The organism is Cutibacterium modestum (assembly GCF_008326345.1).
Lineage (GTDB): Bacteria > Actinomycetota > Actinomycetes > Propionibacteriales > Propionibacteriaceae > Cutibacterium > Cutibacterium modestum.
In genome coordinates, this window is record NZ_BJEN01000001.1 from 633,041 (window position 1) to 863,726 (window position 230,686).

The following is a 230,686-nucleotide window of genomic DNA, read 5'->3' on the forward strand; positions in this document are numbered from 1 at the left end:
GGACCTCCAAGGTCTCACGGTTGTATCTGGCACCGTGGCACACCTCACAAGGCACATAAACGTCGGGCAGGAAGTTCATCTCGATCTTGATGGTGCCGTCACCCTGACAGTTTTCGCAGCGTCCGCCCTTAATGTTGAAAGAGAACCGACCCTGCTGGTAACCGCGCACTTTGGCTTCGGGAGTCTGGGCAAAGAGAGCACGGATCTTGTCGAAGACTCCGGTATAAGTGGCCGGATTCGACCTCGGTGTGCGTCCTATGGGTGACTGGTCGACGTGGATCACCTTGTCGATTTCGTCGATTCCGATGATCGTCTCGTGCTTACCCGGTACTGCCCTGGCGCCGTGAATACGGTGCGCCAGCGATGTGTAGACGATCTGGTTGACCAGAGTCGACTTGCCCGAGCCGCTCACTCCGGTGACGACGACGAGCTGCCCCAGCGGGAAGGTGATGTCCACTCCCTTGAGGTTGTTCTCACGGGCTCCCTTGACAACAAGCTCACGTCCAGTGCGTGGGCGTCTGGTCGTTGGCAAGGGGATCGACCTCGTACGCGACAGGTATGCACCGGTGACGGACCTCTCGCTGGCCAGCAGGTCATCAACAGTTCCTGACACGACGACCTCGCCGCCGTGCTCACCGGCTCCCGGGCCGACATCGACGACCCAGTCGGCCGTCCGAATGGTGTCCTCATCATGCTCGACGACGATAAGGGTGTTACCGAGGTCCCGCAGTGTCACCAAGGTGTCGATGAGGCGCCGGTTGTCACGCTGATGCAAACCGATGGAGGGCTCGTCAAGGACGTAGAGAACCCCAACCAAACCTGAACCGATCTGGGTAGCGAGCCGGATGCGCTGAGCCTCACCGCCAGACAGGGAGCCCGCGGACCGTGACAAGGTGAGGTAGTCTAAACCGACATCGACGAGGAATCGCAGCCGAGCGCGAACCTCCTTGATAACTCGCCCCGCAATGGTAGCTTCCCGCTCGGTCAAGGTCAACGCCTTGAAAAATTCCGAGGCCTCCCCAATAGACATATCTGAGACTTCGGCAATATTTCGCTTACCGACTGTCACGGCCAGACTCGTCGGTTTGAGACGCTTGCCGTGGCAATCACGGCAAGGCACCTCGCGCAGGTATTGGCCCCACCGGGAGCGCGCAGCATCCGTCTCTGCCTCGTCATAGCGTCGACGCACGTAGTGCAGCACTCCCTCGTAATTCTGCGAGTAAGTGCGCACCCGACCGAATCGGTTGCGGTATGAGACCATGACCGGGTCGCCGTCACCGTGCAAGACAAGCTTGCGGGCCTTGGCTGGCAACTCGGACCACGGAAGTGTCGCGTCAAAGTCGTGGTTCTCCCCCAGCCCAGCAAAGACGTGCTGGTAGTGGTTCGCCACTCGTGGCCCAGACCAAGGCGCAATGGCTCCCTCAAGCAGGCTCAGCCCAGGATCAGGGACGACCAATTCCGGGTCGACCTCGAGGGTCGCGCCCAAACCAGAACAGGTCGGGCAGGCACCCCAAGGCCCATTAAAGGAGAACTGTCGCGGCTCCAGCTCCTCGATGTCGATGTCATGCTGATTAGGGCAAGCCATCGTCTCGGAGAACCGACGTTCTCGGTGCGGATCCGACGAATCGCGGTCGACGAAATCGATCCCAACGATGCCGTGAGCCAGTCCCAGCGCCGTCTCCACCGACTCGGTCAGGCGCTGTTTAGCTGACGACTTGACTGCAATCCGATCGACGACGACGTCGATGTCGTGCTTGCGCTTCTTATCCAGCGGCGGCACTTGACCAAGCCGATGAACGTCCCCGTCCACCCGTACTCGAGTGAAGCCGTCAGTCATCAGTTGCCGGAACAGCTCGACGTACTCGCCTTTGCGTCCGCGGATTACCGGGGCGAGGACCTGGAATTTGGTGCCCTCGTCGAGGGCCATGAGGCGGTCGACGATTTGCTGCGGAGTCTGCCGACTGATGAGCTCGCCACACACCGGGCAGTGCGGCTTGCCGACGCGGGCCCAGAGCAGACGCAAATAGTCATGGATTTCCGTGATGGTGCCGACGGTCGACCGCGGGTTACGAGAGGTGGACTTCTGGTCGATGGAAACAGCCGGGCTGAGACCCTCAATAAAGTCAACGTCGGGCTTGTCCATCTGACCCAGGAATTGACGGGCGTAGGAGGAAAGCGATTCCACATACCGTCGCTGCCCCTCGGCGAAGATGGTGTCGAAGGCGAGGGAGGACTTGCCTGATCCAGATAGACCGGTGAACACAATCATGGCGTCCCTTGGAAGGTCCAGATTGACATTGCGAAGGTTATGCTCCCGGGCTCCCCGGACGATGATGTGGTCACTCACAGATGTCATCGTAGAGGCCGTCCAAGACAGCCCCGCAGATCTGCGCGGTTGACAGAACAGAACACGATACCCCGTTCACATTGCTGTGAAACTGACTCCATGCCTTCAGTCATCTGGCATGTTCCACCCTGTGGCATTAGGTTGGGCGATATGAGCGCTGCCCCACGACCACCCGGTCTATGTCCCAGCGCTCCCCTGCACGCAATTCGGGCTGCCAAGCGAGAGGCCACTCAGCGTCTTCTTGGCGCAACTATGGGGCTATCGGATGACGAATGGCAGGCACCGAGCCGACTTGCCGGATGGACCCGTGCTCACATTGCTACCCACATCGCTCGCAACGCTGAAGCCTTCGAGGCCGTCACGAAGGCGGTCGTCGCCCATCAGGAAGTCCCTCACCTTTACCCTTCCGACGAGCTCCGCGACCGTGACATCGAACGCGGTTCGGAACGCACCGGGCTGCAACTGCAGATCGACCTTGACACCACTGCAGGCTCCCTCAACGCCACCTTCGACGCCCTCGACGACATGGAACCTGGCACTGCGGTGTGGCTGACCAACGACATCCGCGTCGATATCACTGACCTACCGGCGCTACGACTCGCGGAAATAGCCCTGCACCACGTCGATCTCGATCTCGGGATGACCGTCGATGACCTCCCCGATGTTCCCGCGCGGACCCTTCTGGAATGGGTCTGCTTCCGCTTGCGGGATCGTCCTGAGGTGCCCGCCATGCGTATCGTCTCTGACTCCGGCCTGACCGACCGCATTGGCGGAGTTGGATTCGCGACCACGGTCCACGGACCTGACGGGGCTCTGGCAGGATGGCTATCGGGCAGAGGGGGAACCGAGCGTCTCACCGGGGCTGATCAGCTCGCCGTCCCTATGCTCATCTGATGGGACAAGACGTATCACCTGCTCGTCCCAGGAAGGAACCGTCATGCCGCTTTACCACGTTGATCCCGGCTCCGAGGCCGCCCTCGTCAGGGTTAACGATGACGTTGACCTCATCAAAATCTCGGTAGGCACTGTGGACAACAATGCCTACCTCATCCACCCGGGAGCTGGACCCGCCATTCTCGTAGATGCAGCTGCCGAACCTAGTCGACTCAAGGCTCTTATCGGTAATTACGAAGTGGGGGCGGTTATTACGACCCATCGTCATCAGGACCATACCGGGGCTCTCGCGGATATTATCAATATGACAGGTGCCCAGCCGTGGTGTGGAGAACCCGATGCTGAAGCCATTGAGGCCACCACAGGGGTGACCTGTAGCACCGTGTGGGACGGTGATTTGTTCCGTCTCGGCGATGTAAAACTCGACGTCATTGGGCTAGTAGGCCATACCCGCGGCTCCATAGCCTTGCGGTTGCAGGGCAATCCCAGCGACCACGTTCTCACTGGCGATTCTCTGTTCCCAGGCGGGGTCGGTAAAACCAGCGGAAGCCGAGAATTCGAAAGTCTCTACACCGACATCTGCATGAAGATCTTTGCACCCATGTCGGACACGACAGTCATTCATCCCGGCCACGGCGACGCCACAACAGTCGGAGAAGAACGTCCCAACCTTCCACTGTGGCGCGCCCGCGGCTGGTAAGCGTCAGACCTCGGCCTTGGCGTCGTCTTTGCGACTCTTGATGAGGCTCGCGATGGTGGTGGCAAGCAGGGTCGCGACGATAACACCCAATGAAACCCCGATCGAAACCTCAGTGCTGGAACCGAACCAAGCCTGATCCAGACCGTAGTGGTGCATCGCGTGACCGATGAGTTTGAACGCGATAAAACCCAAGGTCACGGCTAGCCCTAGCGACAAGTACACCAGGCGTTCTAACAGACTTCCGATCAGGAAGTACAGCTGGCGTAAGCCCATGAGAGCAAAGACGTTAGCGGTAAAGATGAGGTACCCCTCGCTGGTCAGACCATAGGACGCCGGAATCGAGTCGAGGGCGAAAAGTAAGTCTGTGGCGCCCAGAGCGACGCAGACCATGAACATCGAGGTTGCGATGATCTTGCCGTTCTCGCGAACGAAGAACTTTGTACCGCGGTAGTCGCCGGTAGTCGGAACTGTGCGCTTGAACCACGTCATGAAGCGACCCTCCCCGCTAGAATCCTCATCCTCATCGTCATGGTGACGGTACTCACGTACCTGGTCAATAGCTGAGTACAGCAGGAAGGCACCGAAGATAAAGAACACCCATGCCCAGGCCTCGAGAATGGCCTGTCCCAAGGTGATGAAGACGCCACGGAAGACAAGTGCGACGATGATTCCCACCAGCAACGCGAACTGCTGAAGCTTCCGTGGGACGTTGAACTTCTCCATCAGGATGAGGAAGATAAACAGGTTGTCGATCGACAAGCTGTACTCGGTCAACCACACCGCGTAGAACTGTCCACCTGCGGCGCGTCCCTGCAGGATCCAGACGCCAAGGCCGAAAAGCACCGCCAGGACCACGAAGACGCCGACGAAGGCGACACATTCCTTGGTAGAGGGAACATGAGGTTTTCGGCCCAGGACGAGAACCTCAAAGAAGAGCAGAGCCCCCATGACCAGGATGGTGATGATCCAAACATAGGCGTGAACGTGCAAACCCGGGCCTCCAAAAGGGATAGAACGAAGGTCCGGAGGTCTCGTCCGCACCAGCGCCGCATATCGGTTCACTGGGGCTGTGCAGCCGGACCGTGATGGCACGATCGTGGTGACGACCACACTTTTCTCAAGAGTACTCCCCTCCAAGGACTTCCATAGTTGCACACCAATGGTGGTGACCGCGACTTGCGATCACCCTTACCGGTTGGCCTCCACCATCTGGCGCAGTTCCTTCTTGAGATCAGCGATTTCGTCACGCAGTCGGGCCGCAACTTCGAACTTGAGTTCTCCAGCGGCAGAACGCATTTCGTTAGTGAGATTGACGATGAGGTTACCCAGATCCTCTTCGGCCATCTTCGACGCGTCAAGTCGCTTCCCCTGGGCCGCTCGCTGCTCGTCGGTAATCATCGAGTTGTAACCGCGGTGGCCCTTGCCGTAATTGAATCTCTCGACGAGCTGGTCGGTATCGGCTTCTTCACGGGCCAGCATTTCAGTGATGTCACCGATCTTCTTACGCAGTGGCTGCGGATCGATTCCGTGCTCCTTGTTGTAGGCCATCTGAATATCGCGACGACGATTCGTCTCATTGATAGCGATCCGCATGGAATCAGTGACCTGATCGGCATACATGATGACCTGGCCGTTAACGTTACGGGCGGCACGGCCTACGGTCTGAATGAGTGACCGCTCAGAACGCAGAAAGCCTTCCTTGTCGGCGTCAAGGATCGCCACCAGGGAGACCTCCGGAAGGTCGAGCCCCTCTCGTAACAGATTGATGCCGACGAGTACATCGAATTCTCCCATCCGCAACTCCTTGAGCAACTCGATGCGCTTGAGGGTGTCAATCTCGGAGTGAAGGTACCGGGTGCGGATCCCGTGCTCCATGAGGTAGTCGGTCAGGTCTTCAGCCATCTTCTTCGTCAAGGTCGTCACTAAGACACGGTCGCCACGGTCCACTCGGGTATGAATTTCGCCCATGAGGTCGTCGATCTGGCCATGCGTGGGCTTGACAATAATCTCTGGATCCACCAGACCGGTCGGACGAATGATCTGTTCGACGACCCCATGCGCCCGCTCGATCTCATACGACCCCGGGGTGGCTGACAGATAGACGGTCTGGCCGATTCGCTCGGTGAACTCGTCAAACTTCAACGGTCGATTGTCCATAGCACTAGGTAACCGGAAACCATGTTCCACCAATGTCCGCTTGCGGCTCATGTCTCCCTCATACATGCCACCGATTTGCGGGACGGTCACGTGGGACTCATCGATAACAAGTACGAAATCCTCAGGGAAGTAGTCGAGCAGACAGTTCGGGGCCGATCCTGGGGCGCGTCCGTCAATGTGCCGTGAATAGTTCTCAATGCCAGCACATGCACCGACCTGCTGCATCATCTCGATGTCGTAGGTGGTGCGCATCCGCAACCGCTGAGCCTCCAAAAGTTTCCCGTCGCGCTCGAGAACCGCAAGCCGCTCCTCAAGCTCCTGCTGGATAGACACAATGGCCCGTTCCATACGTTCCGGGCCGGCAACGTAGTGGGTGGCCGGGAACACGTAGACCTGCTCATCCTCGCTAATGACCTCCCCAGTGAGCGGGTGCATCGTGGTGAGGGCCTCGATCTCGTCACCAAAGAACTCGACGCGCAGCGCATTTTCCTCATAGACGGGGAAAATCTCCAAGGTGTCCCCCCGCACTCGGAAAGTGCCTCGCTCCCCCGATATGTCATTACGCACATACTGGTTGGTGACGAGGTCACGCAGCAGCTCGTCACGATCCCATTCCTGCCCGACCTCCAACGGGATCATCCGGTCGACATATTCCTGTGGCGTGCCCAGGCCATAGATAGCCGAAACGGTCGACACCACAATGACGTCGCGGCGGGTGAGCAGGGAATTCGTCGCAGAGTGGCGTAACCTCTCAACTTCCTCATTGAGGCTGGAATCTTTTTCGATGTATGTATCGGTCTGCGGGATATACGCCTCAGGTTGATAGTAATCGTAGTACGAGACGAAGTACTCGACGGCATTATCGGGGAAAAACGTCCGCAGTTCCTGGGCAAACTGGGCGGCCAAGGTCTTGTTGGGCTGCATGACGAGCATCGGCCTCTGCAACTTCTCCGCCAGCCACGCCACGGTAGCCGTCTTACCGGTACCCGTAGCCCCCAGCAGGACGACATCCTGCTCACCGTCGTTGACCCTCTTCTCCAGCTCCGCAATAGCCTGCGGCTGGTCTCCAGAAGGCTGAAACTCACTGACGACGTGGAAGGGCGCTACGCGGCGAGTGATGTCGGTGACAGGGCGCATAGCTCCACCCTAGTTCAAGGCATCAGCGATGGAATTCGCCGAAAGCATGCGACCGGCCTTGGGATGTGAGGTCGGCAAGCCCGCATCCTTGGTCCCGATGAATCTAGCTCGATGACCCTCACCCTAAATATGCTAGAAGCACCCTGCTGGCAATGAGGCACTTTTCAGCAGGAGAAGTTATAAGGAGGAAATCGTATCCACCGTTTGGCATTATGTCGCAGCAGTCCCTATTACGGGCCTGCTGCTCGCTAGTACAGCCGCTATTGCTATGGCCGACACCGTCAACCCGCCCGAGGGCAGAGTTTGGCGATACGGACGTGGATACTCAGACTATCTTCATGACTCGAAGAAACATGGCAGCTCAGTTCAAGGGGTCAACTTTGTGCGCTCGCCATGTGTCAAGGCTGGCAGCTAATCCTATGCTCGCACTGATGCAGCATGGTTCGGGAACAAGGCTTGGTACCGCATCTGCTACAACCCCATGATCGGCGGCACGCCCCACGTGGGGCGTGCCGCCTGATACCCCATTCACGTTCCGACCAGAAGGAAGCCGCCACAGTGATGAGACGACTCTCCCCGGTATCCCTCTCCTACTTTTTGGCGGCAGTTGTCGCCGTTGTTATGGCATCATCCTTGTTGGGCGCGGCGGAAACGGTGCTCCCCTCAGCTGGGCACCCAGTCATCGTTCTCGTCGAGGGAACACCAGCCCGAAACGTCTCGGTGGTCGACTCGTGGATATCCAGGTATTCGCAACGACAACGTGTGGCAGTGGGGCGCTGGCAGGCCGATCTAAACGATCCAGAATCCTCTCGGGGCTCTACTTGGTTTCCGCAGCCGGCGGCACTCTTCACCCATTTCCGAAGGGTTACCCGAATTTGTCGTCGCGAATGGTCACCCATATCGCCCACATGGATCAGGATCAGTCCACCGATCGCAGCGGCGAGTACCTCGTCTACGGCGACGTCGCCGATGCCTCCACATTCGCCTCCGGGATGGGTGCATTGGGGTTCCGCTCCTCGGTACAAGGCCAGGTGAACCTGACACTGGTTGCCAGCCACAATCCTGACATCGTCAAGGCGTATGGCGGGATGATGGGGGCATTGGTCGCTCTGGTTATGGCGGCGGTGTTCTCCCGGACTCGGCGTTACGGTATTCCCCGTTTACACGGTCATTCGTGGCTGCATCATGCCACCAGGGAAACCCTTCATGCAGTGTCCGCTGCAATCATTGGCATGGGAGCAACTGCTTTGATCAGTCTGCCGGTCCTCGGCTTTTACAACGGTTTGGCCCAGTGGATGCGATGGTTTCGCTGGTCAATCCAGATATGGATTCCATCCATCGCCGTACTCCTCATAATCGATATCGTGACGTTGGCCATCGCATGGTCAAGCGCAGGAATCCTGGCTCAGGTCAAGGGTCGGATGACCAGTCTCCCGGTGTTCTCCGCCTCGTATCTTCTTCGCTTTCCAGTGGCCATGTTAGCGATACTGCTAATAATTTCAGTCACCTCTGCCGCGCGGGAACTGAGGCGCTATGAGGATCAACAAGACCAATGGACCACGGCCGATCGCCACGTGGGACGGGTCACGCTCCGCGGCATCGGATCAGCTGTCATCGACGCTGCCGGCGAGAAGCGCATGGTTGAAGCAGTCGGCGCATGGCTGGGTGACGTGGACGAACACCGCGGCCTCATCATCGCAAACCTCAGTCCGGTTGACGTTGGTCTTCCTGCGCCGATTCAGATGTTCATCATCAATGATGAATACTGCCAACGTCATCCGGTACCGGCATGCGCATCCTCCCCCAATACATCCGCCGTAACCGGGACCGTGCCTGCATCACTATCCCCGGTGGAACCCCGCATCCGGCACGCTGTTGCCCAACAACTCTGCGCATCAACAAAGGCCGGCAAGGCAACAATCAAGTGGTCACGGCAGGAAGGCTCTCGCGACTATTTCACCTACGGACCGCAGACCCCGAACAGGGTCTGTCGGCAACGATTACCGATCCTGTGGTGGTCCGCGTCCCCTCCGGGCTGTTGTCGGGCGACGACCTCACCACAGCGTTGACTACCGGTGGAATCCTTTTGCCCAATCCTCATTCCGAATCCCGACGCGTCATGTCTAGTCCTCCGCTTGTCAGGGCTGTTGCCAGCATCTCCCCAGCCGGGGCATCCGCAGCCCAGAAAGCTTCCCAACAACGGCAACAGTTGCTGATCGCGGCCCTCGGCGCACTCGCTGCCTTGCTCACTGTCGTGGCGACGTCGGTGAGCATTACCGGAATGTACGGCACTGTGCACCGGCAACGAAGCTTAGTGCGCAAACTCCACGGGTGGTCGGGGCTCTACGCGTTTCGACAGGTTGTCGTATGGGAGACCGGTTTGTGGAGCGCTCTGACCATATTCACTGCATGGCGATCGGTAACCGCATAGCAGGCTGGACGAACCGAATCTATCGCGGAGGAGAGGCGACCCCAGGACCTGCTGTCGTGGGCTCACACCGCACCGTGGGCTTGGGCAGGCACGGCATACGTGGGAATCACGACTCTGAGCATTCTGCTAGGCAGGTTCTATCGAACTTTGAGGACGCGAGAAGCATGACAACAATAAGCGAAACGACAACCATGAACGAGAATCACCCCGTGTTACAGGTGGAGAATCTCTCCAAGGCCTTCGGTTCCAGAACCCTCTGGAAAGGCCTTAATCTCCAGGCATACCGCGGCGAGATGATCGCCCTACGTGGCCCCAGCGGTTGCGGAAAATCGACTCTATTGTCGACAATCGGTCTCCTCGTTCGACCAGACAGTGGCCACATCATGATCGATGGCACGGACATCCTTGCCATCCCACGCCGACAGCACAAACGCGTGCGCCGTGAGACCATCGGCAATCTCTTCCAGGATTACGCTCTGCTCGAGAACGCTACGGTACGCGAAAACCTGGACATCGCGGCGCGTCCACGACCCTTACTACCTAAACCTTCCTTCGCATCTGCTTTGGAACGCGTTGGGCTACCCGGGCAAGAACGAACTCCCGTACACACCCTCAGCGGAGGCGAACAGCAGCGTGTCGCCTTGGCTCGATTACTCCTCAAGCCGAGCCGGATCACCCTGGCCAACGAACCCACGGCATCACTTGACCGGGACAACGAGAACCTGGTGCTGGATCTTCTACAAGACCTCGCCAATGAAGGCAAAGTGATACTCCTCGCCACCCACAGCGACCGAGTCGCGGGTCGTTGTTCGCGGGTGCTGTCATTGCACCACCACTAAGCTTCCCGACCGCCTCGCGCTGAGAAACGGGAAGACTCGCTCTCAAGGATCCTCAACCACGTGCGGCTGACTCCGGTGGGCAGGTTTCTGGCCACTGTTAACCGCTGAGCCTGACCCCCCGAAAGCCTCGTACCAGCCGGCCCAACAACGGTACGCAACCCAGCCTCCATACCACGCACCTCACCAGCCAAACCAACCTCACCAAGAACACGCCACAACTCACCATCACCAGCATCAGGAGCCACCAACCTCAAATTGTCAGCAATAGAAGCATTCAACAACTCCACCCGCTGCGAAACCACCCCGATGGATCTGCGCAACGAATCAAGAGTGAACGACGACACCGGATCACCATCCACAACAGACGTGAGAAAGGCATCACCGCCACCCCATGTAGCAGCTGACCGATTTACAGCATGGGTATGCATAGGCTGGGCGAACCAATCCTGTCGTACCGATCAGAGCCTGCTCCTTCATGCTGCGCTTCCGGGGAGTACAACGTCATGACCGCCAACAACTAGAGGTCACCATAAGTTTTCTTCCCGCAACCTAACACCAAAATCCATCCCGTGCGATCAGTCACTCCACCACAAGCCCGCAACTATCGCTACAGCACGTCTATGTAACTCACAGAAATTGCGGGCAGGACACACACCCACCCAACAGAAACGCCACCGGACAGCCTGAACACCCACCCCCCAATAAACAAGCAAATTAGGGAGGGATATCATTCATCTCATCGACAACTTGACCGTCGAGCAAGTCCGGATGTGGAGAGTTCTTTCTACGGTGGCCCTTCACCCTGACACCCTCTACCGGCCCTAGAAGCCAGAAGAGAAATCGCACACATAATAACAGGAGTTGAACAGTTGCACACACACAAAACAGCCTGGAAGCGCATTAGTACAGCTATGGCTGCAATACTGACCATGGCAATGGTCGGCTGCGGCATTTCAGATCCTTCAAAGGGAGGAGAATCCAGAGCAGAAGAAGCAAAGACGTCCTTCAGCATAACCGACAGCTTCGGCCATAAAGTCGATTTCAGGACGAAACCACAGCGAGTATGCTTGTTGTCTGCGACACTACTCAGCATTTGGTATGACTTGGGCGGCACGGCGGCATGTACGCCATCCTTAACTGGAAATGAAAAACTTCAACCAGCCCATGCTGCAGCCATAAAGAAAGTCCCCAAGGTCGGCATGATATATGCTGTCAATTTGGAACGAATACTTGCTACAAACCCAAACCTCGTCATCGCACCTGGAGCCGTGAGTCAGAATGTAACAGACAAACTTTCTTCTCAAGGAATTTCTGTGTTGAACATCAAAACGAGGTCACTGGATGAGGTTCTCCAAACTTATCAAACCCTCGGTAAAGTACTCGGCCACACCAAGGAAGCCAAAAAGCGTTCCTCTCAAATTTCCGCACAGGTCAAGTCCACCGTCGACAAGATGCCAGCAGACGGAAAACGAGTCGCTATTCTGTTCGCAACAGCCACGTCAATGTCACTAAAGTTAAACAACAGCATCGCCGGATCAATGGCCAAACTTCTCAAGTTGAAGAACATCGCTTCGTCGGCAATTCCAGATGACCCAAATTCCGAAACTGCCACGCTCAGTGTCGAGAAAATAACTCAGCAACAGCCCGATATCATCATGGTCACCTCAATGGTGCAGAACAACGCACTGGCCCGGCAAACAGTGAACAGAGAATTGACCAGCAACCCAGCCTGGCAGGCAGTGGATGCCGTACGAAAAAAGAAAATCATTTACCTCCCTCAACAATATTTCCTGTTCAACGGTGGTCCCAACTACCCAGATTCCGTGGCTTACATGGCAGCTTCTGTGCATCCGGAAATCTTTGGAAACCCATTGAACCATGACAATACCCGCCAAAACAAAAATACTCACATCGACAACGAAGAGAACGTCAAGTAACAGCCACCGAAGGCACCACCTCACGGCAATCGTATTCGTCATCCTTGTTGCGATCATGATCGTCAGCGTCATAACAGGGATCGGGTTCGGTTCGATACAGTTGTCACCTTCTGACGTAGTCAAAGGATTGTTCGGTCCGTCCGATTTCCAATGGCATAGGGTGGTATGGGGAGTGAGATTCCCCAGGGTCGTCCTTGCTGCCCTGGTCGGCATGAACCTTGCAACGTCGGGTGCGATTCTTCAAGCCGTGATGAGCAATCCCCTTGCCGATCCGAGCATCATTGGGGTCTCCTCAGGCGCAGGACTTCTAGGAATAGGCACACTGCTTATTTTCCCCGAACGGGCAAACCTTGTACCTGTAATGGCGTTCATCGGTGCGATGTTGGCAGCCATGGCAATCTATGCACTCGCATGGAGGGGTGGCGTTCAACCACTGCGAATCATCCTTTCCGGGGTTGCCGTCTCGGCGCTGTGCGGCGCAGGGATCTCGGCTGTCATGGTACTTATGGCCGACAATGTGCAAGGTGCTCTCATGTTCATGAATGGCAGCCTCGCCATGCGCAGTTGGGCCGAGGTGTCCCTCATCTGGCCATACACCGTGGTAGGGATCATTGCCGCCGTTGTGCTGTCCCGCAGGCTCGACATCATCACTCTGGGCGATCAAGTTGCACAAGGCATGGGAATGAACGTTCAAGCGAATCGCCTTGTCCTCACTGCCGTGGCGGCCCTCCTAGCCGCCAGCACAGTCAGCGCCATCGGGTTGCTCGGGTTCGTCGGTCTCATCGTGCCGCACATCATGCGGCTGATCGTCGGAAATCGACACGTCATCCTAGTTCCAGCGTGTGCGCTCGCCGGAGCTGCATTGGTTATGCTGAGCGACACATGTAGTCGGGTCATCTTCGATCCTTTCGAGATACCGGTTGGCATCATGCTCACAGCACTGGGGGTTCCCTTCTTTCTTTTCCTCCTCAGAAAGACATTGTGAGATGGGAAATATCATGGAAACACCTATACTTTCCGGCTCCCACTTGAACGTCACCTTGGGCAATCACAAGATTCTCAATGATGTCTCCGTATCATTCCAGGCGGGAGTTATGCACGCCATACTTGGCCCCAACGGTTCTGGGAAGACCACCCTGGTACGCACGTTATGCGGAGCCCTCTCCCCCGAGTCGGGGAGCGTCAAATTCGATGGAACGGATCTATCCACGATGTCCGCATCCTGTATCGCGCGTCATATTGCGATCGTCTGGCAGAGCGCGACCGCTCCCTCTGACCTCACCGTACGTCACCTCGTTGGCTACGGGAGATATGCCCACACACCGTGGTGGCAGATAAGGGACACCAGCGCCGACAACCATGTGGAACAAGCAATGGAGCTGGCCGATGTCACGTGCTTCGCCGATCGACGCGTCACCACTCTCTCAGGCGGAGAGCGACAGAAGGTGTGGCTGGCGGCGGCCCTGGCACAGGAACCCACTGTCCTTATCCTCGATGAGCCCACAACCTATCTGGATGTCACCCATCAACTGCGAGTCCTCGATCTTGTTCGATCGCTGAACCAAGAACGGGGAATCACCGTCATAGCCGTCATGCATGACCTCACTCAAGCCGTCCGCTATTGCGACAGATGCGCCATTCTCAAAAATGGCCAGCTAACGCTCGAAGGGCCACCTGACGCGCTATCCGCCAGGCCCATCGAAGAGAACTTCGACATCGAAGCGTGGATTACGACGGATCCCCAAGGCAAGCTCCCAGTCATCCAACCACGTCGCCCCTTGAAGGAAGCACGATGAAAATCACGTTCTTGACTGTGTTCCCCGATCTCGTGAAACACGTTTCCGAAGCAGCCAAGACCATTGATCCAAGCCACGATCTTCTCGAACTGCATTTTTTAACTCTACCACGAGACCCACTCCAGAAGAACTTGAGGCACTGACAAGAGCTATTCACGACAGCGATATCCTCGTCCTTGACGCCATGGGTGGTGACCCCCAGTGGATTCGGGCTACGCGATTAACTTTGGACAACTTTGATGGGGCAGTCCTTTCTTGGGGAGCCGAGTTTATCGACAAGGTGAGATTAGGCTCGTTCTCCATGACGACAGCCCGCAATGCCATAGAAAAAACTGGCAGCCACGCTGACACCAAACACATGCCGCCAGACATGAAGACGATGCTCGGAAACACGGGAGCCCAAAAGAGTAAGAGTATTAAGGGCATACTGAATAGCGCCAGAAAAATGGTTCCTATCATCACAGAAATGGGGGCATCCACAGACACTGAAGGTGGCATCTCTGGGATAAATCGCGTACGTGCCACAGTGAAAGGGATGCGAACCACATCAAAATTTATGGCCGACGCGAAGAGATTTTCCGCGCTGGGTAAAGCCTTCCACTCGATGCGAGAACCGCAAGCAGATTTTTTCCTTCGCCATCTGCTTCATTTCGACGGCGGTCACCCAGAGGTCGTTGTGCCCACACCACCCGAGGCTCCAGCCCCTGCGAGCGTCGGTGCACCGTGGCCTAGTAGACACTTCCCCACCGTCGAAAAATACCGCCAGGAATGTGACGCCCCACACGGAAGACCCACTGTCGTCCTTCTTTACAGCGGCCTCACATATCCCTACGACAGTAACGATGTCGTACGCGCCTTGATGGATTCGTTACGTAAGGACTGCTGGGTTGTACCCATCAGCATCGTGGCCGTCGGTGGCGAATCCTTAGAGGCTCTGCGCACACTTCTGAGCGAAGCCGCACCAAAACTTATTATCAGCATGCAGGGCTTCCGCATTGGCGGGGGGCCGATGGGGGGTGATGTTGATTCCAGCACAGCCATGCTCAAATCGATCAATGCCCCGATCATGCATCCCCTTATGCTCTCCCGATACACCCAGAAACAATGGAACGAGTCACGACACGGCCTCGGTCAGAGCGAAGCCATGGTCATGCTCATGCTGCCCGAAATGGACGGTTGTCTGGCCGAGATACCGATAGCAGCGATGACTGAGCCAGCTCAAAACACGATCACGGGAGTCGTCACATCGGTACTCGTACCAATCCCAGAGCAAATTGAAAGATTTGCACGACGAGTTCGCGGCCAATTGAGATTATCGACAACTCCGGCTCCTCAGAAACGAGTCGCGCTCATTGGCTACGATTACCCTGCAGGAGAGGGGAACCTCCTCAACGGAGCCTTTCTAGACGTCAGCGAATCTATGGCGGCAATCATGCGCGAACTGTCGCACCGTGGCTATCAGACCAAGACCCCTAGCGGGCAACAACTTCTCAATGACCTATTGGTCCAAGCCGTAAACTCCCCTGAATATTCGCAGACTGTACGGCCGAAAACTTACCTACGCGCCGATGCCGAACAAGATCTGCCGCACCCTCGTGCGTGGCAAAGTATGGATGAAACACACCCAAGCCAGAGCGACTGCCCTATGACGACTCCTGAGGGCGATTTCATCATCCCCGCAGTCGACTACGGGAACGTCTTGGTCGGTATCCAACCAGGTCGTGGCTCAGTCAAGATGGCTACCGCTGACGCCCACGACACCACTCGTCCCCCACACCCGCAGTACGCCGGTTTCTACACATGGCTGAGCCAAGTCTGGAAACCAGACGTCATCATCCATGTCGGAACACACGGCACCTTGGAATTCCTCCAAGGTAAAGAGAACGCGGTCAGCGCGGAATGCTTCCCCGACATGCTCATCGGTGATATCCCCACGTGTATATCTATTACTGTGGAAACGCTGCAGAGGGGCTGATTGCGCGTCGTCGCGCACACGCGATTCTCGTGAGTTATCAACCTCCCGTGATGCAACCCACAAGACTCGACGGTGAGTTGGCAGAACTAGACGATCTCATCTCCGAATACCGACGCAGTGTCACCCTCATGCCCCAAACCAGCGCCGAGTTGCTGGAACAGGTGCACAGACGCGCCACAGCCCTACATCTTCCGACCGATCTCGACGAACTCGAGGTAGAGCTAGCGCGGACCAAGCGTTCGCTTGTCCCCATGGGTCTACACGTCTGGGGACAGGCCTATACCCCGCAGGAGGCTCGACTCATGGTGCGCGGAATGGCCGAGCACGGTTCATTTGACGGTGAACTAGCCCCCGCACTCTCCCCCAGCGAGCAAGCCAAGGTCGTCGACAAGGTGCTGGGAGAGGTTTCAGACTCACCCGACGAAACGTCTTTACCCGAAGAATCTGCGGAACCCAGAAACCCCGAAGACGAGGCACTCACGCAGGGAATAGAGCACCTGGCGTCTTGGGCACGAAATCTGTACACGCGACTACAACACAATGACGAGATGGAAGGTTTATTCCGCGCCCTCGAAGGATGTCACGTTGATGCACGCTTAGGTGGCGATCCCATACGCGATCCAGAAGTCTTGCCGTCGGGGCATTCGCTGTACCAGTTCGACTTACGGCGAGTACCCACCCCCATCGCAGTGCGACGAGGCCGTGACATCGCCAACCACGTTTGTTCTGCCTACCGCGCCAGCCACGACGGCGCTGATCCCACCACGATCGCCGTCGTGCTGTGGGGATTGGAGACCACCCGTACTCAAGGTGAAACTTATGCCCAAATCCTGAGCCTCTTAGGAGTGCGGTCTTTGACACCACGACGTCCGAACTCTCCGCACTGGGAAATCATTCCAAGCAATAAACTTGAACGCCCAAGGGTGGATGTCGTCGTAACGATCTGCGGGTTTTTTCGCGACCTCTTCAGCAATCTTATCGATGAGTTAGACGACATTCTTAATGCGGTGGCGGCCCTGGACGAACCAGCTGACATCAATCCCCTCGCTGCCCGAACGCGTCAACGGGCACAAGCCATGCGTCAATCCGGCGAACCCGAAGAGCGAATCGAAGCTCTGGCACACGCGCGAATCTTCGGGCCACCTCCGGGCCAATACGGTTCGGGGCTGACCGACATCGTCGATTCTGGACAGTGGCAAAGTCCCGAAGACCTTGCCACGGCCTTCACCGCTGCTTCAGGACACGTCTACACCCGTTATGATCACGGCACCCATGCAGACGGCCTCTATGACTCCCGGCTCAAAGATGTCGACCTCGTATCGCAGACTCGATCGTCCAACGAGTACGAGATCACCGATCTCGACCACTATTTCGAATACTTAGGGGGACTGGGTAATTCAGTTCGCGCCGCCAAGGGTAAATCAATCCCGATCCTTGTGACCGATACCACCCAAGATGAGGTGTACACGACTTCCGTTGGAAGGGCAGCTGCCAAGGGGCTGCGTACCCGCCTCCTCAACAAGGACTGGATGGAAGCCATGCTTGCCCACGGGCATCGTGGAGTCACTGAAATCGAGAAACGAGTCACCAATCTCGTCGGTCTTGCTGCTACGACAGACCAGATCGACGATTGGATGTTCGACGAGGTCTGCGACACCTACATCGATGATCCCGAGATGGTGCAACGGCTATCGAAGTTAAATCCGCATTCCCTTGCCAGCATGGCCCAACGCATGGTCGAAGCACACGACAGGTCACTGTGGAACGCTAGCGCCGAGCACCTGGACAAGCTTCACGACCTCACTTTCGACCTTGATTCCAGTTTGGAAGCTGGAACGCAAGAAATCGACTACCCATGAAGAGGCAGTCTCATAAAACCGAGAAAGGAATACTGATGACAAAAACACTTCCATACTTAGCAGTTACCTGCGCGCTTGAGCTTCTCCTCACGAGCTGTTCACAGAGCTCTCAAGGATCGTCTCGTGTTACTCCCAGCGCAGCCCCGGATGCCACCATGACACCGAGTGGAAACGTATCCAAAGATCTCGATGTAAAGACCAAGGTCATCAAGGGAGCAGGACTAGCTATCACCGTAGACAAGAGCAAGCAGCAGGTAACTTTCCAGACTGTCGATCCCAAGACCAAGAAACCAATGAAGGATTGGTACATGTTCAATGAGAAAGCGCAAACGCTTTCTTGGCACAAGTGGGTCTCCGCTATGGGTCAAGCCTTTGACTACACATTCTCCTTAACCACGCACAAAATGACCAAGATCAAAGATTTCCACCATAACGACATCACCCCCCAAGTAAAACAGATGGGATTTTGGAAACCAGCCCAAGACTCAACGAGCGATGCCGAAAAGCGTCTAGCGAAATACTTCAAGAATCGTTACGGAATGACCATCAGGCAGGCTGCCTCCGCTTGATGCCTCGTCATTTCCCCTTTGTAGCGATCGTGGGCCAGTCTGAACCCAGATTGGCCCTCACGCTGCTAGCCATCGATCCAACGATCGGTGGGGTCCTCATCACAGGCCCTTTCGGCACGGCCAAATCAACCTGTGCGAGGTCCTTCGCTGACCTCGTTCCAGGGATCGCCGTGCGTGACGTCACGGCAGGCACTACCGTGGACCGGTTGATCGGCAGTATGGATCTCGAGGCTGCATTAACCAGCGGACGACACCGTGATCATGTCGGCCTCCTCACCGAAGCCCAGACCCTGTGCGCCGACGATGTTAACCTCTTTGATGACGCCGTAACAGCTGCCCTGATCAGTCGGCCCGAAGACCTACCCCTCATAGCGACAATGGCCGTAGGGACGGACAACATCCATCCCCAGCTCCTCGACCGCTTTGGTCTGTGTGCGGTGACTGTTCCCTGTCGTGACCCAAAGGACCGGGAGCGCATTGTCAATCATCGCCTTACGTTCGACGATGACCCAGACTCCTTCATCGCTACATGCACAGATGCCACCAATGCGGTCGTGAACCGTATTTGTGCTGCTCGAGACAAACTTCCTGATCTGGAATGGACCGACGCTGCACGAAACAAATTCACGGAGCTCTTGACACTAGCGCATGCTCCCGGACAGCGCGCCGATCTTGGTTTGGCTCGATCGGCGACCGCTTACGCGGCGTGGCGGGGGGACAATAATGTCTTCGTCGAAGACGTCACTGCAGTAGCCGAACTTGTCTTGAGGCACCGTCGGCGAGACCCGTCTTCGTCTCAAGCTCCCTCACCGGATCTCAATAATGCTCACTCCCACAGTGGCCCCTCATCGCCGCACGACGGAAACGAGCAACTGGATGAAAAAGGACACGACGACAGCACAGCAGCTCCCCCGAGGGTCATCGCCCCTGAGGAAACCTTTAACGTACTCACATCCACCCCCGCAGCACATGACCGAACTCAACGTCGGGCCCGGGGACGCCGAATGGTCACCCGATCAGCAGATCTTCGGGGCCATGTGATCAGCTCGCAACCGGCTACGCAACCGGTCGATCTGTCACTGCCGGCTACCCTACGAGCAGCTGTCCCCCCACCAAAGAGCGCGGCGTGCATCAGGAGAGGGACGTGATGGGTTGTCCGTAGTCGTCAAACGCTCTGACTGGAGACGCAAGGTGCGCGAGAGTCGGACGTCGACTCTCGTCGTATTCATCGTCGACGCAAGTGGATCCATGGGTGCCCGGGGCCGAATGGCAGCCAGCAAGGCAGCAGTTATCGGCCTGCTCCAAGATGCCTACGTAAAACGTGATCGTGTCGCCGTGATCACGTTCTCTGGCAATGACGCTCGAGTGATCGTGCCTGCGACATCAAGTATCGAGCGTGCACAGCGGCTTCTGACGACGATGGCAGTCGGCGGACAGACGCCGCTAGCATCAGGGCTCTCATGCGCTGGAAGACTCATCGAGACAGAGTTGCGACGGGATTCTACCCTTCGCCCCGTCGCCATCGTGGTGACCGATGGTGGCGGTAACGTTGGACTTGACGGTCGGGTGGACCGAACTGCTACCAATCAGGCATTCGATGTCGCACAAACCTTGTCCGACGACACAAGAACCTCGTGGATCATCGTAGATACCTCCGTCAACCGAGTTCATCAAAGGGACTGCGAAGCGCTGTCAGGAATTCTTCATGCGCCTCGCATGACCATCGACGATCTGCAATCCGGAGTTTTCACCCCTTTCATTCGATCCACGAGTCGAGCCCTTCCTTATTCTTAGAGAGATTGACATGAAAAACCTATCTATCCCTTCGCGGCGATCGTTGGCCAGGAGGAGATGAAGCTTAGCCTTATCCTGTGCACTATATACCCCCGCTTATCAGGAGTACTCATCCAGGGAGACAAGGGAACAGCAAAATCAACAGCCGTCAGAGGAATGGCGCAAATAATGCCTACCATTTCTCAGGTTGACGACGTTTATCATCTAAGTGCTGATGAGCAACGTATCTACGGAGATTCTTTAGGGGTTCCAAGCTCCAAGAATCTACAGCTTCGGCAAGTTCCAGTAGTGGAGCTACCGGTTGGGGTCACCGAAGACAGGGTTGCCGGGACACTTGACGTAGAAACAGCCTTAGTCCGAGGGCAGCAAAGGTTCCAGCCTGGCCTGCTAGCGTCGGCACACCGAGGAATACTGTACATCGATGAAGTCAATCTTCTTGACGATCACATCGTCGACATCTTGCTGGATTCTGCAGCTATGGGAGTGAATACCGTTGAGCGGGAAGGCATGAGCGTGATCCATCCATCCCGTTTCAGCTTGGTAGGAACGATGAATCCCGAAGAAGGCCAGCTACGTCCACAATTGCTGGATCGGTTCGGACTGTGCGTTACGGTCCAGGGAGAGACCGATCCCGAGGTACGGATGGAGATCGTACAACGTCGACTATCATTCGAAGATGATCCTGATGGATTTATTACAGAATGGTCCTCGCATAGCAGACGATTAGCCGAACGCATCGAAAATTCCATGACCCTAGTCCAATCCGTCGAGATTCCAAAAGATATTCTTTCCACAGCGGTACAGATCTGTCTGGATTCCAACATCGACGGCCATCGAGGCGACATCACCATCATTCACGCCGCAAGAGCCTTAGCAGCGTGGGCGGGACGAGACCGAATTATTCAGGCCGATCTCGAAAAAGTCGCCCCCCTGGTCCTCAATCATCGGTTACAATATGCGTCGAGCGTCGCGCGGGCTCCACGCGGATAGACAAGATCAAGCAACAGGACCCCATCGAACACAAAGACCTCGGAGATACAACTAGACGGCATGGGAGGCTCCGGTTATTTGGGGGTCTGGTGGGTCGGGGCTTGGGTCCCTAACGATATCGGTCTTGCCTGGCTTTTCCAGCATACGTGATAGCCCCCTCAACAATGCCCTACGGGCTAATGGAGTGGAGCCCAACGCGATCACAGCCGAACACTCAGTGATCCTGCTGCGACTGGAGGTCTATACGGCAGTCACGATTCCTGCCGAGGCGGCCACGGCATGTGACCTGGTCAATGCTCAATCCTAGTCACATGTGACACTGCGAGCCGAAAACGCCGTCAGCTACCAGAACTACTCGCGGCACCAACCACATACGCAGTAACACATAGGTGGGGGCCAAATGACCCCCACCTATCACTGTCGTCAGCACATGCTGATCAACAAATAATCATCACACACCAGTATTAGGCAGTGACCCATTGCTACCGGATATGATCTGACCTGTCTTAGCATCGACCAGAACATCGTGACATTCCCGCTTCGTCGGAGACGCAGAGCTCTTTTTCACCAGGGAAGCAGAATTTTGCTTCGCCGCGGACGCGGAATCCGATTTATCCCCCAACGAAACAGAGAAGTTGTCCATCGAATGGCCCTTCTTATAGAAACCATTCCACACCTGTACGCCGTTCCCAGTCAAAACAACAGACGTCGCAGTAAAACCAGACCCGGATGGAACAACGGAAACATTCGCAAAGTCAACCCTGCCTTTAAAGAGTGCCATTCCTCCAGCATTCAAGGTAAGCTTCATGACGCCCTTCCCATTCTTCAAAGAAAGGGACGGATCACTCAGCGATAGATCAAGGAGTCCATGCACCCCCGTAAAGTGAACACCGCCAGAAAAATTAAGGTTTCCCGTCTTCGTGGCCCTATCGTAGCTACCCCCACTGAACGGGAAGTTGAACCGAGTCCCATCAGCGGAGGCTCCCCCGACATCGTCCACTTGCCTTGCATCGGGCCCTTGAGAGCATTGACGAATGAGGTCGAAACCCCCCAGTTCATGCTGCCCTTGCCAACCTTGGCTGGTATAGATGTAGGTGACGTAGCCCTCGACGCCCCAGGGACGACCGTGCACACCTGCTTGCGGATAATCTTGTGGGCACCCGTGGACGGAGCCTCACCAGCAGCAGCTCCCGTCGCAGCATCCGACTGTGGCGCCATAATTGTGTTTTGGTCAGGTTTGGGAGCCACCGTCGGCTTTGGTTTAACACTCGGCTTAGGAGCCACCGTCGGCTCCGGGCGAGAGGATTGAGACCCAAGCTTTAAGGACGAATCGATGTCATCCATGGGCTTTCCAGCTTGATAGAAGCCAGCGAATGCATCGACGGCTTGGCTATTCAGCTTGACATTGGTCCCCACAACCTGAGCTGCATCGTTTTGACCCTGCGTAATAGAGCCGGTCATATCAACGAAAGTTATACGGCCATAGTCAACCAACTGCCCGACCATAGTCTTGGACTTCACAGACATAATCACATGATCATCGCCATTGTTAACGACAATCTCAGGGTCAGCGAGAGTAAGATCCATTCTTCCGCCAACACCGGTAAAATGAACAGTACCGGAGTACTTCACATCTGCCCTCTGCGCAGTGGAACTCAAGCTACCTTTGCTCGCCGGGAATGAAAATGTTTTGCCATTCCAACTTGCGCCGCTACTCGTGGACCATGATCCATGCATCATCATTTTTAGAGCATTCAAAAAATGAGAATTTATGGTCCAGTGCATTGCACCCGATGCAACCTGCCGTTGACTCTGGTCTGCATCAGGTTGATCAGCCCAAGCTGGCCCGGTACTCATGCCTACACTGGCAGCCACCGCAGCCACAGCCGCAAGCCGAACTATACGAGTAGCACGGCTAACAATACTCACCATCGCGTCTACTCCCTTCTGAGGAGCGGAGGCGGGAAACCTATATTCCCCAAGGATCCTCCGCAACCCACGACGGATGTTCCTTTCCACTCATCCTCCTGGTGTTCCGGCTTCCAGATGAATTAACACATCCAGGTCACGGTTGCGGGACAGCGCCGAAATACTCACCGGCTTCCCCAAGGGGACAAGCGCTCAGCATCAGCTGATGGCGTAACTATAACATGGCATATATTCATCACATCGACCCCCCTGAACCACTGACCATTTCCCCTCAACCAAGGCGTTAAGCAAAGAAGTATCCCCTGGATCGCATACTCTTCCCAGGTACTCATAGGAGATATTTTTGCATCAAAATAGATCGATTGATGAACGTTAGTGCATGCAAATATTTTCCATCTCCCATATCCTGGGGCTCTTGTTCTCATGCGGCAGTTATCACACATGTTCGTGGAAATATGGATGCCCTTTATTCACCTTCGCTACCACACAGCGCCAGTAAAACCGCCTGACGAAGAACAGTCACGTTTCTTCCTCATCGCCGATCAAGGGCGGAGAGCTCCCACAATCCGTGACCACACCCGATCGATCTGCTCGGGCAGATCCTCCAGCGGAACGCTGGTATCGATAATGACATCGGCAACCGCCAGACGCTCCTTACGAGAAGCCTGAGCACGAATCCTCGCCCACGCATCGGCCTGACTGCACCCATCCCTCTCGACAACCCGACGTACCTGCTCAGCCGGATCGACGTCGGCCACCATCACGACATCGAACTCGTCGGCACGCCCAGTTTCGACGAGCAGCGGGATGTCATGGACAACGACCACGAGTCCATCGGCGGCCCGGGCTTCCTCGTCGACCCGGTGGGCAGCTTCTTCTACCAGCGGATGAATAATGGCTTCAAGACGGCGACGCGCCTGCAAATCAGCAAACACGATCGACCCCAGAGCCGATCGATTAAGAGAACCATCAGCAACAAGAACCTCACACCCAAAGGCCTCAACGACCCGAGCAAGCCCCTGCGTCCCCACCGCAACGACATCCCGGGAGAGCCGGTCATAATCGATAATGACAGCTCCACGCTCACCCAGCATCTGCGACACCGTCGACTTACCACTGGCAATACCACCAGTCAGACCCACCCGAACAACACCACCGGTCCCGGCGACCCAACCAGCTCGCGCAACATCCCGCGCCGTCGTCTCATCACTTACCACCGTGCGCCTCACATCCCGTCTCCCCCGGGCACCCTGCTAATTATCGACGCAGATGCTTCACAACCCTGCCACGGTCCACCACAACAGTCTCACCACCACAATCGCATTCATGACTAATCTCCACCACAGTGACCCCAGGCAAACACCGCGCCAAATTCACACGAATCTCAACTGCCAAATCAGGATCTACAGACGCAGTAAACTCATCAAGAATAAGGACCCTCGGCCGCTGCAGAATCACCCTGGCCACTGTTAACCGCTGAGCCTGACCCCCCGAAAGCCTCGTACCAGCCGGCCCAACAACGGTACGCAACCCAGCCTCCATACCACGCACCTCACCAGCCAAACCAACCTCACCAAGAACACGCCACAACTCACCATCACCAGCATCAGGAGCCACCAACCTCAAATTGTCAGCAATAGAAGCATTCAACAACTCCACCCGCTGCGAAACCACCCCGATGGATCTGCGCAACGAATCAAGAGTGAACGACGACACCGGATCACCATCCACCAGAACCTGCCCAACATCCGGATCATGATGACGCAACAACAAATTCACCAACGTCGTCTTACCCGAACCCGACGCCCCCGTCACAACGACATGACCCCCAGCCGGAACACCCAAAGTGACATCCTCAAGCACCGCAGGCAACGGCACACCATCCGCGTCACGATAACAAAAACTCACACCCCGCCACCCCAGCGCCGGAGCATGATCCAAACACAATTCCTCCGGCCCATCAACAACTTCCACCGGTGAATAACTCAGACACCACAGACGCCTCGCAGCTGCCAACGAATGATCAAGATACCCGACAGCATCCTCCACACCCCGCAACCCCTCAACAACCCTTAAACCCGCAACCACCAAAACACACACCCCAACACCATCCACACCACCACTCACACCCACAACAGACACCCAAGCGACGATCCCCATCGTGGCGGCCACACAGGAGGCCCGACGCATGGCGGCATAACGGCGGGCTTTGGCGGACCCAGCAGCAATGTCCGCATCGAGACGAGCCATCTGCATAGTCCGGTCGGACTGACGGCCATACCCGACGATCTCCGCGGCACCGAAGACCGAGTCGGTGATGTGAGCAGCCAGTTCGCGTCTCACCCCAAGCATCTCGTGGATGGCGTCCAGACTGGCATGTGTCCCGATGGCCAGCAGGGCCACGATGAGGACGACGAGGATAACGGCTGGAATGGCTACCACAAACCATCCGTATAGGACTCCCCCCGTAACCACAGCGACAAGCGGGGCCACGATAGCTGCCACCACGGGAGCGAAGGTGTGAGCATAGACCACCTCGATGCGATCGACATCGCGAGTAAGACTGGCCAACACATCGCCAGTACGCGAGTGCGAAACAACTGCCGGAGCCTTGGGCCACAGCTGGGAGAAAGCGTAGGTGCGCAATATCTCCAGAGCTTTGAAAGCCACATAGTGCCCGCTGAACTGCTCCAGATAGTAGGCAAGGGCCTGTACAGCTGCCAGCCCGACAACCCATCCCAACCACGCCCACGCCGACCAGCCAGCGGTAACAACAGCGACCATTCCCCCGGCGGCCATCGAGAACAGGCCGATGTCGGCTAGCAGGTGAACAACCCTCATGAGGGTTGAAAAGTACAGCGGTGGATGCACTGGACGGGTGATATTGGTGAGCCACCTCACGACTTGGCGGGTCGATGGTTCAGTCATGCCCAGTCCTCCGTCTCAGTTCGGTCATCCTCGATGGAATCGACATCGTCAGCCGGTGAGAGCGTGCCTGCGCTGACCCGCTGGACGTCGTGGGCCAGTCTCAACAACCGGCGACGATGAGTCACCATCACGACGGTGGTGCTGTCACCAATCTGCGAGATAGCGTCGATAATGCGGCGCTCGGAATCAGCATCGACGTGAGACGTCGGCTCATCAAGCAGCAGGATGTTACGTCCTGACAGGAAAGCCCTGGCTAACGAGATCCGTTGAGCCTGCCCGCCCGACATCAATCTTCCTTGCTCCCCCACATCGGAGTCCAGACCCTTCGGCATCGCCTCAACTTCGTCGGCCACGCCAGCTCGTCGTAATGCATCCCGCATCTGCTCACGTGTGGCGTTCGGGTTCGCGATCGCAAGGTTGTCTGCCACAGTGCCCGCAAAGAGCCAGGTACGCTGGTTCACTGAAGCACTAATACTCCTGACTGCCCCCGGTGCAGCTGTTAAGGCGTCGAAACCACCGACATAGACCTCCCCGCTCTTAGGAGGCAGAGTCCCGCTAAGGACAGAAAGCAACGTCGACTTGCCAGCCCCAGAACGGCCAATGATGGCGGTACGACCACCGTGGGTAATATCGAGGCTGACCCCGTGCAGGACCTCGGTTTCACCGTATCCGACGCTGACGTTACGCAGCCGAATAGTTCCGTCCTCTGACACAGGGACATGAGCTGACCGCTGCGATGTCGGCATCGAGGATGCGGAATCCGAAGTCATTAGCGCTGACGGAGCCGCGTCGAACCACTTCCTCAGCGCCTTCTGGGAGGCGATACCCCCCATGCCGATGTAGAAGAAAGCAGCGACCTGGTGCAGCGGTTCCAGCAGCAGCACCGACAGCAGCACGATGGTAATCGCCGAAGTCGCCGAAATATCGTCACCCTGCCACCTCGTCATGGCCAAACCCGCAGCCATAGCGATGAAGAGCAGGGAGAACAGACCATCAACGACAACAATGACGATCTGATTGCCAGCCAATAGCTTCATGATGGTCCTGCGGTTAGTCTCACCTCGTCGACGCAGATCGTCCTCCACTCGCCGTCCCGCACCCAGCATTCGGATGAGGACGAGATTTGACAGAGCATCCAAGTAGTGAGCAGTAAGACGGGCACGCTCACGATGAGAATCTGACGATCGCTTGCGAAACAGCTTGACGAATCCACCAATCAGCGTCGGAATGAGGGGGCAGGCTAGTAACACGACCAGGCCGGTGAGCCAGTCCAAACCGACGAGGATAACCAGACACACCAACACCGGAGTGGCCAGGGCCGCAAGGATGTCAGGGAGAAAAACTTGACGATACTCACTGACCCGCTCAGCATTATCGGTAGCTAAAGTAATGACTCGTTCCCCCTCGTCTGCGGCAGGCGGGCCAGTGAGAGATCGACGGTAAAGAACATCGAGAACTTTGGGGTGCAGAGCTGCCTCCTCAGCACGGGCATGACGGCCCGACATCGACACCGCAGCCCCAGCCGCAACAGCAGCCACCACCCCACCGATGCCCATCGCCCAGCACCAGCCAAGAGCCGGGGCGAAATCCTCGAAACGACCACCGATAATTTGGCCTACTGCGACGAGGAAAAGGCAAGTAGCGACGACCTCCACAATATGAACGGCAGCCACACGTCGGGCTCGCGAACCCGACTGTGGCGACATCACCGATACTGAACCCGACATGGCTTCCTTCGCTCATCGTGGCTGGCGGTTCGGGCGCGTCTCGGCAGGATGACGAGCTCCCCTCCCGGCAAGGTGACGACCTCGATGGGCCATCGATACACCGTGGTGAGATTATCCTCGGTGAGCACCTCCTCAGCTGGCCCCACGGCCAGTATTTTTCCTCCGGACAACAAAGCGATCCGGTCGCAGCACGCTGCCGCCAACGCCACGTCGTGCATGACGGCAACGACCGCGCACCCCGCATCGGCCAATTCGTGACAGATCGCCATAGTGCGTTCCTGATGACAGATATCGAGGGCAGCAGTCGGCTCATCAAGGAAAACACAGGGTGCCTGCTGGGCGAGCACCCTGGCCAACGTCACCCGGGCGCGTTCGCCACCTGACAGACGCGTCACCTCTCGATCGACAAGGTCAGTGACCTCGGTACGTTCCATCGCCCTATCGACGATAACGGCGTCGTCAGGGCCGCGTGGATGTGGGGATCGTCCCATCATGACAATGTCGTGAACGAGATAGGAGAAGGGGAACTCGCTGAACTGGGGCATCACTGAGCGACGCAGCGCCAGCTGGGGACGAGAGAGCTTTTGAAGAGGCGCTCCGTCGAGTTCAACCGTTCCCTGCCAACCCTCAAGGTCACCACAGAGCACGCTCAGTAGGGTGGATTTACCCGCGCCATTTGGCCCCAGCAAACCGACGAATTCACCTGCTTGGACGTCGAGGTTGATCCCGTCGAGGATCCTTCGCTCCCCGTAACAAAAGATCACGTCCCGCGCACGGATCATCACAGGGTTTTCTCACCACCCATGCCTCGTCTCAACAATATGAAGAAAGTAGGGCCGCCAACGATGGCAGTAAAGATGCCAATGGGTAGATCGGCGTAGGGCACCACAGTTCGGGCAGCGATGTCGGACAGTGTGACCAACAGGCAACCTCCCAACAAGGCAGACGGGATGAGCCATTTGTTGGCTGGCCCGATGAGCAGCCTCAAAACATGCGGCACTATGAGCCCCACAAATGTGATAACTCCGGCATAAGCCACCGCCGCCGAAGTAAGCAGTGCTGTCAAAGCTATCGATGACAACCGTAACCGATTGACGTTGACTCCCAAGTGCCCTGCAGCCCTCTCACCCAAGGCCAGAGTGTCGAGCTTGCCAGCGATAAGGATGGCCCAGACAATTCCGACGCTGGCTACCGTCCCGACCGTTGCCACGTGACTCCAGGTTGTCCCGCTCAGGGAGCCCATCTGCCAGAAGACAATTTGATCCCGGGCGGTAGTCGGCGCAACATAAGTGGATATTGAGGTGATAGCCGAACACACAGCCGTCACCGCGATACCAGTCAGAACCAGGGTCGTCGACTCAGCTCGTCGTCCGGACCGCGCCATAATGTAGACCGAACTGGCCGCAAGCAGCCCGGACACAAATGCCGCTGTCGGCACCCCGAACCCGGACAAAAAATTGGGGGCGACCACAATCATGATCGATGCCCCCACAGCCGCCCCCGATGACACGCCAATGACACCGGGTTCAGCGAGCGGATTGGAAAACAGCGCCTGCATGACGGCTCCGGCCACAGCAAGACTAGCCCCCACCAACAGGCCAAGAACAATGCGCGGAAAGCGGATCTGCCACAGCACCGACTCGGCCATGGCGTCGGTGGCCGACCCTCCGAAAACGATTTTGATGACGTCGGCGGCCTTGACGCGGTACTGACCAACCATCGCTGACAACAGCACTAAACCACACACGATGATGACGAGGCAAATAGTGGAGATAACGCGAACCTGAGTCCGTCGCTCAATCCCAGAACGCTGGACAACCGGCTGTGACAGGGTGCTCATTTGACTCCGTACAAAGCCTTGGCCACAGCGGTCAAGACCTCCCCGGTTTGGGGCCCGAAAGACAACGAGATCCCATCAGGAATGGAAATAACCCGTTGCTTGCGCCCTGCGGTGGTGTTAGCGACGCCAGCTCTGGCCAGCAGTCCCTTCATCCCCCCGGTGGAAGCAAGCCCATCCCTCATGACGAAGATCGCATCCGGGTTGATGGAGACCAGGGATTCGGCATTGGCAGGTACGAGGGTCTTTATACCTTTGTCGGAGGCGACGTCATCGGCACCCACCCCCTGGATGAGCTCGCTGGCCCCGTTCTCAGAACCAAGAATGAAGAAAACGCCAGCATTTCCGCGAACGTAGAGGAAAGCGACTCGCATCGGCTTGGCAGGTTTCCATGCTGCTATCTGCTTTTTGGCCTGGTTGATCTGCTCTTGGGTACGTTTCACCAGGGCTTCGCCGGCATCAGGCTTTCCGACGGCATTGGCAATAGTGCGAGTAAGCTGAGGAGTGGAGCCGACACTGCGGTGAGGATCTACGAGCACCACCGGAATCCCGGATTTACGGAGCTGATCGAGGGCCTCCTTCGGGCCCACGCTGCGGTCGGCGATGATGACCGACGGTTTCAGACCTGCGACGGCCTCGACGTTAAGAACGTGTCCGTTTTCTGTCACCACGGGGCGGTCATGCAACTGCTTTTCAGTGGAGGAAACAGTGCGCCCGACGATCTTGTCGCCCAATCCAAGTCCAATGAGGGTGCGTGACAAGGTACCGTAGAGGTCAAGAGCGAGAATTCTCGAGGTGCTTTTGATCGTCACCTTGTTCCCCTCGACGTCAGTGACGGTCACTGGAAGTTTTTGGGCAGACGACCCCTCGACTGGTTTCGGATCAGGTACTTCTGGCACTTCCGTGAGACCGCGAAGGGTGTGCGGGTCAGGCAAATCCGGCGCTGCCTGTGAAGTGGCTGATGCCGCCCTCGTCGACGATGTCGCGACGGACGGTACCGGCGTGGAGGATGTGGCGGGACCTTGGGAGGTCGAGGAGGAATGACCACAGCCGGCCACCAACATGGTCAGAGCCAGGCCGACTCCGGCAACTCGACGGTACATCCGGATCATGGTTCTCAACTTTCGAAACTCGTTTTCGGGAATGTGGCAGGGATGGGGACGAGTGCCCCCATCCCTCCGGCACTTTGTCTGCGTGCGAAATGACGGCGTTCGACGAACGGATCAGATCCGGGCAGCGTAACGACGGCAGACGATCACCGTCGAGACCACGACGGTGAGGGCGAGCCCTCCGACGATGCCGAGATCGATTTCGTCACTGGATGGGCCCTCAGCACCGGTAACGGGCAGTCCCCGTCCCGCCCCCTTACCGGAGTCGTCACCGATGACCTTTCCGGTGACAGCGTCAACATTGACGTTGTGGCAGACCTTCTCCGCTGACAAGGTGAGGTTCGTCGACAACGGGTTCATCGGCTCACCGGCCCTGTAAAAACCGGCAAAAGCCTTGGCACCAGTCGCGGTCAGCCTGATCGGCGAACCTTTAATGGCGGTGTTACCGGAGACCGATACCCCGAAAGTGGCAAAATCAACCCGACCATAGTTGGTTTTCTTTCCATCCATCGAAGAGGACTTGACGTCAAAATAGAGGTGACCAGTCGAGCCCTTGATCTGTAGGGAAGGCTCAGCCAGCGTCATGTCCAGGATGCCGTGATGGCCAGTCATGTGAACCGAGCCGGAGTACTTAAGAGATCCAGACTTGGTAGCGGGATCGAATGAGCCGCCGGTGAGAGGGAAAGTGAAGGCCGAACCGTTCCAGTTGGCGCCGCCCGAAAGCTTCCACGAGCCATTGGCAATAGGACCACGCAGGTAACTGGTGAAGGATGTTCGGATACCCCAGGTCAGCGAACCCGAGGTCATCTTGGACGCGCCGATTGTGCAGACCTGTTTGGTCATGGTGCGATGGGCGGCCGGAGCCTGGGACCTGTGTTCTGCCGTCTTCTTCTGCGTTGTCGTGCTCTGCTTGTTCGGGCCGGCCTGCTTACTGGGCTTAGCCTGCTTCGACGGGGCAGCATGCTTACTTGGCTGCTTCGACGGGGCAATTGGGGTCTCCGGCCCTGTAGGAGCCGGTGTAGCTTCCCGATAGGTCACCGGAGTACGGGTATCGTCAGAGTGATCTGTCTTACCAACTCCATGAGCCTTCATGGTGAGGACGACGAAATCGTTGCCTTGTTCAAAGGGAGGGGCTTTCATCGTGATGGTAAAAGACCCATCGTTATTCATCGGCCTACCTTGAGCGAACCGGGAGCCAATAGCTTTTTGACTCGGGATATAGACCCAGATTGTCGATGGGGACTCCGTCGTGTCCTTGCTCGGGTCATAGCCGTAGAACTTGTCCGAATTGCCATAGAACTCGGTCACCGAGGCCGGTGCCACAGCAACGTAGACACCGAAGCCGGTAGTCGAGAATCCCTTCCCACTGATGGTGATATCACCTCCCTCCCGACCTACTGGTATCACGGTTACCGTCGGACCAGCTGCCCATGCCGCCGGAGTGATCAACACTCCGGTAAGGGCCAAGATGGCCCCGAGTACACTGGCGACGATTTTGCGCATGGCCGATGTGGTCATGAGACGTCCCCTTCGGTTGTGAATACGGCCCACCTTGGGCCACCCATAAGGTTAGCCTTGCCTAATTCGTGCGCGCAAGCATGAAACCGCGCCTCATAATCGGGCTCCTGACACCGAGGAACATCGAGCTAGCAAAGGAAGGACCGTTCACCTCCAAGCAGCCCAAGAAACACAAACAAGGAGCCCCGCCACTATGGCGGAGCCCCTCGAAGTTTCGACGAAAAGTCAAATCAGTTATGGGTCAACTTGTCACGAAGAGCCTGCAGGGCCTCGTCGGACGCCAACGACCCCTCAGCCGGGCCACTGGTGTAGGACGACTGGGCGCCACCATCGGTAAGAGCGGCTTCCTGGTCGGCCTGCTCGGCCTCAATGACCTGCTTGCGGTGAGCCTCCCAGCGAGCCTGGGCCTCGGCATACTGCTGCTCCCAAGCGATGCGCTGCTCGTCGTAGCCCGCTTTCCACTCGTTAGTCTCCGGATCGAAGCCCTCGGGGTAGATGTAGTTGCCGTCCTCGTCGTAAGAGGCAGTCATGCCGTACAGGGACGGATCGAACTCGTCAGACTCAACGTCAATACCCTCGTTGGCCTGCTTAAGGGACAGCGAGATGCGGCGACGGTCGAGGTCGATGTCGATGATCTTGACCATGACATCGTCGTTAACACCTACGACCTGCTCGGGAATCTCGACGTGGCGCTCAGCTAGCTCGGAGACGTGGACCAGACCCTCAATGCCATCCTCGACGCGGACGAAGGCACCGAACGGAACGAGCTTGGTGACCTTGCCGGGAACGATCTGACCGATCTGGTGCAGACGGGCGAACGCCTGCCACGGGTCCTCCTGAGTCGCCTTGAGGGATAGTGAGACGCGCTCGCGATCCATGTCAACATCCAGCACCTCGACGGTGACGGGCTGACCAACCTCGACAACCTCACTCGGGTGGTCAATGTGCTTCCAGGACAACTCGGAGACGTGGACCAGACCGTCCACACCGCCCAGATCGACAAAGGCACCGAAGTTGACGATCGAGGAGACGACGCCCTTACGGATCTGACCCTTCTGCAGCTGGTGCAGGAAGCTCTGACGAACCTCAGACTGAGTCTGCTCAAGCCAGGCGCGACGCGACAGCACAACGTTGTTGCGGTTCTTGTCGAGCTCGATGATCTTGGCCTCGATCTCCTGGCCCACGTAGGGCTGGAGGTCACGAACGCGGCGCATTTCAACAAGGGATGCAGGAAGGAAGCCACGCAGGCCGATGTCAACGATAAGTCCGCCCTTGACGACCTCAATGACGGTACCGGTGACGACGCCGTCCTCTTCCTTGATCTGCTCGATCGTGCCCCAGGCGCGCTCGTACTGCGCACGCTTCTTGGACAGGATAAGGCGTCCCTCCTTGTCCTCCTTCTGCTGGACAAGGGCCTCAATCTCATCACCGACGTTGACGACCTCAAAGGGATCCACGTCGTGCTTGATCGACAACTCTTTGGACGGGATAACGCCCTCGGTCTTGTAACCGATGTCAAGGAGGACCTCGTCGCGGTCCACCTTGACGACGGTGCCAGAGACGATGTCGCCGTCGTTGAAGTACTTGATGGTGGCGTCCACAGCGGCCAGAAAGGCCTCCGTGCTGCCAAGGTCGTCAACCGTTACGGATCCATCGGCGGTGTTGACGGCATTCTGCTGGTCGATGTCGACCGGGTTCGAGGTGGAGGCCTCAGTGGAGGAGGTCATGTAGATAGGACTCCGATTGATGTCATGTGGTTTGCAACGCGCCGCAGCCCTGATCCTGGTGATCGAGCACGATCTACTCCCGTCCGAGATCGCACAGACCACAACGCAGCAGCTAGCGTAATGCCCGGGCCCCGAAGGGTCAACCAGCCGTCCCCTGACTAACAGGTTTTACCATGCACACTGTCAACACGAAGTTGAGTTAAATGGGCAGTCCGGCACGTAAGAAGGTACTCTTCATTTGGATCCCGTTCCCTTGATCCCATCCGCATTCGGGAAATCCATCCCAAGACTGAAACCTCACAAGCCCTGGAGGACATCACAGTTATGACTGATCAGTCTCCCCGACGCGAAGAACCCTCCACTGGGTCGACCTCGTCGAGCAGCTCGGCCACTCCCGCCAGCGACCGCGCACAGTCCGGCAGCCCGAAGTGGCGGATCATTGCGCTCGTGGTGGTCATCGCTCTCATCATCGCCGCTATCGCCGTCATCTTCATCCAGCGCAACAAGAACGGCGACTCTGCTAGTGGGCCGACAGCATCTGGTGGATCGGCATCAGCAGTTTACCCGTCAGTTGACTCGTCCAATGCATCGGCCGCTCCCGCCGCCTCAGCCACGAAAAAGGGGCCGGTCCCGGCGGGTTGCATGAAACAACCCAAGCCGATCGTTCCGGTGAAGTATTCGATCGATAATCTCAAAGTTTCGGCGAAGGTCCTCTCCCGTGGGCTCGACAAGACGGGAGCAGCAGGCGCCCCTCCGCGGGATGACCCTTCTTCGATGGCGTGGTTCAACAAGGGGCCCAAGGTCGGTTCCGACAAGGGCAACGTCATCCTCACCTCGCACACTTACCACATTGGAGAGGCGCTGGGTAACAGGTTGTACAGCAAAGATAACGGCATCAAACCTGGAGATATCATCCGGCTCTCCGATAAGTCCGGCAACACGGTCTGTTACCGCTACAGCCACAACGTGAAGGTGTGGGTCAAGGACTATGACCCCAACTCGACGATCCTTTACAACGACAACGGTCCAGCCCAAGCCGTGATCGTCGTCTGCTGGGATTACGTCAAGGGCAAGGGACACGAATCACGGATCTTGTTCTACGCTGACCCAGTCGCATGATCGTCACTATTCGCGAGAGCCTCAACTAAGGTTGCCCTGAGACGGGCGTGCACGTTCAATCACTTCTAGTCTGAAGCCATGAACCGTGGTGCATGCTCGTCTCTTCCACCCGCACTCCTCACAGATCTGCTGGAGGCCCTTGGGGAAAGCAAGGTCAGCCAAGATCCGCTCGACCTCGCCGCAGTAGCCCCTGATGCCTCCCACTATTTGCTCACTCCCGGAGCCCTAGTCCGTGCGGGATCTACCTCCGACGTGGCAGCAGCAATGGCAGCTGCGAAGCGCCATAGGGTAGCGGTCAATTTCCGTTCTGGTGGAACGAGCCTGTCCGGCCAAGGGTCAACGGTTGGGGTGATGGTCGACACCCGGCGGTCCTTCCGTGGCATCGAGGTGCTCGACGGTGGCCGCAAGGTTCGCGTCCAGCCTGGGGCGACGATCGTCGCCGTCAATTCCGTCCTTGCTCGGTACGGACGCAAACTCGGCCCCGACCCGGCGTCGTCCGTGGCATGCACCTTTGGCGGAGTGTTGGCCGACAACTCCTCAGGTATGAGCTGCGGCACCGTCGCCAACTCCTACCGTACCCTCGACTCGATGGTCTTCGTGCTGGCGTCGGGCACCGTCATTGACACCTCGGACCCGCAATACGAAGACAAACTGGCACATGACGAGCCCGAGCTCGTCGAGACACTCATGGCGCTGCGAGACCAATGCCACGAACAGAGCCGGGCCGACGAGATCGCCTTCCAATTCTCGCGCAAGAATACAATGGGCTACGGGCTCAACGCCTTCCTTGACTACGACACTCCAGCGCAGATTCTCTCCCATCTCATGATCGGCTCGGAGGGAACTCTCGGATTCATCTCCTCGGCCGTCATGAACACCGTGAAAATCATGCCAAACCTGGCCACCGCTTTACTCCACTTCCCTACTCTTGACGCTGCCACTAAGGCTCTTCCAGCTTTAGTGGAATCGGGGGTAACCGTCACCGAGCTCATGGATTCCTCGTCCCTCCGGCTGTGTCGCGATGACCCGGCTAACGGTCACATCATCCCACCGGCTCCCGGAAGTGGAGATGCTGCTCTTCTCGTCGAATACCACTGCCCAGATCAACAGTCACGAGACGAGGCTGTTAAAGCTGGCAACTCTGTCATTTCCGGTCTGAACCTCGTCAATGAGCCGACTTTCACCGACGACCCTGCTGTTCGTGGTCCCATCTGGACTCTGCGCAATGGCCTATATGCCAAGGTCGCCGGCACACGACAGTCCGGCCAAACAGCCTTGCTGGAGGACATCGCCGTTCCCATCGAGGCCCTCGCCGGGGTGTGCGGCGACCTGCAGCAACTCTTTGGTGAACACAACTACCCAGAGTCGATCATCTTCGGCCATGCCAAGGACGGGAACATTCATTTCCTCGTCGTCGAAGACTTCCGCAACAAGACGGGCCTGGATCGTTACGAAAAATTTACCGAAGACATGGTGTCCCTCGTCCTGGATACCCACGGTACCCTCAAGGCCGAGCACGGCACCGGACGCATCATGGCCCCCTTCGCTGCACGCCAGTACGGACCTGACCTCTACCGGATCATGCGTCAGATCAAAGAGTCGGTGGACCCGACAGGAGTGCTCAACCGCGGCACCATCATCACCGACGACCCACGATTGCACCTCAAGGAGGTCAAGCTCACCCCAACTGTCCAGGAGGAGGTCGATCGCTGCGTCGAATGTGGGTACTGCGAGCCGGTCTGCCCATCACGGGATCTCACATTGACACCTCGCCAGCGGATCGTCATACAACGCGCCATCGCTCAGGCACAAGCTGACGGGGATGAAGAGCTAGCGACTGACCTCGAGGAGCATGCGACCTACTCGGTAGTGCAAACTTGTGCTGTTGATGGCATGTGCCAGACCAACTGCCCCCTGCACATCAATACCGGTGATTTGGTGCGGCGACTTCGAGCTGACCATAACCCTGCCGCCTGGCAAGCCACCTGGGATTTAGCAGCTAAGGGGTGGGGCCCTTCGTCATGGCGGCAAGCGCCGGAATGTCAGCGATCAAACCTATTCCCGCGACAGCAACCAATGTCCTCACCGGAGCTGCCCGGGCCGTCCTGGGAGCCGACCGCATCCCGCAAGTTTCCGATGAGCTGCCTGCTGGTGGTAAACGACGCAGTTCCGGTCACCGCAGTGCCCCGCGTGGACGTCCCGAGGTGGTGTATCTGCCAGCCTGCGTCAACACTATGTTTGGCGGCGCCATTCCAGGCGAGAAGACGACCGAGTTCGCGATCATTTCCCTGCTCACCGCGGCTGGGATCGGAGTGACTGTTCCTGAGGGGATTAATTCGCTGTGCTGCGGCACCCCGTGGAAGTCCAAGGGGATGACGAAGGGATACGAGACGATGCGTCGTCGTGTCGTTAACGTCATGCGTCGAGCTACTCGAGGCGGAGAACTGACGGTGATTTCCGACGCGGTGAGTTGTTCGGAGGGCTTCGTTCATGAACTCGAGTACGAGGGTGCCACAGGCATTCAGGTGGTTGACGCTGTTCAATACGTTGCCGACAAGGTTCTGCCCATCATGCCGGTGCTACCCAAAGTGGCGACGGCGGCACTTCACCCAACCTGCTCGTCGACCCGGATGAATTGGAGCGATTCATTGAAGCGCTGCGCGGAAGCGGTGGCAGACGAGGTTGTCGTCGCCGACACCTGGGGTTGCTGTGGGTTCGCCGAGGACCGCAGCATGTTGCATCCAGAGCTCACTGAATCGGCCACTCGCCGGGAAGCTGATGAACTCGGCCAGCGAAAGTTCGACCTCTACCTGTCAGCCAACCGCACCTGCGAGCTCGGCATGGAACGAGCTACGGGCAAGTCGTGGCGCCACGTGCTCTCAGTACTCGCTGAGCGCATGGTGGAATACGCTCCAGCATGATTAATGCAATCTGAACATTCCCGGCCATCTCTAGCTGAGCCGGGTTTTGTCTCTGTCCTGCCAATGCCCCCGCCAACGGAGCATTGGCACCCAGGCCCTTTACGAAGCGCCCCGATATCCTAGTTATGGGAAGCGACCGGTGGATCAGCAACACTGACATCTCAAGGGGCCGACCACCATCTATCCAACATGAGATATATCTCTCTTTTTCTCCTGGATAGCGCTTTGGTCAGCTCGGATCCCTAGCACTGCGCGGCACACATCGTCGTTATACTGCCGGGGAGTCCACATGGTTTTACCAACATCATCGAAACACGAACCCTCACCGTCGACGCCCTAACAGACCAGGTCATGGCTGTCATCAATAACGCCATCGGGATGAACCTTTTGATTTCGTTGGACACTCACTCGGTGCCGCAGTAGCCGAATACATCGCGGCGACTCAGCGAACGCGTCCCGACCCTCGCCCTGCTCGCCAGGTGGATTACCACCGAAGGTAGCCAGAAGCTCCGCAATGGAGTCTGGCGCAAGTTCTACGAGGAGAAATCAGAGGCTATTCGCTATTACATGGCCTCCCCTAACTTCGTGCGCAACGCCGATCCAAATATGATCGAGGCTGCCATCGCCGCCTTACCGACTAACAAGTTCATTGCCTCCCACACGGGCCTCAACGACCATGTTGACGTTTCCAACATCACCGGCGACGTCTCCGCAACAATCCTCGTCGCCACCGGTGCCGAAGACATGATGCCCCCAAGCACCACTCCCGGGCTCTCTTTGGCGTCGTTCCCGACACCCACTACATCGAGACGTCTACCGGACATGGCACCTCCATGGAGCGTCCCACCGAGGTCATCCAGGTCATCGACCTGTTCACTACCCAGCTGGAACGATCATGACTACTCCAATCAAGGCCCCCCAATATGTCCGATGCCGACTCATTCACTCCTGACCCGAAATTCATCACTGAGGTCAATTTCCACGAATCGGTACCCACCGGAGTCCATGTTGAAGTCATCATCACAGGTGGCGGATTCTCTGGAATCTGTCTGGGGGCTTTGTTGCGCCGTCGCAGTCACCGCTATTCTCTCCTCATCGGCCGTAATGAAAACTAGGGAGGCTGCTGGTCCGCGAATCCCCGACATTCCCGGTAGCGACTCTCCTCCAGGTAACATTTTCCACTCCGCCCGATAGGACACCTCAGTGGACCTCACCGGCAAGACAGTCGCGGTAGTCGGGATCGGTGTTTATTCCATCCAGGTGACGCCTACCGTCGCGACGATGGCTGATCAACTCGTTGTATTCCAGCGCACTCCGGCCTACGTCATATCTTGCATCGATCCGCCCTACTGCAAGATCGAGAAGAAAAGATACCGTCTCACCCGGGCGAGATGTTGCGGGAGAGCGACGACCCCCTCTGGCAGGCTAAGGCTCTCTATGGCGCTACACGCCTCATTCCAGCGATGCAATAGCACGTCAAGAGACTCACGTTGAACCATCTAGAGTCCCTGGTTGAGAACCCGGAAACTCGCGAACTTCTCACACCGACCTACACCACCGACTACAAGCGGCTCCTCGTCAGCAACGACTACTTCATGGCCTTCAACCGGGACGACGTCACCCTTGAGCCATCTGCTCTAGCGTCGTCGAGGGATCAACCCTCGTCTCCACCAACGGGGAGAGCTATGAGTCAGACACCATCATTCTGTGCACCGGATTCACAGTGAGCCAGCCGATCGACGCAGCCTACGTACGACGAGAAAGGTAAAACCCTCGCAGATGTGTGGGGCACGAAAAAGCGCCAACCCACACCCAGACATAGCGCAGTTTCCCGACCCTGTTTACCGTCTATGCACGTAACTAGCCTAGGACGCAAGTCCTCGGTTCACATCATCGAGCTCCATGCTGCAGCCGTCGTCCAAGTCTTCGACTACTGCCACGGCACCGGCCGTACCGCCCTTGAGCTAACGGGTGAGACCGACAAGGCATAGAACGAACGGCTGCGGGAACGGTCTCGCGATACCGTTGAAACTCTAACGGCAGCTGTTCAGCGTGGTACATCGACGAGCGAACCGGCCAGCTCACCGCCATCTGACCCGGCTACGCCTATGCCTTCCACGTTCAAAATGGTCACTTCGATCCCGCCCGGTTCGCCATGCAATGACAGTCGAGTTGTGAGGAGCATCCCCGGTGCCCCTCACAGCTGGTGCTGCTCATTAACACCAATCAGTGCGCAGCCTCGAACCAGGACCGTCCGACCCCGATCGACACCGTCAACGGGACCGATAGCTCCATAGCGTGCCCCATAGCGTCGGTAACGATCTGGCGAACCTTCTCTTCCTCATCCTTAGTAACCTCAAGGATGAGTTCGTCGTGCACCTGCAGCAGCACCCGGCTCGTCAAACCTGCCTCGGCGAGTTTCTGGTCGGTGGCGACCATGGCCAGTTTGATGAGGTCAGCTGCCGATCCTTGGATGGGAGCGTTGAGGGCGGCGCGCTCGGCCATGTCTCGACGCTGACGATTCGTCGAGGTGAGATCAGGAAGGTAGCGACGACGTCCCAAGAGGGTTTCGGTGTAGCCCTGACGACGCGCCTGATCGACGACCTCTTCAAGGTACTCGTGTACCTTCCCGAACCGGCTGAAGTAGCCGGCCATGAGTTCCTTAGCCTCGCCCACGCTGACCTTAAGCTGGTTAGATAACCCATAGGCGCTCAATCCGTAGGCCAGTCCGTAATTCATGGCCTTGATCTTGGAGCGTTGAGCCACGCTGACATCCTCGGGAGCAACGCCGAATACGTGAGATGCCGTCACGGTGTGGAAATCCTGACCTGACCGGAAGGCGTCAATGAGAGATTGGTCCCCAGAGACGTGTGCCATAATCCGCATCTCGATCTGGGAGTAATCAGCGCTCAGGAGGGACTCGTACCCCTCACCGACAACGAATCCTTCGCGGATGCGTCGTCCTTCCTCTGTGCGCATCGGAATGTTCTGGAGGTTCGGGTCCTTACTCGACAATCTCCCAGTCGCGGCGATCGTCTGCATATACGTGGTGTGGACCCGGCCGTCATCACGGATCTCCTTGAGCAACCCGTCGACAGTCTGACGTAACTTGATGGCGTCTCGATGCTCGAGAAGATGAGCTAGGAACGGATGCTCGGTCTTCTCGTACAATCCAGCCAGAGCGTCCGCGTCAGTGGTATACCCGGATTTGGTGCGCCGAGTCTTCGGCATGTCAAGCTTCTCGAAGAGTACCCCCTGCAGTTGCTTGGGGGAAGACAGATTGATCTTCTCTCCAGCTGCTTCCCATGCGGCCCCCTGGGCTCGTGTCACCCGTTCGTCAAACTCGGACCGCAGCCCCTCGAGGATGTCCGTATCGACAGCTATACCAACTCGCTCCATCGAGATAAGGCACCTCTGCACCCCCATCTCGACATCGTGCAACAGCTCGGACCCGCCGCGTGCCTCGACCTCCTTCTCCATGACATCAGCCAGCTTGGTGACGGCCACTGCTCTTTCCATAGACTCAGCAGAAGAGTCATTGCCAAAGTCGAGCATGGCTTGATCAGAGTTTTCCTCTCCCTCGCCCAGGGTGAGGTTGAGGTGGGTACGCACCGCATCATCGAACTTATGGGAACGGCGATCTGGATGAAGTAAGTAGGAGGCAAGCTCGGTGTCACAGGTCAGACCCGCGACCTCCCAGCCGCGCCCGGCGAGGGCCTCCACCGGGCCCTTGGCTGAATGCATGGCCTTAGGACATTCGTTGTCGGCCAGCCAGGCAGCAAAGGATTTCTCATCTTCAGGATCCAACTCCGCGGCGTCGAACCACACTGCATGGCCGTCAACGCATCCCAGCGCGACAGCTTCCACATCTCCGGATCCGTTTTCCCAACGACCAGTGACGTCGACGCCAACACGGCCTTCGGTTGCGGACAGCCATGTGCTCAATGTCCTCGGTTTCAGGGCCGTCCCGGAGACCTCAAGGGTGTCGTCAGCCTCGACCACCTCATCGGCATCAGATTCGGAAGCCAGGGCACGAACGCGGTCCCACAAAGTGCGAAATTCCAGGGTGTCGAAGACCGCGCGAGTGGCCTTGGGGTCCCAGGGTTGCCGGGCCAGTTCAGCCAGGGTGACGTCAAGGTCAAGGTCACGAACCAGGGCATTAAGCTTGCGGTTACGAACGACGTCGTCGAGGTGATCACGGAGCGATTGTCCGGCCTTCCCCTTGACGGTGTCGGCTTGACGAATGAGGTTCTCCAGACCGTCATAAGCCGTCAGCCATTTCACCGCTGTCTTAGGACCAACACCGGGAACCCCCGGCAGGTTATCGGCACTCTCCCCCACCAAAGCTGCCAGCTCCGGATACCGAGCCGGCGGCACCAGGTATTTCTCCTCAACGGTCTTCGGTGTCATGCGAGCGAGGTCGGAAACACCCTTGCGTGGGTATAGCACCGTCACCTGGTCATTCACCAGCTGCATGGCGTCACGGTCTCCCGAAACCAGCAAAGACTTGAATCCTTCCGCAGTCGCCCGGGTAGACAGAGTCGCGAGGATGTCGTCGGCTTCGTAATTCTCTTTAGACAGATGGGCGATGTGAAGAGCATCGAGGACCTCTTTGATGAGGTCAATCTGACCGGGGAATTCCGGCGGCGTGGCGGCGCGACCGGCCTTGTACTCAGAGTACTCGGTAGTGCGGAAGATGCCTCCAGCGAGATCCCATGCCACCGCAACGTGGGTGGGCTTCTCGTTACGCAGCAGATTGATAAGCATCGCGATGAAGCCATGCACCGCATTGGTGTGCTGCCCCGTCGAAGTGGTGAAGCTCTCCACCGGCAGAGCGTAAAAGGCTCGAAAGGCCATCGAATGCCCGTCAAGAACCATGAGGATGGGCTGCGTCGTCTCACTCATATCGTTGACTTTAGAGGACGCCACAGACAAAGAGACGCAACCAGGTGGCACACGATGGCATGCTTCACTTGTGACGTATTCCATTCCTGAACATCCACTTCCCGACTGGCTTGCAGAGCTCGTCAGCCCCCTTGACGACAAGCTCAGCGTCAAGGTCCGAGAGATTTCACCCAACCGCTGCGTCGTCACAGCACCGCTAGACGGCAATACCCAACCTATGGGCCTGTGGCACGGGGGTGGCTCCGGGGTCCTGGTGGAGACCGCCGGGTCGCTGGCAGCCATAGCTCATGCCCGGACCTTCAAACATTCGGCGGTCGGAATCGAGCTGTCGGTTTCGCACCTGCGCCCGCCGCACGGCCATCAAGTTATCGCGACCGCGACAGCCGTGCACCTCGGCAAACGTACAACGACCCACACCGTCGAGATCGTCGACGATGAGGGCCGTATCTGTGCTATCGGAAGGATGACTTGTCAAGTCGTCTAAGAGGACCAGCAGCCCGAAATCACTTTTCGCTCTCGGCGTGATCGATAACTCCCTGAGCCACCTCGCGCATTGACTTACGCAAATCCATAGCGGTCTTCTGGATCCACCGGAAGGCCTCCGGCTCAGTAAGGTCGAGGCTGGTCTGCAAAATACCTTTGGCTTGATCAACAATCTTGCGCGACTCGAGGCGCTCCTCCAGGTCCATGACCTCGTCCTCAACGCCGCGGATCTCGGCGAATCGGGCCATAGCGATTTCGATAGCTGGAATGACATCCGAAGCGTCGAAAGGCTTGACTACGTAGGCCATCGCGCCCGCTTCCTTGGCACGCTTAATGAGATCGCGCTGTGAGAAAGCGGTCAGCATGACGACAGCGCAAATACGATCTTCGGCGATCTTGTCGGCCGCGGTGATGCCGTCCATCTTGGGCATCTTGACGTCCATGACGATCAGGTCGGGCCCGAGCTCGTTGGCCAAGCGGACGGCCTCTTCGCCGTCACTAGCCTGACCGACGATCTCGTAACCGTGCTCCTCGAGCAACTCGACGAGATCGAGACGGATAAGAGCCTCATCCTCGGCGACTACGACACGTGGATGTTCCGTCTCCGCCCCCGAGTCGGAGGTCGACCGGGTTGAGTCCTGTGGCTTGCTCACGGTTATTCCTTGCATGTCGAACGTTGACAACTCGGTTTAATCCTAGTGGTTGTGAGGTCTTACTGCACATGCACGTGTCCCTGACTAGCAGATCTTCTTCGTCCGAAGTGCTCGCTCAACCAGTCGGCGTGAGTGGCGAATCGGCATCCGGACGCAACTGTGGCACAATAGGCGAGCCGGCCCGAGTGGCGGAATGGTAGACGCGGCGCACTCAAAATGCGTTGTCCTTGCGGGCGTAGGGGTTCGACTCCCCTCTCGGGCACTGCCGGCTTATACCTGTGCTCCCAGGTTTAGCCCCAGGGTCGCCGCCAGTACTCCCGCAATTGCCATCCCAATACAGTGCAGCGTTCCCACATGTATCCCCTGCCCTGATGAGGTACGTGCTGTCTCCACGGAGGCTGTGCTGAAGGTCGTAAACCCGCCACAAAAACCCGTCCCCAACGGGCCGTTAAGATGCTGCGAAAACCCCATATGGTTAAGCGCCACAGCGGTAATAAACCCCAACACCAGTGATCCCGCCACATTAATGACCAAGGTCCCTACCGGAACTGGAGCCGGGAACCGCGAGTTAATACGCGAGTCGAGCAGGAAGCGCGCTACCGCACCAAGACCACCAGCCAGGCATACCCACATCATCATCATGACGACCTTCTGCCAACCGCAACACGCACTACAGCAATCATGGCCCATGCCAGCAATGCACCTGCCACGACGCTCGTCACGAGGTAGATAACGCCCAATAACCATTTCCCTGACATGACGCGCTGGCCAGTCTCTACTGCAAGGGTGGAGTAAGTCGTAAATCCACCCAACAATCCGGTTCCCACGCAAAGCCGTACCGCTCGACGAACCCCTTCGTCAGGACCAGCATGGACGAGCACCTCGAGCAGGATCGCCAGTGCAAAGACTCCGACAAGATTAGTAGCCAGCGTCCCCCACGGAACACCGTCTGCCCGCGAAGGCCAGACATGGGCAATTCCGGCGCGCATGAGAGTACCGAAGCATCCACCCAGGAATATCAATCCCACCAACACAGGACGGCGATCAAGGAATCCTGGTTTCACTGCCATGGCGAAGAATCTTTCCAGTCGATGACGGCGGTTGGTACCACGAGGACCGGACGATGCTGGTGGTGGGAGAGGTTGATAGCGATCGATCCACCCACGAATTCTTGAACTCTCCGTCGCCGATGAGTCCTGGCCCCGACGACAAAGGCTGCTGCATCAATAGCGCGAGCTAAATGGGCCAGTGCACGGTCTGGTCGTCCCGCTAGGTACTCCAGCCGCCAAGGAACCTCACTATCGCCTAGAGCTGCTTCGATCTCGTCGGTTAGGTGCTGACGGACCCGATTGACGTCATCTCCCATAAAATCGGGGTCGGCGGAGGCCGAGACGACCGACCCGTCGGCCTTCTCTTCCACGACGTAGCGCCGCTGATCGACATGGGCGAAAACGATTTCGCAGGCCCTGGTCGCCCTCGCTAAGGACGCAGCCGTCAAAGCCACCAGGCTCGACTGGCCCAGAACGACCGCAACAACGATGGGATGCCCATCAAAGTCGACCATCCGGGAGGGGGTGGCTGTGGTACTACATGATCGTTCATGGCCGCCCCTCGCATGAGCCGCGCATCTGCAAAGAGTCCATCACAAGCTCGCTCATTCATTGTCGGCGAGGGTAGACTCCCACCCACGCATGCCAGGGTAGGAACCATCAGCCAGATCGGCAGTTCGGCATCACGATGCCTGGCGGGATCCATCGCCGTCAAGAACTTTACCAGCCGGACCTTCTCGGGCTAGGCCGCTTCGGGGGTGGGCCGTACAGGAAAGCGACGACGTCCCCCACAGAATGAGGGACGTCGTAACGATTGAGGTATACCCGCGATCAGTCATTTTCCTTGATACGAAGGATGCGCAGATCGTTGGTCTTACCCGGAATGTCCATCGGGGAACCGGACAACACGACGACGCGGTCACCGACCGGCACGAAACCCTTGTCACGCAGGTACGCATTAACCCAGCGATACAACTCCTCGGCATTCTTAAACACCGGGGTAACGACGGCGTGAGCACCCCAGACCCAGGCAAGGGTCTTGGTCGTAGTCTCATCAGAGGTGAAGACGATGAGCGGGGTGCGCGGACGCAGACGGGCGATACGACGGGCGGTGTCACCGGACTTGGTGAAGGCCACAATGAACTTGGCCTCGGCACGCTCAGCGATCTCAGCAGCTGCCTTCGACATGATGCCGCTGGTGGTGTGCGGATCCCAGTCGATCTTGGCAATCTTGTCCAAGCCACGAGCCTCAGTAGACTCCACGATCTTGGCCATGGTGCGGACAGTCTCCCCAGGGAAATCACCAACGCTGGTCTCAGCGGACGTCATGACGCCATCAGCGCCGTCGAGGATGGCATTGGCGACATCGGCGGCCTCAGCGCGGGTCGGACGGGGAGCATGGATCATCGACTCAAGCATCTGGGTGGCCACGATGACGGGCTTAGCCTGGAGACGAGCCTTCTCGATGATCTGCTTTTGAATCAGCGGAACCTCCTCAAGCGGGCACTCGACAGCCATATCGCCACGGGCAACCATGACAGCGTCAAAGACGTCAATAATCTCGTCCAGGTTCTCGATAGCCTGCGGCTTCTCGAGCTTGGCGATAACGGGGACGGTACGTCCCTCCTCGTCCATGATCTCGTGAACACGGTTGATGTCAGAGCCGTGTCGGACGAAGGACAGAGCAACAAGGTCGATGCCGGCCTTAAGAGCCCAACGCAGGTTCTCCTCGTCCTTTTCAGTGAGGGCGGGAATAGACACGGCAACACCGGGGAGGTTGATGCCCTTGTGGTCACCAACCGGGCCAGCGACGGTGCAGTGACAATTGACGTCGCTGCCGCTCACAGAGTCAACCTGGAGGACGGTCTTGCCGTCGTCGATGAGGATGATGTCGCCGGGCTTGCAGTCCTGGGGCAGGCCCTTGAAAGTGGTGGAGACGCGCTCCTGATTGCCCACAATGTCGTCAGTGGTGATGGTGAACTTGTCACCAATCTTGAGGTCGATCTTGCCGTTCGACTCTCCTTCGGCCTTCTCGAACAGGCCGGTACGGATCTTCGGGCCCTGGAGGTCGGCCAGGGCTGCCACGTTGAGACCAAGTTCCTTCGAGACCGAGCGGACCAGGTCAAGACGCTCCTGGTGCTCGGAGTAGTCGCCGTGGCTCATGTTGAGACGGGCGATATTCATGCCAGCCTCCATGAGCTCCTTCATGGCGTCGTGGCTGGCCACAGCGGGCCCAAGGGTATTCACAATTTTAGCTCTACGCACACCTATACGATACCGCCCGAGACAATGCGGACCCGAGTCAGAACCCCAGTCACCATCGGATGTACACCAGACGTTCACCCAGAATGCACAGATGGCCACCGTATGCCGAGCGACTGCTCAGATTTGCCTCACCACATCGAGCGCATGCTGGAGATCCGCCGGAAGATCAGCATGAAACGTCACCCACTCGCCACTTCCCGGGTGAGCGAAGGACAGCTCGGCAGCGTGCAACCATTGCCTCTCCAAACCCAGCTCCTTCGCAAGCGCAGGGTCACAACCGTACAGTGGATCCCCACAGCAGGGGTGCTTGACCGCCGCCATGTGCACGCGAATCTGGTGGGTCCGACCGGTTTCAAGATGCACTTTGAGCAAGGTCGCATGTCGGAAAGCTTCCACCGTCTCATAATGAGTCACCGAGTGACGACCCCCATCAACGATGGCCATCTTCCAATCATGACGATGATCGCGGCCGATCGGAGCGTCAATGGTGCCTGCGAAAGGGTCGGGATGGCCCTGCACAAGGGCAAGGTAAACCTTGTCAACAGCGCGATCCCGAAATGCCTGCTTCAACAGGGTATAGGCGTGCTCGCTCTTGGCCACCACCATGAGTCCGGATGTACCAACGTCAAGACGCTGAACGATCCCTTGACGCTCTAGTAGGCCACTAGTGGAAATTGCGAATCCAGCTGCCGCGAGATGCTCGACGACGCTTGGCCCCTCCCAGCCCAAGGACGGGTGAGCAGCAACCCCGGCTGGCTTATCGACGACAACAATATCCGAGTCGTCATGGACGATCCGCATCCCCTCAACGATCTGCGGGGTTATGGACGGCGTCGAGACTGGATCAGACAGATCGACGTCGAGCATCTGACCGGCAGTTACTCGCACCGACGCCCGGGAGACCTGTTGGCCGTCGAGGAAGACCCCGCCCTCTTCAATAAGGTTGCCAATCCGGGAGCGGGATACCCCGCTCATGCGAGCGGCAGCGACATCGACCCTTTCCCCGTCAAGACCGTCAGGTACTAACAGGACGCTCACATCTCCTCCTTCTCCTCACAGCTCCTTAGTCGTCCATCCCATGATCAGTCCTGTGGTGCCCGGAGACAGTCGTTAATACGATGAGCACAGCGGTGCAGGTGATGAAAATGTCGGCAACGTTGAATACCGCAAAGTGCGGCAAACTGATGAAGTCGACGACATGGCCACGCAGTGGGCCGGGGGCTCGGAAAATCCGATCAGTCAGGTTGCCGCAGATCCCAGCAATGAGCATGCCGCAAGCAATAAGAGACCAGCGATGACGAGCTCGGGGCACTCCCCATACACATACGGCAACGAGCATGGCGACCGCAAAGAGGCTGATCAACACAGTGACCGTTGAGCCCATCGAAAAGGCCGCCCCAGGATTGCGCAACAGGCGCAGTGTGATCAAACCACCGAACCAGCTCGGCGGGTTGTAGGGATCGAGGTGGGCAACCGCCTCAACTTTCGCCCATTGGTCAAGTCCGTAGCCGAGCACAGCAATGACGACCATGACGAGACGCCAACGCTTCAGCTGCCCCCCGATCAACACGGTCGAGTCAGAGCTCACCGACGCTCTTGACGTTGCTTGCACTTGACGCACATAGTGGCTCGCGGGAACGCCTGCAGCCGGGCTTTCCCAATCGGTTCGCCGCAGGATTCGCACGTTCCCCAGGTGCCCTCATCGAGAAGCTGAAGGGCCAGCTTCGACTGGTCGTATACTGCGCGAGCATTACGGGTGACGGAAATCTCCTGGTCGCGCTCGAACTGAGAGGAACCGACATCGATGGTGTCCATTCCAGCACCGTCATTCCCCTGCTTCATGAGGTCAGCAAGGTCATCCTCAGCTTTAGCGAGAGCCGTGCCCATCCTCTGAACATCGGACTCAAGGGTGCCAATGATTTCGCTGACCTCATCGGCCGTCCACGGCTCATCGCCGTCGCGCACCGACAAGGATGCGGCAATCGCCTCGACATCATGGTCTGACATGGAACTCTCCATCGTCATGCGGGGATTGCCCCCGGCTTCGTGGTATGTGCCGTTCATATCATCACCTACATGGGGGTGACATGAACTGTGGGCTGACATTACACCCATGAAACTCACTCGTCACTCTCGTGGGTGTCGCCCACGTTAACCGCCGTACAACAAAAGCTCCGTGTTCCCGATCCTTCGACCGAGAGCACGGAGTTCTATGACGTGTGTTTTGTGTCAGTTCTGCTGCTGGCCACGTCCGATGAGGGCATCCAGACGGGGGGTGGAAGAACCCCCGGGAGCAACACGATTCTCAGACTTGAGAAGCTCAGGCAGCTCAGCGGGCTCAAAGACACCCTTATCCAGGTTGTCAGCCTGAGCACGCAGATGAGCGGTAAGGGCCTCGCGGTAGCTTGCTTCGAACGAACGCAGGTGATCAACGTTGCCCGCGAGGTTATCGCGCTCAGCCTCGAGCTCACGGAAGAGCTCGGTGCGGCGAGTCTGAGCGTCAGCGTTAACCCTATCGGCGTTGCTCTTGGCGTCAGAAGTCAACTTCTCAGCGTTCACACGGGCGTTGGACTCGATGCGCTCAGCGCGTGTCTGCGCGTCAACAGTGAGCTCGCGGGCCTTAGCCTCAGCGGCCTGAACCTTACGACCGGCCTCGTCCTCAGCCTCATGGACAACGCGCTCAGCATCCGCAAGGGCAAGCTCGACCATCCGGACGACAGCCGGGGATGCCTCAGCGCTGGTGGTGACAACGAGCTTTTTGACCCCATCCTCGGTGCTCACAGACTGCTGCGCAACGGAGGAGGTTCGGCTACGGACAGCGAGGGCCTGGGCGTCACGAAGTTGTGCGCCGAGACGCTCATTCTCACTGCGCAGGCGGGCGACCTCAGCCGGGTCAATATTCTGGCCAGGACGCTGTGCAGCACGACGCAGCTCCTCGACTTGGGACAGCAAGGAAGCCTTCTCCCGCTCCAGCTGGTGGGCGCGATTCTCGGCCTCCCGTTGAGCAGTCTTGGCACGATCGGCTTCGCCGGAATCAACCGAGCGATCATTCCGCTGGGAGCGAAGTGTCTCAACTTGAGCACGCAAATGCTCGTTCTCGTTGATGAGATCCTGATCGGGCTTCTGTTCTCCCGGCTCACCCGACTTGAGAGCCTCGACCTGGGCCTTGAGACGCTCATTCTCATCGGTGAGGGTCATGAACGCCGCCTCAACCTTGTCGACGAAGTCGTCGACCTCAATGGCGCGGTAGCCCTCTCCGGGGCGTTTGACCATCGGGAAACGAACCTTACGCACCTCTTCGAGGGTCAGCGTCATTGTGCACTCCAAGATGTCGGGAACAGTCAAGACCCGTGAGGCGGACCGAGATGGCCCGGGATGGACACGAGATGACGTTAAGGCTACTCCACCAAGACGCCCACGTCACTTAAGAGGCTCAACCTGACCTTCGGGGTATGAGGCCTCATCGCCAAAAGATGGTGACAACGACTCGCTGGAGTATAGCCAGTAACACAAAGACAATGATAAACCCTACCGAGAACCCGACGTTGCCGAATCTCACCGGTGGCACGAGGCGATCAAAGAATTTGATAGGCGGATCAGTCACAGTGTAAACCGCCTCAAACGCTACCGCAAGGGCACCGCGTGGTTCGAAGTCTCGTATCAGGAGCGGTACCCAGGACATCAGCATCCGGACGATAAGCAGCACCGTGTAGATCTCGATGATCCAGGTGAGGATGGTCCCGGTCAAAATCATGGCCGACCCGTCAGGATTGGTTAAAGAACCCGCCGCTGGCGATGCGGGCCTTGTCCTCCGGGGTGACGTTAACGTTACGGGGACACAGCAAGAACACCTTACTGGTGACCCTCTCAATGGTCCCATGCAGCCCGAAGATGAGGCCAGCGGCGAAATCGACGAGACGTTTGGCGTCCGCATCGTCCATCTCGGTGAGGTTCATGATGACCGGAATGCCTTCACGGAATTGTTCACCAATAGTCCGCGCCTCGTTGTAATTACGCGGGTGGACGGTCAGGATGCGGTTAATGTCAGCAATGCTTGACTCCTCGAGTCCCGGACGGCGACGGCGCTGAACCGCCTTGTGCTCCCGAGCGTGCTGCTCATTGGAATCATGATGATGCAACTGGGTCACCTCCGAAGATGGCTCATATCCGTCGTCGGAGTAGACCTCCGTGGTGAGCTCCTCGTCTGGAAGATCCTCCTCGTCGTACCGACGATCGTCAACGATCCCGACGTACGAGGCAATCTTCCTGCCGATTCCTGCCATCTGGAGCTCCTTCTCGTGGGCTTGTCCCCGGACGGGGGTTCTCACCATTCAAGCCTGCCACTGATACTGCCACGGTTTGACGGGACACGCGAATGGCCGACTCATCATGGACCGGACGATTCCGCCGTCATTGGACGTCGCAAGCCCTCCACACCAAACCAGCTTGTCGACCCGCGCCATGATCTCGACGGTGGGAGAAAAAGTCGTCTCCCTCACGCGTGCAGGGGTCTAGCCCGACAGCGGTCACACCAAGTGACTCGAGTTGGGCTAGCGCGCCCGCACCTAGATCAAGGGCCGGAGTACCCTGTCGGGTGACTGCACGAGTAGCTGGATGCTCGGCCCAGACTTGCTCGGCCATCTCTGCGGGGACCTCGTAGCACCGGCCACAAATATGGGGACCCAACCACGCGAGCAACTCTGTGGCCCCCATCTCGCGCATGGCCTTAACAGCGGCGGGCAACACACCTGCTAAGAAACCCACTCGTCCCACGTGAGCGGCACCAACCACTCCAGCCTTCGGGTCCGCCAGAATAATCGGCATGCAGTCGGCCACCCGAATAGCCAGCGCAACTCCGGGTAGATCGGTGACCATCGCGTCGGCAATGGGAAGCTTCGGCTGTCCCTCGATGCTATCCCCGAGGTATCGCTGCGGGGTCCATCCCTCGACGTCGTCGGGGCCGACCCACCAGACCTCGTTGCCATGTATTTGATGGCAGACCATCACTGGACCCAGGCCCAGCTGAGAACGAAGAGATTCGACATGTTCAAGAACAGTGGGGTCCTCATCGGTACGACCGAGGTTGAACCCCTCGAAACCAACGTCTCCCAGACCCCGCCCGGAAACATCGACACGATCGGTGAAGGCAACCCCGACACCATGATTGTCACCGGGGTCGATAACGAATCTCAGCACCCTACTTCAGGAAGTCGGGGATGTCGAGGTCGTCATCCGGCTCTTCAGGCGAGTTGACAGGCTCCACAGGCTGACCCGGCTGCTGCGGCTGAGCTTTCCTGAACGGACTGCCCTGGGTCTGCGGACGGATCGGCGTCGGCCGCTGGTTATCGGCGGACTGGCGACCTGCTGACGAGCTCGCCCCAGCCGAGGTCGTTTCAGCAGTACTCGTTCCAGCACCAAAAACTCCTGCAGAAGACCGGTTACTCATAGCAGGACGGGAAGCAGGACGCTGGCTGATCCCAGGCTGCTTGGTACCGGTAAGCTGGCCGTTCTCGAATCCAGCCGCAATAACCGTAACGCGTACCTCGTCACCGAGGGCGTCATCAATGATCGTGCCGAAGATGATATTGGCCTCGTCATGGGCGGCCGCCTCAATGAGGTTGGCCGCACTGGCAACCTCAAACAGACCAAGATCGGAACCACCAGCGATAGACAGTAGGACGCCGCGAGCACCGTCGATGGACACCTCGAGCAGCGGAGACGAGATAGCCATCTCTGCGGCCGCCCGCGCACGGTCCTCTCCAGATGCACGACCGATACCCATGAGGGCGGATCCAGCATTCGACATGACCGATTTGACGTCGGCGAAATCAAGGTTGATCTGACCGGGAGTGGTGATGAGGTCAGTAATACCCGAAACACCTTGCATAAGCACTTGGTCAGCCTGCTTGAAGGCGTCAAGAATGGCAATCTGCTGATCGGTCATATCCAGCAGCTTGTCGTTCGGGATGACGATAAGAGTATCGACCTCGTCGCGCAGATTGTCGATGCCCTGCTCGGCCTGGGAGGACCGACGATGGCCTTCGAAGGAGAACGGGCGGGTGACAACACCGATCGTCAAAGCGCCAAGAGATCGAGCGATCTTGGCGACGACAGGTGCCGCTCCGGTGCCGGTCCCACCGCCCTCACCAGCGGTGACGAAGACCATGTCGGCACCCTTGAGGGACTCCTCGATCTCGTCGGCATGGTCCTCGGCAGCCTGCCGTCCCTTATCCGGGTCGGCTCCGGCCCCCAGCCCTCGAGTGAGGTCCCTGCCGATATCGAGCTTAACGTCGGCGTCGCTCGTGAGGAGGGCCTGGGCATCGGTATTGACGGCGAGGAACTCGACTCCCTTGAGTCCCGCCTCGATCATGCGGTTTACGGCATTGCAACCTCCGCCGCCTACCCCCACGACCTTGATCACGGCGAGGTAGTTTTGGGATGGAATAGCCACTGGAGTTCTGCCTCACTCTTGTCTGACGGACCGGTCTAGGGAAAGGTTATGAGCACGTCAGAAGGGTGTCCAACGCTACAGCCAACCTTAACCTCGACCCTCAACCGCAGCTTGAGACTGCTCACCGTGAGGTCGGATGCTCAGGCGACGAGACGTCATAACAAGTCGCCTTGACGTGGAGCATCGCCGTAATGACCTTGGCCTTGAGAACAGATTGATCCGCCGATCCCCACACCACTGTTCGCTTGCCAGACAGCACCACGACGATAGCATCGCGGGACTTGGCTTCGATGTGGTCAACATAACGTCTCAGCTGAGTGAGGAAGGAATCCGCGACGGTTGCGACGTCTCGCAATAAGTCATGATTCCCAGACGCGGTCGTCGCCCACACCACGTTCGGCATGGGCTTTGCGCTTCGGTTAAAGATCCTCCCTGAGGGATCAATCCACAGGTAGCCCCCGGGAGTTTTCACCTGATACGAAATTTTCAACTCGGTGACATCAATGACGACAGTGTGCGGCCATTTCCGGTGTACCTCAGCCTGTTGGACGATATCCATGGCCCTCACGCGCGCAGCTACATCGTCGGTGTTTACCCTCGCCAGCGGCTGACCCTTCAGCACCTTGGCGGCCTGCTCGACTTGGGACGCCGTCACAAGGTGAGTCCCGTGTACCTCGATGGTGTCAACGCATAGCAACGACGAGCTGCGAACGATCCAGATCGCGACGAAGATGAAAACCACCACAGCGGCAACAACACCCGCAATGATCCGGTTGCGCTTTCTGCGGCGCCGACGTCGTAGCTCCATCGCGACGCTGATATCGGAGACCGGCATCAAGCCTTCCCCTCCAGCAGACCCACTAAAACCGGGCCAACCAAAGTGACATCTCCTGCACCAAGGGTGATAACGAGATCTCCGGGACGCACTTCTTCGGCGAGGGCTTCAGGAAGGTCTTGCTTATCGGGAACATACCGGGAATCCCCTCCTGCAGCGAGAACAGCGTCGTGCACCAACTCGCCAGTCACACCGGGAATAGGGTCCTCGCGAGCTGGATAGATATCGGACACGATGACCCGATCTACGAGGGTAAGCGCCGATCCGAACTCACCGACGAAGTCCCTGGTGCGGGAGAATAAGTGGGGCTGGAAACAGGCAATGACCCTCCCCTGCCCCGTCACGGCGCGGCGTGCCGCACCAAGAGTGGCGCGCAACTCCGTCGGGTGGTGGGCGTAATCGTCAAAGATTGATACGTCGTTAACCCGTCCGACCAGTTGAAAACGTCGCAGTGTCCCCGTGAAGGATGCAATTCCTGCAAGCAGGTCCCGATGGCTAATTCCCAATAGAGAGCCCACGCAGTATGCAGCGGCAGCATTCGACAGGTTATAGCGACCGGGCACCTGAAGTTCCAGGCGCCCCTGGGTGGGCCCATGAACGAGAGTCGCTGAGGCGGCCTTGCCATTAAGATCAAGGTCAACGAGCCTGACCTCAGCTTGCTCAGATTCTCCGTAGGTAACGACTCGCACCGTACCAGTGCTCTCGAGTCGACACGCCAACTCGGCCGCCCCCGGATCATCGGCATTCGTCACGACGTAGCGCACCTCGGGACGAGTCGCCATCGACACAAAGCCATCGAAGTACGCCTGTGGGGTGCCCCAATTGTCGAGGTGATCGGCTTCCACATTGGTGATGACGACGATTTGGCTTGGGTACTGTAGGAAAGACCCATCGGATTCATCAGCTTCCACCACGAAAGCTTCCCCTCCACCAAGGTGAGACGACTTGCCCGTGGCAGCCAATGGGGAGCCAATGACATAGGACGGGTCAGCTCCAGCATGGTCGAGCATGGTGGCAACCATACCGGTCGTTGTTGTCTTGCCGTGGGTTCCAGCGATCGAGATCCCTTCCCGGCCCAGCATGAGGGCTGCCAATGCGGCGGAGCGATGCCAGATCCGCAAACCCAGCCGGTGTGCCTCGACCAGCTCGGGGTTGTCGGGACGGATAGCCGAAGAGACGACCACCGTACGAGCCCCCACCAGATGGGACGGGTCATGGCCTACCCACGTCTGAACGCCCAGATTCGCAAGATCACGCAAATTAGCCGAATCGACCTGGTCGGAGCCGCGCACCTCGACTCCCATATTGTGGTAAATCCGTGCCACACCGCTCATTCCGGCTCCGCCAATAGCGATGAAGTGGACCGGACCAACGGCGCTGGGATCGAGTAGCTCCACAGGTTCCCGCAATGACATGAGATATCTCCTCAAACAGTCGTTGGGCCGATCGACCTCGCGGCCAAGATCACCCGCACCGCCATCTCTTCAGCGGCGTGAGCGGGCATGAGTCCCCGCCCCGCCGCCGACATGCGGGCAAGAGCATCAGTATCATGGATGCGGGAAGTCTCCGCTAGGAGACGCTCAGCGTCGAGGTCCGCATTGGCGACGACAACGCCAGCACCGGCGTCAACCGCCAAGGTAGCGTTGCGTGCCTGCTCGCCATTGCCGTGGGGCAGTGGCACATAGATCGTTGGCAAACCGACGGTCGCTGTCTCCACCACCGTTCCAGCACCAGAACGGGCCATCATGAGGTCGGCAGCCGCATAAGCACTCGCCATGTCGTCAACGTATCCCACTGGCAGCCATGAAGCCCCAGTCGACTCGTCAGTAACTGCCGTGGCGCCTTGGATGTTCTTCGGCCCAAGCACGTGGAGAATCTGCACCCCGTCTGCAAGGAGACGTTCCCGCGCCACGATGACGGCTTCATTGATGGCCACCGCCCCCTGAGAGCCCCCTGATACCAGCAAGGTTGGACGATAAGCATCAAGACCGAGGTCAGCACGGGCACGGGCACGACGCTCAGCTCGAGTCTCCTCCCTAGCGTCAGCCAAGTCGGTGATCTGAGCGCGTAAGGGCATGCCAACAAACTGTGCCTTAGGCAAAGGCGTGTCAGGGAAAGCGGTTCCGACGAAGACGGCGAAGCGCGCGGCAATCTTGTTCGCCAACCCCGGCACGGCATTCTGCTCATGAATGACGACCGGGATCTTGGCTCGTTTAGCCGCCAAATACGCGGGCAACGACACGTAGCCACCAAACCCGACGACGACGTCGGCCTGGCGACGCTTCAACACTTCACCAGCCTTACGCACTGCCCCGGTCAGTCGAGCGGGAACCTTGAACAGGTCTGCGTTGACGGTACGAGGTAATGGCACCGGCGGAATCATGTCCAGTTCCAGCCCCGCTTCCGGGATGACCCGTCCCTCGAGACCCTTTGGTGTGCCGACGCAGGAAACCGTCGCACCATGTTCTTTCAAGCCCATGGCGGTCGCAATCAACGGCGATGTGTGGCCGGCCGTTCCTCCACCAGCCAAGACAACGTTCACCATGAGTACTCCTTGAAGGAAGAAAGACGGAAGATAAGATTCAGATCAGCCACCGCTGCCACCATCGACGACACTCGTAACTCGGGCCGGCCCAGTGCGTTGCGAGGCCGCAGTACTTCGTCGGGCATCAGGCTCAGTGCGAGCACAGGCCAACAACAGCCCCACTGCCAGCAGCTCCGATACTAGTGCGGATCCACCGATAGAAATGAACGGAAGCGGAACGCCCACGACCGGTAAGAGGTTCAGCGATACGGACATATTGATAAGGGCCTGAGCCGCGATCCACGCAGTGGCTGTCGACGCAGCTGAACGTCGAAACAGCGAGTCCTGCCGCGTGGCTGTACGCACGCCAGCCCATATCAGCAAGATAACCAGCAAGATGACACCCAAGGTACCCAGCAGTCCCATCTCCTCACCAAGAACAGCGAAGACGAAGTCGTTCTGAGCACCGTCATATAAGCCGCCCCACTTCTGCCGGGAAGCACCAATGCCAACGCCCCACCATCCACCGGTCGCCAACGCATAGATCGCCGAAAGAGGCTGCTGGGAAGTGGTGGCGCCATTGTCTGGGTGCAGAAAGGACAGCACGCGCTGGGCACGATAAGGAGTGATGGCAACGAGTAGCAGCACAGCCAGCAGACCCACGCCAAGGAGAGCGCCCAGGTAACGCTTGGGTACTCCAAAGTTCCACATCTGGGCCAGCATGATAAGCCCAATAATCATCGTCGTACCGAGGTCCCCCTGAGCCACAACAAGCAGACCGACTACCGCGTAGAGGCCTAGGTAAAACCCCACGCCTTTCGGAGTCACCATCTCGTCACGTCGAGAAGACATGTAGCTTGCCCCAATGAGCACAAGGGCGAATTTTGCGAACTCTGAAGGCTGTAAGCTCACCGGCCCGAGAGACAGCCACGACTGGTTTCCTTTTCCAGCGTCCGAGCCCAAAACGGTTAGCACCAGCACGAGCATGAGGCAGACGGCGGCATAGGCAAGCCCACCGAGTTTCCTTAAATAAGTCTCCGATAGCCGGGACACCACGGCAGCCCCAACAGAACCCACTACCAGGAACAGAATCTGACGAATGGCAAAATGATAAGGCCCGTGCCCGAGCGACTGAGAGTACACCGAGGACGATGACAACCCCATCAACGCACCAATGCCGCACAGCAGCACGGTGGTAGCAAGGATGACGTAGTAGTCCAGGAATGGCTGAGCCAACAATCGACGCGAGGAACCGTCACCGCCGTCGAGACGCAGCAGATGTGTCAGCCAGCTGCCGGGAGGCTGGCGTCGAGTGGTACGGGGAGTGCGGACACTTACCGATTTCTCAGCCATCGACATCCGGCCCATCAACCTGTCGAGCGGCATTGGCGAAGTCCTCGCCGCGTGCGGCATAGCCGGGCCAAATATCCAAGCTGGCGCAGCCAGGTGCCATCAAGACAGTGTCCCCAGGGTGGGCCATCTTGGCGGCCGCGTGGACCGCACGTGCCATCGCCTCACGAGACATATCGTCAATGACGACGACCGGAACCTGTGAGGCGTGCTCGGCCAAGGACTCCGCAACGATGCCGCGGTCAGCTCCCAGCACCACTGCACCACGCAGCTTTCTAGCATGAGTGGTCACGAGATCGTCGAAACTCGTACCCTTGGCTTGCCCGCCAGCGATCCACACGATGTGCTCAAAGGCCCGCATCGAGGAGTTCGCAGCATGAGGATTCGTCGCCTTAGAATCGTCGACCCAGGTAATGCCACCAGCCTGATGCACCGTCTCGATGCGGTGCCCGCCTAAATGCAAGTCACGCAAGCCCTGTCCGACAGCGGCCGCAGGGACCCCGAAGGAACGAGTCAATGCCGCGGCAGCCAACGCGTTTTCGACGTTATGGGGGGCGAAAGGGTGAACGTCGTCAAGACGAGCCAGCTCCATCGCCGAGGTGGCGCGCTGAGCAACGAAGGCGCGATCCACGATGAGATCGTCCACAACTCCAATCATGGAAGGCCCTGGGGTCCCGGTCGTGAACCCGATCGCGCGAGCCCCCTCAACTACGTCGGCTCCCTCCACCATGTGCTCGGTAGCGGAATCCGCGACGTTGTAGACGCAGGAATTGGTCACCTGGTGGTAGATGCGAGCCTTATCGGCGGCGTAAGAACCGAACGGATCCGACTCATGGGCGTACCACTCCAGGTGGTCCTGCTGAAGGTTGAGCACTGCCGCGGAATGGAGGGACAGCGAGTTTGACCAGTGCAGCTGGAAGCTCGATAGCTCCACCGCAAAGACGTCGTAGTCGATCTCGTCAGCCATGGCCTCAAGGATGGGTCGGCCAATATTGCCGACAGCGCATGCCCTCAAACCTGCAGCATTAAGAATCGACTCGGTCATCTGGGTGGTGGTCGTCTTGCCGTTGGTGCCGGTAATCGCCAGCCACGGAACAACACGATCCGGCTGCATGAGGTGCCAGGCCAACTCAGGTTCACCCCAAACAGGAATGCCTCGGGTAAGGGCATGGACTACTAGCGGCTGGGTAGGACGCCAGCCAGGCGAGATAATGACGAGATCGGTTTCCTCCGGCAGTTCGGATGCCGCCCCAGGCCCCAGACGTACTTCGGCCCCGAGAACCTCCAGCAAGGCTCCCCTATCGCGGTGAGAGTCGTCATCCGAATCGTCAAGGACGACGACTTTGGCGTCAAGCTCAAGTAACGCGTCAGCGGCTGCATAGCCAGACGTACCTAAACCTGCGACGACAACATGCACACCAGACCAGTCAAAGAGCCGGTCGGCCGTGCTCAGATCAACCGTTCCGGAGAATGTCATTGCCCCGCCACCCATTCTGCGTAGAAGACTCCTAGACCGGCCGAAACGGCTAGGCCACAAATAATCCAAAACCTGATGACCACCGTTACCTCAGCCCACCCCTTCAGCTCAAAGTGGTGGTGCAACGGGGCCATTTTAAAGACACGCTTTCCGCCAGTAATCTTAAACACACTGACCTGCAACATTACTGAGACGGTCTCAACGACAAAGAGAGCGCCAATAATAATCAAGAGCAGTTCAGTACGGCTGACAACAGCCATGCCGGCAACAGCGCCACCAAGGGCCAACGATCCCGTGTCGCCAAGGAAAATCTGGGCAGGCTTAGCATTCCACCATAGAAATCCGAAACATGCGCCGGCAATAGCAATGGCGACCACGGCAATATCGTGGGGGTCACGCACCGCGTAGCAGTGATTTCCCGCGGTGGTCGGCCGAGAGCACCACTGGTTAAACTGCCAGATACTCAGCAAGGTGTAGGCGCCGAAAACCATAGTAGACGCACCGGTTGCTAAACCGTCAAGACCATCGGTGAGGTTAACGGCATTGGAACTGCCCGCGATAAGCAGAATTACCCAGACGATACCCAGCCAGACAGACAGATGAAGCCAGGAAATATCGCGCAGGAAAGAAATTGCTGGAGACCCTGGCGTCACACCGCGAACATCAGGGAAGTACATCACCCCGATAGCGAAGGTGATGGCGACAAAAGCCTGACCAAGGAGCTTACCCTTGGGCCTAAGGCCCAAGGAGCGCTGCTTGGAAATCTTTGTCCAGTCGTCGAGAAAACCGATGAATCCCAGTCCTGCAAACAGCCATAACACCAGCAGCGCCGAGATGGAGGGATGAGTCCAGGTCGCCAGGTGTGCCACGAGGTACGCCAGCAGCACGGAGACAATGATGACGGTGCCCCCCATGGTTGGGGTACCCTTCTTGGTCTTGTGGGTCGTCGGACCGTCGTCACGAATGAACTGGCCGTATCCCCTAGCAGCGAGCCAGTGGATGAACCACCGCGTGCCGACCAGGGTGCCGATCATTGACACCGCGCCAGCGAGCAGGATGTTCTTCACGCCTGGGCCTCCCCCTCCGCGAACACGTCGCGCCCTACTCGCTCCAAGGCCAGTCCTCTGGAGGCTTTAAGTAAAACGACATCGTGCGAGGTCCAACCTAGCGACCTGGCAGCCTCTTCCACCGTGGCGACGATCACATGTGCGCCTTCAGTCTGGGCACCATCGGCAATGCTCTCGGCCTCATCACCAACAGCAATAATGACGTCGAAACCGGCCTGGGCTGCTCGCCGACCGGATTCTGCATTGAGGCGGGCGGAGTCCGCCCCGAGCTCGAGCATGTCACCCAAGACCGCGACGCCCCTGGTTTGAGGGTCCCGAGCTCGGCGCGCCGCCAACACATGCCCCATCGCCGCCAATGAAGCGGCCATCGAGTCGGGATTGGCGTTGTAACAGTCCTCGACCAGCACCAAACCGTCAGCACGTTCGCGCAGTTGCATCCTCATAGCTGACCGGGACACGGCGTTGCTGAGCGCCCCGGCGATCTGAATGACAGTCTGCTCGTCAGTCCCGTCATTCATGGCCAGCGCCGCCAACGCAGCGGCAGTAGCAGCCACGGCATTTGCAACCTGGTGGGCACCCATGGTCGTCAAACTAACAGGGCTACGCCAGGTCGTCCCACCGTAGCGGGCGGCAAGAGTAAAAGAGTGGCGGTCAAGGTCGTCGGCATGGATTGACTCAGCCCACGCCTCGATCTCGGCATCTGGGCGACGATGATCAGCGTCAGGGCTGAACCATGCGATATGGCCATGGGTGCGTGATGCCATCCCAGCGATGAGATTGTCGGCGGCGTTAAGCACAGCCCAGCCGTCAGGCGCGAGGGCCCCAACAATCTCGCCTTTAGCCTGAGCGATGACCTCGCGTGAACCAAATTCGCCCAAGTGGGCGATGCCGACGTTAAGGACCATAGCCACGTCCGGAGGAACGATGGAGGTGAGCCAGGAAATATGGCCCAGGCCGCGGGCCCCCATCTCCGACACCAAGAAGGAGGTGTCTTCGTTGCTGCGACATGCCGTCAGAGGAGCTCCGATTTCATTGTTAAACGACCCCACCGGAGCCACCGTCGGGCCAAAAGTCTCGAGTATCTGGGCCAGCATGTCCTTGGTGCTTGTCTTACCGCTGGAGCCAGTCAAAGCGATGGTGAGCATTCCGCGCTCTCGTTCAGTCGCCACGACGTGACGTGCCAGTCGAGATAAGCCAGCTCGACCATCGTCGACGATGAGATGGGGCACCTGTGCGTCGGTGCTCCGAGTGGTTAGGACAGCGGCGGCGCCGGCGTCCTGAGCGGCCTGGGTGAAGTCATGGCCGTCTACCCGGGCTCCGGGAAGAGCAATATACAGAGCGCCCGGAGTCACTTTCCGGGTATCGATGACGACGTCCGGGCCCACCTGGGCAGAATCATCGACCGGCGCTGCTTCGACCCACTGCGCGAGGGTGGCAATATCGAGAACTCTCATCGTGCCTGATCCTCCTCGGTTTGCTGGACCATGGTTTTCCACTCATTTCGGATAACCTCACGATCGTCGAAAGGCAGCACCTCACTACCAATGTGTTGCCCGGTCTCATGTCCCTTGCCGAGCACGCAAATGACGTCGCCAGCCTCCGCCATCCGCAGGGCTTCGTTAATGGCCTCGCGACGACGCCCCCCGTCGACCACAATGATCCCGTCATCAGCAGCATCATGGGCTCCTTCCAGCACGGCTGCGCGGATCACCGCAGGATCTTCGGTACGCGGGTTGTCGTCAGTAATGACGACAATATCGGCACGCTCAGCGGCAACTTGGCCCATTGGGCCACGCTTGACCGCGTCACGGTCTCCCCCAGCACCAAGCACGGCGATGAGACGGCCACTATCAGCTAACGAACGAGCTGCGTCGAGGGCTGATGCAATCGCCTGCGGAGTGTGCGCAAAGTCTACGAGGGCCGTCGGGGCGTCAGCGCCAAGGTCCACCCGCTCCATGCGGCCAGGCACTTGGGCGGAACACAAGCCGTCCGCAACATCGTCGAAAGCGAGCCCGGCAGTCTCAAGCATGGCCAGAGCCATGGCCGCGTTGCGAACGTTAAACTCTCCGGGCAAAGACAGCTCAAGAGTGCGCTCCCCCGACGGAGTGTTGACATCGAAAATCGCCCCAGTGGCCGCAGCATGCCATGACGTTACCTGATAGTCAGAGGGCTGGTGGATAGATGTTGTCACAGCCCTAACCCCGTTGGCCTGCATCCGCTCAATTAGCTGACGGCCACGCGGGTCATCGACATTGATGACGCCGACTCGAGCCAGATCAGGAGTGAACAAACGAGCCTTCGCTTCAAAGTAATCATCAAGAGTCTTATGGAAATCCAGATGGTCACGACCCAGGTTAGTGAAGGCCACCACATCGAAACAGGTTCCGTCCACCCGCTGTAAGGCCAGCGCGTGCGAGGACACTTCCATCACGACGTCAGACGCTCCTCGCTCGACCATCGCGGCGAATAGCCCTTGCAGATCTGGTGACTCCGGTGTCGTGACGGTTGTGCGAGCACTGGGCAACTCATCACCGTCGAGCCGGAATCCAATTGTCCCAATAGTCCCGACGTGGTGGCCAGCCGTGCGTAACCCGGCTTCCACCAGGAAGGCCGTTGTGGTTTTACCGTTCGTCCCCGTGATACCAAACATCGTCATGGCATCAGAGGGATGTCCGAAGATCCGGGCGGCTGCAACGGCCATGGCAGCCCGCGGATCATCGACGATAACAACCGGCACGCCCGCCTCTACTGCCAGCTTGGCGCCGTGCTCGTCGGTGAGCACCGCTACGGCACCCGACTCAGCAGCAGAACCAGCGAACCTCGCCCCGTGAGCGTGCAGGCCTTGCAGACCGACATAGAGATCGCCCGGACGGACCTGACGGGAATCCAATGTGATCCCCGTGATCGCAGGACCATTGCCATCAGCTCGACAACCGTCGAGAGAAGCCATCAGATCGGTCCATCCAACTGGATCCACTTGGGATGGTCGGAGGGCGGCACCAGCAGGCGGGGTGGGGGTGGCAGTAGGTTCAGGGCTCACGGCTGGTACTCCAAGGGTTCCTTGCGCGCTTTCTCGGTGGACGGTTGCACACCGTATCGCGGCAGGGCGACGGACATGAGTTGCCGCGCCGCTGGCTTTGCCACCACCGCGCCAGTATGCCCATTGCTGGGCTGATTGATGGCGACGTACGTGAGAATACGCGGCTTCTCAATGGGAGCGACGGCGACGAACGAGGAGATGTACCCGCGGTAGCAGCGGCACGCCGGGTCAATCCGCTGGGCAGTACCCGTCTTACCGCCCATCCGATAGTCCGGAATGGGTCGGTCCTTGGCAGTAGATACCACGTTCTCCATTATGTCTCGAACCTGCTCAGAGGCTTGTTGCGAGATCACTCTGCGGGTGGTCGCTTCAGGAATTTCGACAGGCTCTCCATGACCGTCAACGGCCGACCTGAGGATAGTCGGTGAGTGGTAGACCCCGCCGTTAACAACTCCGGCAACGGCAGCAGCTTCCTGAAGAGCGGTCACCGATAATCCCTGGCCGAAAGCAATCTGGTCGCGGGTGTAGTCAGGCATATTGGGTTTGGGGATCTGGCCACTCGCCTCACCGGGCAGCCCGATTCCGGTAGGAGCCCCTAGTCCGAATGCCTTGAGATAGGACACCATGGTCGACTTATCCATTTTCCGAGCAACCAATGCCGCCCCGATATTTGACGAGTGTACAAGCACCCCACGAGCAGTGAGATATTCGGTGCCATGAGGCTCAGCGTCGGTAATTTTACCGCCACCAGACGACAAAGCAGGCGGGACGACGACGTGGCTATCGGGAGTAATGGTACCCCGATCGATCAGCGCGGCCATCGTCAGGACTTTTTGCACTGATCCCGGCTCGTACGCATCCTGGATGACCCGGTTGCGGGTCTGGTTCTCCTTGGCTTTGCCAGGCTTGTTGGAGTCAAAAGTGGGCATTGACGCCATCGCCAGAACCTCACCATTAGTGACGTCCATCATGACGACCTCACCGCTCTTCGCCTTGGCGTTTTTAAGAGCCGTATCGAGAGCCTGCTGGGCCATGAATTGAAGCTGAGCGTCGATGGTAAGAGTGTAACTCGTACCGTCAACCGCAGGCACCAGAGTGTTAGAACCCAGCGGAATACGTCCCCAGGTCGAAGCTTCATAGGATTCTTTACCCGGTACGCCGGCAAGCTGCTTGTTATGGGCATATTCGAAACCGGCGGCCCCCTTACCCTCAGCATTTACGAAGCCCACGACGTTGGAGGCGACCTGCCCCGACGGATAGGTACGGATAGGGTCATTCGAGCTGAATACCCCGTACCAGCCGCCCTTCTTCATGTCTCTCTTGATGAGGTCGAAGATGTAGCTATCAACGTGATGTCGCACCACAGAGTAGCGACTCAGGTTTCCTTTGGCATCAGTGGCCGTCACCGCCTTACGGTAATCTTCTGGCTGTCCTCCCAGCCGCGTGGCAAGGATCTTTGCGACGGCCTTAGGCGCAGCGGCTGCCTTCTCCCGCTGTTCGCCAGTCATCGTCACTCGTTCGTCAACACCGTTGCGGGAGATCATCCGAGGATCCACAAAGACCAACACCGCCGGCTGAGTTTGCGCCATCACGGTGCCATTGCGATCGGTGAGCTGGCCTCGGTTGGGCTGAAGGTCGTAGGTGTACTTCATTCTCGCCGCAGCCGATGCCGCATAGGTAGGCGCCTCGATAGCCTGCAGTTGCATAGCCCGGCTTGCCAAGCCCACAGCAAGCACGAGAAATACCGCCATGAGGATCGTCAAACGGCCCCGCTGGGAAGCCATTTCAAAGGCAGGTCTGCTAATTACCTCCCGACCACCACGGCGGGGCCCAGATTGCGCTCGTCCCGGGCCACGGCCGGACGCGGGCGGCCTGGCGGAACCGGGCCGCGGGTTTGAGTCCATAAGGTGCCGGGAATCACTCACGGCTGGCCCACCTTGGGCTTAGCTGTCTTTCCGATGACTCCTGGCACCTCCTTGCCGTCAACCTTGGTTTGTGTTCCGATGACCTTGCCAGTGCGCAGGTCAATATAGGAGCCGTAAGGGTTGGGCCTCATGCCGAGCTTCTCAGCCTGTTCCTGAAGGTTCTGCGGACCATGCAGGTGATCGACCTCAGCAACCAGTACAGCCTGTTGATGTTGGAGCACATTGAGATCACGCGTCTCCTGGGCAATCCGCATGGACTGTGCCTGAATGGTGGTGTTAAGGACCAACAACCCAGCCAAGCCAGCTGCCAACATGACGACGATGAGGATGACGAAGCCAAGTCGTCCCATCCGCTGCTGACGAACCCGTTGCGACAGCAGCACTGGACGCAGCGCGGTAGGACGTGCGACGGCGGACTTGGCCTGCTGTGGACGCGGTGCTGGTTCGGCGCTCATCGACTCTCCTTGGTCACATGCTGACGGTTGACGGACCCGGGTCGAACCCGCTCAATGACCCGCAATCGTGCCGAAGCGGATCGTGGATTGGCAGACATCTCGTCGGCATCAGGACGTTCGGCTCCTCGAGTGACAGGGCTGAACTTCGCTGCCATCGACTCGGGAACTATCGGTAACCCAGCTGGGGCAGTGTCATCGCATGCTTCGCGGAAGACCTCCTTGACGGGACGATCTTCGAGGGAATGGTAGGCCAATACGGCGATCCTGCCCCCGACGTTAAGACGATCAAGGGCACGCGGCAGCACTGCGGACAAGGTCTCCATCTCACGGTTGACCGCGATCCGCAGAGCCTGGAAAGTGCGCTTGGCGGGATGACCGGAGCGCTTGTGTCGCACTGCGACAGGAATGGCCCTAGTAATAATTTCGACGAGCCGCCCCGAGGTCTCGATGGGCTGGCGGTCACGTTCGGTGACGATGGCGCGAACAATGCGATCAGCAAACTTTTCCTCGCCGTACTCATGGAGTATGCGCACCAGGTCACCAGGATCAGACTCATTGAGGACCTGGGCGGCAGTGCGACCCCTGGACTGGTCCATCCGCATATCCAGCGGGGAGTCAACCGAATATGAAAACCCGCGGTTGACTTCGTCAATTTGGAGAGACGACAATCCAAGATCAAGCAGCACGGAGTCGACACGGCCCAGGCCGAGATCGTCAAGCACCTCGGGGAGTTCGTCATGGACAGCATGAACGAGATGAACGCGGTCTACGAAAGGCTTGAGTCGCGCTCCGGCCATCGTCAAGGCCTGCTGGTCACGGTCGATACCGACGAGCTGAACGTCAGGGAACCGAGTCAAGACCGCCTCAGCATGGCCTCCCATACCGAGGGTACCATCGACGTGGACTCGCCTACCGCTTTCTAGAGTAGGGCCGAGAAGGTCAAGGATGCGGGCGCGCATAACGGGGACGTGGACAGCATCGCTACCGATGGCATCGGTCGCCATGAGCATCCCCTCCCCGGCATGGTCTGCCAACAACGTCTTCGACCGGTGTCGATGACTCGCGATCCAAGGTTCCGTTCCGGCTGAACCACCTGGCGCAGGGGAAGTTGTGTCAGGGGGCCCGGTCGGCCCGGAGCCACAGATCGCGAGATCACTGTTCAGCGAAGACCTCCTCGTTCATATCGGCGAAGGCCTCCTCCTGGGTTTCGGAGTACTTCTCCCACTCGGTGGCGTCCCACACCTCGACTCGAGTAATCGCACCCACCACGACGATCTCCTTATTAAGACCGGCGTAGCGCCTCAGCATCGGCGGAATCATGACCCGTCCCTGCTTGTCAGGAGCGGTGTCGCTAGCTCCGGCTGCCAGCATGCGCTGGTAGTCGCGAACCTTTTTGACGCTCACCGATCCTTTAGCGATTTCCCGGGTCATCTCCACGAAGGTTTCGGTCGGGTAGATCGCCAGACACCTGTCCTGGCCTCTGGTGATGACCAACCCGTCGTCTAACTCGTCGCGGAACTTCGCCGGTAGGAAGAAGCGGCCTTTCTCGTCAAGCTTGGGAGTATGCGTACCCAGAAACACCGGGCACCTCCTTGCTCTACGATCGAGGTGGTCTCCTCCACTTACCTCCACCATACTCCACTACGCTCCACCCCGTCACCTCCCTGGCGCTCCCTTCTCCATCGCTCCCCACTCGCACCGCGTCATAAAGCCGCCACGTGGCGACGAGGAATGTTGATACGAACCTGAGCAGGTCGTTCGAACCTGTTCCGCCTCTGTTCACCGTGATGGGAATATCAGCGTCATCGGGTCCGGATACGATGGGCTCCGGTCACTGCCACGCGCGCCAGGAGGATTCCGTTGAGCTACCAAGAATCGCAGCCGGTCATGCCGGCACACGCCCAGCCTCTTGACGACGTCGAGCCACGAGTCGCCTCAATCGATGACGTGGTGGCCATCACTAACGCGATCCGTTCGGCCGTCGCAGGTGCGGTTGAGGAAAAGAGCGAGCGCATTGACACCGCGCTTGTCGTCCTTCTCGCCCAGGGGCATCTGTTGGTGGAAGACGTCCCTGGCGTTGGTAAGACCACGCTCGCTCGAGCACTAGGGCGCGCCATCGACTGCGCCGTCCACCGCATTCAGTTCACCCCAGACCTGCTTCCCTCAGACATCACCGGCGTCAGCGTCTACGACCAAGAGGAGCGGGAATTCGTCTTTAAGCCGGGCGGGATCTTCGCCAACATCGTGGTAGGTGACGAGATCAACCGCGCCTCTCCCAAAACCCAGTCAGCTCTGCTCGAGGCTATGGGAGAACATCAAGTTTCAGCAGATGGCCAAACTCATCCCCTCGAAGCCCCATTCATGGTGATGGCCACCCAGAACCCCATTGAGATGGAAGGCACGTATCGCCTTCCAGAGGCCCAGCGAGACCGTTTTATGGCTCGTATCACTATGGGTTACCCGACGCGGTCGGCAGAGCTTGCCATGCTCGAACACCATGGCGCTGCTTCTCCTCTTGATGAAGTCAGACCGGTTACCGACACTCAAACGATCCGAGAGATCATTTCGGCCGTACTCGGAGTCCATGTGGCCACTGCGATCCACGAGTACGTCCTCGATATCGTCGGTGCCACTCGGTCACACGAGAACATTCGGTTGGGCGCATCCCCCCGCGCAGCGCTCCATTTGGTCCGTGCTAGTCGAGCCCGCGCAGCCATGAATGGACGTGACTACGTCATCCCCGACGACGTCCAGGCTCTCGCTGCTCCGGTCCTGGCCCACCGGCTGGTCTTTTCCGGACGCAGCGGAGTCGCCAGCCACGAGGTTGCCCGGACGGCTGAGTCAGTCATCGAGTCAATTCTGCGTCAGGTTCCCCCACCTGAGCGGGCACATCAGGGCCGATGAGCGCCGCCTCAACGTCCAGCGCCCCTCGCCGTCGCGGTCTGCTCACGCCGCGAGGACGCACGGTCGGAATTGTTGGGATCATGCTTGTGGTCATCGGTCTGAGCATCGACCAGCGCGACCTGGCGAGAATCGGGTTTTTCCTTATCCTGCTGCCGCTGATGGCCATTGCTGTCGTCGCATGGTTTCGACCGCGCGTGCAGACCTCGCGAAGTCTCGCTCCGGTGCGGATACCGTTGGGCTCTCAAGCCCATGAAACCGTCACGGTGGAGCGTTGTGGCGGACTGCCACTCGGGGCTGCCCGATTCACCGATACCATCCCCATACCGCTTGGCCAGCCGCGATGGTCGACGGCGACCATCCAGACCCCAGTCATACCTACGACACGTGGTCGATTCACGATCGGCCCCGTCATGATGCGCACTGTCGATCCGTTTGGTATGGCCTGCCGCCACACCAATCTCGGCGACGCCGCCGAGGTCGTCGTCACGCCAAGGATCGTCGATCTGGGCGCATCTGGGGAGCTCGGTGGTCAGGGATTCAACACTCGATCCTCGGCGGCCAATGCCGGACGGCGTGGCCCTGACGACGCCATGGTGCGAGATTGGCGCACTGGAGATTCGGTGCGACGCATTCACTGGCGCTCTACCGCTCACCGCGGTGACCTCATGGTCCGACGCGAGGAGCAGGCATGGAATCCATCTGTCGTCATCGTGATGGATTCTCGGGCTCGGTGTCATGCTGGCACTGGCCCCGGTGCATCCTTCGAATGGGCCATCAATGCGGTGGCATCCATCTCGACACGTCTGGCTTCCGACGGATACATCATCCAAGTGTGCGACTCATCTGGCGCGCTCAAGGGCGATCTCCTCGACGCCCTTGTCGACGAACCGCTGCGCCCCGACACCACGCTGGCAAAGGCTGTGGAGTCGTGCCAGGGAATTGATGGACCAGCTATCGCCATCCTCGGTCGACTGGAGGCAGCCGATATTGATCCGCTGGTGGATTTGAGACGGAACCGGGTCGCTGGTCTCGCCCTCGTCTTGGATCCCGATACCTTCACCGCTCGACGGTTCCGCGGCACCCTTGAGCAGGCCGAGGAGCATGAGCGCGCCGTCGTGCAGTTGGCTGATGCTGGGTGGGCGGTCGTTACCGTCGATTCCCGAACCTCTATCGATTCGGCATGGCAGAGCTTGTTGCAGACCGCAAGGACGGCAACTCTATGAAAAACCCACGTCGCGCCGCTCAGTCAGCGCCCCAACTACCCGAGTCTCTCGCTCCGACCAAGGATCCATCCGACCCTCTGGCGATTCACCTCGTGGTAGCCCTCGCCATGATCTTGGCTACCCTCTCGCTGGCAAGGCTCACCATCGATCCGTTCTTCTGGATTGGTCCAGCTGCCATCGTCGTGTTCCTTGAAGCCATCGGCCTGTTCTGCCGACGCCATCACTGGGACCACGCCGAGGTACAAGGTGTGCAGGCCATCCTCGTCGTCATCATCATCGTGGTAATGGGAGGCGTCAGTGCATCGGTGGTCGGTTCTTCCGGCACATTCCCTTTTAACGCCCTCCACCTATATCGCGACACGATTACTCTGATCCAGACGACCGATGGGCCTCTTCCCCCGTCAATCGGAGTGATCTGGCTGACAACGACCGTTATCGGGGTTCTGACGGTCTTGGCGGACCTGCTAACCATTACCCTCGAGAGCCCCGGATGGTCTCTCGCTCCACTACTAGCTATCCGTCTTGTCGCTGTGCTCGCCGTCCGACACGATACGCCGTGGTGGGGTTTCACCCTAGCCGCGACGGGCTGGCTCGTTATCCTCACCGTCGATCACGCACTTCGAGGAGGTGGCCCGCTAACGTGGTTAGCTGCGGCAATACTCAGCGCTTTCGCCATCACGCTCGCAACAGTTCTGGCCGCTATCGCACCCATCTGGGGACATGTTGACCTCACTCGCCCGGCAGCAGCCCCTTCGGCTCCAGTCCGGATGAGTGATCCGACCATCAATCTGCGCCGTAATCTCCACAACAAATCGACGGCGTCAGTTATCAACTACACCACCAATGATCCAGACGGTGAATACCTACGCTTGACCTCTCTGCCGAAGATAACTGACCGGGGGTGGGGCCTCATCCCAGTTGACCTGGAACACACCGCCCCTGGAACTGTGCCGGGATTATCTGGCCCGTCACAAACTCGCACCGTCGACGTTAGTATCACCAAGTTTTCTTCACAGTATTTACCCGCCCCCTATGGACCCATTGCTGCCGATGTCGACCAGACCTGGGCGTGGGACCCACAGAGCCTGACGATTGTCTCAACCTCTGCTGAGCATGACCGTGCGACCACTGATATGCAGTACAGCATCTCGGTTCAGGAGCCCGATCCTGATCCGACAACCTTTGATAACGCCAAGATCGGCAGCCCAGATGGCACGGTATACACCAAGGTTCCTGCCGATGTTCCATCCGACATTAGGGAATTGACTAGCCGAATCACCAAAGGGAAATCTGCCCCTGTAACCAAGGCCATCGCGATCCAAAACTGGCTTCGTAACGGCGCTCGTTTTCACTACGACATCAACGCACCAGAAGGCGACGGCTATCAAGTCCTGGAAAACTTCTTGCTACGCACCCGCCGTGGCTATTGCATCCATTTCGCGGCGGCAATGGCACTCATGGCACGGCTTGAAGGTATTCCGTCACGAGTTTCCATTGGGTTTCTTCCTGGCGACGGCAAAGGAGGCACTTGGAAGGTGCGCGCCAACCAGATGCACGCTTGGCCCGAATTGTACTTCCAAGATTATGGCTGGGTCAGGTTCGAGCCGACCGCAGCGGTAGCACCAGCACCAGCCTGGACCACCAAGGGGGCTGTTACTGCTTCATCTGTGCCATCGTCACCACCGACTCCTTCGGCGCAGACCTCGACCTCGGCTTTGCCTAAACCATCGTCATCGGCTGTAAGCACCCCGGCATCCACCAGTAGTCCTGTGCCCGTTAACGCCGATCATGGAGGCTCCCATGGGGCCCCTCTCATTGCTGTCCTCGTCGTTCTAGTAGTGCTCGTGCTGCCAATGTTCATTCGCATGCTTGTCTCGCGCCGTAGGATTACCCGTGGTTCGATAGTCGGCGTCTGGCGGGAAGTTCGCGACCTGTGGCTCGACCATGGTCTGGCCTGGCCCGACGGCACCCCGCGTCGTCAAGCCACCGCCTTGGCCGCTGACATGGATCCGGACGCCTCCGCTGCCGTCGAGAGGCTGGCGTTGGGCGAGGAGCGTGACCGCTGGTCGGGTAGGGATGGTTCTTACGATGCCATGGTCGATGACCTAGGTACAGTCAGGGACTGGCTGGCACGGACTCGCACCCCCAGGCCGCATTGGTTAGCTAAATGGTTGCCGTCATCCCTTGTCAAGAAGTGAGAATCACTGCGACTGACGACGGGGCATCACCGTGATTGGCGTCGACGCCAACGCTCTTCCATCCGCGCGGTGAAGGATTCGGGATTGGGCTTGCGCTTTCCCCCACGCGGCTTGACTCCGCTACTACGTAGCAGCGCACCTTCACCGGTCGACAGCAGCACTCCCACGGCGATGGCCATAATGGCGAAACCGACAACAGCAAGAACTCCGCTGTTGAGGGCCACTCCGCCGACAACGCCCGCTAGGCCCAACAGCACCATCACCGACCCGAGGAGGATCTGACGGCGCCGAGCCCGGCGATGACGCATGCGTCGCTGCTCCAAAACACTGTCACCGGCGTGAGGGCGACGAGTCGCGGAAGCGCGCCGAGAGAAAGATCGGGCGAAGTCAGGATCGTCAGTGGACAGCGCCTCCTCAAGCTCGGCGAGCCGCCGCTGCTCCTCTGCTGACAAGGGCATCTCGAACTCCTACCTGACCTGCCACGAAGCCCGCGGGAATAAACTCCGTTGTACGCCGCTAAGTCTACTTCCTCAGTTCTCCCTACAGGCAAGCACACCGCCCCTCGTCATGCCATACTTCGAAGCATGACCACGCTTCGAAGTACACCACTGGCGGCCGTACACGAGAGTCTCGGAGCATCCTTCACCGATTTCGCGGGCTGGAATATGCCTGTGCGGTACTCCTCCGACCTGGCTGAACACCACGCTGTCCGCAAGAATGCCGGCATCTTCGACCTGTCCCACATGGGCGAGATCAGAATCTCTGGCCCTGATGCCGGAGCTGCCCTCGATTACGCTTTGGCCGGAAAGCTCTCCGCTGTGGCGGAAGGCCGCGCTAAGTATTCCCTTCTGCTCACCGACGACGGGGGTGTCGTTGACGATCTGGTGACCTACCACCTACCTGACGGCGACTATCTCGTCGTTGCCAATGCCGCCAATGCTGAAACCGATCTGGCGGAATTTACCAAGCGCTGCGCGCAGTTCGACGTCACCGTCACCGACGAATCCGCCCAGACCGCCCTCGTGGCTGTGCAGGGCCCCAAGGCCGTCGAGATTGTGCTGGCGGCCCTCCAGAAGGCTGACACCACCCTCAACCCTGATGAGGTCCGCGACGTCAGGTACTACCGCTGCCTCACCGGAGAGCTGGACGGTTTCCCCGTACTCGTCGCTCGCACCGGTTACACCAGGGAGGACGGCTACGAGCTGTACGTACCGGCCGAGGCCGCCGAGCATCTGTGGCAGCTCCTCTTGGACGCTGGAGGTGGGGACCTCATCCCGTGCGGTCTCGCCTGCCGTGACACCTTGCGCCTGGAGGCTGGAATGCCTCTCTACGGACACGAGTTGGGCACCAACATTTATCCTTCTCAGGCCGGACTCGGACGAGTCATCAACTTCAAGAAAGAGGGCGACTTCGTCGGTCGATCCGCTCTCGAGAACCGCGATGCCACCGCTGATCGCGTACTAGTCGGGCTAGCCGGGGAAGGGCGCCGCGCTGGACGTGCGGGATACGCTGTCGTGAACGAGGGCAAAGCTGTCGGAGCCATCACCTCCGGCATCCTCTCTCCCACCCTGGGCCACCCCATCGCAATGGCTTTTGTTGATCCTGACGTCGCCGAAGTTGGTACCTCACTTAACGTTGATGTGCGTGGTAAAGCCTTCACCGTCACCGTGGTTGAATTGCCGTTCTACAAGCGATCCTGACCCCAACCTCCAATCCCCACCACAGATTACCTAGGAGCAGACATGAAACTGTCCGATCTCAAGTACTCCGCCGAGCACGAGTGGGTCGCCATTGACGGCGACGCCGTAACCGTAGGCATCACCGACTATGCCGCAAAGGCCTTGGGAGACGTCGTCTTTGTCGATGTCCCTGAGGTCGGCAGCGAGGTCTCCGCTGGATCCGCCATCGGCGAGGTCGAATCGACTAAGTCGGTCTCCGACCTCTTCAGCCCCGTGACGGGCACCGTTTCGGAGGTCAACAAGGCCATTACTGAGTCCCCCGAACTGGTCAACTCCGACCCGTTCGGACAAGGATGGTTGTTCAAGGTCTCCAGCGGTCAGCTGGGTGACGACCTCATGGACCGTGACGCCTACCTCAAACTCACCGCCGAGTGATGACGATGACTGACCATACTGGGGATCGGCACGGCCTGGAAGGGCCGCGCCCCTTCTCAAGCCGCCACGTCGGATCCGTCGACGAGGGCCTGCAATACATCGCCCAGACCGTTGGGGTTATGAGTTCCAGGCAGATCATTCGCGATGCCGTCCCGGCCTCTGTCCTCGGCTCCGATCCGGAGGTCTCCTCCGTTCGAACCCCGAGCCTGCCCCCTGCCGTCGACGAGGCGACCGCTCGCGCTGAACTCGTTGAGATTGCTTCGGGTAACCGTGTTACTCGTGCCCTCATCGGGCGCGGCTACTACGGCACGTTGACCCCGCCGGTGATTCGTCGCAACATCCTGGAGAACCCCTCCTGGTACACCGCCTATACCCCGTACCAGCCTGAGATTTCCCAAGGCCGTCTGGAAATGCTGACGATTTATCAGCAACTCATCGCTGACCTCACCGGCCTTACCCTGGCGAACTCCTCCCTCCTTGATGAGGCCACGGCGGCTTCCGAGGGAATGCTACTGGCGCGTCGTGCCGCCCGAAGGGTCAAGTCCAACCGCTTTGTGGTGCACACTCACCTCTTCGACCAAGTGCGAGACGTCATCCTGGGCCACGCCGAGGCAGCTGGCATTGAGGTTGTCGAAGCCGACCTCCGCGACCCAAAGTCGTGGCGCCCCGAGGTTGAGGCAGGCTGCTTCGGCATCCTCGCCCCCTATCCCGACAGCACCGGCGCACTATGGAATCCTTCCGAAGTATTCGGCGTGGTCCACAAGGGTGGCGGTATCACCGTCGCGCAGTGCGATCTGTTGTCGCTGACCCTGCTGGTTCCTCCCGGTGAGCTCGGTGCCGACGTCGCCGTCGGTTCGTCGCAACGTTTTGGCGTCCCGATAGGTAACGGCGGACCGCATGCGGCTTACATGTCAGTTCGTGCTGGTCTGGAACGTCAGATCCCGGGACGACTCGTCGGTGTGTCGACTGACGCCGACGGTAACCCCGCTTACCGATTGGCCCTGCAAACCCGTGAGCAGCACATCCGCCGTGATAGGGCCACGAGCAATATCTGCACTGCTCAGGTACTCCTCGCTGTGGTCGCCGCCGCCTACGCCGTGTGGCACGGCCCGAAGGGACTAACCCGGATCGCCACACAGGTCACAGATCGGGCCCATCAGCTTGCCAGCGCTTTACGCGCAGGGGGCCTTGATGTCGCCGATCAGCAGTTCTTTGACACCATTCGCATGAGCGTGAAGGGCACAGCGAAAGAGTTGTGGAACCGAGCCCGCGAAGGTGGATATACCCTCGATCTCGTTGACGAAGACACCCTCCAGATATCGGTTGACGAGACCGTCACCGACGACGAACTTCGGGAACTCACCCAACTTTTGGGTGGCAGTACCGAAAAAATTCGTGGCCAGGCTGACGAGGCGTGGCCGGAGGATCTGCGCCGCACTTCCCCTTTCATGACGCATCCGGTCTTTTCCAGCTTCCACACCGAGACTACCATGATGCGCTACCTCAAGCGTTTGGCAGACCGCGACTATGGTCTGGACCGCGGCATGATCCCACTCGGTTCATGCACCATGAAGCTCAATGCCGCTGCTGAGATGGAGGCTATGACCTGGCCGGCATTTTCGCAGATGCATCCCTTCGCCCCGGTTGAGGACCAAGCCGGTAGCTTACGCCTCATCCGTGACCTCGAGATCTGGTTGGCCGAACTCACCGGATATGACACTGTCTCACTGCAGCCCAATGCCGGCTCCCAGGGCGAGTACACCGGACTGGCAGCCATTCGCGGCTACCACGTCTCTCGCGGTGATACCGAGCGCAATGTGTGTCTGGTCCCGGCTTCCGCACATGGCACTAATGCCGCCTCGGCCGCGTTGGCAGGGCTCAAGGTGGTCGTCGTCAAGTCCAATGATGACGGCACCATCGACCGCGACGATCTGGCTGCCAAGATCGCTGCCCACGAGGGGCGTATCGCGGCGATCATGATCACCTACCCGTCAACTCACGGTGTCTATGAAGACGGTGTACGACAGGTCTGCGACATGGTCCACGAGGCTGGCGGACAGGTCTATATCGACGGAGCAAACTTCAATGCTCTCGTCGGATGGGGACAGTTTGGCCGCATCGGCGGTGACGTCAGCCACCTCAACCTACACAAGACCTTCGCCATCCCACACGGAGGGGGAGGTCCTGGCGTTGGCCCGGTCGCTGCCAAGGCTCACCTGGCTCCTTTCCTGCCCGGTCATCCCCTCAACCCGCGCAACGAGCATCCACTCAATAACGGCGGGACGGTTACCCACGACGGGCATGCCGTATCTGCTGCGCCGTTCGGGTCGGTGTCTGTGCTGCCCATTTCCTGGGCGTACCTGCGACTAATGGGCCTAGAAGGATTGCAATTCGCGACTGAGGTGGCGGTTCTCAATGCCAACTACATCGCTCACCGCCTCCACGACAAGATCCCGATCCTCTATACCGGGCAGAACGGCTACGTGGCCCACGAGTGCATTCTCGATTTACGCCCGTTGACCGCCGAGACGGGAATCACCGTTGACGACGTCGCTAAGCGTCTCATCGACTACGGGTTCCATGCCCCGACAATGAGTTTCCCGGTAGCCGGTACGCTCATGGTTGAGCCCACCGAGTCGGAGGACCTCGCCGAGCTAGACCGCTTCTGCGACGCCATGGTGGCGATCGTCGAAGAGGCCCGAATGGTGCAGTCGGGCCACTGGCCGGCTGACGACAACCCGCTGGTCAATGCCCCGCATCCGGCGGTTCGTTTGGTGGCCGATGAATGGAATCATCCCTACTCCCGCGAGTTGGGCTGCTACCCCGGCATGCGTCTAGGCATCCAGCGTGACCAAGAACGTGGCCTAGACGTCAACGTCTTCACCCGCATCCAAGCCAAGTACTGGCCGCCGGTGGGTCGTGTCGACAACACCTATGGTGATCGCCATCTGGTGTGCTCTTGTCCTCCCCTGGAGGCATTTGAAGACTAAAGCGCAGCTGGCCGAGCCCGATTCTGATCGGACCCGGCCAGCTTGAATAATGCACGATTTCGAGTGCTAAGCCGATGGAACTACTTGCCGCCGTGACGGCTGTGGCACTATTCGTCCGAGCCCCAGGACAAGGGCTCGGGCGGACTGTTCAGCTGCGTCGGCATCATTCATCGTGATGGCGTCAAGGATATCGCGATGTTGCACGAGGTGAGCCCCATCTTCAGTTGTGAGGCTGCGGTTGCCGTACTGTTCGGCGAGGTAACTGAGCAGCATCGGAATATGGGCGACGTACAGCGGATTGCGCGTAGCGGCCAAAAGACTCCGGTGAAAAGCGTGGTCGTGATGAGCGAAGCCCGTCGAGTCATCGTTTCGGATCGCCTCGGTCATACCGGAGACAGCGTCCTGCAATTCCTTGAGATCTGCGCCATCGGCACGTTCAGCTGCAAGTCGGGCGGCCGTAGGCTCCAGGGCTATCCGCAGTTCATTCGTCCAGCTCATTTCTTGTTCACGCTTGTTGCCAGACATGTGCCAGTGCACCACCTTGGGTGACAGCACATCCCACTGATTGGACGGTAAGACCGTCACGCCGACGTGACGTCGAGAGCGCACCAGGTTTAAAGATTCGAGGATTTTGACTGCTTCACGGCAGACGGAACGGGACGCCGCCGATTCTTGCTCGATATCTTCTAGCCGCAGCACGTCACCGGCTTGAAGGTCACCGTCAACAATGCGAGCGCCCAGACGACTGGCCACCGATGAAGCGAGGAATTCCTGAGGCATGACAGGAACGATAACGCATATCACCGGATAAGACCCGATGCCCTTAGGGAATGCTCGCTGAAGTGGCTCTTCATAAACGCGAATGTAGTTAGGGCACCCTAAAATGACTTGTCCGATTGAGGACGTAGGGGTCAGCAACGACTCCAGCCCAACCGTGCGGTACTGGCGTGCTGGGTCATCGACCTGACGGCTGTCCGCGATGCCATCACCCTGGCCAGGTCACTCGACATGGTTTACAGCTGCTCTGAAAACGCATTCACAACGTGGTTCGCGGAACGTCCCGCCCCACGGCGCAACGCGGTCAAGGTTATCGCAATGGACGATTCGCCGGGTGTAAAATGAGGGGCTCCCCAGACGGTCGCGGTGATGGACCCCTTCCATGTCATCCGCCTGATCGGAGACGTGATGAACCGGTATCGTCGACGTGTTCGTCAGGCCCTTTGCGGCCACCACGGATGGAAGGGCAACCTGCTCGACAACCCACGCCAGACCCTATACACCGGCGCTAACCTGCTGATTGACAAGCAGACCAGCCATCTGAGGGCACTGTTCGCCGACGGACACCCACGTCGAGGCCGAAGCGACATGAGGTAATTATCACCGCATAATCGCCGCCTACTATCACACCGACCGATGCCATGACCGAAACCGATGGTCGCCCTGATCACGCCCGTAACCCAAGACATACCCAAACACTCGCCGAGATCATCACGCTAGGCAGAACCCCGAAGAAACACGCCAACGACATCCTGGCTTACTCCAACCAACCCGGATACCAGCAACAGCCCTACTAAGGGCCATCAACAGGCATCTTGAGCATCCGCTCGATACAGCACGCAGGTCATTCGACCCACTACGCCGCCAAAACTCTCTTCAAGACCGGCGGACTCAAAAACCAACTACACCCTCAACTACGAGGGACCACTAAAGTGCATCATCATTACCGCGTAGCAGTACTTTTAGCAGCACTAATATCCTGTTCACAGGGCACAAAAGTATGGTTTGTTTCGCATTGACTCAACCCGCCTTACTCGTGTCATTTCGACGATGCAAGCATTGAGGAGCTCATAGCTTGATGAGCCTCAGTGACAATCCGCCTCATCGCTAAGGTAGCAGCTTCGACGTCATGGGCAGCTACAGCGTCGGCAATACTGCGATGGAATCCGATGGCCTCCTGTTTAGGCTCAAAAGGCATGAGGTGGGTACGCCCTTCTAGCACGGCAGCAACGATCTTGACATGGGATGCCACCAGCGGGTTGTGGGAAGCCTGGAGCAAGGCGGTGTGAAAGTTAATGTCCCAGCGCAGGTACTCGTCAAGGTCACGGTCAGTGGCAGCCGCGATCATCTCCGTCACCGCGAGAGCCATCGTGGTCGTCTCCTGCCGGGTTGCTCGCTGAGCGGCCAGTTCAGCGGCCAGTGGTTCGACAGCCGATCTCAGCTCACTAATCCAGGCGATCACCTCGTCACGTCTAGGCCCGGACAAGAACCATCTAATGACTGCCGGGGAGCTGACGTCCCACTCCGATTCCTCGGTGACCACAATGCCGATTCGACGCCGCGCCCTGACGATATGAAAAGCTTCCAGAAGCTTGACAGCCTCCCTTGTGACCGACCGGGAGACACCAAATTCCGAGTCGAGTTCCTCAAGCCTCATGACAGTTCCAGGGGCGACAGCGCCACTCACGATTCGTGCCCCTAGAACGTTTGAGATTGTGGTGGCCATGGAGGCATCCAACATGTCCTTCAGCCTAGCGAGATCACCGTCTCGTTCGCTGTCACGAACCTTCTTGAAGACCTTCTTAACGAGGCATTCCGTCACGACAGCACCCCAAGATATGAGTTCAATCGCTAGATTCCTGTACAAATCTGATCCCAACACGTACGCTGAGCCGGGTTAGCGAGGATCACGACTGCTGGGAGACCACGATGAGCGTCAACCACTCACCTCGCCACGTGCCACCTATCGTCATCATGGGGGTAGCCGGAGCTGGAAAGACGGACATTGGCTCTATGCTTGCCAACTGTCTCGGCGTGGATTTCATGGACAGCGACGACCTTCATCCTCAAGCCAATATCGACAAGATGGCATCCGGTCATCCCCTCAGCGACGAGGACCGACACCCTTGGCTAGCTAATATTGCCGCTTGGCTGGCCGAACGTGCTGATGGCGGAGCAGTCGTCGCATGTTCCGCTCTCAAGCATATCTATCGCGATCAGCTACGCCAGGCCTGTCCACGTCTGGTCTTCGTCCATCTCGCTGGCGACCGCAGGGTCGTCACGAAACGTATCGAGGCTCGCTCCGGCCATTTCATGCCAACCAGCCTCATCGACTCCCAATACGCCACCCTCGAACCGTTGACCACTGACGAGGTCGGCATCACTCTCAATTTCGACGCTTCTCGCGAGGAACTCACCACCAAGGCGGCTACCTGGTTGACCGACATCGACTGACGCCATGCCCCGGACTCAAGGAGGAGTCAATGCACGTCATCTTCGAAACAACGGCCAGTACCGGCCAGTTGTCTGTGGCAGCCATCATCGGGTTCGCCACCATCGTCACCCTTATCACCAAGTTCAAACTCCATCCCTTCCTCTCCTTGACGATCGGTTCCTTGGTCGTCGGGGCGATCGCGGATTTATCCCTGTCGGAGATGGTGGCGGCCTACTCCAAGGGAGTCGGATCGACGGTCGCTTCCGTCGGCGTCCTCATCGCCCTGGGAGCGATTATCGGCAAGTTGTTGGCAGATTCCGGTGGCGCCGACGAGATCGTCGACACCTTGGTCTCCAAGGCTTCCCCCACCACCTTGCCATGGGCGATGGCCTTCATTGGTGCTGCTATTGGACTGCCAGTGTTTTTCGAGATCGGCCTCGTGCTGCTCGTCCCAGTCATCCTGCTGGTGACCCGCCGCTCCAAACTTCCTCTGATGAGGGTGGCCATCCCCGCCCTGGCTGGCCTATCGACGATGCATGCCCTCGTTCCACCGCATCCAGGCCCCCTTGCCGCTATCGCGCTCCTCAAGGCCGACCTTGGCGTCACCCTCGGGCTCGGTGTCCTCATTGCCATACCGACCGTCGTTGTTGCTGGTCCGCTGTTCTCGCGGCTGGCAGCCCGATGGGTGCCCGTTGATGCCCCTGACCTATTCCTTAATTCTGACGAGAATGGCCGTTCCGGCATCGCCTCTGGTCACCCGAAGTTCTCTGTCACCTTGCTGACCGTTCTGCTGCCTGTCGTCCTCATGATGGGCAAGGCTCTCGCCGATATCTTCGCCGCCAAAGGCATTGCTGTCCGCAGTGTCTTGGATTTCCTGGGCGAGCCTATGTTCGCCCTGCTGCTGGCGACCCTGCTGGCAACCTTCACGCTGGGTAAAGCTTCCGGCATGGACAGGAAGGCTGTGAGCGACAGTGTGGGTGCATCACTGCCCCCGATCGCCGGAATCCTGCTCATTGTCGCCGCCGGCGGTGGATTTAAACAGATCCTCGTCGACACTGGCATTGCCAACCGGCATTACTCAGTCCTCGATTTCCCCGCTGCTGATGGCCTGGCTCGTCGCTGTCGTGATCCGGTTGGCGACCGGCTCAGCGACGGTAGCAACCGTCACCGCGGCCGGCATTTTAGAGCCGACGACAACCAGCCTGCCGCCTGCCCACGCTGCATTGCTGGTGCTAGCGATCGGCTGTGGTTCGGTTTTCTTCTCGCACGTCAATGACGCCGGCTTCTGGCTCATCAAGGAGTATTTCGGTATCTCGGTGGGAGCAACCATTAAAAGTTGGTCCTTCATGGAGACAGTGCTGTCAGTCTGCGGACTGCTCCTGGTTCTACTGGTCTCCGCCATTGTCTGACCTCACGGAACTGGCCGCCACGTCGAACTTCGGACCTCACTGCTCCTGGTGCTCGCCTGAGCCGACCTGGGCCTGGTCGGCGATGGCGTCGATCGTGGTCGAGCCGTGCCGGACCTCAACCTTGCGAGGCTTAGCAGTCTCAGCGACAGGAATCGTCAGAGTCAGCACACCGTCGGTGTACTCGGCGGTGATGCGGTCGGTCGCCAGGCCGTGACCGAGGGTGAGCTGACGGGCGAAGGTTCCCATGGCTCGTTCGCGGGACAGCCACTGCACCTCCTCAGCCGCCTTGGTCGCACGTTCGGCGCGAATCGTCAATGTGCGATCGTCGACGTCGATATCGATGGATGCTGGATCAACTCCCGGAAGGTCCGCAGCGACAATGTAGTCGTCTCCGTCACGGTAGAGGTCCATGGGAACTGCCACAGTCGCCGGCGTCCTGGTGACGTCGGAGAGCAGCCGGTCCATTTCACGGAAGGGATCAAAAGTACGAGCCATGTCAACACTCCTACGGGTTCAGCAGATTCCTGCATCGACTCGATCTGAGTCGGTATGACTCAAGTTTAACCATGAGCGCCCCCAACTCAACAATGGGATTGAGTGCTGTTCGCTCAAGGCTCACATGTCTTGAACCCCGTTATGTCGCCGGTTGACGTATTTCCCATTCGTCAGGAATGGCACCGCGATATCGCAAAACTCGTCACCCTTGGTGATATGGGTGCGGTGCCCGCCGTCAATGGTGACGATCCGGGCATCAGGCAGGGCATTTACCACCTCACGCAGCCGATCCTGACGTAGGTAGGAGCCTTTGCCACCTCCGATGACGAGAACCGGCATGATCATCCGAGACAGCCCGTCCCACCACTGGGGATTAGGTTTCAGTAACTCACGGCTGACCTTCCACACCATTGTCGGGTCGAACCTCTTGCGCCCAGCAAGCGCCGCAACCTCCATGAGGATGGCGTCGGCGTATCTTCTCATCGGCGGTGCATCCCGACGCACTCGACGAAGCACGGGCATATCTTCTAATAGGACACGGTCGAAACGATCCGGCTGACGTTGCGCCACCATGGACGAGATCAGGGCACCAAGAGAATGGCCTACCAAAGCGCACTTATCGACCTTCAAGGCATCCATCTGCTCGATAACATCCGCCGCAAACGCTTCAAGGGGATAGTCGGTCCCCACTCCCCGACGGGTGTCAGCAGGGCCGTGCCCGAGCAATGAGAGTTGATGGACGACGACGCCTTCAACATTCAATGCCAGGACGAGCCCGCCCCAGGTGGTTGGCGAGCTGGTGATTCCATGGACGGCAACAACAGGAAGATCCGTGTTCACCTCTGGCACGATACCGTCGTCGTTGATTCAATCGGATCATCGCAGGAGGCACAGACACGATGGGGACAGTCCATATCGTCGGAGACGAACTCGTCGCTCTGGCCGCTGCCCTACGACTAGCCCGGGCGGGGCATAACGTCACCATCATCTCCGCTTCCCCACGTTGGCGCGAGACCGCGGAGCGTCCTCTTTCCCCTGAACTTGGCGCTACCCTCGAGCTCCCCTCGGCATGGCGAGACCTTTTCGCCAAGTCAGGCCGGGCAATGGCAGCTGAGCTGGCAGACGTGGGACTCGATCTTGTCGCAGAGCCTGATCGTCAGATCAGCTCAGCTACGACGGCCATCTCCATGCCGACAGAAAGAGGTGCACAAATCCGCACGGTCCGGGACCGGTACGAAGACCGCACCGCCAACAGGTGGCGTGACGTCCTCGATCATGCCGACGACGTCTGGCAAGCCCGGCGCCGGTACGGGGTAGAGCATGCAGTCACCTCCCGACCCGAACCGCTCCCCGAGCCGATCCACGTCGATCTCCCCTCCCCGCTGGCCGAGCTCTCAGCTGACGAAACAAGGCTGGCCGTCACCCGGGTCTTCGGCTGCTGGAATCTCGTCGGCCCTAACGGTCCAACTGACCTGCAACCCCTGCTGACCCTGTTGGATAAGCGGCTGACCCGACGCGGTGTCATCGTCAATCCCTCACCGAACGACTCCCCTGACGCAGTCATCGACACGACGGCACCGACCCCCCGACGCGCCTGGTGGCATCGCCCAGCTCGACCATGGAACTCTCCCACCGTCACCGTCAGCGCCTCAGCTGAGCTGCCCGTGCATCATGGCATGGTTCACCGACTAGATTGGAAACCCGACGGACTTATCGAAACGTGGACCTGGTGGGATGGCACACGGACCCACCGCATCTGTCACGACCACACTCACCCCATCCCGAATCCGGAACTGGGCACTGCATGGCCGGCGTGGCGGGACCGTCCTCCCATAGCCTGGCGCCAGGACGGACCAATCCCGGTACTAGCGGCCTCCCCCGCATCACACGGAGGCCCCGAACCCTGGGCTCGGCTACTCACCGGAGCACTTGCTGCGTATCTGACCCACGAGAGGCTCACCGGGGACGACATCCGCCCGAGCAATAAGACCATCGGTGCGGCCGGGCACCCCAGAAGAAGTCACGGTTCCGCTGACGGGGTGTCGACGCGTAGACTTGACCGTTAGCCCCACGGCACCGCGCCTGGAGGCAAACATCTTGTGAAGGATGATTTTGACCGCACACGATAGTTCGACCACCGACCCCCGGGTTGTGGAATCTGAGATCGCCAAGGAGCAGGCCCACGTCGACCGGGTCCGCGCGCAATTGGAGATAGACGAGAACAAAGCCCGGATGCTAGCCAAGGCCGGCCAAGACATGTACCGCTCGGACCGCACCAGTTGGGTTCGTGAAGAGGACGGCACGGCGATGTTTGAACGCGACGCCTTCTCCTATAACGCGGCAAGGAGATTAGCGGTCCTCGATGCTGAACATGAGGGTCTGGTCTTTGGTCGACTCGATCTGGCTGACGACGAAATACGCCATATCGGGCGCATCGGGGTGCGGGACGCCAACTATGAGCCTCTCGTCATTGACTGGCGTGCCCGCGCCGCCGAACCCTTTTACCGAGCCACCCCGTCCAACCCCATGGGGGTTGTTCGTCGCCGCGTCTTACGCTGCCGCGATGACAAGGTTCTCGGCATTGAGGATGACCTGTTGGATTCCACCTCACAAATGGATCTGCCGATCATCGGTGAGGGAGCTCTCATGGCGGCTCTCTCTCGGGCCCGCGACACTCGCATGCACTCAATCGTCTCGACGATCCAGGCCGAACAGGATAAAGCTATTCGCGCCCCTTACCAAGGCGTAACGACGATTACGGGCGGCCCCGGCACCGGTAAGACGGTCGTCGCTCTACACCGCGCAGCATTCCTGCTCTACTCTCATCGCACTCGACTGGAGAATGGCGGGGTGCTCGTCATCGGGCCGTCGTCGGTCTTCATGAGCTACATCGAGCGGGTGCTACCCAGCCTCGGCGAGGACTCCGTAACACTACGCTCAGTCGGCCAGGTGCCATCTGACATCCTGCGCTTCTCCTCTGACCGTCTTGATGAACCGCGTACCGCCAATATCAAGGGCAGCCTCGAGATGGTTGACGTCCTCACCCGGCTGGTCAACCTGCCCATGTCAGCGGACCCCGATTCCATGCGGCTACGAGTGACAGTCAAAGGTGAGGTTCTTTTCCTCGATGCCCCCACTCTCGCAGCAACCCGCCAGCGCATCCTCAAGCGCAACCGCTACAACGACGGACGGGAAGCCGTCGAGGTCTCGTTGCGCGACCAGCTGTGGGCAAGGGTTCCGGCCGACGTTCTCGCCGCCCACGACCTCACCAGGGACGACTTCGACGAGCTGGTGTCCTCGCAAGCTTCCTGGCGAATGCTCCTCAACGCTTGGTGGCCCACCCTATCGGCCCCCGACGTCTTAGCCCGGTTGGCCGATCCCGCGGTCGTCCGAGCGGTGGCCCCCGACTGGGACGAGGAGACTCGTCAGCTCCTCGCCAGCTCTATCCCGACCAAGGTAGATCGACACGGACGGCGTGACTGGTCTATAGCCGATATGGCCTTGCTCGACGAGCTGGCCGCTCTGCTCGGCCCAGTTCCCCCCGAGCCCAACACCGACGCCCCAGTCTTTATTGAGGGAGGTGACGCCGAGGAGCTCGTCACCCTCGGCGAACGTCTTCGAGATTCGCGCCAGATCGACGAGGACGAGCCCCGCGACACCTTCGCTCACGTCCTCGTTGACGAGGCCCAGGACATCTCCCCTATGCAGTGGCGGATGATCGGACGTCGAGGCCGGCAGGCCTCCTGGACGATCGTCGGGGATCCCGCTCAGTCCGCTTTTCCCCATCCCGACCAGACTAGGGCGGCTCTGGACGAACTGGTCGGTAACTCCCCGTCACGCACCTTCACCTTAACCAAGAACTACCGTTCCCCGGCCGAGGTCTTCGATCTCGCCGCCGATGTGGTCGTCACCGTCCAGCCCAACGCCGACCTCCCACAGGCGGTGCGCTCGGTCGGTGTCCGTCCCACCGTCATCCGCACCGACGACCTATGGGCACAGGTGCGCGCGCAGCTGGACGAGATGCTCGAGTCAGTGGATGGGACGATTGGGTTGGTCTGCCCGGCCGGCCTCGTCGAGCAGGCGCGCGAGCTCGCCGACGATCCGCGCATCAACACGGTGACGACTATGCAGGCCAAGGGTCTTGAGTACGATGGTGCAGTGGTCGTCGATCCCGAGGGCATCGTCTCCGAGACCGGCAATTCCTCCGGGGGCGTTCGGGTGCTCTACGTCGCTCTGACTCGCCCGACCCATCGGCTAGCGGTAGTCGGGCTTAGACCGCAGAGCTCACCTCAAATTCCCGAGGCAAACCGGCCAGCTCGGGACGCCGCTGCGCCAGCATGGTCCGAAGCTCTGTGGTCGCACGAGACCTGTTGAGGGTGTAGTAATGGAGACCGGGAGCGCCCGCGTCAAGGAGTTCACAGCACATATCGACGGCTGCCGCCAGGCCGATGCGCCGGACGGCAGCCTTGTCGCCCTTGGCCTCTTCGAGCTGGGCCACCAGCTCAGCGGGAACGTCCGTACCCGCCAGCTCCGAGAACCGACGAATCTGTCCGTACGACGTGATTGGCATAATCCCCGGAGTGATGGGGATGTCACAACCCATGCCCCGCACCCTCTCTACGAGACGCTGGTAATGGGAGGGAAGAAAGAACAATTGGGTGATCGCGAAGGAGGCCCCGGCCTGGGCTTTATCGACCAAGATGCGAGCGTCCAGGTCGATATCGCGAGCTTCCGGATGGCCATCAGGAAACGCTCCCACGCCGATACATGCCTCAGGGTGAATCCGCTTGACGAGACGGACAAGCTCAGTAGCGTTAGGCAATCCCTCGGGATGGGGCACCCATGGCAGTCCCGCCCCACCGGGCATGTCACCGCGAATAGCAAGGACGTGGTCGACCCCGGACTCGGCATAGTCAGCGACCATCTGCTCCAAATCTGCCACCGATTGGGCAACGCAAGTGAGATGACCGACGGTACGCAGACCGGTCGACACCATGTGTTGGGTACATCGCAACGTGCGGTCGCGTCGCGACCCGTTCGCTCCATAAGTCACTGAGATGAAGTCTGGCGCCATCGGCACAAGGGCATCAGTGGCACTCCACAGCCGATAGACGTCGTCCTCGCTGCGTGGTGGCATGAACTCAAAAGAGTGCAAGGGGCGCTCGCCCGAGGCCAACAGGTCGGCAATGGTCGGCGTCTGGGATTGCATATGTGAGAGGCTAGGAGGCGCGCCCAGCAAGCGAGCCACATGTCCAGCCTGCGGACTCGTTTCCAGCTACCAGACGCCTCTATGCTGGCGCTATGTGCCCCTTTGATCCGTATTCACCAGTCAGCGCTGACTTTCGTGACTCTATAAACGCAAGGATCTCCTCCTTCCTCGACAACGAACGGCGGGGCATCGACGCGATCGGGACCGAGCTGTCCCCCGTTCTCGACGCCGCCCGCGATTACACCGGGGGTGGTAAGCGGCTGCGCCCTGCCTTCTGTTACTGGGGTCATGTGGCTGCAGCAGGCCAACCCGTTGCACCCAGCGGTCTGCTACAGGCTGCCGGGAGCCTCGAGTTTCTGCACGTATCCGCCTTGGTCCACGACGACCTCATAGACCACTCCAACACTCGACGTGGGCTTCCCTCAGCACATCGTCGCTTCGAGGCGGCCCATGTCACTGCCCACGGAGACGGATCCGCTGAGCAATTCGGATTCGACGTCGCGATCTTGCTCGGCGACCTGCTTCTCATGTGGTCATCGCAAATGTTTACTTCCGCCCCGGTAGAAGCTGACAGACTCGCGGCAGCCATCCCCCTGTTTGACGCCATGCGCACCGAGGTCACCTGCGGCCAAGTCCTCGACGTCACCTCGCAATCAGGGATGGCGGGGTCTGATTCGGAATCCGCTCTCGACCTGGTCGGTCGAGTCGTGGAGTACAAGTGCGCCTCTTACACAGTCGTTCGCCCGTCTCAGATTGGTGTGGCCCTGGCTGGCGGCTCATCCCGTCTCCAACAAACGATGGCTGACTTCGGCTCCCCCATCGGGCGGGCCTTCCAATACCGCGACGATCTTCTCGGCGTCTTCGGCGACGCCGAACTGACTGGCAAGCCCGCCGGCGACGACCTGAGGGAAGGTAAGCGAACCGTACTCGTCGCCCATGCGCTCAATCAGGCCGACTCCGGCGACGCTGCCCGCCTGAAGTCGTTGCTGGGCCGCCCCGACCTCGACGACGACGATGTCGCCATCGCCCGTCGTATCATCGAGACGAGTGGAGCCCGAGATGCTGTCGAGTCAACAATCGAACAATGCCACGATCGCGCCGTCGCAGCCCTCGACGACGCCGAGATGACCGACGCCGGTCGAGTCGCCCTGCGAGAGTTGGCTCACCAATGCGTAGAACGTGATTTCTGATACCCCCGTTGCTGCCCTACGGCCTGAGTATCACACCAGGAGGAGAGCGAAACCGTTAAACCCATCATCGTCAAGACACTGACCAATGATTTCAATCAGCCTACCCCAATCCTGGGGATTGTCGCGCTGGAAGGGCTGCCAGCCGGTCCATAACACTGCCGTGTCTCCTTCGAGGTCGGCTAGGCAGTCACGCAGTGCGTTAAGGTTACGCCCGTACCAGCTAGGGAATGACAGGGCGCGCCCAAAACCGGCAAGAACGGACTCCAATTCGGCCCCTCCGCTCATGTGGAAGACGCGCCACCCTGCCTCACGCCACGCCGTTGCTACCTTGACGGGGTCAGAACTGTGCGCCGGATCAACAAGGAGGATCCCCGATCCGATGGGGCCAGCGGCTTCGGGATCGGAACTTAATTGGGTGTCTGTTGTCATCGGATGATCCTCTTAAACGTTGGGTAGTGGTCCGGTGTCCAGAAACAGGTGGAATCTGAACCGCACACGATGCGACGCGGCCCTCGACCCGGGATTCCAGAACCGGCGACGGTGTACTCGTGGTACCAGGCGTCATTATGGTGAGGAAGCGCGCCACTATTGTCGTGGTAGACAATGCCGTCTCGGCTAAACGGGAAAGGCCCACTGGCGTCGATGAGTTGGAGGATCTGGCGAGCCTGGGGAGGCATCTCGTTTTCCTGGATGGTCGACAAGCCATCAGATGGCTGTGTGATGACCGCGACAGTCACGGGCGCTGTGGGCTCTTTCGAGCTCGCCAAGGCTGGGGTATTCGCCGCTGAACACCCCATGACTACGGCTGATAGCAAGCCTACGATCCAGACGGACCACCGGTGGGAACGACGCCAGGCTGGAACAGTCATAGGTTCAGCCTAAGGACTCGCCGGCTCATCTTCCGATGCCTTCCGAAGGACTACGCATACACTTCGAAGTGGGTCGCACCCCTTTCTTCCCCGACTGTGCGTAAGGCGTAATCGTGAGCATGACCGTGAGCACTGACCCCTTAGTGGGTCATATCCTCGAGGGTCGCTACGAGATCGCCTCCAAGATCGCTCGTGGCGGGATGGCGACCGTCTATCGGGCCCAAGATCTGTGTCTTCCTCGCATCGTCGCGATCAAGGTGATGCACGAGGGGCTCGACGCAGAACTCGCTGAGCGATTCGATTCCGAGGCGAAGGCCGCGGCACGGCTCATCAACCCCCATGTGGTATCAGTTTTCGACCAAGGCATGGACGGGGATCGTCCCTTCATCGTCATGGAGTACGTGCCAGGGTGCACCCTGCGTCACATCATCACTCAGGAGGCGCCACTCACCCCGGTGCGCGCCTTGGACCTCCTTGAACCAGTTGTCTCTGCCCTTGCCAGCGCCCACGAGGACGGTCTGGTTCACCGTGACGTCAAACCCGAAAACGTTCTCATCTCTGATCGTGGCCAGATCAAGGTGGCTGATTTTGGCCTGGCACGGGCCGTTAGCAATCACACGATGTCAGCAACATCTGGGCAGCTCATTGGTACGGTGTCCTATATTCCGCCCGAGCGGGTAACGCGCGGTAGCTCCGATGAGCGCTCGGACATTTATTCAGCCGGCATTGTGCTTTTTGAGATGCTCACGGGACACAAACCGCATACTGGCGATTCCCCTATTCAGGTGGCGTGGGCCCACGTCAATAAAGATGTTCCAGCACCCTCGCAGTACCTAGTCAATGGTACCCGAGCTGAACGCGATATCGCATGGCTCGTTCCGGGATATCTGGACGGTTTGGTGCGTGCCTGCACCTCCCGCGATCCCAGGAAACGCCCGGCGAATGGGAGGGCTCTGCTCGATCTCCTTCGTCGTGTCCGTCACGCACTGGCCACCGGCCGCACGGACGACCCGGCCCTCGCCGCCCTCCAGAATAGAGCGCCTCAACCGAATGCTGTCATCGCCAATCCGGTAGCCCATGCGCCCGGGGGGTCAACAGACCGATCCACCCGCCGACGAAGCGAGCCAGTACGACCTGGCACTGCGTCAGTCCCACCGTGGTCTCGCACGGGTACTCCGGCGTCGCCACGTACTCCGGTCTCAAGCCCGGATCCTCCACTATCTCCGATGGACCGCCATCCGCAGCACACACCGACACGACCTGCCGACTACTCTCGGCCGCATCCACGGCCTGTGGACCGGCCTGGTGCCCGAACAGCATCCCGTTCTAGGCTGGCTCAAGACGCCGTTCATCGCCGTCGCCGTGGCGTCATCGCCGCTGTCTTCATTGTGCTGGTGGCAGTATTGTGCGCTTACCTCGTGTTCCATTTCACCTCTTCCCGGTACTCTGCGAGCGAGCTGCACAGTACAAATTCAGTCGAACGGACAGTCGGTCACAAGGGATCATCCCGCATTCACACCGTCTCGCAAAATATTTGACGCCAATCCAGGTTGCAGGGCGAAGATCCTCCCGCGTATCATGTGACTCGTGGTTGGTTTTCGTTCGTCGCGTCTTGCTGTGCCCGCTCTTCTTCTCATGGCTGCTCTGTGGGGATCGACTCTCGTCGTCATGAAGGGTGTTTATGCCCACATGAGCCCCGAGAACTTGCTGGCAAGCCGTTTCGCCATGGCAGCCGCCGCATTCGGAATCCTCTTCCCAAAGGCCTGGCGCACCAATATGCGCACCATGGTCAAGGGAGTCATCCTTGGCGTGCTCTTCGCCGCCGGTCAGCTACTTCAAGCCATTGGACTAGGGACCACTCAAGCCGCCATGAACGGGTTCATCACCAGCCTATACGTGGTCTTCACCCCGCTGTTGGCTGCTGTGATCTTCCGCAAGAAAGTCTCCAACGCCGTCTGGGGAGCTGTGGCACTGGCGACTGTCGGTATGGGCGTGCTGGCCCTGGATCCCTCTACCCTCAGTAGCGGATTCGGTATCGGTCAGCTCCTGACCCTGGCCTCCGCTGTGGCCTACGCCGGCCACATCGTCGCTACTGGACGCTTCGCCAACCCGTCCAACGTCGCATCCCTCGGGCTATACCAGACCATCACCGTCGCCATCGTCTGCACCATTGCAGCCCTGCCCGGCGGTCTGAGTGTCCCCGCCCACATGGAGGATTGGCTTGCCCTGGCCTACTTGGCCATTATCTGTGGCACCTTTACGACCTTCATACAGAGCTGGGGCCAGGCCCGGGTAGAATCAACCCGCGCCGCTGTCATCATGTGTACTGAGCCGCTGTGGGGCGCCATCTTCGCTATTGGTCTCGGTGGTGAGGCTCTCACCGGGCGCATCACTATCGGCGGTCTCGCAATCTTAGCCGCTATGGCTTTAGTCATCCGCCCACCTCGTCGTCGCCGCGGCGCACCGCAGCACCACAGCGAACCCCCGGTAGTCCAGGTCGATCCGGCCTGGACTCCGCAGTTCGGCATGGACCGCATGCCCTGATCCTCGGTACTGGGTCAGTCCTGCGGCACCTTCCACGGCTGGCCGCCACGCAAATCATGGAAGGTGGTCGGTACCATCTCCTGATGCCGGTCAAAGGACAGTTGCCAGCCTCTCTCGTTAAGCAGCCCCTCATGGATGAGAAAACCGTGGCGGGCCCCCACCGACCTCGCGAAGTCGACAGTTTCGTTCATTGCAGCCCACGGGGCGTGAGCCGGGCAAGCCAGCACATCAACACCGCGCGGGGTCTCATCTAGTTCGTCACCAGGGTGGTACAGGATCGTCCCAAGCCCCTCCCCGATGAGGTATCCGACATTGCCAATGGGTTCCAGATCTCGGTGAATGACGGCATGGTGACCTCCCACTGCCTCAATTCTCACCTCACCGATCTGCAACACATCGCCCGGGGCAATGACGTCGGCGTCGAGGGCCGGAATCTCACGGCACGCCCCCTCTTCCGCGCGCACCACCGCACCCGAGTTCGCATCCACCAAGGCACCGATGTGCTCAGGGTCGACGTGATCAGGATGGCGATGGGTGACCAGGATGGCGTCTAAATCAGTCAGTCCGTGCCAGGACTGGCTGAGGTTACCGGGGTCAACGAGAACTCGCTGCCCGGCCGCTTCAACGAGGATGCAGGAGTGTCCCAGATGCGTAATTCTCATACCTTCAGTCTTCCGCCGACATTGAATGACGGCAACCAGTTTGGCCACATCCGTGACCGAACTCATCTCTCGCCGACAAAGGCATTGGGGACGCATTCCGGATCGATCACAGGTCAATGCCTCGGAACCTCGCTAGCGGGCTGACAGCATTGCGCTTGATGCGTCCGTCAGCCAACCTCTCCGCGATTATGAAGGCCAACTCCAAGGACTGATTCCGGTTCAGGCGCGGGTCACAGGCGGTTTCGTAGCGGTGTGTCAAGTCGGCCTCAGCTAGCTGGTCGATGCCGCCCAAACACTCCGTGACGTCATCCCCGGTCAACTCGATATGCACACCACCAGGCCAGGTACCCAATTCCTCATGGACGTCGAAGAACCCGTTGACCTCGCCGCATATGTCAGCAAACGACCGGGTCTTGTAGCCGTTTTCCGCTTCGAAGGTGTTGCCATGCATGGGGTCACAGCTCCATACCACCTTGCGTCCAGTGGCCTCCACCGCCTCAATGACTCTCGGCAGGTTGGAACGCACGGCTTTGCTTCCCATCCGGGTAATGAAGGTCAAGCGTCCAGGCTCGTGATCGGGATCCAGGACATCAGCAATAGCGACGGCTTCCTCCCCGGTTGTCGTCGGGCCGATCTTGACCCCCAGCGGATTGCGCACGTGACGTAAGAACTCCATGTGGGCGCCATTAATCTGACGGGTCCTCTCACCAATCCACAGCAGATGACCGGAACAGTCGTAGGGCAGCTGGGAGCGCGAGTCGATCCGCGTCATAGCATGCTCGTAGTCAAGAAGGAGGGCTTCATGGCTAGCGTAGAAGTCAACAGTAGAGAGCTGATCGTCTTCGACTCCACAAGCCATCATGAACACCAGTGCCCGTTCGATTTCCGAGGCCAGTGCTTCGTAACGAACCTCCACGTTGGAATTGCGCACAAAGTCAGCGTTCCATGCGTGGATACCGCGAAGATCTGCAAAACCGCCGGTAGCAAAGGCTCGCACCAAGTTGAGAGTAGCTGCCGAAGCGTTGTACACCCCGACCAAACGCTTAGGATCGTGCTCCCGAGCCTCCGCAGTGAACTCGAATCCATTGACTGCGTCACCTCGGTAGCTGGGCAGAGTGAGGCCGCGCCGAGTCTCAGTGTCCTTAGATCTCGGCTTAGCGTACTGGCCAGCAATGCGACCCACCTTGACCACCGGAAGCTGGCCTGCGTAAGTCATAACGACGGCCATTGACAGCAACACTCGCAGCTTGCCTTTAATGTTGGCCGCGTTGACTCCTGCGAAAGTCTCGGCACAATCCCCGCCCTGCAGCAAGAAAGCCTCGCGGTTAGCCACTGCTGCAAGATGAGCACGAAGATCATCGCACTCCCCGGCAAAGACCAGCGGAGGCAACGTACGTAGCTGACTGATGACCTCGGCAGTCACCTGAGGATCGGGGTACGACGGCTGTTGAATCCGTGGCAGGGCGTTGAGAACCTCAAGACTGGGAACGCTCTGGGACATGGCCGGGAGTCTACTTCGCGTCGCGACTTTCAGCAGGCCCGTTCCATCCCCTGACGGGATTAATCTACCCCGGGAAACCTCCCCTAGGTAGTCACCTGCTTGGGTGAATACCGCGCTCAGCAAGCCGATCAGCCAGGGACGCTTGCCGAGCTTGGAGCTGAGCGGCATTACGGGCACGCTCCTCCTCCCGGGCCAGCTCTTCGGCGTCTTGGGCGCTCTCTTCTCGCGATCGCTCCTCGGCATCCTGACGACGCATTTTGCGCTCGCGACGCAGCTTTCCCATGCGTAACAGCCACATGATCGGGTGAAGCTGTCGATCTCCTCGCACCGCTGGATAATCCCGGTACGACAGGCCCGTAAGCTCGCACAAGGCAAGGGCCACATCGTCAGCAGCGGCTCGCAGGATAGCGTGAGAGTGGAGTGTCGATGCGTGACGCGATATATCGACCGGGGCTCCCAGGTGGAGCTGCCCCCTCAACGACCTGGGCTGGAACGACGAAGGTCTGAGCATCGAGGGCCAGCCGTGCCACCTCGACGTCAAGACGATGAATCTGACTAGCCCAACTGCATACCCCTTCTGGGGCCATGAGAACGACAGCGCCTTGAGATAAGTGGTGTAAAGCTTCAGAGTGGGCCTGGGTTCTCTTCCTCCGACGACCGGACATGACGAACACCTTGCTGGCGAGTCCTGATAGGCAGTGTTCAGCTGTAGCAAGATCTCCGCGCCGATGCAGATGGACAGCGACGATGGTCGGTTGAGCAGGCAGAGGCTGACCCGTCACCTCACCATGGGAGCGACGCAACACATTCATGACATTAGGCCTTCGTCACGCGAGGCGGTGGTATGGGGTTGCCGCCGGGTCTCGGTTTCACAAATTTCGAGACGTCTTTGTCTTTGAGGTTGCCATGCTTAGCCCGGAAACCGTAGACATCGACGTATTTTTGCCCGGTGAGATCGCTGATAGCGCCCATGACCTCGTCGGTAACCCACCGTAGGACGGCCGTTTCCTCAGCACGATCTGCCAGGATGTCAAAGTGCATCGGCTTGCCGAAAACGAGGGTCGGATGGTCGAGCAGCGGGATTCCTAGCACCTTGCGCCTCACTGTCGTGCCGCTGATTCCGACTGGGACCACAGGGGCTCCAGACCCTAGGGCCATCCGAGCGACACCGGTCTTCCCCTTGTAAAGGCGGCCATCTGGCGAGCGGGTGCCCTCCGGAAAAATTCCGACGAGGTCTCCCTCGGCGAGTCGACGTTCTACTGGACCCATGGCATTGACGCTGGTTCGGCCACCGGAACGGTCCAGCGGTACCTGATCGACTGCGCGCAAAAACCACGCGACGACCTTCGACCAAAAGCCTCGGTCCCCAGCAAAGAGCTCTTTCTTCGCCGGATAGGTGAGCTTTCTGTCAATCATGGACGCCACGATGATGGGATCGAGGGCCGCAATGTGGTTACCTGCCAGGATCGCCCCTCCTTCGGTGGGAATGTTCTCCTCACCGATGACGCGGGGGTGCCACAAGGCTCGCACTCCTGGTCCGAAGAGCGCATACTTGAAGAACTCGTACCACATAGGGCCTCCTCGGCGACTAAGCCTAGCGGCACCTTGGGCTCCCTGACGGGTGGAGGGATGATGGAACATGACGGCAACGATGTCGATGCCGCCTTCGAAGCGCTCATCGCTCGCGAATTTAGGGAGGTCGTCACCGCCCCAGGACGCCCTCGCCCCCATGACCCACCGGCTCGGCGGGCACCGGCTCATGTTCCCGAGGAACCACCCCGTGACGCCGACGAAGTAGATGAGCCGATGCCTATCGAACCGGCGACACCGCCTAGTCCCGCGACGAAGGTGGGACTAGTTCTGGTAGCGATATGCATCGTTGCCGTCCTGCTGTCCATGGGCGGAGTCAATGTGCCCCAGACCATGTTGATACTGGCCATCACGTCCGGAGGAGCAGGGGTGAGCTTGCTCGTCTGGCGGACCGCCACTCGGCGAGATCGCGATGATGAGGGCCCTTGGGGAAACCACTCACGCTTATAGGAGTCACTTCTCCCGAACGACTGGGCTGGCGAGAGTTTCACTCAGGCTCTGACGCAGAGTACGGCGTTGCTTACGGACAGCGGTACGACGACGTGGCCAGAATCCGCGAGCCATGCCCGGAGGCTCGTTGATGGAGTGACGAGCCAGATCCGCGGCACCAATAAGCCCAGCATCATTACCAAAATGTGCCTTCTGAATATCGGCCATCGGGCGGAACCCACGGCCCGTCAGCGTGCGGGCATATACAGTACGCGCAGGTTCAAGCAAGAGGTCTCCGGCTGCGCTCACTCCCCCGCCAATGACAAAGAGATCTGGGTCTAAGGCGGCTGCCAGGTTCGCCATTCCGCGGCCGAGCCAGATGCCAATGTCTGCGATGAGCTCAATGGCAAGGCGATCGCCATCAACTGCTGCGCGAGTGACGTCAGGACCAACGAGGTTATCGGGATCACGATCGGCGATATACGCCAATAAGCCTTGAGCGCCGGGAGCTCCCTCGGCAAGCAGTGCCCGAGCGTCCCTCACAAGGGAGTTTCCGGAAGCGTATTGCTCCCAGCAACCACGGTTGCCACACGGGCACCAGTGGCCGTCGGGAACCACCGTCATATGTCCGAATTCGCCGGCCATGCCGTATCGGCCGCGGAACATCCGCCCATTGATAACTAGCGCACCACCGATGCCGGTGCCCAACGTAAGGCATACCATGACCCGCGACCCTTGTCCGGCTCCGAACCGGAACTCAGCCCACGCGGCCGCATTGGCGTCATTATCGACGAGTACAGGCACGGTGATGCGCTCAGAGAGACGATCGCGCAGTGGCTCATTGCGCCATGCCAGATGCGGGGAAAACCGCACGAGGGCCTGCTCGGTGTCTATCCAACCAGCGGCCCCGATGCCTACGGCACAGATGGGGAGGTTATGAGCTAGCTCACGAACCGACTCGACGATGGCGTTCTCAACAGCCTCAGGGCTGCGCGAGGGCGTCAAGCGCTGAATCCGCCGAACAATCTGGCCACTTTCATCTACGACGCCGGCGGCGACCTTCGTGCCGCCAATGTCTATACCAACACTAAGCAAGGGAGATCAGCCGAAACGACGCGCACCCTGAAACGAGGTACTTTGCGTCAGGACGGAGACTTTGATACCCGTACGCGGGTTGGAAGCGTGAACATACCTGCCACCACCGATGTACATGCCAACATGGGTAATGCCCGGGTAGAAGAAGACCAAGTCACCCGGCTGAAGGTCGGAGACCGATACAGGGGTGCCGGCCGCATGCTGAGCAGCGGCGGTGCGGGGAAGGCTAACCCCAGCTTTACCCCAAGCAGTCATCATAAGGCCAGAGCAATCGTAACCGATCGGGCCGGTGCCGCCCCAGACGTAGGGCTTACCAACTTGAGCCAGCGCGAAGCTGAGGGCGCTCTGCGCGCGTGAAGACACCCCCTGGGAGGGGCTAGGAATCGGCGCTTGGCTACCGGCCTGGGGAGGCTGGGGGGAGGGTCCGGACGGCTGTGCCTGGGTGACACTCTGCTGGCTAGTGGAGCGTCCGCCAGATCGGGATACCGCACTTGTAGCGGCAGCCCGAGCCTCGGCAGCTTGCCGACGCTCGAGTTCAGCGCGCTGCTGGGCGGACAGACGGTCAACAACCTGCTTAGCCTCCTGCTCCTTCTTCTTGGCGTCGACCAGCAGTTTGGCCTGGTGGTCACGCTGAGCCTGGATGGTCGCGCGATCCGTCTCGGCCTGGGATTTCATGGATTTCAGGCTGGCCTGTTCCGCCTGGAAATCCTGGAATTGCGAAGTAGTGCGCTCGGTGACGTTCTGGACAGTCGCCAACTTGGACAGGAACTGCCCGGAGTCTCCACTGGTCACAAGCTGCGTCGTCGTTGAGACACCGCCCCCGCTCTGGTAGTCACTCAGCGCGACGCGACCGAGAGCCTTGCGCATGGTGGCAATCTTCTCTGACTGAGCCTTGAGGTCCTTTTGAGAACGATCAAAATCCTTCTGAGCCTTGTCGAGGGCAGCCTGGGCCGCGGTGTAGTCCTCTTGCACTTTAGCGGTCTGCTCATCGAGTTGAGCCAAGCGAGCCTTCGCCTGGTCAATAGGATCAGGAGCCGCCTGAGCCCCAGGGTCAACCGATGCCACCGTACCGAGGAGAATTACCCCTGTGATAGCAGCAAGTGCGACGCTACGTCCGCTCACCTGAGAAGCTCCATACTTGTGCTCCACTGTCTACCCTTCACCATCACCTGACCGTCCCCGTCGCGTCATCACGCGGTGCGAGTCGAGTCATCCGTCCAGCTGTGATTTGGCCGTCGGACTAGGATCATCTTTACCGACTGAGAGAATCTTATGTGGTCCTCAGGAGTGGGGCAACTGGTTGCAGAAAACCGCTCATCATGACGCTCACTCGCTATCCATATCCGCACACAGCACGGCGCTGACTAGGCTGTTCTCTGTGTTCCACATTTATTCGCGGCGATGTTGTCGTCACGTCTGTTTACCGTGCTGACCATGAGTGCCGCGCTCCTTCAACCGTCTTTCGACGACCTGGGCACTCCCTTGTGCGAGGTCACGTTCTGCGTCGTCGACCTGGAAACTACCGGTACCGGCGAGGGTGCCCAGATCACCGAGATCGGGGCCGTGAAGGTACGTGGAGGCCGCGTCGAAGGTGAATTTCAAACCCTCGTCTGCCCAACCGGGCCTATCCCAGCTTCTGTGCAAGTCCTCACCGGTATCACAGATGCTATGGTGCGCCCAGCCCCACCGCTAAGCGCTGTACTGCCCAGCTGGTCAGAGTTCAGTCGCAGCACGGTGCTCGTAGCGCACAACGCTCGTTTCGATATTGGTTTCCTTAAACGGGCCTATGCCCAGCATAATTACCCTTGGGGAGACCCAACCCTCGTCGACACCCTCGCGTTAGCCCGGTCAGTGCTCTCCCGAGGAGAAGTCCGAAATTACAAACTGAGTACCCTGTCTCAGCTATTCCGCACTACGACGATGTCTTCTCACCGCGCCCTTGCCGACGCGAGGGCCACCGTCGACGTTCTCCACGGACTCATCGAGAGAGTCGGAAGTTTCGGTGTGACGACCCTTGAAGACCTCTTGGAGATGACCCACCGGGTGTCCCAAGCTCGGCGTCGCCGACGGGTGTGGGCTAAGGACCTTCCAGAGGGTCCCGGAGTCTATTGGTTTTGCCTGGATAAACCTGCACCGGCACAGCCGGAGGTTCTTTATGTGGGCAAATCGGTCAATATCCGACGCCGGGTATCCCAATACTTCACCACATCAGAGACGCGACGTCGCATGGACGAGATGGTGCGAATAGCGACCGGCGTCAAAGCTCGCGAGTGCTCAACCCGGCTAGAAGCGGGAGTGCGGGAACTACGCCTCATTGACGCTCACCAGCCACGCTACAACCGTCGGTCTCGTCGACAAGGATTGGTATGGTGGGTCACTCTCACTTCTGAGGCTCATCCGAGACCCTCCGTCGTGCGGCGAGCCGACCGTGGTTCCCAACCGCTGTGGGGTCCTTTCACCAGCCGTCGGGCAGCGACCCGCGCGGCAATCGTCGTGGCCGAAGCTTTTGGCCTGCGCCAGTGCAGTGGAGCTTTGTTACGGCATCCAGATGGCTGTCCGCTAGCGGAAATGGGCCGTTGTTCAGCCCCATGCCTGGACCCTGACGTCGACTACTCGACCATCGTCGACCGCGTTCGTCTCGCCATGACAGGTGATGTTCGCGACCTCACTGATCTGCTCGCCAAACGCATCGCACAATTGTCCACCGCAGAGCGTTTTGAAGAGGCCGCAGAGTTCACTAATGACGCTAAAGAAGTACTGCGCGCCACCCGACGTCGTTCCCGGCTGGTCTCCCTAGCGTCCTGCCCCCAGATCGTCGCAGCGCGGCGAGACGGCGCGTTCTGGGAAATCCACGTCATTCGTCATGGCCGTCTAGCGGGAGCTGGACGGTGCCGTCTAGGCACTGATCCGATGCCCGTTATTGGCGCAGTATGTGCCACCGCGGAATCCGTCTGCCCTCCGCCATCCGGACTACCAGCCTGCACCATTGAAGAAGCCGAGCTGGTGGCGTCCTGGTTTGAAGAACCCGGGGTGCGTCTGGTTGACATCATCGGAGAATGGTCCTGGCCCGCCCACTGCTGGATGGGCACCTATGACCTCGCTGCCCGAGTAGCCGCCTTACATCACCCAGGTCACAACGAGAGCGACAAGACAGACGGCCAGGATCGCCAGACTCGCAGCCAACTGGCGCCGGTGTGATGACCACCGGGTCTGCAACCATGCCCAGCCAGAAACAGCTCCCACAACGACCGCACCAATGTCAGCAATCCACGTATTGGAACCGACGACGATCGCCCAGATGATGAACATCGTTAGCAACACGATATCGGCGCGAATGTCCTGCTTTTGAACATACTTGACGACGGTCGCTGCGGCCATCAACCCAAACAGACCGCACATCGACCCTTCGAAGGAGTATGGCACCCCAGCTAGGCTGATGGCCGTCGATCCACCCACACCACACAGCAGGTACAGGACTGCAAACTGCACTGAGCCGATCATGGGCTCAGTTTGATGCCCGATGAGAACGAGGAACAGACCGGATAGGACCGCACTGATAATTGAGGAGGTCGTCAGAGAGAAAACGAGTGGCCGCCAAACCTGGAAGTCAAAAACCTCGGCAGCTCCCGACGCCAGCAGCGACGTCAGCGGCGCCAATTGCGCAGCGATCGCGATAAGCAAGGTGGCGACGGCCATGGCCACCGACGCCGGACACCTCACAGGAGCCGGACGGACGGGGTGTTCACTCCAGCGATCAGGCATGAATCTCCTCTGGCTATACTGCCGTCGTTCGGGGACATCAGGATATTAGAAATGCCCCGAGGTGCGGCCACCTCGGGGCGGATGTTTTCCTACCAGACTGGTCCTCAGGCCAGCTCGACACTCTCAATGACGACCGGCTCGACCGGGCGATCCATTCGGCCAGTGCGGACCTGAGCGATCTCGTCGACGACCTTTCGGGACTCCTCGTCGGCAACTTCACCGAAGATGGTGTGACGACGGTTGAGGTGCGGGGTCGGGGCCACAGTGATGAAGAACTGGGAACCGTTAGTACTCGGACCAGCATTCGCCATCGCTAGCAGGTAGGGCTTCGAGAACGTGAGCTCCGGGTGGAACTCGTCGGCAAACTGGTACCCGGGACCGCCGGTGCCGGTACCAAGCGGGCATCCACCCTGAATCATGAAACCGTCGATGACGCGGTGGAAGGTCAAGCCGTCGTAGAACTTGCCAGTGGTCGGCTGACCGGTGTGCGGGTCGACGTACTCTTTCGTCCCGCCGGCTAAACCGACGAAATTGTCGACGGTCTTGGGAGCCTGATCAACAAAGAGGTTAAGGACGATGTCGCCGTGGTTGGTGCGCAGAGTCGCGGTAGAGGCCACCTGCCTGCCTTCCTGTGAGAAACGATACGGATCTCCTCTAGGGTACTGGCTCTTGCGTCAAATCAATCGAAATTACTCCGCTAGCTATCCTTGGGTGCCTCGAAACTCTGGTTTGTGGGCCATTTGGTCGATACCGTGGGAGGTGCTCGATCACGAGCCATATCCCATATGAATTGGAGGAACCGTGTCCTGCAAGAAGAAAGCTTCCCGCAAGACCGCCGCCGCAAGCAGCCCCAGCACGCTCAAGGAGCAGCGTGCCCAGGCGCTGGAGACCGCCGCCGCATACCTCGCCGCCGCCCAGGACAAGGCTGCTCCGTTGGCCGCGCATGTCAATAACAAGATTGGTCCCCTGACTGATCAGATCTCAGACAAAATCGGCCCGCTCTCCGAGAAGCTCGGTCCCCTCTCCGATCAGGCTGTCGAAGCTGGCAAGAAGGCCCTCGATGCCTCGAAGGGGTACACTCAGGAGAAGGTCGTTCCGGCCCTTCATCAGGCCTATGACACCTTCCAGAACGATGTCCTGCCTGGCCTTGAAGAGCACGCTGGGAAAGTCGTCTCTCATCCGGCCGTTGAGGAAGCCACTCGTCGTGGGCAGGCCGCCTTCTCCGCTCTCAAGGGCGAGTCGACCGAGCTGGCCGCCAAAGCCGGCGTCGAGACGAAGTCGGTCAAGAAGGCCAAGCGTCGCGGCAAGTTCGGCAAGGTGTTAGGGACTCTCGCCGTCCTCGGCGGCATTTCCGCCACGGCAGTTGTGGCTGCCCGCCGCTTCCTCAGCTCTTCCGACGACGGTTGGACCGCCCGCGAGCCCAAGGTCACCTACTCGTGGACCCCGGGTGATAAGGACAAGGCCGACAAACCCGCCCCGGAAGCTGACGAGAAGCCCCAGGAGACGCCAGCCCCCAAGTCCGAGACCACTCACGCTTCGAAGCCCGTTGCCAAACCGGTAAATAAGCCCGAGCCGGCAACGGAAGACAAGTCGGTCCCGGCTGACCCGGTCGCCACTATGGCCGATGAAGGCGGCCCGGCCGCTGCTGCCCCGGAAACCACCGCCGAGACCACTACGTTTGTTGACGAGGGTGCTCGCTCCGAGACCACGTCAAAGGATGGCACCGTCAAGGCTCCCCAGGAGGGCACCAAGGACGAGGGCACTAAGGCCACGTCATACGTCGGAGACAATCCGCCCGAGGGCTACGTCATTAAGGGCAATGACCGCTCGATGAAATACCACGTCCCGGGCTCGGGTGGCTACGACCGCACCATTGCCGATGTGTGGTTCGCCACCGAAGAGGCTGCTCAGGCCGTCGGGTTCACCAAGGCCCAACGCTGAGCGTCGCGTCACCCCCTTTTGACGGGGCTCACCACCGTGGTGGTGAGCCCCGTCGTTTTCAACGCCAGCGCGCGTTGAAGGAGGCGGAGCAACAACATTCGGATACCGAAACGACCCGAACATTCCCCAGCGCTAACTGTGATACGAATCACTTCAAGTGACACAGTGCGTAACAGTTCTATAACAACGCATTGCTGATGTCACGATATGCGTCTGTGATAGCACTTATTCCGGTTAGAAGAGTGTTCTGTCCACTTCATGCGGGCATAAACCACCGACAGAAAGGCCTGTCACATGATCGCTATGGATCTCGAGTCTTCGAAAACGTCGACTGCATGGGTCGACGCCCGTTTCTTTTCCCTCCATGTCCGTTCCCTTGTCCATGAATGCCGCGTTCCGTGGCGTGTCATCGCCCTGCTCGCGCATGTCCCTAGTCGTATCGTCCAGAGACTCGCTGGCCAGGGGGATCGCCCAATTCACCGCATCCGCGTTATCGACGCCATGCGCATCCTGCGCATCAGTACCGACGACATCGACGCGGCACGCGAACGTATCGTGCCAGCAGGAAGTACGCGCACCCGACTCCTCGCCCTTCAGAAGGCCGGCTGTGACATTGCTGAAATCGCCACCATGCTGGACGTGACGATGTCCCACGCCGCGGATCTCATAAGCGGCGAGGCACAGCTGTGCACTGAGATGACGCGGCTACGCGGACGGGCCGCTTGTCAAGCTCGCGGTCTGTTCGCCACCGCAGAATCCCTCACATCTATGTGAGCGACACCCATGTGGATCATCCTCGGCTCCACCGTGGCCTGCGGCCTGGCGCTGTGGCATCTGCACGTGACGGTCCCTCATCTCGTCGAGCCAACTATCGAAGAAGTGGGAGACGAGGTGCTGGCAATCAAGCCCAGATACGACTCCCTCGCCACTCCACTGCGAACTGTCGTCGTCGCCGTGACGGCAGTCGTATGTGGGGCCGCGTCGACTCTCACGCCACCCTGGACGTGGGGCGTATGGTGGATCTGGTCGGGATCGGTGACCACTCTGGTAGTCGTCGACCATGCGACGACTTTCTTACCACTGAGGTTATGGCGTCGCTGCGTCGCCGAGGCTGGATTAGCCCTCCTGGCCGGAATTGTCCTGACGCAGCCACCACAGGCACGCTCGCTCGTTGCGTGTGTTCTGATCGCGGCAGCCTCAACAGCGTTTTTCTGGCTCATGTGGCGGCTCAGTTCATCCCTCGGATACGGCGATGTCAAGCTTGCATCAGGTACCGGTTTTCTGGGAGCGACGACAGCCGCATCCATCCCACACCCGGATTTCATCCGTGCTGGGATGACGACTCTGCTCTCCGCTACCATCCTGAGAGCCGTCGTGGCCATCGCCGTCACCCTCGTTCGCAAACATCGTCCCTCGCCATGGGGATCAGCATTCGCCTATGGGCCAGCCCTGTGGGCGGGCCCCTGGATGGCGTTAGTGATCAGCCTCGAGTAGCAGCAATCCAGCGGTCGAGACGGTTCTGTGCGGCGCCGGAATCAATCGATTGAGCGGCACGCTCCAACCTTTGGGCGAGCTGTGGAACGACGTCATCATCGACCTGCGGGCCGTCATATGCCAACAGGGCTGCAGCGGCGTTAAGCAGCACGATGTCACGCACCGGGCCATGCTCCCCCGCCAGCATCGTGCGCACCACACCAGCGTTGAACGTGGGATCCCCTCCGACAAGGTCGGCTGGCGCGGCTGCGGCAAGCCCGAACGCGGCCGGATCAACCTCGGTCTCGATGACAGCGCCGTGTGCAATAACCCATACCTGGGAGTCATCGTCGTAGTCAACTCGTCCAGACCATTTTCGCCATGGAAGACGAGGCCGCGCGTGCCTCGTGCTGCCAAAGCGTCCGCAACGAGAGGGGCCATGACACCATCAGCAATCCCAATCGCTGCGGCATAGGGACGAGCTGGGTTGGTCAACGGGCCAAGAAGATTGGAGGTAGTTTGAATGCCCAATTCCTTGCGAGCGGGAGCCGCATAGCGCAGAGATGCGTGGTACCAGGGTGCAAACAGGAACGCCAGGCCAATTTCTTCGAGGACCGCGGCATGACGCTTCGGATCAATATCGACCCCTACGCCGAGGGCCTCCAAGCAGTCGGCGGCACCACAGGCTGAGCTAGCAGCTCGGTTACCGTGTTTAACGACCTTCGCTCCAGCACCCGCAGCAACGAGAGCCGCCATCGTGGAGACGTTGACAGTGTTGACTCGATCGCCACCAGTACCGACGATGTCGACCGTGTCCCGGTCCAACTCCACCGGAGTGGGCTGGGAGATCATGCCCTCAGCCATGCCGGTGATCTCATCGGCCGTCCCTCCCTTAGCCCGAAGTGCCACCGCAAGTCCAGCAACCTGGACTGGAGTCAATTGCCCCGACAGGACCCGTTCCATGGCTGCACGAGCGGTAGCGCGATCCATGTCGCGCCTGACCACGAGACGGCTAGTAGGTCAGCCCAGGTGAATTCGTCGATGCGGTCCTCGGGCATGGAACTCCTTCGGGCTACACAGTTTGTTTGTTCAGCAGCAGCTTGGGTCTCAAAGTGCTCAGTGGTGCCCGGCAGGTTCACGCTGCTCAGCAGCATCGCCACGAACGCCACGAATCACTGAAACTACTGTCTGAAGTAAGGCGACCGGATCGACAGGATGGGTAGCAATGGCGTCAGCATGAGACCAGGACGCTAACCAGGCATCGGCGATGCGGGCTACCAACAAGACAACGGGCGGGCAATTCTCAACCTCATCTTTGAGCTGATGACACACACCCATCCCGCCGTAAGGGGCAGATTCGCCGTCAGCGATCAGAACGTCACAGTGGCCACTACTCATGGCGTCAACCACCGAGGCCTGAGTGGCTGTCTCAACGACCTCGGCACGTGGAAGGTCCGGGGCAATCATCCCGGCCAAAGCGACTTTCACCTGTTCGCGAACAGTGTGATCATCAGAATAGACGAGAATCCTGAGAGCACCCGACGGCTCCCCATGCTTGTCGCCCATGAGCGGCCCTTTCCCTCGACGGCGTAGGACTGACTGACATCTCGGTCACGACCGGATGCAACACGGCAGATATTACACAGCTTGAGGACTGCCCCCGCGCACCTAGGACCTTCCTGTCTAGAGACACGCAGTATCACGCGGCGGATAAGTCGCTGCGCTTGCCATCTGGACTCTTCGAGCCAACCCCGAATCGAGCTGGAACGACGAAACAGCATGACCAAGTGACACATTTCCGGCCATAATGAGGCCGTGGCCACTTCAGCGCAGGCCTCACAACGACCGACGGGCGCCATCCATCCGATCGCGCCGACGCGCCTTAACGCGCCGGCAGGTCGTCCCGATGCCCTGCCCATGGGCGTCTGGGTGTGGCTGGCGAGTGAGCTCATGTTCTTCGCCGCGCTCTTCGCCGCGTACTTCATGATTCGCCAGACGACAAGCGACATGGCCGCCACGGGCCAGCAAACCCTTTGGCAGAGCGAGTCCTCTCACCTTGCAGTAGGGGCCGCCGCCATCAACACCCTGATCCTGGTACTGTCCTCAGTCACCTGCCAGATGGGCGTTCACGCCGCCGAGCATGGCCAAGTCAGGCGCAGCAAAGGTCTTGCAGCGGTCACCTCATGGGGCATGCGCGAGTGGTACACCCTGACCTTCATTATGGGCGCAGTGTTCATCGCTGGGCAGATCGCGGAGTACATCACCCTCATCGATGAAGGCCACACTATCTCCTCGAGTGTCTACTTCTCAGCCTTCTTCCTTGCTACCGGTTTTCACGGCTTGCACGTCACTGGCGGCCTGGTTCTGTTCTTGTTCACACTTGCCCGCACCTACATGGCTCGGCGGTTCACGCACGAGCAAGCAGTCACGGCAATGGTTGTTTCCTACTACTGGCACTTTGTTGACGTGGTGTGGATCATCCTGTTCTCGGTGATCTACATCGTGCGCTGACGACCCTGCTCCGAGAAAGGTGACTGCGGTGATGAAATTCCTCTCCACGAAACGGCACAGTCGAGCAGCCAAACCCGTACTGTTGCTGCTGGCCTTAGTGGGGTGCGTGTACGCCTTTGTCAGTCCTTCGGCCTCCGGCCAGGCGGATACGAATGTGTCGACCCAGGTGGCCCAGGGCAAAGAAATCTTTCAGCAGAACTGCTCCTCTTGCCACGGTTTGAACGGCGAAGGCACCACCCAGGGCCCGTCTTTGGCTGGCGTCGGAGCTGCCGCGGTTGACTTCCAGATGGGTACTGGCCGTATGCCAATGGCTCGCCCTGAGGCTCAGGCTCCGTCGAAGAAGACGAAGTTCACTGACGAGGAGATTGCCGCAGTTGGCGCATACGTCGCTTCACTCGCACCCGGACCGGAGGTTCCCTCCTCGCGGAGCCTCAATACCTCGAACTTGAAGTCTGAGGAACTAGCCCGAGGTGCTGAGCTATTCAAGACCAACTGCTCGGCCTGCCACAATATTGAGGGTCGCGGCGGCGCCCTCCCCGAGGGTGCTTATGCTCCCTCCCTCATGAAGACCTCCGACAAGCACATTTACGAAGCTATGCGCACTGGCCCACAGCAGATGCCGGTGTTCTCCAAGTCCGTCATTACCGACCAGGACGCCCGTGAAATTATCGGCTACCTGCAGACCACTCATGCCGAGCCCAATAATGGTGGCTTTGCCCTTGGTGGTATTGGCCCGGTCACTGAGGGCCTGTTCGGTTGGATCATCGGCATCGGCGGCCTAGTCCTGGTCGCTGGATGGCTGGCACGAAAGGGGGCTCGCGCGAAGTGAGCGATAAATACACTGAACGCAACGAGCTGCCGGTCGAGAACCCGGGGGTCGAACCCTACGTTGAGCGTTACACCGACGCTAATCCGAGGGCCGGAAACCGCGCATACCGACAGGTTTTGACTCTTCTCGGTCTGGTCCCAGTTCTTGCTATTGCTTTCGTCGTCGTGTACTTCGCAGTGCCTCGCGACGCGACCGTCGAAATCGGTCCGTTGTACATGAACGCTTCTACCTTCGCGCTGGGGTTGTGCGCAGGGCTCGCGGTGCTATTCATCGGCATTGCGTGCATCCACTGGGCCAAGCAGATTATGGGGGACGAAGAGATCATCCAGGAGCGGCATCCGGTCAATTCCGATGCCACTGATCGTGGGGAATTCGCCAAGCAGTGGCGTATTGGCGCCGAGCAGTCCGGACTTTCCCGACGCAAACTCATCGGCGGGGCCCTTGGGAGCGCCATCGGCATTATGGCTGTGCCGGCTATCGTCACCCTCGCTGACCTGGGCCCCAAGCCTGGATCGGGAACTCGTCGCGCGACGATTGAACGGACCATCTGGGCTGAAGGTGTGCGGCTGGTCAACGACATCACCTTCCAGCCCATCAAGGCCTCCGATCTCGAAATTGGCCAGCTCGTCAACGCGGAGCCCGAGAACCTCAAGGACCTTGAGGGGGCTGAGTTCCAGCGCGCGAAAGCCAAGGCTGCCATCCTTATCGTCCGAATGGATCCTGACTCCATCAAGATCCCCGAATCCCGTAAAGACTGGCAAGTCGGCGGCATCTTGTCGTATTCCAAGATCTGCACCCACGTCGGTTGCCCTGTCAACCTCTGGGAGCAGCAGACGCACCACCTGTTGTGCCCTTGCCACCAGTCGACCTTTGACCTAGGCGACTCCGGTGTTGTCGTCTTCGGCCCTGCCGGACGCTCGTTGCCACAGCTACCCATCACCGTTGACGGCAAAGGCTACCTGGTCGCTCGAAGCGACTTCACCGTTCCGGTAGGCCCGTCCTACTTCGAACGAGACTCTCGTCACGACTACAAAAAGGGTGACAACTGATGGCCCGGCCAACTGGCATCGCCGAAGAATCACCCACCCTGCGCACCGCGACGGCTGACGATAGGCCATCGGGTCGCGGAATGCGGATTGTCAACTGGCACGACGACCGTCTGGGGCTAGCTAAGATGGGCAAGGAGAACCTGCGCAAGGTCTTCCCTGACCACTGGTCCTTCCTACTGGGTGAGATTGCCCTGTACTCTTTCGTTGTCCTGCTGCTCACGGGCGTATTCCTGACCATCTGGTTCAAGCCGTCAATGGCCGAGGTCGACTACAACGGCCCCTACCAGCTACTCAAGGGAACACCCATGTCGGAGGCCTTCGCCTCCACTCTGGATCTCTCCTTCGAGGTGCGTGGTGGCCTGCTGATTCGCCAGATCCATCACTGGGCGGCCATTCTCTTCGTGGCAGCGGCCACCGTGCATATGCTGCGTATCTTCTTCACTGGCGCTTTCCGCAAGCCCCGTGAAATCAACTGGCTGATCGGCCTCGGCTTGCTCATGCTCGCCATGGTCGAGGGCTTCGCTGGCTACTCGCTTCCTGATGACCTGCTATCCGGCACCGGTCTTCGATTCGCCGATGGCCTGATGCGTGCCATCCCTCTGGTGGGCACCTGGGTTGAATTTTTCGTCTTCAACGGTGAATTCCCGGGAACCGCAATTGTCCCCCGCCTATACATGGTGCATATCCTGCTCATCCCAGCACTGATCCTCGGGTTGGTGGCCGCCCACCTCACGCTGGTCGTCTACCACAAGCACACCCAGTATCCGGGTCCTGGACGCACCGAAAAGAATGTCGTGGGTTACCCGCTGTTCCCGGTGTACGCGGCCAAGGCTGGCGGTTTCTTCTTCGTGGTCTTCGGTGTGTTGACTCTCATGGGCACTTTCCTTCAGATCAACCCGGTCTGGAAGTTCGGGCCCTACAACCCGGGCGAGGTCACGGCCGGATCCCAGCCCGACTGGTACATGGGCTGGCTTGAGGGTGCTGTGCGTATCACCCCGAACTGGGAGTGGCACATCGGTCACACCACCTGGAGTTGGAACATTTTCCTTCCGGGCGTGTGCCTCATGGGCGTGTTGTTCACCCTGCTGGTGGCGTGGCCCTTCGTCGAAAAATGGATCACTGGTGACGAGTCCGAGCGCCACCTGCTCGACCGCCCGCGAAATGTCCCGACCCGTACCGCACTCGGCGTTGCCGCCATGAGTTGCTACGCCATGTTCTGGCTCTCGGGAGCCAACGACATCGTCGCGACCCACTTCCACCTGTCGCTGAACGCGATCACGTATTTCATGCGTGGCGCGATCTTCGTCGTCCCGATCATCACCTACCAGATCACCAAGCGTATTTGCGTAGCTCTGCAGCGAAACGACCGTCAGCGTCTACTCCATGGGTCGCCCTCCGGCGAAATCATTCGCGAACCTAATGGTGCATTCCACGAAGCTCACGTACTGGTCAGCGACGATGAGGCCTGGACCCTCACCCAGCACAAGACCTACCCCGTCCTCACGGCTGGATCGATCGACGATCGTGGTCGCAAGGTCAGCAAGACGCGTGCTCGCTGGATGAAGTGGTTCCTTGGTGACAACGCTCCCAAGGTCACCCATGAAGAACTGGAGGCAGCTCGCCATCACGCCGAGATCGGCTCTGGTCGCTCCGCCACCCAGGCAGAGATCACCGACTGATCCCCGCTTTAACTAGCCCCGGAAGACAGTTCGTTATGCGGGTCCTGTCATATCCGGACACGTAGCCGTTGCCAGTTGCGCTCCCACACGATGGGGTCGGGCGCATGGTCACGAAGCATCGCCGTTCCTCCACCAAGCCCCTCCTCGTCCCAGTGCTGACGAGCGTGAGCCACAAGGTGTTCGGGCAGAGTCCCTCGAACACTCGTCACCCGCCACCAGTCCACTTCCTGACCCTCACGCGCCATGATCGTGCCGACTCGACGCGGCGACGTGCCCACGAGCTCGGCAATGTCAGAATACGACACGACCGTACCGGCGGGCAGAGCTTCTACCGCCGCAAGCACGTCATCTACCGTCGTGGGCATGGCTCCAGTGTGCCGCGTCGCGCGCAGACATGACCCACCGGTGGTGACGTGGGACAATAGCCACGTGCGTTTTCTCAACGAGCAGCCAAACTACGACCTGACGTATAACGACGTTTTCATGGCACCAAACCGTTCCTCGGTGGGGTCCCGCATGAACGTCGATCTCACGTCAACGGATGGGTTAGGTACTCCCCTGCCCCTCGTGGTGGCCAATATGACCGCAATTTCCGGACGTCGCATGGCGGAGACCATCGCCAGGCGCGGAGGTACCGCAATTCTGCCCCAGGATATCCCAGCGGACTTCGTCGCTCAGTCCATTCGGCGCGTCAAGGACGCCCATACTCGATTCGACACCCCGGTCACCGTCGATCCGACGACGACTGTGGGCGAGGCCATGAACTTGCTTAACAAACGCGCCCACGGCGTCGTTCTTGTCATTGAGGATCATCGCCCGGTCGGTTTGGTCTCCCCCGCTGAGGCTGAAGGCGTGGACCGATTCGCTCAATGCCATGAGGTCATGACAACCGACCTCACCCTGGTCGGTCCTCAGGCAAGCCCAGATGATGTTTTCCAGGCCCTCGCCGAACGTCACCAGAAGGTCGCGGTAGCTATAGACGAGCACGGCATCCTCGTCGGCATCATGACGTCGCGAGGTGCTTTACGCACTGAAATCTATCGTCCTGCTGTGGATCCGGACGGACGCCTCATGATCGGCACTGCAATTGGCATTAACGGTGACGTCGCGGGACGCGCTCGTAACTCTCTGGAGTCTGGTTCGGACGTGCTCGTCATGGACACCGCCCATGGCCACCAGGACCAGATGATCCGTGCTATCGGGATCGCCGACGAGGTCCGCACAGCGTTTGAAACAAAGACCGGCCGACGGGTTCCCATTGTCGCCGGCAATATCGTTACCCGAAGCGGCACTCTCGACCTGCTGGAGGCGGGCGCAGATATCGTCAAGGTCGGCGTTGGACCGGGCGCAATGTGCACCACTCGAATGCAGACCGGTGTGGGACGCCCGCAGTTTTCGGCAGTATTGGAATGTGCCGAGGCTGCTGCCGAAGTTGATGGTGCTATCTGGGCTGACGGAGGTGTGCGTCACCCCCGCGACGTTGCCCTCGCCCTTGCCGCAGGTGCCGGATCGGTCATGATCGGCTCGTGGTTTGCAGGCACCCACGAATCGACCGGAGCCATGCTCATCGACCACGACGGCCGAGTGTACAAGGAGTCCTTCGGCATGGCTTCGGCTCGTGCCGTGCGTCACCGCACTCGCGAACGCAGCGCCTTCGAGCGAGCTCGCGCCGCCCTTTTCGAAGAAGGCATCTCCCAGTCCAAGATGTATTTGGATCCCCAGCGTCCTGGCGTCGAGGACCTCGTCGATTTCATCACCTCCGGGGTACGCTCTTCATGCACTTATGCCGGGGCCGCCAATCTCGCTGAATTTCGTGAGAAGGCCGTGATTGGTGTGCAATCCCCCTCTGGGTACGAGGAGGGACGCCCACTGCAACGCAGCTGGACGTGAGCTCGTGGCGAACGGTCAATGCGTGGCCTGCGACCTAAACCATCCGGCCTTAATGTGGGCCTCATGACAACGCATCGGATACTCGTGATTGGGGGCCACGGGCACGTGGCCAAACACTTCACCCAACTTGCCACCTCGCAGGGGCACCAGGTTGACTCGGTCATCCGCCGCGACGGCCAGGCAGACGACATCACCTCGTGGGGAGGTAGCCCGGTCGTGGCGGACGTAACGACCTTGCGTCCTGCACAGTGGGACGACCTCATCAACGACCACGACGCCGTGGTGTGGTCGGCAGGAGCCGGCGGCAATGGTGGGCCAGAAGACACCTACGCTGTCGACCGGGACGCATGTAACGCCCTTGTCGATGCTATCGGACGGTCTCCTCACCGTCCGCGTTTTGTGCTCGTCTCCTGGTGTAGCAGCCCTAACCATGGCGTGCCCTCCGATAATTCTTTCTTCCCTTACGCCGACGCCAAAGCAGCTGCTGATCGCCACACCATGGATTCATCGATTCGGTGGACCATCCTTGGTCCGGTAACACTGAGCCATGATCCAGCCTCTGGCGTCCGAATCCTCACCGAGGGTGACGAATACCGCGATATCACGGTCTCGCGTGAAACGGTCGCCAAGGCGGCTTTGGCATGCCTTGATGACGACATCACGGAGGGCAAGTTCATTCGTTTTTGCGACGGACCAATGCCGATTGCCGAGGCGTTTTAACCTCTCCCACGACATCATGGTCGTTCGGTAGGCGGAAGGTCTCGGCATCGTGGGCCATCGGGACATCCCCCACGATTCCGCGGTACCGGCTGATCTGAGACTTCCAGCCTGAGCTTATGCAGGCGCCGTGGCGCACTGTGTCATCAGAATGTCACGTGTCTGTCGAGGCCAGCTGATACCCAAGGCCGAAAGCATCTATAAAGCTAACTGCATACGTGTCTCACACACCATAGGCTTAGGAAACGAACATATTCGCATTCCTAGGTTCTCAACGGGCGTGCAACCCCTACCGTGTCGACGTTCAGGCCAGACACGAAGGGGATTGCGCGTCCTTAACTGCACGATTTCGGCAGATGTCGTTAGATGAGGGTGCCACATCGAGAAGTGACGAAGCGAAAAGTGGAGGTACCTCAGATCGCTTGGCAACTGGATCGGTCCCGTCGGTCGTGTCATACGGTCTGTGTAGGTGGTCGAGGATGACTGGGAGAAAGTCTAGCGGCACGGGAATCCGTCGATGGCAAGGTCGATGCAGATCTTCGGACAAGCTCATCGAACGCGTCACCGGAAGAGGAGACAATCCAAGGCCGGTCCGCAACCTTATAGGGGTTCGCGCTCAACTACCCTGAGCGATTCCCCAACCGCTAAAAAGCCCGATCCATTTACACAGAATACTTGGCACGCTCTGACAGCCTCGTGTCATCACGCACACCTCACCGTGGCCACACGAAGGGCTCGTAAAGAAAGTATATGCGATATAGCTCCTCGTTTCCGGAGAATTTATGTGAGTGTCGTCGCCCTCCTTGACCAGCCACGGTTCTATCGAATAATGTTCTCCTCAGCATTGGACGTTGCCGCCCAACCAGTCGGACGATAGGTCCATCCCTACATCACAGAAGGAAAGAATAACGAAATTCAAGAAGGTCGCGACCATCGTCGCAGGATTGACCATGGCGATCCCCGTGGGCTTGGCAAGCCAAGCGAATGCAGGGAGTAACCTTTGCCCCTCCAAACAGGTTTGTCTCTTTGTCTCTACGAGGACAATAATTTCGTTGGTCTCATGGGATACCGACGCGCTGACCTCGGCATCACGAATGTAAGCAGCAAAATCAGTCACGTTATGTCATCATGTGAAAATGAGTCAGGCACCGGGACGCCAGTGGCAGGGGTTCTTGCCGAAACATACTCGCCCACCGATCGGACAACGACATCAACACCTGGGATGATAATGGTGCTCACCCTCCTGTCCCGTCATAAGCGTCCCACCATACAAAGGCCAAGAACCATATGAGTCCCCACAATCAGCGGGAAATCGCTGTCCAAAACGTTCACATCAGGCAATGCCCTAGTCCATGCGATCAATAACGTCAGCGTATCTTTCACCCATTCCGGAGTGCACCTCCTCATGGGGGAAAGCGGATCAGGAAAAAGTACCCTCATCAATCTCCTGGCTGGTTTGGACACCCCAGATTCGGGGTCCGTCTACGCAGAAGGCGTCACCGTATCTGATCAGAGCGAGGCGAGCAGAGCCCGATTTCGATTACGCCACATCGCCGTCATCTTCCAGGACGACAACCTCATCGCCGAGTTGACCAATACCGAAAACATTGCGCTACCTCTGTGGGCGCAAGGTAAATCGAAGTCCGATGCAACAGAAATCGCCCACGAAGCCATGCGAAAACTGGGAATCGAGTCATTAGGCAGGCGCCACCCCGGCGAGGTCTCGGGTGGCCAACGGCAACGCGTCGGAGTTGCGCGGGCACTGGCCAGCGAGCAACGCATCCTCCTCGCTGACGAACCGACCGGCGCGCTCGACTCCACGACATCCGGAGAGCTCTTCGAACTGCTGGGAAACCTCGCACACGACGACCAGATGTGCGTCATCGTGGCCACACATGACCCACTCGCCACGAAGCACTGCGATTCTGTCACCACCCTACTGGATGGGCATCTCGTAGCATGAACAGAAGATTCACAACCCAGACATTCCGCATCTGGACTCGAAACAAACACCGTATTGGCTTAGCATATCCATTCGCAGTGGTGATCGCTTGCTTCATCGCCCTGTACCTGACGCTGTCATCCTTCGCCCTCACCGGTTCACAGAAAAGAATTTGTTACCTGGATGGCCATGACGCATCCGTCACCATCAGCCAGGCACAAACAACTCTGCGCCCTGCCCAGGGCACGGTAATCGATCGACTGAGAAAATCCGGGGCACGGAACATATCCGCCATCACCACTGGTTCCAGCTTCCAAGTTGACGGCCTTCGTACCACCGGATTGTCGACGGGTTTCCAAGATCGAATTCAATACATGGAATGGGCCTCGGGTTCACCCGCATCGCGATATCACCTGACCGATGGCCATTGGCCCTCCAGTCCGGGAGAGGTTGCCCTGTCCGAACCTTTGGCCGCACGTCTCCACGACCCCAGCCGCATCCATGTCTTCTCCGACACCTCACGATTGCGGGTCGTAGGGGCATTTCACGATGCCTACGCCACAGACGCTTTGGTGGCCATCGGCCCCGCGGGCGGCTGGAAATCCATGTCTGCCGCGGCGTCTAAAGGCTACCCGTCGCTGTCGCCCATCATCGAATACGTCTGGGATGGCCTGCCGCTCAGCGCCGCCATACCCTTATTCAGCAAGCTGTACGGGACTCCGACTGACTTACTTGTCACATCCAGCCGTGATGGAGCAAAGATCTCCGCAAGCCCCCAAGTATCGTTGACCTCTCGAAGCCCTTATCTCGTGGTGATCCCTTGTTTCTTGCTCACGGGTGCCGTCCAGCTCACCGTGATGGCTAGGATCGCCACATCCATCCGCGCACAGCGGCGATCAATGCTGAAACTGGGGATTCCGCTATCGGCAACGCTCTCGTCCGCACTCGGTTCGGTCCTCGCCATCTGTCTGGCGGCATGGTCGGTGGGTGTATGTGGAGGCTGGATACTCGGAATGGCCCTTCGCAGATTCCTGGTGCCTCACCTACTCACACAACCCATCAGTCCACCGGTGTCGATCGCCCCATTAGCCATGACACTCCTGGCACTCACTGTCGCCATGAGTATCGCGGCCATTCCACTGACCGGCCCGCGGGCTGGTGGGCGAAACAGGGCAACACCGCGCCATGCCCGGGCGGCAACAACGCTACGGTGGGTCAGGCGAGTAGCTGGTGTCCTTCTCATTATTGGCGGACTACTCGCACTCCAAAACCGGGCCCAACTCGACGACGTCATGCATGGCGCCATCTTCGTCTCATCCGGAGTCGTCCTCCTCGTGCCCGATCTCATTTCCGGAATCATCTCGGTCGTCAAGCTTCCAACACCCGCTGGTCTGCTGGCCGTAAAGACGCTGCGCTTCAGCGATGCACGAATTCGGATCATGGGGTCAGCGTTGTGTCTATGCCTGGTGATCCCTGCCAGTGTCAACGTCATCATGACCTCATACCAGCAGTCAACGGCAGCGCTGAGCATGGCCCCGCCGGACACCTTGATCCTGCAATCGCCAGATGGCAACCCAGTACCAAAAGACCTTCCCCGAAGCATGCAGGCTGCGACCGGCATAAAGCGTGCCGTCAAAGTCGACATGCTCAGTGGCGAGATCACGTCGAACCATCACTCCGGAACCGCGCGGGCCGTCATGGTCGTATCATCCCCGGAAGACGCCGAACGAGTACTCAATATGAAGCTCACGACCAAGGAGCGCGCAAATCTCAATAACAGTTTCATGCTGTCATTTTCAGATGGCCCAGCAAAGACAATCCTCGCGCTAGACGATGGCCGCCGAGCCGCAATCCCATCCAGCCGGGTCGAGGTCAACCCGACATGGGCATACACCTATGGAGGCGTCATTGTGAAAGGGACCCTAGAACGAATCCGAGCCCAATCGACACCACACCAGTGGGTATACACGGGGGTCCAGAAAGGCGACATCGCCAAGGCCGTCGACTATGTCCACCGCCAGGGCCTCGATCCACAACTACTCACCTACCACGTGGAACCGGAACCTCCCCAGATGCCTTTCTCCTGGTGGATGGTGTGCCTGACTCTCGTCATCATCGCAGCCGGTATCACCGCCAGCGTCTCCGCGTCATTCGGACACACTGCACGAAATCAGAGTCGACAGCTACTCGCCATAGGACTCCCAAAACGGCTGGGCGCAACGATACCCATCCTCGAGAGCATGCTTCTCGTCGGATTGTGCTCCGTGATCGCGAGCGCCCTGGCAGTTGTTCCGGTCGTGGTCGGGCAGAGCCTGTCTGAGTCCTTTACGTTGTGGGTGCCGAAAGACTGGGTCATCCTGTGGTGTACCGGACTTGGACTACTGATTGTGTTGTCCCCTTTGGCTGGGCTCCGCGCGATCAGGGCACGAGAACGTACTGTCGATGCACTGATTTAAATCCAAGGACAGGAAATTGCTGCCGCGGACTCTCAAATACAACAGGTCAGTGAGCGTAATCCCCACGGTAGTACTCAAAAGCCCAGCCCGACGCAGCCCAGATGCCGATACCCAGACCGAGCAACGAAATCCACCAACCGAAGATCGGGCCAAGGCACATGATGGCGACAACGAGCGCGCACCAGAACGGCCAGATACTCTGTGGCGGGAAAAACCCGATCGGCCCGGCACCGTCGATCACCTCGGCATCCTTCTCGTCAGAGGGTCGAGGATTGATCTTCTTGGCGATGACCTGGACGTAGAAGAACACCATCAGGGCCATCGCCGCCGACAGTCCGAGCACCCAGGTGCCGGCCACTTCATGAGCCGTGAACCAGTACACCGGGGTGACGACGAGGTAGAACAAACCAAGCCCGCCAAACACCCAACGTTCCGGTTTCATCAAACACCCTCCTTGCCCAGGCGGACGAGCTCGCGCGGGCGAGCTTCCTCAGTTTCGGAGGTCAGAGCAGCCTCCGGATGATTGACGTCGAAAGCTGGGGAGGTGGAGCGCACGCGGATCATCTTCGTGAAGTTGTGGGTGGGTGGCGGGCACGAGGTAGCCCACTCAAGGGTACGGCCCCAACCCCATGGGTCAGCGACCTCGATATTCGGGTCGTGACGGGTGGCCCAAACGTTCCATGCGAACGGCAACATCGAGATAGCGAGCAGGAAAGCACCGAAGGTTGACACCTGGTTCAGCAGCGTGAAGCCCTCCCAGGCTCCGTAGTCGGCGATCCGACGCTGCATACCCTCGACGCCGAGCCAGTGCTGGACGAGGAAGGTGGTGTGGAAACCGACGAACAGAGTCCAGAAGTGGATCTTGCCCCAAGTCTCATTGAGCATATGTCCAGTGATCTTAGGCCACCAGTAGTAGAACCCGGCGAACATCGCGAAAACCACGGTGCCGAACAGCACGTAGTGGAAATGGGCTACCACGAAGTAGGTGTCGGACACGTTGAAGTCCATCGGCGGGCTAGCGAGCATGACACCAGTGAGACCGCCGAACAGGAACGTCGTTAGGAAGCCGATAGCAAAAAGCATCGGCGTATCGAAACTCAACGATCCGCCCCACATCGTGCCGATCCAGTTGAAGAACTTCACACCCGTGGGAACGGCGATCGTGAAAGTCATGAAGGAGAAGAACGGCAGCGAGACCGCGCCAGTCACGAACATGTGGTGAGCCCACACAGATACCGACAGTCCACCGATAGCCAGGGTTGCGAACACCAGGCCGACGTAGCCGAACACCGGCTTGCGACTAAACACCGGCAGCACCTCAGTGATGATGCCAAAGAATGGCAAGGCAATGACGTACACCTCCGGATGTCCGAAGAACCAGAATAGGTGCTGCCACAGGATCGGGCCACCGTTCGCAGCGTCGAAAATGTGGGCTCCCAGAGCCCGATCAGCTTCAAGGACGAGCAGACCGGCCGACAGGACTGGGAAGACGACCAGCACCATGATCGAGGTGATGAGAATGTTCCAGGAAAAGATCGGCATCCGAAACATCGTCATGCCGGGGGTACGCATGAGGATGATCGTCGTCACGAAGTTGACGGCACCAAGGATGGACGACAGACCGAGAAGGTACAGACCCATCACCCACAAGTCTCCGCCAACTCCCGGGGAGTTAATCGCATCCGACAGCGGAGCGTAGGCGAACCAGCCGAAGCTGGCAGCGCCACCGGGGGTGAGGAAACCGCTACAGGCCATCAGGGAGCCGAACAGGTACAGCCAGTACGCAAACTGGTTAATGCGCGGGAACGCGACGTCGGGGGCGCCGATCTGAAGCGGCATGAAGTAGTTCGCGAACCCGGAGAACAGCGGGGTGGCGAACATCAGCAGCATGATTGTGCCGTGCATCGTGAAGAGCTGGTTGAAGGTCTCCTGGTGCATGAACTGCATGCCCGGATAAGCCAGCTCGGCTCGAATGAGAAGCGCAAGGATACCGCCGAAGGCAAAAAAGAACAGCGACGTACCGAAGTACAGTCGGCCGATCTTCTTGTGGTCGGTAGTCGTCATGTAATCCCACACGAAAGCACCGAAGCTAGTCGTGCGCCGCTCCTGGCGGGTAGCTGCGGGAGGTACGGCGATGGACGCGCTGGTCACTTCTGCTCCCCCTCCTTCGATTCGTTGGTGGTGAGCGCAGCAACCGAATTCGCAGGCTTGATCTCACCGATGTCGCCCTGAGCCTTGAGCTGGCGTAAGTGCTTGTTGTAGTCGCCAGCCGAAACCACATGCACCTTGAAGATCATGTTTGCGTGGTAAGTGCCGCACAACTCAGCGCACTTACCGTCATAGACACCGATCTTCGTCGGGGTGAGGTCAAATTGGTTGGGATGCCCCGGGATAACGTCCATCTTGAAATAGAAAGCCGGCACCCAGAACGAATGGATAACGTCGGCAGACTTGAGGTGGAAGCGCACCGACTGGTTCACCGGAAGATAGAGATCCGGAATCTTCTCGATGGTGCCGATCTCGTGGGTGATAGTACCGCCGGCATCAGGGTTGCTGGCCTCCATATAATTGAACGTCCAGGACCATTTCTGCCCAACAACATTGACAACATGCTGAGGCTCGGGATCCTTATGGAGCACCTTATTCTCAGTACGGACGGTGTAGAAGAACAGCACGCCGATAACGAGGAGGGGAACGATGGTGTAGAGCACCTCAAGCGGAAGGTGATATCTCGATTGACGCGGAATCACCGGGTCTCCGTCCTTGCGACGGAACTTGAAGGCCGCATAGCCGATTAGGCCCCATACAAACACACCGATGACAAGCGCTGCGACCCAGGCACCAATCCACATATTGCCCATATGCACAGCACGATCGGACGCTGGATCGACGAGACCGAGACGAGCAGCCCGCCCGGGCCCAGTAGCGCCGCAGCCGCTGAGAGTCACTACCGCAATCACCGCGGCGCAGGCACCACCAACTCTTCCGACAGCACAGCTGCCGCTTCGGGGCACGTCCCACTCGAGGTCGTGTCGCCAGCTGAGTCTGCGTCCCACAGCTCGCCCTTTCCCCTACTGCAAACCCGCTCCCGACCCGATGGTGAGAACAGGCGACTGTTGTGTCTGTCACATCGAACAATAGCGAAAACAAGGCGTTTCGTCCGCCCAGTAGGACTGACGAAACGCCTCAATGGCCCCAGTGAGCCTGCCCCGGGAAACTGTTCCCGATTCTCAAGACCAGCTCAGTGGAAGGAGTCTCCACAAGCGCAGGTGCTAGTTGCATTGGGGTTGTCAATAGTGAACCCCTGCTTCTCGATGGTGTCCATGAAGTCGATTGTGGCGCCCGCCAAGTACGGGGCGCTCATATGGTCGGTGACCACATTGACCCCACCGTAGGTCTTGACAACGTCACCCTCAAGGTGACGCTCGTCGAAGAACAGCTGGTACCGCAGCCCCGAGCAACCGCCAGGCTGCACAGCCAGACGCAACGCGAGGTCGTCACGACCCTCCTGATCGAGCAGGGCCTTCACCTTCGCGGCAGCTGCGTCGGTAAGGATGATTCCGTCAGCGGAAGGTGGGGTAAGAGTGTCAGTCATATGGGCTCCATGAACGTATGATGGACGGTCCCGGGAGATGACTCGGGTGGTCGATCCTGATGGTCCGGGCGGGTGTGTCATCCCGTCGCGCCGTCCACTGTATCCGCACCACGCCATCTACACCGAACAATCGCGGTTCAGCGCACAGCGGAACATGGCAGTACGGACGGAATCATCCAGGGATAAGGCCATCCCCGACCGGGTTCTCGGACAGCCAGACTGAGACTTCCTCAAGTGTCGCGGAAACATCGGGAACGATGAGGTCTGAATCGACGATGTTGTCGTCAGCAATCGCAGTTCCGACAGTCCGCACCGTCGCCACCAGCTCAGTCAAGGCCTCGGTAAGCTCATTCTGGGAGGCTATGTCGATAGCATGCTCAACGCGGGCATCGATGCGGTTAAGGTGCTCCATTTCGGTGTCAGGCACCTGCCACTGACCCTCACCAACGATGCGAATGATCATGATTGATCCTCCTGACGTCGCACAGATCGTGATCCCATTTGCGGGTTCGTGCCGTTTTCGGCACCGGTCTCAAGTTCCGGGGTGGAATTATCACGGCCCACCCCCAGCTGGGCCTTCATAGCCGATAGTTCAGCGTCGATGGCATGGTCGTTGCCCAGGCTGTCGAGCTCCCGGGTGATGTCGTCGCCGTAGCTGCGGGTGGGATCCTCGATAGCTCCACTAGCCATGAGCTCGTCAACAGCTCCCGCTCGTGCCTGCAGCTCCATGGTCTTATCTTCAGCTCGGGTGATCGCCATGCCGATGTCGCCCATCTCCTCATTGAGACCTGTGAAGGCCTCGTTAATGCGGGTCTGAGCTTCAGCTGCGGAATAGCTTGCCTTGATGGTCTCCTTCTTGGTGCGGAAAGCGTCCACTCGGGCCTGAAGGCGCTGGGAGCCGCGGATAAGCTTCTCCTCCTCAGCCTGCAAGGTGGCATGCTGGGTCTGCAAATCATTGAGCTGGGCCTGCAGAGTTGCTTTGCGGGTCAAAGCCTCACGGGCAAGATCCTCGCGGCCCTGTTGGAGAGCGCGACCGGCGGCGTCCTGCATCTTGTCAACATCGACCTGCAGTTGATTCATCTGCAACTCGACGCGCTTACGGCTCGTGGCGACGTCGGCGACGCCCCTGCGCACCTTCTGCAACATGTCGAGCTGCCGCTGGTAGGAGTAGTCGAGAGTCTCACGCGGATCCTCGATCTTGTCGAGGGCCTTGTTCGCCTTAGAACGGAAAACCGTCGAAAGTCGTGCAAATATGCCAGCCATAGGTGGAGTCGAATCCTTCCCCTTTAGTGCTTGAGGACTCCGGGAAGTCGTCAGCGTTGCGATTGCCTGATCATATAGGGTACGGGATTGCGCAACATCAACAACAGCAATACCCGTACAATCTTCTCAGCCCAGACAGGGTCGCCCGGCTGGAATACACCACCGAGCGCGCGAAGACGACACACAAAAAGGATAGATCGTGGGACTGTTCCGCCCCTACGAACAGGGAGCCAGCAAGAAGGCCGAACCGACGGAGGAGACCGTCACGGAAGTGCCGGGATCCGATGCTGAGTCCTCCCCTTCCTCAGCCACCGCGGCTGCCAAACACGCTCCGAAACCCTCGCCAACCGACAAGGCGCAGCGGTCTGACAGGCCAGGCAAAGGGCACCACATGACTGCCCATAAGGCGCCAGCTACACAGCCAACGACCTCATCCCGACACGCCGCGAAGAAGGGGCCGACACCAACCCGCGCCGAGGCCGAAGCTGCCCGTCGTCAGCGGCTCAACCCGACACTGAGCAAGAAAGAGGCCCGAAAACGCGAGCGTCTGGCCAAGCGTGAACGCCAGGCGGCAGCTATGGAAGCGGCCGAGCGACGCCCAGAGCGGGGTTACCTGCGCGATTACGTTGACTCGCGTTGGACCTTCAGCGAATTCATCATGCCGATCTTCCTGGCGGTCATGGTGATCTGGCTAGCTATGCTCTTCATCGCTCCGACCGCTGTTGGTGTCATCAACGCCATGTCCCTGGGCATGCTGATTGTGATGATCCTCTGGCTCATTGATTCCTGGCGACTGTGGCATGGAGCAAAGAAGCGTATCCGAACCCATTACCCTAACGCCACCCTGCGTGGCTTGTGGGCTTACCTCAACAACCGCGCTATGACGGTGCGTCGCTGGCGCAATCCGGCACCGCGCGTCGAGCGTGGCGAAAAGATTGACTAATAGCCCTGAGGAGACGCAGTCATGATTGTCTTATGGGTATGAGTTACTCATGGGTTTTCAAACAGTCCCGCGTCACCGTCAAGGGGGCCGAGCACCTCAGTGAGCTCGGAGCTGGGCAACAGTTCGAGTCCCAGGCGGAGGCCGAAGCATGGCTCTCCGAAATCTGGCCTGACCTGCAGGATGCTGGAATCGACGAAGTCACCCTCGTGGAAGACAACGATGTCGTTTATGGTCCGATGGGGCTATCAGAGGAATGAACGTGGACCTTCACGGTCTGCCAGCTCATTACCGCGCCAAAAACTGTCAACACGGCTCCCAACCCAATAACAGTGGGACGGGACTGAGCGATGGAACGATGCCGTTGCTCGTACGTCTGCACGGTGTCCGTATAGGTCGCAGTGTATGTGGCCTTGTGGCAGGTATCCCCCGGATGCATCTTGACGCCTCGACAAGAGATTGTGGGCGCGGCCATCACAACGATTCCCCACACCAACAAGGCAACTCCAGCCACAACGACGGCGACGTCGAGAGCCAACCGAAGCTTGGAATGACTCGCGCGACCCAGCGGTGCACTGTGCTGTGTCGACGGTGTAGAACTCACGAACTCACCATACTGACGGCTCATTGCGACCGCACCGCAACGGACTTGACATCCCTCGGCTAGGCTGCACAACAAGGTGCCCCCGGGAATGACCGGGCCCATCCCGAAGTATTTGAAGTATTTACCGAATAGAACCGTCCATCGAATGAGAGGAATCCTCGTGGCCAACAGCATCCAGCTGCCCATCCGCCCGCGTCCCGACCTCAAGGTCTCGCGCAATGCTAACGGCGCCGACGTCGTGATTGCCGGTTTGGTCGAGGGTTCCCAAGGCCCAGTCGTCCAGGGGCTGGCACCTCGCGCTGTCAAGGAAGCTGAGGAAACCTTCGGCGCTCCGCTGGCCGAGGTGGCTATTCGCGCCGGTGGATCAACCAAAATTGGTTCCACCGTGGTACTACCGTGGTCGGGAAACAGTCTCGTTTTGGTCGGCTGCGGAGCTGGGGGATTCGATGGCGAGACCCTACGCAAGGCTGCCGGTTCCGGTGCCCGGGTCGCCGCTGACCTGTCACACGGCACTAGCCTCAAAGTAGCCGTTGACATGGGTACGGGCTCCGCCGAACAGGTTCGGATCGCCGCCGAGGGAGCCTTGCTCGGCTGCTACCGGGTGCCAACCATTACCGCCACCTCGAACGAGCCCGAGGTCTCAACCGTTACGATCGTGTCCAATGCCCGGGGCGCTAAGCCTGAACTCGACAAAGCCCGCATTCTTGCTGATGCCGTCTACACCGCGCGCGACTGGGTGGACGCTCCCGCCAACCTGCTCTACCCGAAGACCTTCGCCACCTCAGTGCAATCTTGGTGCAAGAATCTCTCGAACGTCACCGTCGACGTACTCGACGAGAAGGCCCTAACGCGGGAAGGTTTCGGCGGTATCCTTGCGGTAGGCGGAGGCTCAGCCCACTCCCCGCGTCTGGTTCGCGTGGAATACGCCCCGGAGGGAGCCACCACCACTCTGGCTCTGGTAGGTAAGGGCATCACCTTCGACTCCGGCGGCCTCAACATCAAGACTGCTGACGGCATGTACACCATGAAGTGCGATATGGGCGGTGCTGCTGCGGTACTTGCTGCTGTCGGCGCGATTGCCCGCCTCGGTCTCAATGTTCGTGTGATCGTTTACGGCTGTATGGCCGAGAATATGCCGTCAGGATCGGCATGGCACCCCTCCGACGTCGTCACCATGTACGGCGGGACGACGGTTGAGAACGGCAACTCCGACGCCGAGGGACGCATTGTCATGGCTGACGGCCTAGCTCGCGCCTGTGAGGACGACCCCGACTTCATCGTCGACATTTCCACCCTCACCGGCGCCTGCATGGTAGCCCTCGGTAACCACACCGCAGGTGTCATGACCTCGGGAGCTCAGGCAGCCGACACCTTGCTGGACGCTTCCGAGGCTGCTGGCGAAGACTTCTGGGAGCTTCCCATTACCAAGGAAGTGCGCGAAGGCCTGCATTCCGACATCGCCGACGTCAAGTCCTCCGGAGCCCGTGAAGGTGGCGCGATGCTCGCTGCGGCTTTCCTGCAACGTTTCGTGACCCCAGGCACCGACTGGGCCCACCTCGATATTGCCGGACCGGCATACAACGGCGCCTCAGCCCACGACTACACCCCAATCCAAGGAACCGGATTCGGAGTGCGCACCCTAGTCCAGCTCGCCGCACATTTGGCTGACTAATCGCGTACATCACCGCTGGGGCAGGGGCTACGAACCCTGCCCCTCGCCGTATTCAGACGACACTTTCTGAACCCAAAAATGGGACCAACTGCACATTTGGCCATAGTCAAGCTAGGCTTGCCACGAATCCGTCGCGGCTTGCAAAGGAGCTCCAACACATGTCGACCGAAGTCACTCTTCCCGCATTGGGTGAGTCCGTCACCGAAGGCACCGTGTCCCGCTGGCTCAAGGCTGTCGGAGACACCGTCGAGGCCGACGAACCCCTACTCGAGGTGTCCACCGACAAGGTCGATACCGAAGTCCCCTCCCCCGCCTCCGGCACCCTGCTTGAGATCAAGGTCCCCGAGGACGAAGACGCCGAAGTCGGCGCCGTCCTGGCCATCATCGGCGACCCCTCCGCCGCGGAGTCGGCTCTCGAGCCCGCCAAGTCGTCGGCCGAGCCCGCGGAGAATATCGAGCCTGAGCCGGTGAAAAGCGCAGCCGAGGAGGCCCCGGCGCCAGCCGTGCCGAAGCCCGCAGAGACTCCCACATCCGCCCGCACCAATGAGGTCGCCCCGCGCGCCACCAACCCATCGTCCGACGTTTACGTCACCCCGCTAGTCCGCAAGTTAGCTCGGGAGAACAACGTCGACCTGTCGACGATCACCGGTACCGGTGTCGGCGGCCGTATTCGCAAGCAGGACGTGCTAGCTGCGGCCGGTAAGTCCGATGAGACTCCCGTCGCTTCCCCGGCACCGGCTGCAGCCCCTTCCCCGTCTGCTCCGAAGTCGGCTGGCTCGGCCCGTAAAGCCTCCCAGGAAATCTCTCCGGAGGCTGCCGCTCTGCGCGGCACCACCGAGAAGATGAGCCGCCTCCGCAAGGTCATCGCCTCGCGGATGGTCGAGTCCCTGCAAGTTTCAGCTCAGCTGACCGCCACCGTCGAGGTGGACATGACCGCCATCTCCCGCATCCGCAAGGCGGAAAAAGCTGCTTTCAAGGCTCGGGAGGGAGTTGGCCTGTCCTACCTTCCCTTCATTACTAAGGCCGTCGTGGAAGCCCTCAAGCAGAACCCACGCTTCAACGCCAATATCGACACCGAGGCCGGAACGATCACCTACGGCTCTGCTGAGAACATCGGGATTGCCGTTGACACCCCGCGCGGGCTACTGGTTCCTGTCATCAAGAACGCCGGTGACCTCAATATCGCTGGGCTGGCCCATCAGATTGGCGATCTTGCTGCTCGCACACGCGACAACAAGGTCACCCCCGACGAACTGTCCGGCGGCACTTTCACCATCACTAACTATGGCTCGGCTGGTGCCCTCTTCGACACCCCGATCGTCAACCAGCCCGAGGTTGCCATTCTCGGCACCGGTGCCCTAGTCAAGCGCCCGGTCGTGGTCACCAACGAGTTTGGTGAAGACACCATCGCCATCCGCGACATGATGTACCTTTCCCTATCCTACGATCACCGTCTCATCGACGGAGCCGTGGCGGCTCGCTTCCTGTCGGGCATCAAGGCCCGTCTGGAGGAGGGTGACTTCGCCGGGGAATTCTGACCTTTTGGAAACCATGAGGAACGTGAACTCGAGGAACTGAATACTCAGGGCAAATGAGGTGGTGGGATCGATCCCACCACCTCATTTGCCTGTACTCGTCCTTTGGGGACATTGCTCGGGCTTGGCGACTCGGCGGTTACGCCACCCATTGCGAGATCAACACTATGATCGCAAGGTGTGATGCAGCAGGACCCTCCCACACCTCAGCCCTACACCCCGCAAATAGTCGATGGAGTGAAACCCCACGGATGGGTTGACCATCCCGCCGGGCTACGGTTCGAATACCTGGGGATTGCAGATACCCCTCCCACCCGCACTGAATACAACGAGTGCTGGGCCCATCAGCGCGAGGTGCATGCTGAGGTGTCCACCCACCAGCGCCCCAACACGGTCATTTACGTCGAACATGATCCCGTCTACACAGCCGGACGACGCACCCGTAAAGAGGCTTATCCTTTCGACGGCACTCCGGTCGTTCCGGTGGATCGTGGCGGTGAAATCACTTGGCATGGCCCTGGCCAGCTTGTCGGATACCCGATTGTCTTCTTGCAGCGCGGTATCGGCGTTGTCGACTATGTGCGCCGAGTGGAGGAAGCCATTATCAGGTTCGTCGCTGAATACGGATTACGGGCCGGGCGCGTCCCAGGACGAACCGGAGTCTGGTTTCCCTCCGATGGGATGGGCCCAGAGCGCAAAGTGTGTGCGATCGGCATTCGCGTCTCTCGCCAGACTGCAATGCACGGTTTCGCCCTCAATATCGACCCCAGCACTGCTGGTTTCGACAACATCATCCCGTGTGGTATCTCTGACGCTGACGTTACCAGCATGGCGAACGAACTGAGGCGTCTGTACGGGCCCGATGCCGAGGTTCCCTCAATGCTAGAGGTGGCTGGCAACCTCGAGCCCATCCTCACTGAGATGATGTCTTTTCAGCCCTATGAAATGAGCCCAGACATTCCACGTCGGGAGCACCCAGCGTTTTTGCATCCTATGTCGTGATCCTGTCTGCTGCCTTGGCTACAGTTCGCCCTACCCCACTCTAAAGGAGACGTCGGTGACGCATCCCAGTCACGCCCGCACCACTAAGCCGCTATTAGCCGCTACAGGTGTCGCCATGGCCGTCGCCGCCGCGATAATTGGGCGGCTCCGTCCCCTGGAACCTCGCCTGTTGGGCAGGGAGAATCCGGACGTCCTCACCAGCGTTCTGCATGCCGTTGTTGGAACGCTATTTTGGGCAGCCCTGGTGTGGACGCTAGCAGAGCTCACTCGCGTCACCCTGTGCTCGCCACATCGAGCGGCCATTGATTCCACCCATACTCGCGGCCATCAAGCATGGCTGGCCGCACAGATATGGGCCATACTGGCCCTACTGATGATCCCCCTGGAATCCGCTGATTCCGCCGGTTTGACCTTCGAGCAGGTCTTTCTTGATCTCCCGACGTACATCACCTCTACCCCCTCTGTGGCGGCCTGGCTCGTCGTCGCAATCTTGGGGTTGGTGGTCGGCCTTCTCGCTTTGCTGACGACCCATCTCGGCGGTCTGGTGATGGCGAGCTTGGTTACAGTCCTCGCAGCATTGCCTGTTCCCGTCACCGGGGCGATTTCGGTCGGTCTCAATCACGATTTCGCCACCGATGCCGGGGCTCTAGCCGCCGTTGGCATGACGATTGCCGCCGCTTGCGTTCTGGTCGAGACCCTTGATGGCCCCCGCCTCGCCCTCACCAACCGCCTTGTCTGGCTACAACGCATCGGTGCTGTCGTAGCACTGACTGGGGGCATTGTCGTCACCTGGCAAGGTCAGGCTGAGCATTCCTGGGTTTCTGATCGATGGGGCGTCGCCCGTATCGTCTTGCTCGTCGCCGCAGCGTTCTGGGGCATCATCACTTGGCTGCCACGTAGCAGGATGCTGAGCTGGCTTGGGGTGATGATGGTGACCGTCATGCTGGTCGTGACGGGAGCAGCAAATCAACTCGTGCCGCCGCGCTACCTCATTGGTCAAACCCCGGCTGTCAATTACCTCGGGTATGAATTACCACAGGCCCCCACGGTCGCCACCCTGCTAGCCACTGGTCGGTCGAACATTGGTTTCTGGACCCTATCGATCCTCGGGATCGTAGGCTATTGCATCGCTGTGAAGACCCTTAAGCGTCGTGGCGAAAGCTGGTCTGGGGCACGTACCGGCTCTTGGATCGGGGCTTGGGTCGTGGTGATGTATCTGGCCAGCACCGGACTATGGGAATACTCCTCAATGCAGTTCAGCTGGCACATGCTGATTCATATGACCTTCAACATGTTGGTTCCAGCTTTACTGGTGCTGGGAGCGCCAGTGACCCTCCTGAGAGCGGTATTGCGCACTGGAGACCAGATCAACGACGGTCTCAACGGACCCCACGACTGTCTCATGGCGGCACTGGAATGGCGTCCCACGAAGATCCTGTTTGGCCCCTTCGCCGCCTGGATCATCTTTATTGCCAGCTTCTACATCGTCTATTTCACCCCGATATTCGGCTACCTCATGCGCTACCACTGGGGGCACCAGTGGATGCTGCTGCATTTCCTGATGGCCGGTTTCATGCTCTTTGAGTACGTCATTGGCTTAGATGACCTACCAGCCTCGTTGCCCCACATTGGCCGATTGGGATTCGTCATTACGGCTATGCCCTTCCACTCGTTCTTCGCCGTCATCACGATGAATGCCCATCAAATCATCGGCAAGAATTTTTACGAGGCGTTGTCGATTCCGTGGGTTCCCAATCTGCATGACGACCAGAACCTCGGTGGCCAGATTACCTGGGCCACCGGCGAGATCCCGATGGCACTAGTCCTCATCGCGCTGTGCGTACAGTGGTTCATCTCAGACCGTCGCGACCAGCGGCGAGTTGACGCTTCTGAAGACGCCAGCCTTGATGAGTCCCTGGCCGCCTATAATGACATGCTAGCCTTAATGGCTGGTCAGGAGATCAAGCCGGGCGGCCCGAGGAATAAGTCATGAGCACGGCCACGGTGAATCCCTCAAATGAGGAGCAAACCGTCCTGCATCCGCCGGTGCAATTGCAAATCGGTGGGATGACCTGTGCAGCGTGCGCCACAACGATCGAAAAAAGGCTGTCCCGTATCGACGGAGTGCACGTGAGCGTCAATTTCGCCTCTGAGCAGGCGACGGTAACGGGTATGGGCGTCGAAGATGCAATAGCCGCCGTCAAGGATGCCGGTTATACCGCAGCCTTGCTCTCTAACGTCGATCTAGCAGCTGAGGCAGAGCGGCGCATTACCACGCTGAGGCACCGTCTCATCGTAGCTGTGCTACTAACTTTGCCCCTCATGGACATCGGCCTGGTCTTAGCCCTGGAACCACAATTACGATTCCCTGCGTGGGACTGGCTACTCGTTGTCCTCTCCCTACCGGTGGTTTTCTGGTCGGCGTGGCCATTCCACAAGGCCACGTGGTCAAACTTGCGCCACGGTGTGACCTCGATGGACACCTTGGTTTCGCTAGGTGTGTTGTCCTCCTTCGGGTGGTCATTTATCTCCATCCTCATTGGCGCTCAGGATCGAAAGGGGTACTGGCTGGGCTACGGCATCATCCCGGCAGGGGCTGACACCCTCTACCTTCACGTCGCTGCCGGGGTGACCTGCTTTCTGCTAGCTGGACGCTATTTTGAAGCTCGCGCCAAGAGGTCGGCGAGGTCTGTGCTGACAGCTTTAAGGCAGCTAGCAGCCAAGAATGCGCGGATACTGCATGACGGGGTCGAAACCATCATTCCCGTCGAACAGCTGCGCACGGGCGATCTGTTCGTCACTTTGGCCGGAGAGATCCTGGCCGCCGATGGCGAGGTCGTTGAGGGATCCTCCAGTATTGACACGTCGATGATGACCGGCGAGCCGATGCCCACCGGCATCACCGTCGGGTCGATGGTACTCGGCGGAACGATGAATCTCACCGGGCGGATCGTGGCTAGAGCCACCGGAGTCGGTGACCACAGCCAGCTCGCCCAGATGGCGGTGCTGGCCGAGGAGGCCCAAGCCCGCAAAGCTAACGCCCAGCGTTTAGTGGACAAGGTCGTCGAGATCTTTGTGCCCGCGGTTCTTGCCATCGTCGTCTTGACCTTCTTCGGCTGGTGGATCGCCGGGGCGGGAACCCGACATGGCCTGTCGGCGGCTCTCTCGGTACTCGTTATCGCCTGCCCGTGCGCCATCGGCTTAGCAACGCCGACCGCCCTGATGGTTGGTGTCGGGCGCGGTGGTCAGCTGGGCATCCTCATTAAAGGGCCTGAAGCCTTGGCTGCGTCCGGTCGCATCGACACTGTGGTCCTCGATAAGACCGGTACTGTCACCAGCGGAGAAATGACTCTCGTCGCAACGCTCCCGACCAACGGGCACGACGTCGATCGCGCCCACCGGTATGCGGCCGCCCTAGACCAACACTCCACCCATCCAGTGGCCAAGGCCGTGGTAGCTGCTGTCAAGGGCACCATTCCAGCCTGTTCCAGCCCCCACACCGAGGCTGGGCGCGGCATCAGTGGCGAGGTTGAAGGACACCATGTGTTGGTCGGTAACCCGGTCTTTCTCACTGAGGCAGATATCGAGGTTCCCGACGAGCTGAACCACGTAGTCGTGGAGGCAGCCGGAATAGGCCGTTCCACCATCCTGGTAGCGATCGACGGCCAAGCCGCAGCGGCCCTTGTCGTCGCTGACACCGTCAAACCCGAAGCGCCGGACGTCATCGCCCAGCTCAAGGCCATAGGGCTACGAACTATTCTGCTAACTGGCGATTCAAAAGCCGCCGCAAATGCCGTCGGAACACAACTTGGCACCGACGAAGTGCTGGCCGAAGTGCTGCCCACCAACAAAGCCGAGGTCGTTGAGAAACTTCGCACCGAAGGCCGCGTTGTAGCCATGGTGGGTGACGGCATTAACGATGCTGCTGCGCTGGCCAGTGCCGACCTTGGCATGGCGCTCGTTACCGGCACTGATATCGCGATGCGCAGCGCCGACATCATCTGTGTGCGCCACCACCTCGGGGTCGTCCCTGACGCCATTGGGTTATCGAAACGCACCTTGAGAACCATCCGCGGCAACCTCGCATGGGCTTTCATCTACAACATCGCCGCGATTCCGATCGCGGCCGCTGGTCTACTGAACCCGCTGATATCCGGACTTGCCATGAGCCTTTCGAGCCTCTTCGTCGTCACCCATTCACTGAGACTTCGTAACTTCAGCACACGCAGTTAAACTGACCCGCGTGAGTGTCGAAGCAGACGGTAGGAAGCTCCTCCGAATCGAGGTCAAGAATTCCCAAACGCCCATCGAGGACAAGCCCCGCTGGATTAGGACACGAGCCACGATGGGCCCAGAATACCGCGACATGCGACGCCGAATGATCGACGGAGACCTGCACACCGTGTGTCAAGAAGCTGGCTGCCCTAACATCTTCGAGTGCTGGGAAGACCGGGAGGCCACCTTCCTCATCGGGGGCGACCACTGCACCCGCCGATGTGACTTTTGCCAAATCGAGTCAGCCCGGCCAGAGAGTTACGATCGGGACGAGCCGCGCCGCGTCGCAGAGTCCGTCAAGCAGATGGGGCTGCGCTACGCCACCGTCACCTCGGTGTGCCGAGACGACCTCGAGGACGAGGGAGCCTGGCTGTGTGCCGAGACGATCCGCCAGATTCACCAGGTAAACCCTAGCGTCGGCGTCGAGATGCTCGCCCAAGATTTCTCTGGCAAACAGGAACTCCTTGACGTCGTCTTCGAGGCGCGTCCGGAGGTCTTCGGCCACAACCTTGAGACGGTCCCCCGCATCTTCAGGCGCATTCGGCCTGGATTCCGCTACGACCGTTCCCTGGCCGTCTTAAACTCCGCACACGATGCCGGTCTCATCACCAAGTCGAATCTCATCCTCGGCATGGGCGAAACCCGTGAGGAAATCTCGGAATCCATGCAGGCCCTACACGATGCCAACACCGACCTGCTGACGATCACGCAGTACCTGCGCCCAAACGCCTACCTGCATCCCATCGACCGCTGGGTGGCCCCGCAGGAGTTCGACGAATTAGCCGAAGAGGCCCGCGAGATCGGATTCGTCGGTGTAATGAGCGGACCGCTTGTGCGATCCTCCTATCGGGCTGGACGGCTCTATCGGCAGGCCATGGATGCTCGTGGCGAGCGTCCGGTGACGATCGTGACCGGGTACCGCGACGGTGCGAAACCTGCACCGTTCGCGGCCAAGGGAGAGACGGGGCGGCCTCCAAAAGCCGGGACGCGAGTCGAACGGCTCGGATGAGGTGAGGCGACCATCCCTGCATCAGAGCTACAACATCAAATAGCCAACCCAACGCTTCAAGGTCGTCGGGAATGGGCCATCGCAGAATGGTTCCGGCACGACGGGTGCGGTACCTATCCTCTCGACGTCATGTCCTAGCGCCTCAGCCGTGAAAGGACCTAACCAGCTCGGCGTAGCTCCAGGCAGATCAGTGGTGACATCCCGCATGCCATCAATCGTGGAGAAATCCATCGTCCGCTTCGAGTCGACAACTCTATTGCCACGACATCCCGTAGGCCAGGATCAGCAAAAGCCCAACCATCAAAGTCTAGAATGGAGTGAACTGGGACAAACCACTCGACATCCACCTGGGCCGAAGGAAGCAACCTCATCATCGCGACGGTGTCTGCCACGATGAACATCGGTTGCTGCCCGGACTCCGCCTGAGCATGCGGTTTATCTATGGCAATTTACTGACGCAACTGCCCCACGCTCACCACCTTGGAAGGCATGCACATCTTAATACCCCGACCTCGACCCAATCATTCCCTCTCCTTGCCCACAACCAGACGCGGACTCTGGCCTTCCGCTCCTTGACGGACTCCAACTCCCACCATCCGCGGACATCGATGGCGTCAGGGGACCATGTGAATGATGCGTCTTATCCACCTTTGAAACGAAAACGGCCACATATCTCATTGCTTTCATACGCACCCTGTCAAGAATTGGAGACACCCCGCAGCAAACGCCTTGGTCGAACGACTCCCCATCACGAGCAGCATGATCACCAGCAGACCCGGTTTTATGCTTCACACTGAAAATATGTACCGAAATTCCAACCAATATCAATCAAACGCATTGGCTCAATCAGCGATGGCCATTGGAGCGCTTCATTGACTCAACTTGACCAATCCGGTGCCATGCACACGCGTGATAATGGGGTTAACCTGAGCACGCACCCGACGCCCGATTGCGAGGAGATTAGGCCCGAAGACCAAATGCTCCACACTAGGATACACCCGTCCATATCGTGGGCACCTCAGGGCAGATTCTCGGCAAGGCACCTTCACCAGTTCTTTACCCCCAAGATTACGAGACGGAAGATCTCGAACCGCCCGCGCATTGACGTCGTCTTTGATGTATTGGGCATGCCATCTGGTCACGTCTGCAATAAGCCTGGACGGGTCGACGCACCGTCGTCGCCATCACCACACGAGGCTCCCCTGCCGGAACGGCGTACTCCTTAATCGCAGCTCCAACAAATGTTGGCGGCGTACACGTCGTTCGCCACACTGACCCCCACCCAAATATCCGATATACTTCGGCTGCCTCGACCGGGGCATCCGTAACCAATAGAACGGAGAACCTCCATGAAGAAGACCCATCTTGTAACTCCCCTCCTTGTCGGCGCGATGCTCATGCCAGCGGCGCTTTCTGCTCCCAGCGCCCACGCCGTCGAGCCGACGGCGACCATCTCGGCGACCAGCACCCACGACCTCTCAGCCAGCGATGCTCGCAATAGCATTCAGCTTCTGAACGCACGTATTACGACCCTTCAGTCGGTACAGAAATCCGCCCCCGGTTCTGACTACTCTGATCAGATCCGCGATCTTCTCAAGGCCGCCTTCAACCTGCGTGGCCTCATCGAGGCCCTCGCCCATGGAGGAATCCCGTTCTACGACCCGTCGACGATCATGCCAAGGATCAAGCTGGTCGCCACCACTATTGACACCATTCACACTGCTACGACCACTCTCCAGAACAAGGTTCGCCCCGCCCACGTCGAACTCGGTCTCGAAGTCACCAAGGCCGTCCTGCTGACCGCCAACCCAGCGTCCACCGTCAAGGAGCTCGACGCCGAGGGCGCCGCCCTCAAGGCTCGCCTGGCGAAGGTCTCGCAGTACCCCGACCTCACCCCGAATGACGTTGCCACTGTGTACGTGCGCGCCAACTTCAGTAAAACAATCTGGCAGGTGCGCGCCGACCGTCACCAGTACATCCTTGGCCACAAGAGCGCCGCAGTGTACAAGACGCTCAATCGTGCCATCACCAAGGCCGTCGGCGTTCGACTGGACCCAAGGGCGACCGTAGGGAACATCCAGGCTGCACGCACCGAGCTTCTTGCGGCCTATCAGACAGCACTTCATTCCCCCGATGTCAAGAAGGCTGCCTGAGTCAGAACGCACTCACTAATTGACATCAACACTCGGTGCCTTGCCCGCCTGCGTACGGGCAAGGCACCGTTCTGTGCTGTGCAGAAGATGATTGTCTTTACACGAGCCGCCTGCAGCAACATATGTCTTCTCTCCAAGGCGGTGGGCACTGCTGCTACCACCCTCACCCCTTGGGACAACTCACCGGACGTTTCCGGTGAGCTCGCCGCACAGCTTCGACAATGTCCATTCAGAGGGAGAGCTCAATCGGATAGGCGCGCGAATTCGCCACATAGTTGGCCGCGTAGACGGGGATACCGGCCACCACGCGATGGGGTTCCGCCTACAGCGTGCCAACCTCGACCGTAAACCCACTGACTTTGACATGAATACCCAACACCGATGTCATCGTCACAGCCCTTCGGCAAAAACTACTCCGAGCGAGCCCGCCCCGAAACCATCCCATAGGGGACGACGACCGTGGGGATGCGCCTCGATACCCGGGATCACAACGACGTTCAGCACCATGTCGAGACCCACTTGAACGGCGCCATTGTCCAAACAGCTACCACCTCACGCAAGATCACAGCATAATCGGCTACCACCGCCGTAGGCACGCTCAGCACCTTGCGCCAGGTCGCTCAGCGTACTAATCGACATGCCCACTTGCACAGCGCGGACGATACAGATCCGCCAACCACGAGATCATCATGTCAAGGACGTACGTACGCGGCACCGTAAGCTCCTGCAACCCATGTATTCAACACAGTCCAACTGGGTCGCCAAACCCGACCCACAGAAATCGCGTCGACGATCACGGATCACCGCCACCGATCATTTTGCGTGAGCGACCGGGAACATCGGCTTGCCAACATATCGGCGACCACCTATCTTCAAGACGTTGGACGTCTAACGTACTTCCCGGATCAACGACGATTGGGGGGCTCATGGCCAGCTCGGATGACATCATCACCATCAAAGAAATGGGTGACAAGAGGCCATGGTGGCAGTACTTGGACGCCACCAAGTGGAAGCTGTTCATTGCCGCCCTCATCGGCGTCACCCTTGACGGCTACGACTTCGTGCTCATCACCCTGGCGCTTCCAGAGATCAAGGCAACCTTCGATCTTACCTTAGTGCAAAGCGCCGCGCTGGTGTCAGCTGCCTTCATCACCCGGTGGTTGGGCGGACTGATCCTGGGTGGTGTTGGCGACAGGTTCGGACGCAAGCCGGCCATGATCATCGCGACCGTGCTGTTCGCAATCGGCTCGCTCCTCATGGGATTCTCGCCGAACTTCATGTTCCTGTTCGTCATGCGTATGGTCGTCGGTTTCGCCATGGCCGGAGAATATGGGTCATCGGCAACATATGTCATCGAATCGTGGCACCCCCGAATCCGCGGCAAGGCATCATCGTTTCTGTTATCCGGCTATGCGATAGGTGCCATTTTGGCCGTTCAGGTAGACAAATACTTAGTCCCATGGGCCAACAGTTGGCATACCGGATGGGGCTGGCGGGCCCTGTTCATCACCGGGGTCGTACCCATCGCAGTGGCACTGTACATGCGACGTCGCCTCCCCGAAGCTAGCGACTGGGAAACGGCGAAGTCACGCAACCGGAGAGAATCGTCTGAATCGCGTGACGCGTTCCAGGTGCTGTTCAGCGGAAGGCGCATGTCCCTGAATATCACGCTCGTCATCGCGACGATGGCAGGCCTACTGGCCATCTTCGCTCTCAACATTCTCACCTTCTGGGGTGTCTTCGCCGTGGCCGCAACCTGTGGTGCCATCTTCGTGTGTCTCATCGTGCAATTCGATCCTCGACGCTGGGTCATCGGCATCGGAATCATGATCGTCATTCTCTCTGCCTTCATGTACGGATGGCCCATCCTTGGACTCTTACCGACGTACCTCAAGGGTGCCGGGTATGCAGCGTCCACCGTCGCAAATATGTTGACGGTCGCACAATTCGGCAACATGATCGGTTACTTCGTCGCAGGCTTCATGGGAGACTTGATAGGAATGCGCAAGTGGTACTTCACGAGCATTCTCATCGCACAAGTCATCGTGTTCCCCCTGTTCTTTGCGGGAATCAAGTCAGCGTGGCTCATCGGGCTTCTGCTGTTTTTCAACCAGTTGTTCGGCCAAGGCATTTCAGGACTGGCCCCTCGCTGGGTGTCGAGCTACTTCCCTGTCGAGCAGCGAGCTGCGGGAGTGGGGTTCATCTACAACGTCGGAGCTCTCGGCGGCGCAATCGGACCGGTCATGCGCGCCTCACTGGCCAAGGGCTACGGCCTGGGATCGGCGCTGGGGGTGTTGTCCGTAGGCTTCGGCCTGATAGTCGTCCTTGGCGTCGGGCTTAATCTTCCACGCAAGCTCCAAGCCCTCATCAATCCGAAGGTCGTCCGTCCCGAGGACGGGGACGACCGGTATATCAACAGCGAGGACCTTTCGAGCGAGTTCGCGTCCGGCGGGTGCTGAATCGACGGCCAGAACACACATTCATAATCTCCAAGCAGAATGAAGTAAGAAAGCCACGAAGAGACGTCAACCATGGATGCTACCAATACATATACCGAGCAATTGGCGATTGATCTCGCTGGAAGCGCCTTGCTGCCAGCTCGGAAGGGTGTGGACGTGCATCGAATCGACGACACGGACGGTTCACTTCTCCTCGAATTCTCCGCAACCTCTTCTGGACGCCTGTTCGAACTTGTCGGGAAGAACGGGCGAATAACAGTCGACGTGGAGGCAGACCGTCTTCTCGGCCGTATCGATCTGGGCGGAGAGTCTCGAAGCCTCGACGCCGAAGATGCACTGGGTATGTCAGATGGCACTATTCACTCCGTCGGGTTGACCTCTGACGAAACTGGCACGCATCTGTTTGCAGACGGCTACGAAGCATTCTCCGCCACGTTGCGAGCATGGTGCCGAGACCTGGGGGCAACCAACATCGTCATCAACCCATCGGGTGTTCTCGACGTACGACGTTTCAGAATGTGGAACTCGGCCTTGTCCTTGCAATCTATGGCAGCCAAGGCACCGGCGCCAATACCCTTCATCGAGTTCGCTGGTTCTGAGCTGTCAGCTCGAGACGCACGTCGTACCGGAGAACTCCGCCATGGCACGCTTCGAGCACGAACTCGCCTCCGTGGCAAAGGCCAGGGCGGAACCGTGCTCGCAGCCAGAGGGAGCGCTGGTCGGCTTTGTTTCGAAATCGTCGATGGCGACCTGCTCTTACACGTCGAGGTGGACGATGAACCGATTGCCCACGTACGCGCCCCGGGCAGATGGGATGACGGAAACTGGCATGATCTGGTAGCCGTCAGTGGCCGTGGCGCTATTGAGCTCTACGTTGATGGTTTCCTCGTGGCCCACGAACCAGGTGAGGCTTTCTTTGCCGATCTCGGCAACGTAGAGCGGGTGACCGTCGGAAAGGACCTCGAAGGGGCACGGCTGTTCGGCGAAGCGCAGACAGCATCCATCTTCAGCAGCGCGCTAACCGACGCCCAGGTCAAACGCCTCGCCAACGTAGCTCCTCTACGGACCCAAGCCCTCTTTGACACAGGGTATCTGGACTCGAAGAGCTATCGGATCCCATCGCTGATCAGACTCGATTCCGGAAGTTTTATCGCAGGTGCAGACCAACGTGTGAGCATTGCCAACGACAGCCCCAACGACATCAATTTCGTCATCCGTCGCAGCGAAGACGGCCGCCTGTGGGACGAGGCCGAAATAGTCCTCGAGTATCCCGGCGAGGGAGCCCTCGGGGCATCGGTCATCGACTCGGTTCTGTTCCAGGACCACAACTCGGGACGCGTGTTCTGTTTGATCGATCAGTTCCCAGGTGGCGTGGGACAACCCAACGCAAAACCCGGGTCGGGCTTCGATGACCAAGGTCGGCAGCTTCTGTTCGACCGTGACGCGACCGCCTACGTCATCAATGCAGAAGGCATTATTACAACCGAGTCGGGGGAACCCACAGACTACACCGTTGACGAAGCCGGAAATATCTTTGAAGCTGGTATCTCCGCCGGCAACATCCATCTGGCCACGGGAGTGGACCCCCACGAGTCCCTGCTGACCCTGCGGACTAGCAACCTCATCCTCATCTACAGCGATGACGATGGAAGGACGTGGTCACGGCCCATCAATCTGAACCCGGCCCTCAAACAGCCTTGGATGCGGTTCCTCGGCACCTCACCGGGCAACGGAATCCAGCTGGAACACGGGATGCACCAAGGCCGACTCCTGGCGCCGGTCTACTACAATCACGAGGAGGGGAAGACCTTTTCATGTGCTGCGGTGTACAGCGATGACGGTGGTCAGACATGGAATCTCAGCAAGTCACCGAACGACGATCGCGAACTGTTCGGAAAGACCGTCAGCTCTCGAAATCTCGAGGATGACCGCGGATCGACCCATGAGTCAGCGTTAGTGGAGACCCCTGATGGTGTCGTGCACTCCTTCATGCGAAACCAGCACCCTTCCGGACGAGTGGCGCACGCAGCTAGCGTCGACGGCGGCGAGACATGGGGCGAAGTGACGTTCGTCGAGCAGCTGACCGAAATTTTCTCCCAGCCCAATGCCATCTCCGTCCGAGATGAGTTCGGAACTGAATCGGTGGTCTTCGCCAATGCATCGATGATGCTCCCGTTCCGCGGTTGTGGTGTGTTGCGCCAGAGTTTCGACGGAGGCATGACCTGGCCACACAACCGCGTGCTCAATCCTCGTCATCACGTGTATCAGTGCATGGCCCAGCGAGACGAACGGACTCTGCTCGTCCTGTGGGAACGGGAGTGGCAAGGCCTGTTCCTGACCGAAGTTCCGCTGTCATGGCTCACCAATTCGCGCAGCACATTGGGGTAATCCACACAGCGGCAACAGGTATCACCGATTCAATGTATTAATGATGTGGAAGACTTGACGGATAGGGGTTCAGCATGTACCAAAGGATTTCACGCCGATCCGCATTGATCTCTGGCGGGGCAGCCTTGCTCTGGGGCATGGCAGGCCAGCTCTCTACGCATTCTCCTGCACTCGCTACACAGGAGGCTGACGGACTCGAAGTGTTCAACAGAGAAAATTCACCATCACACTTTTTCCGCGTTCCTTTCATGGTGGCCACTGCCAATGACACATTGGTCGCGGGCTGCGATGCAAATCGCGCAACAACTGGCGACTCCGCAGACAATATCGATGCCCTGATTCGCAGAAAACCCAACGCATCCCGTTACTCGATCTCCAACGGATGGGAACCCCCGTCACTGATCAAGCCGTTGGAGATGCGAGATTATTCGGAAAAGTATGGGTATTCCCCCACATCATCCTCCGTCATCGACGGCGCCATCATCGAGGACTCAGTTCGAAATCGGCTGATGATTGTCATCGACCTCTGGGCCTGGAACGGCGGCGTGTTCGAACACCTCAACGTCGCCCCGGACGGCTCCGTCAGCGGTGGACGCCCTCGAAAGTTCCCCCTGGGAGATGGTTTCGCCACCGTTGCCGGACGGGACATGCTCCTGCTCTCGACACACAACGCCACAGGGGACGCCGACGGGTTGAGGGGAAATATCAATCTGAATTTCGATCGCTCACAATTCGATCTCGTAGCTGACCTCGATGGCCCCCGCGACCAGTGCGGCCGCATTCGGATTTATGAATTGATCGGTACACCTCGTCCATACACCACCGCTGGAGTCGATGACTCGAATCTCGCTCTCGGACGGCGATCAAGATATTCCTTGGACGACGATTTCAATCTCTTCGAGGCGGGAATTCCTCTGTACGTGTTCCAGTACGGTTCAGCTCGCATCGCTCCGATGCGCGTCTTCTACAAGGATTCAATCCTTCAAGTCTTCAACACTAATCACATCGTGGAGATCTACTCATATGACGATGGTCAGACATGGAACATGGGAAAACTGGTGACACGACAGTTCAGACCCGTAGATTCTCGATATACGCTCATCGCACCAGGTCGGTCCATTCAGGTCCGCGCAGGGGAACACGCCGGGCGCATCGTCGTTCCGACCTACATGATGCTGCCTGCCGGCATTTCGTGCACTACTGTCTACACTGACGATGGTGGGGTAACTTGGCAACAAGGACTCCCGATGCCAGCCACTATCGATCTCCACGAAAGCGCGATCACCGAGGTTCTACCCGGCGTGTTGCGCAGCTTCAACCGACATTCCGCCTCTTCCGGCGGAAAGGTACTGACCGCCGAGAGCCTGGATGGCGGCCATTCCTGGAGCACGCTGACCTCCGCGTTCGGCGACGACGACCAGGGCGTCGCATGTCAGGTCTCTGCGCTCATGTTGAAACAAACCATCGCATCACCTACGACCGGAGAACAACTCCCGGCTCTCATGGTCGTTTCAGCAAATGATCGCAGGCGTCGACATGGCGTCGCCCATGTAGCAGTTGTCCATCGATCCTCGGCGGCATCCGGGCCACGCTCCGAACTTGAATGGGTGAGTCACACCGACATCACGAGTCCACAGACCCTCTTTGCTTATTCCTCGATCGCCCAGTTGTCCAACGGCCGTGTTCTCCTGCTCTTCGAATCGTCAGCTACGGATTCATGGGCAGACGGGCTTCAACGCATATATCTCCGGGAACTGAAGCCATGACACCACACTGGCGGGCACCAGCGCCGGCCAATCTCCACCACCATAGACGGTTACATCCCAATTTTCGAGACGTGACCGAAGTTTTGCCACATTCTGTGTCTCTCGCTTCCGGGGAGCGACGGGAATGGGTCCGACACGATAGAATCCACTGGTCACGGGGCAGTCTGCGCCCCGGCAATCTACCCCGCACATGCCCGCCGACCCGGAGGAGCCGCGCACCATGCCCAAGAGCCAGGCAGCCAAGGAACTCGCCGCGAAGCAGAAGGCCCAGGCCAAGGCCGAGAAGGAACGCCGCAAGCACTCCGACAACCCCAAAGACTGGGGCACCGGAAAACAGCTTGCCGAGACGTTCAAACTGACCCGCCAGGTTGACCCACAGCTCCTCTGGTGGGTCATTGGTTCTTTTGTGGCAGGCGTCGTGGTGTTCACCGTCCTCGGTCTTATTCTTACCGACCTGTGGTGGGCGTGGCTCATCGTTGGCATTTTTGCTGGTGCTGCTGCCGCTATGTGGGTCTTCCAGTGGCGCGCTAAACGTTCCATGTATGCCCGATTCAAGGGCCAAACCGGATCAGCCGAGGTTGCCCTGTCTCTACTCGACAAGAAGAAGTGGACTTCTACCCCTGCGATCGCCTTTACCCGTCAGCAGGATGTCGTTCACCGCGCTGTCGGTCCGGGCGGAATCGTCCTCATTGGAGAGGGGCACGGTAACGGTCTACGTAACCTGCTAGCCACCGAGACTAAGCGCCACGAGCAGGTCGCCTACGGCACCCCGGTGACGTCGATCATCATGGGCAACGACAAGGGGCAGGTACCGCTGGAAGAGCTTGACAAGTACATCAAGAAGCTTCCCAAGGCTCTCAACACCAGCCAGGTCGACGAAGTCGTCAATCGTCTCAAGGCCCTTGACGCCATGCGCCCCAAGGTGCCGCTGCCGAAGGGACCGATGCCGAGTTCAATGAAGGGCGCCCGCGCCGCCATGCGAGGACGCTGAACCCCCGTTGGCCGGCACAAATATCGTCAACGCCGATCGCATCTCAAAATCCTGGGGTACCCGAGCGGTCCTCTCAGAGGTGTCTCTGGGGTTATCTACTGGGGATGTCATCGGCGTTGTGGGGCGCAATGGAGACGGCAAGTCTACCCTCTTAGCCCTCCTCACCGGTGCCTTAGAGCCCGACTCCGGGACTGTGACGCGCACTAACGGAATTTCCATAGGGGTGCTCGATCAAGCTGAGACCCGTAACGATCAGACTGTCCGCGACCTCATCGTCGCTGGCCAGCCCGATCACGTTTGGGCAGCTGACCGCAAGGCTCGTCCAATCGTCGAGGACATGCTTTCCGACATTGACCTTGACCGCCCTATGACGGACCTTTCCGGCGGGGAACGACGACGGGCTGCGCTGGTTTCGATCATGCTTGGACATCATAACCTGCTTGTCCTTGACGAGCCCACCAACCACCTCGACGTCGAGGCAGTGGCATGGCTGGCAAAACACCTGCGCCACCTCCAGGAGCGCGGCGTGGCAATGCTCGTCGTCTCACACGACCGTTGGTTCCTCGACGAGATCTGCACCGATATCTGGGAGGTCCACGACACCACCGTCGAGGCTTATCAAGGCGGTTACTCGGCATACACCCTGGCCCGGCTAGAACGAACCCGCATCGCTGCCAGTAACGAGGCCAAGCGTCAGAATCTTGCGCGTAAAGAATTAGCGTGGTTGCGTCGAGGAGCCCCTGCCCGTAGCTCCAAACCGCGTTACCGAGTCGAAGCCGCCAATGCCCTCATCGCGAACGTGCCCGAGCCCCGCGACAAGCTTGAGTTAGCACGCTTTTCCGTGGCCCGGTTAGGCAAAGATGTACTGGACCTCAACGATGTCACCGTCACCGTCTCTTCCAACGAGCTCGGCGAACGCACCCTGCTTGACAAGGTGACATGGTCGATCGGCCCGGGCGACCGGATCGGTCTGGTTGGCGTCAACGGAGCTGGCAAGTCCACCCTGCTTAACCTTTGTGACGGTTCTCGCAAGCCTGACTCAGGCCGGGTCAAACGAGGCAAGACTCTGCGCCTGGCTCACCTACGTCAAGAAGTTGATGACCTCGATTCGACGATGACGGTCTTAGAATCCGTCAATGACGTCAAGGCAAGGACGAAACTGGCCACCGGTCACGACGCCTCCGCCACTGACCTCCTAGAAGGATTCGGATTCACCGGGCAGAAACTCGTCACCCGCATAGGCGACCTTTCGGGGGGCGAACGGCGTCGTCTTCAGCTGCTGCGCCTCCTCATGGACGAACCCAATGTGCTCCTCCTCGATGAGCCGACTAATGACCTCGACATCGACAGCTTGCGCTTGCTTGAGGACTACCTCGACTCTTGGCCGGGCACCCTCATTGTCGTCTCCCACGATCGCTGGTTCCTGGAACGGGTCTGCGACGTCGTTTGGGCTCTCATGGGAGATGGCACAGTGGCTCTCCTACCCGGGGGAATTTCCCAGTACCTCGAGCATCGTCGTAACCGGGAAACCGGCCCGTCGAAGTCAAGCCGGGTAGGCATCACCTCACAGGCCACCGAGCTGAAGAAGAGTGCCGCCAAGTTGCGTCAAGCCCACAAGAGCATGGACAGGCTCGATCGTCAGATGGGAAAGGTCCGCGACGAGCTGGCCCGCCTGCACAAGGAGATGGCCGCGAAGGCCGACGACTACCAGGCGCTGGTAGATTTCCAGACGAAGGCCGATGAACTCGAGGAGCGGATGGCTCACCTCGAAGAGCAATGGCTCGAGGCCGCCGACATTGTGGAGGATCAGTGACCCTTCAAAGCGCTAGCCCGGCCGTCTCCGGGAAGCAAGAGATTTCGTCTCTCTTCTGGCCGACACTCGCCGTCATCATGACGACGGTGTCGTGGACGTTGATTATGCCGCGCCCAATCGATCTGAAGATCTACCGTGACTGTGTACGCGCCATGTTGGAGGACCCGAGCACGTTGTACACCGCGTCATCGGTGAGTGGTTTAGGGTTCACCTACCCACCCTTCGCAGCGGTTGCCCTCACCCCATTGGCCCTACTCCCCTCCCTCACAGCAACGATCCTCCACTATGCCGTCAGTGCGATCGCCCTCGTCATCATGATTGATCTGTTCTGGCGGCGTTGCGGACGCGAACCTCATCCATTCCTGACCGCCGTTCTCGTCGGAGTTTTAAACTTCAGCGAGCCCATCGGGAAAACCCTTGTCTACGGGCAGGTCAACCTCCAGCTAGCCCTTCTCGTCATTGTTGACGTCTTCCTTGTGCCCCCGAAGTGGCGCGGGGTGGGGGTCGGAGTGGCCACCGGGTTCAAGCTCACCCCGGGCATCTTCGCCCTCTGGTACCTCGTCACTGGTCAATTCAAAGCCGCACTTCGAGCAGCCGCGGCTGGTCTAGCCACAATCGCCATCGGGTTCGCGGTAATGCCTACAGCATCCTGGGAGTACTGGACCCACTACATGGTTACGCCTAACCGTCTGGGTGGGCTCACCTGGGCAGGCAATCAATCGCTTTCGGGCATGTTGCTGCGGCTAGGACGCGGCAATCTCACCCTCGTGTGGCTAATTCTGGTCGCGCTGTGCTGCGTCCTCGCTGCGGTCGCATCGCGGCGGCTGTGGCAAGAAGGGGACGCCGACCAGGTGTGGTCTCTGCTTTGCGCCGGGCTATGCGGATGCCTGGTAAGTCCCGTGTCATGGTCCCACCACTGGGTATGGGGGTCCTTTGCCATCATCGCCGGCCTAGCCGACTGTCGTCGTCGCCGGCAGATACTAGCCCTCATCTGGGCTCTCGCCACACTGACATGGATGGTCTGGTGGTTTCCTGCCGGTCGTAACCGAGAACTCACTGCAACATGGTGGCAGAAGATTCTCACGGACACCTACGAGTTAGCGGGAATCAGCTGCCTCATCATCTTGGCGCGGAATTGTCGTAGATGTGAGTTGGGCGTGTCAGCCCCACGCACATAGACAGAAGAGGGCGAGCGGATGGAATCCACGATGTCTCCATCACGAGCCAAGGACATACCCATGACACCGAACGCGTGGAAATCACCCCACGGACGCTGTCCTACACCACCCCGAATCCTGACGATCGGACCTCGCCCCGTCGACGCCACAGGCGTGTGACGACCTCGCCTTGGCTAGCCTCCGGACTCAGGCCCCCATACCCGAAGAGAAGATGAGCGATATTGAGAAGCAATGGCTGGCAGCAGCGGAGGCCGGGGAATGTGTGGGATACCAGTCCAAGTCGCCACAAGCCTTGCCGTGCAGGATTCCGGAGATGTCGTCCAACATGGTCTGTTGCCACCATGACCAATCATGCCCTCCCTCGTGGATGACCAGCGGTACCATCCAGTTCGCAACATCGTGCAACTCTTGCGTAAGAGGGGCCGCACGTGAAGTCGTACTCGTGCGTTGTGGATACCGATGCGAGTCGCTGCCGCAACCAGGGGCTCAGCGAAGGCCACTGTCTGTTAACGCCACGTGGTGAGAACATCATGCGACGGCCCCTCTACATGGTGACGTCCATGGTGGAACACGGTGATTCGATCATTGTAACGAGCTGCGAACGACAGATCATGCAGAACAATAAGGACCAGCGGCCCCTGTCTGGCGAGCCGAAGGGCACGCGCCATGATGACTTCCTGGTGGCGTAGGTCGAGCGTCGAGGTCAGTTCGTCTAACAACACGACTTGCGTGGTCTGGGCCAGGACACGAACAAAGATGGTACAGGTCAGCGGGATAGGAGTAGACCTGACGGAATCCCTAACATCCTCCGGATGCCTCACGAACTGGTAGGTCGGACTCATGAAAGGTACCTCTCATGGAGACCCTCGACCTTACCCGTCCGCCACGATCAGAAATTTGGCTCGGTCACGGATGCAGCAACTGATTACCACGCGGCCTTAATGGCATCGGCAATTCTGGGTCCATGCCTCGTAACCCGCTTGATGACGATGCCAAGCGTGATACCCCAGGCGTAAGCGTCAGGCAATTTTACGCAACCAAGCAGTACAGGACCACGATGGCACCAGCGCGGATGGCATGCTGCCCCTACCCAACACTTTCCAAACGCGTTGTGCATACCGGGACATCACCCGCATTGAGGGGGCAGATGAACCACGCACAGAGCGCCTTGGATGAGCTGCACACGCAGATGGCTAAGGCCTTCTCCGACTCCCAGCAACGCACTGGTACATCTGGTCGGTCAGGCCGAGGAGCGTCTGCCCGGGGTTGAGGCCGCCGCGAAATATGGCACGTCCCCAGTACGGTCCGCTGCCAACGACGCTTCGCGGCTCCCGCCCTGTCGACATGAGCGACCAGCGGGACACTCACGAGTTGTCCGAACCTGTCAGGCCCCTGTGTTCGGCAGCCTCGGACCGAGCGTGGAATGGCGAAGGCGCCCCCATCCATCCCCTATGTTCGCTTCAGAAACCGTCGTGGTCGTCACAGACGAGGACGGCGTCACCGTCGGCTTGATCGTCGTAGCCGGTGTTGGAGTCACAATGGGCGTAACCGTGGCTGGTGTCGGAGTGGGCCTTAACTCTCGATCGACCACCGTCATCTCGCGAATGACCGGAGCCGGTGAGCCAGCGACCAGCATGAGACGCACTTCCTTAACGCTCGTACCTGCCGGCACCGCGAAGGCGTGGAAAGGCGCGTCGTCACTGATCGTCCCAATGGTTCTCCACGCTCGACCCGAGCGCACCTGGACCTTGCCGCAGGCGGTCCCAACGACGATGACCTGACGCGGGGTGACTCCCTTGGCGGGCACGAAGCTCACGAAATCGCCAGCCTTGGCGGAGGCTGCAGCATGGAAGGCCGTCGAGACGTCTCCATCAAAGGCCAGAGCCGCGCTCGACCCCTTGGCAGCCTTGATATTGGTCGAGTACACGCTGACAGGCGGGGTCACCTCGAACTCACGAATCTTGACCCATTGAGCACCTGGGTTGGCGTCAGTGGCCCGGACTCGAACATAGCGTGCTTTAACCGGCGTCTCGAAGGCGTGCTTGATAAGCGGGGCCGAGTCGAAGATCCCGGCGATTGTCCACGTCGATCCATCCGTCGAGTACTCCAGGGCGGCGTGATAGAATGTATCACCACTCGCCGTGTCATCGTCAGCCTGATGAACGGCAACCTGACCAACGGACTTGACCGATCCCAAGTCGACTTGGGCGTAACTGCCCTTCTCCGGTGGGACGTTGCTCCAAAAGGGAGTCGACAGTTTTCCATCGACCATCTGGCTCGGGGAATTGCCCTGCCACTGTCCCATGGACGAGGATGCAGTGCTGGCGTAGGCCTTCATTGCAGTCGGACGGACCCCAAGGAACGCGGCGAACTGTGCGGTGGCTTTCCTGGCAAAAGCCTCGAAGATGCCGTCTCCTACCGAGGGAACGATGACGTTCTTGTGTGGGATGCCGTCGCTGCCCTGATCGTCGACGGTAGGGCACTTGGCCAGATCAATCTGTCTCTGCGCCGCGAGGTACTCATTCGTCGCTTTGAGCCCATCACCAACGTCGATGGCGTCAAGCATCGCCACGAAGTGTTGGCTGGCACGCGCCCACTGTGAGGCTGCGGTGACCCAAGGTCTGGCGTCTTGCAGGAAACCTTGCTGGTCCATGCCCGCCAGCGCCTTGGGCAGCCTGACGATCGCAGCCAGGCGGGCTTCGAGAGAATCGTCAGCAGTACCCGTCTTACGAGCGGCCCAAAAGGCGGCGACCGCGGCAGCCAGGGCCGGGGCGTGGGTGTCGGGGGAACGGTAGGGCCAACTCTGGTTAAGATCGGCGAAAACGCGCAGCGCGGCGCGGGTGGCCTTATCTACGTGTAGTCGCCGTAGTTGGCCAGGGCAGGCATCGAGGCATAAGGCTCGATCATAGGGTTCGAGGTGATGCCGTCGATATGCTTGTACAGGTTGGGATCGCGATTAACGAGCGGATTGAGGAAAAGCTGGCTGCGCCGCCCGTCATTGACCGGGAAGTTGTCCCAGATGTACAGGTGCTTGGTGCGGTAAGACTGTGCCGCACGCGCCACAGAGGATTCGGTAATGGACGGCGAGAACACTCCTTCACCGGTCCACTGGACGCGAATGTCCTTGTCCAGACGAGTACCGAGCTCCACCTTGTAGGGGTCCTCCCACGAACCGTTGTAATTCGTGGGAACTGTCTGGAGCGGGGGCAGACCATTCTTCCTGACGTACTCGGTCTCAAGTCGGTTGAGGTAATCAGCCTGGGCGTCGGCGATCCACTTTCCGTCCCCTTTGTTGGGATATTTCTGGCGATCGGCGTCGCAGTGGAACTTGAGCTCGATGTCGTCCAAAGCGATGTAGAAGGATCTCACGCCCAAGGAGCGGAGCTGGTCGAACTTGTCAGTTGTGGCCTTGAAGTCATCATCCGAGGAGTAGCAGATGTCGTTGCCCGGCGACAGTGCGAAGGTGAAGTCGACGTGGTTATCGTTGGCTCCCTTGACGAGCTCCTTCATGCGCACAAGGTCTTCGCCGCTGTAAAGGGCGCGCCACTTGGCACGCAGCAGCAGATCGTCCTTCGGCGTGTAGATATAGGTGTTCATCTTGTGGCGGCCATAGAAAGCGAACTGGTCCAACCTCGCCTGGTGTGACCATGGAATGCCGTAGAAGCCCTCGATACCACCGCGGATCGACATGAGCGGCCAGTCACGCACCGTTACCGAAGCCACCTTGCCATGACGCACGAGCTGGCGCAAGGTTTGCACAGCGTAGAAGGTGCCCCGAGCGTCCTTGCCCTGAAGGGCGACGACGTCATGGCCGGAACGGTGCCCGGAGGCGATGACGTAGCCATCGGCCGGCAAAGTGTCGGCCTTGCTGCCCCCGAGGGAAGCAACGAGCCCATCGATACCCGGCGTCGTGTCAGCCGTGCCGACCCAGACCTGGTCACCAGATGCATCCGGGGTCTGGGACACGCTCACCTGTGCTCCTGGCAGGCTGCGCAGAACAGTCACTGCCTGTTTGACGGCCTTGGCGTCTGCGTCGGCTCCCGCAACCACCGTGACTTTCCCCGACAACGACATGTTGGCACCAGTCGAGGCCATTTCCTGTGGGTTGGGCAGGATGGAGGGCAGGGTCGAGGCCGCCGGTTGGGCATCATTAGCAGCTCGAGCCGGAGGACTAGTCACCACAGCCACGGATCCCACCATCAAGGCGGTAAGGCAAGCCGCGACCTTCCGAGCGAGTCTGGGCCGGCCGACAACGCAGAGTGCTGATCTCACCATGGGTAATCCCTTTCAGAAGGTAATGGCGCCGCCGCTGGCACCTTGGTTGATCGGACGCCCTGCGTCCGATGACGTGCGACTGGCCCTTGGCTGAGCCCATCGCCAATGTGAACGTGTACAGAACTGGCGCGATCCCTCACGAACGGGGGGAAGCTCGAGATGCTCCGACGGGCCGCCCGAGGGGCGACCCTCGTCCGTCACTGGACGTTGAGCAGGGCGGCCCCAGGTTCGACGGTCCGAGCCTCGACCGGCGTCACCGACTCCGGCGCGGCGTCGAGGATGATGACAGGGCACATGGCCGAGCGGCCTCCGGCGACAACCTCGCTCGGGTTCCACGAGATGAGGGGGGTACCGACGGCTACCTGATCTCCTTCGGCGGCGTGAAGAAGAAAGCCACGACCGTTGAGCTGCACAGTGTCGATACCCAGGTGGACGAGTACGCCTAGCTCCTCGGCTTGGATGACGAAGGCGTGTGGATGAAGCTTGACGACCCGGCCGGTGATGGGAGCGACAACCGTCACCTTGGCCTCACCGGCCGGGGCGATGGCGACCCCGGGACCGACGAGCCCTTGGGCGAAAACCGGGTCCGGCACGTCCGAAAGAGGATGGACGTCCCCGGCCATGGGTGAGGAGACTGGCATCATCAGCGCAAGTCCTCAATGTCCTCAGCGAGGGTGTCGGCCTCGGGACCAACGACGACCTGAACGGACGTGCCCTGCTGGACAACGCCAAAGGCGCCGGCGGCTTTAAGCGCAGACTCGTCAACGAGGTCGGGATCGTCCACCTCGACGCGCAGTCGGGTGATGCACGCCTCAAGATCGTCGATGTTGTCGTCGCCGCCGAGGGCTGCCAGGATCTGTTCTGCCTTGCTCATGGTGTCTCCTTGCTCTGATTCGAGATAAACTCCGCCATGGAGCATCTTCGAACGAATGCTGGTCCACCTTCCAAGTGGTCCAGACAACTAACACTGAACTCCATCAGACGCCCGGATGTCAAGATCCGATCAGGGCTCGCGATCTTCTCCCCACAAGTCCTCCAGGTCTGAAGCCAATAGGTCGGCGTCCGGACCGACGATAACCTGAATGCTATGCCCTTGCATCGTGACCCCGTGCGCTCCGGCCCGACGTAAAGCTTGCTCATCGACCTGTCCGCAATGACGAACCTGGCATCGTAATCGAGTTACGCATGGCTCGATCGACACGACATTGTCGATTCCGCCCAAGGCCGCCAAGATGTGCTTGACACACTTCATCATGAACCTCCTCGAGATGGATACAGGGTTCTGCGTGGGCCAGAGATCGGTACCCACAATTTGTAGCGATCACCCCGGTACCAGGCCCGGGAATAAGAGACAGCAATGTCATCGGCATAGGTTCGACGGTTGATAGCCAATACAGCCGACCCGACGGGGATCTGCAGTTGTCCGCAGATCAGCGCGTCACCGCTGACAGCCTCGATCGCATCCTCACCCCAGGTAGGGGCTAGCCCAGCTGCCGTCATCGCCTCGTAAATACTTGCCGGGACGCCGTTAGCCAACAGATCCGGCATTACCCGGGCAGCGATCCAGGTCTTTTCAACTGCCATCGGAACGCCATCAGCCAACCGCACACGGTAGACGTAATGAACGGGCTCTCCCGACTCGATCCCTAACCACACAGCGACATCAGGAGTGGCCGACAGCTCCTCACCGCGCAGCACCCGGGTGTCTGGAATCATGCCACGCTGACGCATCTCCTCACTAAAGGACGAGATGCGCGACTGCACATCCACTTTGGGAGCCCTGACGTAGGTGCCGCTGCCGCGACGACGCTCGAGCATCCCGCTGCTCACCAGCGAATCAACCGCTTGACGGACCGTCATGCGCGAAATACCGAAACGCTCAGCAAGTTCCCGCTCACTAGGCACGACGTCCCCGACCGACAAGCGGGTGTCGATGAGCTCGACAAGGTAATCCCGCACGGTCACGTACTTCATGCGTGAATTATGCCCCCGAAGACAGCGCGACCCAGCATGGACCATGGCGAAAGTCTCGCAATGATGACGTTCACAAACTCTGCACGTTGCGTTGACAGGACCGCCTCAGTAGTCTGTACTTTAGAAAGTGGTCCATACCACCCCGCGGACCACCTGAGGCCAGAACCGACGTGGGCGACGACCTCGGACATGAGCACTCACTGTGGAGGAACTTCTATGGCGAAAGACGCTGTTGCCACCAGCACCAAGAAGAAACGGCAGATACCCGGGTTCTCCCAGATGCAGCGCATTGGGCGCTCCCTCATGCTCCCGATCGCTTCCTTGCCAGTCGCCGCACTGCTCATGCGATTTGGGTCTGTCGACGTCCTCGGAGCTGACGGACTCGCCAAGCACGCCTCATGGATGCAGCCGGTCGCCGACGTGCTAGCCGGTGCAGGCGGCGCAATCTTCGACAACCTGCCTCTCATCTTCGCCCTGGGTGTGGCCGTCGGCTATGCCAAGAAGGCTGATGGCTCTACCGCCCTGGCCGCCCTCATTGGCTACCTCACCTTTACCGGTGCAGGCACCTCCGATAAAACTCAGGGCGGCGTCCTCCACGCCCTCGCTCCGTACTTCTCTAAAGAGACCGGAATCATCAATTACGGCGTCCTCGGCGGCATCGTCATCGGCCTCATCGCAGCCAAGATGTACGAGAAATACCGCCGAACCAAGCTGCCAACCTACCTAGCCTTCTTTGGTGGCCGTCGCTTCGTGCCGATCGTCACCGCAGCCGCCTCTGTCGTCGCAGGCGTCATCATGGCCGTCATCTACCCGGCCTTCGACTGGCTGTTCAATAAGCAGGTCGGCGGTTTCATCATGACCCACGGGTCCAACCCAGGAACAGGATTCGTATTCGGTACCATCAACCGGCTACTCATCCCCTTTGGTCTGCACCACCTGTTGAACTCGCTACCGTGGTTCCAGCTTGGCAACTGCACCAATGCTGCTGGTGAAACCCTCCATGGCGACATCACTTGTTTCTTCAGCGGCGCCGCTGGCAGCAACGCCTGGACTGGTTCCTTCATGACTGGCTTCTTCCCGATCATGATGTTCGCACTGCCAGGCGCCGCTTTAGCGATCTACCACACCGCCAAGCCAGAACGTAAGAAGATCACCGGTGGCGTCATGATCTCGGTCGCCCTCACAGCTTTCCTCACCGGTATCACCGAGCCCCTCGAGTACGCCTTCGCCTACGTCGCCTTCCCGCTGTACCTGGTGCACGCCCTGCTCACCGGGTCCTCCCTGGCACTGTGCAACGCCTTGGGAATCAAGGACGGATTCGGGTTCTCGGCAGGTCTGACTGACTACATCATCAACTTCGGACGAGCCTCGGAGCTTTCCGGTGGCCCCGGAAAAGTGCTCCTGCTTATCCTCATCGGTTTGGTCTACGCCGTCATCTACTACGTCGCCTTCCGCTTCGCCATCACCAGGTGGAACTTGCGCACCCCCGGTCGCGAGGAGGAGGGTGACGACACCGCCGGCGCTAGCGTCTTCGACGAGGCCCAGCTAGCTGCCAGCAAGTCCACCGGTAAGGCAGACGCCCAGAAGGAGGGGCGAGTCTGATCCCAAGTCCCGTATTACTCATGATGGCGCCTCTGGCTGATGCTGGGGGCGCCATCACGGCACTACCGCGTAGTCACTCTGCGGTGGTATCAGGCGCTGGCATCAATCGACGCAGTATTTGGTCAAGGATGACACCAATGACAATCGCGCCGATAATCCCCACGGTGGCGGCAAGAATGTGATTGTTGCCCAAGAAGCTGGCTGCCCCTGCCCCAATAGCGGTGGCATAGCCGGCCCACGACAATCCGGCCAGGGCGTCAACAGGTAGGAAAACCCGATACGAGAAGCGAGTAGCCCCTGCCATCGCGTTAACGACGACGCGTCCTCCAGGGATGTAGCGGGCCACCAGGATGCACAGTGAGCCTCGGACCCTCAGTTGATGAGTCGCCCATGCGACAGTCTTCTGCCGCTTCGGTCCACCGGTAAAGAGCTTGGTGTGGCCAAGCTGGCGCCCCACCCAATATGCAATGTTGTCTCCGCAGATCGCACCCACAGCAGCTATCGGGATGATGAACCACCGCGACGGGTGACCAACTGCTGCTAGGGCGACGACGAGGGATTCGCTAGGAACCGGCGGGAAAAACCCGTCGATGACGCATAACCCCCATAATGCCCCGATTACCCAGGGATGGGAGGCATTGGCCGCGATGACGCCATTGATACTCGCCATCCATGCGGTCAGATTCATGCTTGCCAGTCTTCCACCCGGACTCAACCAGCCAACTCGTGGTCAGCGATCGCCTGTCGGTAGACCGCCTCCAACTGATCAACGACCGGACCAGCCGCGAACCGGGAGCGAGCTCGCGCAGCGATCTGTTCGCGATCCCACGGCCTAGCTAATACCCGACCCAACCCGTCAGTCAGCGCGTCAACATCCCCAACCGGGACCACCAAGCCATTGGAATCGTCAATAAACTCTTGCGGTCCGCCGCAGGCCGTCGTCAGGACCGGCAAGCCAACTGCCAGGGCCTCGGCGCAAGCGACGCCAAAGGTCTCGGCATGGGATGCCAAGGCAAAGGCGTCAGCCCCGGCAAGCTCCTCAGCGATACGCTCACGGGATTGGGGACCCAATACGACGATGCGTGGATTATCGGCGGCTATGGCCTCCAATTGGCGCCGCTGCGGTCCATCTCCGATGATTCTCAACTGGACCTCGGGTAGACGCTCAGCGGCTTGCGCCAACTCGACCATGCCCTTGCCCGGGTTGAGGGTGGCGACGCTGATGACGACCGCCCCTTCGTGACGTCGGCCAGGCCGGTCGAATAGCTCGACGTCAACGATGTTAGGGACCACCGTCGAGGCCACGCCATACCCAGCCAATCTGTCGCAGAGCCCCTGGGATACGCTGATCACCGCGTCGGCCCGGTTGCCCGCAGTCACGATGTCCTCAGTAAGACGGCGATCCGGGTGAGCTAAGTGAGAATCGTGTTCGGTCCACACCAACGGTTCCGGGAAGCCAGCTCTGGCGGCGGCAGCAGCAAATCTGGCGAAATGGGCGTGGATGATGTCGGGGGTGTCCCATTCCGAGGTCACGACGCGGTGCAGGTGCCGGGCCGCAATGGCATGGACTCGGTGATCTATGCGCGCAAAGGCAGCTCCCAGAGGCACGTCCAGCCTCACTACCGTAATACCGTCACGGCGATCTAAGGCATGCTCGATTCGGGTTCCGAACTTCCGCCAGTGGCGAGCCGAACGGGCATCAAGGGCAGCCAGGACGACGTCGTGGCCTTGCTGACGCAGTGCTATTGCCTGGTCATACTCGAAGATGCCCCGCAGCGGAGCCTCGAGGCTCGGAATCCCTCGAGACAAAACCATGATGCGCATATATCTCACTTGCGATTGACGACGACAGTGCCGAGCACGAGATCGTCTAGTCCGCGACGTTCGGCACCAATAACAACAGCGGGAATGATGAGGCATTTCATAGCAGTCCGAATCACTGCCCGCCACCATCCAATCGGGCCGAGACCGTCGAGGCGGATAATTACGACACGAGCCACGATCTGGCCGAAGGAACCACCTGCCACGGCAGTGAACAGGACGGACTCGACGAAGAACACCGCCATCGGCATCCACATCGGCCAACCTCCGCCCCGGACGACTGCCGGGCCAAAGATGGCACTGGCAAGCACCATGGAGGCTCCCCAGTCGATGACGAGGGCCCCGACGCGCTTGCCCCAACTAGCCAGCGAACCGCGCCCCGCAGCGGGCAGCCCAATCGAGACTCCTGGGGCTGCCTCGGTTCCACTCACCTAATGAATTCTACCGGCACGACCTGTTACACGCTCGAAACACAACGGTGACGGGTGAGCAACCCGCACGGACTACCGTGAATACATCACCAGTCATGTTGATGGAGGAAAGATGTTCGAAGGTCCCGACGACCTGCTTGCCTATGTCAAGAAGGAGGGCATCGAGATGATCGATGTCCGCTTCTGTGACCTCATCGGTATCATGCAGCACTTCACCGTCCCTGCCCGAGAGTTCGACAAGGACCAGTACGAGAACGGTCTGGCCTTCGACGGATCCTCTATTCGGGGCTTCCAGAAGATTAACGAGTCGGACATGGCCCTGCTGCCCGATCCGACGACCGCTTGGGTCGATCCCTTCCGCGAGCGCAAGACCCTCATCGTGAACTTCAACGTCCATGACCCTATCACGAAGGAAGCCTACAGCCGTGATCCGCGAAACATCGCGCGTAAGGCTGAGGCTTACCTCACATCCACCGGAATCGGCGATACTGCCTTTTTCGCTCCCGAAGCCGAGTTTTACGTGTTCGATGACATCCGTTTTGACACTCGTCAGAACACCTCGTACTACTCCATCGACTCCGAGGCGGGAGCATGGAACACCGGACGTACCGAGGATGGCGGTAACCGCGGATACAAGGTGAAGTACAAAGGTGGGTACTTCCCGGTCGCCCCGACCGACCACTTCGGTGATCTACGTGACGAAATCGTCACCATCATGGAGAGCCTTGGCATGAAGGTCGAGCGTGCCCACCATGAGGTCGGCACAGCAGGCCAAGCCGAGATCAACTGGCGTTTCGACACCCTGTCTCGCAGCGCCGACGACGTCATGAAATTCAAATACATCGTCAAGAACGTCGCCTGGCAGCATGGCAAGACGGCCACCTTCATGCCAAAGCCGATCTTTGGAGACAACGGCTCAGGTATGCATGTTCACTCGTCGATCTGGAAGGGCGGCGAGCCGCTGTTCTTCGACGAGTCCGGGTACGCCCAGCTTTCTGACATCGCCCGTTACTACATCGGCGGCATCCTCAAGCACGCACCGTCATTGCTGGCCTTCACCAACCCCTCGGCCAACTCGTACCACCGCCTGGTGCCGGGATTCGAGGCCCCAGTCAATCTGGTGTACTCGCAGCGCAACCGCTCCGCCTGCATGCGTATCCCGATCACCGGCCCGAACCCGAAAGCCAAGCGCGTCGAATTCCGTTGCCCAGATCCGTCTGCCAACCCTTACATGGCCTTCGCCGCCCTGCTACTGGCCGGCCTGGACGGCATCCAGAACAAGATCGAGCCTCCCGCGCCGGTCGACAAGGACATCTACGAGCTCCCTCCCGAGGAGCATGCCGCCATGGACCACGTGCCGGGCAGCCTGGGAGCGGTCCTTGACAATCTCGAGGCCGACCACGAGTTTCTCCTTGCCGGTGATGTGTTCACCCCGGATCTCATCGAGACCTGGGTCGAACTCAAGCGTGGCGACCTGGCTGCCCTGCAGCAACGTCCGCACCCCTACGAGTTCGACCTGTACTACGACATCTGAGTCGATCCACTCGCCAGGGGCGCAACTACGGTTGCGCCCCTGGCGACGTAGTAAAACAAGCCTCGAATTACACACCCGTAATTCAGTCCGGCCACCTCACTGCGGCTTCAGGCACTGGAACGGCGTCGGAGCCACCGGGTCCTGTCGAAGATTCTCCAGTTAAAGCGTAGGAGCTCCCTAGGTCTAGGCATCCCACCAGCATCGCCGTTGTCGCCCCCACTTTAGCTTCCAGCCGCCATGCTCCGCGGTGCTCACAGTCGCCATTGGAATGCCAGGACAACTCCCAACTCGTGACCTTCCCGGGAGCTAATCGCTTTGTCCTGGCCTCGGGGTCATAAGGTTGCCACGCCACTGGCACTCGGACTCCAGCCTCGGTGGTCTGGCGAAGTTGTGGCATGACGGGCAGGGTCATCACTGAAGACCCACAATTACGAATCGTCAGCATCGTTATCCGTGCGCCCAGAGCCGCACCGATATCACTAAACGCCATAGCGGCCTTCTCACCTCGGCGACACGTCAACGCTCCTTGCGCTCCACCAACGCTGGTCACTCGTTGCGCCGTGGCACTGATCGTCCGTTGCGGCAGAGTGCTGGTCTGTGGACGCGGTGAATACCTCGGCGTCGACATCACTGATGAGGTGGGCACAACGGCCTCAGGCACCGCAGGGGTAGTTCTGGAGCACCCAGCTATGGCTGCTACGGCTGCGACAACCGTCACCACACGCCCCATCTTCATCGCAGCGCCACAGTCACGATAGGCCAGAAAAACCGATACAAGAATCAGCATGATGCCGTTGATCCATGGCCGCGACACTAGCATGGCGATGTGTTCTCGCAGCATCGCGCTAGGCAGGAAGTAGGTCGCCGTCGATGCACCAAGAACTCATGTCTCAAAGAGATGTTCTCGTCGGTATTCGCAGCCTAGTTCTCCACAACGACACACTCGCGAGAAATTCCGTGCTCGACCAGATACTCAGCCATTGCTCCACGCATCGGGGCGTCGATCGACCAGCCAGGCATAGAACGCGAGGGGAATCACGCACAGGGCAAGCCCAATCACCATCTCACCCCGCCCCATCGCGTTAACAACTCGCCTATCATCCCGAAACCCTGCCACGCACCGACTACGAAGGAACCGAGCTGACATCTAATTGCCTGGCTATATCGGACACGATTGGGAGCCTTCTTGCAACAGTCATGCACACCATCATCGTCACGGGTCGGCGAACGGCCATAGCCTCAGCTACCGTGAAGCTATGGCAGACCATTCCTCTCGCACCTCTATCCCGCAATTCTGCAGCGACCAGATCACTGTCAGCCAGGTGCGCGCCACTCTGGATCAGTGGTATCCGCCATCGCTGGCAGAATCATGGGACGCCCCCGGTCTGGTGTGCGGGGATCCCGACGACACCGTCAGGCGGATCGCTTGTGCTCTGGAAGCCACTGACGTCGTCGTTGATGCCACCATCGAGGCCCACGCCGATATGCTTGTCGTTCACCATCCTCTTCTGATGCGGGGCGCCACGTCGGTGGCAGCGGATACGCCCAAGGGGCGCATCGTCCACCGGCTTATTCGCCACCGCATTGCCCTCATGAGTGCCCATACCAACGCCGACGCCGCAGTCGGCGGGGTCAATGACGTGCTCGCTCGGTTGTTGGGGGTGACCGTCGAGCGTCCCCTGGAACCGGCAGCACAGCCAGTCGACCTGTGGGGAGTCCAAGTACCAGTCGATGCCGCTGAGGCACTGCGCAATGCCCTCTTCGGGGCGGGAGCGGGGCAATTTGACGGCTACGACCTGTGCAGTTTCGAGACGGTGGGGCGTGGCCAGTTCCGCCCCCTCAACGGGTCTCATCCGGCCCTCGGCACCACCAACCAGATTGAAACCGTCGAGGAAGTACGCATCCACGTCGTCGCGCCGACCGTCATACGCTCCACGGTACGCAAGGCCCTTGTTGATGCTCACCCCTATGAGGTGCCTGCTTACGACGTGAAGACCATTGACTCTGGTTCCTGCCCTGGCCCTGACACACCCGGAATTGGGCGCGTCGGTCACCTCAACGAGCCAATGACCCTCCGCAGTTTTACCCAGCGCGTGTCCGGGCGGCTCCCTAGCACTGTGTGGGGGGTGCGTGCCGCCGGTGACCCGGACCAGCTCGTCACCACAGTGGCTCTGTGCTCTGGCGCCGGAGACTCTCTTCTTGACGCCGCGGTAGCCAGCGGTGCTGACGTCTATCTCACCAGCGACCTGCGTCACCACCCTGCTGATGAACATCTTCGCGCCGGCGGCCCTGCCCTCATCGACACCGCGCACTGGGCATCTGAGTCTCCTTGGTGCGCCGATGTTGCTCGTCGCCTCCATGACGAACTAGGAATTCCCTGTCAGGATCTAGGTATCCGAACCGATCCCTGGGTCATCGGAGCGGCAGTGGCACAATAAAAGGACGTGACAAGCACTGATCGCCCAGACCATCGAGACGACATTCGCCATGACCTCGAATTCGTCAATGACACCGAAGCTGTCATCCGGTTGGGATCAATGCTGCTGTCTTCTGGCACCGGCTCCTACCGGGTGAAGAGGGCGATGTCCGATGCCGGGCTTGCCTTGGGCATTGACCGACTCGATGCCACCGTTGGTCTTACCGAGATCACCGCGACTGCCCACCGCGGGGATAACTTCCGTACGGTCGCACGTGAGGTCTACCGGGTGCGCGTCGACTCCTCACGTATCACCGCCCTTGAGGACCTTGCCCATAACCTGCCGACTGGCACGACCGGGCGTGAGTTGGAATCACGATTGGACTACATTTCACGCACGGTGCGCACCAAGTGGGCGGAATGGCAGACGATCCTGGCTGGTGGCGTCGCTTGCGCTGGATTCGCCATCCTCAATAAGTTCTCTCTCGCTGACTCCCTCGTAGTCCTGGCGGCGGCGTCAGTCGGCCAGTTTGTGCGCGGCCGCCTCAACCGCCGCTGGCTCAATCAATTTGGGGTCGCAGCTCTGGCCTCAGCCGCAGCCTGCTTGGTATACCTCATGTTGGCGGATCTGCTGACCAACACTGGCCTGCATACCATTCACGGCCCGGGCTACGTCGCATCTCTCCTGTTCCTCGTACCAGGTTTCCCGATGATAACTTCGATCCTTGACATGGTCCGCATGGACTTCACGGCAGGTTTAAGTCGGGCAGCCTATTCCTTCGGTCTCATCCTTGCCGCCACTATGTCTGCCTGGATGTTTTCAGCAGCTACCGGCCTGCAACCGCTGCCTGCTCAGACGGTCTTCCCGTACCCGTGGGCATGGCTTGCCTATGCGGTGGCGACAGCATGCGGAGTTGCCGGATTTGCCGTCATCTTCAATTCCCCACCGCGCACGGTCGCCTGGGCCGCGGCTCTGGGGGCATGTGGGAACCTCTGCCGCCTTGCCCTTGTCAGCGTCAATCTTCCGGCCCAGTTGGCGGCTGGGGTTGGCGGCGTAATTATTGGTTTTCTCGCAGGTCCGCTATCGGCCCGAACCACGTTGCCACGCATCACATTGACCGTTCCAGCCTGCGTCATCATGGTCCCCGGGGCGTCGATGTACCGCACTGTGTACTGGCTCAATGGACAGGACATGACGAAAGCACTAACTTTCGGCGTCGACGCAGTCCTCACTGTCATCCTCATCGCATGCGGGTTGGCGGTAGCTCGGATGTGCACGGATCCTGCATGGGCTCGAAACCTACCAGTCCCCAGTCCGCATGCCTTCAAATTCTCCAAGGACGATCATTGATTCCAAAACACCGCGTCAACAGCCCTTGATGCGCGTCGGCAATGCCGCAAATGATCCTCGATGAGGTGCTCAGATGCGCCTCGGCCCATTCCCAAGGCTCTGGCGATGACGTCGAGATCCGTCGAGTCCGAAGGAATAACGTCACTCGGACGACCGCGCACCATCATGATCGCGTTACGCAATCGGCTCGCGGCCAACCAGGAATCACACAGTTCAGCGTGCTGCTCCCCGTCAATGTAACCGGCTGCCAAAGCGGCATCGAGGGCCTTGATCGTCGAGGTGGTGCGTAAAGCTGGTTCGTCGCCGGCATGCTGCAATTGAATAACTTGAGCTGTCCACTCAATATCAGATAAGCCTCCGGGCCCCAGCTTGAGATGTCGCCTCGGGTCCACTCCACGAGGAATCCGCTCCGATTCCATCCTCGCCTTGAGCTTGCGAATTTCTGCCAGCTGGCTTCCTGTCAGACCGTCAGCCGGGTAACGCACGGCGTCGAGGCATCCTAACAGCTCAGTCGTCAGCTCCCGGTCACCGGCACCGTGACTAGCCCGCAGCAAGGCCTGGGACTCCCAGGTACTTGACCACTTTCCATAATACTTCCGATAGCTCTTCAGGTTCCGTACCATCGGGCCCGACCGTCCTTCCGGGCGCAGATCAGCGTCCAAAACGACAGCGGGGTCGGCCCCCTGCTTGGCAAGCAGGTTGCGTAGCCTGGTGACGATCCTCAGTGCTTTCTCACCTGCTCCCGGACCGTCGCCGACGACGAAGAGGCAATCAGCGTCGGATCCGTAGGACAATTCCTGGCCACCCCAGCGGCCCATCGCGACGATTCCGATCTGTGGGGCGTCTTCAATTCCCCGTGAAACCGCGGCCAAGGTCGCATCGATGGTTGCTCCGGTGAGATCAGTCAGGGCTTTGCCAATATGCAGAATGTCAACGACGTTGAGGATATCGGCGACAAGGATCCGGAAAAGCTCGCGACGCCGTACTGCCCGAATCGCCTTGACTGCCTCTTCGACGTCGTGGTGACGTCGCGCCACAGCGTTCATTTGTCGGGTGAGATCCTCTCGGCCCAGTGGAGTGAGGTCGTCATCGACGAGCACCTGGACCGTCTCCGGTGCTCGGGTCAGCACGTCGACGGCGTATCTCGACGTCGACAGCACCACCGCTAATCGCTGAGCCATCGCCCCTTCGTCACGCAGAGCCCTGAGGTACCACGGCGACTCCCCCAGCGCTTCAGATACTTGACGAAAAGCCAGCAACCCATGGTCGGGGCTCGGGCCGTCAGCCAGCCACGCGAGCATGGCCGGCATGAGCGCGGTCTGAATGCGCACTGCCCGGCTGGTGCCGCTGGTGAGCGCCTCGATATGGCGCAGACCGGCGTCCTCATCGTGAAATCCCAATGCGCTCAGTCGCACCTTCGCGGCCTCCGGGCTCATCCGCAGATCCCGGGTGGGAATGCGCGCTACCGCCTCGACTACGGGCGAATAAAACACTTGGCCGTGGGCACGCAACACTGCCTTCGACGTCGCCGTCCAGACCCCACGGACTTCGTCTGCGGTGTGCAGGCCAACCGCACGGGCTAACCGACGCAGACCGTCCTCGTCGTCTGGAAGCAGATGGGTACGTCGCAGTCGGAACATCTGCACACGATGTTCCATGACGCGTTCTACCCGATATGCCTCCTCAAGGCGTTCAGCCGCGCCTCGCGAGATGTACCCGCCCGCTGCTAAGGCTCGCAAGGCCGGCAAGGTGGCACGTACCCTCAGCGACTCGTCTTGTCGCCCGTGCACCAACTGCAACAGTTGCGCGGTGAATTCGACGTCTCTCAACCCCCCGGCACCAAGCTTGATTTCGCGTCCCTTCTCCTTGGCAGCGATAAGAGAAACAACTCTGGTGCGCATCGCGCGAGTCTCTGGCACAAATCTCTCGGCCTCTCCCACCTGCCACACCATTGGGGAGACCATCTCAACAAATCGCTGGCCCAAGTCCAGATCACCTGCCATCGGACGAGCCTTGAGCAAAGCTTGAAACTCCCAGTTCTTCGCCCATTTCTCGTAGTACGTGCGCATTGAATCCATGGTGCGCACCAAAGGCCCGGCATTGCCCTCCGGACGCAGGGCAGCGTCAACCTGCCAAATTGATCCAGCCCCCGTGTGGGCGGAACACATTTTCGCCACCGAAGCTGCCAACTTGGTCGCAATAGTCACCGCGCGGGGGCCTGAAACATCGTCGCGGGCTGGTTCTGCGACATATATGACATCGACGTCAGAGATGTAGTTGAGTTCCTGAGCTCCGCACTTTCCCATCGCGACAACGGCCAGCCGAGCATCGGCATGATTAGGACAGTCAGCTCGTGCCAGGGCCAAAGCTGCAGTAACAATGGCGTCAGCCAGATCGGCTAACTCAGCTGCGATATCTTCGATGATCTCGGTTGGGTCGTCAGCGTCGACGTCCCGCGACGCAATCCGCACCAAATGACGTCGGTTCGCCAGTCTCAGCCGATCTGATGCTGGGCCGATCGGCGTCTCGGCGACCATAAACTCGCCTTCTCGGTGGGCGCCAACGACTTCAAGTAGATCGTTAAGGATCTCATCACGACCGAGGCGGACCGGATCGCGGGTGACCTCTGCAAGGTCGTCGGGGTGAGCGATAAGGTGGTGGCCGAATTCACTGGATGCACCCAAGAGCCGAACCAACCGGCAGGCCGAAGCGTCATCGCCGAGCAACTCACCAACGCACTGTGCATATTCCTGTGCAAGATCGGCAAGGGCATCAAGGGCTAGATCGGGGTCGCAACAGGTCTCGAGGTAGTACTCCCAATCCGCCAGTCGGTCGGGGTCGGCCCCGAAGGCCTCAGCGATTCGGTGGTGGCTGGCCAGAGCCGCAGTAGTGTCCATCACTCCCAGACGCAATAAGTCTATCGCGACACTCGGTTTGCGATCCACCGCGACCACCCCCTCGGTGGCACATTAGCCGACGAGAAGCACCAATGTGTTACCCAGTCGTCACGCCGACGTCGAATGGGGGTACGGTCCGTGCAACTCGGTACTCCTAGTTTTGTTGAGGTGACGATCATGGCAGCACGCGCGAAACGCGGCGTGAGGCGGTTGGCGACTACGTGGGTGGCGACCGCCCGGTGTTTGCTGCCTCAACCCAAGACTGGCAGCTTCAGCCCGGGGGAGGCTCAGCTGTGGGGCCGTCGCCACATTGCCTATCTCATGGTGATTTTCACCGACACCCTGCAGACGGTCACGACGCCAACGACCATTAGACCGATGACTCTGGCACGGGTGATTAATGAGCGTCACAAGGCCACCGGCACCTTGGCAGCCATTGGTCATGAGATCATTGCTGACGACACCGCTAGCCGTCTTGCTGGACAGGCTCAGCGTCTTCTGGATGAAGTGGGGTCGGTGTTGCTCGCCACCCCAGGGCCGTCCGCAACAGCAGATTCCCTTGTAGGACCAGTGCGTGTGACCGACCATCTGCGGGCCACTCTGCTCGCGATGGTCACTATAGGCTTGCACGATGGCATCGACATTCCGTCACTGGCGATTATTGAGAGTTGCCGCACCTTGTCGGCCGTTCTCGACGAGACCCACGGTGGTCGCACGATTGAGCTTCGGATACCGCCTGCGTGCGCAGTTCAATTGGCGGCGACCGAGTCGGGTCCCAGCCACCACCGAGGTACCCCACCTAACGTGGCCGAGACCGACCCTGTCACCTTCCTGCGATTGGCCACCGGCTTCTCGCGCTGGTCGGAAATGCGCTCAGCGGGGCGAGTTCAAGCGTCTGGATCCCACGTCGACGACGCTGCTGGCGTCTTACCAGTAGTCGATATGGCTGGGATCTTCCGCGACATTCTTGCTGACGATTGATCGGACGTCGATTCAACCCGTTGGAACCTCTGTTTAGAGGTGTGGCAGGTAACGATCAAGCTCGAACTGGCTGACCTGCCGGTTGTACTCCTCAAATTCCGCTCTCTTATTGCGCAGGAAGTAGTCATAAACGTGTTCGCCGAGGGTCCCGGCCACGAGTTCGGACTCCTCCATGCAGCGGATCGCAGCACCCAGACTTTGCGGTAAACGCTTAATACCCAGTGCATGACGCTCTCGAGCTGACAATTGCCAAACATCGTCGGATGCTTCCTCTGGAAGTGGTAATTCCTTCTCGATGCCATCCAAACCGGCAGCTAGCATTAAAGAATAGGCCAGATAGGGATTGACGGCAGAATCAATAGAGCGCAATTCCACCCGAGCCGAGGAAGCCTTGTCGGGCTTATACATCGGAATACGGACCAGAGCCGAGCGGTTATTGCGACCCCAACAAATGTAGTTGGGCGCCTCTCCCCCACCGAAGAGTCGCCGGTAGGAGTTCACCCATTGGTTTGTCACGGCGGTGATCTCCGGAGCATGGTGCAAAAGACCGGCGACGAAGTGTTTGGCAACCGGCGACATGCGGGCCTCGTCAGCCGCGTCATAGAAGGCGTTGGTGTCCCCCTCAAAGAGGGAGACGTGGGAGTGCATGCCCGATCCTGCGTGATCGGTGAAGGGTTTAGGCATGAAGGTGGCTTTAATCCCCTTGAGGGAAGCGATCTCCCGGATGACCACCCGGAAAGTCATGATGTTGTCAGCCATCGTCAACGCATCGGCGTAGCGAAGGTCAATTTCATGCTGCCCGGGGGCGGCTTCGTGGTGACTGAACTCCACCGAGATACCCATCTGTTCCAGGACGTTAATGGCATCGCGACGGAAGTCGGTACCCGCCCCCAAAGTGGTGTGGTCGAAGTAGCCCCCGTTGTCCAGCGCCACGGGGAACTCTCCGGGATGGTGTTCATCGTTGAGCAGGTAGAATTCGATCTCTGGATGGACATAGAACGTGAAGCCCATGTCGGCGGCACGACCCATCGTCCTTTTAAGGACGTGACGGGGGTCGGCTGCAGAGGCAGTTCCGTCAGGATTGGTGATATCGCAGAACATCCTGGCGGTACCAGTACCCGAGCGCCATGGCAGCACTTGGAAGGTAGCCGGGTCGGGGTGGGCCACCATGTCTGCCTCATAGACGCGGGCGTACCCCTCGATAGCTGAGCCGTCGAAGCCCACCCCCTCAGCGAAAGCTCCCTCGACTTCAGCTGGGGCGATGGCAACGGACTTCAAGGATCCCAAAACGTCGGTGAACCACAGTCTCACGAAGCGGATGTTGCGTTCCTCCATGGAACGCAGGACAAATTCAGTCTGCCTGTTCACTCTTCCAGTGTGCCTGTGGTGTGTTTCGAGCGGGTAACAGGGTTGAGACTGGCTTCTGTAGACTGCTGACATGGCTTCGGGTCCTCAAGCGGGGTGGTATCGAGACCCTGACGGCACCCCGGATCGCTATCGCTGGTTTGACGGCGAGCGATGGACCGATCGCACTACTACTTCCCCCGATCCCGCCCCACAGCAAGGCGGAGAAGGCCGACGTGGACTTGACGGCGGTCGCAGCTCGGAATGGTTCTGGGCAATCATCATCGTCATTCTCGTCGTCACTGTTGTTGCTGCGTTCGTCTTACATCGAGGCACATCTCAAGATCACAACGCTGAGCCTGATCTCAACTCGTCATCTCCGACGGTCTCAGCCTGGAATGAGAAGTCGAACACCCCGTCTGCCAGTTCCTCAGCCGTCACCTGCCCGCAAGGTCAACATCCCGGAAATCAGGGCTCCAATGACGGCCGTCTGCATGGCGGTGGGGTCTCGGTGGAGTCCATCCCGAACTGGCGTCACGAAAACCTTACCCTGCCATGGGTCATGGGACAGTCAGCACAGATCGACGACGTCTATCCCGGCTGGATGAGTGTGTCGGGAGTTGGCGGCTTGCCGGTTGCCGAGGGGTTCTCTAATCCTCAGACGGCCGCATCCATGATGATGGATTGCTTCGCCAGCTCCGACTATTACATGGGATATACAGGAGAAAGGGAAATCCGCTCACAAGCCCTGACCATCGGTGGCCATCCGGCATGGTGGAAGCGCAGTGAGGTCTACGTCTCACTGCCTAACCTACCGCAGGTGCGAGGCGATGTTGTTGACGTCGTAGTCGTCAACACCGGCCAAACCGACTTCCTCGGGATGCACTTCAATTCCGCCACGATCGGGGATTCCGCCCGTCAGGCTTTGGTCGATCACGCCCGGGAATCTCTCAAAGTGGATTGACGGTCTAGTCGTCGCCGTCATCGTCGTCATTGAAGCGTGGATCGTTGTCCCAGGCAGCGTTGCGCGCTGCCACCGTGTCTAGTGCCTCGGCTGCCGCCTGAGGAGTCGGGTAGGGGCCAAGATGGTCGGCCGCCCTACACTCCCCAGCTCCCTCGACGGCGTGGTGCTTAAGGCACCAGAAGTATTCGCCCTGATCGGCCACAACATCCCCCTCATCTGGCTCGATATCATCCTAAGGTGACTCAGTCTCTTCTTACCTGCGGAGCCAGATTGACCCTGAAGATTGCCATTAACTCCGTAGCTAGGGGCGCCGCGTCGTGGCTAGCCCTCATCATCACCTCGGCGGTGCTCATGGTGGTTCTGACGCTGAGCATTGGCCTCATCGTCGCTGGCGCAAGTGCTCGGGGGGAGATTCAAGAAGCCTATGTCTCGATGGGTGGGGTTGCTCTGGGATTCACGGTGCTGACGGGGCTTATCTCTTTCCGACTCGTCGTGAGTACCTGCGTCAGACTGCAACGCCAGGATGTAGCGCTGTGGCAGATCGCCGGGGTTTTGCCAACTGCGGCACTGGCAATCATGATTGTCGAGATTTTCCTCGTCACCATCGTTTCAGCGCTCCTCGGAGGGCTGACCGCAATGGTCCTGTGGCCGGAATACACCCACTTCGTTGACGACAGCGGACTGCCTCACAGTGATGTTCTGACCGGTCCGCTACCTCTGGTGGCAATGGTCATCGGAATAGCGACAACGGCTGGAGTCAGTCTGCTCTCTGGAGTGAGATCAGCCAAGAAGGTCGTCCGCGAAGACCTCGTTAGTGCCTCCCAGTCGGGGATTCCTCCCAGCACGACCGTTGGCGCCAAAATCACTACTGCGATTGCAGCCATCGTGCTGGTGGCTGGAACGGTGACGCTGTACCTGGTGATCGGACATGCGGATCGGATATCGGACCCTGAGCAGTTGAATGAGGTCCTCACCTCCTATCCAGGGATGGGCCTGCTGAACTGCTTGCTGTTCGCGGTGGTTTCCCGTCCGCTCGTGCGCGCCCTGACGGCAGTCTTACGGGGCATCCCCCTGGGAACGCCTGGGTTTCTCGCGACTCGCGAGGCCAGTGCCAGGCCAGCACTCACGCGTGCCCTCGTCGTTCCCATCACTCTGGCAGCTGCGGCCGTGGGGGTCATGTCCAGCTGGATCCATGAACTGACATGGGTCATGGACACACTGGCGCCAGAGTCGGGATCCGTGTCAGCTCCGCCTCGACAACTCTTTTTACTACTTGGTGGACCTGTTGTCGTCGTGTGTGTGCGCAGCTGCCATCATCTTCGCCACGGCCTCCCACCGTCGGCGCGACAATGCCCTGCTGATGGTGTCGGGAGCCGCCACCCGCGACGTTATAGTCAAGGTCATCGTTGAAGCAGCGGTATATACCGTCGTCTGCTTGCTGTGTTCTTACACCATCGTCATTGCTAACGACGTCGCCATGGCCACAGCCTTGTCGGCCGGACCGGTGGGTTCAGTCCCAGTTTTAGTTCCCGGATGGTCTAGTGCCGCAGTTGTCGTATTCGGAGTCGTTCTTACCGTCACCATGCTCTTTATCATCACCGCAGCCGGAATGCGCAGGGAGCCCGTCAGTGTCATCCTCGGAGCACGTTCATGACACCTCTCATTAGCGCAACCGGCGTGCGTAAGGGATTTGGTCGGGGTTCCCAGCGTATGGAGGTCCTCAAAGGCGTTGACCTGGACGTCCATCCCGGAGAGTTCGTCACCATTGTCGGGTCTTCGGGAGCAGGTAAGTCGACTTTGCTGTATTGCCTGTGTGGCCTCAGATCTGCCGACCAGGGCCAGATTCTCCTGGCTGGTAACGACATCAGCTCGGCAAGCAAGACCCATCTGGCACGAATCAGACGCGACCATGTCGGATTCATCTTCCAGGACCTCAACCTCATCAGTTCGCTGAGTGTGCGCGACAACGTCGCCCTATCTGCCCGTCTCGCGCGGAGGAAGCCCCGCAAAGGCGAGATCCTGCGCGCTCTGGAAACTGTCGGGCTGAGCTCGTGCGCTCGCAAATACCCCAGTCAGCTGTCAGGAGGGCAACGGCAGCGGGTGGCCATCGCTCGGTTTCTCATCCGCCGACCCCATGTGATGTTCGCTGACGAACCCACCGGGTCTCTCGACGTTAGTGCCAGAGACACCATCCTCGAGTTACTGCGACGCACGGTCACCGAATCAACAGCGCTCGTCATGGTGACCCATGATCTTGATATCGCAGCAACCGCCGACCGCGTGATCGTGCTCGCCAACGGATGCAACGATCGGACGCTGACGCGCCCGACAGCAGCGGAGATCTTTGACGCCCTACATCGCTCTTAACGCATACTTGGAGCTCATTGACGCCATCAACCGTCGGAAAACAAGGAAACGTCCACAGAACCTACACTGGATCGATGTGAATGCCATCAAGCCGTATCCTCAGAGTCCTCGTCGTCACGTCCCCGGCAACATTGCCCGTCCGCCTTATGTTGGCCTGGGCGACGTTCCGGAAACCTATGACGGCTCCCACGTGCAGTCGGCCGAGACGATCACTGCCATGGAAGAGGCCGGCCGGATTGCTTGTGGTGCCATGCACGAGGCCGGAAAAGCCGTGGCACCCGGAGTCACCACTGACGAGCTCGATCGCATCGCCCACGAATATATGTGCGATCACGGCGCCTACCCGTCGACCCTCGACTACCGCAATTACCCTAAATCTTGTTGCACCAGCGTCAATGAAGTCATTTGCCACGGCATCCCCGATTCTCGGCCGCTAGAAGATGGTGACATCGTCAAGATCGACGTCACGGCGTATAAGAACGGTGTGCATGGCGACAATTGCTACACCTTCGGTTGTGGCAACGTTGACCAGGCATCCCTTGACCTGATCGAGCACACCCAGCAGGCGATGAACCGGGCGATCAAGGCTGTCAAGCCCGGTCGCTCAATCTCCATCATTGGTCGCATCATCGAGAACTACGCCAAGCGCTTCAGCTATGGCGTAGTGCGTGATTACACCGGCCACGGCGTCCACAGCGCCTTCCATTCCGGTCTCATCGTTTTCCACTATGACGAGCCGCACTATGACGTCACCCTTGAAGAAGGCATGACGCTGACCATCGAGCCGATGCTCACCCTGGGAGACCAGTCCAACCATCAATGGGATGACGGCTGGACAGTCCTCACCAATGATGGTTCCCGGTGCGCCCAATTCGAACAGACCCTCGTCGTCGAAAAGAACGGAGCGCGCATCCTCACCACCCTGGACTGACAAGCCTCACCGTTTGGCGGCCACCCGGGCTCGGCGAGCTCGCTGTATCGCCGGGTCAGAGTCGGGAACGACACCCACCAGGGAGCGGAAGTATTCCTCCCGTAGATGCGAGAGCACTTCAGGAGTTGGCCCCTGCTCGACGATGCGGCCTCGACTGAGGACCACAATGCGGGCTGCGATCTGCTCAACGACTGTCAAGTCGTGCGAGACAAGCAAGCAAACCCCAATTCGGCCTGCAAGCTACGCAACTTGGCTTGCACCGACACAGTGAAGTGGTACGTATCTCAACGGCAACGACGCATTCGCATGCCCATGCGCTGCCTCCCCCAAGGTATGGCCCGGTCTGATGGCACCTCGCACCTACGAGTCACCCAGCCAGCACGATGACCATATCATTATGCGAGATATAAGATCACATGTCGTGCAGTCGGGGCAATCGTTGATCGCGTCATATCGTTACGGGACCCTCGATCGTTTTCGTCAGCCAGCAGGGCGCGGAAGATGATCCAGCGGCGCCGGAGAAATCCCGATGGCGTAGTCTTTCTATCGGACTTGTCGGACGAAGGGGTGGGAGGCGCCATCCCGATTCCCACCACGCGGTCGGAACGAACGACACCACTGGAGGTCACTGTGGACACCGCCCCACCCCGTACGTACAACGACTCGGACATTCCCGAAGGTATGCCTGCCGTCAGCCTGTCGGACGAAGAGCGCACCCGTCAGCGACGATGGACGCCACTGCGCGTGACGATCTGGATCCTCATCTCCGCGGTCGCCGGGCTGGGCTGGTGGATGCTCGCCGTGCGACGTGGCGAAACGGTTAACGGCATCTGGTTCGTCTTCGCGGCCATCGGTTCGTATTTCATCGGCTACCGGTTCTACGCCAAGTACATTCAGGACAAGCTCGTCCATCCCGACGACAGCCGCGCCACCCCGGCCGAGTATGACTACAATGGCCGGGACTTCGCCCCCACGGATCGCCGCATCCTATACGGCCACCACTTCGCCGCCATCGCTGGCGCTGGCCCCCTCGTCGGCCCGGTGCTCTCGGCCCAGATGGGTTACCTCCCAAGCACGATCTGGATTATCGTCGGCGTCATCTTGGCAGGCGCCGTCCAGGATTACCTTGTTCTCGTCATCTCGATGAGACGCGGCGGACGGTCCCTCGGTCAGATGGCCAAAGACGAGTTGGGTCGCTTCGGAGGCATCGCTGCGCTTATCGCCACCTTGACAATCATGCTCATCATCGTGGCTATCCTGGCTATGGTCGTGGTCAACTCCCTGGCGGCTTCATCGTGGGGGGTGTGGAGCGTCGGCTTGACCATCCCAATCGCCCTGCTCATGGGCTTCTACCTGCGGTATCTGCGCCCGGGCAAAGTACTTGAAGTCTCGATCATCGGCATCGTTCTGCTCGTGCTGGCGATCGCATCAGGGGCCTGGATCGAGAACACCGCCGTTGCTAGTGCCCTCCATCTAAGCAAGCCGTTTTTGGCCTGGGCCATCATCATCTACGGATTCATCGCCGCAGTACTCCCCGTATGGATGCTGCTGGCTCCCCGTGACTACTTGTCCACTTTTATGAAGGTCGGCGTGATCGCGATGTTGGCGATATCGATCGTCATCGTCCGCCCGGTCATCAGCGTGCCAGCAATGACGGTCTACACCACCAACGGAGCAGGCCCGGTTTTCTCCGGAAAACTCTTCCCCTTCCTCTTCGTAACTATCGCGTGTGGAGCGCTATCGGGATTCCACGCCACGATCTCCTCTGGAACCACCCCAAAGCTCATCGAAAAGGAATCCCAGGCACGTCTCATCGGCTATGGCGGCATGCTCATGGAGTCCTTTGTAGCAATCATGGCTCTGGTGGCCGCCCTATCGGTGGACCGGGGCATTTACTTCGCTATGAATTCCCCAGCCGGTGCGACCGGAAATACCGTCAAGTCCGCCGTTGCTTACGTCAATTCTTTGGGCTTGTCGGGTGTGCACGCCAACGCCAACGCACTAACGACAACAGCCAAGCTCGTCGGCGAAACATCGATCGTCAGTCGAACCGGTGGCGCCCCCACCCTGGCTGTTGGTCTAGCGACGATCATGCACAAGATCTTTGGTGGCGAGGCCATGATGAGCTTCTGGTACCACTTCGCGATCATGTTTGAGGCCCTGTTCATCCTCACCTCGGTCGACGCTGGCACTCGCGTCGCCCGGTTCATGCTCTCCGATGCGCTGGGTAACTTCTGGCCCCGACTTAAGACCACTCGTGGAAAGTTGGCTCCTGGCTGACCACCGCAACCATGGTGGCTGGCTGGGGCTCGATCCTCCTCATGGGCGTCACCGATCCGTTGGGAGGCATCAACACCCTCTTCCCACTCTTCGGCATCGCTAACCAACTATTGGCAGCTGTCGCCCTGTCGATCTGCTTGGTGGTCTTTGCCCGAGCGGGCCATACGTGGCGGCTACTCATCATCTTCGTACCGATGCTCTTCACCGCCATCATCACGGTTTACGGATCCTGGCTGAAGATCTTCTCCCCCGATCCGAAGATCGGTTACTGGGCCAATCACATGACGTACAAGCGGGCCATCGCTGCCGGCAAGTCGTCGTTGGGACAAGCCAAGAACATCGAGGACATGCACACCGTCGTCGGCAATACAGCCATCCAGGGAACGATGTCAATCATCTTCGTCGTCTGTGCCCTCATCGTCATGATCGTGGCCTGTATTCGCACCGTCCAAGCACTGCATGGCCGCAACATTATCGACACCGAGGATCCAGCCAAGGCCTCCAAGATCTTTGCTCCCAGTGGTCTCATGCCCACCAAGGCCGAGAAAGACCTGCAAGCGGAGTGGGACGCCTTCTACGACAAGCACCCTGAGCTTGATCTGGAGAGTGTCCACAAAGACAAGGAGCATGCGTGACCACCGCGCCCCGGCACCAGCCCACCGACCCATTGTGGCGACGATACTGGTCGTCCCTGAGGTGGTGGGTGCGCGGCGTCACCGGCGCCGACGCCTACGCAACTACCTCGAATGGTGCCGTCACGCCCATCATGAGCCGATGTCGGAGAAGGCGTTCTGGCGTGACCAGTCCAATCGTCAGGACCGCAATCCTCAAGCGCGTTGCTGCTGAACGGAGGTGGCCGGAGCCAGTCGACCTGTGCCGACCGGCTCTGGAACATTTAGAAAAACGACCTTTGGTAGCGAACAACTATTCATAGTTACTTTCCTCGATGAGGTCCTCATCGAGGAAAGATCATGAGCGCAGGTGAATCGGAATCCGGCTCTTCCTCAATTGAGCCTGGTCAGTCGAGGAGCCTGGTCAGTCGAGTTCGCCGGCGTCTCTAAGCACCTTCTCGATGTCCAGGTCGGGGTTCTCATCCTGGGTCTCCACGAGATGATGGGCTTCCTCGTGAGTGAGAACGGTGGGCATTGCACCGGGCATCGGCTTGCCGGCACTCTCCCCCATGACGCGCACCGCGATGAATCCGGCCATCGACGTTCCCATAATCCAATACGCTGGAGCAAGCCGGTCCCCGGTAACGGTGACCAAAGCTTCCATGATGAATGGTGCCGTACCGGAGAACAGCGCAGCCGCAAGGTTGTATGACATTCCCATACCGCCATAGCGCGACGACGTGGGAAACAGTGCTGGCAGCGCGGATGCGAGGTTCGACACGTACAGGGCGACAGGCACGGCGAGCAGGAAAAGACCCAGCAGGGTCAACCACAACTGCCCGTGCATCATGAGCAGAAATGCCGGAATGGCCAGGAAGATGGCACCCACCGATCCGCCGAACAGCACGGGCCTGCGTCCGATCCGATCCGATAGTGCTCCGGCAACCGGTATACCCAAGCTCATAAGGACGAGCACCGGCAGGGTTAGCAGGTTTCCGTGCACGGTGTCGTAGCCCAGTGTCGTCGTCAGGTAAGTGGGCATATATGAGGTGACGGCGTAGCCGAGCGTGTTAGCGGCCGCGACTAGGACGAAGGCGGTGAGGATTTCACGCCAATAGCTGCGTACCAGGCCAGCGATCCCCTTGGTCGGGTTCTGATTGCGATTGGCGACTCCGGCCTGGGCCTGCAAATAGGCTGGTGAATCCTCAATCTTCAAGCGGAAATAGATGGCGATCAACGCGAGGGGCAAGGCGATAAGAAATGGTACGCGCCACACATATCCCTCCATCGCCGCACCCGACATGGTGAGCTGGAGCGACGACACGACGGCCGCACCGTTGGCAAATCCCAAGTAGGAACCGAGGTCAAGCAGCGAGGCATAAAACCCTCGATGCCTATCGGGAGCGTACTCGGTGATGAACGTCGTCGCCCCGGCGTACTCGCCGCCGGTCGAGAAACCCTGGGCGAGCTTAAGGACGATGAGCAAAATGGGCGCCCATGCTCCGATGACCGAATAGTCGGGCAGAATGCCAATAAGGAAGGTTGAGGCCGACATCATGGTGAGGGTGAGGGCAAGCACTCTGTGACGGCCTAAGCGGTCGCCTAGCTGCCCCAAGATGATTCCACCAAGTGGTCTCGCAACGAAGGTCACTGCGAACACGCCGAGTGAAAAGAGACTCTTGACGGATGGTGCGGCCTCGGGAAGGAAGACACGGCCGATGAGCACGGCCAGATACCCATAAACGCCGACGTCATACCACTCCATGAGATTGCCAACGATGGTCCCGGCAATGGCTTGGCGCATGGGCCCACGCTCGACGACGGTGACATCTTCCACCTGCAGTCGACGATGTCCATGAAGGTTCTGACCCGGCGCATCGTGCTTGCCATCTGGCGTCGGAGCCTGGTCCGCAGGCTTCTTGCGGCGGGGGGAGGAGGGGTGAAGGGGAGTCGGTGTCATGATTTCTCCCGGTTGCGGACAATACGCCGCGATCGTCCTACGCGACATCGGCACAGGGTGGACTCATACCGATCGGAAGACCAGTGAAGGAGCCGTGCGGCCATGCCCGATGATGCCACTCACAGTGTCATCCGATCTGAGACCTCAGCCAGTCGTCCTGGAGTCGCGGGCCCACGATCGCTGGTGAGCCACCTCGGCAGCTGTCACGTCCGCGCGACCGTCATACTTCACGATAACGTCGAATTTCACTCCGTCGCTGGTCCGCCAGTAGCCAACGCCTCCGTGCCGCATCGGCGTCACCCACGGCTTGTTATACTGCCGGCGTGTTTTCCCCCTTCGACGTCTGGGCTTCCTGTGACTACACCCCGATGGCCCGAAAGTTGCATCCCGCTTCCAGCGTCGTTGCCGCCGAGGTAGGCAGAATGATTCCCGCAGGAGCCACTGTCGTCGATATTGGCGCTGGGCACGGCGACACCACCAATGCCCTCCTTGACTCCGGTTTCGCGGTCACCGCGATCGAACCGGTTGGGCGGATGCGGAGAATCGGGAAACAGGCCGCGCCCCGTGCCACCTGGTCGTCGGCCACAGGAGAAGCCACCAGATTGGACCCCGAGTCCGTCGACGCGGTGGTCAGCTCCTTCGGGTCGATGTACTGCGACCCCGTCAAAGGTCCGGCCGAATGGGATCGCATCCTTCGCCCGGACGGGGCCTTGGTCATGGCGGTCTTCACCGACGAAGGGTTCCAAGCCACCATGACCAACCGCATGATGGAGATCTTTTCACCCAAAAGTTCCTCCATTCCCCCGCATGTGTTGTGGGGCCGTCCCGAGGTCGCTCGGGATCGTCTGGTCGCGCACTTCCACGACATCGCCCTGACTGAACGCACCATGAATTGGGACTTCGACGGCGTCGAGGCTGGCATGGACTTCTACCTGCACGGCAGCCCTGTCCATGCATGGTCGTTGCACAGTTGCCGAAGCACCGCACAACGTGACAATCTCCTTGCCGCCCTGCGGGATTATCTGGCTGAACACGTTGACGCCGACGGACACGTCCGTGCACAGCTCCACTACTGCGTTATCAGTGCTATCCGTCATCGTCGGTGACCCCTGTCGGAATATGCACATGGCTGCGCTGCTACTGGCGATCATCTGCCTCGCCTTTATCAGTCTCGGGCTACCAGACTCTTCGTCGGGGCCAGATGGCCGACCGTGCTTTTGGACTTGGGTGTTACAGTGTCGTGGGCGGGATTCCTTACGGTCGTTATCTCGGTCGGGACGACCATTTCCAGCCTGGCCTCCGCATGTCTGACTCGCCAGTTCGCCACCACCGGGGTGAAGGTCACCAGCGTCGCACTGACGACGACCGCGGCCCTGTCGGGATTAGATTCTCGATCTCGACCCAATTCTGGATGATGTGTCTATAAGCGGCCCCTATGGCCTAGGCGCGGGAGCCGTAGACGCCACTTTCAATACTACGCCGCGGTATCCTCCCAACACATGAACTGGTTACGCGGTTCCTGGGACGTGGAAGCTTAAATCGGCCCGTTCAGGCCTGACCGCTGGGTATGGCCAGCTGTGGGCTTACCGCACCATCATCATCCATGTCGTACTGACGGAGAGCCCTGTCGCTAGTTTGCCGTTATGGCGTCAAGAACACCACTATGTTGTGACCTACCTCATATCTGGTGTCGGCGGGGGCATCGACGCAGTAAGGGACGCTTCTTGGGGTGCGGAAAGATCCCTGACGATCTCGTCGATGTTGTCCTCGGTGAGGCGAAGACACTTGCCGTCGGGCCAGATCACCACCAGCGGGGCGTGATTGCAGGGAAACATGCAGCCGGTAACGGTGACGAGCACCTCGGTGTCGATGGCGTCAGCCTGAACCAACTTGTTGTGCAGCACGTCATGCAGAGCCACAGCCCCCTGTGCACAACACCTCGGCCCACGGCACACCAGCAGATGATGACGGAACGGCGGGAACTCCTCCCAAACCACGCTGCGCAACGGGGCCTCATTGCCGGTGACGGTGCGCCAATCGTCATCCATCTCCTGGCCCAGACGCACTGTCCCGGCGTAGACGACCACCTGCGCCGCGTCTGGGTGATTTCGCACCCAGTTCCCGGAGACCCGCCGCAGCCACGAGATCGGCACCGGGCCGTCTTGGGCGCTCCAGCCAACCAGTTCGATCCGGCGAGCTCCAGTGGAGGCCACGGCATCGAGGGTGCCGGTGAGATCGGAGGCATTGCCCTCCGACGAGGGGAAGCCAACGTGACCGCCTGCGGGTAATGGCGAATTTTTCTCTGCCGGGCTCGGCCCCTGCAAACAGGCGGACCGGTCCGCGCCCACCTGCTCGGCGATCTGACGGGCGATGTCTGCGTCAAAGGCATCACCCCATCTCAAAGACACCGCTATGCGGATCGTGGTTTCCATCTCTTCAGTGACGTCAGTTGTATCAGCGGTCATACATTCTCTAACCCGTGCCAAACGAAACCGCGACGTTGCGTCGTCCAGAAACTCCCTACCACCCCAAAGTGATCACGGACCACGTTAGAGGTCAGCACATCATCGGCAGGTCCAGTGGCCACCATGCGACCCGAGTCCAAAACGATGACGTCGTCTGCGTATGCGGCGGCCAGGTCGAGATCGTGGATGACGGTTATCGTCGTCAGCCCAAGACTTCGCACTCGCTCCAGCAGGTCGATCTGGTGACGCAGATCCAAGTGGTTGGTGGGCTCATCGAGCATGAGGATCTCAGGCTCCTGAGCCAGGGCACGCGCCAGTTGCACCCGTTGCTTCTCGCCACCTGATAGCGACGACCATGCCCGCTCGGAAAGCTCGACGACGCCGGTGGTAGCCATGGCCTCCTCGACGATCACGGCGTCGCGTCCACCACCGTGCTTGCCCATACGCCATCGTCCACGATGCGGAATGCGCCCCAGCCCCACGACGTCGCGCACCGTCAGTTCGACATGAGCCGACGAATTCTGCTCCAGCAGGGCCATCATCCCGGAACGCTCCTTGATGCCGATCCGGGCGAGATCACGCTTCCCCAGCCACACTCGTCCTTCGCCTGGCTTGCGCAGCCCCGCGAGTAGATGAAGCAGGGTGGTCTTGCCGGATCCGTTGAGGCCAATAATCATCGACATGACCTGGGGACGAATTTCCACGCTAACCCCTGACAGAATCGTCTTTCCGTCCACGCTCCAACCAAGGCTCTCAGCCCTCAATACTGCTGGCACTGTGACCGCCGTCATGATCTCGAGGCCTGTCGACGCAAAAGCACGACCAGCACCGGAGCCCCGATGATTGCCGTGATGACGCCCACTGGGATTTCAGTGTCAGGGCGCAGGCATCGTGCGGCGGTGTCTGACCACACCATGAGCAGCGCTCCGGTCAGGGCAGATACCGGCAAGAGACGGGCGTGACGGACCCCGGTCCAGAACCTCACGATGTGAGGACCCGTGAGCCCAACAAAGCCGATAGGCCCGGCGAAAGCCACGCTGAGGGCCGTCAGCAGAGCGGCGCTGACCATGATCGCCCAGCGAACGATGTTCACCGGAACACCCAACGACATGGCACTAATATCTCCAAACGCGAAAGCGTCAAGGACGTGGCACAAGGCCATACCGACGACCAGCGCAGGCACGGTCGCGACAACCAAGGTGATCGTCGACCCCCACCTCAGCCCGGCGAAGGACCCAAGCGTCCATGACAGAGCCGAACGGGCCGCATTCGACTCCCCGAAAACCATGATCATCACCGACACCGCTGCCCCGCATAGCTGGCCTACGGCTACACCGGCCAGAATTGTCCGGCTGGCAGGTAATTCCCCTGATCTGCCAGTGGCCATCGCCAGCACCATGACCAAGGCTCCGATGGCTCCGACAAAGGAGGCCAGGGCCATGAGGGCCGACTGCCCGAGAGCGCTGGAAACCCCGACGACCAGGACGAAGACCGCCCCGACCGATGCACCGCTGGAAATACCTAGTAGGTACGGATCAGCCAAGTCGTTGCCAGTCAGAGTCTGCAACACTGCGCCACACATCGCCAACAAAGCACCAACAGCCATCGATCCGATGACTCGCGGGGCCCGCATCTGCCAGACGATCTGATCATCGAGGACCGTGACATCAGCCCCCTCGATGAGCCGAAAACGTCGCGCAACCACCCGTGCGACGTCGTGAACCGGGACTCGGACCGCCCCGATCCCCAGGACTATAAGAGCACTACCGATCAGGGCAGCAACGACAATGCCAAGCAGGAACCATCCGCGCCAGCGGCTCACTTCCCGGCGACCTTGGCCAGGCCGTCATTGAGGGTCTTGGCTCCGTCAACCAGCTCAGCACCAGGGGTGCTCTGAGAAAATGGCACGGTGACGAACTTGTTTTCTTTGACCGCCTTCATCTGGCTGAGAACGGGGTCCTTCTTTAGATAAGCGATTTTGTCCTTGGCTGTTGACCAATCGGCGTCCGCAACGACGATGACGTCTGGATTGGAACTAACGATCTTCTCCCATGAACCGTCAGCCCAACCCCCATCGAGGTTCGCGAAAAGGTTCCTGGCCCCGACGGCGTCCATGAGCAGCTGCGGGCCGCCATGACCAGCTCCGATGAATGGAACCTTCTCACCCGAGTCAAACCACACGATCGAGGTCCCACCGCCATGTTTGTTACCGGTGACTTCTTTGAGGGACTTACGCTGTCCGGCGATGGCTTTGTCAGTGGCGTTTTCGGCCCCGACGAGGGTCCCAACCTCTCTCATCTCCTTCCACACATTCGCCCAAGTGGCCTCGGCTGACCGGGTACCTTTGGGACATCCGAAGGGGCTGATATATGTGGCGATTCCCTGCTTCTTCAACTCCTCGCGTGTTCCCACCGCTTTATCGGTAAAAGCGCTCGAATACGAGGACAAGGCCAGATCAGGCTTGGCAGCCAAGAAGGTCTCCTTGGACGGATACTCCTTAGAGAGCACCTTGACCGAATCGTAGGCTTTCTTCCACTTCGCGGGGATCCCACTATCAAGATAGGCGGTCCCGACGAGTTTGGTCTGACCACCGATAGCCAACACGTCCTCAGTAGCTCCTTGATTGAGAGTCACAGCCCGGGTGGCCGGCTTGTCAAGGGTGACCTTCTGACCACAGTTGGTGATAGTGATTGGACCAGCGCCAGACTGGGAGGACGACGCTGACGATGTGGAATCCTTGGGGGCGCCGGCGCATCCGGCCAGCAGGACGACGGGAAGTACCGATGCCACGACAGCGCGGCGAAGGTGCGACGGGGTGACGGACATGAGGAAGCCTACTTTCTGTGATCGGCGTGCGCGGCCGGGAAACGACAGGACGTCGTCAGGTGGTCTTCGGGCTCGACCTCGTCTCCATTCCCAACGCCTTCCCAGCGCCGGTGGCACCAGTGGTTCGGCCGGGGCGGATCAGTCATACCGCTGCGCGTCAGCTCCGGCTTCTCACCGGATTCCAGCGCTGGTGTGGCCACCAGCAACCTGACGCGAGGATGTTAGCACTCCATTCGTATACCAATGTTCTAGGGCTTCTTTACACACCAAGCCTCACCGTCGAGATCCACCCATTACAGTCCGTCAAGGTCGGCACTGTTCGTTCCTGCCAATACCGTCAGAATTCGGAGGGGTAACGTCATCATCAGCGTTTTTGACAGGAATGGACAGTATCAACGACACTTCTGCCCTCAAATCGAAACAGCGGCCTTTACGACGGCACGACAACGGCACAGGACCCAGTCAGCCCAGACAAATCCCCTAGTCAGATCGGAAATATAGGGACGAGCCATCCTGTAAGCCGGGTTCTGTAGCCCTCCGGGCCGGTGACCATCCATCTGTGAACACCATTGCTGGTGTCCTCCAGCCTTTCGGCTGCGCGGCCTACCCGAACGCTCGGGCGAGCGACCCTCAAACACGTCCGCGACCTCACGATCTTCTTGGCCTTGCTCCAGGTGGGGTTTGCCATGCCGTCACCGTCACCGATGACGCGGTGGGCTCTTACCCCGCCGTTTCACCCTCACCGATCCGAAGACCGGCAGTTTGTTTTCTGTGGCACTTTCCCGCGGGTCACCCCGGGTGGGCGTTACCCACCACCCTGCTCTATGGAGCCCGGACTTTCCTCGACAACTCGCCGCTGCCGCGATCACCCGGATGGCTCGTCCGACAGTCAATTCTACGGATATCCCGGCATCACCGCCACACGGTGACGAAGAGGTCTCAGATTGACTCTCCGGTACGCACTAGGATGCGATTGCATTCCTCGCATCGCACCACCTCATCGTCAGCAGCTGTCTCGTATCTGCGCAGGTCAGCAGCATTGGCGGCGATACCGCATCCCTCACACACCCCATGCACTAATTTTGTGCACCCCAAGCCGGTGCGCTCGCGCAGTAGCTCATACAGCTTCAAGAGTTCAGCTGGGATGCCTCCCGCTTGGGTCTGGCGCATCCGTCGCAGTTCGCCCAGCTCGTCGTCAATACCCTTGAGACCGGCGTCGCGGGAGGCCAATACGGTGCGGATGTGTCCGTCGAGTTCGATCCGGCGTCGATCGGCGTCGGCATGGGCCCGCTCGGCATCCTCAACGGCTTGCATGACGTCAAGTTCGGCGTCCTCTAATCGCGAGATGCGACGTCCGAGGTGCTCAATTTCTTCAGTCAGCCCACGCAACGCTTTGTGATCGGTAATAGTGCCTGCGTCTACAGTTTTTTGGTTACGCTCCATTCGAGCACGAGCTGGCTCGAGGTCGCCCTCGATACGCTCCTGCTCCATCTTGGCGTCCGATAAAGCGGTGGACTTAGCGACGACCTCCTCCGCAAGCGTTCGCCGCTGCACTGCGAGATCCTTGAGTGCAGCCAACTCGGGCAGGGTCTGACGACGATGCTCTACTTGGGCGATCCGCCGGTCAGTCTGAGCAAGGTCCAGAAGCTTCCACTGATCCTGTGCCGCAGCTTTCACGCTTGCCTCCTGCGTTCCGTGGCCCTGTTGACATGTGAAGTTCAGCCTACCGCCTGTCGACATGACTCTGGGCATGTAGGCAGCCGACCCGACGACAAATTCGAGCTCCCTAGCCCCGGCGTGAACTTCCAACGGCAACTGTCTCTGCCGACGCCGCCTACTCGGCAACTAACTATCGGGCAATCCCGCTCCAACCTCGTATGGATATGGACAGCAGTATGTCTACGCTCCTTTTACCGCATACCACCGTACCCCCGCTGCCAATCACATTTGCCGCAACCTCCAGCACCTGTTGGAGAACGCCTTATAAGCCATCTCAGGAAAACATTCCCATAGCAATATCTGATCCCCCCTGGAACTCCGGCATGTGAAATCGACGCAATTATGAAAGAAAACCCCTCTCTGCACAGGACACCTCACCAAACTCATAGGAAAGAAACCTACAACGCATCTCAGCTCCCTTCGGAACAATAGACCATCCTAGCTGCTTGTGCAGATGCCACATCCGTTAAAGCATCTCACAAGATTCAGGTCTCAGTGATACCAACGACGAAGATTTCACCCTCCTTAAGAAAATCAATCTCTATTCGTAAATTTAACGATACAGTCAATTGCCCCGAGTAGAACAGTTCTTTCGAGTTCTAGTCATAGCTCAACGCGATACTCACACTTATCGGCCTGTCTTTCCGCGGGCTGCCACGGCGAAGTTGTCATTCAATACCAACCCTATGGATGCTACGCGACGGATACCCGACTGGGCTGGAGCACGTCCGCGCATCCCCATGAAACCCTCTGGGCCCCGAAGCATCCATGTCATTGAGACCTACACTGGAGGGAACACTCAACAATCAGCGGAGGTCCGAATATGACCGAGACGAGGCCCACAGAGGTTAACGAGCAACTGAAGCAGGCGGAAGAGCAGAAGGTCCCGAAGCGTCAGACCCCGTTCTCCAAGGCTTTCGTCGAATTCATTCCGACCGACTGGGCCCCCTACCCCGACGAGTTACCCGCGCCGCTCAGCTCGGTGCCCTCGGCTACCGCACACCGCGACGCCCTGGCCGCCCGCTTCGACGGTGATCGCCTAGTCATCCCCGCCGGACATCTCATGCGTCGTAACAACGACTGTGACTACCCTTTCCGTCCCAACACCGCCTTCGCCTACTACTCGGGTTTGGGCACCGACCGGGAGCCCAATGCGGTCCTCGTCGTCGAGACCACTGCCCAGACTCGCGACGTGCTGTACTTCAAGCCGCGTGCGCCCCGCACCGACCGCGAGTTCTATGCCGACCCGACGTACGGCGAGATGTGGGTTGGCCAGCGAGAGTCCCTCGACGAGATGGCGGCCATGACGGGGCTTGTCTGTCGTGACATCTCGCAACTTGACGACGCCCTATCAACCGGAGACACCACAGTGCGAGTCATTCGCGATGCCGATGAGAATGTCACCGCTACGGTCGACACATTGCGGCCCCGGGGTTGCGAAGATGCCGACGACGAATTCTACGAGTTTTCTTCGGCCGCCCGCTTCTGCAAGGACGACTGGGAGGTCGAGCAGCTGCGGGATGCCTGCCGTAAGTCCAAGGTAGGCTTCGAGTCCATGATCGCCGAGATCCCGGAAGCCGTCCGCAAGGGTCGAGGCGAGCGTTGGATGGAGGGCACTTTCGGACGCGTCGCCCGCCATCTCGGCAATGAGGTCGGCTACGGCTCGATCTGCGCTGCGGGCGACCACGCCAACACCCTGCACTGGGTACGTAACGACGGCGATTTGCGCCCCGGCGAACTTATTCTTATCGACGCAGGGATCGAGGTCGACTCGCTCTACACCGCCGATATAACCCGTACCCTACCTATCTCGGGAACCTTCTCCCCCGCCCAACGTCGCGTCTACCGGGCTGTCCTGGAAGCCCAAGACGCAGCGGCCGCCGTTGCCAAGGTAGGCCACGACCACGCCGAAATCCACCAAGCAGCAATTCGCGTCATCTGCGAATACCTGCACGAATGGGGGATTCTACCGGTCAGCGTCGAGGACTCACTGTCCCCTGAAGGTGGCCAGCACCGCCGATGGATGGTTCACGGCACGTCCCACCACCTCGGCCTGGACGTCCACGACTGCAACCAGGCACGTCGTCAGGACTACTCCGGCCCGCTCAAGAAGGGCATGTGCGTCTCCGACGAGCCGGGTATCTACTTCAAACAGACCGACCTGCTGGTCCCCGAAGAGTTTCGCGGCATCGGCGTGCGCATTGAGGACGATCTATGTATCACTGACGGTGAACCCGAGTGGCTATCCAAGGATTGTCCGCGTCAGATCGACGACGTCGAAGCATGGATAGCGGACATCTGGGGACGCACATCTCACTGATCCACTATCGGTGCGCAGTGCCCAGGATTCTCAGCCCTTGGCACTGCGCATCGTCGCCGTCATGGTCAAGCAGAGGATGAGCACGGCGGGGATGGCATGCAGAGTTCCCAGGCCGTGGTTGGATTCTTTGACGACGATAAGTACCCCTGCGACGAGCTCAACGACGATGAGCACAGCGCAGAGAATGTCCCAGCCATTGCGACGCCCCCAGCGAGCCACGAGGAAGACGATCGCGAGCAGCATCCCGATTCCAGTAATGACCTGCTGAGCAACCCAGCCGGCGAGAGGTCCGTCCCCGGCACCACGCACAAACATCGCCCAGCCCATGCATCAGGTCAGCGACCCGGAACCCGCCACCTGCACAGCGAAGAAATGGCCGACGACGAGGAAGACGACAGCTCCAATCCCAAGCTTGGTCCGTCCGTTCCAGATCCACGGCGACCGAGGCTTACGCGCCACGAAGTAGGCCCGCCACATGGCTCCCATGGAGATAATCGCAGCAAGCAGGTCGAAAGAGGCTTCAATCGAGTTGATCCCCCACTTGATGGTCATCATGCCGAACACGCCGGACGTCAACGCTCCCAGCAGTGCCACGACCGGGAGGGCGACGAGCAACTTGTCCGCGCGTCGGTAGACCACGCCGGCGATAACGCTGGCGACCGCAACCAGCCCCACCGAGGCGGATATGACGCGGTGGATGAACTCGACCCAGGGCTGGGTAGCGTCCAATGGAGTGAGACGACCAACGTAGCAACCGGGCCAATTCGGACACGAGGCGGAGGCATCAGTGGCACACACCGTCGACCCCAGCGCCAGGGTGACAGTGATGACGACGGCAGTGACAGCGAAAAGAACCACCACCCCTCTCGGCACGACGTTCTTGGTTGCGACGGTGTTGGTCATAACGTTCCTCGATGGTGCTGGCCGCCGTTAGACGGTACAAGCGTCGACGGCGTGGACTGTCCGATACTGCCACCACCACCGGGTGCACACACCGGCAGGCCTCTCTAAACAGGATCAGCCCTCGAAAGCCTTCGCCCTCATGAACGGCATATCGGATACCATCTCGCGGGCTTGCGCAGCCACCTTGTGCTCAGCGAGCACCTCATAGTGGGTAGCCACGACTTGCTGGACAGAATTGAAGTCACGCTCCCCGCCAGTCATCGAGTAGGTAATTGCGGCGGTAATCATGCCAATAACCACACCGACAATGAGTCCGGTCAGCAGCAAAGGGAAAATCGCCTCGCCTGTGGTGAAGAGCATCATCATAAGGCCAACGAGAAGGCCCATGCCGATTCCTGACACCGCGCCCTGGCCGAGAACCGACCCCCAAGTGCGACGTCCGGTAACGCGCTCAATTGTCTTGAGGTCAGTCCCGACAATGCAGAGGTTTTCGACCGGAAACTCCTTATCGGACAGCTGGTCGACAACCTTCTGGGCCGTCATGTAGTCATCGACCACAACGACCGACTGCGGGTACTCCAGATTGAAGATGGCACTCGCCCTGCCCGGGGCTACATTTAGCGTCACGGCTTCCTCCTCGATGTGGTCATTAGTTTACGGGCAGGCAACGACAGTTGCCTGCTCCCGTCCCGCGGCGTCGATGCTTGCTGTCCGGGTAGATTATGCGGGGTGAACAGGTCCCAATCGGTATTCATCTCCCGGATTCGTGGCCTTCCCGTCATGGATGCCAGTGGCGACCAGGTGGGCAAGGTCAGGGATGTTGTCGTCCAGATGCGTACTCCGGGGCGTGCCCCGCTGGTACGCGGACTCGTCGTCGAGCTATTCGCCCGTCGACGAATCTTCGTCCCCATGGTCCGAGTCCACGCGATTGACGCAGTTCAAATCATGATCTCGGGAACCGTCAACACCCGGGTGTTCTCCCGTAGAGTCTCCGAGACCCTCGTCATTGAGGACCTCTTCGACCGCACCTTCAGCCGCAATGGCACACAGGTATGGGTCATGGACGTTTCAATGGCTCCCGTGCGCAGCCGCGAGTGGGAGATTAACGAGGTGGCGCTAGCTGAATCAGGGCGCAGTCGGTTCATACGCAAGGCTCCAAGCTATCCGACCATCGTCGACTGGCGCGAAGTTCCCTCCCTTGTGCTCGCGTCCCGCCAGTCTACCGAGAGAACCGTTGCTGAGATGCAGGAGATGAAGCCAGCGGACATGGCCCGGGAGCTTCACGACATGAGCCCGCATCGCCGTGCCGAAGTCGCCATGGCTCTGGACGACGACCAGCTCGCAAACGCCATTGAGGAACTTCCCGAGGATGAGCAGGTCTCCCTCATCACCGTCCTCGATCCCGACCGCGCCGCGGACATCCTCGAAGAGATGGACCCTGACGACGCCGCCGACCTCATCAAGGAACTCCCCGATACCACCGCCCACCAGTTGCTAGCACGCATGGAACCCGATGACGCCGACGACGTCCGCTCCCTGATGGCCTATGACGAGTTCACTGCGGGAGCCATGATGACCCCTGAGCCCGTCGTCGTTGCCGCCGATGACACCGTCGCTGACGCCCTGGCCTTGGTACGTAACGAAGACATCACACCTGCCGAAGCGTCTATGGTCTTCGTGTGCCGTCCTCCCACTGAAACCCCTACCGGCCGTTATCTGGGAGCAGTGCACGTGCAACGGTTGCTGCGCGAACCTCCTTCGACGATGGTCTCAGCGATCATCGACTCCGACCTTGAGCCCATGCACACTGGCGCCCCGGTAGGCGCGGTGAGCCGCTACTTCGCTACCTATAACCTCGTCGTCGTTCCTGTCGTCAACGACGCGAACCAACTGGTTGGGGCGGTGGCCGTAGACGACCTTCTTGATCATCTGTTACCTGCCGACTGGCGCGGGGACCAGATGGATGGCGAACTCGTGGAGGTGAACCATGATTGACAGCGATCAGCGATTGCATGACGCCGACCGTCTCGATATTCCGGCGCCACGCAAGGTCAAACGTCCACGAGTCCAGCTAGACTCCGAGCAGTTCGGACAGTTCGCCGAAGCTACTGCGCGGTTCATGGGCACGGCGAAGTTCCTCGTCTATATGACCGTGATCGTGTGCAGCTGGGTCGCCTGGAACCTCGTGGCAATTTACAAGTTGCGCTTCGACCCGTACCCGTTCATCTTGCTCAACTTATTTTTCTCTACTCAGGCTTCATACTCGGCTCCCCTCATCCTGTTAGCGCAGAACCGTCAGGAGGACCGGGATCGGGTCTCGATGGCTGAAGATCGTCGGGTCGCCGCTCAATCCCGTGCCGACATGGAGTTCCTAGCCCGGGAGGTCGCATCCATTCGGATGCAGATGGGTGAGTTGGCCACTCGCGACTATTTGCGCTCAGAGCTACGCGACGAGTTGCGCTCCCTGCTTGAGGAAATCGAGGCTTCGCCCGCTTCCCCCTAACAGACCCAGTTCGCAATGGGCGAGTTGTCGCATCGGGCAAACGGTGTGTAGACAAGTCAGCATGAGCACCGAGAACCCAGTGATTGAGGCCATTGCCGACGCGTTGTCGCACGTCAATGACCCCGAGATCAAACACCCCATCACCGATCTCAACATGGTTGATGAGATCACCGTTGACAAGCAGGGACGGGCTTTCGTCCGCGTCTTGCTGACCGTCGCCGGGTGTCCCCTCAAGACCGAGCTGCGTGAGCAGGTCACCGAGGCTGTGCGCGGTGTTGACGGGGTCACCAGTGTTTCCGTCGAACTTGGCACTATGACTGACGAACAGCGCGACGCTCTCAAAGTTCAGCTGCGCGGCGGCGTCGTCGAGCGCGTCATCCCCTTCGCCCAGCCAGGAAACACCACCAAGGTCATCGCGGTCTCCTCGGGTAAAGGTGGCGTCGGCAAGTCCTCTGTCACCGTTAACCTGGCCCTGGCCCTGGCCCAGCTCGGCCGCGAGGTTGGTCTACTGGACGCCGACATCTACGGCCATTCGGTACCTGACATGCTCGGTCTGGGCGATGCCCATCCCACTCCCCTCGACGACATGCTGCTTCCGGTGCCGGGGCTTGGCATTAAGTCGATCAGCATCGGCATGATGAAGCCCAACAAGTCCGACGTCATCGCTTGGCGCGGACCGATCCTCGACCGGGCACTCACCCAGCTGCTGGCCGATGTTCACTGGGGCGACCTTGACTACCTCCTCATCGACCTTCCGCCTGGCACCGGCGACGTCGCCATGAGTCTAGGTCAGAAACTGCCCAACGCTGAGGTGCTCGTCGTCACTACCCCGCAGCAAGCCGCATCCGAGGTGGCCGAGCGTGCCGGCACGATGGCTGGAATCATGCAGCAGCGGGTGATGGGCGTCGTGGAGAACATGTCGTGGCTACAGGTCACCGCGCCAAAATCCCGCGAAACTTTCCGCGTCGATCTGTTCGGCACCGGTGGCGGCCAAAAGGCTGCCGACGCGCTATCAGAGCGTCTGGGTACAAAGATCCCGTTGCTTGGCCAGATCCCCCTCGATGTCGAACTGCGCAGTGGCGGTGACGACGGCGACCCAATCGTCTTGGCGCACCCGGAGTCCCCGGCAGCTAAGGCAATCGGCGCTCTCGCGAGCACCATTGATTCGCGTCCGCGTGGATTGGCTGGCATGAATCTTGGAGTTCAGCCGGTCGATCACTGAATGGACAGTGCCGAGAGAATCATTGACTCTCCGTAGCGTAGACGCGACGTGTGGCGGTGCTCCGGTACCGCCACACGTTGTTGTTTCAGGTAGCCTCAGTGTCAAAAGGCACCGGTTGGGTGGAATCATGGGCAGGCTCAGATGCCGTGTCCTCCGGCGTCTCTGGCAACCCCTCAGAATTGCGAATGTCCGCTAAGCCGAGGTCAAGGTCAGAGCGAACATCGGACAGATCAGACTTGATCTCATCAATATCGTTCTGCAGGCTGTCCAGGACGTACTTGCGCACAAAGTTCTGCGGCTTGAGGTCCTGGTATTCCAGATCGGCGAACTGCGGACCCAGCTCGCTACGGAGCTGATCACGCGTGTTGTTCGCGATGTTCTTGAGGTAGTGGTAAATGCGCGCCGCTTTGCGGGCCATCTCCGGCAGCTTGTCCGGCCCGAACATGAGCACAGCAATGATGATGAGTACCGCGATTTCCGCTGGACCTGCTGTGGACATGGCCTTTACCCTACCCCTGACTTCGACCTCCCAATATCACGGCGGGTTGGTCACAGCTCAGTGCGGTCTAACACATCGAAAAAAGCCTCGGCCTGCTCAGGAGTCGGCATCGTCTGGGGGGGTCGCACGTTGCCGACGTCATACCCTTGGTGAGCCAGTCCTGCCTTCACCATAGTGACCCCCTGGGCTGCAAAGACACCGGTGAGCACTGGAAGAATCTCTCGGTAAGTCGACAATGCCTCGTCAACTCGTCCGTCAAGATATGCGTCAATGACCTCGTGCATTCGGCGACCGGTGAAATGGGTTGACGTCCCGACAAGGCCAACTCCACCCACTGACAACAGCGCTGGAGTGATGGCATCGTCACCGGAGTAGTAGGCCAGGGTGGTGTTGGCCATCACTGTCGCTGACTCGACGACAAGACCTTTGGCATCCTTGACGGCCGCAATCCGCGGATGGTCGGCCAGCTCGATGAGGGTCTTCGTCTCGATCGGAGTACCGGTACGTCCCGGAATGTCGTAGAGCATGATCGGCAGGTCGGTGGCATCTGCGACAGTAGTGAAGTGTTCAATGATCCCGGCCTGCGAGGGTTTGGAGTAGTAGGGAGTGACGACAAGTAGACCGTCAGCACCGGCCTCGGCAGCCTGGTGAGCTAGTTCGACAGTGTGAGAGGTGCTATTGGTTCCGACTCCGGCAACGACCGCGGCATCCGATCCGACAGCCTCGACAACAGCCTTGACGATCTCAGTCTTCTCAGTATCAGTTGTTGTGGGGGATTCCCCCGTCGTGCCGTTGACGACAATACCGTCATTGCTTTGTTCCTCAACGAGCTTGTGCGCCAACTCGCCAGCCCGACGCAGGTCCACCGCCCCATCGGACGTCATTGGAGACACCATGGCCGTAAGCAGACGGCCAAAAACGGGAGCGGACATGCGAGACCTCCTTGTGTAGCTGATGCCCATGGTAGCCACGAGATGGCCTCAGCGGGATAGGCTGTTAGTGTGAGTCCAGCACAGCCCAGACATCAAGTCCCCGACGCCCGGTCGTGGGAGTACGCCGACGGCTTCGTCGCACCTTCCCCAGCCCTACAGGAGGCCCGCGAAGCGGCCCGCGCTGATCAGTGGGAGGTGCTCAGCAACGGCACCACCGCCCTGCTGGCCTTTTTGACGCGCACCATGCAAGCTAGCAGCGTCGTCACTATCGGCACCGACGCCGGGGTCTCAGCGCTGGCTCTCTTGGAGGGCATGAGCGATCATGGTGTCTTGACCAGCATCGACCCCGACGCTGAACGTCAGGCTGCCGCACGTAAAGTCCTTAGTCTGGCCCGTATCCGCTCTAATCAGGTGCGCCTCATCACCGGTACCCCGTTGGATGTGTTGCCCAAGCTGCGGGACGGTGCCTACGACATGGTGCTCATCAATGGTGACCGGCTTGAATACGTCGAATACGTCTCCCAGGCTCTGCGCTTATTGCGCACCGGGGGCATTGTCGTCGTTAATGACGCGCTGGCCAACAACCACGTCGCTGATCCGGACAATGAGGACGACGATACCCTCATCATCCGCGAAACCCTCGATTCGGTGCTAGAGACCGAAGAATTCACCCCGGTGCTGCTACCCGTGGGTGAAGGCTTGCTGCTGGCCACGAAGAGCTGAGCCTTCACTTCTAAGAACATAACGAATCGGCCCCCGGAAACCCTGAAGGCCGATTCGCGCGTCCTAGGAATTGTTCAATCAGTAGGGAACCGTGATTCCTTTACCGACCACCGTCACGCCACCCGGGGAGACGGTGAATCCACGAGCACGGTCATGATCATGGTCGACACCCACTTGAGCCCCATCAGGCACAATGACGTTCTTGTCGAGGATCGCACGGTGAACCGTCGCGTTAGAACCAATCTGCACATTGTTCATGATGATTGACTCATCGACACGAGCCCACCTTTCGATGCGAGCCCGCGGACCCAGTACCGTGCGGTAGATGTCGGTGCCAGAAATAATGCACCCGGCAGAAACCAGGGTGTCATCGCAGGAACCGCGCATCACGAACTTGGCACCGGGAGCCTGCTCCTGCATGGTCCAGATGGGCCAGTCAGGGTTGTATAGGTTGAACTCCGGCTCGACCGAGACCAGATCCATGTGCGCGTCGTGGTAGGCGTCGATGGTGCCCACATCCCGCCAGTAGTCGGCATCTTTCTCAGTATTACCAGGAACCTCATTATCGCGGAAGTCGTACACCTGCGCATCAGCGGCGTTGACGAATCTCGGAATGGTGTCGCCACCCATGTCGTGCCGCGAATCGGCACTGTGGGCGTCGTCGTGGAGGGCCTGCACCAAGGCCTCACGGCTGAAGATGTAGTTACCCATCGAGGCGAAAGACTCGTCCGCGGCGTCCAGCAGACCAGGTGGATCGGCCGGCTTTTCGAGGAACTCGGTGATCTTGTGGTTCTGATCGGCATCGATAATTCCGAAGGCAGAAGCGTCCTTGCGAGGCACTCGGATACCGGCAACAGTGCATCCCAACCCGGAGTCGATGTGATACTGCAGCATGGCGTCGACATCCATCCGATAAATGTTGTCAGCACCAAAGACCACGACGTAATCGGGGTTCTGGTCGTTGATGAGGTTGAGGGACTGGTAGATGGCGTCAGCACTTCCCTGATACCACCGTGGTCCAAGACGCTGCTGGGCCGGGACTGGGGTCACGTAGGAACCCAACATGGTCGACATCCGCCACGTGATGGAGATGTGACGGTCAAGCGAGTGTGACTTGTACTGGGTCAGCACAGCGATTTGAGTAAGCCCTGAGTTCGCCAGGTTGGACAGCACAAAGTCGATAAGCCGGTAAGTACCACCGAAGGGAACGGCTGGTTTGGCCCGGTCCATTGTGAGGGGCATGAGGCGTTTACCTTCGCCACCGGCGAGGACGATGGATAGAACCTTGGGACGCGTCTTTGCCATGGCTCTCAATCTACCGTCACCGAACACCTAGGTGGGCAATCATCACAAGGCCAGTCACACAATGTCAACGAGAGTTCTCGGTCTGTTGGCGGCGACGCAACCCTACTGCCCATCGAGTCTGTCTTTATGGGACGATCAAGCCATGTACGTGTCCGTCCTGACCCGTGAATACCCTCCTACTATCTATGGCGGCGCCGGCGTCCACGTCGCGCAACTCATCTCCTATCTTCGCACCCTGATTGACGTTGATGTGCAGTGCATGGGAGAGCCGCGTGAAGGAGCCACCGCTCACGCCGAGAACTATCCCGAAGGCGCCAATAGCGCGCTGCGGGCCTTCGGCGCAGACTTATCCATGGTCGATGCCATCCCGGACGCGGTTGACCTCGTTCATTCCCACACCTGGTATGCCAATCTCGCTGGCTTGCTGGCCGGCGTCTTCTACGACATCCCGCACGTCATCAGCGCTCACTCTTTGGAACCCGACCGTCCTTGGAAAGCCGAACAGCTCGGTGGGGGCTACCGGCTGTCGTCCTGGGCAGAAAAGACCGCCTACGATGCCGCAGATGCCATCATCGCGGTCTCTGAGGGCATGAGGATCGACGTACTGCGGGCCTATCCCGAACTAGATCCTGACAAGGTGCACGTGGTACGCAACGGAGTCGACACCAACGAATTCCACCCCGTCACCGAAACTGATGTGTGTCATGACATCGGAATGAACCCTGATCAGCCCTCGGTGGTCTTCGTCGGGCGCATCACACGCCAGAAAGGGCTGGTCCACCTAATGCATGCCGCTACTGAGCTCGATCCCGAGACTCAGCTCGTTCTGCTGGCCGGCGCCCCAGATACCCCAGAGATTGGAGAGGAGTTCAAAGCCGCCTTCGAGGAGGTTCGTTCCAGCCGCCGAGCACCAGTTATCTGGGTGAAGGATATGCTCCCCCGATCATCGGTTCGCCAAGTGCTCTCTGCCGCTACAGTCTTTACCTGCCCTTCGGTCTATGAGCCGCTGGGCATTGTGAATCTAGAGGCTATGGCCTGCGCTACGCCAGTAGTGGCATCTCGGGTTGGCGGTATCCCGGAAGTGGTCGTCGACGGATCGACCGGGCATCTCGTTGGTGGGGTCCCAACCGACTCATCTTCCCCAGCAGATGTCGCAACTTTCGAGTCCGCCTTCGCAACCGCTATCAATGACCTCACCCGGAACCCGGAACGCGCTAACGCTTTCGGAGCCGCTGGCCGTCAGCGCTGCATCGACGAGTTCTCCTGGGCTCGAATCGCCGAGCAAACTGTCGAGGTCTACCAGACGGCGATCAAGCGCCACAGCTGACGTCTTGTCTGACACAGTCGTGCCCGGCTCATCCCGAGCCGGGCACGGGCGTCAGTCATCTGCGTTAGCCAACGACGTCCTTGAGGCACGCAAGCAGTTCCTGGGCTTCTTCTGCGTTGAGTTCCACAACCAGCCGGCCGCCACCTTCGACTGGAACGCGCATGATGATGCCACGGCCCTCCTTCGTGACCTCCATGGGACCGTCACCGGTACGGGGCTTCATAGCTGCCATGTCACTCTTCCTCAATCCTGGGCAGTGGTGCATCTCCTATTATTCCGTATTCGGGCCCTTTCCGTCAGAGATGGGTTCATCAACGTCTGTCGAAGCGGGCCTCTGACCTGCCTCCATCTGCGCTACCAGACGATCCAAGAGCTCATCGACCTGTCGCATTGAGTAGCCTCTCGCGACCACGGCAAAGCGCGCAGCACGCAGATCGTCGGCACTCAGATCACCATCTGGGAAATCGGGAACGGGGCGATCATCAACGACGGCCGGCACCTGCCCAAATTTTCCCGAGGCTGCCAGCACAGCTAGCCCGATGATGACGATGACGCCCCCGCACAGTACCCACACCATCACGACTCTCCTTCGTCTCGTGAACCCTCACATAGCCAGGACGCCAGTGCCCGGGCACAGTCGTCAAGGCTAGACATCTTGCAGCACTCATCGGCCTTGTGGGCGTACATGGCGTCACCGGGGCCGAAGTTAAGGGCTGGGTGCCCCATCTCGAAAAATCGTGCCACATCTGTCCAGCCGTATTTTGGCATCGGCGTCGTCCCGACCGAACGAGCAAAGGACTGGGCCAGCGGCTGGTCGAGGCCTGGTCGAGCCGGGGAGGACAGGTCCAGGACGTCCATCCGCCACTCAGCGAACATGGTGCGCATCAGCTGCTCGGCCTGCTGAGCGGTCTTATCCGGGGCGAATCGATAGTTGATCTGTACGGTGGCCTCGGGAGGCACAACATTTCCGGCCAACCCTCCCTGCACCATCGTCGCGTTTAGGCCCTCGCGATACGTCAACCCGTCAACCTCAACGAGATGGTCGGCGCCGTCTTGCCAGTCCGACAAGATGTGCAGGATTGGCAGCAGATCGTGAATGGCGTTGTGACCGGCCCATGAGCGAGCCGAATGGGCGGCCTGCCCCTCTGTCGTTAGGGTGAAACGCATCGTTCCTTGGCAGCCCCCCTCGATGATGGCGCCCGTGGGCTCCATGAGGATAGCTAAGTCACAATCAAGCAGGCTGGGATCGTGGGATCGTAAGCTGAGTAAGCCATTGTGCTCTGCGGCGATTTCTTCGGCCTCGTAGAACACCCAGGTGACGTCTCGCTTGGGAGAGGCTAGGGTCGCCGCAAGATGCAAAGCAACGGCCACTCCCCCTTTCATGTCGCAGGTTCCCCGACCGACAAGGTAGTCGCCGTCATCACGGGTTTCGACATGGCTGGGAAGGTTGTCTGACACCGGCACGGTATCGAGGTGGCCAGCAACGAGGACCCGAGAATCCCGACCGAGATTCGTCGCCGCGACGATCGAGTTGCTGACTCTGGTGACCGTTAGATGATCGAACTGACGCAAAGCCGCTTCGACGGCGTCAGCAAGCTCCTCCTCGTGGAGGCTTTCAGAGCGGATGTCCACGATGTCGCGAAACAGAACGTGAAGGTCGCCAGCAAGGTCGAGTTGCATGGCCTTCACTGTACTGAAGTTCGCCTCAGCGCCGGCGCAGGAGGCGTCTCGCCGCACCGCGCAACTGGGAGCTAGCACCCCCCAAAAAAATCCTCCGCTTCTTGCGAGCGGCAATTAGTTGTCGGCTTGTGTTCGGTGGCCTCTAAGAGGACGCCGTCGGCTCATCGGTTAGAACTATCTGTGGGTCGTGGTGTAATGCGGCCACAATGGCCACCCGCTGACGCTCACCACCCGACAAATCCCCTGGGTACGCATTCACGTAATCGGTGATCTTGAGTGATTCCAACAACTCATCCCGACGCGCACGGTCCAGTGGGCAACGATCCACCCTACCCGTGCAGCACAAATTGATCACCAACGGTGAGGAAAGGCACCAGTCCGGAAGCCTGCAGGACGAACCCGAGCTTGGTAAACCTCATTCGGGCGCGTTTCTTCTCAGGCAGGCCAGAGAAGGGTTCCTCATCGATGAGCACCTCACCAGTACTCGGCGTACGCAGGCCACCCATGACCGTCAGCAAGGTAGATTTTCCTGGCCCTGAGGGCCAAGGATCCCGACGAACTCCCCGGGGGAACAGGTACAGATCGGTTCGCGCAAGGGCCTGGATGGTTTCATCACCATCGTTGAACTGCTTGGACACGCCATCGAGACGCAACACCGAGGCCGTCACGAGATCGCCTCCACAGGATCGATGCCAGAAATAACCTTAACTGAGAGCAAACCGCCAACCACGGAGAACAAGGCAAAGCCGCCGTGACGACGCCACAGAGCCACCACGCGAAGCCGTCCGCGCTGATGACGAATCTCCCGCAGGGCCAAGAACACAGGCGGCACCTTTCCACAGTCTGTTCAGCCTAGCGGACCTGTGACAGCCCAAGGCGTCTCACCATACAACTAGACTCGTGGCCATGACGCAGACGACGACTCCGCAGACCGCCTCGGCCGGCCGTCAGGCCTGGGGATGGGGTTTGGCCACTGTCCATGAGGACGGAGAGGTACTGGATACCTGGTACCCCGAGCCTCAACTTGGCTCCCCCGACGGCTCCCCCGCCCCTGCTGATCTGCACCGCGTGACTGAAGCCGGTCGTGACGCTATCCGCAATGTCCACACCGAGGTGGTGCGCACCGTCGTCGACCTCGACGCCGCACCCGTCGACGTTCCTGACGCATATCTACGCCTGCACCTCCTGTCGTCCCGCCTAGCTACCCCTCGTACTATTAACCTGGATGGTATCTTCGGTGTGCTCCCCAACAATGCCTGGACGACCATCGGCCCGATCCGCATGGTCGATCTTGAGGCGGCCCGCATGGAGGCACGCATCGCCCATGCCCCCTTCTCCGTCCTTCTGGTCGACAAATTCCCGCGCATGGTGGACTTTGTCGTCCCTGCTGGGGTGCGCATCGGTGACGCCGACCGGGTCCGTCTGGGAGCCCATCTGGCCGAGGGAACCACCGTCATGCACGAAGGATTCGTTAACTTCAACGCCGGCACCCTGGGCCACTCCATGGTCGAAGGACGTATCAGCCAGGGTGTGGTCGTCGGGGATGGCACCGATGTCGGAGGCGGCGCCTCCATCATGGGAACCCTGTCTGGCGGCGGCAAGGAACAGGTGACTATTGGTCGCGGCTGCCTGCTTGGCGCTGAGGCCGGAATCGGCATTTCCCTGGGCGACAACTGTGTCGTCGAAGCTGGTCTCTACATCACGGCAGGCACCAAGGTGACGCTGCCTGACGGCAAGGTTGTCAAGGCCTCTGAACTGTCCGGCACCAGCGACATCCTCTACATTCGTGATTCAATGACGGGGGCCGTCAAGGCTCTCGGCCGTGGTAATCACAAGATCGAACTCAACTCAGATTTGCATCAGAACTGACATGACGAAGTCGTCCCCCCGCCGGCCCCGCCCTGCCACCACGCGACAACGACGTAAACGTCGGTCTGCCAACCCTGCAAGGTCGATTGCCGCCCTCGTGGTGGTATTGGCAATCCTGTCCGGGCTCGGTTGGGGAGGCTATAAGGTATGGAAAGCTGTTGACCCCTTTGCCACGATAGAGCCTGAGGGCTGCCGAGTGACGGTCTCGGGCCAATCCTACGACCTCGATTTAGAACAATCCCAGAACGCTGCCATCATCACTGCCGAGTCAATTCGCCGTGACCTTCCGGCTCACGCAGCCACCATCGCTCTGGCGACGGCTATGCAAGAATCGAAGCTGCGCAATATTGACTACGGGGATCGCGACTCCCTCGGGTTGTTTCAACAGCGCCCCTCCCAGGGATGGGGAACTGCCAAACAGATCATGGATCCGTGGTATTCGTCAGGAAAATTTTACGAAGAGCTGGTGAAGTTCGGCAACTGGAAGACTATCAGTGTCAGTGACGCCGCCCAGCAAGTGCAGCGATCCAGATACCCCGAGGCCTATCGTAAGCACGAGCCGCTAGCGAAAGCATGGGCCTCAGCACTCACAGGCCAATCCCCCTCGGCACTGACCTGCATCAACAGGTCCTCGGAGACGACGACCGTCCAAAAACTCGCCGACACAGCACGCAAGGGACTTGCATCCAAAGTCGTCACCCACACAACCGGATCGACGGTGACATTCACCGCCACTGACCCGGTGCTCGTCCGCGCGGCAGTGGCATTGACGATGGCAAGCACGAACCTTGGGCCAGTCGATCGCGCAACGGTCGCAACGATGAGTTGGAAGGCAAATTCCGAGCACTACGCCTCATGGGGTGCAGCCTCTGGCCCCTCAGCGAGCCCAGCCGCCAGCGGAACGAGCCGGGTCTCCGGCACCGTGACCGCTCGGAGTTAATCAGGCTATTAGCCGCTGGGCGGCGGCGTCAATCCTCTCGTCGGTGGCCGTCAGCCCGATGCGGACATGATCGGAACTACCGTCAACGTAGAAATCGCCAGGAGAGCAAAGGATACCCAGATTGGCGAGTCGATCAAGGGTGACCCGGCAATCCTCGTCATGAGTGGCCCACAAATACAGCGACCCCTCAGAGCAGTCGATGCGGAAACCAGCCTTCTCCAAAGCTGACTTCAGCACACCGCGACGCAGTTGATACCGCTTGACTTGCTCTAGGACATGGGAACGATCTGCTAGGGCAGCCTGCATTGCGGCCACGACCGGAGCTGGAATCATGAGTCCCGAGTGCTTGCGCACAGTGAGCAACTCGCTGGTCAACTCAGCATCCCCAACGACAAACCCTGCACGATAACCGGCCATATTCGAACGTTTGGACATCGACAGACAGGCCAGCAAGCCGGTGACATCACCGCCATTGGCCCTCTCATCAAGGACTGAAACCGACTCCCCGTCCCAAACGAACTCGCCATAACACTCGTCAGAGACCAAGACAGCTCCCGTGCTGCGCGCCAGGTCCACCCATGCCCTCATCTCGTCAAGGTCGAGGACGCGACCTGACGGGTTGGCCGGGGAATTAATCCAGATAAGATCAGGCGTGACGCCGACCTCGCCGGGCTCATCAACGGCGACGATCTTGGCTCCAGCAAGCTGTGCACCAACCCGGTAGGTCGGATAGGCGCACGCCGGGATGACAACAGTCGAGTCTGGGCCCAGACCAAGCTGGCTAGGCATGGAAGCCACCAATTCCTTCGTCCCGATGACCGGCAGAACGCTAGCCTCGTCAAGACTGGCGGGCGCACCCCAGACTTGCTTCATGTGGTCCAAGATTCCGGCTCGCAGAGCAGGTGTCCCCCACACTTGTGGGTAACCGGGAGCGTCACCAGCCGTCGTGAGCGCCTCGGTGACAACGTCCGGGGTCGGATCGACCGGTGTGCCCACTGACAGATCGACGATGCCGTCGGGATGGGATTCAGCCTTGCGCCTGGCTTCGGCGATGGTGTCCCAAGGAAAGGTGGGCAGACTGGCGGGGACGTTACGGCGGCTCATTCGCCCTGCGGAGGCAAAGCTTCGACGGCCGGATGGTCTTTGTGAGTCGGTCCAAGCCGTGCAGCACCGCCCGGGGATCCCAGCTCGTTGAAGAACTCGGCGTTAATGTCGAGGAATTTCTCCTGATCGCCGGGTAGGTCATCCTCGTAGTAGATGGCCTCGACGGGGCACACGGGCTCGCAGGCGCCGCAGTCCACGCACTCCTCAGGGTGAATATAGAGACTGCGCTCACCCTCGTAAATGCAGTCGACGGGACACTCCTCGACGCAGGCACGATCCTTGACGTCCACGCAGGGCAGACCGATGACGTAGGTCACGTCTTCTCCTTGTTCCGGCCCTAACAAGGGGCCTGATAGACATTCACCGTCATCATAGTGCCGCCTCATGACATCCGCCCCCACCATGCGTCGACGCCCACGACCGTCAGTCAGTCGCAGGCGTCGACACCAGGTTGCACACGAATCTCAGAGAGCAGCCACCAACGCGTCGACACTGGCCTTCGCGTCACCGAAGAGCATCCGCGTGTTATCGGCGAAGAACAACGGGTTCTCCACACCGGCATATCCGGGCTTCATGGAACGCTTGAAGACAACCACCTCATGGCCCTCCCAGACGTGCAGCACTGGCATACCCGAAATCGGAGTACCAGGATCCATGGCGGCCGGGTTGACCGTGTCATTGGCCCCAATGACCAGGACGACGTCGGCGTCAGCGAAGTCGTCGTTGATCTCGTCCATCTCCATGACGATGTCGTAGGGGACGTGGGCCTCAGCAAGCAGCACGTTCATGTGACCAGGCAGACGACCGGCCACCGGGTGGATCGCAAATTTAACATCCACACCCTTGTCGCGCAGCTTTTTGGCGAGCTCGGCGACCGGGTATTGGGCCTGAGCCACGGCCATGCCGTATCCGGGAGCAATGATGACCGAGGAAGCGTCAGACAGCTGGGTAGCCAACTCGTCAGCCTTGATCTCAGTGATCTCACCTGCAGGTCCCCCGCCCTCGACCGCCGGGGCATCACCAAAGCCACCAAGGATGACCGAAACGAAAGACCGGTTCATGGCCTTACACATGATGTAGGATAGGATAGCACCGGAGAAACCGACGAGAGCACCGGTGACGATAAGCACCGGTATGTGCAAGCTGAATCCGGAAAAGGCGGCTGCCCAACCGGAATAGCTGTTCAGCATCGAGATGACGACCGGCATATCCGCGCCACCGATAGCGGCGACGAGGTGGAAGCCGAGGAATAGCGAAGCCAGGGTCAATAGCGCCAGCGGCAGCCACGCGATGCCACCGGAAACATTGGAGAACCAGATGCCGCAGGCAATGATGACGACCAGCAGACCGAGATTGATCCAGTTACGACCTGGCAAGGTCAGCGGCTTCGAAGCGATTTTGCCCGAGAGTTTTCCCCAGGCAACCAGCGATCCCGTGAAGGTAAGGGCACCGATGAAGATGCCGATCCAAATTTCGGAAAGCTGGAAGGTGCTAGCACCGGTTCCGTCTTCAGCAAAGGCGTTGAAACCGATGAGGACAGCGGCCAGTCCGACGAAGGAGTGCAGCTGGGCAATAAGCTCAGGCATGCCGGTCATCTCAACCTTAAGGGCCTTCCACACACCGAATGCGCCGCCGATAAGCATCGGTATGAAGAGCAGAACCACGGATACCGGCGAATATCCCGGTAGCTTCACCAGAACGACGATCGTCGCGACAATTGCGATGACCATGCCGAGAATGCCATAGGCATTGCCCTTTTTAGAGGTCTCGAATTTGGACAGACCGGCCAGGGCAAAAATGAACAGTAGGCCCGCGACAATGAAGGATGCGTTGACGAAGTTCACCAACGACCCGGCTAGCGGGGCAATAAGAAGTGTTGTCGTCATAGATCAGGCCTTCCTGAACATCTTGAGCATGCGCTGAGTGACCGTAAAACCGCCGAAGATGTTGATACTGGCAATGAGCACAGTCAACGCGGCGACAATTCGGATACCCCACGATTCACTGCCGAGCTGGGTGATGGCACCAACGATGATGATGCCGCTGATAGCGTTCGTGACGCTCATAAGCGGGGTATGGAGTGCGTGGGTAACGTTCCATACCACGTAGTAACCAACGACGACCGCGATGGCGAAGGTGCCGAACAGAGCGACGAATTCCATCGGGGAGAAGGTCAGCAGGGCGATCAGTGCGATCGACAGTACTGCGACGATGCCAAAAGTTTGCGGCCACGGGCGCGCTTTCTTCTCCGGAGTAGCCGGGACACTAGCAGTATCGGCCTTGGCGACCGGCTTGGGAGCAGCGGCAACCTGTACCGGAGGAGGCGGGAACGCCACCTGACCTTCGTGGCACACCGTCATGGTGCGGACGACCTCGTCGTCAAAGTTGAGAACGAGCTCGCCGTTCTTTTCTGGGGTGGCCAGCTTGAGCAGGTTGACGAGGTTCGTGCCATAAAGCTGGCTGGCTTGACCAGGCAGACGAGACGGTAGGTCGGTGTAGCCGATGATCGTCACACCATTGTCGGTAACATAGGACTCCCCTGGACGGGTCAGTTCACAGTTGCCGCCACCCAGGGCAGCAAGGTCAACAATGACGCTGCCGGGCTTCATTGCGGCGACCATCTCGGCAGTGATGAGTTGGGGGGAAGGCTTGCCAGGGATGGCGGCCGTCGTGATGATGACGTCGTCCTTGCCCGCCTGCTCCATGTATAGCTCGGCGGCGCGGGCGTTGTAGTCGTCACTCGTTTCCTTGGCATAGCCGTCAGAGCTGACGCCCTGGTCAGAATCTCCGGTTCGCACGTGCAAGAAGGTGGCACCCATCGACTGAACCTGCTCGGCGGTCTCGGGACGGACGTCGGTGGCGTAAACCTCGGCGCCCATCGAATTAGCGGCGCCCAGTGCGGCAAGACCGGCCACGCCGGTACCGATGACGAAGACCTTGGCCGGCGGAACCTTACCTGCTGCAGTAACTTGGCCACCAAAGGTGCGACCGTAGGCGAAGGCAGCCTCGATGACGGCCCGGTAACCGGAAATATTGGCCATCGAGGACAGCGCGTCCATCGACTGGGCGCGAGAGATGCGCGGAACCATGTCCATGCTAAGACCCGTGACCCCAGCCGCGGCCAGCTTCTCGGTGAGGGCAAGGTCCTGGCGGGGATGGAGGAAGGTGACGAGGACAGCTCCTGCACGCATGAGGGCAATCTGGTCGTCGGTGGGCTCGTTGACGGCCAGCACAAGGTCGGCCTCCCACGCCTCCCCCGGTTCAACAATCCTGGCTCCGGCCTCTTCATACGCGCGGTCGGGCAGAGCGGCATGCTCGCCAGCTCCGGACTCGACGACCACCTCGTAGCCGAGTTTGAGTAGGGTGGGAACGGTCGTCGGAGTCGCGGCGACCCGATTCTCACCCGGGAGTGACTCCCGTGGGATTCCGATGATCATGATGGTGACTTTACGGCCAAACGTCCTTGCTCACGACACCGGGGTTGCACGTTTCCCCATGTTGATGGCCATCCCGGATGAATAATGGGGCACCACCGATCGGCGGCGCCCCATCACATCATCGAGGTGAATCAGTTGTCCGGGTAAGGCCCATTCGGGCCAGGGGCCGGATTCCAAGGCTGCTGCTGTGCGGGAGGCTGACCCGACTGGCCCTGAGGCGGATCAGCCGGGAATCCGGGTTGCCCGTAACCAGCAGTACCAGACGTCCCCCTCACAGAGAGAACGAGTTGCCAAATCTGCGCAGCAGCGGTCAGCAACACAACAACGAGGAACAACCACGCTCCCGGACGTGACCCCTCGTATCCCGGAACATCCTGTCCCGACGCATTGATAACGCCCCAGATCATAAGTAAGAGGACCACCCCTGCCATCACGGAAAGGATGATCTCGTAGGTGCGTGATACCAGCTGATCGGCAACCATCGCAATAACGGCCATAATGAGGTACGCCAACAGCACGATGACCGTCAGCCACACCCTCGCGTTCCAACCACCGGACAAGGGCGCCGAGTTATCGTACTGGTACGAGAAACTCTTGATAATCGCGAGGCCATTGAGGGACGTCTTCACGCCATCCTTGAAATCTCCGATCCATGGCAGCAAGAGCATCAGGAAGCTCAGCACCAGCCCCACGACAACCGTGACGCGACGCACATTGCCCATCGCGCCTCGGATCACTCCGAGGATGGGATCAGGCTGTTTCGGCCCTTGCGACGCATGCCCCTGTTGAAGCGGCATCTGCTGCGGGTAGGCGGGGCCTGGCCCCTGAGGCGGATGCCCCTGCCCCTGCGGAGGGAACGGCCCCGGCTGCGGGGGCATCGACTGACCCTCCGATAGACCTTGGGGAGGTGTGTTTTCCGTCATCCTTCAACCTCTTTCACTGACTGTTGATCGTTGCCGCAACTGCCGGACACAACGGTGAGCCGCGAATGGGGAGTGTCCCATTGGGCAGATTCCCATCAAGAACCCGCGTTGCCATTACCTTATCGTTTATGAACGTCAACATCCGGGCCATGGAGGAGCGTGACCTTCCAACGGCCAGCCGCATCTATAACCAAAGCGCGGTGGCGACCACCTACTCCTACACTTTGGTCGACACCAAGGTGGAGGATCGGCTGTCCTGGTGGCACGAACTAGTGGCCGATGGCAGACCGGTCCTCGTCGCAGAGGTCGACGAGACGATGGCAGGGTACGCCACTTACCACCGTTTCCGCGGGGGCGGCGGGTACGACGTCACGGCGGAGGTGACGATCTGGCTCGACGCCCCGGCACGGGGACGAGGAGTGGGACGCAAACTTATGGCCGAGCTCATCCGCCACGCCCGCGCAGATCACCATTTGCACAATCTTCTGGCGGTGATCGATTCGCAGAACGAGCGCAGCATCGGTTTCCACTCGGCGATGGGCTTCACCGAGGTCGGACGACTACCGCACATCGCGTACAAGCTGGGCGACTGGCGCACGGCGGTATTCATGCAACTGACTGTTGACTGAACTTTGTCGGCCAGGGTGTCGTCGATCGTGACCCACCGCGAGACACACGCCGGAGCACAGTGTTCATCAGGACCTCGCTAAGGTTGCTCTATGACCGCGTACCATGCTGACGCCAGTGATCTTGAGGGCAAGGAAATCCTCACCTGGGAGATCTTTGGTGATGCCACCGACGAACTAGCTACCCAAATCCATCATTCAGGGTTCGATCCCGAGATCCTTATTGCCGTGGCGCGCGGTGGCATGATCCCTGGCGGAGCCCTCACGTATTCCCTCGGGGTCAAACTCACCGACGCCATCAACGTCGAGTTCTACACAGACGTCCAAGAGACCCTCCCCGATCCCCTCCTATTGGCCCCGATGCTCGACACTGACTCCATCAGGAACAAGCGAATTCTGATCGTTGACGACGTCGTTGATTCTGGGCGCACCTTGGCCTTGGTACTCGAATTGCTACGCGGCTTTGGAGCCGACGTCCGCTCGGCGGTGCTCTACGCCAAGCCCACGACCATCATCCATCCAGATTTCGTGTGGAAGGCCACAGATAAGTGGATCGTATTCCCTTGGAGTGCGAAGCCTCCGGTCGGTCAACGCTAAGCGCGAGGCCCCTCGGTCAACGCTCGCTACGACAAGACGGTTCCGACCGCAACGACCACCTCATGGAAGGACACTGCACCCGGATCAGGCGTTCCCAACGACTTCTCCCCCAACGGGCGCGCCCGACCGACCTTGGCTATCACTTCGGAAGTCGCCTGGGCTGCCGCGCCGGCGGCACGACATGCCGAATCCCACGCCTGCGGCAGCCGGTTCGAAGACGACTCGAGGGTTGTCACGAAGGGGGCCATAGCGTCGACCATCGTCTTGTCACCGATTTTGGCCCCACCCAACCGGGTGACGGCGTTGAGGGCTGCTCCGGCTGCCTGACGAATAGCGTCGTCGCCTACTGGGTCTTCGTCACCAAGTACCGCTCCGAACGCGGTCAACGCTGCTCCCCACAGCGCACCTGAGGTCCCGCCGGCATGCTCAGACCATGCCGAGCCAGCCGCATTAAGGGTGGTTGCCGCGCCGGCGCCTTCCTCTCTTACCCGCCGCGCCTCGGCTAGGGCAGCCTGGGACCCACGTGCCATTCCGATACCGTGGTCACCGTCACCAGCCACCGAATCGAGACGGCCCAACTCGCTGCTGCGCTCCGACAACCTCATCGCCACCTCGTCCAGAGCCTTGACAATGACATCCGCAACATCTTGGGAAGCCGGGGATCCCGGATTAGCGACCATGACTTGCTCTGCCTTCTGAGACAACGGCGTGGTGTCAAGATCGACCTGACTGGCGGCTCTGCGACGATACGCAGGGGTGTCGCATGCCGCCAACCACAGCGGCTCGATGACCTCGTCGAGCCACACGAGGGACAGGGAAACCCCGGCCATGTCGAGGCTGGTGACGAATTCTCCTACCTGTGGATCAACAATCGTCAAGCCTGCTTCCTCGAGATGACGACTGATGTCATTCCACAGCACGAAGAGTTCCTCATACTTGGTACTACCCAACCCATTGACGATCGGAACCACTCGAGTTCCGGGGTTCTCGGGCTGATCGGCCAGCAAGCCGTTGACGAGCATGGCCGCAACCTCGTCTGCGGCGCCCAGGGTCTCGTCGTGGATTCCGGGCTCACCGTGGATCCCCATGCCCACGCCCATCTAGCCCGGCTCAACCCGAAACAGCGGCTCATCGGCTCCCGGCAAGGTGCAGCCTGCAAAGGCGACCCCGAGAGAACGAGTACGATCGTTAACCCGGTTAAATACCGCGACGACCTCGTCAATGTCCCGGCCTTCCTCGCAGGCCGCCGCTGTGACCTTGAAGACCGGCAGGTCGCCAGCGATACCACGACGTTTGAGCTGGCTCTGCGCCGAAGCGATGTCATCAGTAACGAGTAGACAACGAGCGTCGATTCCCTCACTACGAAGCCGCTCTGCTGCCTGTCCAAAGTGCAGAACGTCGCCGGCGTAGTTGCCAAAACCGATGAGCACTCCAGCACCACGGTCAGCAGCCTTGCACACCGCATAAGTCTGGGAAGCCGAGGGGGAAGAAAAGATATTCCCGCATACGGCACCATCGGCAAAGCCGGGACCAACCCAGCCTGCAAAGGCCGGGTAGTGCCCCGATCCCCCACCAACGACGAGTGCGACCTTGCGGTCGGTACGGGCAGCACGAACAACTCCCCCAAATACCGGCCTCACATGGTTCGGGAACGCACTGACAAGCCCGGTGACCGCCTGAGACGGGAAACCATCGGGATTATTCACAAGTCGGGTCATAACTGGGTCTCCTATCATCATCGATGGTGTTTTTCCCACATCACATGATAATTAACGCTTTCATAGCCCGTCCGGCGCCGCAGAAATGCGACACTAGAGCCGACGAAGGAGATCACATGACGCCCACCATGCCAGCTCTGGTCCTCAATGGCCCCGGAGACGTCCATCTAGCCGAAAAACCCATACCTACGCCTGGCCCTGGAGAGGTTGTGCTAGCCGTCGAAGCGACGACGGTCTGCGGCACCGATCTGCGCATCATCTCCGGTGACAAAACCACCGGGGTGCATCCCGGGGTCACCCTCGGCCACGAGATCGCCGGAAGAATTGCCTCCCTTGGCGAAGGAGTAGAAGGACTGGCCGTCGGGCAACAGGCTACCGTCTCCATCGTCGTCTCCTGCGGCATCTGCCGGGCCTGCCTCACAGGACGGGAACACTTGTGCAGCCACTGCGAACTCATCGGGTACGGCATCGACGGTGGGCTCGCGCCGTGGTTGTGTATACCGGCCCGAGCCGTGTCTCACGGCAACGTCATCCCGGTGGCTACTGAGATGCCAGCGACCCGGCTGGCCCTGGCGGAACCCCTCTCCTGTGTCCTCAACGGGCATCGACGTCACGGCGGAGTGAATCCCGGGGAGACCGTCGTCATCATCGGCGGCGGGGCTATCGGTCTGCTCCACACACAGCTCAATCTGGCATGTGGGGCCGGACAGGTCATCCTGTGCGAAAAGCACGCGGATCGACGCGACCGCGCCGCGGCCATGGGGGCCGTGACGACCTGCCCGGATGGTCTTCGTGAGGTCGTCGCCGAGCACACTGGCGGATACGGAGCCGACCTGGTCATCGTCGCTATCGGTCGTAACGAGCTGGCCGAGGACTCTCTTGACCTCGCTGCGCCCGGCGGACGGGTGAGTTGGTTCGCTGGTTTCCCCAAAGGATCGACGGCGACCATCACCCCCAATACGGTGCATTACCAAGAACTGACGGTCTCCGGAGGATCGAATGCCCGTCGGGCCGACGTCCACCGCGCAGTTGAAATGCTGGGGCGCGGGGATATCGAGGAGTCCTCTATCGTCACTCACACCTTTGGCCTGTCCCAGTGGACTGAGGCTGTTGACGCGGTGCACGGCCATACCGGGGTCAAGATCGCTATTGATCCCCGGTGTTAGGCCGCATCGTCATCGCCTCACAACCTCACTGAGAGGGCCGCAACATCCGGGTTGCCAAATCAGTGCGCTGTCACCGAGACTGACTGCTCTCGCAGGAAGGGTAGGAGTTCGATCTGTGGAGCGCTGGTGACCTCGTTGGCCCACAAGGCCAAATCAGGGTCGCCGTCGGCTTCATCAGCAGCTCGTGAGGGATTACCACCGACGAGCCGCACTCGACCAGCTCCTAAGCTGGCATACCAGTCCTCGTCGCTGGCAGTGGTGACAGCCACACCGACCGAACGCAACGCACGGCCTAACCCTTCGTCGAGGCTCGGGTCTAGGCTCACCGAGATGTCGCCGCCGGTAGCCAAGAGCCCCGCGGCAACGACGCGAGCGACGTCGACCAGTGTGGCGTCAGCGCAGCCCCTTACCTGTGTCGAGACCGGGCGGTACCTCAAGACGTTACGCTCTCGTTCCAGCCCACCAATGTCGGTCGAGCGGCCAAACCACTCGTCCCATGCGTGAGCGTCGCGCGCGACCGCATCAAGAAGCCAGGCTCGTTCATCGCGAGTGATCATACCCTCGACGTGACCGACGAACTGCTCGACCAAAGCGCCGGGACGATCCGCGGGAGTCGGAGTCGTCACCTCAGCTCGGCGCCACAACCCCAACACCTGCAGGTAGTGGTAACCACCGGCCTTGGCGCCTGGGCCAACTGAGGAGCGCTTCCAACCACCGAAAGGCTGACGACCGACGATGGCTCCCGTAATACCGCGGTTGACGTAGAGGTTTCCAGCCTTGACCCTCTCGGCCCAGAACTCGATCTCGGAGGAGTCCAGAGAGTGAAGACCGGCCGTCAGACCAAAAGCGGTACCGTTTTGATATTCGATTGCGGTGGCTAAATCAGGGGCGTACATAATTCCGGTAATCGGGCCGAAGTATTCGGTGAGGTGGTACTGGTCCCCCGGCTTGATCCCACCACGTACGCCCGGAGACCAGTACCGGCCTTCTTCGTCGATACGCACCGGCTCCAGGGCCCACACCTGGCCCGGGTCAAGCTTCGTCAACCCGTCGAGCAATTTGCCTTTGGCGGGTTCGGCAAGCGGACCCATCTGGGAGCGCAGGTCGGATGGTGAACCCACCCGAATTGAGGAGGCTGCATCGAGGATCTGGTGACGCAACCGCTTGGAGCGGTAAGCCTGACCCACAAGAATGATGAGGGATGCTGCCGAACACTTCTGCCCGGCGTTACCAAAAGCCGACTTGATGATGTCAGCTGCAGCCAAGTCATAATCAGCATTCTCAGTGACGATGATGGAGTTCTTGCCGCTGGTCTCAGCTAACACCGGCAGATCATGACGCCACGATCGGAACAGCTTGGCCGTCTCCCACGCGCCCGTGAGAATGACCCGATCAACCTCGGGATGGCTCACCAGATGCTTACCAACCTCGTTTTCCTCAACATCAACAAGCTGCAGGACGTTTTGCGGGATTCCAGCCTCCCATAGACACTCAGCGATAACGGCAGCACAATAGCGAGCCTGCGGGGCGGGCTTGAGCAGTACCGACGACCCTGCAGCCAAGGCTGCCAGGGTGGATCCAGCGGTAATAGACAGAGCGAAGTTCCACGGCGGGGTGACGACGGTCACCCGTGGCGGCACGAACTGGGCGCCGTCAACGGCCTCGAGTTCCTCGGCTCGGTCGGCATACCAGGCAGCGAAGTCGATGGCCTCAGACACCTCGACGTCACCCTCGGCCAGGATCTTTCCTGTTTCAGCCCCGGCTACCGCCAATAAGTCACCACGTCGAGCGGCGAGGGCATGTGTCACCGAACGTAATATGTCGGCGCGCGCGTTTCCACCACGTCTAGACCAGGACCGCTGAGCGTTAAGGGCGGTAGCAATGACAGAATCCACCTCGGCAACGGTCTCGAGGTGGTTGTCGGCCAGGGTGGACTTCCCCAACTGACAGTCCTTCATTTTTTCGACGACCTCATCAGCCCAGACACGGATATTGGGTAGGGAGGGGTCGGAGTCTATGGACTGGATAAATCCGTTGGATAGATCCGGCACTCGATCAGGTTCTTGCTGACGACGAGGCTGCGGCACTTCACGACTGATCCCAGCCACAGCAGTGCGGAACCTTGCCTCTTCGCGGGCGAAAAGCCTGGAATCGTGGCCGAGTTGGAAGACTGCCGACATGAAGTTCTCGCTGGCGGCGTTTTCTTCCAGCCGACGCACCAGATAGCTAATCGCCACATCGAAGCGGGCCGGATCGACAACCGGCGTGTAGAGCAGTAGCCCACCAACGTCAGCTCGGATTCGTTCGGTCTGGTCAGGGGCCATGCCGAGCAGCATCTCAAACTCGACACGATTGCGGACTCCACGACGCTCAGCAAGCAGCTTCGTCAGTGCGATGTCGAAGAGATTATGACCAGCGACGCCGTACCGCACCGAGCGGGTACGTTCGGAGGTCAGTGCCCAGTCGAGGATCCTCTTGTAGTGGGTGTCAGTGGCAAGTTTGGACGGCCACGGGGTTTGCTGCCACCCGTGGACTTCGGCGTCGACTCTTTCCATCGCAAGATTGGCACCCTTGACCAACCGCACCTTGATCCCCGCTCCACCGGCTGCAGTGCGACGGTCCGCCCACTCGACAAGACCCTGAAGAGCGGCAAGCGAATCGGGCAGGTAGGCCTGCAAGACGATGCCCGCCTCCAGATGACGCAGTTCGGGGCGGTCGAGGAGCCTCTGAAAGACCTCAATTGTCAGATCAAGGTCGTGGTACTCCTCCATGTCGAGATTGATGAACTTTGGTTCCGGGGAGGTTGCAGCCAGGTGGTACAGCGGCAGTAACTGCTCCACGACCTCGTCGACCGTGGCCTCATGGGCCCACAAATCAAGCTGGTTGACGACGGCCGAAATCTTGATCGAGACGTAGTCGACGTCGTCGCGGGCTAGTAGAGCCATCGTCCCTTCGAGCCGGGAGGCCGCTTCGCGATCGCCCAGCACAGCTTCGCCCAGAAGGTTGAGGTTAAGCCTGACACCCGAGGTTCGCAATGCTTTAAGAGTGCGGGTCAGCTGTGCCGGTCGTGCATCGACGATGAGGTGACCCACCAATTGCCGCAAGGCATTACGCGCGGCTGGGACGACGACGTCAGGAGCAATGGGTACTATCCGTCCGCCTGTCCGCACCGCCAGTTGGAGTGCGGGCGGTAGGAAGGAACAATCGGTTTTTGCCAGTTCGATGAGATTCGCCGCTGCGGTCCGGGGATCCTCCGGGCGGACAACCCGGTCAATAAAGGCCAAGGTGAAGGGCAGGCCAGCCGGGTGGGACAGCACGTCGGAGAGAAGCCCAGCAGCGATCTGGGCACGATCTATCCGTCGTTTCGTTGCACCATTGGTGTCTCGTAGCCAAGCGTGGACTTGGTCAACTGCCTCGTCAACCAGGTCAGCAGGGCGTGGGGATGGGGAGACCCACGTATCAGCGTCGATGCTCATGGCATGACTGTAACCCGGGCAGACGACAACGCACGGATTACAGCCCATCGGTGCAAGAATATCGCCGCGAATACTCCGAGAGGACAGCTCATGACGCAGACCGCTACCGAGCCGAGCACGACGACGCGCACGGGCATCGAGACAACCGGGATCAAGATCGTCGAAGAATCACAGCGCACTGCCCAACCCCGGAACCTCTTCCTTCCCTGGTTCGCCTCTAACGTCTCCGTCTTCGGCATGAGCTATGGCGCCTTCATGCTCGGATTCGGAGTGTCCTTTTGGCAAGCAATGGCCGCGACCCTCGTCGGTGTCATCGTCTCCTTCGGGTTCTGCGGCATTATCGCTATCGCCGGTAAGCGTGGTTCCGCGCCAACGATGGTGTTGTCTCGGGCAGCTTTCGGCACCCAGGGCAACAAATTCCCCGGAATCATCTCCTGGATGACCTCAATTGGCTGGGAAACATCTCTGGCAATCACGGCTGTCTTGGCAACGACGACGATCTTCCACCGACTGGGGTGGAGCTCTGGGAACTCGGTCAAAATCTGCGCCACTATCGTCGTGGCTTTGATCATTGTCGGCGGCGCGGTGGCCGGTTATCACATCATCATGAAACTGCAGGCCGTTCTGACCTGGATTACGGGCGTCCTTACCGTGATCTACCTGGTGATGGCGGTCAGCCACATTGACTGGCACGCCGCAACCTCGTTGCCGTCGGCATCCTTCCCCGCATTCGTTGGCGCACTGACCCTCATCATGACTGGCACCGGATTGGGCTGGACAAATATCGCTGCCGACTGGTCGCGCTACCAGTCGCGCACGTCTCCCGGGCTCGCTATCGCGTTCTGGAATGTCTTTGGGGCTTCGTTGCCACTCGTTATCCTCATCACCTGCGGACTGCTGCTAGCTACTTCCTCGAAGAATCTTTCTGATGCCATCGGGACCGATCCTATTGGCGCGCTGGCAACGATTCTGCCGACATGGTTTCTCATCCCATTCTTGTTAGCTGCGATCCTCTCCCTGCTGGCTGGTGCCATCAACGGCATCTATTCCTCTGGGCTCACTTTGCTCACTCTGGGAATCCGAGTTCCACGCCCGGCAGCTTCTCTCATTGATGGGACGATTCTCACCACCGGGACCCTCTATGTGGTCTTCGTGGCTCCTAACTTCATCTCCCCCTTCCAGTCCTTCCTAGTGACGCTGGGTGTGCCACTCTCAGCGTGGACCGGCATCATGATGGCCGATATCACCTTGCGCCGCCGCCCCTATGACGAGGCTGACCTCTTTGACGGTTCTGGACGTTACGGTCGTTTCGACCTCACCTCGATCATCACCTTCGTCGTCGTGACCGGCATCGGGTGGGGTCTGGTGGTCAACACCTATGAGGGGGTCAGTTGGAACAACTGGCAGGGGTATCTCCTTGGACCCCTCGGCCTAGGTGGGCGTGGGGGTAATTGGGCCTACGCCAACCTTGGGGTGCTCGGGTCCCTCGTCCTCGGCTATGTCGTCACCCTCATCGTCCGGCGTGGCACAGTACGTCGCCAGGAGTCGCGATGAGTGACACATGGCTTATCGTCATCGACCCCCAAGTAATATTCGCCTCCCCTACATCCTCATGGGGCTCCCCTGCCTTCCCGGACATCATCGAACCGATTAATCGCATGGTCGCTGCTTTTCGTGGCCGAACGATCGTGACGCGCTGGATTCCTGCGACTACTCACAGCGGGTCGTGGCGCGATTATTTCGACCGCTGGACCTTTGCAGATCGCCCCGCAGATGACCCGATATTTGACCTTGTCGACGAGGCTCAGACATGGGCGCAACGCCCGACGATCGACGTCACCACCTTCGGTAAATGGGGAACTCAACTGTCAGCAGTAACTGGCGAGCATCCACACCTCGTACTCACCGGGGTCTCGACCGACTGCTGCGTCATTACGACAGCTTTGGCCGCTGCCGACGCAGGGGCTTGGGTGAGAGTTGTGTCTGATGCCTGCGCCGGATCCGCACCGGATAGCCACGAAGCAGCTCTGACCGTCATGGATCTGTATTCCCTTCAGATCGACGTCGTCACCAGTTCCCAGGTCCTTGCGTCCGTCACCTGAGACTGAGGATCACCTACTTCTTTGAACACCCTGCCTTGTATATGCTTATCTTCAAGACGACAATGGTTATCACTTGCGTACCGGAAAGGGAACACCACATGCATCGTCGTCTTCTGGCCATTGCAACTATCAGCGCCTGCACCCTCGCAATAGCAGGCTGCTCCGATTCCGGGCCAGACTCGGGATCCAGCTCGTCCGCTAGCTCTGACAAGGTTGACGTCGTAGCTTCGACCAACGTCTGGGGCTCGATTGCCCAAGCCATCGGCAGGGACAAGGTCAACGTTGATTCCATCATTGACAGCCCCGATCAGGACCCGCACGACTACGAGGCCACCGCCAAGGACAAGCTCGCCTTCTCCAAGGCCAGGATCGTCATCGCCAACGGAGGTGGCTATGACGACTGGGCTACCAAACTCGTCAAGAGCAGCGGTTCCAAGGCTGACTTCATTGACGCCGTCAAGACCTCCGGCCTCAAGAAGCCCGGCCAAAAGGAGTTCAACGAGCACGTCTTCTACTCAATCGACAGCGCTCGCAAGGTGGCCAAGGTCGTTGAGTCTGACCTCGTCAAGGCCTCGCCGGATAATAAGTCCACCTTTGAAACGAACCTCAAGGACTTCGAGTCCAAGCTCGACGGCCTCAAGACCCGCGCCATCAAGGTCGGGGAGAGACACCCGAACAGTACCGCTATCGCTACTGAGCCCGTGGTCGGTTACCTGCTCGAGGACATGAAGATCAAGAACATCACTCCCGACGAGTTCGTTGAGCAGTCCGAAACTGAAGCCGGCCCGTCTACGAAGGTCGTCCACGAGACCACCTCGCTGATCTCCGACAAGAAGGCCTCCATCCTTCTTGTTAATGGTCAAACGAGCGACGACGTCACCAAGATCCTGCAGAAGGCCGCCCAGAATGCCGGAATCCCGCAGACTGGCGTCTGGGAGACCTTCCCGAAAGGTGTCGACAATTATCCAGACTTCATCGGCAAGGCCATTGATTCCATCGACAAGGGCTTGGCCTGACCTCATGGCATCACATCGTTCTGACACCACCGGGACAACGACGAGTGCCGAGCCTGCCAGACTCACCGGCGCCAAAGTCGCTTTCGGGGACCGGGTGCTGTGGTCTGGACTCAATCTCGTCGTCGAGCCCGGCGAGTTCATCGCCATTCTGGGCCCCAATGGGGTAGGTAAGACCACCCTGTTGCGGGTCCTATTGGGACAGACTCCGCTGACAGCCGGTACCGCTATGGTCGCCGGCCGGCCGGTACGCCGTGGCTCGACCCGCATCGGCTACATCCCGCAGCAACGATCCCTCGAGGCGACAGCTCCCATCCGTGGGCGCGATCTCGTCGGGATGGGAATCGACGGACACAAGTGGGGGTTCGGCTGGTTCAGTCGGTCGCGGCGGCGTCGTATCGACGAGGCCATCGCCTCAGTCGGAGCCACAGCCTTCGCCAATGCCCCATTGACGATGACATCAGGGGGTGAGCAGCAGAGATTGCGCATCGCCCAAGCACTGGTCACCAATCCTCACCTATTGCTGTGCGACGAGCCGCTGTCCAGTCTCGACCTGCGCCATCAGCAGGAGGTCACCCGACTCATCGACAACGCACGCCGGACCCGCAATCTCGGGGTGCTCTTCGTCACCCACGAAATCAACCCCGTCCTGCCCTATGTCGACCGGGTAGTGTACGTCGCCGGAGGTAAGGTTCGCGTCGGCACCCCCGACGCGGTGCTGCGATCGGACGTCCTCAGCGAGCTGTACGGGTCGCATGTTGAGGTATTCCATCGCGGCGATCGCATCATTGTGCTCGCTAACGAGGAGCGCTCACCCCACCTCCACGCCCCAGAAATCTCCAACGAGTCCGAGGAGATGGGCTGACATGGATTTCTCCACGATCATCAACTTCGACAGTTTCAGCCAGCTGGTGCCACTCGTCCACGGTTCAATCATCGCCGGGATCGTGCTCGGTATGCTCGCGGGCCTTATCGGGCCGATGATTCACGCCCGTGATCTTGCCTTTGCCATCCACGGCACCTCGGAACTCTCCTTCGCTGGTGCCGCCGTTGCCCTGTTCCTCGGGGCATCAGTAACTAAGGGCGCCGTCGTCGGTTCTTTGGTGGCGGCCCTCATTTTGGGCCTGCTGGGCGTCAAGGCAGCGGAACGCAACGCGTCCATTGGAATCATGCTGCCCTTTGGTATGGGAATTGGTGTGCTTTTCCTGAGCCTGTATAAAGGCAGATCGTCCAATAAATTCGGTCTGCTCACAGGGCAGATCGTCGCCGTGGACACGACGGAACTCGGCACCCTCGTGACCGTCGCGATCATCGTCGCAGTGTGTCTGGGGATCATTTGGCGACCGTTGTTCTTTGCATCGGTCGACCCAGAGGCCGCCAGAGCACGCGGTGTACCGATGCGGTTTTTGTCCATCGTCTTCATGCTGCTACTTGGCTTGACAACCGCTATGGCAGTACAGCTCGTCGGTGCTTTGCTGGTACTGAGCCTGCTCATCACTCCCACGGCCGCTGCTGCCAAGGTCACGGCACACCCGTTGGCGATGTCGTTACTATCTGTCGTGTTCGCGACGGTTTCTGCTGTAGGAGGAATCTTGCTGTCCTTGGGACCGGGCCTGCCCATTAGCCCTTACGTGACGACGGTGAGCTTCCTCATCTACCTCGTGTGTCTAGGGCTGGGAGCTATTCGTCGGCACCGTGGCTGGAGCCGCCGGATCTTGTGATGCCCCACGACGTCCTGTCGTAATCCCGTGTTGACAGGACGTTGTCATCTCGACACCACCGTGTCGCCACCTGGCCCGAGGCCTTGCTTCTTCCGCTTGCGTCATCACTCTGTTCTGCACGTTAACGGTTGCCAACGCTGAACCCATCAACGCCTCGCATACTATCCTAGTATACACCGGATGACGCGCCAGGACTCCCCACAGAACCTAATGGCGTCAACATCACCGACAGCGGATTCGGGTTGGCCTTCACGCATCGCAATGGAGATCCTGACGACATTTATTACGGTCTGACCGACCGCGGCCCGAACACAGATGCCGACGCCGGCAGCGTGAAGGCTGTCAAACGACTCAGATTCGGCATTAACGGCATCGTCAAAGGGTCCAAGAATCCCTTCCAGCTCGTCGAGAAGCACTTTGGCACTGACGAGTCCCGTCAAGACATCGGCGAGTCGATGAAGGTGCGCATGGATTCTGTACCCAGCAGCGTGCATGGCGCCGGGTATCGCAAGGCCGAACTCTCCACCACTGATAGCACGGTCGATGCACACAACCTCGAGCCCGACACCAGTTACGCCGTGACGACTCCAGTTCCGTCAGCCAACCGACAGTTGCCTCATACCGGGGTTTGAACAGTCAGCCGGATGACTATCGCTCTTTGCCTACGTGGTATCCCTCAAAGCTGACAGCCGAAAATGGGACGCTCCGGTCGCAAGGGCAGTGACCATGATGGCGACCACACTGACTGCCCACATGGTGACGGGTAGCGCCGCAATGGCGGGATCGAAGGATTGATTCGCGTCGGTCGATCCGATCGCAGCATTGATCGCCCAGCCAGCCAGAACTCCGACCACTAGTGACATCGACTGGGCTGGCAGGATCGTGACGATCATCTGCACCAAGAAAGATTTTCGCAGGATATGGGCGGGGGTACCCACGGCTTGTTGAGCGGCAATGGTACGTCGCATTCCCCACCGCAGTTCAACAAATGCGGCAGTACATGCCACCAGGATCAGCAGGAATCCGGCCGCCAGGCCGCTACGCACGATTCCATGCTGTTGGATAAACGCCTGTAGGGTGTCGGGGTTCTCAGCCCCGGCGTGGGCCGCATAGGACGGCGCGGTGGCGTGGAGTTGATCCACTAGCCGATCGAGATCGCCAGTTGTGGAGTCTGCGGTGAACTCCAAGAAGTCTGGAGTGAGGCCTGCCAGCCTCGGGTCGCTGCGAGCGAGGAGAGCGTCATCACCGTAGGTGACGGGTAGGTGGCTGACGGGCGTGATGGTACGGGTCATGGTGTGTTTGTCGTAACCAAAGGTCCATATCGATGGCGCGTCTCGCCTCGTTGCCGGCATCCTTGGACAGGGTCGCACATCGGGGTCGAAGGCGGCCAAGTCGGCGCAGGAGGCGGCAACAAGGGTATGGCCATCGGTGGTCATGTAGATCATGCGTCGGGGCCGGGTGATGCGCCGGAGGGCTTGCTGTTCGGTGGCGGTCCGATCGGTGAAGGGGACCTGGACAAGGACGTGGCGGGGATCCCCCTCGGTGTCGTGGGTACCAGAAATGAGGAATCCCGATCCAAATCCGGCCAGGCCGACCATGATCGTCAATGCGACCACCATCGCAGCGGAATTCGGATAGTGGGCCCGGGCCAGGGCCAAACCGAGACGAGTGGGCAGTCTCAGCTGCTCACGACCGGCGCACCACACGATGATGAGGTGGGCTGACATGACGGCGCCGAGAGTTCCAAGCACAGCCCCACCCATGATGTATCCAGCGCCTCGGTCCCCCAGGCGCTGGCCGTCGTGAGCGAACGCCATCATCAGGCAAATCCAGCCTTCCAGACCGATCGCAGCCACGACGAGGAGAAGACCAACGATCCCGAGCAGATGACGCACTGTCCCAAGCCGGGCGCGGCGGCGCGGGGGGCGGCGTGAAGCCAGCAACCTTCGCAGGGTGCGACGGGCTAACCGACCACTCACGATCACCATGATGACGACGATAGCCAGCCACGCCGGCCATCTCAGCCTCGCCTGCCAAGGCCACCAGGTTAGCCCGAGCACCCCGCTGGTTCCGAGGACGTTTTGAACGGGAACGAACAACGCCAATCCGAGCAGAGCACCCAGGCCAGCGGTCCCGGAAACCTCGGCGGCGAAGACCTGGCCACACCAGTCGGGGTCGCATCCCATGCGCACTAACGTCGTGAACCGGTCGCGACGCGAGGCGGCCGAGAGACTCAGCGACGTCCACAACAACATGGCTGCCGGCAGCCCAACCAGTCCGATCACCTCGATCCACGCAGTACGTGACGACACCCCAGAATCATCTATCCCGGTCAAGCCGAAGCCCTTCAGCTCGCGGCAACCAGCCTGATCGGGGGTGGTCGTAACCGAGAACAACTCATCGGGTGAAGCCAAGGCAGCCCGATCTACCACCACCGGATCGACCGTGCCTAAGCTGAAAACTTTCACGACCCCGGCATCCATCAGCGACTTCAGACGCGGGGAAACGATGGTGTGACCCGGTTGGGGCCAGTGCTTCAGTCCAGGAGGCAGCCAGTCAGCGGGGTGGTTCACCACGAAACTCGTCCAGGGCGTGCCGTCGACCTGTAATTCCTGCACTTTGAAACCGGCATGCCCGCTTGCCGGCTTACCCGGAGCAAGGATGGGGGTCCGCGCATCACGTACCTCCTGCTGCTGGACGGTGACGCGGGGCAGGGTGATACCCACCGCTAACCCCAGTGTTGCCAGGGCCACACCCACAACCATCACCACTGATCGAATCAGCTCATGACGGCTCGCTCCACGGCTCAATCGCAACGCCAGACGCAAGCCTTTCACACCGCGTCTCCCACGATCCGTCCATCGGCCAAGCGAATGATCCGGGTATTTTCCGGCAACGTGTGCTCATCATGGGTAACCATCACCAAAGTGGAACCTTCAGCGCGAACCAGATCATCCAGCAGACCGATCACGGCATGGCGGTTCGTAGTGTCCAAGGCTCCAGTAGGTTCGTCGGCTAGAACGACCGTCGGATGGTGCGCCAGGGCACGACCCACGGCAGCACGCTGCGCCTGGCCTCCTGACACTTCGCTGGGCCGTCGCTTGCTGCTCTCACCGAGGTCAAGGATCTCGGCAAGGCGGTCAGCGCGCCTCAGTGCGTCCCGACGCCCAGTGCCAAGGAGCTCAAGAGGCAGGGCAATGTTGTCACGCAATGTGAGCTCGGGAACCAGCTCAGAGTTCTGAAACACCAAGCCGATCGTTCGCAACCGCCACGCCGCACGTTGTCTGTCATCCAGCCCGTATACATCGACATCCCCATGTACGACCCGTCCTTTGGTCGGCGCCTCCAAACCGGCAAGACACATTAACAATGTCGACTTGCCCGAACCAGAAGCACCGACGACCACGTTCACCGATTCCGGAGACATGACCAGCGAGACATCGTCCACTGCGGGTCGACTCGAATGGGGGAACTGCATGAACAAGCCATAACAAGCCAATGAATATCGATTAACCATCAGGTGTCCGATCTATGGGCGCCAGAGCGCGGTCATCACTCGCGGTACAGACTTTCGACGCAGTGGTCACGATACCAATGTTCAGCGCACACCTGGACCCGAAGATCTGCTGCACGCAGAGTATCCCCAGGGCTCACATCAGAATTGACACCCACCTTGCCGCCAATGTTTACGTGCCCGATTCTCCTCCACGAGTACCCTTGCTGGCGAGCATTGACATGGCCTGAGTTAGAACCAGTTGACGCCAAGGTTCCGGTGACCCTCACTGCCTTGCCAACCCAGCCCCGATGTGTCACTCCGTAGGTGTATCGACCATGAAAACTGACATTTTGTCCCGTATCGATCCCTATATTTCCACTAGTAGAAGCAAACGCACCAACAGCCATTCCGAATGTCAATACCACAGTAACCCCGACGACACCCGCAAGTCGTTTCACCACAGCCCCTCCGTTGTCAATTCTACACGCCACTCTTGATCGATTACTCACTATATTTAACGCATATATTATAACTCTCATAACCTAAACACAAACAAATTCTTCAATATTGTATTCCTTCATCTGCAGCACATTGTCCATTCGTACAACTGACCCCGGAGAACCCCATCTACAGATAGCCTCTCGCTTCTAGCGCCACTACCCCCTCGACTTGAAGTTATGCTCTGGTATGCATAATTATGTATCCCTCGGTGTCGCCCGACACCACACCAGCGAAGGAACGTCACATGAAGACTTTGCGCCACGCCGTCGGTGCCTGCCTGACCGTCACCGCTCTTGCCGTGAACGGATGCACCTATGCCTCCGAGGAGTCCGCCACCTCCGAAGGTAATTCCAGCGGCACCGGGCCCTCGTCTAATGCCGAGATCATCGAGTCGATCAAGAAGGATCCCACTATCGCCACAATGGTTCCCGACGACATCAGGAAGTCCGGAACCCTGCGCAACGGCGCAGCGGCCAACTACGCTCCCGCCGAGTTCATCGACACCGACGGCTCCACCGTTGTCGGCCAGGACATCGACTACATCACCGCCGTCGGGAAGATCCTGGGCCTCAAAGTGACGACCGCCAACACGGCTTTCCCCAGCCTTATCCCGGCCATCGGCTCAAAGTACGACGTCAGTGCCTCCTCCTTCACGATCACCCCAGAACGTCAAAAACAAGTCACCATGACCTCCTACTTCAAGGCCGGGTTCTCGATCGCCGTCCCTAAGGGCAACCCCAAAAAGATCTCCCCTGACGACCTGTGCGGCCACTCCGTCGCCGTCCAAACCGGCACGGCCCAGGAAACCACGGCCCAGCAGAAATCCAAGCAGTGCGTCAAGGCCAACAAGAAGCCCGTTGACCTGCTGTCCTACGCGTCCCAGTCCGACGCCACCACGAACGTCGCTGGAGGCAAGGCCGACGTCCTCTATGCCGACTCGGTCATCACCGGCTACGCCATCAAGCAGACATCCAAGCTGGAGGCCCTCGGCGGCATCACTGATGCCTCCAAGTTCGGTGTCGCCACCGCCAAGAATGACGGTGGTCTATCGAAGGCCATTCAGGTAGCAACGCAGAAGCTCATCGACGACGGCACAATGAAGAAACTGCTGACTGCATGGGGCACCGAGGACGGTCTCATTAAGACCTCTCAAATCAATCCCGAGTCGTGATCACACCCAACTGAAAGGCATCCACGGTGGCCAACCACCACGCCGATATTCCCAATCGCATCCACGCCCGTGACGTCGCACATCCCGGCACCTGGATCGCGGCCATCATCGTCGCGATCCTAGCGCTGGTCTTCATCGAGGGGCTTGTGAGGAACCCCAACTATCAGTGGTCGGTAGTGTGGCTATACCTGCGTGACGTCAAAGTCATTACCGGTATCGGTTACACCATTCTGCTGACCTTTGCAGCGATGCTCCTCGGAACCGCTGTAGCCCTCCTCATGGCCATCATGAGACAGTCCCGTAACCCCGTATTGCGTGGCGTGTCATGGGCATACATCTTCGTATTCCGGGGTGTCCCGGTGTACACCCAGTTAGTGTTCTGGGGCCTGCTCGCAGTACTGTATCCCACCCTTTCCGTCGGAGTGCCCTTTGGTGGCCCACAACTCGCCAGTCTCGAAACAGAAAAAATCGTCACGGCGCTAGCAGCCGCCATCATCGGCCTCGGTCTCAACGAAGGCGCCTACCTAGCCGAAATCACCCGCTCAGGTTTAGAGTCCGTCGACGCGGGCCAGACCGAAGCGGCCAAGGCCCTCGGCATGAAACCCTCCCTCATCATGCGACGCGTCATTATTCCTCAGGCGATGCGGGTCATCATCCCGCCGCTGGGCAACGAAACTATTGGCATGCTCAAGACAACCTCGCTGGTCCTTGCCGTGCCCTTCACCCTCGACTTGCAGTACGCCACCAGCGCCATCGCAAACCGCATCTACGCTCCAATTCCGCTGCTTATCGTCGCTGCCTTTTGGTACCTCGTTATGACGAGTGTCCTCATGGTCGGGCAACATTTCCTCGAGCAGTACTTTGGTCGCGGATTTAATGGAAAGTCCTCGTCGAAGCGTCTGCATCGCCAGGCCGCCATCCAAGCGGCTGGAACTACGCATAAAAATATTGCCCTGGAGGTCGAGCAGTGAACACGTCCGTCGAAGCACCTGTAAGCACCGAAACGATGGTGCATATCAGGGCACTACACAAGGAATTTGGCCCGCTGCACATCCTCAAAGGAATCGACCTCGACGTCGCTCCTGGTGAGGTCTGCGTCCTACTCGGCCCGTCCGGCTCTGGGAAATCCACCCTGTTGCGATGCATCAACCAACTGGAGACCTTCGAAGCAGGGGAAATCTGGGTCGGCGGCGAACGTGTAGGCTACGAGCGCGATCCGCTCCCCGACGGTCGGCTCAAGAAGCTTTCTGACAAAGACATTGCCGCTCAGCGCGCCCGCGTCGGAATGGTCTTCCAGCGTTTTAATCTCTTCCCCCATATGACCGCCTTGGGCAACGTCATGGAGGCCCCCATCAAGGTGTCGGGACTCAACAAGGAAGAGGCGAAACCGCTAGCCATGGCCTTGTTAGACCGTGTCGGCATGGCTGATCGGGCTGACCATTACCCCGCTGAGCTGTCCGGCGGCCAGCAGCAGCGCGTCGCTATTGCCCGCGCTATGGCGATGAAGCCCGAGCTCATGCTCTTCGACGAGCCCACCTCAGCCCTCGACCCCGAACTCGTCGGTGAGGTGCTGAGTGTCCTCAAGGATCTTGCCCGCGAAGGCATGACAATGATCGTCGTAACTCACGAGATGGGATTTGCCCGGGAGGTCGCAGACCATATCGTGTTCATAGATGGCGGAGTCGTCGTCGAAGCTGGCTCCCCCGATCAAGTTATTGACAACCCGAAATCCGACCGTCTACGCGGGTTTATCGATTCTGTGCTGTAGGGTGTCATGACTTCATGACACAGTGGCACCGTGCATGACGATCAGATGATCAGGCTCGGCCAGTATCTCAAGTTCGCCAATCTCGCCGAGACTGGCGGGCAGGCCCGCGAACTCATCGCTTCAGGGATGGTCAGCGTCAATGACGAGGTGGAGACCCGACGGGGACGTCAGCTTCACCCCGGTGATGAGGTGAGAGTCACGAACTGTGGACAGACCGTCACCCAGATTGTCGATCTCACCGACCCCTGGTAATTCCATACAGCTCATCACGACGGCGGGTGGCCTGGATTCATATGGCCCAGGCCGCCCATCGTCCACAGGGGTCTTAACTATCAGGCCGACTTAGCTGCCTTGACCGCCTTACGGGCATCAACGATGCCGGTGCCGCAACTGGACGTGCATTTAGCTGGGTTTACTGACTGCTTGAGGATCTCCTCAATCCTTGCGGGGGTAAGGCGCGGGTTAGCCGCAACCATGAGAGCAACAACGGCGGAGACGTGCGGGGCTGCCTGGGAGGTGCCCTCCATGTAGCCATAGGCCGGGGACCCCGGAGTCGTCTTGCCGTTATTGACGGTGGAGAGGATCAGGTCACCGGTGTGATCGTCTCCGCCGGGAGCCGAGACGTCAACCGCCGAACCGTAATTCGAGAAGTACGACTGGGCGCCTGTCTCACCAGTCGCTCCGACGACAACCACATTACGGCAGTTGCCAGGCGTCGATTTACGGACGTCCCTCATCTCGTTACCGGCTGCCACCACGACGGTTGATCCACGAGAGACGGCCGCGTCAATGGCCCGCTGATAGCTGGTCGGGCAATAGTTGGACGAGTCACCGAGGCTCAAGTTAATAACCTTGGCGGGGTTGCGGTTAGTGGGAACACCCGGCACCTCGCCACCGGAAGCCCAGGTGATGCCGTCGGCAATGTCGACATCGGTTCCACCGCAGTGGCCCAGTGCCCGCACTGGCAGAATCTTGGCACCGGGAGCGGCCCCGGCAACGCCCCTGCCATTGTTGGTCGCGGCACCAACGATGCCGGCCACGTGAGTTCCGTGCCATGATGACGGGACGTCACGTCGAGTGCATGTTCCCGCCTTAGTCCAGTCCCCCTCATCGGCGGGATTCGAATCGCGACCGTCACCGTCACCCGCCACGTGGCTGTCGGAGATGAAGTCATAACCAGGCAGGATCTTGCCATCCAGATCCGGGTGCTTAGTGATGCCGGAGTCAATGACGGCCACAGTCACTCCGGATCCTGTGCTGGTTGCCCATGCGCCGGGAGCGTCAATCCCCTTCTCAGAGTTCAAGCCCCACTGACGAGTCCAGTACTGGTCATTCGGGGGCGACGATACGGCAGCGGGACGGGCACCAGTGTTCTCATTAATCGTCATGTGCAAGACGGGTTCAACGGACTCCACCTCGGGGTTGCGTTCGATCTCAGACGCAAAGGCCTTAGCCGCCGTGGCATTGAACCCTCGAGAAACCTGAACCGACATAGAGTTGTTTGCATGGGCCAACGACTCGATGACGCGGGCGCCTCGTACCTTCACAGCTCGATCCACCGCTCCTCGCAGAGCCGTGCTGGTTGCCCGCATCGCGGAGGCGGTATGAGCCGCCCTCGAAACGCCCTGAGCAGAAGTCGAACGGTCCTTGAGGTGGACGACGAACCCGCTGGTGGACTGCGTGAAATCGTAAGTACGCAGCGGTGAGGTCGTAAAGCCAGGAGCAGCATTGCTGGGGACAGCGGTCACGGCAAGTGATACGCCGGTGATCGCGCTGAGCAGCAAAGTCAACGTACGACGTGATGCCATATGTCCATTCCTCTCGGTTTGCTGAAGATAGAATTAACCTACGGTGGCAACGGGTCATTGAGACATAACCCGGAAACTTCTCACACAGCGATCAAGAAACCCTCTTGAAACACGACCGCATTAGCGCCAGTACTGAGTATGTTCCCGCATGACGAGGTCGGGAGTGCTAAGCGCTCCCAACCAGTCACTGCTGTGATCCCTCACCTCAGGACCCACTCGTCAACTCCCCCTGAGCCCACGGAAGGTTCGGCACGGCGCGTGCGAAGGCGCGCAGGATCTCCTCGGCCCCCTCCAGAGCGCTAGTGGCCTCGGTGCCCAATCCCGCCTCAATACGCTCTGCTGTCTGCTGGACGCGAAGGTCAGTATCCAGAGACTCCAAAATCTCATTGCGGACCATATTCCACAGCCATTCTCGCTGCTGCTCCGTACGGCGAACCTGCAGGGAACCGTCCTCCTCCAGATACGCGCGGTGATCGACAATCGCCTGCCAGACGTCGTCAAGGCCCTCCTCGGTGTACGAGGAACAGGTAAGCACAGGAACACGACGCTTGTCCGCGTCAGAGGACACAAGCTTCATAGCAATAGACAGATCTCGGGCGGAAACTCGCGCATTACCCGCATTGTCGCCATCAGCCTTGTTGACCGCGACGACGTCAGCAAGCTCCAGAATGCCCTTCTTAATGCCCTGAAGCTGGTCCCCAGTACCGGCGACCGACAGCATGAGGAAAGTATCGACCATTCCGGCGACGGCCACCTCAGACTGGCCCACGCCCACAGTCTCAACGAGGACGACATTGTAACCAGCCGCCTCCATAACGATCATCGCCTCCCGGGTAGCACGGGCAACGCCACCAAGGTGGCCGCCCGATGGTGAGGGACGCACGAATGCCTCGTCACGGTTAGCCAGATCGCCCATCCGGGTGCGGTCACCCAGAATCGATCCACCAGTTCGCGTCGAGGAAGGATCGACGGCCAGGACGGCGACCTTGTAGTCAAACTCATCAATAAGCTTGCCGCCCATGGCGTTGATGAAGGTGGATTTGCCTGCGCCCGGAACACCCGAGATGCCGACTCGGATGGCATCGCCGGTGTGTGGAGCTAACCGGCGCAGCATCTCGCGTGCCTTCTCACGATGAGCCGGCTTGCTCGACTCCACCAGAGTCAGTGCCCTGGCGATGTGCTGTCGGCTCCCAGCCAGGACTTGCTCAACCAATTCGGGGACGTCGATCGGCATTGTCACCATTCCTTCGTCGGTGGATGTCTCCACCGTACCGCCCACCGCCGACGGTTACAGCGACAGGCTTGTTTCGTGCGAGCTTTTCGTCATTGTCAGGGTGCGAAATGACCCCCGGAACCACAGCAAATCCCGGGGGTCACCATCCTCGGTCACCAAGACCGATCAGACTCAGTCGTCTTTGTGGGCAGCAAGCAGCTTTCCCATCAACTCGACGGCAGCGTCCGGGATAACGGTGCCGGGCGGGTAGATGGCCGCCGCGCCGTCCTTACGCAGCTCGTCGAAATCCTGGGTCGGGATAACGCCTCCGACGACGATCATGATGTCGGGACGGCCGAGCTTATCCAGTTCCTTTCGAAGAGCCGGCACCAGGGTGAGGTGCCCGGCGGCAAGCGAGGAGACACCGACGACGTGGACGTCGCCCTCAACAGCCTGTCGAGCAGTTTCCTCCGGGGTCTGGAACAGCGGGCCAACATCGACGTCCATACCAAGGTCGGCATAAGCGGTCGCAACGACCTTCTGGCCACGGTCGTGACCGTCCTGGCCCATCTTCGCGATCATAATGCGCGGACGGCGACCTTCCTTCTCCTCAAACTGCTTGATGAGCTCGTGGACCTTTTTGGTGGACTCGGAGTTGCCGGCTGCCTTGCTATACACGCCCTCAATGGTACGGATCTGCGCGGTGTAACGTCCGAAGACTTTCTCCATTGCGTCAGACATCTCACCGACAGACGCGTTGGCGCGCCCAGCGTCGATGCATAGCTTGAGCAAGTTACGGTCGGGGTCGCTCGGATCCGGGTTGGCGGCAGCCCAAGTGAGCTTCTCCAGAGCGGCCTGGCAGGCCTCCTCGTCGCGGTTGGCGCGAAGCTGCACAAGCTTGGCCTTCTGTTCCTTGAGCACCTGGGTGTTGTCGACCTTGAGGACCTCGAGGGGCTCCTCCTCGTCAAGACGATACTTATTGACGCCGATAAGGGGCTGACGACCCGAGTCGATGCGAGCCTGAGTACGAGCAGCGGCCTCCTCGATGCGCATCTTCGGGATACCCTTCTCGATAGCCTTGGCCATGCCACCGGCCTTCTCGACCTCCTGGATGTGGGCCCAGGCCTTGCGAGCCAGCTCAAGAGTGAGCTTCTCAACATAAGCCGAACCACTCCAGGGGTCGATGACGCGGCAAGTACCCGACTCCTGCTGGATGAACAGCTGGGTGTTCCGAGCGATACGGGCGGAGAAGTCGGTCGGCAGGGCGATGGCCTCGTCGAGGGAGTTGGTGTGCAGGGACTGGGTGTGTCCCTGGGTAGCTCCCATGGCCTCCACACAGGTACGAATGACGTTGTTGTAGACGTCCTGAGCGGTCAGCGACCAGCCGGAGGTCTGCGAGTGGGTACGCAGGCTCATCGACTTCGGATTCTTTGGTCCGAACTGGTTGACCAGCTTGGCCCACAGCATGCGGGCCGCTCGCATCTTGGCAACCTCCATGAAGAAGTTGGTGCCAATAGCCCAGAAGAAGGACAGGCGCGGTGCGAACTGGTCCACTTTCAGGCCCACCGACTCACCGGCGCGGATGTAATCGACACCGTCGGCCAAGGTGTAGGCCATCTCAATATCGGCAGTTGCGCCGGCCTCCTGCATGTGATAACCGGAAATCGAGATAGAGTTCCACTTCGGCATGTTCGCACTGGTGTATGCGAAGATGTCGGAAATGATCCGCATCGAAGGCAGCGGCGGGTAGATGTATGTGTTACGAACCATGAACTCTTTGAGAATGTCGTTCTGGATCGTTCCGGCGAGCTGCTCAGGTTTGGCGCCCTGCTCTTCGGCAGTAACAACGTACAGGGCAAGGATCGGCAGCACTGCGCCGTTCATCGTCATAGACACCGACATACGGTCGAGCGGGATGCCCGCGAACAGTTCACGCATATCCAGGATGGAGTCCACGGCCACACCAGCCATGCCGACGTCGCCAGGAACACGCGGGTTGTCAGAGTCGTAACCGCGGTGGGTCGGCAAGTCGAAGGCGACCGACAGGCCTTTCTGGCCCGCGGCCAGGTTACGGCGGTAGAACGCGTTGGACTCTTTGGCGGTGGAGAATCCGGCGTACTGGCGAATCGTCCACGGCCGGAAGGCGTACATAGTGGCGTACGGGCCGTGAGTGAACGGCGGCAAACCGGCGTAGGTGTCCAACCAGTCCATGTCACCGTAGACGTCCTCGGAGTAGAGGTGTCCCACCGGAATCTGCTCCGGCGTGGTCCAGGGCTCCTGCTCACCGGCAGCTGCGGCCAGCTTGGCGAACTGCTCCTGCGCGTCCGCGGGAACCGGAGAGTCCCCCAGATTGATGGAATCGAAACGAGGCAAGGTGGTCACTTGGCAACTCCCAACGTGTCCAGAGTGGTGGTCAGGACGTCAACGACGTCCATCCCGAGGTAAATGCGCCCATCGACGATTTTCTCGGCCTCGGCAGCGTCATCACCGAATTCTTTGAAGGCACCTGACAGGTAGACCAGCTTGGCGCCAGCCTCCTTGAGGGCTTTGGCGACCTCGAGGCCTTGAGCCGCGTAGGTCTTTGCATTCGAGCACAGGTCGGCAATCTCAGCACCAGACTCCTTGAAGGC

197 protein-coding genes, 1 tRNA gene, 1 other RNA gene, 20 pseudogenes and 2 riboswitches (2 of these 221 cut by a window edge) are annotated in these 230,686 nt (G+C 59.5%); of the genes and pseudogenes, 100 read left to right on the forward strand and 119 right to left on the reverse strand.

What is annotated here, in order from left to right; genetic code table 11:
• Window positions 1-2,356: the 5' portion of an excinuclease ABC subunit UvrA gene (gene uvrA / locus F1563_RS03170; RefSeq protein ID WP_069181683.1), read on the reverse strand. The gene continues 614 nt to the left of window position 1, outside the view; only the first 2,356 of its 2,970 coding nucleotides appear in the window; the start codon lies at window positions 2,354-2,356; its stop codon lies off the left edge, out of view.
• A 141-nt stretch (window positions 2,357-2,497) separates the two neighbouring features.
• On the opposite strand from uvrA, the gene F1563_RS03175 reads away from it, so the two are divergent.
• Window positions 2,498-3,241, forward strand: a complete 744-nt coding sequence (locus F1563_RS03175) for a maleylpyruvate isomerase family mycothiol-dependent enzyme (RefSeq protein WP_081414868.1) — start codon at window positions 2,498-2,500, stop codon at window positions 3,239-3,241.
• Between the two features lie 43 nt (window positions 3,242-3,284).
• Window positions 3,285-3,941 (forward strand): MBL fold metallo-hydrolase, encoded by a 657-nt coding sequence (locus F1563_RS03180; RefSeq protein ID WP_002527594.1) that lies wholly within the window; start codon window positions 3,285-3,287, stop codon window positions 3,939-3,941.
• A 3-nt stretch (window positions 3,942-3,944) separates the two neighbouring features.
• On the opposite strand, the gene F1563_RS03185 is transcribed toward F1563_RS03180, so the two are convergent.
• Together F1563_RS03185 and uvrB are read right to left on the reverse strand one after the other, a co-directional pair.
• Window positions 3,945-4,931, reverse strand: coding sequence for a TerC family protein (locus F1563_RS03185; RefSeq protein WP_002527595.1), 987 nt, complete (start codon window positions 4,929-4,931; stop codon window positions 3,945-3,947).
• Window positions 4,932-5,129: 198 nt separating this feature from the next.
• Window positions 5,130-7,235: an excinuclease ABC subunit UvrB gene (uvrB, locus tag F1563_RS03190; protein WP_002527596.1), complete on the reverse strand. Its 2,106-nt coding sequence runs from the start codon at window positions 7,233-7,235 to the stop codon at window positions 5,130-5,132.
• A 190-nt stretch (window positions 7,236-7,425) separates the two neighbouring features.
• Here uvrB and F1563_RS03195 point away from each other — a divergent pair, with 190 nt between their 5' ends.
• The 4 genes and pseudogenes from F1563_RS03195 to F1563_RS03215 all read left to right on the forward strand — a co-directional run bounded on the left by F1563_RS03195 (window position 7,426) and on the right by F1563_RS03215 (window position 10,505).
• Window positions 7,426-7,650: a lactococcin 972 family bacteriocin gene (locus F1563_RS03195; RefSeq protein ID WP_081414869.1), complete on the forward strand. Its 225-nt coding sequence runs from the start codon at window positions 7,426-7,428 to the stop codon at window positions 7,648-7,650.
• 700 nt (window positions 7,651-8,350) lie between these two features.
• Window positions 8,351-9,264, forward strand: a pseudogene (locus F1563_RS03205) (bacteriocin-associated integral membrane family protein); the annotation flags it as partial.
• A 180-nt stretch (window positions 9,265-9,444) separates the two neighbouring features.
• A pseudogene (locus tag F1563_RS14025) lies at window positions 9,445-9,834 on the forward strand (hypothetical protein).
• Complete coding sequence (locus F1563_RS03215; RefSeq protein WP_107528635.1) at window positions 9,831-10,505, forward strand: ATP-binding cassette domain-containing protein; 675 nt, start codon at window positions 9,831-9,833, stop codon at window positions 10,503-10,505. Before F1563_RS14025 ends, F1563_RS03215 begins: the two are co-directional and overlap by 4 nt.
• Window positions 10,506-10,591: 86 nt before the next feature.
• On the opposite strand, the pseudogene F1563_RS03220 reads toward F1563_RS03215, so the two are convergent.
• Window positions 10,592-10,867, reverse strand: a pseudogene (locus tag F1563_RS03220) (ATP-binding cassette domain-containing protein); the annotation flags it as partial.
• A 352-nt stretch (window positions 10,868-11,219) separates the two neighbouring features.
• Window positions 11,220-11,457, reverse strand: a pseudogene (locus F1563_RS03225) (hypothetical protein).
• On the opposite strand from F1563_RS03225, the gene F1563_RS03230 reads away from it, so the two are divergent.
• From F1563_RS03230 to F1563_RS03265, 7 genes and pseudogenes are all read left to right on the forward strand, one after another.
• Window positions 11,435-12,442: an ABC transporter substrate-binding protein gene (locus F1563_RS03230; protein ID WP_503826435.1), complete on the forward strand. Its 1,008-nt coding sequence runs from the start codon at window positions 11,435-11,437 to the stop codon at window positions 12,440-12,442. The pseudogene F1563_RS03225 and the gene F1563_RS03230 overlap by 23 nt on opposite strands.
• Entirely contained in the window at window positions 12,384-13,427 is a 1,044-nt protein-coding gene (locus F1563_RS03235) for a FecCD family ABC transporter permease (RefSeq protein ID WP_002527603.1), read from the forward strand. The genes F1563_RS03230 and F1563_RS03235 overlap by 59 nt, the downstream gene beginning before the upstream one ends.
• Before the next feature lies 1 nt (window position 13,428).
• Window positions 13,429-14,238 carry an ABC transporter ATP-binding protein gene (locus tag F1563_RS03240; protein WP_002527604.1) on the forward strand — a complete coding sequence of 270 codons (810 nt, stop codon included), beginning with the start codon at window positions 13,429-13,431 and terminating at the stop codon, window positions 14,236-14,238.
• Window positions 14,235-18,072, forward strand: a pseudogene (locus tag F1563_RS03250) (cobaltochelatase subunit CobN). Before F1563_RS03240 ends, F1563_RS03250 begins: the two are co-directional and overlap by 4 nt.
• Before the next feature lie 155 nt (window positions 18,073-18,227).
• Entirely contained in the window at window positions 18,228-18,641 is a 414-nt protein-coding gene (locus F1563_RS03255; RefSeq protein WP_002513891.1) for a hypothetical protein, read from the forward strand.
• Window positions 18,641-20,435, forward strand: a pseudogene (locus F1563_RS03260) (VWA domain-containing protein). Before F1563_RS03255 ends, F1563_RS03260 begins: the two are co-directional and overlap by 1 nt.
• A 57-nt stretch (window positions 20,436-20,492) precedes the next feature.
• The gene (locus tag F1563_RS03265; protein ID WP_007433685.1) at window positions 20,493-21,425 is read left to right on the forward strand and encodes a magnesium chelatase ATPase subunit I; all 933 of its coding nucleotides are present in this window, start codon (window positions 20,493-20,495) and stop codon (window positions 21,423-21,425) included.
• A 451-nt stretch (window positions 21,426-21,876) separates the two neighbouring features.
• Here F1563_RS03265 and F1563_RS14030 read toward each other — a convergent pair whose 3' ends face one another.
• The 11 genes and pseudogenes from F1563_RS14030 to F1563_RS14590 all read right to left on the reverse strand — a co-directional run bounded on the left by F1563_RS14030 (window position 21,877) and on the right by F1563_RS14590 (window position 34,658).
• Entirely contained in the window at window positions 21,877-22,557 is a 681-nt protein-coding gene (locus tag F1563_RS14030; protein ID WP_002546466.1) for an HtaA domain-containing protein, read from the reverse strand.
• Between the two features lie 257 nt (window positions 22,558-22,814).
• A pseudogene (locus tag F1563_RS14725) lies at window positions 22,815-23,357 on the reverse strand (HtaA domain-containing protein); the annotation flags it as partial.
• Between the two features lie 539 nt (window positions 23,358-23,896).
• Window positions 23,897-24,583, reverse strand: coding sequence for a dephospho-CoA kinase (coaE, locus tag F1563_RS03275; RefSeq protein ID WP_002513895.1), 687 nt, complete (start codon window positions 24,581-24,583; stop codon window positions 23,897-23,899).
• 28 nt (window positions 24,584-24,611) lie between these two features.
• Window positions 24,612-26,282 carry an amino acid ABC transporter ATP-binding/permease protein gene (locus tag F1563_RS03280; protein WP_002513896.1) on the reverse strand — a complete coding sequence of 557 codons (1,671 nt, stop codon included), beginning with the start codon at window positions 26,280-26,282 and terminating at the stop codon, window positions 24,612-24,614.
• Window positions 26,279-28,009 carry an ABC transporter ATP-binding protein/permease gene (locus F1563_RS03285; RefSeq protein ID WP_007433682.1) on the reverse strand — a complete coding sequence of 577 codons (1,731 nt, stop codon included), beginning with the start codon at window positions 28,007-28,009 and terminating at the stop codon, window positions 26,279-26,281. The genes F1563_RS03280 and F1563_RS03285 overlap by 4 nt, the downstream gene beginning before the upstream one ends.
• Window positions 27,988-28,791, reverse strand: a complete 804-nt coding sequence (locus tag F1563_RS03290; protein WP_002527614.1) for a heme ABC transporter ATP-binding protein — start codon at window positions 28,789-28,791, stop codon at window positions 27,988-27,990. Before F1563_RS03290 ends, F1563_RS03285 begins: the two co-directional genes overlap by 22 nt.
• Window positions 28,791-29,849 carry a FecCD family ABC transporter permease gene (locus tag F1563_RS03295; protein WP_002527615.1) on the reverse strand — a complete coding sequence of 353 codons (1,059 nt, stop codon included), beginning with the start codon at window positions 29,847-29,849 and terminating at the stop codon, window positions 28,791-28,793. The genes F1563_RS03290 and F1563_RS03295 overlap by 1 nt, the downstream gene beginning before the upstream one ends.
• A complete protein-coding gene (locus F1563_RS03300) occupies window positions 29,846-30,688 on the reverse strand; it encodes a heme/hemin ABC transporter substrate-binding protein (protein WP_002527616.1) in 843 nt (280 codons plus the stop codon). Before F1563_RS03300 ends, F1563_RS03295 begins: the two co-directional genes overlap by 4 nt.
• Window positions 30,689-31,069: 381 nt before the next feature.
• Window positions 31,070-32,473, reverse strand: coding sequence for an HtaA domain-containing protein (locus tag F1563_RS03305; protein ID WP_002546546.1), 1,404 nt, complete (start codon window positions 32,471-32,473; stop codon window positions 31,070-31,072).
• A 230-nt stretch (window positions 32,474-32,703) separates the two neighbouring features.
• Window positions 32,704-34,200, reverse strand: coding sequence for a 30S ribosomal protein S1 (rpsA, locus tag F1563_RS03310; RefSeq protein ID WP_002527618.1), 1,497 nt, complete (start codon window positions 34,198-34,200; stop codon window positions 32,704-32,706).
• A gap of 332 nt (window positions 34,201-34,532) precedes the next feature.
• Window positions 34,533-34,658: a hypothetical protein gene (locus F1563_RS14590; protein ID WP_007433679.1), complete on the reverse strand. Its 126-nt coding sequence runs from the start codon at window positions 34,656-34,658 to the stop codon at window positions 34,533-34,535.
• Between F1563_RS14590 and F1563_RS03315 the strand changes: the two genes are divergently transcribed.
• The 3 genes and pseudogenes from F1563_RS03315 to F1563_RS03325 all read left to right on the forward strand — a co-directional run bounded on the left by F1563_RS03315 (window position 34,648) and on the right by F1563_RS03325 (window position 38,240).
• A complete protein-coding gene (locus tag F1563_RS03315) occupies window positions 34,648-35,319 on the forward strand; it encodes a class F sortase (protein ID WP_036958328.1) in 672 nt (223 codons plus the stop codon). The two genes, F1563_RS14590 and F1563_RS03315, sit on opposite strands and share 11 nt — an antisense overlap.
• A gap of 78 nt (window positions 35,320-35,397) precedes the next feature.
• Window positions 35,398-37,635, forward strand: a pseudogene (locus tag F1563_RS03320) (FAD-binding and (Fe-S)-binding domain-containing protein).
• Window positions 37,554-38,240, forward strand: coding sequence for a heterodisulfide reductase-related iron-sulfur binding cluster (locus F1563_RS03325; RefSeq protein ID WP_002527623.1), 687 nt, complete (start codon window positions 37,554-37,556; stop codon window positions 38,238-38,240). Before F1563_RS03320 ends, F1563_RS03325 begins: the two are co-directional and overlap by 82 nt.
• A gap of 563 nt (window positions 38,241-38,803) precedes the next feature.
• Here the strand turns inward: F1563_RS03325 and F1563_RS03330 are convergent.
• On the reverse strand, window positions 38,804-39,064 hold the full coding sequence (locus F1563_RS03330; RefSeq protein WP_002527624.1) for a hypothetical protein: 261 nt from the start codon (window positions 39,062-39,064) through the stop codon (window positions 38,804-38,806).
• 99 nt (window positions 39,065-39,163) lie between these two features.
• On the opposite strand from F1563_RS03330, the gene F1563_RS13465 reads away from it, so the two are divergent.
• Both F1563_RS13465 and F1563_RS13470 read left to right on the forward strand, forming a co-directional pair.
• A complete protein-coding gene (locus F1563_RS13465) occupies window positions 39,164-39,355 on the forward strand; it encodes a hypothetical protein (RefSeq protein WP_007433675.1) in 192 nt (63 codons plus the stop codon).
• A 735-nt stretch (window positions 39,356-40,090) separates the two neighbouring features.
• Entirely contained in the window at window positions 40,091-40,231 is a 141-nt protein-coding gene (locus tag F1563_RS13470) for a hypothetical protein (protein ID WP_002527629.1), read from the forward strand.
• 235 nt (window positions 40,232-40,466) lie between these two features.
• Here the strand turns inward: F1563_RS13470 and polA are convergent, their stop codons facing one another.
• The gene (polA, locus tag F1563_RS03350; protein WP_002546542.1) at window positions 40,467-43,145 is read right to left on the reverse strand and encodes a DNA polymerase I; all 2,679 of its coding nucleotides are present in this window, start codon (window positions 43,143-43,145) and stop codon (window positions 40,467-40,469) included.
• 70 nt (window positions 43,146-43,215) lie between these two features.
• Here polA and F1563_RS03355 point away from each other — a divergent pair, with 70 nt between their 5' ends.
• Complete coding sequence (locus F1563_RS03355) at window positions 43,216-43,629, forward strand: PaaI family thioesterase (protein WP_007433673.1); 414 nt, start codon at window positions 43,216-43,218, stop codon at window positions 43,627-43,629.
• A 19-nt stretch (window positions 43,630-43,648) separates the two neighbouring features.
• Here F1563_RS03355 and F1563_RS03360 read toward each other — a convergent pair whose 3' ends face one another.
• Complete coding sequence (locus F1563_RS03360; RefSeq protein ID WP_002527632.1) at window positions 43,649-44,296, reverse strand: ANTAR domain-containing response regulator; 648 nt, start codon at window positions 44,294-44,296, stop codon at window positions 43,649-43,651.
• Between the two features lie 164 nt (window positions 44,297-44,460).
• Between F1563_RS03360 and F1563_RS03365 the strand changes: the two genes are divergently transcribed.
• A tRNA-Leu gene (locus tag F1563_RS03365) sits at window positions 44,461-44,543 on the forward strand.
• An 8-nt stretch (window positions 44,544-44,551) separates the two neighbouring features.
• On the opposite strand, the gene F1563_RS03370 is transcribed toward F1563_RS03365, so the two are convergent.
• The 24 genes from F1563_RS03370 to mraZ form a co-directional block, all read right to left on the reverse strand.
• Window positions 44,552-44,923 carry a fluoride efflux transporter FluC gene (locus F1563_RS03370; RefSeq protein ID WP_002527633.1) on the reverse strand — a complete coding sequence of 124 codons (372 nt, stop codon included), beginning with the start codon at window positions 44,921-44,923 and terminating at the stop codon, window positions 44,552-44,554.
• Window positions 44,920-45,351 carry a fluoride efflux transporter FluC gene (locus F1563_RS03375; protein ID WP_002527634.1) on the reverse strand — a complete coding sequence of 144 codons (432 nt, stop codon included), beginning with the start codon at window positions 45,349-45,351 and terminating at the stop codon, window positions 44,920-44,922. Before F1563_RS03375 ends, F1563_RS03370 begins: the two co-directional genes overlap by 4 nt.
• A complete protein-coding gene (locus tag F1563_RS03380; RefSeq protein WP_002527635.1) occupies window positions 45,342-45,845 on the reverse strand; it encodes a universal stress protein in 504 nt (167 codons plus the stop codon). The genes F1563_RS03375 and F1563_RS03380 overlap by 10 nt, the downstream gene beginning before the upstream one ends.
• 129 nt (window positions 45,846-45,974) lie before the next feature.
• Window positions 45,975-46,049: riboswitch (Fluoride riboswitch) on the reverse strand.
• A gap of 112 nt (window positions 46,050-46,161) precedes the next feature.
• On the reverse strand, window positions 46,162-47,538 hold the full coding sequence (gene pyk, locus F1563_RS03395; protein WP_002527637.1) for a pyruvate kinase: 1,377 nt from the start codon (window positions 47,536-47,538) through the stop codon (window positions 46,162-46,164).
• Between the two features lie 174 nt (window positions 47,539-47,712).
• Complete coding sequence (locus tag F1563_RS03400; protein ID WP_002527638.1) at window positions 47,713-48,633, reverse strand: RluA family pseudouridine synthase; 921 nt, start codon at window positions 48,631-48,633, stop codon at window positions 47,713-47,715.
• 25 nt (window positions 48,634-48,658) lie between these two features.
• On the reverse strand, window positions 48,659-49,183 hold the full coding sequence (locus tag F1563_RS03405) for a signal peptidase II (protein WP_002527639.1): 525 nt from the start codon (window positions 49,181-49,183) through the stop codon (window positions 48,659-48,661).
• Window positions 49,180-49,659, reverse strand: coding sequence for a TraR/DksA family transcriptional regulator (locus tag F1563_RS03410; protein ID WP_002527640.1), 480 nt, complete (start codon window positions 49,657-49,659; stop codon window positions 49,180-49,182). The genes F1563_RS03405 and F1563_RS03410 overlap by 4 nt, the downstream gene beginning before the upstream one ends.
• Window positions 49,660-49,824: 165 nt before the next feature.
• Window positions 49,825-50,910 carry a DivIVA domain-containing protein gene (locus F1563_RS03415; protein WP_002527641.1) on the reverse strand — a complete coding sequence of 362 codons (1,086 nt, stop codon included), beginning with the start codon at window positions 50,908-50,910 and terminating at the stop codon, window positions 49,825-49,827.
• 145 nt (window positions 50,911-51,055) lie between these two features.
• Window positions 51,056-51,349 carry a YggT family protein gene (locus F1563_RS03420; protein WP_002527642.1) on the reverse strand — a complete coding sequence of 98 codons (294 nt, stop codon included), beginning with the start codon at window positions 51,347-51,349 and terminating at the stop codon, window positions 51,056-51,058.
• 10 nt (window positions 51,350-51,359) lie between these two features.
• Window positions 51,360-51,878: a cell division protein SepF gene (locus tag F1563_RS03425; protein ID WP_007433668.1), complete on the reverse strand. Its 519-nt coding sequence runs from the start codon at window positions 51,876-51,878 to the stop codon at window positions 51,360-51,362.
• 127 nt (window positions 51,879-52,005) lie between these two features.
• A complete protein-coding gene (locus F1563_RS03430) occupies window positions 52,006-52,791 on the reverse strand; it encodes a purine nucleoside phosphorylase YfiH/LACC1 family protein (protein ID WP_002527644.1) in 786 nt (261 codons plus the stop codon).
• Window position 52,792: 1 nt separating this feature from the next.
• The gene (gene ftsZ / locus F1563_RS03435) at window positions 52,793-54,046 is read right to left on the reverse strand and encodes a cell division protein FtsZ (protein WP_007433667.1); all 1,254 of its coding nucleotides are present in this window, start codon (window positions 54,044-54,046) and stop codon (window positions 52,793-52,795) included.
• Window positions 54,047-54,167: 121 nt separating this feature from the next.
• Complete coding sequence (locus F1563_RS03440; protein ID WP_149302550.1) at window positions 54,168-54,881, reverse strand: cell division protein FtsQ/DivIB; 714 nt, start codon at window positions 54,879-54,881, stop codon at window positions 54,168-54,170.
• Window positions 54,881-56,296: a UDP-N-acetylmuramate--L-alanine ligase gene (gene murC / locus F1563_RS03445; protein WP_002527647.1), complete on the reverse strand. Its 1,416-nt coding sequence runs from the start codon at window positions 56,294-56,296 to the stop codon at window positions 54,881-54,883. The genes F1563_RS03440 and murC overlap by 1 nt, the downstream gene beginning before the upstream one ends.
• Before the next feature lie 11 nt (window positions 56,297-56,307).
• Window positions 56,308-57,426 (reverse strand): undecaprenyldiphospho-muramoylpentapeptide beta-N-acetylglucosaminyltransferase, encoded by a 1,119-nt coding sequence (gene murG, locus F1563_RS03450; RefSeq protein ID WP_002527648.1) that lies wholly within the window; start codon window positions 57,424-57,426, stop codon window positions 56,308-56,310.
• Between the two features lie 42 nt (window positions 57,427-57,468).
• Window positions 57,469-58,644: a putative lipid II flippase FtsW gene (ftsW, locus tag F1563_RS03455; protein WP_002546539.1), complete on the reverse strand. Its 1,176-nt coding sequence runs from the start codon at window positions 58,642-58,644 to the stop codon at window positions 57,469-57,471.
• A 106-nt stretch (window positions 58,645-58,750) separates the two neighbouring features.
• The gene (murD, locus tag F1563_RS03460) at window positions 58,751-60,247 is read right to left on the reverse strand and encodes a UDP-N-acetylmuramoyl-L-alanine--D-glutamate ligase (RefSeq protein WP_002527650.1); all 1,497 of its coding nucleotides are present in this window, start codon (window positions 60,245-60,247) and stop codon (window positions 58,751-58,753) included.
• On the reverse strand, window positions 60,229-61,299 hold the full coding sequence (mraY, locus tag F1563_RS03465; protein ID WP_002527651.1) for a phospho-N-acetylmuramoyl-pentapeptide-transferase: 1,071 nt from the start codon (window positions 61,297-61,299) through the stop codon (window positions 60,229-60,231). The genes murD and mraY overlap by 19 nt, the downstream gene beginning before the upstream one ends.
• On the reverse strand, window positions 61,296-62,753 hold the full coding sequence (locus F1563_RS03470) for a UDP-N-acetylmuramoyl-tripeptide--D-alanyl-D-alanine ligase (protein ID WP_002527652.1): 1,458 nt from the start codon (window positions 62,751-62,753) through the stop codon (window positions 61,296-61,298). The genes mraY and F1563_RS03470 overlap by 4 nt, the downstream gene beginning before the upstream one ends.
• Complete coding sequence (locus F1563_RS03475; RefSeq protein ID WP_503826436.1) at window positions 62,750-64,339, reverse strand: UDP-N-acetylmuramoyl-L-alanyl-D-glutamate--2,6-diaminopimelate ligase; 1,590 nt, start codon at window positions 64,337-64,339, stop codon at window positions 62,750-62,752. Before F1563_RS03475 ends, F1563_RS03470 begins: the two co-directional genes overlap by 4 nt.
• Window positions 64,336-66,123, reverse strand: coding sequence for a peptidoglycan D,D-transpeptidase FtsI family protein (locus tag F1563_RS03480; RefSeq protein ID WP_002546538.1), 1,788 nt, complete (start codon window positions 66,121-66,123; stop codon window positions 64,336-64,338). The genes F1563_RS03475 and F1563_RS03480 overlap by 4 nt, the downstream gene beginning before the upstream one ends.
• Window positions 66,124-66,260: 137 nt before the next feature.
• Window positions 66,261-66,614, reverse strand: coding sequence for a cell division protein FtsL (gene ftsL, locus F1563_RS03485; protein ID WP_002527655.1), 354 nt, complete (start codon window positions 66,612-66,614; stop codon window positions 66,261-66,263).
• A 101-nt stretch (window positions 66,615-66,715) separates the two neighbouring features.
• Window positions 66,716-67,729 (reverse strand): 16S rRNA (cytosine(1402)-N(4))-methyltransferase RsmH, encoded by a 1,014-nt coding sequence (gene rsmH, locus F1563_RS03490; RefSeq protein ID WP_002546537.1) that lies wholly within the window; start codon window positions 67,727-67,729, stop codon window positions 66,716-66,718.
• 142 nt (window positions 67,730-67,871) lie between these two features.
• Window positions 67,872-68,300: a division/cell wall cluster transcriptional repressor MraZ gene (gene mraZ / locus F1563_RS03495; protein ID WP_007433663.1), complete on the reverse strand. Its 429-nt coding sequence runs from the start codon at window positions 68,298-68,300 to the stop codon at window positions 67,872-67,874.
• 279 nt (window positions 68,301-68,579) lie between these two features.
• Here mraZ and F1563_RS03500 point away from each other — a divergent pair, with 279 nt between their 5' ends.
• Genes F1563_RS03500 through F1563_RS03510 form a run of 3 tightly spaced genes read left to right on the forward strand, consistent with a single transcriptional unit; the run spans window position 68,580 to window position 73,044 of the window.
• Window positions 68,580-69,623 (forward strand): AAA family ATPase, encoded by a 1,044-nt coding sequence (locus tag F1563_RS03500; protein WP_007433662.1) that lies wholly within the window; start codon window positions 68,580-68,582, stop codon window positions 69,621-69,623.
• Window positions 69,620-70,846, forward strand: coding sequence for a DUF58 domain-containing protein (locus F1563_RS03505; RefSeq protein ID WP_172623560.1), 1,227 nt, complete (start codon window positions 69,620-69,622; stop codon window positions 70,844-70,846). The genes F1563_RS03500 and F1563_RS03505 overlap by 4 nt, the downstream gene beginning before the upstream one ends.
• Window positions 70,843-73,044: a transglutaminase TgpA family protein gene (locus tag F1563_RS03510; protein ID WP_002527660.1), complete on the forward strand. Its 2,202-nt coding sequence runs from the start codon at window positions 70,843-70,845 to the stop codon at window positions 73,042-73,044. The genes F1563_RS03505 and F1563_RS03510 overlap by 4 nt, the downstream gene beginning before the upstream one ends.
• Before the next feature lie 26 nt (window positions 73,045-73,070).
• Here F1563_RS03510 and F1563_RS03515 read toward each other — a convergent pair whose 3' ends face one another.
• On the reverse strand, window positions 73,071-73,502 hold the full coding sequence (locus F1563_RS03515; protein ID WP_002527661.1) for a DUF3040 domain-containing protein: 432 nt from the start codon (window positions 73,500-73,502) through the stop codon (window positions 73,071-73,073).
• 126 nt (window positions 73,503-73,628) lie between these two features.
• Between F1563_RS03515 and gcvT the strand changes: the two genes are divergently transcribed.
• The 3 genes from gcvT to gcvP are packed head-to-tail and all read left to right on the forward strand — an operon-like array spanning window position 73,629 to window position 78,148.
• Window positions 73,629-74,744: a glycine cleavage system aminomethyltransferase GcvT gene (gcvT, locus tag F1563_RS03520; RefSeq protein WP_002527662.1), complete on the forward strand. Its 1,116-nt coding sequence runs from the start codon at window positions 73,629-73,631 to the stop codon at window positions 74,742-74,744.
• 42 nt (window positions 74,745-74,786) lie between these two features.
• On the forward strand, window positions 74,787-75,158 hold the full coding sequence (gcvH, locus tag F1563_RS03525) for a glycine cleavage system protein GcvH (protein ID WP_002527663.1): 372 nt from the start codon (window positions 74,787-74,789) through the stop codon (window positions 75,156-75,158).
• The gene (gcvP, locus tag F1563_RS03530; protein WP_002546535.1) at window positions 75,158-78,148 is read left to right on the forward strand and encodes an aminomethyl-transferring glycine dehydrogenase; all 2,991 of its coding nucleotides are present in this window, start codon (window positions 75,158-75,160) and stop codon (window positions 78,146-78,148) included. The genes gcvH and gcvP overlap by 1 nt, the downstream gene beginning before the upstream one ends.
• 66 nt (window positions 78,149-78,214) lie before the next feature.
• Here the strand turns inward: gcvP and F1563_RS03535 are convergent, their stop codons facing one another.
• Window positions 78,215-78,928 (reverse strand): FadR/GntR family transcriptional regulator, encoded by a 714-nt coding sequence (locus F1563_RS03535; protein ID WP_002527665.1) that lies wholly within the window; start codon window positions 78,926-78,928, stop codon window positions 78,215-78,217.
• Window positions 78,929-79,285: 357 nt separating this feature from the next.
• Between F1563_RS03535 and F1563_RS03540 the strand changes: the two are divergent.
• Both F1563_RS03540 and F1563_RS13475 read left to right on the forward strand, forming a co-directional pair.
• A pseudogene (locus F1563_RS03540) lies at window positions 79,286-79,522 on the forward strand (transposase); the annotation flags it as partial.
• A gap of 44 nt (window positions 79,523-79,566) precedes the next feature.
• Window positions 79,567-79,722 (forward strand): hypothetical protein, encoded by a 156-nt coding sequence (locus tag F1563_RS13475; RefSeq protein WP_002527667.1) that lies wholly within the window; start codon window positions 79,567-79,569, stop codon window positions 79,720-79,722.
• Between the two features lie 242 nt (window positions 79,723-79,964).
• On the opposite strand, the gene F1563_RS03545 is transcribed toward F1563_RS13475, so the two are convergent.
• Window positions 79,965-80,666, reverse strand: a complete 702-nt coding sequence (locus F1563_RS03545; RefSeq protein WP_172623561.1) for a FadR/GntR family transcriptional regulator — start codon at window positions 80,664-80,666, stop codon at window positions 79,965-79,967.
• 188 nt (window positions 80,667-80,854) lie between these two features.
• Between F1563_RS03545 and F1563_RS03550 the strand changes: the two genes are divergently transcribed.
• Both F1563_RS03550 and F1563_RS03555 read left to right on the forward strand, forming a co-directional pair.
• Complete coding sequence (locus F1563_RS03550; protein ID WP_172623562.1) at window positions 80,855-81,379, forward strand: gluconokinase; 525 nt, start codon at window positions 80,855-80,857, stop codon at window positions 81,377-81,379.
• Window positions 81,380-81,408: 29 nt separating this feature from the next.
• Window positions 81,409-82,699: pseudogene (locus F1563_RS03555) on the forward strand (GntT/GntP/DsdX family permease); the annotation flags it as partial.
• A 105-nt stretch (window positions 82,700-82,804) separates the two neighbouring features.
• On the opposite strand, the gene F1563_RS03560 reads toward F1563_RS03555, so the two are convergent.
• A complete protein-coding gene (locus F1563_RS03560) occupies window positions 82,805-83,263 on the reverse strand; it encodes an Hsp20/alpha crystallin family protein (RefSeq protein ID WP_002546532.1) in 459 nt (152 codons plus the stop codon).
• Window positions 83,264-83,383: 120 nt separating this feature from the next.
• Window positions 83,384-84,112, reverse strand: a complete 729-nt coding sequence (locus F1563_RS03565) for an alpha/beta fold hydrolase (protein ID WP_002527672.1) — start codon at window positions 84,110-84,112, stop codon at window positions 83,384-83,386.
• Between the two features lie 50 nt (window positions 84,113-84,162).
• Here F1563_RS03565 and F1563_RS03570 point away from each other — a divergent pair, with 50 nt between their 5' ends.
• Together F1563_RS03570 and F1563_RS03575 are read left to right on the forward strand one after the other, a co-directional pair.
• Window positions 84,163-85,329: a hypothetical protein gene (locus F1563_RS03570; RefSeq protein WP_002527673.1), complete on the forward strand. Its 1,167-nt coding sequence runs from the start codon at window positions 84,163-84,165 to the stop codon at window positions 85,327-85,329.
• Window positions 85,330-85,414: 85 nt separating this feature from the next.
• Window positions 85,415-87,637: a HelD family protein gene (locus F1563_RS03575; RefSeq protein ID WP_007433655.1), complete on the forward strand. Its 2,223-nt coding sequence runs from the start codon at window positions 85,415-85,417 to the stop codon at window positions 87,635-87,637.
• On the opposite strand, the gene F1563_RS03580 is transcribed toward F1563_RS03575, so the two are convergent.
• On the reverse strand, window positions 87,534-88,472 hold the full coding sequence (locus F1563_RS03580) for a methylenetetrahydrofolate reductase (RefSeq protein WP_040695183.1): 939 nt from the start codon (window positions 88,470-88,472) through the stop codon (window positions 87,534-87,536). The two genes, F1563_RS03575 and F1563_RS03580, sit on opposite strands and share 104 nt — an antisense overlap.
• A gap of 92 nt (window positions 88,473-88,564) precedes the next feature.
• Between F1563_RS03580 and F1563_RS03585 the strand changes: the two genes are divergently transcribed.
• Complete coding sequence (locus F1563_RS03585; RefSeq protein ID WP_002527676.1) at window positions 88,565-89,662, forward strand: polyprenyl synthetase family protein; 1,098 nt, start codon at window positions 88,565-88,567, stop codon at window positions 89,660-89,662.
• Between the two features lie 30 nt (window positions 89,663-89,692).
• On the opposite strand, the gene F1563_RS03590 is transcribed toward F1563_RS03585, so the two are convergent.
• Together F1563_RS03590 and F1563_RS03595 are read right to left on the reverse strand one after the other, a co-directional pair.
• On the reverse strand, window positions 89,693-90,091 hold the full coding sequence (locus F1563_RS03590; protein ID WP_002527677.1) for a barstar family protein: 399 nt from the start codon (window positions 90,089-90,091) through the stop codon (window positions 89,693-89,695).
• The gene (locus tag F1563_RS03595) at window positions 90,088-90,531 is read right to left on the reverse strand and encodes a guanyl-specific ribonuclease (protein ID WP_308478873.1); all 444 of its coding nucleotides are present in this window, start codon (window positions 90,529-90,531) and stop codon (window positions 90,088-90,090) included. Before F1563_RS03595 ends, F1563_RS03590 begins: the two co-directional genes overlap by 4 nt.
• A gap of 119 nt (window positions 90,532-90,650) precedes the next feature.
• Here F1563_RS03595 and F1563_RS03600 point away from each other — a divergent pair, with 119 nt between their 5' ends.
• Both F1563_RS03600 and F1563_RS03605 read left to right on the forward strand, forming a co-directional pair.
• Window positions 90,651-92,069, forward strand: a complete 1,419-nt coding sequence (locus F1563_RS03600) for a protein kinase domain-containing protein (RefSeq protein ID WP_002533769.1) — start codon at window positions 90,651-90,653, stop codon at window positions 92,067-92,069.
• A gap of 49 nt (window positions 92,070-92,118) precedes the next feature.
• Window positions 92,119-93,075 (forward strand): DMT family transporter, encoded by a 957-nt coding sequence (locus F1563_RS03605; protein ID WP_007433651.1) that lies wholly within the window; start codon window positions 92,119-92,121, stop codon window positions 93,073-93,075.
• Window positions 93,076-93,089: 14 nt separating this feature from the next.
• On the opposite strand, the gene F1563_RS03610 is transcribed toward F1563_RS03605, so the two are convergent.
• The 4 genes and pseudogenes from F1563_RS03610 to F1563_RS03630 form a co-directional block, all read right to left on the reverse strand.
• Window positions 93,090-93,737, reverse strand: coding sequence for an MBL fold metallo-hydrolase (locus F1563_RS03610; RefSeq protein WP_036958330.1), 648 nt, complete (start codon window positions 93,735-93,737; stop codon window positions 93,090-93,092).
• A gap of 106 nt (window positions 93,738-93,843) precedes the next feature.
• Window positions 93,844-95,238, reverse strand: a complete 1,395-nt coding sequence (locus F1563_RS03615; RefSeq protein ID WP_002546530.1) for a class II 3-deoxy-7-phosphoheptulonate synthase — start codon at window positions 95,236-95,238, stop codon at window positions 93,844-93,846.
• 91 nt (window positions 95,239-95,329) lie between these two features.
• Window positions 95,330-95,903, reverse strand: a pseudogene (locus F1563_RS13480) (1-acyl-sn-glycerol-3-phosphate acyltransferase).
• Window positions 95,904-96,054: 151 nt separating this feature from the next.
• Entirely contained in the window at window positions 96,055-96,810 is a 756-nt protein-coding gene (locus F1563_RS03630) for a lysophospholipid acyltransferase family protein (protein WP_007433648.1), read from the reverse strand.
• A 60-nt stretch (window positions 96,811-96,870) separates the two neighbouring features.
• Between F1563_RS03630 and F1563_RS03635 the strand changes: the two genes are divergently transcribed.
• Complete coding sequence (locus tag F1563_RS03635; RefSeq protein ID WP_002527686.1) at window positions 96,871-97,278, forward strand: hypothetical protein; 408 nt, start codon at window positions 96,871-96,873, stop codon at window positions 97,276-97,278.
• A 3-nt stretch (window positions 97,279-97,281) separates the two neighbouring features.
• Here F1563_RS03635 and F1563_RS03640 read toward each other — a convergent pair whose 3' ends face one another.
• Together F1563_RS03640 and F1563_RS03645 are read right to left on the reverse strand one after the other, a co-directional pair.
• Window positions 97,282-98,352, reverse strand: coding sequence for an ROK family glucokinase (locus tag F1563_RS03640; protein WP_002527687.1), 1,071 nt, complete (start codon window positions 98,350-98,352; stop codon window positions 97,282-97,284).
• A 6-nt stretch (window positions 98,353-98,358) separates the two neighbouring features.
• A complete protein-coding gene (locus F1563_RS03645) occupies window positions 98,359-99,501 on the reverse strand; it encodes a C40 family peptidase (RefSeq protein ID WP_002527688.1) in 1,143 nt (380 codons plus the stop codon).
• A 285-nt stretch (window positions 99,502-99,786) separates the two neighbouring features.
• On the opposite strand from F1563_RS03645, the gene F1563_RS03655 reads away from it, so the two are divergent.
• Window positions 99,787-101,550, forward strand: coding sequence for a DEDD exonuclease domain-containing protein (locus F1563_RS03655; protein WP_172623563.1), 1,764 nt, complete (start codon window positions 99,787-99,789; stop codon window positions 101,548-101,550).
• Here F1563_RS03655 and F1563_RS03660 read toward each other — a convergent pair.
• Both F1563_RS03660 and F1563_RS03665 read right to left on the reverse strand, forming a co-directional pair.
• Complete coding sequence (locus tag F1563_RS03660) at window positions 101,470-102,048, reverse strand: rhomboid family intramembrane serine protease (protein ID WP_002527690.1); 579 nt, start codon at window positions 102,046-102,048, stop codon at window positions 101,470-101,472. The genes F1563_RS03655 and F1563_RS03660 overlap by 81 nt on opposite strands.
• A 170-nt stretch (window positions 102,049-102,218) precedes the next feature.
• Window positions 102,219-102,731: a peptidylprolyl isomerase gene (locus F1563_RS03665; RefSeq protein ID WP_002527691.1), complete on the reverse strand. Its 513-nt coding sequence runs from the start codon at window positions 102,729-102,731 to the stop codon at window positions 102,219-102,221.
• A gap of 184 nt (window positions 102,732-102,915) precedes the next feature.
• On the opposite strand from F1563_RS03665, the gene F1563_RS03670 reads away from it, so the two are divergent.
• The 3 genes from F1563_RS03670 to F1563_RS03680 all read left to right on the forward strand — a co-directional run bounded on the left by F1563_RS03670 (window position 102,916) and on the right by F1563_RS03680 (window position 105,549).
• Window positions 102,916-104,055, forward strand: coding sequence for a sunset domain-containing protein (locus tag F1563_RS03670; protein WP_002527692.1), 1,140 nt, complete (start codon window positions 102,916-102,918; stop codon window positions 104,053-104,055).
• Between the two features lie 294 nt (window positions 104,056-104,349).
• Window positions 104,350-104,829: a hypothetical protein gene (locus F1563_RS03675; RefSeq protein WP_002527693.1), complete on the forward strand. Its 480-nt coding sequence runs from the start codon at window positions 104,350-104,352 to the stop codon at window positions 104,827-104,829.
• 9 nt (window positions 104,830-104,838) lie between these two features.
• Window positions 104,839-105,549, forward strand: a complete 711-nt coding sequence (locus tag F1563_RS03680; protein ID WP_002527694.1) for an A24 family peptidase — start codon at window positions 104,839-104,841, stop codon at window positions 105,547-105,549.
• Here the strand turns inward: F1563_RS03680 and trpD are convergent.
• Both trpD and F1563_RS03690 read right to left on the reverse strand, forming a co-directional pair.
• Window positions 105,536-106,586: pseudogene (gene trpD, locus F1563_RS03685) on the reverse strand (anthranilate phosphoribosyltransferase). The gene F1563_RS03680 and the pseudogene trpD overlap by 14 nt on opposite strands.
• A gap of 58 nt (window positions 106,587-106,644) precedes the next feature.
• Complete coding sequence (locus F1563_RS03690) at window positions 106,645-107,094, reverse strand: response regulator transcription factor (protein ID WP_002527697.1); 450 nt, start codon at window positions 107,092-107,094, stop codon at window positions 106,645-106,647.
• Window positions 107,095-107,343: 249 nt separating this feature from the next.
• Between F1563_RS03690 and ctaE the strand changes: the two genes are divergently transcribed.
• Genes ctaE through qcrB form a run of 4 tightly spaced genes read left to right on the forward strand, consistent with a single transcriptional unit; the run spans window position 107,344 to window position 111,596 of the window.
• Complete coding sequence (gene ctaE / locus F1563_RS03695) at window positions 107,344-108,039, forward strand: aa3-type cytochrome oxidase subunit III (protein WP_007433646.1); 696 nt, start codon at window positions 107,344-107,346, stop codon at window positions 108,037-108,039.
• 31 nt (window positions 108,040-108,070) lie between these two features.
• Window positions 108,071-108,868, forward strand: a complete 798-nt coding sequence (gene qcrC / locus F1563_RS03700) for a cytochrome bc1 complex diheme cytochrome c subunit (RefSeq protein WP_002527699.1) — start codon at window positions 108,071-108,073, stop codon at window positions 108,866-108,868.
• A complete protein-coding gene (qcrA, locus tag F1563_RS03705; protein WP_002527700.1) occupies window positions 108,835-109,917 on the forward strand; it encodes a cytochrome bc1 complex Rieske iron-sulfur subunit in 1,083 nt (360 codons plus the stop codon). The genes qcrC and qcrA overlap by 34 nt, the downstream gene beginning before the upstream one ends.
• Window positions 109,917-111,596 carry a cytochrome bc1 complex cytochrome b subunit gene (gene qcrB, locus F1563_RS03710; protein WP_002527701.1) on the forward strand — a complete coding sequence of 560 codons (1,680 nt, stop codon included), beginning with the start codon at window positions 109,917-109,919 and terminating at the stop codon, window positions 111,594-111,596. The genes qcrA and qcrB overlap by 1 nt, the downstream gene beginning before the upstream one ends.
• A 47-nt stretch (window positions 111,597-111,643) precedes the next feature.
• On the opposite strand, the gene F1563_RS03715 is transcribed toward qcrB, so the two are convergent.
• Window positions 111,644-111,961: an MGMT family protein gene (locus F1563_RS03715; RefSeq protein WP_002527702.1), complete on the reverse strand. Its 318-nt coding sequence runs from the start codon at window positions 111,959-111,961 to the stop codon at window positions 111,644-111,646.
• Window positions 111,962-112,004: 43 nt separating this feature from the next.
• Here F1563_RS03715 and F1563_RS03720 point away from each other — a divergent pair, with 43 nt between their 5' ends.
• Window positions 112,005-113,486 carry a GuaB1 family IMP dehydrogenase-related protein gene (locus F1563_RS03720; protein WP_036958331.1) on the forward strand — a complete coding sequence of 494 codons (1,482 nt, stop codon included), beginning with the start codon at window positions 112,005-112,007 and terminating at the stop codon, window positions 113,484-113,486.
• A 63-nt stretch (window positions 113,487-113,549) separates the two neighbouring features.
• Window positions 113,550-114,206 (forward strand): NAD(P)H-binding protein, encoded by a 657-nt coding sequence (locus tag F1563_RS03725; protein WP_002527704.1) that lies wholly within the window; start codon window positions 113,550-113,552, stop codon window positions 114,204-114,206.
• 332 nt (window positions 114,207-114,538) lie between these two features.
• On the opposite strand, the pseudogene F1563_RS03730 reads toward F1563_RS03725, so the two are convergent.
• Both F1563_RS03730 and F1563_RS03740 read right to left on the reverse strand, forming a co-directional pair.
• Window positions 114,539-114,756 (reverse strand): annotated as a pseudogene (locus F1563_RS03730) (hypothetical protein).
• 285 nt (window positions 114,757-115,041) lie between these two features.
• Window positions 115,042-115,320, reverse strand: a complete 279-nt coding sequence (locus F1563_RS03740; RefSeq protein WP_002527706.1) for a hypothetical protein — start codon at window positions 115,318-115,320, stop codon at window positions 115,042-115,044.
• Here F1563_RS03740 and F1563_RS13485 point away from each other — a divergent pair.
• The 3 genes and pseudogenes from F1563_RS13485 (at window position 115,264) to F1563_RS03750 (ending at window position 118,601) form a co-directional block, all read left to right on the forward strand.
• A pseudogene (locus F1563_RS13485) lies at window positions 115,264-115,460 on the forward strand (hypothetical protein). The gene F1563_RS03740 and the pseudogene F1563_RS13485 overlap by 57 nt on opposite strands.
• 148 nt (window positions 115,461-115,608) lie before the next feature.
• Complete coding sequence (locus F1563_RS03745; RefSeq protein WP_002527708.1) at window positions 115,609-116,166, forward strand: ABC transporter ATP-binding protein; 558 nt, start codon at window positions 115,609-115,611, stop codon at window positions 116,164-116,166.
• The gene (locus F1563_RS03750; RefSeq protein WP_002527709.1) at window positions 116,163-118,601 is read left to right on the forward strand and encodes a hypothetical protein; all 2,439 of its coding nucleotides are present in this window, start codon (window positions 116,163-116,165) and stop codon (window positions 118,599-118,601) included. Before F1563_RS03745 ends, F1563_RS03750 begins: the two co-directional genes overlap by 4 nt.
• A gap of 46 nt (window positions 118,602-118,647) precedes the next feature.
• Here the strand turns inward: F1563_RS03750 and F1563_RS03755 are convergent, their stop codons facing one another.
• The 6 genes from F1563_RS03755 to F1563_RS03785 form a co-directional block, all read right to left on the reverse strand.
• Window positions 118,648-119,043 carry a cytochrome c oxidase subunit 4 gene (locus F1563_RS03755; protein ID WP_002527710.1) on the reverse strand — a complete coding sequence of 132 codons (396 nt, stop codon included), beginning with the start codon at window positions 119,041-119,043 and terminating at the stop codon, window positions 118,648-118,650.
• Window positions 119,043-120,752, reverse strand: coding sequence for an aa3-type cytochrome oxidase subunit I (ctaD, locus tag F1563_RS03760; RefSeq protein ID WP_002527711.1), 1,710 nt, complete (start codon window positions 120,750-120,752; stop codon window positions 119,043-119,045). Before ctaD ends, F1563_RS03755 begins: the two co-directional genes overlap by 1 nt.
• Window positions 120,749-121,657 (reverse strand): aa3-type cytochrome oxidase subunit II, encoded by a 909-nt coding sequence (ctaC, locus tag F1563_RS03765; protein ID WP_443090027.1) that lies wholly within the window; start codon window positions 121,655-121,657, stop codon window positions 120,749-120,751. Before ctaC ends, ctaD begins: the two co-directional genes overlap by 4 nt.
• Before the next feature lie 185 nt (window positions 121,658-121,842).
• Window positions 121,843-122,196, reverse strand: coding sequence for an iron-sulfur cluster insertion protein ErpA (gene erpA / locus F1563_RS03770; protein WP_002527713.1), 354 nt, complete (start codon window positions 122,194-122,196; stop codon window positions 121,843-121,845).
• 172 nt (window positions 122,197-122,368) lie between these two features.
• A complete protein-coding gene (pspAA, locus tag F1563_RS03780) occupies window positions 122,369-122,659 on the reverse strand; it encodes a PspA-associated protein PspAA (RefSeq protein ID WP_002527714.1) in 291 nt (96 codons plus the stop codon).
• The gene (locus F1563_RS03785) at window positions 122,656-123,459 is read right to left on the reverse strand and encodes a PspA/IM30 family protein (protein ID WP_002527715.1); all 804 of its coding nucleotides are present in this window, start codon (window positions 123,457-123,459) and stop codon (window positions 122,656-122,658) included. The genes pspAA and F1563_RS03785 overlap by 4 nt, the downstream gene beginning before the upstream one ends.
• Window positions 123,460-123,658: 199 nt before the next feature.
• Here F1563_RS03785 and F1563_RS03790 point away from each other — a divergent pair, with 199 nt between their 5' ends.
• Window positions 123,659-124,402 (forward strand): DUF3043 domain-containing protein, encoded by a 744-nt coding sequence (locus tag F1563_RS03790; protein WP_002527716.1) that lies wholly within the window; start codon window positions 123,659-123,661, stop codon window positions 124,400-124,402.
• Window positions 124,403-124,440: 38 nt separating this feature from the next.
• Window positions 124,441-124,659 carry a hypothetical protein gene (locus F1563_RS03795; protein ID WP_036958309.1) on the forward strand — a complete coding sequence of 73 codons (219 nt, stop codon included), beginning with the start codon at window positions 124,441-124,443 and terminating at the stop codon, window positions 124,657-124,659.
• Here F1563_RS03795 and F1563_RS03800 read toward each other — a convergent pair.
• Window positions 124,629-125,105 carry a hypothetical protein gene (locus tag F1563_RS03800; protein WP_002546523.1) on the reverse strand — a complete coding sequence of 159 codons (477 nt, stop codon included), beginning with the start codon at window positions 125,103-125,105 and terminating at the stop codon, window positions 124,629-124,631. The genes F1563_RS03795 and F1563_RS03800 overlap by 31 nt on opposite strands.
• Window positions 125,106-125,148: 43 nt before the next feature.
• Here F1563_RS03800 and F1563_RS03805 point away from each other — a divergent pair, with 43 nt between their 5' ends.
• The 13 genes from F1563_RS03805 to F1563_RS03890 all read left to right on the forward strand — a co-directional run bounded on the left by F1563_RS03805 (window position 125,149) and on the right by F1563_RS03890 (window position 147,244).
• Window positions 125,149-126,675 carry a leucyl aminopeptidase gene (locus tag F1563_RS03805; protein ID WP_040695260.1) on the forward strand — a complete coding sequence of 509 codons (1,527 nt, stop codon included), beginning with the start codon at window positions 125,149-125,151 and terminating at the stop codon, window positions 126,673-126,675.
• Between the two features lie 50 nt (window positions 126,676-126,725).
• Entirely contained in the window at window positions 126,726-128,213 is a 1,488-nt protein-coding gene (gene sucB / locus F1563_RS03810) for a 2-oxoglutarate dehydrogenase, E2 component, dihydrolipoamide succinyltransferase (RefSeq protein WP_268869496.1), read from the forward strand.
• 180 nt (window positions 128,214-128,393) lie between these two features.
• Window positions 128,394-129,212 carry a lipoyl(octanoyl) transferase LipB gene (gene lipB / locus F1563_RS03815; RefSeq protein ID WP_002546521.1) on the forward strand — a complete coding sequence of 273 codons (819 nt, stop codon included), beginning with the start codon at window positions 128,394-128,396 and terminating at the stop codon, window positions 129,210-129,212.
• Window positions 129,213-129,267: 55 nt separating this feature from the next.
• Window positions 129,268-131,205 carry a cytochrome c oxidase assembly protein gene (locus F1563_RS03820; RefSeq protein ID WP_007433635.1) on the forward strand — a complete coding sequence of 646 codons (1,938 nt, stop codon included), beginning with the start codon at window positions 129,268-129,270 and terminating at the stop codon, window positions 131,203-131,205.
• Window positions 131,202-133,445 carry a heavy metal translocating P-type ATPase gene (locus F1563_RS03825; protein WP_002546520.1) on the forward strand — a complete coding sequence of 748 codons (2,244 nt, stop codon included), beginning with the start codon at window positions 131,202-131,204 and terminating at the stop codon, window positions 133,443-133,445. Before F1563_RS03820 ends, F1563_RS03825 begins: the two co-directional genes overlap by 4 nt.
• 10 nt (window positions 133,446-133,455) lie before the next feature.
• Complete coding sequence (gene lipA / locus F1563_RS03830) at window positions 133,456-134,496, forward strand: lipoyl synthase (RefSeq protein ID WP_149302554.1); 1,041 nt, start codon at window positions 133,456-133,458, stop codon at window positions 134,494-134,496.
• 1,349 nt (window positions 134,497-135,845) lie between these two features.
• Complete coding sequence (locus F1563_RS03845; RefSeq protein ID WP_002527729.1) at window positions 135,846-136,649, forward strand: CAMP factor family pore-forming toxin; 804 nt, start codon at window positions 135,846-135,848, stop codon at window positions 136,647-136,649.
• A gap of 926 nt (window positions 136,650-137,575) precedes the next feature.
• Window positions 137,576-139,108, forward strand: coding sequence for an MFS transporter (locus tag F1563_RS03865; RefSeq protein WP_002527731.1), 1,533 nt, complete (start codon window positions 137,576-137,578; stop codon window positions 139,106-139,108).
• A 72-nt stretch (window positions 139,109-139,180) separates the two neighbouring features.
• Window positions 139,181-141,496, forward strand: coding sequence for a sialidase family protein (locus F1563_RS03870; protein WP_002527732.1), 2,316 nt, complete (start codon window positions 139,181-139,183; stop codon window positions 141,494-141,496).
• A 248-nt stretch (window positions 141,497-141,744) separates the two neighbouring features.
• Entirely contained in the window at window positions 141,745-143,262 is a 1,518-nt protein-coding gene (locus F1563_RS03875) for an exo-alpha-sialidase (protein WP_002527733.1), read from the forward strand.
• 220 nt (window positions 143,263-143,482) lie between these two features.
• Window positions 143,483-144,253, forward strand: coding sequence for a DUF4191 domain-containing protein (locus tag F1563_RS03880; protein WP_007433629.1), 771 nt, complete (start codon window positions 143,483-143,485; stop codon window positions 144,251-144,253).
• Window positions 144,254-144,260: 7 nt separating this feature from the next.
• Window positions 144,261-146,066 (forward strand): ABC-F family ATP-binding cassette domain-containing protein, encoded by a 1,806-nt coding sequence (locus F1563_RS03885; protein ID WP_002527735.1) that lies wholly within the window; start codon window positions 144,261-144,263, stop codon window positions 146,064-146,066.
• 104 nt (window positions 146,067-146,170) lie between these two features.
• Complete coding sequence (locus tag F1563_RS03890; RefSeq protein WP_172623595.1) at window positions 146,171-147,244, forward strand: glycosyltransferase 87 family protein; 1,074 nt, start codon at window positions 146,171-146,173, stop codon at window positions 147,242-147,244.
• A gap of 186 nt (window positions 147,245-147,430) precedes the next feature.
• Here the strand turns inward: F1563_RS03890 and F1563_RS03895 are convergent, their stop codons facing one another.
• From F1563_RS03895 to F1563_RS03945, 7 genes are all read right to left on the reverse strand, one after another.
• A complete protein-coding gene (locus F1563_RS03895) occupies window positions 147,431-147,571 on the reverse strand; it encodes a hypothetical protein (protein ID WP_227432024.1) in 141 nt (46 codons plus the stop codon).
• Between the two features lie 1,057 nt (window positions 147,572-148,628).
• Entirely contained in the window at window positions 148,629-149,897 is a 1,269-nt protein-coding gene (locus F1563_RS03910) for a discoidin domain-containing protein (RefSeq protein ID WP_149302556.1), read from the reverse strand.
• A 197-nt stretch (window positions 149,898-150,094) separates the two neighbouring features.
• Window positions 150,095-151,432, reverse strand: a complete 1,338-nt coding sequence (locus tag F1563_RS03920) for a glycoside hydrolase family 84 protein (RefSeq protein ID WP_007433628.1) — start codon at window positions 151,430-151,432, stop codon at window positions 150,095-150,097.
• Window positions 151,433-151,716: 284 nt separating this feature from the next.
• Window positions 151,717-152,163, reverse strand: a complete 447-nt coding sequence (locus F1563_RS03930) for a PTS sugar transporter subunit IIA (RefSeq protein WP_002527744.1) — start codon at window positions 152,161-152,163, stop codon at window positions 151,717-151,719.
• On the reverse strand, window positions 152,163-152,438 hold the full coding sequence (locus tag F1563_RS03935) for a PTS sugar transporter subunit IIB (protein WP_002527745.1): 276 nt from the start codon (window positions 152,436-152,438) through the stop codon (window positions 152,163-152,165). The genes F1563_RS03930 and F1563_RS03935 overlap by 1 nt, the downstream gene beginning before the upstream one ends.
• Window positions 152,439-152,522: 84 nt before the next feature.
• Window positions 152,523-152,771 (reverse strand): PTS sugar transporter subunit IIB, encoded by a 249-nt coding sequence (locus F1563_RS03940; RefSeq protein WP_036958311.1) that lies wholly within the window; start codon window positions 152,769-152,771, stop codon window positions 152,523-152,525.
• Window positions 152,771-153,493 carry a GntR family transcriptional regulator gene (locus F1563_RS03945; RefSeq protein ID WP_002527747.1) on the reverse strand — a complete coding sequence of 241 codons (723 nt, stop codon included), beginning with the start codon at window positions 153,491-153,493 and terminating at the stop codon, window positions 152,771-152,773. Before F1563_RS03945 ends, F1563_RS03940 begins: the two co-directional genes overlap by 1 nt.
• Before the next feature lie 216 nt (window positions 153,494-153,709).
• Between F1563_RS03945 and F1563_RS03955 the strand changes: the two genes are divergently transcribed.
• Entirely contained in the window at window positions 153,710-155,095 is a 1,386-nt protein-coding gene (locus tag F1563_RS03955; protein ID WP_002527748.1) for a PTS transporter subunit EIIC, read from the forward strand.
• 73 nt (window positions 155,096-155,168) lie between these two features.
• Here the strand turns inward: F1563_RS03955 and F1563_RS03960 are convergent, their stop codons facing one another.
• The 3 genes from F1563_RS03960 to F1563_RS03970 are packed head-to-tail and all read right to left on the reverse strand — an operon-like array spanning window position 155,169 to window position 157,347.
• Window positions 155,169-155,783 carry a DedA family protein gene (locus F1563_RS03960; protein ID WP_002527749.1) on the reverse strand — a complete coding sequence of 205 codons (615 nt, stop codon included), beginning with the start codon at window positions 155,781-155,783 and terminating at the stop codon, window positions 155,169-155,171.
• 23 nt (window positions 155,784-155,806) lie between these two features.
• The gene (locus F1563_RS03965) at window positions 155,807-156,919 is read right to left on the reverse strand and encodes a glycosyltransferase (protein WP_002527750.1); all 1,113 of its coding nucleotides are present in this window, start codon (window positions 156,917-156,919) and stop codon (window positions 155,807-155,809) included.
• Window positions 156,920-156,924: 5 nt separating this feature from the next.
• Entirely contained in the window at window positions 156,925-157,347 is a 423-nt protein-coding gene (locus tag F1563_RS03970; RefSeq protein WP_002527751.1) for an RDD family protein, read from the reverse strand.
• Between the two features lie 112 nt (window positions 157,348-157,459).
• Here F1563_RS03970 and glnA point away from each other — a divergent pair, with 112 nt between their 5' ends.
• Window positions 157,460-158,881: a type I glutamate--ammonia ligase gene (gene glnA / locus F1563_RS03975; protein WP_002533775.1), complete on the forward strand. Its 1,422-nt coding sequence runs from the start codon at window positions 157,460-157,462 to the stop codon at window positions 158,879-158,881.
• An 82-nt stretch (window positions 158,882-158,963) separates the two neighbouring features.
• Here the strand turns inward: glnA and F1563_RS03980 are convergent, their stop codons facing one another.
• Entirely contained in the window at window positions 158,964-159,371 is a 408-nt protein-coding gene (locus F1563_RS03980; RefSeq protein WP_149302565.1) for a DUF4232 domain-containing protein, read from the reverse strand.
• Between the two features lie 242 nt (window positions 159,372-159,613).
• Window positions 159,614-159,865: pseudogene (locus F1563_RS14040) on the reverse strand (YdcF family protein); the annotation flags it as partial.
• A gap of 272 nt (window positions 159,866-160,137) precedes the next feature.
• Here F1563_RS14040 and F1563_RS03995 point away from each other — a divergent pair.
• Both F1563_RS03995 and F1563_RS04000 read left to right on the forward strand, forming a co-directional pair.
• On the forward strand, window positions 160,138-161,319 hold the full coding sequence (locus tag F1563_RS03995) for a Nif3-like dinuclear metal center hexameric protein (RefSeq protein WP_002546515.1): 1,182 nt from the start codon (window positions 160,138-160,140) through the stop codon (window positions 161,317-161,319).
• Between the two features lie 6 nt (window positions 161,320-161,325).
• Window positions 161,326-162,648: a threonine/serine exporter family protein gene (locus F1563_RS04000; RefSeq protein WP_007433623.1), complete on the forward strand. Its 1,323-nt coding sequence runs from the start codon at window positions 161,326-161,328 to the stop codon at window positions 162,646-162,648.
• On the opposite strand, the gene F1563_RS04005 is transcribed toward F1563_RS04000, so the two are convergent.
• Window positions 162,642-165,593, reverse strand: a complete 2,952-nt coding sequence (locus F1563_RS04005; protein ID WP_172623564.1) for a bifunctional [glutamine synthetase] adenylyltransferase/[glutamine synthetase]-adenylyl-L-tyrosine phosphorylase — start codon at window positions 165,591-165,593, stop codon at window positions 162,642-162,644. The two genes, F1563_RS04000 and F1563_RS04005, sit on opposite strands and share 7 nt — an antisense overlap.
• A gap of 129 nt (window positions 165,594-165,722) precedes the next feature.
• Here F1563_RS04005 and F1563_RS04010 point away from each other — a divergent pair, with 129 nt between their 5' ends.
• Window positions 165,723-166,526: a sterol carrier family protein gene (locus tag F1563_RS04010; protein WP_036958332.1), complete on the forward strand. Its 804-nt coding sequence runs from the start codon at window positions 165,723-165,725 to the stop codon at window positions 166,524-166,526.
• 33 nt (window positions 166,527-166,559) lie between these two features.
• Here the strand turns inward: F1563_RS04010 and F1563_RS04015 are convergent, their stop codons facing one another.
• Entirely contained in the window at window positions 166,560-167,861 is a 1,302-nt protein-coding gene (locus F1563_RS04015; RefSeq protein WP_002527758.1) for a glutamine synthetase family protein, read from the reverse strand.
• A 103-nt stretch (window positions 167,862-167,964) separates the two neighbouring features.
• Here F1563_RS04015 and F1563_RS14045 point away from each other — a divergent pair.
• Together F1563_RS14045 and F1563_RS14050 are read left to right on the forward strand one after the other, a co-directional pair.
• Window positions 167,965-168,036: pseudogene (locus F1563_RS14045) on the forward strand (hypothetical protein); the annotation flags it as partial.
• A 396-nt stretch (window positions 168,037-168,432) separates the two neighbouring features.
• Window positions 168,433-168,834: a hypothetical protein gene (locus F1563_RS14050; RefSeq protein ID WP_002527759.1), complete on the forward strand. Its 402-nt coding sequence runs from the start codon at window positions 168,433-168,435 to the stop codon at window positions 168,832-168,834.
• A 4-nt stretch (window positions 168,835-168,838) separates the two neighbouring features.
• On the opposite strand, the gene F1563_RS04025 is transcribed toward F1563_RS14050, so the two are convergent.
• Complete coding sequence (locus tag F1563_RS04025; protein WP_002527760.1) at window positions 168,839-169,036, reverse strand: hypothetical protein; 198 nt, start codon at window positions 169,034-169,036, stop codon at window positions 168,839-168,841.
• Between the two features lie 35 nt (window positions 169,037-169,071).
• Here F1563_RS04025 and F1563_RS04030 point away from each other — a divergent pair, with 35 nt between their 5' ends.
• The 4 genes from F1563_RS04030 (at window position 169,072) to map (ending at window position 172,132) form a co-directional block, all read left to right on the forward strand.
• Entirely contained in the window at window positions 169,072-170,244 is a 1,173-nt protein-coding gene (locus F1563_RS04030) for an FtsX-like permease family protein (RefSeq protein ID WP_007433618.1), read from the forward strand.
• Window positions 170,132-170,488, forward strand: coding sequence for an FtsX-like permease family protein (locus tag F1563_RS04035; protein ID WP_308478938.1), 357 nt, complete (start codon window positions 170,132-170,134; stop codon window positions 170,486-170,488). Before F1563_RS04030 ends, F1563_RS04035 begins: the two co-directional genes overlap by 113 nt.
• The gene (locus tag F1563_RS04040) at window positions 170,485-171,201 is read left to right on the forward strand and encodes an ABC transporter ATP-binding protein (protein ID WP_007433616.1); all 717 of its coding nucleotides are present in this window, start codon (window positions 170,485-170,487) and stop codon (window positions 171,199-171,201) included. The genes F1563_RS04035 and F1563_RS04040 overlap by 4 nt, the downstream gene beginning before the upstream one ends.
• Window positions 171,202-171,277: 76 nt before the next feature.
• Window positions 171,278-172,132, forward strand: a complete 855-nt coding sequence (map, locus tag F1563_RS04045) for a type I methionyl aminopeptidase (RefSeq protein WP_172623565.1) — start codon at window positions 171,278-171,280, stop codon at window positions 172,130-172,132.
• A 6-nt stretch (window positions 172,133-172,138) separates the two neighbouring features.
• Here the strand turns inward: map and F1563_RS04050 are convergent, their stop codons facing one another.
• Complete coding sequence (locus F1563_RS04050; RefSeq protein ID WP_002546514.1) at window positions 172,139-172,330, reverse strand: hypothetical protein; 192 nt, start codon at window positions 172,328-172,330, stop codon at window positions 172,139-172,141.
• Between the two features lie 432 nt (window positions 172,331-172,762).
• On the opposite strand from F1563_RS04050, the pseudogene F1563_RS04055 reads away from it, so the two are divergent.
• Both F1563_RS04055 and F1563_RS04060 read left to right on the forward strand, forming a co-directional pair.
• Window positions 172,763-175,047, forward strand: a pseudogene (locus tag F1563_RS04055) (carbon starvation CstA family protein).
• Window positions 175,044-175,258, forward strand: a pseudogene (locus F1563_RS04060) (CstA-like transporter-associated (seleno)protein). The pseudogenes F1563_RS04055 and F1563_RS04060 overlap by 4 nt, the downstream one beginning before the upstream one ends.
• 189 nt (window positions 175,259-175,447) lie before the next feature.
• Here the strand turns inward: F1563_RS04060 and F1563_RS04065 are convergent.
• Window positions 175,448-176,983 carry an MFS transporter gene (locus tag F1563_RS04065; protein WP_002527770.1) on the reverse strand — a complete coding sequence of 512 codons (1,536 nt, stop codon included), beginning with the start codon at window positions 176,981-176,983 and terminating at the stop codon, window positions 175,448-175,450.
• A gap of 323 nt (window positions 176,984-177,306) precedes the next feature.
• On the opposite strand from F1563_RS04065, the gene F1563_RS04070 reads away from it, so the two are divergent.
• The gene (locus F1563_RS04070) at window positions 177,307-178,089 is read left to right on the forward strand and encodes a class I SAM-dependent methyltransferase (RefSeq protein WP_007433612.1); all 783 of its coding nucleotides are present in this window, start codon (window positions 177,307-177,309) and stop codon (window positions 178,087-178,089) included.
• A 105-nt stretch (window positions 178,090-178,194) separates the two neighbouring features.
• Window positions 178,195-178,398, forward strand: a complete 204-nt coding sequence (locus tag F1563_RS04075; protein ID WP_002527773.1) for a hypothetical protein — start codon at window positions 178,195-178,197, stop codon at window positions 178,396-178,398.
• 258 nt (window positions 178,399-178,656) lie between these two features.
• Here the strand turns inward: F1563_RS04075 and F1563_RS04080 are convergent, their stop codons facing one another.
• From F1563_RS04080 to F1563_RS04105, 6 genes are all read right to left on the reverse strand, one after another.
• Window positions 178,657-179,448: a (2Fe-2S) ferredoxin domain-containing protein gene (locus F1563_RS04080; RefSeq protein WP_002527774.1), complete on the reverse strand. Its 792-nt coding sequence runs from the start codon at window positions 179,446-179,448 to the stop codon at window positions 178,657-178,659.
• A complete protein-coding gene (locus F1563_RS04085) occupies window positions 179,445-180,239 on the reverse strand; it encodes an ABC transporter ATP-binding protein (RefSeq protein ID WP_002527775.1) in 795 nt (264 codons plus the stop codon). Before F1563_RS04085 ends, F1563_RS04080 begins: the two co-directional genes overlap by 4 nt.
• The gene (locus tag F1563_RS04090; protein ID WP_002527776.1) at window positions 180,236-181,270 is read right to left on the reverse strand and encodes a FecCD family ABC transporter permease; all 1,035 of its coding nucleotides are present in this window, start codon (window positions 181,268-181,270) and stop codon (window positions 180,236-180,238) included. Before F1563_RS04090 ends, F1563_RS04085 begins: the two co-directional genes overlap by 4 nt.
• Window positions 181,267-182,274, reverse strand: a complete 1,008-nt coding sequence (locus tag F1563_RS04095; RefSeq protein WP_002527777.1) for an ABC transporter substrate-binding protein — start codon at window positions 182,272-182,274, stop codon at window positions 181,267-181,269. The genes F1563_RS04090 and F1563_RS04095 overlap by 4 nt, the downstream gene beginning before the upstream one ends.
• Before the next feature lie 41 nt (window positions 182,275-182,315).
• Window positions 182,316-182,500: riboswitch (cobalamin riboswitch) on the reverse strand.
• 274 nt (window positions 182,501-182,774) lie between these two features.
• Window positions 182,775-183,155, reverse strand: an RNA gene (gene rnpB, locus F1563_RS04100) — RNase P RNA component class A.
• Window positions 183,156-183,213: 58 nt separating this feature from the next.
• Window positions 183,214-183,951: a zinc ribbon domain-containing protein gene (locus tag F1563_RS04105; protein ID WP_007433610.1), complete on the reverse strand. Its 738-nt coding sequence runs from the start codon at window positions 183,949-183,951 to the stop codon at window positions 183,214-183,216.
• Between the two features lie 865 nt (window positions 183,952-184,816).
• Here F1563_RS04105 and F1563_RS04110 point away from each other — a divergent pair.
• A complete protein-coding gene (locus F1563_RS04110) occupies window positions 184,817-186,313 on the forward strand; it encodes an aminopeptidase P family protein (protein ID WP_002527779.1) in 1,497 nt (498 codons plus the stop codon).
• 30 nt (window positions 186,314-186,343) lie between these two features.
• Here F1563_RS04110 and F1563_RS04115 read toward each other — a convergent pair.
• Window positions 186,344-187,216: pseudogene (locus tag F1563_RS04115) on the reverse strand (COX15/CtaA family protein).
• A 114-nt stretch (window positions 187,217-187,330) separates the two neighbouring features.
• A complete protein-coding gene (locus F1563_RS04120; protein ID WP_002527782.1) occupies window positions 187,331-187,843 on the reverse strand; it encodes a YflT domain-containing protein in 513 nt (170 codons plus the stop codon).
• A 102-nt stretch (window positions 187,844-187,945) separates the two neighbouring features.
• Between F1563_RS04120 and F1563_RS04125 the strand changes: the two genes are divergently transcribed.
• The 3 genes from F1563_RS04125 (at window position 187,946) to F1563_RS04135 (ending at window position 190,941) form a co-directional block, all read left to right on the forward strand.
• The gene (locus F1563_RS04125; RefSeq protein WP_007433609.1) at window positions 187,946-189,211 is read left to right on the forward strand and encodes a magnesium transporter MgtE N-terminal domain-containing protein; all 1,266 of its coding nucleotides are present in this window, start codon (window positions 187,946-187,948) and stop codon (window positions 189,209-189,211) included.
• Window positions 189,204-189,719 carry a DUF1003 domain-containing protein gene (locus tag F1563_RS04130; RefSeq protein WP_002527784.1) on the forward strand — a complete coding sequence of 172 codons (516 nt, stop codon included), beginning with the start codon at window positions 189,204-189,206 and terminating at the stop codon, window positions 189,717-189,719. The genes F1563_RS04125 and F1563_RS04130 overlap by 8 nt, the downstream gene beginning before the upstream one ends.
• 61 nt (window positions 189,720-189,780) lie before the next feature.
• Window positions 189,781-190,941: an Mrp/NBP35 family ATP-binding protein gene (locus tag F1563_RS04135; protein WP_002527785.1), complete on the forward strand. Its 1,161-nt coding sequence runs from the start codon at window positions 189,781-189,783 to the stop codon at window positions 190,939-190,941.
• An 85-nt stretch (window positions 190,942-191,026) separates the two neighbouring features.
• On the opposite strand, the gene F1563_RS04140 is transcribed toward F1563_RS04135, so the two are convergent.
• The gene (locus tag F1563_RS04140) at window positions 191,027-191,440 is read right to left on the reverse strand and encodes a sec-independent translocase (protein ID WP_002527786.1); all 414 of its coding nucleotides are present in this window, start codon (window positions 191,438-191,440) and stop codon (window positions 191,027-191,029) included.
• A gap of 50 nt (window positions 191,441-191,490) precedes the next feature.
• A complete protein-coding gene (dapA, locus tag F1563_RS04145) occupies window positions 191,491-192,372 on the reverse strand; it encodes a 4-hydroxy-tetrahydrodipicolinate synthase (protein ID WP_002546508.1) in 882 nt (293 codons plus the stop codon).
• 69 nt (window positions 192,373-192,441) lie between these two features.
• On the opposite strand from dapA, the gene F1563_RS04150 reads away from it, so the two are divergent.
• A complete protein-coding gene (locus F1563_RS04150; RefSeq protein ID WP_002527788.1) occupies window positions 192,442-193,095 on the forward strand; it encodes an O-methyltransferase in 654 nt (217 codons plus the stop codon).
• 78 nt (window positions 193,096-193,173) lie between these two features.
• Here F1563_RS04150 and glgC read toward each other — a convergent pair whose 3' ends face one another.
• Window positions 193,174-194,400, reverse strand: coding sequence for a glucose-1-phosphate adenylyltransferase (glgC, locus tag F1563_RS04155; RefSeq protein ID WP_002527789.1), 1,227 nt, complete (start codon window positions 194,398-194,400; stop codon window positions 193,174-193,176).
• 142 nt (window positions 194,401-194,542) lie between these two features.
• Between glgC and glgA the strand changes: the two genes are divergently transcribed.
• Window positions 194,543-195,727 carry a glycogen synthase gene (gene glgA / locus F1563_RS04160; protein ID WP_002527790.1) on the forward strand — a complete coding sequence of 395 codons (1,185 nt, stop codon included), beginning with the start codon at window positions 194,543-194,545 and terminating at the stop codon, window positions 195,725-195,727.
• 64 nt (window positions 195,728-195,791) lie between these two features.
• On the opposite strand, the gene F1563_RS04165 is transcribed toward glgA, so the two are convergent.
• The 6 genes from F1563_RS04165 to F1563_RS13490 form a co-directional block, all read right to left on the reverse strand.
• Entirely contained in the window at window positions 195,792-195,959 is a 168-nt protein-coding gene (locus F1563_RS04165; protein ID WP_002527791.1) for a DUF3117 domain-containing protein, read from the reverse strand.
• A gap of 39 nt (window positions 195,960-195,998) precedes the next feature.
• On the reverse strand, window positions 195,999-196,304 hold the full coding sequence (locus F1563_RS04170; RefSeq protein ID WP_002527792.1) for a DivIVA domain-containing protein: 306 nt from the start codon (window positions 196,302-196,304) through the stop codon (window positions 195,999-196,001).
• Window positions 196,304-197,407 carry a succinyl-diaminopimelate desuccinylase gene (gene dapE / locus F1563_RS04175; protein WP_002527793.1) on the reverse strand — a complete coding sequence of 368 codons (1,104 nt, stop codon included), beginning with the start codon at window positions 197,405-197,407 and terminating at the stop codon, window positions 196,304-196,306. Before dapE ends, F1563_RS04170 begins: the two co-directional genes overlap by 1 nt.
• A gap of 142 nt (window positions 197,408-197,549) precedes the next feature.
• On the reverse strand, window positions 197,550-197,762 hold the full coding sequence (locus tag F1563_RS14730; protein WP_308478889.1) for an ATP-binding cassette domain-containing protein: 213 nt from the start codon (window positions 197,760-197,762) through the stop codon (window positions 197,550-197,552).
• Entirely contained in the window at window positions 197,737-198,075 is a 339-nt protein-coding gene (locus F1563_RS14600) for an ATP-binding cassette domain-containing protein (protein ID WP_002527795.1), read from the reverse strand. The genes F1563_RS14730 and F1563_RS14600 overlap by 26 nt, the downstream gene beginning before the upstream one ends.
• The gene (locus tag F1563_RS13490) at window positions 198,072-198,230 is read right to left on the reverse strand and encodes a hypothetical protein (protein ID WP_002527796.1); all 159 of its coding nucleotides are present in this window, start codon (window positions 198,228-198,230) and stop codon (window positions 198,072-198,074) included. Before F1563_RS13490 ends, F1563_RS14600 begins: the two co-directional genes overlap by 4 nt.
• 83 nt (window positions 198,231-198,313) lie before the next feature.
• On the opposite strand from F1563_RS13490, the gene dapD reads away from it, so the two are divergent.
• Together dapD and F1563_RS04195 are read left to right on the forward strand one after the other, a co-directional pair.
• Window positions 198,314-199,276: a 2,3,4,5-tetrahydropyridine-2,6-dicarboxylate N-succinyltransferase gene (gene dapD, locus F1563_RS04190; RefSeq protein ID WP_002527797.1), complete on the forward strand. Its 963-nt coding sequence runs from the start codon at window positions 198,314-198,316 to the stop codon at window positions 199,274-199,276.
• Between the two features lies 1 nt (window position 199,277).
• Window positions 199,278-200,216 (forward strand): hypothetical protein, encoded by a 939-nt coding sequence (locus F1563_RS04195; protein ID WP_276534614.1) that lies wholly within the window; start codon window positions 199,278-199,280, stop codon window positions 200,214-200,216.
• On the opposite strand, the gene dapC is transcribed toward F1563_RS04195, so the two are convergent.
• The 5 genes from dapC to F1563_RS04220 form a co-directional block, all read right to left on the reverse strand.
• Window positions 200,217-201,320, reverse strand: a complete 1,104-nt coding sequence (gene dapC, locus F1563_RS04200; protein WP_002527799.1) for a succinyldiaminopimelate transaminase — start codon at window positions 201,318-201,320, stop codon at window positions 200,217-200,219.
• Window positions 201,317-201,637 carry a ferredoxin gene (fdxA, locus tag F1563_RS04205; RefSeq protein WP_002514074.1) on the reverse strand — a complete coding sequence of 107 codons (321 nt, stop codon included), beginning with the start codon at window positions 201,635-201,637 and terminating at the stop codon, window positions 201,317-201,319. Before fdxA ends, dapC begins: the two co-directional genes overlap by 4 nt.
• 147 nt (window positions 201,638-201,784) lie before the next feature.
• Window positions 201,785-203,206, reverse strand: a complete 1,422-nt coding sequence (locus tag F1563_RS04210) for an NAD(P)(+) transhydrogenase (Re/Si-specific) subunit beta (RefSeq protein WP_002527801.1) — start codon at window positions 203,204-203,206, stop codon at window positions 201,785-201,787.
• 3 nt (window positions 203,207-203,209) lie between these two features.
• The gene (locus F1563_RS04215) at window positions 203,210-204,757 is read right to left on the reverse strand and encodes a Re/Si-specific NAD(P)(+) transhydrogenase subunit alpha (protein ID WP_002527802.1); all 1,548 of its coding nucleotides are present in this window, start codon (window positions 204,755-204,757) and stop codon (window positions 203,210-203,212) included.
• A 131-nt stretch (window positions 204,758-204,888) separates the two neighbouring features.
• Window positions 204,889-205,680 (reverse strand): hypothetical protein, encoded by a 792-nt coding sequence (locus F1563_RS04220; RefSeq protein ID WP_227432025.1) that lies wholly within the window; start codon window positions 205,678-205,680, stop codon window positions 204,889-204,891.
• A gap of 128 nt (window positions 205,681-205,808) precedes the next feature.
• On the opposite strand from F1563_RS04220, the gene F1563_RS04225 reads away from it, so the two are divergent.
• The gene (locus F1563_RS04225) at window positions 205,809-206,309 is read left to right on the forward strand and encodes a GNAT family N-acetyltransferase (RefSeq protein WP_002527804.1); all 501 of its coding nucleotides are present in this window, start codon (window positions 205,809-205,811) and stop codon (window positions 206,307-206,309) included.
• Between the two features lie 90 nt (window positions 206,310-206,399).
• On the forward strand, window positions 206,400-206,903 hold the full coding sequence (locus tag F1563_RS04230) for a phosphoribosyltransferase (RefSeq protein ID WP_002527805.1): 504 nt from the start codon (window positions 206,400-206,402) through the stop codon (window positions 206,901-206,903).
• Between the two features lie 26 nt (window positions 206,904-206,929).
• On the opposite strand, the pseudogene F1563_RS14735 reads toward F1563_RS04230, so the two are convergent.
• Window positions 206,930-208,621: pseudogene (locus tag F1563_RS14735) on the reverse strand (dihydroxyacetone kinase family protein).
• 116 nt (window positions 208,622-208,737) lie between these two features.
• Between F1563_RS14735 and F1563_RS04240 the strand changes: the two are divergent.
• Window positions 208,738-209,787: an alcohol dehydrogenase catalytic domain-containing protein gene (locus F1563_RS04240; RefSeq protein WP_007433598.1), complete on the forward strand. Its 1,050-nt coding sequence runs from the start codon at window positions 208,738-208,740 to the stop codon at window positions 209,785-209,787.
• 59 nt (window positions 209,788-209,846) lie between these two features.
• Here F1563_RS04240 and F1563_RS04245 read toward each other — a convergent pair whose 3' ends face one another.
• Window positions 209,847-213,263, reverse strand: coding sequence for a bifunctional proline dehydrogenase/L-glutamate gamma-semialdehyde dehydrogenase (locus F1563_RS04245; protein WP_002546503.1), 3,417 nt, complete (start codon window positions 213,261-213,263; stop codon window positions 209,847-209,849).
• 90 nt (window positions 213,264-213,353) lie between these two features.
• Between F1563_RS04245 and F1563_RS04250 the strand changes: the two genes are divergently transcribed.
• From F1563_RS04250 to F1563_RS04275, 6 genes are all read left to right on the forward strand, one after another.
• Window positions 213,354-214,817, forward strand: a complete 1,464-nt coding sequence (locus F1563_RS04250; protein WP_007433597.1) for a purine-cytosine permease family protein — start codon at window positions 213,354-213,356, stop codon at window positions 214,815-214,817.
• A complete protein-coding gene (locus F1563_RS04255) occupies window positions 214,814-215,365 on the forward strand; it encodes a cysteine hydrolase family protein (RefSeq protein ID WP_002527812.1) in 552 nt (183 codons plus the stop codon). The genes F1563_RS04250 and F1563_RS04255 overlap by 4 nt, the downstream gene beginning before the upstream one ends.
• Window positions 215,366-215,463: 98 nt before the next feature.
• Window positions 215,464-216,381, forward strand: coding sequence for a metal ABC transporter solute-binding protein, Zn/Mn family (locus F1563_RS04260; protein WP_007433596.1), 918 nt, complete (start codon window positions 215,464-215,466; stop codon window positions 216,379-216,381).
• A gap of 4 nt (window positions 216,382-216,385) precedes the next feature.
• Window positions 216,386-217,243 carry a metal ABC transporter ATP-binding protein gene (locus F1563_RS04265; protein WP_002527814.1) on the forward strand — a complete coding sequence of 286 codons (858 nt, stop codon included), beginning with the start codon at window positions 216,386-216,388 and terminating at the stop codon, window positions 217,241-217,243.
• Window position 217,244: 1 nt separating this feature from the next.
• Window positions 217,245-218,099, forward strand: coding sequence for a metal ABC transporter permease (locus F1563_RS04270; RefSeq protein ID WP_002527815.1), 855 nt, complete (start codon window positions 217,245-217,247; stop codon window positions 218,097-218,099).
• 242 nt (window positions 218,100-218,341) lie between these two features.
• Window positions 218,342-218,731, forward strand: coding sequence for a hypothetical protein (locus tag F1563_RS04275; protein WP_002527816.1), 390 nt, complete (start codon window positions 218,342-218,344; stop codon window positions 218,729-218,731).
• A gap of 30 nt (window positions 218,732-218,761) precedes the next feature.
• Here F1563_RS04275 and F1563_RS04280 read toward each other — a convergent pair whose 3' ends face one another.
• The 3 genes from F1563_RS04280 to F1563_RS14060 form a co-directional block, all read right to left on the reverse strand.
• Window positions 218,762-220,864, reverse strand: coding sequence for an ABC transporter permease family protein (locus F1563_RS04280; RefSeq protein WP_002527817.1), 2,103 nt, complete (start codon window positions 220,862-220,864; stop codon window positions 218,762-218,764).
• A 68-nt stretch (window positions 220,865-220,932) separates the two neighbouring features.
• Window positions 220,933-221,616 carry an ABC transporter ATP-binding protein gene (locus F1563_RS04285; RefSeq protein ID WP_172623566.1) on the reverse strand — a complete coding sequence of 228 codons (684 nt, stop codon included), beginning with the start codon at window positions 221,614-221,616 and terminating at the stop codon, window positions 220,933-220,935.
• A gap of 35 nt (window positions 221,617-221,651) precedes the next feature.
• Complete coding sequence (locus tag F1563_RS14060) at window positions 221,652-222,053, reverse strand: hypothetical protein (protein ID WP_230845041.1); 402 nt, start codon at window positions 222,051-222,053, stop codon at window positions 221,652-221,654.
• 287 nt (window positions 222,054-222,340) lie between these two features.
• Between F1563_RS14060 and F1563_RS04295 the strand changes: the two genes are divergently transcribed.
• From F1563_RS04295 to F1563_RS04310, 4 genes are all read left to right on the forward strand, one after another.
• Window positions 222,341-223,267 carry an ABC transporter substrate-binding protein gene (locus F1563_RS04295; protein WP_002527820.1) on the forward strand — a complete coding sequence of 309 codons (927 nt, stop codon included), beginning with the start codon at window positions 222,341-222,343 and terminating at the stop codon, window positions 223,265-223,267.
• A 287-nt stretch (window positions 223,268-223,554) separates the two neighbouring features.
• Window positions 223,555-224,238, forward strand: coding sequence for an amino acid ABC transporter permease (locus F1563_RS04300; protein WP_230845051.1), 684 nt, complete (start codon window positions 223,555-223,557; stop codon window positions 224,236-224,238).
• A gap of 35 nt (window positions 224,239-224,273) precedes the next feature.
• Complete coding sequence (locus tag F1563_RS04305; RefSeq protein ID WP_002527822.1) at window positions 224,274-225,035, forward strand: amino acid ABC transporter ATP-binding protein; 762 nt, start codon at window positions 224,274-224,276, stop codon at window positions 225,033-225,035.
• Window positions 225,036-225,080: 45 nt separating this feature from the next.
• Window positions 225,081-225,287 carry an RNA-binding S4 domain-containing protein gene (locus tag F1563_RS04310; protein WP_002527823.1) on the forward strand — a complete coding sequence of 69 codons (207 nt, stop codon included), beginning with the start codon at window positions 225,081-225,083 and terminating at the stop codon, window positions 225,285-225,287.
• An 80-nt stretch (window positions 225,288-225,367) separates the two neighbouring features.
• Here the strand turns inward: F1563_RS04310 and F1563_RS04315 are convergent, their stop codons facing one another.
• The 4 genes from F1563_RS04315 to mutA all read right to left on the reverse strand — a co-directional run.
• Window positions 225,368-226,843, reverse strand: coding sequence for a S8 family serine peptidase (locus tag F1563_RS04315; protein ID WP_002527824.1), 1,476 nt, complete (start codon window positions 226,841-226,843; stop codon window positions 225,368-225,370).
• 205 nt (window positions 226,844-227,048) lie between these two features.
• Window positions 227,049-228,086: a methylmalonyl Co-A mutase-associated GTPase MeaB gene (gene meaB / locus F1563_RS04320; RefSeq protein WP_002527825.1), complete on the reverse strand. Its 1,038-nt coding sequence runs from the start codon at window positions 228,084-228,086 to the stop codon at window positions 227,049-227,051.
• 162 nt (window positions 228,087-228,248) lie between these two features.
• Window positions 228,249-230,438 (reverse strand): methylmalonyl-CoA mutase, encoded by a 2,190-nt coding sequence (gene scpA / locus F1563_RS04325; RefSeq protein ID WP_002527826.1) that lies wholly within the window; start codon window positions 230,436-230,438, stop codon window positions 228,249-228,251.
• Window positions 230,435-230,686 carry the 3' end of a methylmalonyl-CoA mutase small subunit gene (gene mutA / locus F1563_RS04330; protein WP_002527827.1) on the reverse strand. It continues 1,659 nt past the right edge of the window, so only the last 252 of its 1,911 coding nucleotides appear in the window; its start codon lies off the right edge, out of view — the gene reads right to left on this strand; the stop codon is at window positions 230,435-230,437. Before mutA ends, scpA begins: the two co-directional genes overlap by 4 nt.

Coding starts and splice junctions, on each gene's coding strand:
- F1563_RS03175 (WP_081414868.1), top strand. CDS start 2,498: ATGAGCGCTGCCCCACGACCACCCGGTCTATGTCCCAGCGCTCCCCTG.
- F1563_RS03180 (WP_002527594.1), top strand. CDS start 3,285: ATGCCGCTTTACCACGTTGATCCCGGCTCCGAGGCCGCCCTCGTCAGG.
- uvrB (WP_002527596.1), bottom strand. CDS start 7,235: ATGCGCCCTGTCACCGACATCACTCGCCGCGTAGCGCCCTTCCACGTC.
- F1563_RS03215 (WP_107528635.1), top strand. CDS start 9,831: ATGACAACAATAAGCGAAACGACAACCATGAACGAGAATCACCCCGTG.
- F1563_RS03230 (WP_503826435.1), top strand. CDS start 11,435: ATGGCAATGGTCGGCTGCGGCATTTCAGATCCTTCAAAGGGAGGAGAA.
- F1563_RS03235 (WP_002527603.1), top strand. CDS start 12,384: ATGACAATACCCGCCAAAACAAAAATACTCACATCGACAACGAAGAGA.
- F1563_RS03240 (WP_002527604.1), top strand. CDS start 13,429: ATGGGAAATATCATGGAAACACCTATACTTTCCGGCTCCCACTTGAAC.
- F1563_RS03255 (WP_002513891.1), top strand. CDS start 18,228: ATGACACCGAGTGGAAACGTATCCAAAGATCTCGATGTAAAGACCAAG.
- F1563_RS03265 (WP_007433685.1), top strand. CDS start 20,493: ATGAAGCTTAGCCTTATCCTGTGCACTATATACCCCCGCTTATCAGGA.
- F1563_RS03280 (WP_002513896.1), bottom strand. CDS start 26,282: ATGACTGAACCATCGACCCGCCAAGTCGTGAGGTGGCTCACCAATATC.
- F1563_RS03285 (WP_007433682.1), bottom strand. CDS start 28,009: ATGTCGGGTTCAGTATCGGTGATGTCGCCACAGTCGGGTTCGCGAGCC.
- F1563_RS03290 (WP_002527614.1), bottom strand. CDS start 28,791: ATGATCCGTGCGCGGGACGTGATCTTTTGTTACGGGGAGCGAAGGATC.
- F1563_RS03295 (WP_002527615.1), bottom strand. CDS start 29,849: ATGAGCACCCTGTCACAGCCGGTTGTCCAGCGTTCTGGGATTGAGCGA.
- F1563_RS03305 (WP_002546546.1), bottom strand. CDS start 32,473: ATGACCACATCGGCCATGCGCAAAATCGTCGCCAGTGTACTCGGGGCC.
- rpsA (WP_002527618.1), bottom strand. CDS start 34,200: ATGACCTCCTCCACTGAGGCCTCCACCTCGAACCCGGTCGACATCGAC.
- F1563_RS14590 (WP_007433679.1), bottom strand. CDS start 34,658: ATGACCACCACGAGCGCAATGATCCGCCACTTCGGGCTGCCGGACTGT.
- F1563_RS03325 (WP_002527623.1), top strand. CDS start 37,554: ATGTTTGGCGGCGCCATTCCAGGCGAGAAGACGACCGAGTTCGCGATC.
- F1563_RS03330 (WP_002527624.1), bottom strand. CDS start 39,064: ATGTCCGGTAGACGTCTCGATGTAGTGGGTGTCGGGAACGACGCCAAA.
- F1563_RS13465 (WP_007433675.1), top strand. CDS start 39,164: ATGTCCGATGCCGACTCATTCACTCCTGACCCGAAATTCATCACTGAG.
- F1563_RS13470 (WP_002527629.1), top strand. CDS start 40,091: ATGCACGTAACTAGCCTAGGACGCAAGTCCTCGGTTCACATCATCGAG.
- polA (WP_002546542.1), bottom strand. CDS start 43,145: ATGAGTGAGACGACGCAGCCCATCCTCATGGTTCTTGACGGGCATTCG.
- F1563_RS03360 (WP_002527632.1), bottom strand. CDS start 44,296: ATGCAAGGAATAACCGTGAGCAAGCCACAGGACTCAACCCGGTCGACC.
- F1563_RS03370 (WP_002527633.1), bottom strand. CDS start 44,923: ATGATGATGATGTGGGTATGCCTGGCTGGTGGTCTTGGTGCGGTAGCG.
- F1563_RS03375 (WP_002527634.1), bottom strand. CDS start 45,351: ATGGCAGTGAAACCAGGATTCCTTGATCGCCGTCCTGTGTTGGTGGGA.
- F1563_RS03380 (WP_002527635.1), bottom strand. CDS start 45,845: ATGGTCGACTTTGATGGGCATCCCATCGTTGTTGCGGTCGTTCTGGGC.
- pyk (WP_002527637.1), bottom strand. CDS start 47,538: ATGAAGGAGCTCATGGAGGCTGGCATGAATATCGCCCGTCTCAACATG.
- F1563_RS03410 (WP_002527640.1), bottom strand. CDS start 49,659: ATGAACGGCACATACCACGAAGCCGGGGGCAATCCCCGCATGACGATG.
- F1563_RS03415 (WP_002527641.1), bottom strand. CDS start 50,910: ATGACGCTGACCCTCGAAGAGGTGCGTAAGGTTCGTTTCCCGATGGTC.
- F1563_RS03420 (WP_002527642.1), bottom strand. CDS start 51,349: ATGATTTTGACCGGGACCATCCTCACCTGGATCATCGAGATCTACACG.
- F1563_RS03425 (WP_007433668.1), bottom strand. CDS start 51,878: ATGGCAGGAATCGGCAGGAAGATTGCCTCGTACGTCGGGATCGTTGAC.
- F1563_RS03440 (WP_149302550.1), bottom strand. CDS start 54,881: ATGCCGGTCTCCGATATCAGCGTCGCGATGGAGCTACGACGTCGGCGC.
- murC (WP_002527647.1), bottom strand. CDS start 56,296: ATGTCATTGCGGGAACCTGTGGAGCTACTCGATCCCAGCGCCGTTGGT.
- murG (WP_002527648.1), bottom strand. CDS start 57,426: ATGGTGAACGTTGTCTTGGCTGGTGGAGGAACGGCCGGCCACACATCG.
- murD (WP_002527650.1), bottom strand. CDS start 60,247: ATGGGTGGCGGGGCAATGACATTCTCCGGAACGGTTGATCTGAGCACG.
- F1563_RS03470 (WP_002527652.1), bottom strand. CDS start 62,753: ATGAGAGTTCTCGATATTGCCACCCTCGCGCAGTGGGTCGAAGCAGCG.
- F1563_RS03480 (WP_002546538.1), bottom strand. CDS start 66,123: ATGGCTTCCCAGCGGGGCCGTTTGACGATCCTCATGGCGGTATTTCTC.
- ftsL (WP_002527655.1), bottom strand. CDS start 66,614: ATGGGACGACTTGGCTTCGTCATCCTCATCGTCGTCATGTTGGCAGCT.
- rsmH (WP_002546537.1), bottom strand. CDS start 67,729: ATGCTCATGGCGACCGATGCCATCGGTAGCGATGCTGTCCACGTCCCC.
- F1563_RS03505 (WP_172623560.1), top strand. CDS start 69,620: ATGAGCGCCGCCTCAACGTCCAGCGCCCCTCGCCGTCGCGGTCTGCTC.
- F1563_RS03510 (WP_002527660.1), top strand. CDS start 70,843: ATGAAAAACCCACGTCGCGCCGCTCAGTCAGCGCCCCAACTACCCGAG.
- F1563_RS03515 (WP_002527661.1), bottom strand. CDS start 73,502: ATGCCCTTGTCAGCAGAGGAGCAGCGGCGGCTCGCCGAGCTTGAGGAG.
- gcvT (WP_002527662.1), top strand. CDS start 73,629: ATGACCACGCTTCGAAGTACACCACTGGCGGCCGTACACGAGAGTCTC.
- gcvH (WP_002527663.1), top strand. CDS start 74,787: ATGAAACTGTCCGATCTCAAGTACTCCGCCGAGCACGAGTGGGTCGCC.
- gcvP (WP_002546535.1), top strand. CDS start 75,158: ATGACGATGACTGACCATACTGGGGATCGGCACGGCCTGGAAGGGCCG.
- F1563_RS03535 (WP_002527665.1), bottom strand. CDS start 78,928: ATGCCTCAGGAATTCCTCGCTTCATCGGTGGCCAGTCGTCTGGGCGCT.
- F1563_RS13475 (WP_002527667.1), top strand. CDS start 79,567: ATGACCGAAACCGATGGTCGCCCTGATCACGCCCGTAACCCAAGACAT.
- F1563_RS03545 (WP_172623561.1), bottom strand. CDS start 80,666: ATGTTGGATGCCTCCATGGCCACCACAATCTCAAACGTTCTAGGGGCA.
- F1563_RS03550 (WP_172623562.1), top strand. CDS start 80,855: ATGAGCGTCAACCACTCACCTCGCCACGTGCCACCTATCGTCATCATG.
- F1563_RS03560 (WP_002546532.1), bottom strand. CDS start 83,263: ATGGCTCGTACTTTTGATCCCTTCCGTGAAATGGACCGGCTGCTCTCC.
- F1563_RS03570 (WP_002527673.1), top strand. CDS start 84,163: ATGGGGACAGTCCATATCGTCGGAGACGAACTCGTCGCTCTGGCCGCT.
- F1563_RS03580 (WP_040695183.1), bottom strand. CDS start 88,472: ATGCAATCCCAGACGCCGACCATTGCCGACCTGTTGGCCTCGGGCGAG.
- F1563_RS03585 (WP_002527676.1), top strand. CDS start 88,565: ATGTGCCCCTTTGATCCGTATTCACCAGTCAGCGCTGACTTTCGTGAC.
- F1563_RS03590 (WP_002527677.1), bottom strand. CDS start 90,091: ATGACAACAGACACCCAATTAAGTTCCGATCCCGAAGCCGCTGGCCCC.
- F1563_RS03595 (WP_308478873.1), bottom strand. CDS start 90,531: ATGACTGTTCCAGCCTGGCGTCGTTCCCACCGGTGGTCCGTCTGGATC.
- F1563_RS03600 (WP_002533769.1), top strand. CDS start 90,651: ATGACCGTGAGCACTGACCCCTTAGTGGGTCATATCCTCGAGGGTCGC.
- F1563_RS03610 (WP_036958330.1), bottom strand. CDS start 93,737: ATGAGAATTACGCATCTGGGACACTCCTGCATCCTCGTTGAAGCGGCC.
- F1563_RS03615 (WP_002546530.1), bottom strand. CDS start 95,238: ATGTCCCAGAGCGTTCCCAGTCTTGAGGTTCTCAACGCCCTGCCACGG.
- F1563_RS03630 (WP_007433648.1), bottom strand. CDS start 96,810: ATGTGGTACGAGTTCTTCAAGTATGCGCTCTTCGGACCAGGAGTGCGA.
- F1563_RS03635 (WP_002527686.1), top strand. CDS start 96,871: ATGGAACATGACGGCAACGATGTCGATGCCGCCTTCGAAGCGCTCATC.
- F1563_RS03655 (WP_172623563.1), top strand. CDS start 99,787: ATGAGTGCCGCGCTCCTTCAACCGTCTTTCGACGACCTGGGCACTCCC.
- F1563_RS03660 (WP_002527690.1), bottom strand. CDS start 102,048: ATGGCCGTCGCCACCTTGCTTATCGCGATCGCTGCGCAATTGGCGCCG.
- F1563_RS03675 (WP_002527693.1), top strand. CDS start 104,350: ATGATCGCTATGGATCTCGAGTCTTCGAAAACGTCGACTGCATGGGTC.
- F1563_RS03680 (WP_002527694.1), top strand. CDS start 104,839: ATGTGGATCATCCTCGGCTCCACCGTGGCCTGCGGCCTGGCGCTGTGG.
- F1563_RS03690 (WP_002527697.1), bottom strand. CDS start 107,094: ATGGGCGACAAGCATGGGGAGCCGTCGGGTGCTCTCAGGATTCTCGTC.
- qcrC (WP_002527699.1), top strand. CDS start 108,071: ATGAAATTCCTCTCCACGAAACGGCACAGTCGAGCAGCCAAACCCGTA.
- qcrA (WP_002527700.1), top strand. CDS start 108,835: ATGGCTGGCACGAAAGGGGGCTCGCGCGAAGTGAGCGATAAATACACT.
- qcrB (WP_002527701.1), top strand. CDS start 109,917: ATGGCCCGGCCAACTGGCATCGCCGAAGAATCACCCACCCTGCGCACC.
- F1563_RS03715 (WP_002527702.1), bottom strand. CDS start 111,961: ATGCCCACGACGGTAGATGACGTGCTTGCGGCGGTAGAAGCTCTGCCC.
- F1563_RS03725 (WP_002527704.1), top strand. CDS start 113,550: ATGACAACGCATCGGATACTCGTGATTGGGGGCCACGGGCACGTGGCC.
- F1563_RS03745 (WP_002527708.1), top strand. CDS start 115,609: ATGGGGGAAAGCGGATCAGGAAAAAGTACCCTCATCAATCTCCTGGCT.
- F1563_RS03750 (WP_002527709.1), top strand. CDS start 116,163: ATGAACAGAAGATTCACAACCCAGACATTCCGCATCTGGACTCGAAAC.
- F1563_RS03755 (WP_002527710.1), bottom strand. CDS start 119,043: ATGAAACCGGAACGTTGGGTGTTTGGCGGGCTTGGTTTGTTCTACCTC.
- erpA (WP_002527713.1), bottom strand. CDS start 122,196: ATGACTGACACTCTTACCCCACCTTCCGCTGACGGAATCATCCTTACC.
- pspAA (WP_002527714.1), bottom strand. CDS start 122,659: ATGATCATTCGCATCGTTGGTGAGGGTCAGTGGCAGGTGCCTGACACC.
- F1563_RS03785 (WP_002527715.1), bottom strand. CDS start 123,459: ATGGCTGGCATATTTGCACGACTTTCGACGGTTTTCCGTTCTAAGGCG.
- F1563_RS03795 (WP_036958309.1), top strand. CDS start 124,441: ATGAGTTACTCATGGGTTTTCAAACAGTCCCGCGTCACCGTCAAGGGG.
- F1563_RS03800 (WP_002546523.1), bottom strand. CDS start 125,105: ATGGGCCCGGTCATTCCCGGGGGCACCTTGTTGTGCAGCCTAGCCGAG.
- F1563_RS03805 (WP_040695260.1), top strand. CDS start 125,149: ATGAGAGGAATCCTCGTGGCCAACAGCATCCAGCTGCCCATCCGCCCG.
- lipB (WP_002546521.1), top strand. CDS start 128,394: ATGCAGCAGGACCCTCCCACACCTCAGCCCTACACCCCGCAAATAGTC.
- F1563_RS03825 (WP_002546520.1), top strand. CDS start 131,202: ATGAGCACGGCCACGGTGAATCCCTCAAATGAGGAGCAAACCGTCCTG.
- F1563_RS03845 (WP_002527729.1), top strand. CDS start 135,846: ATGAAGAAGACCCATCTTGTAACTCCCCTCCTTGTCGGCGCGATGCTC.
- F1563_RS03865 (WP_002527731.1), top strand. CDS start 137,576: ATGGCCAGCTCGGATGACATCATCACCATCAAAGAAATGGGTGACAAG.
- F1563_RS03870 (WP_002527732.1), top strand. CDS start 139,181: ATGGATGCTACCAATACATATACCGAGCAATTGGCGATTGATCTCGCT.
- F1563_RS03875 (WP_002527733.1), top strand. CDS start 141,745: ATGGTGGCCACTGCCAATGACACATTGGTCGCGGGCTGCGATGCAAAT.
- F1563_RS03880 (WP_007433629.1), top strand. CDS start 143,483: ATGCCCAAGAGCCAGGCAGCCAAGGAACTCGCCGCGAAGCAGAAGGCC.
- F1563_RS03890 (WP_172623595.1), top strand. CDS start 146,171: ATGCCGCGCCCAATCGATCTGAAGATCTACCGTGACTGTGTACGCGCC.
- F1563_RS03895 (WP_227432024.1), bottom strand. CDS start 147,571: ATGTTGGACGACATCTCCGGAATCCTGCACGGCAAGGCTTGTGGCGAC.
- F1563_RS03910 (WP_149302556.1), bottom strand. CDS start 149,897: ATGGACCAGCAAGGTTTCCTGCAAGACGCCAGACCTTGGGTCACCGCA.
- F1563_RS03930 (WP_002527744.1), bottom strand. CDS start 152,163: ATGATGCCAGTCTCCTCACCCATGGCCGGGGACGTCCATCCTCTTTCG.
- F1563_RS03935 (WP_002527745.1), bottom strand. CDS start 152,438: ATGCTCCATGGCGGAGTTTATCTCGAATCAGAGCAAGGAGACACCATG.
- F1563_RS03940 (WP_036958311.1), bottom strand. CDS start 152,771: ATGAAGTGTGTCAAGCACATCTTGGCGGCCTTGGGCGGAATCGACAAT.
- F1563_RS03945 (WP_002527747.1), bottom strand. CDS start 153,493: ATGAAGTACGTGACCGTGCGGGATTACCTTGTCGAGCTCATCGACACC.
- F1563_RS03955 (WP_002527748.1), top strand. CDS start 153,710: ATGGCGAAAGACGCTGTTGCCACCAGCACCAAGAAGAAACGGCAGATA.
- F1563_RS03960 (WP_002527749.1), bottom strand. CDS start 155,783: ATGAATCTGACCGCATGGATGGCGAGTATCAATGGCGTCATCGCGGCC.
- F1563_RS03965 (WP_002527750.1), bottom strand. CDS start 156,919: ATGCGCATCATGGTTTTGTCTCGAGGGATTCCGAGCCTCGAGGCTCCG.
- glnA (WP_002533775.1), top strand. CDS start 157,460: ATGTTCGAAGGTCCCGACGACCTGCTTGCCTATGTCAAGAAGGAGGGC.
- F1563_RS03980 (WP_149302565.1), bottom strand. CDS start 159,371: ATGGCGTTTAGTGATATCGGTGCGGCTCTGGGCGCACGGATAACGATG.
- F1563_RS03995 (WP_002546515.1), top strand. CDS start 160,138: ATGGCAGACCATTCCTCTCGCACCTCTATCCCGCAATTCTGCAGCGAC.
- F1563_RS04010 (WP_036958332.1), top strand. CDS start 165,723: ATGGCAGCACGCGCGAAACGCGGCGTGAGGCGGTTGGCGACTACGTGG.
- F1563_RS04015 (WP_002527758.1), bottom strand. CDS start 167,861: ATGGAGGAACGCAACATCCGCTTCGTGAGACTGTGGTTCACCGACGTT.
- F1563_RS14050 (WP_002527759.1), top strand. CDS start 168,433: ATGGGACAGTCAGCACAGATCGACGACGTCTATCCCGGCTGGATGAGT.
- F1563_RS04040 (WP_007433616.1), top strand. CDS start 170,485: ATGACACCTCTCATTAGCGCAACCGGCGTGCGTAAGGGATTTGGTCGG.
- F1563_RS04065 (WP_002527770.1), bottom strand. CDS start 176,983: ATGACACCGACTCCCCTTCACCCCTCCTCCCCCCGCCGCAAGAAGCCT.
- F1563_RS04080 (WP_002527774.1), bottom strand. CDS start 179,448: ATGACCGCTGATACAACTGACGTCACTGAAGAGATGGAAACCACGATC.
- F1563_RS04085 (WP_002527775.1), bottom strand. CDS start 180,239: ATGACGGCGGTCACAGTGCCAGCAGTATTGAGGGCTGAGAGCCTTGGT.
- F1563_RS04095 (WP_002527777.1), bottom strand. CDS start 182,274: ATGTCCGTCACCCCGTCGCACCTTCGCCGCGCTGTCGTGGCATCGGTA.
- F1563_RS04110 (WP_002527779.1), top strand. CDS start 184,817: ATGACCGAGACGAGGCCCACAGAGGTTAACGAGCAACTGAAGCAGGCG.
- F1563_RS04130 (WP_002527784.1), top strand. CDS start 189,204: ATGATTGACAGCGATCAGCGATTGCATGACGCCGACCGTCTCGATATT.
- F1563_RS04135 (WP_002527785.1), top strand. CDS start 189,781: ATGAGCACCGAGAACCCAGTGATTGAGGCCATTGCCGACGCGTTGTCG.
- F1563_RS04140 (WP_002527786.1), bottom strand. CDS start 191,440: ATGTCCACAGCAGGTCCAGCGGAAATCGCGGTACTCATCATCATTGCT.
- dapA (WP_002546508.1), bottom strand. CDS start 192,372: ATGTCCGCTCCCGTTTTTGGCCGTCTGCTTACGGCCATGGTGTCTCCA.
- glgC (WP_002527789.1), bottom strand. CDS start 194,400: ATGGCAAAGACGCGTCCCAAGGTTCTATCCATCGTCCTCGCCGGTGGC.
- glgA (WP_002527790.1), top strand. CDS start 194,543: ATGTACGTGTCCGTCCTGACCCGTGAATACCCTCCTACTATCTATGGC.
- F1563_RS04165 (WP_002527791.1), bottom strand. CDS start 195,959: ATGGCAGCTATGAAGCCCCGTACCGGTGACGGTCCCATGGAGGTCACG.
- F1563_RS04170 (WP_002527792.1), bottom strand. CDS start 196,304: ATGGTGTGGGTACTGTGCGGGGGCGTCATCGTCATCATCGGGCTAGCT.
- dapE (WP_002527793.1), bottom strand. CDS start 197,407: ATGCAACTCGACCTTGCTGGCGACCTTCACGTTCTGTTTCGCGACATC.
- dapD (WP_002527797.1), top strand. CDS start 198,314: ATGACGCAGACGACGACTCCGCAGACCGCCTCGGCCGGCCGTCAGGCC.
- F1563_RS04195 (WP_276534614.1), top strand. CDS start 199,278: ATGACGAAGTCGTCCCCCCGCCGGCCCCGCCCTGCCACCACGCGACAA.
- dapC (WP_002527799.1), bottom strand. CDS start 201,320: ATGAGCCGCCGTAACGTCCCCGCCAGTCTGCCCACCTTTCCTTGGGAC.
- F1563_RS04210 (WP_002527801.1), bottom strand. CDS start 203,206: ATGACGACAACACTTCTTATTGCCCCGCTAGCCGGGTCGTTGGTGAAC.
- F1563_RS04215 (WP_002527802.1), bottom strand. CDS start 204,757: ATGATCATCGGAATCCCACGGGAGTCACTCCCGGGTGAGAATCGGGTC.
- F1563_RS04220 (WP_227432025.1), bottom strand. CDS start 205,680: ATGACGGAAAACACACCTCCCCAAGGTCTATCGGAGGGTCAGTCGATG.
- F1563_RS04225 (WP_002527804.1), top strand. CDS start 205,809: ATGAACGTCAACATCCGGGCCATGGAGGAGCGTGACCTTCCAACGGCC.
- F1563_RS04230 (WP_002527805.1), top strand. CDS start 206,400: ATGACCGCGTACCATGCTGACGCCAGTGATCTTGAGGGCAAGGAAATC.
- F1563_RS04240 (WP_007433598.1), top strand. CDS start 208,738: ATGACGCCCACCATGCCAGCTCTGGTCCTCAATGGCCCCGGAGACGTC.
- F1563_RS04245 (WP_002546503.1), bottom strand. CDS start 213,263: ATGAGCATCGACGCTGATACGTGGGTCTCCCCATCCCCACGCCCTGCT.
- F1563_RS04250 (WP_007433597.1), top strand. CDS start 213,354: ATGACGCAGACCGCTACCGAGCCGAGCACGACGACGCGCACGGGCATC.
- F1563_RS04255 (WP_002527812.1), top strand. CDS start 214,814: ATGAGTGACACATGGCTTATCGTCATCGACCCCCAAGTAATATTCGCC.
- F1563_RS04260 (WP_007433596.1), top strand. CDS start 215,464: ATGCATCGTCGTCTTCTGGCCATTGCAACTATCAGCGCCTGCACCCTC.
- F1563_RS04265 (WP_002527814.1), top strand. CDS start 216,386: ATGGCATCACATCGTTCTGACACCACCGGGACAACGACGAGTGCCGAG.
- F1563_RS04270 (WP_002527815.1), top strand. CDS start 217,245: ATGGATTTCTCCACGATCATCAACTTCGACAGTTTCAGCCAGCTGGTG.
- F1563_RS04280 (WP_002527817.1), bottom strand. CDS start 220,864: ATGGTTGTGGGTGTGGCCCTGGCAACACTGGGGTTAGCGGTGGGTATC.
- F1563_RS04285 (WP_172623566.1), bottom strand. CDS start 221,616: ATGGTTAATCGATATTCATTGGCTTGTTATGGCTTGTTCATGCAGTTC.
- F1563_RS04295 (WP_002527820.1), top strand. CDS start 222,341: ATGAAGACTTTGCGCCACGCCGTCGGTGCCTGCCTGACCGTCACCGCT.
- F1563_RS04300 (WP_230845051.1), top strand. CDS start 223,555: ATGAGACAGTCCCGTAACCCCGTATTGCGTGGCGTGTCATGGGCATAC.
- F1563_RS04305 (WP_002527822.1), top strand. CDS start 224,274: ATGGTGCATATCAGGGCACTACACAAGGAATTTGGCCCGCTGCACATC.
- F1563_RS04310 (WP_002527823.1), top strand. CDS start 225,081: ATGATCAGGCTCGGCCAGTATCTCAAGTTCGCCAATCTCGCCGAGACT.
- F1563_RS04315 (WP_002527824.1), bottom strand. CDS start 226,843: ATGGCATCACGTCGTACGTTGACTTTGCTGCTCAGCGCGATCACCGGC.
- meaB (WP_002527825.1), bottom strand. CDS start 228,086: ATGGTGACAATGCCGATCGACGTCCCCGAATTGGTTGAGCAAGTCCTG.